Genomic DNA, 230,686 nt, shown 5'->3' with positions numbered 1-230,686 from the left:
GCTCTAAAGAGTGGGAAATATACAAATGCGGGATAAGAAAGAGAAGAAACACGTTCATTGCGTGTTTCTTTTTATTATTTTGTAAAGAAAGGACAACTAATATGGGAATTACAAAAGAATATAAAAAGTATGCCTCTTTATTATCAAATAAAATAGCAATAAAGGAAAATGATCGAGTATTAACATATAAAGAGTGGTTTGAGTCAGTATGTAAAGTAGCAAACTGGTTGAATGAAAAAGAATCGCAGAATAAAACGATAGCAATTGTATTAGAAAATAGTATGGAGTTTTTACAACTATTTGCTGGTGCTGCGATGGCTGGATGGGTTTGTGTGCCGTTAGATATAAAGTGGAAAGAGGATGAGCTCAAGGAAAGAATTGCAATTAGTAATCCGGATATGATTGTGACAGAGCGATATAAGGTAAATGATCTACCGGATGAAGAAGGAAGAGTAATTGAAATTGATGAGTGGAAAAGAATGATAGAGAACTATCTTCCTACATATAATTCTGTAGAAAGTGTACAAAATGCTCCGTTTTATATGGGATTTACATCAGGATCGACTGGAAAGGCGAAAGCATTTTTACGTGCACAACAATCGTGGGTTCATAGTTTTGATTGCAATGTACATGACTTTCATATGAAAAAAGAAGATTCTATTTTAATAGCTGGGACGCTTGTTCATTCTCTTTTTTTATACGGCGCAATAAGTGCATTATATGTAGGGCAAACGGTGCATATTATGAGAAAGTTTATTCCAGATCAAGTGCTGGATAAGTTAGAAACAGAAAATATTTCGGTCATGTATACAGTTCCGACAATGCTAGAATCTTTATATAAAGAAAATAGAGTGATAGAAAATAAAATGAAAATTATTTCGTCAGGAGCGAAATGGGAAGCTGAAGCGAAAGAAAAAATAAAGAGTGTATTTCCTTATGCGCAAAAATATGAATTTTACGGTGCATCGGAACTAAGTTTTGTAACAGCACTAGTCGATGAAGAGAGTGATAGAAGGCCCAATTCAGTAGGGAAACCTTGTCACAATGTGCAAGTTCGAATATGTAATGAAGCAGGAGAAGAAGTACAGAAAGGTGAGATAGGAACTGTTTATGTGAAGAGTGATCAGTTTTTTATGGGATACATATTGGATCAGGTTTTCATTCCGGAGTTGACTGCAGATGGCTGGATGACAGTACGAGATGTAGGTTATGAAGATGAAGAAGGCTTTATTTATATTGTCGGTAGAGAGAAGAATATGATTTTATTTGGAGGAATTAATATTTTCCCAGAAGAAATAGAAAGTGTATTACATGAACATCCAGCTGTTGAGGAAATAGTTGTAGTTGGTGTGAAAGATAGTTATTGGGGTGAAAAATCTGTCGCCATCGTAAAAGGAAGTGCTACGAAGCAACAATTAAAAGGTTTTTGCTTACAACGATTATCCTCGTTTAAAGTACCGAAAGAATGGTATTTTGTAGATGAAATACCGTACACAAATAATGGGAAAGTTGCTCGTATTGCAGCAAAAAGTATGATTGAAAACCGGGAGAAAATATATGAATAGGGCGGTTATTGTAGAAGCAAAAAGAACACCTATTGGTAAGAAGAATGGGATGCTGAAAGACTATGAAGTTCAGCAATTAGCCGCACCACTGCTCTCGTTTTTAGGTAAAGGAATTGAGAGAGAAATAGACGATGTTATATTAGGGAATGTTGTTGGGCCGGGAGGGAATGTTGCAAGATTATCTGCTCTAGAGGCAGGACTTGGCTATCATATTCCTGGTGTAACGATTGACCGGCAATGTGGTGCCGGATTGGAAGCGATTCGCACCGCATGTCATTTCGTTCAAGGCGGGGCAGGTAATTGTTATATTGCAGGAGGAGTAGAGAGTACAAGTACATCACCTTTTCAAAATAGAGCGCGATTTTCACCAGAAACAATTGGTGATCCTAATATGGGAGTGGCGGCTGAATATGTTGCAGAGCGTTATAATATAACGCGAGAAATGCAAGACGAATACGCTTGTCTTAGTTATAAACGGACACTGCAAGCAGTAGAAAATGCATATTTACAAGATGAAATACTTCCGTTTAATGGCTCTTTTGACGAAGCTATAAAACGAGAAATGAATTATGAAAGAATGATTAAAAGAACAAAGCCTGTATTTTTACAAAATGGTACAGTAACGGCAGGTAATTCGTGCGGTGTAAATGATGGGGCATGTGCCGTTCTTGTAATGGAAGAGGAGCAAGCCCGAAAATTAGGATATAAGCCTGTACTTCGTTTCGTTCGTAGTGCTGTAGTTGGAGTGGATCCAAATCTTCCGGGGACTGGTCCGATATTTGCGGTGAACAAATTATTAAACGAAATGAATATGAAAGTAGAGGACATCAATTATTTTGAAATAAATGAAGCATTTGCTTCAAAGGTTGTTGCTTGTGCAAAGGAGTTACAAATTCCTTTTGAAAAATTAAATGTAAATGGTGGAGCAGTTGCGCTCGGTCACCCGTACGGTGCATCTGGAGCTATGCTTGTAACACGTTTGTTTTATCAAGCGAAAAGGGAACATATGAAATATGGAATTGCAACGTTAGGAATTGGTGGTGGAATAGGGCTTGCGCTATTATTTGAGAAAGTAGAAGACTAGTGAGGTATTAACTGTACTATGATTAATAGGGGATAATTAGTTCTATATATGAGTGAATATCCTCTCTTAGTAACCAAAAAACAAACAACTATTATTCTATATTTTTGAGTTACCTGAGGTTAAATTTGTAAGCCTGAGCCTCATAAAATTGGTATAATGTAGTAATATGGGTGGAAGATGGAAAAGCTGATATTAGTAAATTGAGCATAAAAATTTCATATGCATCCAGATAAGTATTAATAACATTTCTCTCTCTGAACATAAAACTATACATATATTATGATAGGTAATATAGGCGTTATTCTTATTATATTGCTCTAAAATAATTAAACCAGTTTATTTGAAGAAAGGAATGGGAATATGAACATTGGCGAACGGATTCGACAAATACGTATGCATAAAGAATTCACGCAAGGGGAAGTAGTATCAGGGATATGTTCTATAACTTATTTAAGTAGAATTGAAAATGGACAAATTAAACCTTCAAATTCTGTTTTAAAAAAAATCGCTAAAAATCTAGATATTGATTACAACTTTCTTGTAGGTGTAGATTATGAGGATATTGAAGCTAAGATTCTTGAAATATGTAATAGGTATAAAAATGATAATATTATAAGCTCTAAAGACTTATCATCTTTAGAGTTGTATGTTCGCGATACAGACTCTATTCTCTTATTATTAAAGGCCTATGGTGTTTTAATATACTATCATTCTCGAAATAATAACTTATTACATGTAGCAACGATTGTAAATGAGGCTTTGCAAGTAATTCCAAATCAAGTAGCCTCCCCATATACTCAAGACTTTATATATTATTTAATGGCTCGAGGTCATTATTTTTCTAATAAACAAGACTATATGACTGCAAATGAAATTTATATGCAGACAGAGAGTTTACTTGGTTTAGATGAAACTAGGCTACACGCTGATATATATTATAATCTAAGTCTAACAAATCAAAGTCTTTATAAAGATCAAACGATTAGTCGTTTGTATGCTAAAAAAGCCTACAGATTGTATGAAAAATTAAATGTAGAAAATCAAGTAATAAACATTCTTATAATTATTGCATTACAATATCAAAAAGATAATCTATCAGAGAAAGCTCTTGAATCTTTAAAACAAGCAGAAATTAAAGCAGAGGTTAGCGATAATCCTATGTATTTACCTTTAATTGCATATAATTATGGGAAAATATATCAAGGATTAAAAGATTACACCAATTCTATTAAATGTTATGAAAAAAGTTTACAGACTAGCAATCTTTATCCAGATCAAGCTCAAAAAATATACGCAGTAAGAAACTTAATAGAAATTTATATAGAATCTAAAGACTGGAAAATTGTTAATAAACTGATGGATGATGCATTAGAAATGTTATCAATTTCTGATATGCCACACGCATATGTTGAAATATATGGACTTAAGGGGAAAATATCCAAATTAAGGGGCGATAATCATGGATATGAGAAAAATATGCAAAAAGCTATTGAAAGGGGTCTAGAAAAAAAGCAATACCCTCTAGTTCGTGAACTCGCTACTGAACTAGGAAACTATTTTTATGATAATCGCGCTTATAAAATGTCAGCAAAGTACTTGAAAATATCTAGTCAACTCCCCACTTAAGCTACGCTTAAGTGGGGTTTTTTTATGTATTGATCTAATAGGGAATTAACACTAGTAAAACTACTATGTTTATAACGCTCCCATTCAAGTACATTACTTTCGTCAAATATCTAGTTAGGGGAGTAAATCCTTCTGAAATTTCCAAAAAGGTAAAATATCAAGTTTAAAACAATTGATAATTCGCTAAAATTTTAATGGAATTTTACTAATTGTTATTAACATAAATGAACATGTATATTTTAAGTACAGAAACTCAAACAGCAAGGAGGGAGTTATTCTGATGCAAGAGAAAAAATGATCTACAAATATGATAGACAATATAAATTATCATTTGAATTAGAGTAAAGGTTATAATCAATATTTTAAAATCCTTTCAAATGAACGTGAAGTATTGCCATATCATGTTTATAAACACTCATAGCGGAAACATACATCACAAAAAGAATGGATGAAAAAGACAGTATTTAAGCAAATGCAAATGAGATGAACAAAAAAATTGATGGCACTGAAGATACAATGCAGCATACTTTACTTAATAAATAAGAAAGAGGGATACATATGAAAAGCAACGAAACGGGAACTAAGCGAAAAGTAGTAAGATATACGGGTGGAATTGCAATACTTTTATTATTGATATCCTTTATATATCAATGGAAAAATGGTTTAGAGGTTGATACTACTGAAAACTTCAGTCTGGCATTAGTTGTTGCCATTTTCCTTTCTAGTTTTATTCCTGAAAGAAAAAGAGATAGTTAAATAATTGAATAGGCAATTGGGATCTATTTCTCAATTGCCTATTTATGCAAATATAAATTCAAACTAAGAGATAAATGCTTAATATCGGTGATTACATACTTGAATAACAACTAATTTCTATTCAATATTTAATTATCTTTTAAAGTTTTTTAGATTTAGGCCTTGATAGTAGTGCTACTAGTTTTCTACTCTTTGAGGAATATAAGCGTTGCTACCAGGCTTTGCTTTTATTTCATTCCAAGCAGCGATAGCATCAGCTTTTGATTTCCCTTTGTTATTTGGATCTTCGAAAAAGTCGCGAGTGAAACGATTGTATTCAAACTGCGAGCTGATAGTTGTTTTATAAGTAGGATCTTTTTTTCGTTCGTTTTCTTCATACCAAAACGTTATCGTGTCTTCATATGTTTTTCCAACATTCTCTTTAAAAAACTTTTGAAGAGCTACTGTAAAGCGGAAGTTTGCTCCGATTTTTTCTTTGAAAAAAGCACGAACATCTTCGCTACAGCGATGATTGTTAGTAATAATTGTTTGAAGAGAAAGGTCTTTATAAGAGAGGGAAGTTTTACTCGCCTTTTGACCAGAGCTGTTCTTTAATATTTTACCAGTAGTTAAATAATGTGAGATACGCTCGGTTATTTCAATCTTAGAACCACTAGCTGGCAAACCATGCTCACGACAAAATGTTTGGAGTTCTACTTTTAACCAATAATAGTTTTGGAAATCTTCAAGTGATATAGACTTTGTTAGAGATGGACGCATAAATGTACCAACTGCTTTCTTCCATAATTTTCTTTAATTATAAAACATACGTTCTTTTTATGGAAGGGTTAATTTGTAAATATAATGGGAAGAGGAGATTACATATGGAAAATGTAATGCAAGTTCGTGTTACCGGAATTTTAATTGAAGATGAAAAGGTGTTACTAGTAAAGCAAAAAGTTGCTAATCGCAATTGGTCTTTACCTGGAGGAAGGGTAGAGAATGGTGAGACGTTAGAGGAAGCAATGATTCGAGAAATGAAAGAAGAAACAGGGTTAGAAGTTAAAATTAAGAAGCTACTCTATGTTTGTGATAAACCAGATGTTCTCCCGTCTTTATTGCATATTACATTTTTGCTTGAAAGGATTGAAGGTGAAATTACGCTACCGTCTAATGAGTTTGATCATAACCCGATTCATGATGTGCAAATGGTACCGATTAAAGACTTAAGTCATTATGGTTTTTCGGAAACTTTTATCACCCTTATAAGTGAAGGTTTTGCAAGTGCAGGGAGTTATCAAGGTTTGAAACAAAATATAGGCTTGTAAATATAGTTGAAGGATAGCTGTTAGCTATCCTTCATAAGCATGTTTTACACAGCTGACTGTAAAGAAGAAACAAGTTGATTTAAAAACTCATCCCCGGTCATAATCGCTTTCCCACCGCCACGAGCACTCTTTTTATTTCCGCCACCTTTTCCTTCAATTGTAGGAAGTGCCTCTTTTAAAAGAGCATTCATATCGAGCGTGACTGTTTTTCCGCAAGCGAGGATGCATTGTAGTTTCTCATCATTTTCAATGACGAAGTATGTAATGGCGTGCTCTTGTTGTTCTGTAATGATAGCAGAAAGCTTTGCGATTTCTTGCATAGAACGATTTGTAAATACTTTAGAAATAAGTATGCCAGTATGTATTTCCGCAGGCTGTTGAAGTAGTTCATTTGCCTCTGTAAATAATAATTGTTCAGTTATTGTTTGCATTGCTTTTTCGTTTTCTTTTTGAGAAGTAAGAAGTTGTGCTACTTTTGCTGGAATATCAATCTCGCTACTGTTTAATTGTTTAGAAACATCCTTCATAATTTGTTGCTGTTGTCCCATTAGTTTAATTGTGCGCCAACCAGCGATAAATGTTAAGCGGATGCCACCTTTATTACGCTCCCAATCAAGTACTTGAATAGGACCTACTTCACCTGTATGTCTCGGATGCGTTCCACCACAGCCGTTATAATCAAAGTCTTCGATCATAACAACGCGTATATTTTCTGTCATAGTCGGTTCTTTACGAAGAGGTAAAGTTTTCGCTTCTTCTAAGTTCATCCATTTAATAAGAATTGGATGATTTTCAAAAACAATTTTGTTCGCAATTTGTACAGCTTTTTCAACCGTTTCCGCATGAAGATTTTCTGTTTCTAAATCAATTGTTACTGTTTCTTTACCAAGATGGAATCCAATCGTAGGTATGTTAAAGTGGTCCCAAAAAGCAGCAGATAAAATGTGCTGAGCCGCATGTTGCTGCATATGATCAAAACGGCGCTCCCAATTAATTGTACCTTCTACTTCTTCTGTATGTAATTGTTCTGCAAGGAAGTGGCGAATTTCTCCATCTATCTCTTCTACATTGATTACATCGATGTCATTTAATATGCCAGTATCATACGGTTGTCCGCCACCTGTCGGATAAAATGCCGTTTCGTTTAAAACAACGTAGAAGTTACCGTCTTTATCATAATCTTGTTTTATAACTTTAGTAGTAAAGTCTTTTTTATAAGCGTCAGTGTAATATAATTTTTGCTCCAATTTTCTTTCCCCTTTCGTGTTCACTAGTTTCATTGTAAAGCAATTGAAATTAGTTTCCTAATATTTCAGAAGAAAGAAACTATTTTTAGAATTTTCTTGCTATAATAAGAAAAAGAAAATGCGGGGGTGGAATGAATATGTTATATGAAAACGGTGTAGATAAACTGCTTAGTTTAAGTAAAAATATTTCTGAATTGTATCGAGAATTAAATGAAATGACCCGGATTTTAACGGATTGTAATCGAGAAAGTGTGAAGTTTGATCGGTTATATGTAAAAGAGGTACTGTGGAAGAGAGAAGATGTAATAGAGAAATATGACCAACTACTTGTGCAACTTTGTATAAATGAATGCTTTGATCTAAAAAGTGTCATTACAGGGGAATATAAGTATACATATGAAGAAGTAGAAAATATCGTTTTACAATTTAATGAGAAGTATAATGTCGCAATTTTAATTAAAGATGTTTGTAAAGAATTACAGTTTACATATGGCATAGATATGGACATAACGAGAACAGCTCGGGTATCAACAGCTCAAGTATAAAAAGGGAAAAGAAAGCAGATCCTTTGCTTTCTTTTTTTATGTAAGAACAGGGAGAGTAGGTTTTTAAGATGAAGGGGAAGTTGCAAAATATACATCCGTTAGGAATGACAATTATAATAGGGACTTTATTTGCGAGGTTTGCCACGTCAATGAGTATTCCTTTTTTAGCAATTTATTTAACGACTGTTAAAGGCGTATCAGCAGGAATGACGGGTGCTATTATCGGAACGAGTGCACTTGTTGGGGTGTTTGCCAGTTTTATTGGAGGGAATTTATCGGATCGATTCGGCCGAAATATGATTATAATATGGTCCATGATTGTTTGGGTGTTTGTATTTATAGGCTTTTCGTTTGCAAATCATGTTTTAAGTTTCTTTTTATTAAATGCTCTGAATGGATTATGTCGGTCTTTTTTTGAACCGACTTCAAGAGCATTATTATCAGATTTAACGAAACCAGAGTATCGTTTACTCGTATATAATTTGCGTTACGGTGCAATCAATGTTGGAGTAGCAATTGGCCCACTTGTCGGATTACAGATTGGAAGCGCAAAATCAACAATTCCTTTTCTAGTAGCAGCTGGAGTATACATTCTATATACAGCTATATTAGCGTTCCAATTTAAGAAGTATCCAATTGAAAAAAAGAAAGTAAATACAGAAAAGCCTGTCACAATGTTAAATGCAATTCGCATTTTGCGGAAGGATGTCGTATTTTTAGTTGCTTTGGTCGGTATTATTTTGAGTAATTGTGGTTTTTCTCACTTAACGACAACAGTATCACAATATTTTGCAAATGCACATATATTTCAGGATGGAGTGAAATTATTTTCATATATGTTAGCTTTAAATGCGATTGTTGTAGTTGTAATTCAATACCCTGTTATTCAAATGTGTAAAAAGTATACACCGCTAGTATCCATTATGATGGGAACTTTATTTGTGAGCGGAGGATTGTTTGGATTTGGAATAGTAGAATCTACGCTAGGTGCTGCCATTTGCACAATTATTTTTACAATTGGAGAAGTTCTCATGTTTTCAATGACGGATGTATTTATAGATGGTATAGCTGCTTCGCATTTAAAAGGAACGTATTTTGGAGCAATGGGGTTTTCGGGAATTGGAGCAGTAATTGGTCCATGGGTTGGGGGTGTACTGCTCGATTACTACGGTTATCAAAATGGATTTATTGTCTTTTCAGCGCTAGCTATATTTTCAACTGTAGCATTTCCTGTACTTTTAGTTACAAAGGGTTTATTGAAAAAGAGGGATGATAGAAATTGTAATTTAGAATTACATGCGAAATGAAATAAGCCCCAGCAGACGACTGGGGTTTATTTTTGTATTCATCCCGCTATTTGCGGGCAGTAAAACTCCTATTGATTAAAGTTTCACTTTATTTTAATTCTCAATTTGAAAAAGAACTTTTTCTTCATGTTTATTAGAAATTTCGTTTTTGGAAATATGAATGGCTAAATATCCATTCTCTAAGCAGGCTAGCATCTTCTTATAAATAATAGTAGCGGGTAAAGGAATGATCCGCTGCAAAGAACTATTATTATGAAGTATGCAAATATTTAGGCCTGTCTCCATCTTTTTAATGACTACATTTTGTTCGGATACATTTGGTACATCTGTTTCCAAAATGTACTCTTGTTCAGTTTCGCAAAGGTCAATATGAATTTGATTTGGGAAACTAAAGTTACTACAAGAATCAGAACAAAATTGATCCATCCATTCTTCGAAACCATCAACATGAAAAAGACAATCCTTCTTTTTCTTGCCCATGTAAGACACCCTCCGTAAAATCTCAATTCATACTATGTTATGCATGAATGAAGTAGGGGTGAAGAATAAGTGGAAAAATATAAACATTGTATGTGATGAAGGTAACTAGTGTGAACCTTTTGTTTTACATATCATGATGTGCATGATTTTTTTGGCGTGAATGGTTACGGTTTTTTACTTTATGAGATCCGCTTAATGGTTCAGGTTGTCCCTTTTTTTCTTTCGCTTCGCGATTGTTTTTTCCCATTGTATGTGACACCTCCTCTTTCTCTTTAGAATGAGAGAAGTTTGCAAATTTATACGAGAATGTTTTTAGAAAAAAAGGTAAAGATAAATGGGACTAACTATTATGGAAAGGGGATTATATAATGCCATATCATAAAGATAAACAACAAGCTTTTCAAGCAGCGCAGCAAGGAGTTACACAAGCAGAACATGCATTTAACAACATTGTAAAAAATGATCCAAACTACGGTCATGATTTAAAAGAGTTACGTCAAGAGGTTCAGGAAGCGTATGAACAGATTCAAAATGCGTTAGAAGTAGCTTCGGAAACACAACGCCCACAACTTGAGCAATACGAAAATAATCTCCAAAACATTATGCAACATGTAGATCAATTAGAAAAGTAAATGAGGTTGTTGTGTATTCGACAACCTCTTACTTTAATGAACATGATGCTAAAAAAGAAAATTTTTCTATTCGTTTTTTCTTTATTATGCGCAGTACATATATTTCAAGTTGAAAAAGTGGAAGCGAAAATGTTGCTCAGAAAAGAGCTAGAACCAACTGGCTATGTAACGTGGGAAGTACCTAATAATGAAAAGATTATTGCCATTACATTTGATGATGGACCAGATCCAACTTATACACCACAAATTTTAAATTTATTACGTCAATACAAAGCAGAAGCGACATTTTTTATGATTGGATTTCGAGTGCAGCGTAATCCATATTTAGTGAAACAAGTGTTAAAAGAGGGACATGAAATTGGAAATCATACGATGAATCATTTGTATGCGAGTAATTCATCAGATGAAAAATTAGAAAATGATATTTTAGATGGAAAGAAATATTTTGAAAAATGGGTAAAAGAACCTTTGCTATTCCGTCCACCTGGCGGATATATTAACGATGCTGTATTTAAAACAGCAAAAGCCGCGGGTTATCAAACAGTTCTATGGTCTTGGCATCAAGACCCACGTGATTGGGCAAATCCAGGGGTTGATGCCATTGTAAATCATGTAGTGAAAAATGCTAAAAGTGGAGATATCGTATTGTTACATGATGGAGGAAATGACCGTAGTCAAACAGTAGCAGCATTAGCAAAAATTTTACCTGAGCTGAAAAAGCAAGGCTATCGATTTGTAACAGTTTCAGAATTAATGCGTTATAAACATTAGAAAAAATCCCAAAAGGAAATGGACCTTTTGGGATTTTTCGTTACTGGTTCTTTTTACGTTTCTTATTATTTTGTCGCTCTGCTGGAGTTAAGGGCTCGTTTGCAAATTCTTCGTTATAACCAGCACCTTGTGCAGATGCTGAATTCATTCCTGAAATAGTATGATTTGCTTTTCTTTTACCCATTTTATTTCACCTCTATAACATTTTTGTATGTTGAATGATGAGCAGTTCGTAGTATGTGTGAACTGTAAGTAAAGCGCTAATAGAGCACTTTACTTTATGGTAATAGTATTCATAAGGAGCATGAACATTATTCAAATTTAGAAACATAAAGAAAACTTATGATAATCTATAAGTTTCTTATTATTTACTTATTTAGAAAGTTGTAATAAGATATTATCGTAAGGTATTGAAAAGTTTGTCTACATTTTATATTCAGACAACTTAGTCACGTTTAACAGGGGGGAAACATAATGGTCAAACATAATCCATTTCAATCACGTGCAACTTTTGAATTAGATGGAAAAACGTATCATTATTATGATTTGAAAGCGCTTGAAAACGCAGGGGTTGGCAACGTATCTCAATTACCATATTCCGTGAAAGTTTTACTTGAATCAGTACTTCGTCAAGTAGACGGACGTGTAATTACAGAAGAACATGTTACAAATTTAGCGAAATGGGGAACAAAAGATGTGCAAGAGATCGATGTTCCATTTAAACCATCTCGTGTAATTTTACAAGATTTCACTGGTGTTCCAGCTGTTGTAGATTTGGCTTCGCTTCGTAAAGCAATGGCAGACATGGGCGGGGATCCTGATAAAATTAATCCAGAAATTACTGTAGACCTTGTAATTGACCACTCTGTACAGGTTGATAGAGCGGGTACGGCAGACGCGCTTGCATTCAACATGGACTTAGAGTTTAAACGTAATGAAGAACGTTATAAATTTTTAAGCTGGGCACAAAAATCATTTGATAACTATCGTGCAGTGCCACCAGCTACAGGTATTGTACACCAAGTAAACCTTGAATATTTAGCGCCAGTCGTTCATGCTGTGAAAAATGATGAAGGTGATTTAGTTGCATACCCAGATTCATTAGTTGGAACAGACTCACATACAACAATGATTAACGGTATCGGCGTTCTTGGATGGGGCGTTGGTGGTATTGAGGCAGAAGCAGGAATGCTTGGACAGCCTTCATACTTCCCAGTACCTGAAGTAATTGGTGTGAAATTAACTGGTACACTTCCAAGTGGTACTACAGCAACTGACGTTGCATTAAAAGTAACACAAGTATTACGTCAAAAAGGTGTAGTTGGTAAATTCGTTGAGTTCTTCGGTAATGGACTAAAGAGCATGCCTTTAGCTGATCGTGCAACAATTTCAAACATGGCACCAGAATACGGCGCAACTTGTGGATTCTTCCCAATTGACGATATTTCATTAGAGTACTTACGTTTAACAGGTAGGGATGAAGAGCAAATTCGCATTGTTGAAGAATACTGTAAAGCGAACGGTTTATTCTATACAGCAGACAGTAAAGATCCAATTTACACGGATCTTGTTGAAATTGATTTAAATACAATTGAATCTAACCTTTCTGGACCGAAACGCCCACAAGATTTAATTCCACTTTCAGATATGAAAGATGCGTTCCACAAAGCTGTTTTAGCACCAGTTGGAACACAAGGACTTGGATTTAATGAGCAAGAGTTCGATAAAGAAGTGAAGGTTACATTAGAAGATAAAGAAGTAACGATGAAAACAGGTGCAATTGCAATCGCTGCAATTACAAGCTGTACAAATACATCAAACCCATACGTATTAATTGGAGCAGGTCTAGTTGCGAAGAAAGCAATTGAAAAAGGACTTGTAGTACCTGAGTACGTAAAAACATCATTAGCACCGGGCTCTAAAGTTGTTACTGAATACTTAGATAAATCAGGTTTAACAACATATTTAGATCAATTAGGTTTCCAAACAGTTGGTTACGGCTGTACGACTTGTATCGGTAACTCTGGTCCGTTAGCGCCAGAATTAGAAGAATCAATTGCAGCAAACGACTTACTAGTAACATCTGTTTTATCTGGTAACCGTAACTTTGAAGGTCGTATTCATCCACTTGTAAAAGCGAATTACTTAGCATCACCACCACTTGTTGTGGCATATGCACTTGCAGGTACTGTTGATATTGATCTGAAAAATGATGCAATCGGTAAAGATGCAAATGGCAAAGCTGTATACTTCAACGATATTTGGCCATCAGCTAAAGAAATTGAAGATGTAGTTCAAAGTGTTGTTACATCTGAACTGTTTAAGAAAGAATATGCACAAGTATTTAATAGCAATGAGCGTTGGAATGAAATCCAAACTTCAAATGAAGCTTTATATACTTGGGATAATGATTCAACATACATTCAAAACCCACCATTCTTTGAAGGATTATCTAAAGAACCAGGTGAAGTTGAAACGTTATCAGGCTTACGCATAGTTGGTAAATTTGGTGACTCTGTAACGACAGACCACATTTCACCAGCAGGTTCAATCGGTAAGCACACACCAGCTGGACGCTACTTATTAGAAAACGGCGTACAACCAGTTGACTTCAACTCTTACGGTTCTCGTCGTGGTAACCACGAAGTTATGATGCGTGGTACATTCGCGAACATCCGTATTAAAAACCAAATCGCACCAGGAACAGAAGGTGGATACACAACATATTGGCCAACTGGTGAAGTAACATCGATCTATGATGCTGCTATGAAATATAAAGAAGATGGCACAGGACTTCTAGTTGTTGCTGGTAAAGATTACGGTATGGGAAGTTCTCGTGATTGGGCTGCGAAAGGTACAAACTTATTAGGTATTAAAGCAGTAATCGCAGAAAGCTTCGAGCGTATTCACCGCAGTAACCTAGTATTAATGGGTGTGTTACCACTTCAATTTAAAGATGGCGAAAGCGCTGAAACATTAGGTCTTGTTGGTAACGAGTCATTTGAAATTCAAATTGACAAAACAGTTAGACCACGCGATCTAGTAAAAGTAGTTGCAACTGATGCAGATGGCAACGAAAAACAATTTGAAGTAGTAGCTCGTTTCGATAGCGAAGTAGAAATTGACTACTACCGTCACGGTGGTATCCTGCAAATGGTTCTTCGTGAGAAAATTGAAGAGTCTAAAGTGTCGAACTAAATAATTGAAATGAACGATAAGGAAGCTAACAACTGTTAGCTTCCTTATTTTATGGAAAGGGATGAAACCATTTGGTTTCATCCCTTTCTTTTTACTTTAAAAAATGGAGGAAAGGTCATGAAAGAATATAAAAGAATATTGTTACCGTTACAGAAAGAAAAAATGTTAGTAATAGCAGCCATATGCAGTGGACTCTTTGCAGCTATTTTAAATTTATCCCGTCCACTATTCATGGGGCTAATTGTAGATAACCTTATTCAACGGGAGTTAAAGGAGGCGTACCTGTATATTACTTTGTTTGCTGCTAGTCGCTTGTTGATGTGGGTGAACAATCTTTCATTTGATTATGTAAGTTCTAAAGCAAGTCAACGAATATTGCGAAAGAAGCGTATAGATGTATTGCGCCATGTTTTCTTATTACCGTTTGAAGAGAGTGAGAAGATTAAACAAGGAGAGTTAGAGACGTTAGTTGTATCTGATATTCCGAATTGGGTCAGATTATATGGTTCTATATTAATAGAATATATACACGCCATTGCGCAATTTATAGGTGCGTTCATAGCGCTACAACATATAGATATAAAGTTCATATTGTGGGTAACTCCGTTTTTGTTTTTAAGCGCAACGGTTCCGGTGTTGATGGGAAAAAAGGTAAGAAATATTGCAAGCATTGCTCAAAACAATCAATCAAGTGTTGTAGAGATGGTGTCACAGTTTGTAAAAGGAGCACAAGATTTACGTAGTTTGCAAAAAGAAAAGTGGGCCATTCACTTATTTAAAGGAGTAACGGGACAAGCTTATAAAACAGAAGTACAGAAGGCGATGATGCAACATTGCATTGGAGTAGTTGGAACAGCGATTGAAACAGGAGCATATATCGTTGTTCTCATTATAGGCACGCAGAAAATAATGAAGGGGGAAATGGAAGTTGGTTCACTTGTTGCAGTGTTAGCGACAATTGAAATGCTCTTTTTTCCAGTCCGTTATGTGGGCGATTTATTAATGATGACACAAGTTGCAGTCGCTTCGGCAAATAGAGTTTTTTCTTTTTTAGATAAACGAGTGGAAAATGGTAATCGAGAAAGAGCAATGGGGATGGTGGTAACAAATGTTTCATTTCAGGAGAATGATGAAGAGAAATACAGAATTCATAATGTTGATTTGCAAATTAATCCAGGTGAACTCGTTATTATTGTGGGAGAAAGTGGCGCAGGAAAGACGACGCTTTTGAAATTAATGACAGGTTTGTATAAACCATCTAACGGTAGCATTGTTTATTATGGTAATGAGGCTCGTATGACGACAGTGTGGCAAGAACCTCGTTTCTTTCGAACGACAGTAAAAGAGAATATGTATTTTGGGGAAGAGTATTTAGAAAACCAGTTAGAAAAAAATATTGAACTTGTAAATGTGAAGCCAATTATTAGAGATTTATCGGAAGGGGTTCAAACTGTACTACATAAAAGCGGTGAAGAATTTTCGGGAGGAGAACGAAAACGTCTTGCATTATTACGCGCAATTGGTGAAAATCCGAATCTTATTATTTTAGACGAACCAACTGCGGGATTAGATCCGAGCAATCAAGAAACTGTTTGGAATATGATAAAAGGATTAGGAAGTGAGGTCACGAGAATTGTGGCAACACATGATGTAGAGAAAGCGATACTAGCAGATCGTGTTGTTATAATGAGAGAAGGAAGTATTGTTGCATGTGGAATTCCTGAAAAATTAATAAATAGTCATTTGTTTTGCAAGTGATGTGAATAAAGATAAGAGTACTGCTCTTATCTTTATTCAGCGTCATCTATTTGATACTCGATAGATTCTGAGTGATTCAGATCAACGTTAAAAGTAGTGGTCATAAGGAGAGTGGCAATTCCAAGGATTACGAAAAGGACGAATGAGACTAGAGAGACGTAGAGACAAATACGCCCTACTTTCTTTTTTTCAAGATCTTTACTAAAGAGTGAAATGATCCATGTAATAATACCGACTGGGTATAAAAGAAAACTAAGAATATATAATGTTGTTTTTTCGAATGAATTCATAAACAATCCCCCTTTTGTTGTAGGTTTATAACTACGAGAGTAAAAAGGTGAATGGGTCCATAAGAAGATAAGTAACGCTTCATCTGTTTTTCTAATTATATGATAAAAAGGAAAAAAATGCACTTTAAATAAGAATATTCTAATTATTTCGACTGTGAATATTTCCAAGCTTGTCCGTATAAGCTAAAATAAGGTATATAGTATTTGAGTGATTAAGTTATAAGAAGATAAACACGTTAGGGTGATATAAAATGTGGCGGAAGCTTACGATTATTGTAGTGTTACTTTGTTTAGCGGGATATGCAGCTTATGAACAGCTTGGTAAAAACGATAAGGCGGTACAAGGGGAGCAAGAAAAAAGTGAAGCTGCTATGAAAGAGATGATTGCAAGTAATGGTATTGAAATAGGGAAGAGTGCACCAGACTTTGCATTAACGAAGTTAGATGGAACGAATGTAAAGTTATCGGATTTAAAAGGAAAGAAAGTGATTTTAAACTTTTGGGCAACGTGGTGTGGACCTTGCCAGCAAGAAATGCCTGATATGGAGGCTTTCTATAAAGAACATAAAGAGAACGTAGAAATTTTAGCAATAAATTATACACCCTCAGAAAAAGGTGGGGGAGTAGAAAAGGTAAGTAATTTTGCTAAGGAAAAAGGAATTACTTTTCCTATTTTATTGGACAAGAATATTGATGTGACAACAGCGTATAAAGTAATTACGATCCCAACTTCGTATTTTATAGATACGAAAGGTGTCATTCAAGATAAGTTTATTGGACCGATGACGCAAAAAGAGATGGAGAAACGGACTGCTAAATTAAAATAACGGCGAAAAGGTAGAGGTGGAAAGTTACCATTTCTGCCTTTTCTTTTTCATGTAGTGAAAGCTTCGTGATATGATAAAAGAAATATAAACGTTTAGAGGTAAAGGAGTGGTATGGAGTGGGGAATGTATCCTTACCGTTAGATTATGTTGTAATTGATTTTGAAACAACAGGATTTAACCCTTATAATGATAAAATTATTCAAGTTGCAGCAGTGAAATATCGTAATCATGAACTAGTAGATCAGTTTGTTTCCTATGTGAATCCAGAGCGTTCAATTCCGGATCGAATAACGAGTTTAACAGGTATTACAAATTATCGTGTTTCGGATGCACCGACGATTGAAGAAGTGTTACCTTTATTTTTAGCATTTTTACATACAAATGTAATTGTCGCTCATAATGCATCTTTTGATATGCGCTTTTTGAAAAGTAATGTGAATATGCTCGGATTACCGGAACCTCAAAATAAAGTGATTGATACTGTGTTTTTAGCGAAGAAATATATGAAGCACGCGCCTAATCATAAACTTGAAACGTTAAAGCGAATGCTTGGCATTCGTTTAAGTTCTCATAATGCATTTGATGATTGTATTACTTGTGCAGCTGTTTATCAAAAATGTGCATCTATTGAAGAAGAGGCGAAAAGGAAATCAAATACAGAAGTGCTTGATGAAACGGCAGTATATGAAGCAGTAAAAGGGATACTTGTACGAAATAAACGTGATATTGAATGGGTTCGTTGTATGAATGTAGGAAGCTATCTAGATATAAAAGCTTTTTATCCAGTTATGAGGGTAAAAGTAAAAGGGCGAAAGAAATACATATTAACAGAGATATTAGAAGATGATGTGAAAGAAATATGTACGAGTTTAAAATGTGAACCAGCGTTAAAAAGCGAAGTTGGTAACACGAGAATTATGCTTAATAGCTTAAAGGACGTCCTGAAATTAGAAAGTTATATTTTAGAACAGTATGATTTCGTACTGCAAGCGCTGCATGAGTATAAACAAAGTGAAATGAATGCAGATGAAAAATTAAAAGAGTATTTAAATATTATTGTATAAAAAACTCCGTGTACGTTTACTTGTACACGGAGTTTTTTTAGGAGTACTAAAACATAAAATTTTCTTACAAATCTGATTAAAGAGTTTTTCCTTTGCTCATACTATGTAATAAGAAAGCGAAGGAGAGAGGGTGAACAACATGAGAAGAAGCCGCCGTAAATCGTTTGATGAGCTTGTGAAAGAAAATAAACAACAATTATTAAGCGATCGTGATGCAATCGATCGTATTGAAGAGCGTATTGAAAAACGTTATGAAATGAAACTTTTTAAGCAAGCTGAATAATTCTTAACACTAGTACGATACTAGTGTTAAGGAGGCGATAGTAATGGGTAATCCGAAAAAGAATTCAAAAGACTTTGCACCGAATCAAATTGGAACACAATCAAAAAAAGCTGGTGGCAATAAAGGAAAGCAAATGCAAGACCAAACAGGCAAACAACCGATTGTTGATAACGGTTAAAGAAAAGGAGAATATTGTATTCTCCTTTTTTATGTATAAATTTGAGGAGAGATAGGTAATTTAAGATGGTGTGTATATACAATATTAGGAGGGAAGTACATGCCAAATCCAGATAATCGAAGTGACAACGTTGAAAAGTTACAAGAAATGGTGCAAAATACAATTGATAATTTTAATGAAGCAAAAGAAACAGCAGAACTTTCAAATGAAAAAGATCGTGCAGCTATTGAAGCAAAAAATCAAAGACGCTTAGAGAGTATTGATTCATTAAAAAGTGAAATAAAAGATGAGTCTTAATAAAACATATAAAAAAGGCCGACAAAAGTCAGGCCTTTTTTGTAATCGTAAAATTTTCAACGAGTAAACGCCAATTTTGTGGAAATGGCAAGCCAATCTTCCAATAACTAATACCGCCAATGCCTTGTTCTTTCATTAAATTGAATTTACTTTGAATAGACCTCGCATCTTCAAACCAAACTTCGTGTTGTACGCCGTTTTCATCGAAATAATTAAAATGAGGAGCTTGAGCTGTGAAATCATAGCGGATAGGAACATTATATTTACGAGCTAGTGCAACAGCTGCGACAGAGCTAATTGCTTTTGCAGGCGGATTGCCTTGTTTGAACGGTAGTTTCCAATCAAATCCATATAAATTTTGCCCCATCATAATCTTTTTGGGAGGCATTTGAGACTTTGCGTATTGAAGTACTTCTTTGACAGGACCGATAGGAGAAATAGCCATCGGAGGTCCGCCTTGCCAACCCCAGTCGTATGTCATAATGACGACGAAATCAACAATTTGTCCTTGTGCTTTATAATCGTGAGCTTCGAAAAATTTTCCCTTTTGATTTGAACTTGTTTTCGGTACAAGCGTTGTACTCAATGTGTATCCGTTAGGTAGGCGTGTTTTCACATTACGTAAAAAGCGATTATACGCCTCTCGGTCTTCAGGAGCTACACTCTCGAAATCGAAATGAATGTCCCGCATGCCGTATTTTTCAGCTGTTTGCAAAATGTTTGTAATAAATTTGTTTTGAATTGTTGTATCGCGTAAAATAACTGATGTCAGATCGGCACTAAAATTTCCATTTTCAATATTTGTAATAACGAGCATAGGGATGGTTTTGCCTTGTGTTGCAATATTAGCGATTTTAGCTGTTTCAGTTGGTTCTTTTAGCGTACCATCTCTTTTTGCCTCGAAACTGAAATAAGCTAAGTATGTTAAAAATGGATTAATAGCACGCGTAGCATTAACTAAACTTTCTTTAATAGGTATAGTTGAAGGTTGTAAATAAGCGATGGATTCTACCGCTCGTTTTGTCCCTTTCGGTATATATAATTGCTGTCCGACATGGAGAATGGATTTTAAAGATAAGTTATTCACTTTAGCTAAGCTAGCGAGAGGAACGTTATATGTTTGAGAAATTCGATAGAGGCTATCGCCAGGCTGTACATAATAATTATTTCCTTTCGTATTCACGATTAGTGCCTGACCAACAACGAGTGTTTCCGCTGGATTTAGTCCATTGTCCTTTACTATTTCGTCAGGTGTTGATCCGTATTTTGATGCCAAGCTATATACGCTATCACCGCTACGAACAGTTACAATTTGAATCATATGCTTGCTCCTTTCAGTAAAAGATTCACTGTTTTTATTTTATTTTTGATTCCGCTGTATTATGATTAAATGTATGCAAGGTAGCAGAAGTGAAAGAAGGCGAGTACATATGTTTGTAGCAGAACATGAAGTTGAAATCCGTTATGCGGAAACAGATCAAATGGGTGTTGTTTACCATTCAAACTATTTAGTGTGGCTGGAACTAGGCCGTACGAAACTTATACAAGATTTAGGGTTTTCATATGTTGAAATGGAGAAAGAGGGAATTATTTCTCCTGTGTTAGATTTGCAAATTTCATATCGTAAAGCGATGCGTTACGGAGAAAAAGCGATTGTAAAAACATGGGTTGATACAGTGAGTCCACTTCGCGTTGTATATGGATATGAAATTTATAATGGTGATGGAGAACTTTGTATTACTGCAAGTACGACGAATATTTGTGCGAAAAAAGAAGGATTTCGCCCTGTATCATTTAAAAAGTTATATCCAGAGTGGTATGCGAAATATGAGGAAATTAAGAAAAAATAAAAAAGCGTGGCAGAAGCCACGTTTTTTTATTTTTCATAATTAAATTGCGGGAAATCATCACCGTCGTTAAATGTAACAGATAAATTATGTCCATCGAAGAACCACTCATCATCGCCTTCAATAAAGAAGTTAATACCTTCTTCTTGAGTTTGAACAGCAGGATGTGCAGGATCATCTTTACGAATACCTAAAGAAAGTCCTTTTTGCACAGTACTGCAACCGCCGTATTGTACGAAAAGGCGTAGTGTTTCACCCAATTGTAAGTTTAATTCGTTTTTATACCATTGTGCTGCTTCTTTTGTTACGGAAAGATTCATGTATAGTTCCTCCAAATTATGTTGCTTTTTCTTTAGTATAAAAAATAACGCAAAAAGACGCTATTAATATGCTTCACGTTTTCTTTTTGCGTTATGTGGGTTACGATCTTATTTTTGCTTTTTTGAAAAGTTTGCTTTCGGTTCAGTTTTATTTATAATTCGTCCGATATTTGCACGGTGTTTATAAATAACCATACCTGCTAATAAACACATCGCAATAATGAAGATTTTATCCCCGCTAACAATGGATGCAATAACAGCAACGACGGCTGTTACCATAGAAGAAAGTGATACGTATCTTGTTGTAAATAAAAGGCTGAAAAAGACAACAGCTAATATTGCAAAAACAACTGGAGAGTAGCATAATAGCACGCCAGCAGAAGTTGCAACAGCTTTACCACCACGGAATTTTGCGAAAATCGGATATACATGTCCAAGAACAGCTGCTAATCCGAACCATAGTGGGTGTACATCTAATCCGAAAATAATCGGTAGACTTGTTGCTAATGTACCTTTTAAAATGTCAGCAATTGTAACGATAAAACCTGCTTTTTTCCCTAGTGTGCGGAATGTGTTTGTTCCGCCTAGATTACCGCTTCCGTGCTCACGAATATCGATTCCGTAGCCGATTTTTCCAACGACTAGTGCGAATGGAATCGAGCCAAGTAAGTAGGCAACGATAAATAAAAGATATGTAGTAACCATAAGTTCAGTCTCCTTTATTCAAATGTGTTGATAAAGGGTAAAAAGAGTTTTTCCCGTATATTGTACCATACATTTGTAAAGAGCACATTTCTTTTTTGTAAATGAAAAATTCATTATTTCGTGAAAAAAATTTCACAGGAATGTTACATTTCTCACAGAAACACCAAGACTATATGTAGTAACATTTTAATCACAAGACAACAACATATTGGTGGAGGGTTATAAATGTTACAACGAAATGTACGTGGAGAAGAATTAATGAGAGTGTTTGAGACGATTGTCCACGGTAGTGAACAAGATTTAATGCAAGAAAATGCAAATGTAGATGGCCGCTCTCCGATGGGAGTAATGGGAACGTTCGCATCAGAGGGTGCGAAATATTATGCAGTTGAAAATTTATTGTCAGATCAAGTGAAAAAAGCGATAGATCAAAATATATTATATCCACATGACTTAGATTTTTATGCGACAGGAACGACGACTTGTTCGCAAATTCCGTTAGCGCAAATGCTTGCGAACGGTTTTCATACCGGACATGGGCATATGAGACAACCGCAGGATATTAAAAGTGCATTGGCTCTTTCGTCTATTATTTTTCAGGCGAATCAAAATATGCAGCACGGTGGTCAATCATTTGCACTCTTTGATATTGATTTAGCTCCATATGTGAGAAAAACAGTAGCGAGACATAAGAAACGATTACAGTCATATCCGCTTACGAAAGAACAAATAGAAGAATTTGCATGGAAAGAAACAGAAAATGATACGTATCAGGCGTGTGAAGCTTTCGTTCATAATTCAAATAGTATGCACAGTAGGGGCGGGGGACAAGTACCGTTTATTTCTATTAATTATGGAACAGACACATCAAAAGAGGGACGGTTATTAGTTAGACAACTTTTAAAAGCGACACAAGCTGGTCTTGGTAAAGGAGAAACACCAATTTTTCCGATTCAAATTTTTAAAATGAAAAAAGGTGTGAACTTTGAAGAATGTGATCCGAACTATGATTTATTTGAATTAGCGTTAGAGACAACGGCTGAACGATTATTCCCTAACTTTTCATTTTTAGATGCGCCATTTAATGCAGTGCATTATGACGGACGACCGGAAAGTGAAGTATGTTATATGGGATGTCGTACCCGTGTCATGTCTAACATACATGGAGAAGAAACAGCGATTGGGAGAGGCAATTTATCATTTACGTCTATCAACTTAGTGAAATTAGCGTTAATTAGTGGTTCAAAGGAAGCATTTTTTGAAGCGTTAAATTATTACTTAGATTTAGGGATTAAGCAATTATTAGAGAGATTTGAGTATCAATGTACGAAGCGAGCAAGAGATTTTCGATTTTTATATTCACAAGGTGTATGGCGCGGTGGAGAGAAGTTACAGCCTGAAGATTCTGTAGCATCCATTTTAAAGCAAGGGACGTTAAGTCTTGGTTTTATCGGTCTTGCGGAGTGCTTAGTAGCTTTAACAGGAAAGCATCATGGAGAAGATGAAGAATCATGGAAACTGGGGTATGAAATCATTTCCTTTATGAGAGATAGAATGGATAAAGCAACGGAAGAACATGAACTGAATTTCTCAGTCATTGCAACTCCTGCAGAAGGGTTATCAGGGAAGTTTGTGAAAAAAGATAGGGAAGAATTTGGTGTGATTACCGGTATAACGAACCATAATTATTATACGAATTCATTCCATATCCCAGTTTACTATAGCATTCAAGCGATAAATAAAATTCGTTTAGAAGGACCTTTCCATGCTCTATGTAACGGGGGACATATTACGTATATTGAGCTAGACGGAGCAGCTATGCATAACAAACTGGCGTTAAAACAAATTGTACGAGCGATGGCAGATCATGGCGTTGGATACGGTTCAATTAATCATCCTGTTGACCGTTGTAAGTGCTGCAGTTATCACGGAGTTATTGGAAATGAATGCCCAAGTTGCGGAAATGAAGACGAAGCTAATATAGAAAGAATTCGCCGTATAACAGGATATCTTGTAGGAGATATGTCGAAGTGGAATAGTGCGAAACGTAGTGAAGAGATGGATCGGGTGAAGCATAAATGAAAGTGATGAACATCATTCATGATAGTGTTGTAGACGGGGAAGGGTTGCGGACAGTCGTGTTTTTTGCGGGCTGTCCGCATCGTTGTTTCGGTTGCCATAATCCGAAATCGTGGAATATTTGTAATGGAACTGAAATGACAGTAGAAGAAATTGTGAAAGAGATTGCAAGTAATCCATTAACTGATGTAACATTTTCAGGTGGAGATCCATTTTTTCAAGCTGCTGATGTGAAAAAAGTAGCAAAAGCCGTGAAAGACTTGAAAAAAAATCTATGGATGTATACAGGTTATACGTTAGAAGAGATACAGAGTTCTCAAAATAATGATATGATAGAGTTGTTACATTATGGGGATGTTTTAGTCGATGGAAGATTTGAAATCGAGAAAAAAGATTTAACACTTCCATTTCGCGGAAGCTCCAATCAACGTATTATTCGATTGAAAGAGTAAAAAGGCGGGATAGATGATATGAATAAAACAGTATTACTTGTTGAAGATGAAAGAAGACTACGTGAAATCGTAAGTGATTATTTTCGTAATGAAGGCTTTGAAGTAATCGAAGCAGAAGACGGAAAAATAGCGTTAGAATTATTTGCAGAGCATGAAATTGATTTAATTATGTTAGATATTATGTTACCAGAAATAGATGGATGGTCTGTTTGTAGACGCATTAGAAAAGAATCAGCAGTACCAATCATTATGTTGACAGCACGTTCGGATGAGGATGATACACTACTAGGGTTCGAATTAGGTGCAGATGAGTATGTAACGAAACCTTTCAGCCCGAAAGTGTTAGTAGCTCGTGCGAAGACGTTATTGAAACGCGCGGATGGTGTGGTAGGAGTAGCGGAAGAAAATGCTATGTCTTTAGCTGGAATAGAAGTGAATCGTCTATCTAGAACCGTTTTAGTAGATGGAGAAGAAATTATATTGACACATAAGGAATTTGAACTTCTTGTTTATTTAATGGAGAACAAAGGAATTGTGTTGTCACGTCAACATTTATTAGATCAGTTATGGGGATATGATTACTACGGTGATGACCGAACGGTTGATACTCATATTAAAAAACTACGAAATAAGCTAGGAGATAAAGCGAAGCATATCGGTACTGTTATTCGAGTGGGTTATAAATTTGAAGAATAACCTTTAAATTACTATGCACTTTAGCTTTGGGATATAGCAAATTTATACTCTCTTTTGTAGGTGGAATGTACAAAAAATACTTTTCTTGTCTATAATGATAGATAAGAGTATTTTTTTAATTGGATTTCACGATGAGTTCACAAGAAGGACACAAACTGTGACTATACTGAGAGTACGAATTCACCAGAGAGGGGAAATAAAACATGGGATATTACGACGGACCGAATTTAAATGAAGAGCATAGTGAAACGAGAGAAGTGAGAAAATCAGGCGGTAAAAAAGGTTATTTTTTCACAGGTTTAGTCGGAGCTGTAGTTGGGGCTGTCACAATTAGTTTTGCGGCACCATATATGCCATGGGCTCAAAATAATGGAGCGGCTGTATCATCATTCAGTTCGGATTCAAAAGTTGAAGGTACTGTAGTTCCTGTTGTCAATAAAGCAAAAAATGAAACTGATTTACCTGGTATGATTGAAGGCGCGAAAGATGTTGTTGTAGGTGTTATTAATATGCAACAAAGTGTTGATCCATTTGCAATGCAACCGACAGGCCAAGAGCAACAAGCTGGTTCAGGATCAGGTGTTATTTATAAAAAAGCAGGAAATAAAGCGTATATTGTAACGAACAATCATGTAGTAGATGGAGCGAATAAACTTGCTGTAAAACTAAGTGATGGTAAAAAGGTAGATGCAAAACTTGTAGGGAAAGATCCTTGGTTAGATTTAGCGGTTGTAGAAATTGATGGATCTAATGTAAATAAAGTTGCCACTTTAGGTGATTCAAGTAAACTTCGTGCGGGTGAAAAAGCGATTGCAATCGGTAACCCACTAGGGTTTGATGGAAGTGTAACGGAAGGTATTATTAGTAGTAAAGAACGTGAAATTCCAGTAGATATCGATGGCGATAAGCGTGCAGATTGGAATGCTCAAGTTATTCAAACAGATGCAGCAATTAACCCAGGTAATAGTGGTGGTGCGTTGTTTAACCAAAATGGTGAAATAATTGGGATTAATTCAAGTAAAATTGCACAACAAGAAGTTGAAGGAATTGGATTTGCTATTCCAATTAATATCGCAAAGCCAGTTATTGAATCACTTGAAAAAGACGGAGTGGTGAAACGTCCAGCTCTTGGAGTAGGTGTCGTTTCATTAGAAGATGTGCAAGCTTATGCAGTAAATCAATTGAAAGTACCGAAAGAAGTAACAAATGGCGTTGTATTAGGTAAAATTTACCCAATATCACCTGCAGAAAAAGCTGGTTTAGAGCAATATGATATTGTAGTAGCATTAGATGATCAAAAAGTAGAAAATTCACTTCAATTCCGTAAATATTTATATGAAAAGAAAAAAGTAGGCGAAAAAGTAGAAGTTACATTCTACCGTAATGGTCAAAAAATGACGAAAACAGCTACTTTAGCAGATAATTCAGCTACAAAGAATCAATAATTGAAATAAAAGAAAGTCTCTTTCATATTGAAAGAGACTTTCTTTATCGGCTATACTAAAGGAATAGGAGGGATTAATTATGAAAATTGAAAACCCAACTCGTACGGAAATTGGTGAAGTATTAAAGAAAAGTAAAACGATTGCAGTTGTTGGATTATCGAATAAACCAGAACGTACATCGTATATGGTTTCAAAAGCAATGCAAGATGCTGGGTATCGCATTATTCCAGTAAACCCAACAGTAGATGAGGTACTTGGAGAAAAAGCAGTTTCTTCACTAAAGGATATTAAGGAACATGTTGACATTGTAAATGTATTCCGCCGTTCAGAATTTTTAATGGATGTTGCGAAAGAGTTTGTAGAGATTGATGCAGATGTTTTTTGGGCACAATTAGGAGTACAAGATGAAGATACATATAAACTTTTGCAAGAAAAAGGCTATGTTGTAATAATGGATCGTTGCATTAAAGTAGAACATGCGATGACAAAATAGTATAGGTTTTAAAGAGAGAAAGATTGATTCAGCCCTTGTTATAAATAAGTAGGGCCGATGAACGAGGTGTTCATCATGAGATTTTTTAAAGGCTGTTTTTGGGGATTGTTAATTGTTATCCCATTTTGGATATTGATCATTTGGATCATGATAAAGGTTTGGAATGTATAATCTTGGCATACATATCCATTTCTCGTTGACAAACGATTATTTTTCTGAAATAGTAGCCTAGAGGAATCCTTGTGAAAAAACAAGGATTTTTCTATTGAAAATGGTATATAAAAGAGATAAGATAACTTGCCAAAACTATAGTCGAGGCGTTATTCTATAATAGAAACATATGTTCTGATTTGATTAGGAAAGGGGCAAGGAGTTTGGCGAAGCATCAGTTCCAATATAATGAAGATGCAATTCAAGTGCTAGAAGGACTTGAAGCCGTTCGAAAACGCCCGGGTATGTATATCGGGAGTACGGATAGCCGTGGATTGCATCATTTAGTATATGAAATAGTAGATAACTCCGTTGACGAAGCGTTAGCGGGATTTGGCGACGAAATTTCTGTCGTAATACATAAAGATAATAGTATTAGCGTTATTGATAAAGGGCGAGGAATGCCTACGGGAATGCATAAACTTGGGAAACCTACACCTGAAGTCATTTTAACTGTACTTCATGCCGGTGGTAAGTTTGGTCAAGGTGGTTACAAAACGAGTGGTGGTTTACACGGTGTTGGGGCATCAGTTGTAAATGCTTTGTCAGAATGGTTAGTAGTAACGATTAAACGTGACGGAAATATTTATGAACAACGCTTTGAAAATGGTGGTATTCCTGTAACGACCCTGGAGAAAATCGGGAAGACGAAAGAGTCTGGTACGACAATACATTTTAAACCAGATACAACGATTTTCAGTACAACGAATTACAATTATGAAACATTATGTGAGAGATTACGTGAATCTGCATTCTTATTAAAAGGAATGAAAATCTCAATAAAAGATGAGCGTAATGATTTAGAGGATGTCTTTCATTATGAAACAGGAATTGAAGCTTTCGTTTCATACTTAAACGAAGAGAAAGATTCGATTCATCCGGTTGTATACTTCACTGGTGAACAAAACGGAATTGAAGCAGAGTTAGCATTCCAGTTTAACGATGGCTATTCAGAAAACATTCTTTCGTTTGTAAATAACGTACGTACAAAAGATGGGGGAACACACGAAGCTGGATTTAAAACAGCAATGACGCGTGTGTTCAATGAGTATGCTCGTAAAGTATCGTTATTAAAAGAAAAAGATAAAAACTTAGAAGGTACAGATATTCGTGAAGGTGTAGCGGCTATCGTTTCTGTACGTGTACCAGAAGAAGTACTTCAGTTTGAAGGGCAAACGAAAGGGAAACTTGGTACAAGTGAAGCTCGTTCTTCAATTGATGCAATTGTATCTGAGCATTTAGCTTACTTTTTAGAAGAAAACCCAGATGTTGCTACACTTCTTGTGAGAAAGGCAGTTAAAGCAGCGCAGGCACGTGAGGCTGCTCGTAAAGCGAGAGAAGAAGCGCGTACAGGTAAAAAGAAAAAGAAATCAGAAGGTACATTAAGTGGTAAGTTAACACCAGCACAATCACGTAACCCGCAAAAAAATGAACTGTACCTAGTAGAGGGTGACTCTGCCGGTGGTTCTGCGAAACAAGGTCGAGACCGACGTTTCCAAGCGGTATTACCGTTACGTGGTAAAGTAATCAATACAGAAAAAGCAAAACTTGCTGATATCTTTAAAAATGAAGAGATTAATACAATCATTTACGCTATTGGCGGTGGTGTAGGGAATGAATTCGCTGTTGAAGATATTAACTACGATAAAGTTGTGATTATGACCGATGCCGATACAGATGGTGCGCACATTCAAGTATTGTTACTAACGTTCTTCTACAGATATATGAAACCACTTATCGAAGCAGGCAAAGTATTTATTGCACTTCCTCCTTTATACAAAGTAAGTAAAGGAAAAGGTAAGAGTGAAGTGATTGAGTATGCATGGTCTGATGAAGAATTAGATGGTGTAACAAAAAAGGTCGGTAAAGGCTATATGCTGCAGCGCTATAAAGGACTTGGCGAAATGAATGCCGATCAATTATGGGAGACAACTATGAATCCTGAAACACGTACGTTGATTCGTGTGAAAATTGACGATGCATCAAGAGCGGAGCGCCGAGTTACGACATTGATGGGTGATAAAGTAGAACCTCGCCGTAAATGGATTGAACGAAATGTACAATTTGGTATGCAAGAAGAAGGAAATATTTTAGAAAATGAAATGATTATGGAGACGGAGGTGGAATAACATGCAGGCAGAGAAGTTTCATGACCTCCCGCTTGAAGACGTGTTAGGTGACCGCTTTGCACGTTATAGTAAATATATTATTCAAGATCGCGCGCTTCCAGATGCGCGTGACGGTTTAAAACCGGTACAAAGACGTATTTTATATTCTATGTATGTAGAAGGAAACGTACATGATAAAGCGTTTCGTAAATCAGCTAAAACAGTCGGTAACGTTATTGGTAACTACCATCCACACGGTGATTCCTCTGTATATGAGGCGATGGTACGTTTAAGTCAAACTTGGAAAGTACGTAATGTTTTAGTTGAAATGCATGGTAATAATGGTAGTGTTGATGGCGATCCAGCAGCGGCAATGCGTTATACGGAAGCACGATTATCACCAATCGCATCTGAGTTATTGCGTGATCTCGATAAAGAAACAGTAGAATTCGTGTCAAATTTTGATGATACGAGTGAAGAACCTGTTGTACTTCCAGCGATGTTCCCGAACTTACTAGTGAACGGATCGACAGGAATTTCAGCTGGTTATGCAACAGAAATTCCTCCGCATCACCTTGGGGAAGTAATTGATGCAACGATGATGCGTATTGATAAGCCGAATAGTACTGTTGATGATTTATTAACAGTTATGAAAGGACCAGATTTCCCGACAGGTGGTATTATTCAAGGGATTGATGGTATTAAAAAAGCATATGAAACAGGAAAAGGTAAAATTATTATTCGCGGAAAAGCGGAAGTTGAAACGATTCGCGGTGGTAAGCAACAAATCGTTATTACAGAAATTCCATATGAAGTAAATAAAGCGAACCTTGTTAAAAAAATGGATGAATTACGTCTAGATAAAAAACTAGATGGAATTGCTGAAGTACGTGATGAGACAGATCGTACAGGTCTTCGTATTGTTGTAGAGCTGAAAAAAGAAGTAAATACTGAAGGTATTTTAAATTATTTATATAAGAATACAGATTTACAAATTCCATATAACTTTAATATGGTAGCGATAAATAATCGTCGTCCGACACTTATGACATTACCTAAGATTTTGGATGCGTATATTGGGCATCAAAAAGAAGTTGTAACAAAGCGTTCTCAGTATGAATTACGAAAAGCAGAAAATCGTCAGCATATTGTTGAAGGTTTAATAAAAGCATTATCAATTTTAGATCAAGTAATCGAAACGATTAGAGCTTCTAAAGATAAGCGTAATGCGAAAGATAACTTAAGTGCCAAATTTGGTTTTACAGAAGCACAATCAGAAGCAATCGTTTCGTTGCAATTATATCGTTTAACAAATACAGATATTACGGCATTAGAAAAAGAAGCAGATGAATTGAAAGAAAAAATTGCAGAATTACAGGCAATTTTACAAAGTGAAAAAAGACTTCTTCAAGTTATTAAAACAGATTTGAAGAGAGTAAAGAAAACGTATAGTGATGATCGCCGTGCTATTATTGAAGAACAAATTGAGGAAATTAAAATCGATGTGGAAGTTATGATTCCGCAGGAAGATGTCATCGTTACTGTAACGAAAGAAGGATATGTGAAACGAACAGGTTGGCGTTCACATAATGCATCGAACGGGAAAGACTTCGGTATGAAAGAGGGTGACATCTTACTGGAGCGATTCGATACGAACACGACAGAGACAGTCCTCTTATTTACGAATAAAGGAAACTATATATATCTGCCAGTATATGAAATGCCAGAAATTCGTTGGAAAGATTTAGGTCAACACGTTGCGAATCTCGTTTCACTCGAGCGGGATGAAATGATTATTTGGGCGACCGTCGTACCAAACTTTGAAGAAGAAAAACGATTTATCGTATTTGTTACACGAAATGGTATGATTAAGAAAACAGAATTAAACCAATATAAAGTTCAGCGTTATTCAAGAGCGTTCGTCGCTGTGAATTTGAAAAAAGATGATTATGTTGTAGATATATTTGCAACAGATGGAACGAGTGATATTGTTCTTGCAACCTATGGTGCATATGCACTTATTTTCCATGAAGATGAAGTAAGTCCAGTCGGTGTAAGGGCCGCTGGTGTGAAAGCAATTAACTTAAAAGAAGATGATTATGTCGCTTCTGGTAAACCGTTAAATGGTGACAAAGATCAACTTATTCTCGTAACGCAGCGCGGTGCTGTAAAACGTCTAAAAGCATCAGAAATTGAGAAATCAACGAGGGCGAAGCGAGGTCTTGTTATTTTCAAAGAGTTAAAACGTAATCCATACCGTATTGTCGGTATTGAAATTGTTAGAGACGATGAACTAGTTTACATGAAGACAGAGAAGCACATCGTAGAAGAAATTGATCCGAAAGCGTATCGCAATAAAGACAGGTATAGTAACGGTAGTTTAGTGCTAGATGTTAATGATACTGGTGAAGTTATTGAAACGTGGACGAAAAAACGACCGGAATAAACCAAAGCATCTTGCTATGAATAATGGCAAGATGCTTTTTTCTAGGCAAATTATTATGTAAATAAAAATAATCTTGTTATAATAACTGAATGAAATCGTTCTCATAAAGTGAAACTTTAATTAGTGGGGATTTTCTTTATCCCCATTGATTATTAGTTGAACCAATCGGGCTTTTAGGAGCAGTTGATTCCTTACCTAATTTCTTTGCTTTCGCTGAATTTTGGGGTAGGAATCTTACTGCCCGTTAAAGCGGAACAGATGGAGGGGCAACATGAAAAAAATAGGTGTAGGCATTGTAGGATTTGGATTTTCTAGTACAACATTTCACATTCCATTATTACAAACGATAGAAGAATATGATATTCGTGCTATTTTATCATCAAAAGAAGAACTCGTGAAACAAGCATTACCAAATGCTGAAGTTGTTGGCACAATTGAGGAATTAGTAAATCGTGCTGATATTGACTTAGTGGTCATTACTTCACCGAATACAACTCATTTTCCATATGTAAAAGAAGCAATTTTACATGGCAAGCATGTAGTTGTGGAGAAACCATTCGTTGTTTCAATTGAAGAAGGGGAAGAGCTTATCTCATTAGCAGCGGAACATAATGTGGTAGTAAGTGTATATCATAATCGTCGTTTTGATAATGATTTCTTAACGATAAAGAAATTGTTAGAAGAAAATAGAATAGGGAATCTATACGCATATGAAGCCCATTTCGATCGTTTTCGCCCGAATGTACGTGATCGCTGGAGAGAAAAGAACTTACCTGGATCAGGTATACTATATGATTTAGGATCGCATTTAATTGACCAAGCATTATCATTATTTGGGAAACCAGATGCAATAAGTGCAGATGTAATCAAACAACGACCAGGTGCAGAAATTGATGATTACTTCCATGTTATACTTCACTACGGTGTGAAACGTGTCACTTTACATAGTAGCAGTTACGTAAAGCAAGCAGGTCCACACTTTACACTGCATGGAGATAAAGGTTCTATCGTGAAATACGGTATGGATTCACAGGAAGAACAATTAAAAAATGGAATGAAGCCAGGCGATAACGGTTATGGAGTAGATGCTGAAGAGAATTTTGCTACTTTACATACGGAAGAAAAGCTAGAGCGTATTCCAACAGAAGTTGGCTGTTATGACATGTATTATAAAGGTGTAAGAGATAGTATTGTAAATGGTGAGAAACCACCTGTAACAGCACAAGAAGGCTTAGAAGTTATTCGACTTATTCAATTAGCGATTGAAAGTAGTGAAACGGGTAAAGTTATCACTGTAAAGTAAAAAAGACACGAAATTCGTGTCTTTTTTTATTAGGATTAAATGAATATGACTAATTATTTAGTTTAGTCGTTTATCATACATTAACTGGATTTGTATGCCGTAAGGATCTTCAATAATCCCATATGCTTCACTAAATATATTTTTTTCTAGCGGAGAGATTATTTTCACATGCTTATCGGAAATTAAATTATTATAAAATCTTTGTATTTCTTCTAAATTAGCGCTTTGAATGCAAAGAGACATATTATTTCCAACGTTATAACGTTCCTTAGGATTCATCGTATCCTCTGCTATCATTAGCTTTGTATTCCAAATTTGTAAAACAGAGTGAGCAATATGATCTTTATTTTCACCTGTAATTTTAAAAGAACTATCTCTATTGGCAAGATCTTCATACGTAACAATCATTAACTTCTTTGCTTCTAAATTACGTGTGTAAAAATTAATTGCCTCCTTTGCTTGCCCATTCATTGAAAGAAAAATAGCTATTTCTAATGTCATAAATTTATAACCCCTTTATTAGTTAATAATTATAATATAGACTAGAAAGGTTTCAATACATGACACCTTTTCGGGAGGGAAATATGAAAAAAACGGAACGAATAAATGATATGCTTATTTTCTTGAATAATAAAAGGTATTTTAATTTAAAAGATTTAATGGCTAGATATGATATTTCTAAAAGTACCGCGTTGCGAGATATTCAATCATTGGAAGAAATAGGTGTACCAATATATTCTGAGCTAGGTAGAAATGGAAGTTATAAAATTATAGAAAATAGTGTGTTATCGCCAATTTATTTTAGTGTGGATGAAATGTATGCGTTATACTTTTCGATTCTTACATTAAATGGATACAAGACGAAACCATTTAATATAGAAAGTATTGCACTTGAAAATAAACTTAAACATGTATTACCTGATAATGTGAGTAAAAATATTTCAATTATGGAACGAACGCTTTCTTTTGAAGTAACAAATCATAGTAATTTTAGTCCGTTCTTAAAAGAAATTTTACAGGGGATTTTTGCTGAGCGAGTTTATCATTTAACATATTTAAAAAAAGATGAGGAGAAAGCATTGGTCGCTCAATTTATTCGAATCGAATCTAAATTTGGCCAGTGGTATGCTAAAATCTTTAATTTTGAGACAAATCATGTTCAAATAATTAGATGCGATAAAATTCTTTCTATTGAGGAAACAAGCAATACGAATCCAAAAAATCTTGAAGAGTTGTTAAGTTATCTTACTAATTTTCATAGAAAGCCTGATGCAATTGATTTTAGTGTCATTGTTAATCAAAAAGGAAAAGACATTTTTGATAAAGAGAATTATCCTTCCATGAAGATACAAAAAGAAAATGAAATTTATAGTATAACAGGCTATTTTAACAAGCAAGAAGTTGAGTTTATTTCAAGTTATTTTCTGAATTTCGGTGAAACGATTATCTCAATTCAGCCAGCTATGCTAAAAGAGTTAATCTATAATAAGGTATTATCTATAAAGCAGCATTTAACTTCTTTAAGATAAAGTTAGTTTTAATCATTTTATTGACATGAAAAAGCCCTTGAGATTTAAATATCCAAAGGGCTTTTTTGTGATGGTATTTGTTCTTTAGAAACATTATTTTTTTGGGACGGACAGTCCATAAAAGAACATCGTAACGATATCTTGTATATGTTTTTCGCGATTTCCTTCAAGAAGCTGTGCTCCGAAATCATCACCTAATTTAGTGAACATTTGAATGTATAGCAACATCATTTCTTTAGTAAGGTGAGGGTTAATTTCATTTTTTTGCTGTGCTTGTTCTAATATTTCTAAATACCAAGGCAGGATTTTTTCGTTTTGATAACTATAAATAAACTCGCGGAGTTCTTCATCTCTTTGCATCATTTGTAGTAACATATCTGGCTGAAATAACCCACCAGTATTCATTTTTCTTACAATCATTTTTTGCATCATATCATGAAAAGGTAAATTTTCCGCTGCAAGATCTTTATAATATTGAAATTCAGATATAATAAATTCTTGTATAAGCTCTCGAAATAACGCATCTTTACTTCCGAAATGATTATAAATGGTAACTTGAGAAACGTTTGCTTTTTTTGCAATATGTTCTATTTTCACTTCATTAAATCCACGTTCTGAAAATAATAAAAAGGCTGCCTCTTTAATGGCACGTTTTTTCTTTTCTTTCACTTTTTCAAAGCCGTTCAATGCAATCACCTCAATTATAATATACAAGAAAAAATAATGGGAAACAATAATTTTGAAATATAGGCATATAAATATTTCAAAAAGTTGTTGCGAATATGAAAGATGAGGAGTACAATAATTTTGAAATATCACATATTAAATATTTCAAAAAATGAGGTGGAATTATGATTTCAGTTCAAAATGTAACAAAACAATTTTCAAATGGAAAAGGTTTGTTTCATATTACATTTGATGTAAAAGAAGGGGAAGTATTTGGTTACTTAGGACCAAATGGTGCTGGGAAATCCACAACAATTCGTAATTTAATGGGATTTATAAAACCGACAGATGGTAAAGCGACAATTTTTGGATTAGATTGCTGGGATGAAGCAGCGAAAATTCAAAGAGAAGTTGGTTATTTACCAGGAGAAATTTCTTTTATTGAAGGAATGAATGGATTAGAGTTTTTGAAGTTAATGCAAGGAATGCGTGGGCTAAAGGATACGAAAAGACGAGATGAATTAATAGAACGTCTACAATTTGATGTGAAAACACCGATTCGAAAAATGTCTAAAGGGATGAAACAAAAAGTAGGCATTGTTGCTGCTTTTATGCATGATCCGGAAGTGTTAATTTTAGATGAACCGACTTCAGGACTCGATCCACTTATGCAGCAAGTATTTATAGATTTAATAGTAGAGGAAAAGCAAAGAGGGAAAACAATTCTTATGTCGTCGCATATTTTTACTGAGATTGAGAGAACTTGTGACAGAGTGGCTATAATTAAAGATGGTCGCCTTGTAACGGTTGAAAATATTCATGATTTACAAAGTATGAGACGACAGGTAATAGATGTAACCGTATCATCGCAAGAAGAGATTGAATCTCTTACAAAATGTAATTTGCAATTTGAAGCGGTGAAAGGTAGAGAAGCATCGATTATTGTACAAGGAAACTATCAAACTGTTTTACAAACACTTTCAAACTATAATGTAACGGCACTTCAAACGAGAGCAATGGATTTGGAACATTTATTTATGCATTATTACGATAAGAAAGAAGGGGTAAAGCATGAATAAGCAATTGTTTTTAGCTAGTTTGAAAGAAACACAAAAAAGTATTTTGAGTTATGCAGCTGGTGCAGCTCTATATTTATGGTTGCTAATTTGGATATTCCCTTCAATGGTATCGGCGAAAGGGTTAAATGAATTAATAAGTGCTATGCCTGATAGTGTGAAAAAAATTGTTGGTATGGAAAGCCCGATTCAAAACGTAATGGATTTTTTAGCTGGTGAATATTATAGTTTATTGTTTATTATTATATTGACAATTTTTTGTGTAACAGTTGCGACGCATTTAATTGCTCGTCATGTAGATAAAGGAGCGATGGCATACTTGCTCGCAACGCCTGTATCTAGAGTGCAAATTGCAATCACGCAAGCGTCTATTCTTATATTGGGACTACTAATTATTGTAGCTGTTACGTATGTAGCAGGTATAGTAGGTGCAGAATGGTTTTTAGAAGATAATAATTTAAATAAAGAATTATTCCTGAAGATAAACGTAGTCGGAGGGCTCATATTTTTAGTCGTTAGTGCTTATTCATTTTTCTTTTCTTGTATATGTAATGACGAGAGAAGGGCACTTAGCTACTCAGCAAGTTTAACAATTTTATTTTTCGTAACGGATATGGTAGGTAAATTAAGTGATAAGTTAGAGTGGATGAGAAATATATCATTATTTACGCTATTTCGTCCGAAAGAAATTGCTGAAGGAACGTATAATATATGGCCAGTGAGTATAGGTTTAACTGCTGGAGCTCTTTGTATTTTCATCGTAGCAATTGTATTGTTTAGAAAGAGGGATTTACCGTTGTAAAGTAGAAAGTCCACTGAAAAAGTGGGCTTTTTTTGATGAGGAGGAAGCGAATGAATCATTTGTTCCGGGTGCAGCTATATGTAAATGATATCGAAAAGTCATTATTGTTCTATGAAGAAGTAATTGGTTTACAGTTGTATAAAAGAAGTATGCATGGAGCGCGTTTTAATCATGAACAGTTTTCTTTATTATTAGTTAGTGATTCAAGATTGAATGAAAATCACTACTTTTACAATCGAAAAGAAATGAAGGGGAATGGCTTTGAACTAATTATTGTTGTCAATCGGATTGAAGAAGTATATGAACGTTGTAAAGAGAATCGGTGCACAATACAAGAAGAAATTCAAACTTATCCATGGGAAATGAGAGGATTTAAAATTGTGGATCCAGATGGATATTTCCTTAGAATTACATCTGAGTAAAGGTAAACATGAAAAATGTTTACCTTTTTTTATGAAAATATTCAAAAAAATGAACCTTTTTCTAGGCTCGTCCGTCTAATACATGTAAAGTTAAATTTGAAGTGAGGATGAAACAGGAGGAGCAATTGTGAAAGTAATCCCTTTATATAAAATAATTGTAAAAGAAGAAACGGATGTTTCTTTAGCGAAAAAAGGTGATCATGAAGCGTTTATAGCGCTTATACATACAGAAAAAGTGAAGATGTATCGCATTGCAAAGGCTATGTTACGCGATGAGACAAATATAGAGGATGCGATACAGGCGACAATTTTAAAAGCCTATGAAAATATAAAAAAATTAAAGAAAGAAGAGTTTTTTCAAACTTGGTTAATTCGAATTTTGATAAATGAGTGTAACAACATTATTAGATCATACAAAAAGATAATGGTAACAGAAGAAAGTTACAATATGAGTGCTTATGATCAATATGAAGATATAGATTTGTGTAATGCGATTCAATCATTACATGAAGAGTTAAGAGCTGTTACGGTACTTTATTATTATGAAGATATGAATCAAGAAAGTATAGCGAAGCTTTTAGAAGTGCCAAAAGGAACAGTAAAATCAAGATTGTCACGAGCGAGGGAACAACTGCAAAAGCGATTAAAGATGGAATAGGGGGTGTATTGGATGGATAACGAAAAATTATTTGATGAGAAATTAAAAAAGAAAATAAAAGAAGAGAATGTTATAGTACCGCCAGAGTTAAATGAAGAGATTAATCGTACACTACATAATCTTCCGGTAAAAAAGAAAGGTTATAGAGTTTATATGATGGTTATAAGTGCTGCGGTTCTAACACTTTCCATTGTGTCTATGTCGGAGTTTTCTGATCAAATTTTTGCTCAAAATGGTGGGGTATTTGAATATATAAAGAAAAAGGCGTTTTCTGATTATGAAAATGAAGAAGAAATAAAATCGAACGTAAATTATCCAGATAAAGAAAAGATTCATGAAAAGATGCTGGATTCCATTGATCATTTTAATAATATTTCAGGACAATTTGAGGAATATTCTAGTTCGTCAAGAATTGCTACAACATACAAATATGCGATTGATACAGAATGGCAAAGTGGTATCTCTTCGAAAGAAGATAAGCTAACGAAAAAACGAACAATTATATATAACGAGGGCAAGAAAAAAGAATTTGATGATGAGAAGTATACATATAAAGAGACGAAATGGAGCCCGAAAGAAAGAAACTATGAACTATTAAAATTAAATCCTACGGAAAGATTATTGAGAAAATCAGGCGAGAAAAAAAGATATGATGATGAATATATAGGATTCGCGAAGTATAGTATTCAATCAGAATTTGCTGATCTATTAATTCGATATAAAGATTGGAATTATAAAGAAACGAAGTATCTTGGACTTGATTGTTACAAAATAAAAGGGACAATAAACATAGAAATGCCTGTAAGTACATCTGAAGATTTAAGAGGAAAATTTGAAATGGTTGTAGAGAAAAATACAGGGATTATGCTAAAGTTCTTTAGTTTCCACGAAGGTATGATTCAATATTCGATTACGACTGAATGGATACAAATAAACAAAGGATTGAAAGAGAATGTATTTCAAAAGGATCGCGCTAAGTATGAAAAATTGAAAAACATATTAGATGAATAGAAAACGGAGGGAAATATATGGAGAATACCTCTTCAAGAGAAAAGAAAAATAAAAGAAAATATAAGAAAACAATGATACTAAGTGTATTGTTAGTAGTATTATTATTTGGCGGAGTGGGATATGGTGCTTATGTGTATATGAAAACTTCTAATCTCGTACAAAAATCTAGTTTGAATTTAGCACGCGGTGAAAAATCAAATTTACGTGAGAAAGCCGTAAAGCCGATTACAAATAATGTTTCACTTTTAATTATGGGCATTGATGAAAATCAAGAACGACAAAAGGAGTATAATGGTGCATTTCATACAGATGCGCTACTGTTAGCTACTTTTAATAAAGATGATAAGACAGTGAAATTAACGAGTATACCACGTGATACATACACATATGTTCCAGTTGAAAAGAAAAAAGATAAAATAACGCATGCATATGGAAGTGGTTTCGTTAAAAATGGTAAAGATGGAGGGCCGCAAGCTTCAATGGAAGCGGTAGAAAAATTGTTACAAGTGCCTGTTGATTATTTTGTGAAGTTTAATTTTAATGCATTTACTAAAATTGTTGATGGATTAGATGGGATTGAAGTAAATGTCCCAGTTGAATTTACGGAGCAAAATAGTAAAGATGAACCTGACGCGATTCATTTGAAAAAAGGACTACAAAAATTAACAGGGGAAGAAGCACTTGCACTGGCAAGAACGCGTCATATTGATAGTGATGCAATGAGAGGACAGCGCCAACAGCTTGTTATTGAAGCGATGTTAAGTAAATTAAAAAGTGTAGGCTCTATTACGAAGCTAGAAAAAATAGTTGAGGCGGTTGACGGCGATTTTAAAACAAATTTAGTAATGGATGATATTTTATCTTTTTATAAATACGGTTTAAACGGTTCAGTTGAAAAAATACAATTAGCTGGTGATGATTTATATTTACCTAACGGTCCAAATGGGGAGCGTGTATATTATTATAACCCTAATAAAAAAGATTTGCAGAGTTTAAGTAATACGCTTAGAACACATCTAGGATTAAGTGAAAAGCAGATTGAGGAGAATTAAAGCAGGCATAATGTCTGCTTTTTTATTATGTTTAATAGTGTGACATTTAAACTTGAATATTATATACTATTTCCAAATTACGGATAATAGTGTAACATAATAATGTAGTTTAAGTTAAATAGCAGGGGGGATATTACATAAAATACATCATTAGCAATTATTGAAATCGTATAGGAGAAATGAAAGAAACAGGGGAGTATTAAAAATGAGAATTGTAAAGAATTTAACATTCCAAGTTATTGTGGCAATTATATGTGGTATTGCAGTAGGGACCATTTGGCCTAGTGTTGGACAAGAGATGAAGCCAATTGGTGAAACGTTCATCAATATGATTAAAATGGTTATTGCACCGATAATCTTTTTAACGATTGTGCTTGGTATTGCAAGTATGGGAAGTATGAAAAAGGTAGGTCGTGTTGGTGGTAAGGCACTATTATATTTTGAAATCGTGACAACAGCGGCTTTAATTATTGGTATCATCGTAGCGAATGTTGTACGTCCCGGAGATGGATTAGATCCTTCGAAACTAAAGGGCGGAGATGTTTCGCAATATGTACAAAGCGGGCAAGAAATGAAGTGGATGGACTTCTTTTTACATATTGTGCCGTCTAACATGTTTGAAGCATTTGCAAAAGGTGATATTTTACAAGTTCTGTTCTTCTCCATTTTATTCGGTGCAGGGTTAACGATGCTTGGAAAGAATGGACAACCTGTTATTGACTTTTTTGATAGGTTATCGAAAGTATTCTTTAACATATTATCAATTGTAATGAAATTGGCACCTATTGGGGCGTTTGGTGGAATGGCGTTTACAATTGGAAAATACGGTTTAAGTACATTAATACCGCTTGGTAAATTAATGATTTGCGTATATGCGACAATGGCATTATTTGTTTTTATTGTTTTAAATTTCATTTGTAAAATGTATAATTTTAGCTTATGGAAATATTTAATTCATATTAAAGAAGAATTGCTTATCGTACTTGGGACATCATCATCAGAATCAGTACTGCCGCGAATGATGACAAAGATGGAAGACTTCGGATGTTCGAAGCCGGTAGTAGGTTTAGTCATTCCGACGGGATATTCTTTTAACTTAGATGGAACGACAATTTATTTATCGATGGCAACAATATTTTTAGCTCAAGTCTTTCACGTCGATCTTTCACTAGGTCAACAATTAACTATAATAGCTATTTTGTTAGTTACATCGAAAGGTGCAGCAGCAGTAACAGGTGGAGGTTTTATTGTATTAGCATCTACTTTATCTGCAATGAATGTTATCCCGTTAGAAGGGTTAGCGCTATTACTTGGCGTAGATCGTTTCATGTCAGAAGCGCGTGCTATCGTCAATTTAATTGGTAACGGCATTGCGACTGTAGTTGTTGCAAAAAGTGAAAATGAATTTGATGATGAGAAGTATAGGAGAGTAGTAGAAGAAATGAAAAGAGAGAAAATGGCCGGATAAAAAGTCAGCTTTGCTGACTTTTTTATTTTTGTAGAAAAGAGGTTTGTTACGATATACATTATTTATTAACAATAATTTACAAGTGTTTTATAGTGAAGGGATGTAAAGACTATTAAATCAATACATAGAATTCAATGAGGTATAGTGTTTCGAAAGAGTATGGAATTTTTATGAATATTACTGTAAAAAAATAATTTTTTAAAAATTTTCAATAATAACACTTTACAAAACTCAAAAAATTAGTAGAATAATAGTTAATAAGAATCTTCTGATAAATATATAAAGAAAAACAGAATTATCAGAAAATTCTTAAATGAGAGCGTTAAGAATTAGGGAGGGTACAGAAAGTGAAAAAGAAAAAAATGAAAAAACTAACAGCAGTTGTAGCACCAGTTTTAGCAATGAGTATGGCATTGACAGCATGTTCTACATCAGGTGGAGATAAGAAAACAAGCACAAATTCTAGCTCTGGCGGAGATAGTAAATCAGAAGAAAAATTAGCAGCGAAACAAGTACTAAATCGTACTGAAACAAATGAGATTCCAACAATGGATACTTCTAAAAATACTGATACATTAGGTTCTCAAGTTTTAGGGAACACAATGGAAGGTTTATATCGATTAGATAAAGATAACAAACCAATCCCAGCTGCGGCAGAGTCAAGCACGAAGAGTGAGGATGGTAAAAAATATACATTCAAATTACGTAAAGATGCAAAATGGTCAAATGGTGATCCTGTAACAGCGAAAGATTTCGCATATGCATGGCAACGTCTATTAGACCCAAAAACAGCTGCTGAGTATGCATTTATCGCATTCCCAATTAAAAATGCAGAAGCGGTTAATAAAGGGGAAAAACCTGTAACTGAACTAGGAGTAAAGGCAGTAGACGACCTTACTTTAGAAGTTGAATTAGAACAAGCAGTGCCATACTTCTTAAACTTAGTAGCATTCCCATCGTACTATCCATTAAATGAGAAGTTCGTAAAAGAAAAAGGGGATAAATACGGTTTAGAGTCTGATACAACAGTATATAACGGACCGTTCGTTCTTACTGATTGGAAGCATGAGCAAGGCTGGAAACTAAAGAAAAACGATCAATATTGGGATAAAAAGACAGTAAAACTAGATGAAATTAACTATAGCGTAGTAAAAGAAGTAGCTACAAGAGTAAACTTATATGATACAAATGCAGTTGATTTCGCGCTATTAACAGGTGAATTCGTTGATAAGTATAGAAGTAATAAAGAAGAATTTGGCACATACTCACAAGTAAGTACTTACTTCTTACGTATGAACCAAAAACGTGGCGGACAAGATACACCGTTAAAGAGCCAAAAATTACGTGAAGCAATCGCACTTTCAATCGATAAAAAGAATTTAGCAAATGTTATTTTAAATGATGGATCTAAACCTGCGGACTTCTTAGTACCAAAAGGATTAGCAACTGGACCAGACGGTAAAGACTTCCAAGAAACATTTAAAAATGGTATTAAACCAGATGCGAAAAAAGCAGCAGCTGCATGGGATGAAGCAAAAAAAGAGCTTGGAAAAGATCAAGTTACAATTGAGCTATTAAACTATGACACTGGTAATGCGAAAAAAGTTGGGGAATATGTAAAAGATCAAATTGAGAAAAACTTAAAAGGTGTAACTGTTAATATTAAACTTCAGCCATTCAAACAAAAGCTGAAATTAGAAACAGAGCAAGACTATGATTTATCATATGCTGGTTGGGGACCTGACTACGCAGATCCAATGACATTCTTAGATATGTTCCAGTCTAATCATTCTCATAACCAAATGAGCTTCGCTGATCCGAAGTATGATGATATGATCAAAAAAGCTGGCACTGAATTAATGGGTGATGCGAAGAAACGTTGGGAAGAGCTAGGAAAAGCTGAGAAATTACTTCTTGAGCAAGATGTAGCACTTGTACCTTTATATCAACGTGGTGATGCTTATGTTAAAAAGCCAAATGTAGAAGGCATTGTTCACCATAATATTAGTCCAGAGTATAGCTTCAAATGGACATATATCACTGAAAAAGGTGGAAAATAATTTTAAGCAGTAATACTATCTGTAAGTGGATGAATATAAGTTTCTTAGCGTATTTTGTAGTGAGAATCTCATCGTTCACAATAGTAAGATAAAATGATAGAGCATTCCAAAAGTAGACGATTTACTTTTGGAATGCTCTTTTATTATGAAACAAAATGTAAATAAACTAATAGATATAAGGAAGGATCTATATAGTGATAATAGAAAAAAACAATTGTTACTATCACAAAAAAATAATTTTTAGAATATTTTAAAAATAACTTTACAAAATCTGAAAAATTAGTAGAATATTAATTAATAAGAATTTTCTGATAAATGTTTATTAGAAAATCTATCAAAATTAGTTTCGTACATATAATTGGGGAGGGTACAAAAATGAAGAAAAAGATGAAAAAGTTCACGGCGGTTGTAGCGCCAGTTTTAGCGATGAGTATGGCGTTGACAGCGTGTTCTGGATCTGGTGGGGAGAAGAAATCAACTACGACGTCTAGTGGTGGTGGGGAAGAGAAAAAATCTGAAATTAAATACGCAGCGAAACAAGTGTTAAATCGTACAGAGAATCAAGAAATTCCGACGATGGATGTTTCAAAATCTACTGATACGTTGGGTTCTCAAATTTTAGGGAACACAATGGAAGGTTTATATCGATTAGATAAAGATAATAAGCCAATCCCAGCTGTTGCAGAATCTAGTACGAAAAGCGAGGATGGCAAAAAATATACATTTAAATTACGTAAAGATGCAAAATGGTCGAATGGTGACCCTGTAACAGCGAAAGATTTCGTATACGGATGGCAGCGTTTACTCGATAAGAATACAGCTGCAGAATATGCGTTTATTGCTTTCTATATTAAAAATGCAGAAGCAATTAATAAAGGTGAAAAACCTCTAACAGATTTAGGAGCAAAAGCGGTAGATGATTATACGCTAGAAGTAGAATTAGAAAAGCCAGTACCATATTTCTTGAATTTAATGGCGTTCCCATCTTACTATCCTTTAAATGAAAAGTTCGTAAAAGAAAAAGGAGATAAATTCGGTTTAGAAGCAGATACAACGTTGTATAATGGACCATTTGTGATGGCTTCTTGGAAACATGAACAAGGATGGCAGCTAAAGAAAAATGATAAGTATTGGGATAATAAGACTGTAAAATTAGAAGAAATTAACTATAGTGTAGTAAAAGAAGTTGCGACGAAAGTAAACTTATATGATACAGGATCAATTGATTTCACATTATTATCAGGAGAATTCGTTGATAAATATAAATCAAACAAAGAAGAGTACGGTGAGTATTCAGAAGCGAGTACATTCTTCTTACGTTTAAATCAAAAGCGTAACGGACAAGATACACCGTTAAAGAGCAAAAAACTTCGTGAAGCGATCGCATTATCAATTGATAAAAAAGGATTAGCAACTGTTATTTTAAATAACGGTTCAAAAGCAACAGATCAATTAGTGCCAAAAGGACTTGCGACAGGACCAGACGGTAAAGATTACCAAGATACATTTAAAAATGGTCTGAAATATGATCCGAAAAAAGGTGCAGCAGCTTGGGATGAAGCGAAAAAAGAACTTGGAAAAGACCAAGTGACAATTGAATTACTAAGCTATGATGATGGAACTGCGAAGAAAATTGCTGACTACTTTAAAGATCAAATTGAGAAAAACTTAAAAGGTGTAACGGTTAACACGAAAATTCAGCCGTTCAAACAAAAACTAAAATTAGAGTCAGCGCAAGATTATGAAGTTTCGTTTGCAGGTTGGAGCCCAGATTATTCAGATCCAATGACATTTATTGATATGTTTGAATCGAAGAGCCCATATAACCAAATGAGTTATTCGAATCCAAAATACGATGAAATGGTAGCAAAAGCAGGTAATGAATTATTATCTGATCCGAAGAAGCGTTGGGAAACGTTAGGAAAAGCAGAGAAATTGTTCCTTGAAGAAGATGCAGGATTAGTACCTTTATACCAAACAGGTAGAGCGTATGTAATGAAGCCGAATGTAAAAGGTATTGTAAAGCACAACATTAGTCCAGAATATAGCTTTAAGTGGGCTTATGTAACGGAAGGGAAATAATAAAAAGGAGCGTGTTTAAAAGTAGATAATTTACTTTTAACACGCTCTTTTTCTATTCAATTAAATAGAGAAGAATAAGAAAAGTAGTACTGACATATAGTAGATGGGGGAGAATTCGTATAGTAGTAATAGTAAAATACAGAGTTACTATAAATTAAAACTTAAAAACTGAAGGTAATTAACAGGTATTAATAACTAAGTTCATAGAAAATCTCTCAAAGTTAGTTTCGTACATATAATTGGGGAGGGTACAAGAATGAAGAAAAAAATGAAAAAACTGACGGCAGTTGTAGTGCCAGTTTTAGCAATGAGTATGGCGTTAACAGCATGTTCTTCTGGATCTGGTGGGGAGAAGAAACCGACTACAACGTCTAATAATGGCGGGGAAGAGAAGAAATCTGATATAAAATATGCAGCGAAGCAAGTGCTAAATCGTACAGAAACGAATGAAATTCCGACGATGGATACTTCCAAAAGTACAGATACACTTGGCGCACAAATTTTAGGGAATACGATGGAAGGTTTATATCGCCTTGATAAAGATAATAAGCCAATACCAGCTGTAGCAGAATCTAGCACAAAAAGCGAGGATGGTAAAAAGTATACATTTAAATTACGGAAAGATGCAAAATGGTCAAACGGTGATCCTGTAACAGCGAAAGATTTCGTATTTGCATGGCAACGTCTAGTAGATCCAAAAACAGCTGCTGAATATGCATTTATTGCTTATTATATTAAAAATGCAGAAACAATTAATCAAGGAAAAGCAGAAGTTGCTACATTAGGTGTAAAAGCGACAGATGATTATACGCTTGAAGTGGAACTAGAAAGACCAGTACCATATTTCTTGAACTTAATGGCATTTGCGTCATACTATCCATTAAATGAAAAGTTCGTAAAAGAAAAAGGGAATAAATTCGGTTTAGAGTCTGACACAACGGTATATAATGGACCGTTCGTTCTTACTGATTGGAAACATGAGCAAGGCTGGAAATTAAAGAAAAATGAGCAGTACTGGGACAAAAAGACTGTAAAACTAGAGGAAATCAACTATAGTGTAGTAAAAGAACCAGCTACTAGAGTGAATTTATACGATACAGGAGCGATTGATTTTGCACTTTTATCAGGTGAATTTGTTGATAAGTATAGAAATAATAAAGAAGAGTTTGGCGCATATTCGGAAACAAGTACGTTTTACTTACGTCTAAATCAAAAACGTGGTGGGCAAGATACACCGTTAAAGAGCAAAAAACTACGTGAAGCAATTGCATTATCCATTGATAAGAAAGCTTTAACGAATGTTATTTTAAATGATGGTTCAAAACCAGTGGATTACTTAGTACCAAAAGGTTTAGCGAGTGGGCCAGACGGTAAAGATTTCGCAGAAACGTTCAAGAATGGTTTAAAACAAGATTCCAAAAAGGCAGCGGCAGCCTGGGAAGAAGCGAAAAAAGAACTTGGAAAAGATCAAGTAACGATTGAACTGTTAAATTATGATACTGGTAATGCGAAAAAAGTTGGGGAGTATGTAAAAGATCAAGTTGAAAAGAATTTAAAAGGCGTGACAGTAAATATTAAACTGCAACCATTTAAGCAAAAACTAAAATTAGAATCAGATCAAGATTATGATTTTTCATATGGTGGATGGAATCCGGATTATGCGGATCCGATGACGTACCTTGATATGTTTGAAACAAAAAATTCACAAAACCAGATGAGCTATTCAAATTCAAAATATGATGACATTATTACTAAAAGTAAGACAGAATGGATGGCTGATGCAAAAAAACGTTGGACAGAGTTAGGGAAGGCAGAGAAATTGTTACTTGAGGATGATGTAGCACTTGTACCTTTATATCAAAATGCTAGATCATATGTAATGAAACCAAATATAAAGGGAATTGTGAAACACAATATTAGTCCGGAATATAGCTTTAAATGGGCTTATGTAGAAGAGAACTAATAAAGTGAAACTTTAATCAGGTTGCCTGGTGAATAGTGGGATAAAAAGAAAAAGCATTTTCAAGTTGCGGTATTAAAGCACTTGAAAATGCTTTTTCTATGCACTTTTATTCCTTCCTCGAATATATAAAATAAAAAAGGGAGAATCCCATGGAACGAAATGCTTACATCGATTTCCTAGCTTATTACGGAATAGGAAGTGCTCATCCTGGTGGTTTTACGTTAACAAAACAATTGTTAGCACAATTGCCTTTTAAATATGGAGCAAATGTCCTTGAAATCGGCTGCGGTACGGGGAAAACAGCGGCGTACATGACAAAAGAATGTGGTTATAAAGTAACGGCGGTTGAAAAGAATGAGATTATGATTCAAAAGGCGAAAGATAGATGGTCGTTTGAAGGAATAGATATTCAATTAATTGAAGGAAGTGTAGAGCAATTACCATGTTTGCATGACTCATTTGAGTTTGTACTCGGAGAATCGATACTCGCTTTTACAGAGAAAGAAAGGGTTATCTCGGAGTGCTATCGTGTACTACAGAAGGATGGCAAGCTTGTTGTCATTGAAATGATTATTGATAGGCACATTGATAAGAATGAGGAAGAAAAAATTGCTCAATTATACGGGATGAAAGAATTATTAACTGAGAGTGAGTGGGTACAATTATTTCAGAAAGCAAACTTTAAGCGGGTTACTATTGCTGGCGGAGGTACTATTGCAGAAACGATCTCTGGCTATATAGAAGAGCCAGAATGGAATGTATCCTCGCATATTCCAAATGAATTATATGAGGCATGGGTACAGCATGAAAATGTACGACTTATGTACCAACATATTTTAGGTCATCGTATTTTTATATGTGAAAAATAAAGGTAAAGAGTTGGCTAAAGGTAGTCAACTCTTTACTATGTTAAATGAAAAATAATGCAGCTAATGTAATTCCGAAGATGAAACCAAATCCGAGTTCGACGCCCCATCCACAACCGCCGCCTCCCCAGCCGCCGCAACTACCGCAACCACGACCGCCACATCCACAGCCGCTGAATCCACCACCACAACCAAATCCGCAACTATCACATCTGCTAATGCCGCCACAAAGATCACAACCACCGTTTGCGTATGCGTCATAGTATCCGAATCCTGTATCAAAAGATGAGCGCTGTTGCACTGGCTCAATCCATACAGAGCTGTTTGTCACATCAATTATTTTACCTAAATGAATGCGACCATCACGATCTTCAATGCGAACGACTTTACCGAAATAACGTCGGCACGTATCATAACATTTTTGTCTATGCATGTTCTTTCCTCCTTCCGCATTACAGTAATACGATATGTAAAGGGGACAAGTGCGGCTTGTACGAATGCCCTATCTATCATAATTGTTATAGGAAAGGGGAAATATAGGAAGAGGATATAGAAGGAGGAAAAGGCATGAAATCTACAGATCAGTTTCAGACATACGAAGTACCGTGGGAAGAATTTATTGAAGCATTGCGAGAGGAAATGAAGAAGCAAGTAGGGGCAGATATTATTGATACAGTAGTTTGCAATTTAGAAGATGGTTTTGAAGTGTATACATATGTGCAGGGGGATTTGGACTTTGAATACAAAGAAGCACTTGAAAGAAAATACGGAAGTGATGCAAAAACTCCTAATGTGCTAACAATTATGTTATTAGCTAGTATTTATAGTACAAGTGAAGAGAATTTACGCATGCATGCGGATCATAAAGATAATCCGGTTGTTGAAGTGTATGTGAAGCAATAAATCAAACTTTTTGATATATGTTTTCAATATGAAAAGTAGGAAAAGTCTGTTTAAGTGTAGAGCTTAAACAGGCTTTTTTTACTTATAGTATCAGATAAAAAACGCTAGAAGGAATTATATTCAGTTTATAAAACTGTTTACATAATAAAGTTATGCTGTGTTAGTTGTCCTAAAATACAAGTCATATATCTTGTATCCTCTCATAAATTTAAACATAGGAATTTGTCTACAAAGGTGGCGAAGCCTCATCATGAAAATTCGAATTTGTGCCACATTCATGTTGTTTCTATTTATATGGTTACATCCTTTTTGGACTTTTGCAAAAGGAGAGGAGGCAAAGGAAAGGGTCGTTTCACTTGTATATGATGATTCGGGCAGCATGAGAAATAACGATCGCTGGAAATATGCCAATTACGCTTTGCAAAGTTTAGTTGCGCTATTAGATGAAAAAGATAAATTTTCTTATGTTCCAATGAGCAAGCCGAATGATCCATTAAACATTTCGTTAACGAAGGATAAGAGACAAACAGAAATTGAGGGGATTGGGGCATGGAAGACGTATTTAAATACTCCGTTTAGCGCAGTAGAAACAGCGATGCAATCTATAAAAAAGGAAGCAGATATAGATGGAAAACGTGAATTTTGGCTTATTGTCTTAACTGACGGGGCATTTAATGATTTAGAGAAAGATAAGGTTGGCGGAAAAGAACAAATCTTGCAGAAGTTAGCACAGTTTAAGAAGGATATGGATGCAAAAAAGATATCACTACATCCAATTTTAATTACGATGGAAGAGGATTTAGGGCAGCAAGAAAAGGCACAACTAAATACGTTTAAAGAAATATGGAAGAAAGAGATAAACGGAGTTACGATGCCATCTAGTGGAGAGGATGGTATTGTAAAAAGCGTTAATCAAGTGGCAGCATTAGTTGCAAATCGTGATCCGTTCTCTTCTGTTGAATCGATTGTAAAAACGAAAGTAGTAGGGAAGAAAGTAGAGATTACAACACCATTTCCATTAAAGCGTATGACGCTTGTACGACAATCGCCTTCTCTGCCCGATTATCAGGTCACACAAATTTCTAAACCGTTACAATTACAATCTTCCTATTCCATACATGCACCAGGAGAAGCGAAATTATTCGGAAATATAGTTCATATTAGTACGGAAAAGCAGGAAGTTATTAAACCAGGAACTTATACGATAGAGGTGGACCAGGATATTGAGAAAGAAGGACTACAAGTACTAGTTGAACCAGCGCTTAACTATACTGTTTCTACTTATGACAAAGATGATCGTAGTCAAAAAAATGTGGAAAAAATGTACGAAGGTGTTACCGCGGTTATTGAAGCGAAGCCGACGGAATTACCAATTCAGTCTTCATATTTTCAGGCAGAAGTAGAAATAGACGGAAAACAGTACCCGATGAAGTGGGACGATAAAAAACATGTATTTTACTACGAAACGAAGACTGATAAAGGATTAGTGCGCGGGAAAGTTCATATGAACATAAAGGGATTTTACAGACAGACGAAAGAATTTAAAATCGAAGTAACGGAAAAGCCAAAATTATCAGTGCAAACGATAACGAAAGATTATGAAGAAAAAGTAACAAATTTAGAGAATAGTAAACCTTTTATTATACAACCACAGTTAGATGGTAAGCCGATGACAGAAGAGGCTGTAAAGAAACTATTAAAATCTACTGGTGTCACATCTAAACAATCAATCAACTATGAAATAAAACAACATGGTAATCAAATTTATATTTATCCTCGCCCTCATTACTCCGACACATTCAATTTCACAGATACCGGCACCGTAGAAGCTACCATCATAGTGCAAGATTCAAAATTACAAGAAGTAAAGAAAAAAATATCACTTCATATTCAAAATGCACCGTTCTATGAAAAGTATGCGCTTATTTTTAAGTTTGTTATTCCTATCACTTTATTACTGTTAGTAGTAGGAATAATCGTTTTAGGATGGATTATCCGTCCAAGATTTCACCGGAAAGCACTATTGTATTACGAATGGGATCAAGAAGTAGCGAAAGATTGGTTATATCAATCTGAGCCAGAATTACTTAAAAATAAATGGTGGAAACATTATTTTGGTATTCCGTATAGAGCGGAAAGGAAGACAGTACAATCCGTTACGTTTATAGCAAAGAAAGGATCGAAATCGATATTTGTAGCGAAAGAATCCCAAGTAGTAGGAATGATTATTGATGGGATGTTTATAACAGAGGATGAGGTTGGAATGGAACATAAGACGTTATATCCAAATGAACTTTTAGTAATTGATAGAGGATATGGTAAAGAGATTTACAGGTACGAGTGTGAATAGTAGATAGGGCAAAGAGGGGGATTTTAATTTTCCCTCCTCTTTTCAAACAAGCAAGAATAGGAAGGTGGTTCACATGACGTTACAAGTTCCAACGATATTAATTGGTTTAGGTGGAATCGGTAGTACTGTGACACATCAAATATATGAAAGGCTACCTGAGGAGCGCCGAAAAAAAGTAGCAATGCACGTATTTGATACAGATGTGAATACTTTGAGTAAATTTGATCATATTCGAAAGTTTAAAACACAAACGAGTTCGAGTAAAACGCCAAGAGAGTATATTGCGGGAGACCCAACGATTCCAGAGTGGTTTCCGATGGATCCGACTATACTTGATAAACCGCTGACAGAAGGGGCAGGACAATTACGCGTCATTTCCCGTTTAGCGTTACGTGCTGCGATGAAAGAAGATAAATTGACATCCTTTTGGCAAGAAATTGAGAAGATTTTTCCGGTTACAAGCGATCAAACTGAATATGGAGTGCGTGTTATTATCGTAACATCACTAGCGGGCGGAACAGGTTCAGGGATGTTTCTGCAAATTGCATTATATTTACGTGAAATGCTCCGGAAAAAACTGCAACATCACAACATTTTAATACGTGGTGCGTTTTTAATGCCGGACGTGTTAGTGAAGACGAGAACGGTTAGTGCAAAAGAGTTTGAAACGGTGCAAGCAAACGGCTATGCATCGCTAAAAGAATTACATGCCATTACACTTGGCTCTACTGGAGAATTATCAAAACGCGGTGGCGTCACGATTGAATTAGAATATCGACCTGATCAAGTAGATGAAGACGGGAGAACAAATCACACAATTAAACAACACCATCTACCGTACAATTATTGTTTCTTATACGATTACGAAAATCTACACGGACACCATCTGCATAATTTATCAGATTATATGGAGCAAATGGCAAATACGATTTATTTACAGTTATTTAGTCCGATGTCTGCAAATCATTTTGCACAGGAAGATAATCAAATTCAGCAATTAGCAGAATCGAGCGGAAAAGGACGATATTGCGGGGCAGGAACGGCAAAGATTATTTATCCATATGAGCACGTGTTAAAATATTGTGCTTTAAAATGGGCAGTGCAAGGTTTAGATGAATCGTGGCTTCATTTAGATCAACTGTTTCAAGAGAAAAAGCAAAGATATGATCAAGATGTAAAACGTGGGATGCAGCGTGAAAAGCCAGAGCGTGGGAAAAGTTATTTAGAAGACTTAGAACATCTTGCTACTCGTCCGGAACAGGCTCATATTTTCTATAGACAAATGTACAATGAAACGCGTGAGGGAGCAGAAGGTGGTAAGGTTGGTGTTGCGAAATCTAAACTGTTTTTAGAAGCTGTAGAAAGCTATGTACAGCGTACGGTGCAAAAAGACGAGGAATTAAATCGTCTGCAGCATGAGTGTAAAATTTCGGCTGCGAAGCTGAAAATGATGGAACAAATGAAAGGTGAAGTAGCAAGGGTGGATCATGCAGTTCGTTTATATGCGTATGCGATTCCGAGCCGTGTACATGAACATGTAACGACACTTTTATATGACATGATTGAATCAGACCGTTTTTCACCAAGTGGTTCTGAGGGACAGTCATATCAACTAAATACATGGTTTTTAAAGAAAACAGATCCTGTTCATCCAGTATCCGCTCGTTTTATGTTATATGAAATTCGAAAGCAGTTAGTAGAAAAAATGAATCGATTACATGAAAATAATGAACAAAAGCGTAATTTAATTCAAAACTACGATAAGAAATTTAATGTGAGTAATATTGATGGGACGGTAACAGCTGTTCGCCGAGTAGAAATTGCGCAGCAACAAGGTTGGTTTGGGAAAATGATGAATAACCAGCAGCGTTTATTTAAAAAGGAATTTGAAGATATTGTAACGCAGTACGTACACAAATTAAACGAATACCGTAAAGAAATGCTATTAGAGCTCGTTTATCAATCGCTATATCAAGCAGTTAATAAAATGATTCAATATTGGGAAAGGTTTTTTGATAATTTACACGAAACACGTGAAAATTTATTGTTCGAAATTCAAAAACGAAGCAAGGAATTTGAAGGGAAAACAAACCCAACGAATGTATACGTATTAGCTGAAGAAAAGTTGCAAGAAAAGATATGGCAAGATATGCAGCAACATTTAAATTTAGGGGTATTACCGAAAGATATATCAGCAGAAATTTATATGAGTTTATACGGAGAATATTGCCGGGATGCGAAAACAGAAGAGATTCAATCGAAAAAGGTAGAAGACTTTTATCGCGAGCACATACTAAGTTATTGCTACGATGAATTACAAATACGCTATCGTGATAAATTAGAGCTGAATATCGTTGAGGCGTTACGAAAAGAGGCGGATTATAAGAAGCGTGATCGTGATGAGTACGTCCGTGAAAAAATTGAAGACTTGTTCCATTTAGCAAGTCCATTCGTTCCGAAAGTTTCCCACCATAGGGAATTACAATATTGGGGTATACATCCATCTTTAAAGAAAGAACTACAAGAGGAATTAATTCAAGAAATGTTTAAAGAAAAAGATACAGTACATGAAGCTTTTTCGCCATTTGAAGTCATTTGTTATCGTGCGCATTACGGTTTATCGTTGCAAGACTTCCCTAAGCTTTCCTCAGGGCATATTGCAAATGGATTTATGAATGATAAAGGTGATTATTTTCAGTCATACTATCGCCGTGTGAACAAGTTGAATAGTAAAAAATCTAGTTTAACGCCGCATTTAGATAAGTATTGGCACTTACCAGCATTCATGCCAGACTTAAATGCAACGCAAACGAAGTTGGATTACGATAAATGTAATCGCGCTCTTCTATACGCGTATATGTATCGTTGGATTAGTTTAGTTGCTGTGGATGGCCAGTTTGTATATCAATATAACGGCGTTGGACGTAGCTTCTTAATTCAATCGATGGGGAAAAATATTTCAAGCGAAAGTTATAAATTACACAGAGCATTGCTTCATAACCCATTTATTTATGAAAACATCTTGTCCAGATTTGAAGAAGAACAAGAAAAGGCGATGATACAAGGTGGACATTTATATACACATCCGTTTGTATTAGGTGCTCAAGATATTAGATGGCTTCGTAAAGAGCATGTCCACAATATTTTAGATATGATTTTAATGTATGACCGTGAAGCGAAATATGACCCAACGTTAGAAGAAACTTCTGATGAATTATTAAGATTATTCCTTGATGAAATTGAGTTATATTTCCAAAACTATTACGGTACAGGTGCTGATATGGTTGCGAAGAAAGAGAAAGAAATGTTTATTAAACAATTGTGGGGTCGTTCGTACGCGAAAGGTTATGTAGATCCAAATAGTGCTCCTTATAAAAAATGGCAAAATTTATTAAGTGTTCATGATGAAGAGGAAACGCCAAAAACGAATGTATAATGAATGAAAAGGGAATCCTTAAAAGTGGCAATACAACTTTAGAAAAGAGGGATTCCGGTGCCATTTTTAGGAAGTGTATATCAAATATTTGGATTGTATCCAGAAATTTATTATGGAATGATTTCAGCAGAACTTGCAGAGCAGCAAAGATTGGAACAAGCGGAAAACGAAGAGCCAGAAACAGAAGTGTAACTGTATAAGAAGCTTCAAAATAAAAATGATAACACGCTACTTACTCTTTAAACGTATAAGAGCAAGTAGCGTGTTTTTTGCTATTTAATAATCCCGTTTTCTAAAATTTTTATAGTAGGCGCTACTTTCACATTAGCTTTTGAAAAGGCACTTGGCCAATCATCTTCGACCGTTTTCCATTCTTTATATTGAAACGCTCTCGCATAATCACCAAATCCGAATGGATCAAGTTGCTGCTTTTGAATTTTGTGGATTAAATCATTTAAATCTTTTTTTAGTTGTTTTGTAATAAGTGCAGTTAATTTCTTTCTATCTTTATCTATATCCATGTTGAATGTAAGTTCAGATACGGAAACTTTAAAATCCATTGCAATATTAAATTTGAATTGGTTGCCGCTATAGCCTGTGTGAATGTCACGATTCATGCTAAGAACATTTATTGTTACGAAATCGTCACCTTCTGTATCTTTTCGATGACTATTACTTTCAACTGAATGAGAAGGGATTTTCAGTGTAAGTGAAACGGGTATATTCGCTTTCTTTTGCAACATAAGAAGAAGGGCACTTTCATAGCGATTTAAAGACATTTTATAGATTCCGCGAGAAGTTAATAGTGCAGAGCCGGTAACAATCACGTCTTTTTTCCCTTTTTTTATTTCTGAGATAGCAGGTGTGATACCTTTATTAAAAGTTTGCCTATGGAATTCATGGAATGTCGTAAACGCAGTTCGATTGTATAGTTTGTTCGTATTAATTAAATCTGTTAAATATTCAGGAAGTGCAGGCTTATCTTTGAAATTATTATATATAACTGAAGAAATTGGACCGTTAACTGCAACCATACGCATATTTCCTGTATTTTTAGGATCGCGATACCAAACATCAAGGTAAGGCATAGCTCCTTCTTGTTTTAAAAACTTCGTGCTAAATAAAATGAGCTGTAATTTTTCTGTAGAGACTAATCCGTTACTTGAGCTATTAAACGTCGCTTTTGCTTCTCGAGGTGTATGTACTATTGCTTCATGAGTTTCGAACTTTTTTTCTACATCTTCATTAAAAATAGGGTTTACGTGGTACACGATTAATTTTCCTTTTGCTTTTGCATCAAAACCGTAAATTAATGAAATTGATTGTTTTTCTAAGTCGAGCCGATCTCCACAGCCTGTTAAAAAGGTGATGAGAAAGCAAAGTGTAGTGAAATGAATAAAGCGTCTCATTTAAATTTTTCTCCTTTTCCAATGCTGATAAAGTGTCATGTATAAGAGAAATACGACTGGGAATAGAAAAACGATAAAATAACTTGCAGTTCCCCAAAATTCTCGCAATGCACTTATTTGATACGAAGATGGGATATAAAAGAATAAAACGAAAACACACCCGAATAATAAAAACCAAACAGGCAATGAACTCCCTTTTTTATTAAGTAATTGATTGATTCCATCTGAAGCAGTGAAAATATAGGGAATACAAGAATCAAAAATAATGAAGAGATAAAATGACAAAAAGATAATTTCAAACCGTTCCAAAAATGAAAAGTGAAATGGTGTAACGAGAGAAAGAGTGGGCCATAAAAACTTAGTTATACCATCCGGACTAAAATAAACAAAAGAGACGAACGTGACTTGAAGATAGACAAATAGCGTAATCAAATTCGCAAGAACAATCCCTTTTTTGGCAGATGATTTATTACAGAGATAAGGATAAAGGACAAATGCAAACTCAAATCCAAGAAACGCAATAATAGTTGATTTTACGGTGTTGAAAACTGGTATCCATCCTTCTTTAAGGAGAGGAAGAAGATAAACCCAATGCCCATCTTTAAGTGGGATAAATAATAATAATGGCATCCAGAGTGTAAATAAGACAGTAAAAACAGCATAGCGGCTAATAATAAGAACACCTTTACATGCGAGCATAATCATTGGAATAGATAATAATATCATGATTAAAAACATCGGAGATCTAGGCAAAATCCAAATGTGAATAACGTATAAGAGGGAAAAAATTAAGGAAACAGCTGCAAGAACAGCATATAAAATCCAAAAAATCATTCCTACTCTTCCTAGCCACTTTCCAAGATAACGAGTGAGCACATCAAGTAAATTATAACCGGGATGTTTTTCCATGATTTTTACAATGCATAGACTGACTAAAGTAGTAATAGCGCACCCTATTATAATTGACATCCATCCATCTGTATTCGCCCCTTGTGCCACTTCACGTGGCAGTGTAAGTACACCGAATCCCACTTGAACACCACTAATCGTTAAAATATATTGAAATAAACTAATCTCCCTCTTTGCACGATTTGTCACTTATCTTCCTCCTTTTCTTCTATATCCGGTTGACGATTTTCTTGTTTTAAGTTAAGGGAGAGTGGTCGTTTCTTCATTAGTTTCCATGGTAAACGCACAAGAATGTCTTTTAAATCTGAAGCAAATGACGGAGAAAAAGGACTACCGTAAGGAACACCGAGTGATTCCATAGAAAGAATATGGATGATGATAACGGCCATCCCAACCATAATGCCAATGACTCCAAATAAAGAAGCCATTATCATCATTGGAAAGCGAAGAATCCGAACTCCTGCTGACATTTCCAAATTGGGGATGATAAAAGAAGCGACGGCGGTAATAGATACGACGATAACCATAACATTACTTACTATTCCTGCTTGAACGGCAGCTTGTCCAATGACAATCCCTCCTACGACACCAATTGTTTGCCCGACGGGACCAGGAAGGCGAACAGCAGCTTCGCGAAGCATTTCAAGTACCAATTCCATTAAAAGTGCTTCTAATATAGGTGGGAAAGGGATTTTTGCACGAGACTCTCCAATTGTTAACAATAATTTAAGTGGAATTACTTCATAATGAAAGGAAATCATAGCAATATAAAGAGCTGGAGCAAATATTGCAATAAATAATCCGGTGAAACGAAGTAATCGTATGAAAGATGGAATGATAGGCCTGAAGCTGTAATCATCTATTGTTTGAAAAAAAGATGAAAAGGTCATAGGTCCAATTAATACGCCTGGTGAGCGATCGACAACAACAGCGATTCGTCCCTCCAAAATGTGATGGGCCGTTGTATCAGGGCGTTCGGTTATTGATAATTGCGGAAAGAGAGTATAGGAATTATCTTCAACAAATCCTTCCAATTCTCCGGTAGTAAGAATGGCATCCACTTTGATTGATTCGATGCGGCATGCCATTTCTTGTACGACATCTTCGTTTGCAATGTCTGCTAAGTACAGCAAAAAAACCTTTGAAGTAGCTCGTTCACCAACAGTGAATTCTTTCACTTTCAATTCTCGATTTGGAATATATCGACGAATAAGTGCAAGGCTGTCGCTCGCTACTTCATTAAATCCTTCATGTGAGCTTTTTATGGAAGTTTCTGTTGTAGGTTCTTCAATACTTCTTTTTGGTGCCGCTTGCGTATCAAGTTCTAACGCTGTAAGTTGTCCGTTTATAAATAAAATGCTTTTACCATGTAAAAGGGACTGTTCGATGTCTGACCACTGCTGAACTTTTTTTACATTTCCGATTGTAACGGAAGATTCCAAAAAATCGTCCTCATTCCACTGTTTAAATAGGAGTGGGCGAAGAATATCAATGTTAATAACAGTTTTATCTACAAGTCCTTCCATATATATAAGAGCGGCTTCTTTTCCGTTTTGTAACGGAAAAGTGCGTGTAATTAATTCTGGAATACCACTAAACAATTTGGACAAGTGTTTAAGATTAAGCGGAAGAGAAGAAGAGATAGCTTTATTTAATATGTGATCAGCTTGCTCTTGTGCAGAAAAAGATTTTTCACCACGTATCCATTTATTAAAAGACCCCATTTGTTCGCTTACTCCTTGTTATGTTTTATATGGGTTATTATGGATAGTTCCATGCGGACATATGCGTAGTTTAAATTTTATATTGTATATTTTTAAGTTTAACGATATAATTATAGTGTTAAAGATGGAATCGTGATATGAACTGTTACGAATTTATCGCTATATATATGAATAAATGGATTGGTATTTTAGCAAGATGTGCTAATGAACTACTCCACCATGATAATAACGTGCCGGAATGTGGTGCGTATATTTTCGTGGTGGAGTTTTTTTATTCTCAAAAAGGGGGAAAGACCATGAATAACAACATGGTTCATATTACAATTGACGGGAAAAAGTATACAGCGGAACCTGGTTCAACGATATTGGGTGTTATTAATGAGAACGGGATTGAACATCCACAAATTTGTTACGTGCCAGAAGTAGATCCTATTCAAACATGTGACACTTGTATTGTAGAAGTTGACGGAAAGTTAATACGTTCTTGTTCGGCAGTAGTGACAGAAGGTATGAACATTGAACGTAATTCTACTCGTGCAAAAGAAGCACAAACAGAGGCGATGGATCGGTTACTAGAAAATCATTTATTATACTGTACTGTATGTGACAACAACAATGGGAACTGTAAACTGCATAATACAGCAGAATTAATGGAGATCGAACATCAAAAATATCCGTATGAACCGAAAGTAGATGTAAGTGAAGTGGATATGACGCATCCGTTTTATCGCTACGATCCTAATCAATGTATTGCATGCGGTCAATGTGTTGAGGTATGTCAAAACTTACAAGTAAATGAAACGTTATCAATAGACTGGGAAGCGGAACGTCCACGAGTTATTTGGGATGAAGGAGTAAATATTAATGACTCTTCATGCGTGAGCTGTGGTCAATGTGTAACCATTTGTCCTTGTAATGCTTTAATGGAGAAAACGATGCTCGGTGAAGCTGGATTTATGACGGGATTAAAACCAGATATTCTTGAACCGATGGTAGATTTAATTAAAGAGGTTGAGCCTGGATATAGCGGTATTTTTGCGGTATCAGAAGTGGAAGCGGCCATGCGTGATACTCGTACGAAGAAAACGAAAACAGTATGTACATTTTGTGGTGTAGGTTGTTCATTTGAAGTGTGGACGAAAGGGCGTAAAATCCTTAAAGTACAGCCTTCTTCTGATGCGCCAGTTAACGCAATTTCTACTTGTGTAAAAGGAAAATTCGGTTGGGATTTCGTAAATTCTAAAGAAAGAATTACGAAACCTTTAATTCGTAAAAATGGAGCGTTTGTTGAATCTACATGGAAAGAAGCATTGAATGTAATTGCAAGTAAATTAGGATCGATTAAAGAAGAGTACGGTAAAGATGCTATCGGTTTTATTTCTTCATCTAAAATTACGAATGAAGACAATTACGTGATTCAAAAATTAGCCCGACAAGTATTTGAAACGAATAATATTGATAACTGCTCACGTTATTGTCAATCACCAGCGACAGACGGATTATTCCGAACAATTGGTATGGGCGGAGATGCTGGAACGATTAAAGATATCGCACAATCTGGTCTTGTTATTATTGTAGGTTGTAATCCGACAGAAGGTCATCCTGTTTTAGCTACACGAATTAAACGTGCACATAAATTACACGGACAAAAATTAATTGTGGCTGATCTTCGTAAAACAGAAATGGCAGAGCGTTCAGACGTCTTTGTTAGTCCAAAACAAGGAACAGATCAAGTATGGTTAATGGCTGTTACGAAATATATGATTGATCAAGGTTGGCACGATCAACGATTTATTGATGAGAATGTAAACTTCTTTGAAGATTTCAAAGAAAGTCTTACAGAATATACACTTGAATATGCAGAGGGAATGACTGGTATTTCAAAAGAAACACTTATTCAAATGGCTGAAATGATTCGTGATGCAGATGGTACATGTATCCTTTGGGGTATGGGAGTAACGCAAAATACAGGTGGATCTGATACTTCCGCTGCGATTTCAAACTTACTTCTTGCAACTGGTAATTATCGTCGTCCAGGTGCTGGTGCATATCCGCTTCGAGGTCATAATAACGTACAAGGTGCTTGTGATATGGGTACTTTACCAGGATGGCTTCCTGGATATCAACACGTTACTAATGATATGGAACGTGCGAAATTTGAAATGGCTTACGGAGTGAAAATTAATAGTGAACCGGGTCTTAATAATATTGAAATGCTGCACGCAATTGACGAAGGGAAAATGAAAGCTATGTATCTTGTCGGAGAGGATATGGCTCTTGTAGACTCTAACGCGAACCACGTACACGAAGTGTTATCAAGCCTTGATTTCTTCGTTGTGCAAGATGTTTTCCTTTCTAAAACTGCTCAATATGCAGATGTTGTATTACCAGCAGCACCGTCTCTTGAGAAAGAAGGTACGTTCACAAATACAGAGCGCCGTGTACAAAGATTGTATCAAGTTCTTCCTACGCTTGGAGATGCGAAGCCAGACTGGTGGATTGTGCAGGAGATTGCGAATAAATTAGGTGCAAACTGGAATTATAGCCATCCAAGTGAAATTTTTGCTGAAATGGCAAGTTTATCACCACTATTTTCACAAGCAAACTATGAAGTACTGGAAGGGTGGAATAGTTTCCATTGGGGAAGCTTTGATGGAACGAATACACCACTACTTTTCCAAGATGGATTTAACTTCCCAGATAAAAAAGCTCGTTTTGCGATTGCTGACTGGGTACGTCCAGCTGAATTCCCAGCGGAGTTCGATCTTCACATTAATAACGGTCGTATGCTTGAGCATTTCCATGAAGGGAATATGACAAATAAATCAACAGGTATTCAAACGAAAGTACCTGGTGTGTTTGTTGAAGTTTCTCCAGCACTTGCAAAAGAACGTGGAGTGAAAACTGGTTCATTAGTTCGTCTTATCTCTCCTTTTGGAGCGTTAAAATTACGTGCACTTGTAACAGACCGTGTAAAAGCGAATGAGTTATATTTACCGATGAACTCTACAGATAATGAAACAGCGATTAATTTCTTAACAGGTCCTGCGGTTGATACGCGTACAAATACACCTGCTTATAAACAGACGAAAGTGCGTATGGAAGTGCTAGAAGTTGATGGCGAAAATCCGATGCCAAAAACGAACCCACGTAATAAAAAACGTCATCCTCAAGCTGGTATTGAGGTAAATCGTAAGTGGGCACGTCCAGGGTATGTGCATTTAACGGATAAGTAGGAGGAGAAAAATATGGCTGCACCTATAAAAATGATTCAAAAACAAGAATTAACTGAGGAAGAAATAAAACAGCAAAAACTAGATGATTTAAAAGAGCTTCTAGCTAATAATGAAGGAGCTTTAAATCAAATGTTTAATATTGTCGGTGAATTAAATGACATCGGAATGCTAGAAGCCGCAAATTCTATGCTAAAGGCGAAAGAACCAATCGCAAAGATTGTTCTTGGCCAAGTGACTCGTGAGCCTGTTACAAATTTAATTAATAATATGATGGGTGCTGCGGGTGCTTTAACAGAACTTGATCCGGAACTTACAAAAAAGCTTATAGGTAGTTTATTAGTAGGACTAGAAGAAGGTAATGAACATCTAGAGAGTAATAAAAAAGTAGGAGTATTTGATCTTATGAAAGTATTGAAAGATCCAGATATTAACCGTGCTATCGGGTTTGGGCTTCATTTCTTAAAAGGTATGGGTAAAGGGTTAAAAGACGAATAATCTTCATGAGGTGAATCTTTTCGCCCAAATGTTGGTGTGAAATAGTTTGGGCGAAAGGATCATTTTGGTAAAATATATAATAAAGTAAAATGAGGATTTTGGGAGGTATAATTGTATGTCAAAAAAAGTACATGAATTTAATGATATGATACGAAAACTTAGAAAGGAACTTTTCGGAAAAGGACCAGAACGAATTCATACTGTTTTTGCTGAAAATATGGCGATTGCGACCCTTTACGGAAACTTAACACCTACTGAAAAATTCATTTCAAGTACGATGGACGGCGCGGAAATGGTTCATATGGCTAGAACGAAAATGATTCAAGAAGTGTATGCCGCAAATTCCCGTGAACATTTGGAGGAACTTGTTGGAGCGAAATTAGTGAATTTGTTTTCAGATATGAAAGTGGAAGAAGATATTGCAGTTTCGGTATTCGTTTTTGATAAAAATATAACGTGAGAGAAGGATACTGATCGTGAAACCGATACAGGTAGAAAGAGAAATCTTTCGTTATGAACAAGGGGCGTTTAAACATATAGAGGACAGCATTGTAACAGAGTTTCCAGTCACGATTAAAATGAACGGACAGGAGTTTGTTACAATGGTTAGTACTCCAGAATATATAGAAGATATGGTAATAGGCTTTTTAGCATCTGAAGGAATCATTCGGAAGTATGAAGATATTGATGACATATGGGTACAAGAGAAAGAAGGGTTTGTACATGTCACAACGAAAAAAGTGAATCCGTATTACGAACAAATGCAAAATAAACGTTATATTACTTCATGCTGTGGTATGAGTAGACAAGGGTTTGTTTTTGCAAACGATGCACTAAGCGCAAAAAAAATGAACGGTTTCCATGTACAGGTTGGTGTAGAAGATTGTTTTCGATTGATGGAAGAAATGCAGCAATCTGCGGAGACGTTTCGTCATACAGGTGGAGTTCATAATGCATCTTTGTGCGATGTGAATGGTATTATTTTAAGCCGAATGGATATTGGTAGACATAATGCGCTAGATAAAATTTACGGATATTGCTTAAAAAATAATATTTCTATGAGCGATAAAATCATTGTATTTAGTGGTCGTATTTCTTCGGAAATATTATTGAAAGTTGCAAAAATTGGTTGTGAAATTATATTGTCAAAATCAGCTCCAACTGAGTTGGCTTTGCAGCTAGCAGAAGAGCTGGGCATTACTACAATAGGTTTTATTCGTAATGAGTCTTTAAATGTATATACGCATCCAGAACGTGTTTTAAATATAAAATAAGTAAAAGTGAGGCAATGAAGATGAAATCAGTTACATTAGACAAATTGCAACGTCCGTTAAAGGATTTACGTATTTCAGTCACTGATCGCTGTAATTTTCGCTGTCGATATTGTATGCCAGAAGAAATATTTGGTCCTGATTACTCGTTTTTGTCTAATGATAAAATTTTATCTTTTGATGAAATTGAAAGGATAACTCGTATTTTCGTTTCTTTAGGTGTGAGAAAGTTACGAATTACAGGTGGGGAACCGCTACTTCGAAAAGGGCTTCCAGAGCTTATTGAGCGGCTTAATAAAATAGACGGTGTAGAGGATATCGGTTTAACGACAAATGGATCGTTACTTAAAAAATTTGCACCTGATTTATATAAGGCGGGTTTATCACGTGTGACAGTTAGTTTAGATTCCTTAGAAGAAGAGCGGTTTTTCTATTTGAATGGTAATAGGAGCAAAGTGCAAAGGGTTCTGGAAGGAATACAGGCTGCAGCTGAAGTTGGTATGAAAATTAAAATAAACATGGTCGTGCAAAAGGGGAAAAATGAACAAGATGTTTTGCAAATGGCACAATATTTTAAAGAAAATAAACATATTCTTCGTTTTATTGAGTATATGGACGTTGGAAATTATAACGGTTGGGAGTTAAAAGAGGTCGTCTCGAAACAAGAAATAGTAGATGCGATTCATCAAGTTATGCCATTAGAACGGATAGAAGCGAATTATACTGGTGAGGTAGCTACTCGTTATCGTTACGTTGGAAGTGATGAAGAAATAGGAATTATTTCATCTGTCACAGATTCTTTCTGTTCATCATGTACGAGAGCCCGCATTTCTGCAGAAGGAAAATTATATACTTGTTTGTTCGCTTCTAAAGGAAATGATTTGAGAGAACTGCTTCGATCTGAATACACTGACGAGGAAATAACAGATGTAGTACGCGATATATGGAATAACCGAGAAGATCGCTATTCGGATGAACGCTTAAGTAATACAAGTAAAAAAAGAGTGCCTAAAATAGAAATGTCACATATTGGTGGTTGATATTTAAAAGTGACGTTATGGTAAAACATATACAAAATGGAAAATGTGCAACGTTTGTAGATTTTCTATTTTATAGTAAAAGTGATGATTGATATCTCTGTAAAAGATGTGCAGAGAGGTTAAGCAGCATTCAAAAACCTTTATTTTGAGGAGATTTTTTGAAGCTGCTTTTTTATTTGGAGAAAATGGAGGAATTGGTAATGTCATTTCATAAACCGGAACAAATTGCTGAACTCGTAATTGAGGCCGGTGTTCAAAAAGTAAGTCAGACCTTGCCAGCAATGCTTATTCTCGGTTTTTTAGGAGGCGCATTTATTTCATTAGGATTTTTACTTAACATTCGAGTTTTAGGTAATTTACCTGATCGCTGGGGGAGTTTAGTGAATATTTTAGGAGGCGCTGTTTTTCCTATTGGACTCATGCTCGTAGTATTAGCAGGAGGAGAATTAATTACCGGAAATATGATGTCAATGTCTATGGCACTTTATGCAAAGAAAATTACATTGATAAGTGTACTCCATAACTGGGTTTGGATTACGCTTATGAATTTTATTGGAGCTATTTTTGTTGCATATTGCTTTGGTCATATTGGGGGATTAACAGAGGGGGATTATTTAAATAAAACGGTAGCGATAGCAGAAGGAAAGTTACATGAATCATTTGGGAGAACTTTAATTTTAGCAATTGGTTGTAATTGGCTTGTTTGCCTTGCGCTTTGGCTCGCTTATGGGACGAGCGATTTTGTCGGAAAGATAATCGGAATTTGGATTCCAATTATGGCATTTGTAGTGATCGGATTTCAACAAGTAGTAGCAAATATGTTCGTAATTTCAGCAGTTATTTTTGCAGGTCATCTAACGTGGATGGACCTTGCTAAGAACTTTGTTCCTGTTTTTATCGGAAATGTAATTGGAGGAGCTGGGTTTGTTGGATTTGCATATTTTGCTTGTTATCAAAAACAACATTCTAATATGAAAAAGAGTTCTTGAGAGGAAGGGTATGTAATGGCTGAGCGGTATTCACGACAACAGTTGTTCAAACCAATTGGTAGTAAAGGACAAGAAAAAATTCGGAATAAACATGTGTTAATTGTAGGCGCAGGGGCATTAGGAAGTGCAAGTGCCGAAAGTTTCGTACGTGCAGGTATTGGGAAGTTGACAATTATTGATCGTGATTACGTAGAATGGAGTAATTTACAAAGGCAACAACTATATTCTGAAGTAGATGTGAGAGGCAAAATGCCGAAAGCAATTGCTGCAAAAAATCGGTTGGAACAACTTAATTCGGAAGTACAAATACATGCTTTCGTAATGGATGCAGTTGCAGAAAATATGGAAAGTCTATTAAAAAATGTAGATGTAATAATTGATGCAACAGATAATTTTGATATCCGATTTATAATAAATGATTTATCACAAAAACATAATATTCCGTGGGTATATGGTTCTTGCGTTGGCTCATACGGTATGAGTTATACAATTATTCCGCAAGAGACACCGTGTTTACATTGTGTACTGAAGAATGTTCCTGTTACAGGTGTGACGTGTGATACCGCTGGAATTATTAGTCCGACTGTTCAAATTGTCGCAGCATATCAAGTGGCAGAAGCATTCAAAATTTTAGTAGAAGATTTTTCAGCAATTAGAAAAACGTTTTTCATGTTTGATATATGGAGTAACCAAAACCATATTATAAAACTAGGGAAAATCAAAACAGACGATTGCCCTTCTTGCGGTTTGAATCGAACTTATCCTTATTTATCATACGAGAATCAAACGAAGGTAGCTGTTTTGTGCGGAAGAAATACAGTTCAAATTAGACCAGTAGAAAATAGACAGTACAATTTTGATGATATAGAAACAGTATTAAAAAAACTTGGGAAAGTAGATCGAAACCCATATTTACTATCTTGCCATCTAGACGATTACCGCGTTGTTATTTTTCAAGATGGTCGTGTTTTCATTCATGGTACAAATGATATTTCGAAAGCGAAGCAACTATATTATCGCGTATTCGGTTAATAGAGAGGGTTGTCAATAATGGAAAGAAGAGTACCAATTACGGTGGAAGAAGCTGTTCGTAAAGTAATGGGATTTGCTAATAAGGGATTAAAGGAGCTGCTACCTATTGAATTAGCTTACGGACGTATATTAGCAGAAGATTTAGTAGCTGATCATGATGTACCTTCATTCAATCGTTCACCGTATGACGGGTTTGCTATTAGAGCAGAGGATACTACTTTAGCGAGCTATGAAAAACCAATTGCATTTGAGGTAGTTGGAGAGATTGGGGCAGGATCGATATTTCATGAAGAAATCGGTCCGTTTCAAGCAGTTCGAATTATGACAGGGGCACAGATTCCGAAAGGGTGTGATGCAGTTGTCATGTTAGAACTAGCTCGTCAATATGAGGATGACGGAAACAATTATATGGAAGTGAAGCGATCATTCAAAACGGGAGACAATATTTCTTTTCAAGGTGAAGATGTTCATAAAGGAGCAGTTCTTGCGAAGAAAGGGTCATACATTAATCCAGGTATTTCAGCTCTTCTTGCTACGTTTGGCTATAGCGAGGTGCCAGTGGCGAGAAAGCCTGTAATTGGGTTGTTAGCGACCGGTAGTGAGTTACTGGATGTAAATGATTCCTTACAGCCAGGGAAAATCCGAAATAGTAATACGTATATGATATTGTCTCAAATTCGAAGAGCAGGCGGAAGAGTAAAATATTTTGGGAAGTTTAGCGATGATTTTAATACATGTTTTACAGCTGTAAAAGAAGCGTTAAGCCAAGTAGATATGCTCATTACAACAGGCGGTGTATCAGTAGGAGATTATGATTATTTACCAGCTATTTACGAAAAGTTAGGTGCATCGGTTCTTTTCAATAAAGTTGCAATGCGACCAGGGAGTGTTACGACTGTAGCGCAATTAAATGGCAAGTTATTATTTGGTTTATCAGGAAATCCATCTGCTTGTTACGTAGGGTTTGAATTATTTGTAAGACCTTGTATTCGGACGTATATGTTTAGTGAAAAAGCACATTTAAAAAGAGAAAAAGCGTTATTAGGAGAAGATTTTCTAAAACCAAATCCATTTACAAGGTTTGTGCGAGCAAAACTGGCATATAACGAAGGACAGTTAATCGCTTATCCGTCAGGGTTTGATAAATCTAGCTCGGTTTCTTCTCTAGCAGAGACAAATATATTTATTGTACTTCCAGGTGGTACGAGAGGTTATAAAAAAGATATGTTCGTAGATGTTCTCTTGCTGGAAGATAACGAAGGTAGTGAATGGCCTTGGGCATTTTATAAAGTGAAACTTTAATCAGTGGGAGGTTTCTTCATCCCCACTGATTATTAGTTGAACCAATCGGACTTTTATGGGCAGTTGATCCCCCACCTAACTTCTTTGCTTTCGCTGAATTTTGAGGTGGGGGTCTTACTGCCCGTTAAAGCGGGATAAAGTGAGAGGTGGTTCTAATGGGACAAGCGCTATTTGAGATTGTAGATATACCAATTGTAGTTGAAGAAGTAACGAATAAAGTCGCAAGAAGAGAAGCAGGTGCGATTACGACATTTATTGGTACGGTGAGAGAATTAACAAAAGGAAAACGAACGTTACATCTAGAGTACGAAGCCTATAAACCGATGGCAGTAAAACAACTTACGAGAATTGGTGAAGAAATGAATGAAAAGTGGCCGGACGCGAAAGTAGCAATTACGCACCGTGTAGGTCGATTAGAAATAATGGATATTGCAGTTGTTATTGCCGTTTCATCACCGCATCGTAAAGTAGCTTATGAAGCGAATGAATACGCAATTGAACGTATAAAGAGGATTGTTCCAATTTGGAAAAAAGAATTTTGGGAAGATGGGACGATGTGGATTGGAGATCAACTTGAAAATACGCCTTATCCAGAAGGAAAACCAAAGAAGGAAGAATGAGAAATGATTACAATTTTACTGTTTGCAAATTTGCGTGAGGAAGTCGGATTAGATCGACTAGTAATTTTAGAAAAACAAGAAATGACTGTTGGGCAATTAAAAGAATGGATGAAAGAAAGCTATCACTTGCAATCTTTAGATACTGTAATGGTAGCAGTTAACGAAGAGTTTGTAACGAATACAGACATGATACAAGTTGGAGATGTAGTCGCATTCATTCCGCCTGTTAGTGGAGGGTGATACGTGTTATATGATGAGTTATTTCTCACTAGTTGAAAAATAGCTAGATTGATGTATTACAAAAAACTGTATTGGGACATGATGTTATAAATAAGTTAAGAATACGGGAAGGGATGAGTGCTATGCTTACTCATGAACAAATCATGAATGCTTTAAAACATGTGGAGGATCCAGAGTTACACAAAAGTATTGTAGAATTAAATATGGTTAGAAATATACAAATGAATGGAACAGAGGTTAAACTTGAAGTAGTGCTAACGATTCAAGGTTGTCCGTTAAAAGCAAAAATTCAGCAAGATATCGAAGAATCACTTCATGCAATTGGTGCCTCTAAAGTGGATTTAACATTTGGTTCTATGACGAGTGAAGAACGTGCAGCTTTAACAGAGAAATTAAAGAAAAATACTAGAACAGAAACGGGTATGCCAAGCATGCTTCGCCCGGATTCAGGAGTACAGTTTATTACTGTAACGAGCGGTAAAGGTGGAGTCGGAAAATCAACAGTGACAATCAATCTTGCAACGGCACTAGCTCGTATGGGGAAAAAGGTGGGGATATTAGATGCAGATATTTATGGTTTTAGCATTCCAGCTATGATGGAAACGAATCAGAAACCAACGATGATTGATCAAACGGCAATTCCAGTCGTTAGTCACGGTGTTAAAATTATGTCGATGGGATTTTTTACGGAAGGAAATAACCCAGTTATGTGGCGCGGACCGATGTTAAATAAATGGATTCAAAATTTCCTTGCAAATACGCACTGGGGAGAATTGGATTATTTACTGCTTGATTTACCACCAGGTACAGGAGATGTTGCTATTGATGTTGCAGCGATGATCCCGCAGGCGAAAGAAATAATCGTTACAACTCCGCACAATGTAGCTTCATTCGTTGCTTCAAGAGTCGGTGTAATGGCAAAACATACGAATCATGAGATTTTAGGTATTGTAGAAAATATGGCTTATTATGAAGAACAAGATGGATCGAAAAATTACCTCTTCGGAAAAGGCGGCGGTGAAATGCTCGCAGAACAATTGCAAACAGAAGTAATTGCCAAAATACCTTTTGCAAAACGTGAAGAAAATAACGGTTCATCTGTATATGATGAAGATTCTCTTGTTGGGGAAGTATTTACATCGTTAGCGGAGGATATTATTTATAGAGGATAGGGGAGGAAGTTTAATATGGCATGTAACATTGATCATTCTATTGAAGATGTGATGAATAAGCTTGAAAGTCAGAAGAGTTTTTTATCTGAAGAGATTTTTATAGGATTAAAGGGATTTTTGCAAGGTAATCATTCACAGAAAGTATTAAATGACGTCTTTCATCTTCTAAAAAAGTATGACTTAGTTAGTGAAGAAGAACGAGAGGCGAGAAATGCACAATTATTGCACATTATGAGGTAAGGTAAATACTCTTTGGCTTTAGAATTTTTTCAGAAGGGGTGAATGTGATGGATATGAAAAAGATGATTGAAACGATAGAAGCAACTAAAGCGACTGATGGAGAATTATCGATTTCTAATTTACATCCAAAGCTTGTGAAGTTGTATAGTCAAAAAGATAGTACAGAGTACACGGAGCTATTAAAATACATTTTATCATTGTCTGTGCAGCTGAAGTTGAATCTCGTATTGAAATATTTTGGTGTGCGTCCGATTGTTGCTGCAGATGAGCGTGTGCAATTTCAAGAGATATTTAAATGCTTAGTTAAGAAAGATGATAATGGGGAATGGTTTTTGAATTTAGTTTCTTTATATGTAGGACTAATTGTAGTTTTTCATTTTGATGAGAAAGAGATTGAGAGAAGTTTTTTGTGTGATATGACTACAGTAGGTGAAGGAAATGAAAAAGAAATATAAATATATACTCATAACATTTTTCTTTTTAATAGCTGTAATCGCGCTTTCTATTGGTTATGTAAATATGAAGGTAATGAATTAAGAGCAACCAACTAAACTAGTGTGCTAAAAAGCGTTCTTCAGTTGTTTCCATCATTTTTTCATGTTACTATTAAGCGAATTTTTCATAGGGAGAGAAAGCGATGAAATGGATTTATTTTATTATTATTAACGTTATAGCTTTTAGCCTTATGGGGCTTGATAAACGAAAAGCAAAGAAGAAACAGTGGAGAACGCCAGAAAGTACGTTGTTTTTATCGGCGGCAGCTGGAGGCGCAGTGGGTGCTTGGATTGGGATGTATATGTTTCACCATAAAACACATAAAAAGAAATTTGTTTTCGGTATACCGTTACTTGTCGTTGTAACAGTATGTTTACTTTTTGTTGTATGAGAAATGTCGAAAGAATTGCAGATTGATTATTGGTAAAGTGAGCACATGGGACCGTATAATGGAGAAAAATGAGAAGAGGAGAAAAGGGAAGATGGGGAGTCAAACAGCACAGCAAAAAAAAGGGATTATATATGCGGCTGGTGCTTATACGATGTGGGGAATCCTACCAATCTATTGGAAATGGGTTGAGGAAGTTCCAGCAGATGAAATATTAGCACACCGCATCGTTTGGGCGTTCGTTTTTATGTTACTTGTATTAGGTGTTACGAAGAGGTTTCGTCAGTTTATTGGGGAGTTCGTGAATCTTTTTAAACGACCTAAATTATTAATGTCATTAACAATAGCTTCAGTCTTGATTAGCGGAAACTGGTTTGTCTACATATGGGCCGTTAATCATAATCATGTCATTGAAGCGAGTCTCGGATATTATATTAATCCGCTTATTAGTATCTTACTTGGTACAGTTGTATTAAAGGAAAAGTTAAACTTTTGGCAATATGTTGCAGTTGGTTTAGCTGGAGTAGGGGTTATTATTTTAACAGTCCGTTTCGGATCTATTCCGTGGGTTTCTTTATCACTTGCCTTTTCATTTGGATTATACGGATTAACGAAAAAATTGTTAAACTATGATGCGACAATTGGGCTTACGATGGAAACGATGTTAGTGACACCGTTTGCGATTATTTATCTCGTTATGACAGGAGTGCATGGATTCGGTTCATTTGGATCTATTTCCATGTTATCGACGTTATTATTAATAGGAGCAGGAATTGTTACAGCTTTACCACTTTTTTATTTTGCAAAAGGAGCACAACTTATTCCGCTTTATATGGTAGGTTTTTTACAATATATTGCACCAACGATTAGTTTAATTTTAGGTGTATTCGTATTTGGTGAACATTTCACATCTACTCATATGATTGCATTTTTCTGTATATGGGTTGCATTATTTGTATTCTCGGTAGCGAAAACAAAGTTCTTAGTGCAGAAACAACCGAAATTTATAAAAAATAAATCAGCAAAAGTATCATAATGCGTAGTATTTTCTACGCATTTTTCTTTATACTTATACTATAAAGAATTTCCATTATAGCTAGTAGGGAGCTGAGAACGTGGAAACAATTTTACATAATGATCCGCTTATGGCCGCTGTAATTTCATGGTTTTTAGCACAATTAACGAAAGTAGTCTTTAAATTAGTTAAAACGGGTGAATTCGATTTTGCAAAGTTTTTCGCTTCAGGTGGGATGCCCAGTTCTCATGCTTCAACTGTTACAGCACTTGCGACCGGTGTTGGCGTTGTGGAAGGTGTGGAAAGTACCCTATTTGCTGTTGCTGCTATCTTTGCAATAATTGTTATGTATGATGCGTCAGGAGTAAGGCTCGCAGTAAGTAAACAGGCAAAAATATTGAATGAGTTTTTTCACGGTAGACAAACAGAATATAAGAAGTTAAATGAACTTGTCGGGCATACGCCGTATGAAGTAGTAGCTGGTGCTTTATTAGGGATAATTGTCGGGGTAGGATATTGTTTATGAGCAGAGCATCGTATATGTTCTGCTTTTCTTTGTTTTCATACATATTCAGTTACTTTTTTGAATATCGTTATACGGATTTCGAAAGGGTGGGTGAGTAACTTGTTATTATATGAAAAAGTGCATGAAGAAATAGCGAGAAGAACAACTGCACTTCAAACGATGCAAAGGCAAGATGGTACGTGGCGGTTTTGTTTTGAAGGAGCGCCATTAACCGATTGTCATATGATTTTTTTATTAAAATTATTAGGTAGAGATAAAGAGATAGAACCGTTTGTAAAAAGATTAGCATCACTCCAAACGAATGAAGGAACATGGAAATTGTATGAAGATGAAGTAGGGGGTAATTTATCTGCTACAATTCAATCTTATGCTGCTTTACTTGCATCAGAAAAATATACAAAAGAAGATGCGAATATGAAGCGAGCGGAGATGTTTATAAATGAGCGTGGCGGGGTAGCGCGTGCTCATTTTATGACGAAGTTTTTATTAGCAATTCACGGAGAATATGAATATCCTCCATTCTTTCATTTACCAACACCAATCATGTTTCTACAGAATGATTCCCCCCTCAGTATATTTGAACTCAGTAGCTCAGCACGTATCCATTTAATTCCGATGATGGTGTGTTTAAATAAAAGATTTCGAGTAGGGAAAAAGTTATTGCCAAATTTAAATCACATTGCGGGCGGGGGCGGAGAGTGGTTTCGGGAGGATAGGTCTCCCCTGTTTCAAACATTATTAAGTGATGTGAAGAAAATTATAACGTATCCACTTTCGTTACATCATAAAGGATATGAGGAAGTCGAACGTTTTATGAAAGAGCGTATTGATGAGAATGGAACGTTATATAGTTACGCAACTGCCTCGTTTTATATGATTTATGCTTTACTTGCATTAGGACATTCTATTCAATCATCCATGATTCAAAAGGCTATAACCGGGATAACATCTTATATATGGAAGATGGAAAGAGGGTATCATTTGCAAAACTCTCCTTCAACTGTATGGGATACGGCTTTACTTAGCTATGCGTTACAAGAGGCCCACGTTCAGAAAGATAACAAGATGGTTCAACATGCAGCAGTGTATTTATTAAAAAAACAACATACAAAAAAAGCTGATTGGAGCGTACATGCTCCGGCGCTTACTCCGGGCGGTTGGGGTTTTTCAGATGTGAATACGACAATTCCAGATGTTGATGATACAACAGCTGTGCTAAGAGCGTTAGCAAGAAATAGAGGAAACGAAAAGGTAGATTATGCTTGGATGAAAGGGATCAATTGGGTTAAAGGATTACAAAATAATGATGGTGGCTGGGGAGCTTTTGAAAAAGGTGTGACGAGCAATTTATTAGCGAATTTACCGATTGAAAATGCAAGCGATATGATTACAGACCCTTCTACACCGGATATTACAGGAAGAGTGTTAGAGTTTTTTGGGACATATGCGCAAAATGAATTGCCAGAGAAACAAACACAAAGTGCGATAAATTGGTTAATGAATGTACAAGAGGAAAATGGATCATGGTATGGGAAATGGGGAATTTGTTATATATATGGTACGTGGGCTGTTATGACAGGTTTACGGTCACTTGGAATTCCATCTAGCAATCCATCATTGAAACGAGCGGCTTTATGGCTTGAACATATACAGCATGAAGATGGTGGCTGGGGAGAATCTTGCAAAAGTAGTGTGGAGAAAAGGTTTGTTACTTTACCATTTAGTACACCATCCCAAACAGCATGGGCGTTAGATGCTCTCATTTCTTACTATGATAAAGAAACACCAACTATTCGAAAAGGTATTTCATATTTGCTTGCGAGTCCTAATGATAATGAACACTATCCTACCGGAACAGGTTTACCAGGTGGGTTTTACATTCATTATCATAGCTATGCCCGTATATATCCGCTACTTACTTTGGCACATTATATAAGAAAATATAGAAAATAAACCGAGAGATATCTCTCGGTTTATTTTGCCCGGTAGTAGGTCCCTGTTGAAAAGAATAAGGTTGTGCTTTCCTTATTTTTCTGTTGACTGGCTTTTTTGACGTGCATCAGCGGCATGTGCACGTGCGTTTGCCTCTAAGTCATTGTGGTCAGCGAGTTCACGGGAGAACTCAACATCAATGCCATCAGCAGCTTTGTTTTGCTTGAAATTTTTTTTGTTCATTCGACACAATCTCCTTGCGCTTTATCCCGCTTTAATGGGCAGTAAGACCCCCACCTCAAAATTCAGCGAAAGCAAAGAAGTTAGATGGGGGATCAACTCCCCATAAAAGTCCGATTGGTTCAACTAATAATCAGTGGGGGATGGAGAAACCTCCACTGATTAAAGTTTCACTTTATGCGACGTTGCAAAGTTAGTTTGACACAAATAGACTTTTTTATACAAAGAGGAATTGGAAAGCAAAAAGCCGAAATATACAGTATAAGTAATAGAAATGGGGGATAGGGATGGACTTTTTAAATGGGAAAACAGCTGTTGTAACAGGAGCTGCACAGGGAATTGGAAAAGAGATTGCAAGGGTTTATGCAAAACTAGGGGCGAAAGTATTAATTAGCGATGTGAATGAAGAGAAGCTACAAAAAACGACACGTGAGTTATCGGATGAAGGATATGAAGTGAGCTTATATCAATGTGATGTGAGTAATCAAAATGAAGCGAAGTCATTAATTGAATATGCGGTTCAAAAATTTGGTACATTACATATTTTGGTGAATAACGCCGGGATTACAAGAGATGCAATGTTACATAAAATGGAGAAGTCTTCTTGGGAACAAGTATTACAAGTGAACTTAACTGGTGTTTTTTATTGTATGCAACCAGCGCTTCTTTATATGAGGCAACAAGGGTATGGACGCATTATTAATATATCTTCAATTAGTAGAGAAGGAAACATAGGTCAAGCGAATTATGCGGCTACGAAGGCAGGCGTTGTAGGTTTAACGAAAACGGCAGCGAAAGAAGTTGGAAGTTTCGGCATTACGTGTAATGCGATTTGCCCAGGATTTATGGATACAGATATGACAAAAACAATACCAGATAAAGTGAAAGAAAAGATGGTTGGTGCGATTCCAGTTGGTAGAATTGGAACGCCAGAAGATATTGCAAACGCAGCGGCCTTTTTAGCATCAGAATACGCGTCCTATATTACAGGAGAAGTATTGAATGTGAGCGGGGGACTTCAAGTTTAAATGAATACATAATGAAAAGAACCTGACCAGATAGGTCAGGTTCTTTTTCGTTAGTTTAAGTTGAGCCAAACGCTCTTCACTTCTGTATAGTTATTTAATGCGTAAGATCCCATTTCACGGCCAAGGCCGGATTGTTTAAATCCTCCAAATGGAGATGCTGCATCAAAGACGTTATAACAGTTTACCCATACTGTACCAGCACGTACTTTACTTGCAACATAGTGTGCTGTTTTAACATTTTCTGTCCACACACCAGCCGCTAAGCCGAATTGTGATTTATTTGCACGTTCAATTACTTCATCAATATCGTTAAACGGTATTGCAGAAATAACTGGACCGAAAATTTCTTCTTTTGCGATCGTCATTTCGTCATTTACGTCAGCGAATACTGTAGGGGAAACGAAGTAGCCTTGATCGAATGGATTACTTCCTCCGCAAAGTACTTCAGCACCTTCTTCAATTCCTTTTTCAATGTAGCCCATTACACGTTTTTGTTGTTCTTCAGAAACGAGAGGACCGATTGTAGTTTCTGGACTTAAGCCAGCACCTTGATTTAATTTTTTAGAGTAAAGGACAAGGTCAGCCATGACATTATCATACATTTTCTTTGGAACAAATAAGCGTGATCCAGCAGAGCATACTTGTCCTTGGTTAAACATAACACCAGAAAGTGCACCAGGAATCGCGCGGGATAAATCAGCATCTGGCAAGATGATATTTGGTGATTTACCGCCTAACTCAAGTGTAACGCGCTTTAATGATTCAGATGCTTGTCGCATAATTTGTTTACCGACAGGAGTAGAACCAGTAAATGCAATTTTATCAACGAGTGGATGATTAACAAGAGCTTGTCCAGCTGATTCACCGAATCCAGGAACGATATTAATAACACCTTTCGGGAATCCAGCTTCTTCAATTAATTCAGCTAAGTATAGAGCGGATAATGGAGTTTGTTCTGCAGGTTTTAAAACGATTGTACATCCTGTAGCAAGCGCAGCTCCCATTTTCCACATTGCCATAAGAAGTGGGAAGTTCCAAGGGATAATTTGACCAACGACACCAACAGCTTCATGGCGTGTATAGTTAAAGTAATTACCAGAAACAGGGATTGTTTGACCAACAATTTTTGTCGCCCAGCCAGCATAATAGCGCATATGCTCAATTGCAAGTGGTATGTCTGCTGCCATTGTTTCACGGATAGGCTTTCCATTATCTAACGTTTCGAGCTGTGCAAGCTCTTCTTTATGTTCTTCCATTAAATCAGCTAACTTGTACATAAGACGGCTTCGCTCAGCAGTGCTCATGCGAGACCAAGGACCTTCGTCAAAAGCCATGCGAGCTGCAACAACAGCTTTATGAATATCTTCGCGCCCCGCTTCAGAAACGACGGCAAGTGTTTCGCCAGTTGCTGGGTTAGGTGTTTTAAATGTTTTTCCGGAAGCGCTTTCAATGAAGGATCCATTCACATATAACTTTTTTGTACCTTGAAGAAACTTTTCTACCTTTTCATGAAGATTTACAGCTAGTTGACTCATTGTATAACCCCCTTGAAAATATAATGTAAACGCAGTACGAGACGGCGTTTATTCCGAAATCAAGGATGTAGGAACTAGATGGAAAGCCTCTAATTTAAATCATAATTAACAAATACTGAAAATTCAAATTTCATTTGTGTTACAATTGTAAAAAATATGTAATGTAAGAGAATCTTCTATATGATTATAAAAAATCCTGCTTGTTTTTGCTTTCTAGTAGGAAAAACTAGAAGAACAATGGTACAATAATACATCGTGAGAGGAGGGAGAAAATGAAGAATTATCATGATGATCCACGCTTTCGAATTGCTCATAGAGAAGCGTTAATTGGTCTTGGACTTGCTATTATTAATTTTATAATATGGTACGGATTTGCTTATGGGCTTGGTAGTAAAAATCCAAGTGAATATACATATGTATTCGGTTTTCCAGCATGGTTTTTTTATAGCTGTATCGTTGGATTTATCGTTATGGTTATTTTACTTAGTTTAGTTGTTCGTTTTGTATTTCAAGATATTTCACTCGATGAGGAAGAAAAAAGTGAGGAATAATAGATGAATTGGTATGTAATCATTCCAATGATAATTTCGTTTATCGTTGTATTTTTAATTGGTGTATATGCTTCAAGACGCGTACAAGCGACTGCTAATAATAAATTTTTACAAGAATATTTTCTTGGTGGGCGTGAACTTGGCGGCTTATTATTAGCAATGACAATGATTGCTACGTACGGTAGTGCTAGTAGCTTTATTGGTGGTCCTGGTATTGCGTATAATATGGGTCTCGGATGGGTATTATTATCTGCGATTCAAGTTGTAACAGGGTATATCGTTTTAACAGTTATTGGTAAAAAATTTGCGATTATCGCTAGGAAGATGGAAGCAATTACTCTTATCGATTATTTAAAGGGCAGATACAATAATAAAGCAGTTGTTATACTTTCTGCGTTATGTATTATTATCTTCTTATTTTCAGCAACAGTAGCCCAATGGGTTGGCGGTGGCCGATTAATTGAATCACTAACGGGTCTATCTTATACAACAGCACTATTTTTATTTACTTTTTCTGTACTTGTGTACGTATTAATTGGTGGATTCCGTGCAGTTGCTTTATCAGATACGTTATTAGGTATCATTATGTTAGTTGGAACGACAATCATTTTAATTGCTACTGTCATTGCCGGTGGTGGAATTGAAAAGATTATGCAAGAACTTATTCAAATTAATCCGAATTTAATTACACCATTCGGAGCGGATGGTAGTTTAACGAAATCATATGTGACATCATTTTGGATTTTAATTGGAATTGGCGTTGTTGGTTTACCGCAAATAAGCGTGCGTGCCATGTCTTATAAAAATTCCAAAGCTATGCACCAAGCGTTAATAATTGGGACGATTGTCGTAGGTACAATTATGATTGGTATGCATTTAACGGGTGTGTTTGCACGAGTTGTACTTCCTGGTATAACGGTACCAGATAAAGTAATGCCGCTACTCGCGATGGAAGTGTTGCCACCTTGGCTAGCTGGAGTTTTCTTAGCTGCACCGATGGCAGCAATTATGTCTACAGTAAACTCGTTATTGTTACTTGTAAGTTCATCAATTATTAAAGACATATACGTAAATTACATAAATAAAGATGCAGCAGATAGTACAATTAGAAAAGGAAGTTTGTGGATTACTGGTATCGTAGGACTGCTCGTTTATGCAGCAGCAATTAAACCACCAGATTTTTTAATATGGTTAAATTTATTTTCTTTCGGTGGATTAGAAGCAGCATTCATTTGGCCAATCGTATTAGGGTTATATTGGAGGAAAGGAAATGCAACAGGAGCGCTTGCCTCTATTTTAGTTGGGGTAGGTTCATATATGTGTATCCATCTTTTCTATCCAAATCCGTTCGGTATACATACAGTTGTCTTCCCGATTTGCTTAGCGTTTATCGCTTACATCATTGGAAGTATGAGTGCTGTGAAGAAAAATAGTATAGGTTAGATGAAGAACGTAGTCCTTATAGGACTGCGTTTTTTCGTATGAATTTGTTCTTTTTTATTCTGTATACCTGTTGCTATTCATAAATTAATAACAATTGAGGGGATGGAGTTGAGGTCGATGAAAAAAGTGTTATTTTTGGGAGACCCGGGAATTGATGACTCTTTAGCAATTATGTATGGGTTGTTGCATCCTGATATTGATATTGTAGGTGTAGTAACTGGGTACGGGAATGTCACGCAAGAAAAGGCAACGAGTAATGCGGCGTATTTATTGCAAATGGCGGGACGGGAAGATATACCTGTTATAAATGGTGCGAAAATTCCTTTATCCGGAGATTTTGTGACGTTTTATCCGGAGATTCATGGTGCAGATGGCTTAGGACCTATTAAGCCCCCAAAAGCTTTTTCACCGAATATAAAATCTTTTTGTGCATTTTTTGATATTCTTGAAAAGTATAAAGGAGAATTAATCATTGTGGATGCTGGTAGGTCAACGACACTAGCGACAGCATTTATTTTAGAAAAGCCGATGATGAAGTATGTGAAAGAATATTATATAATGGGTGGTGCTTTTTTAATGCCCGGCAATGTGACACCAGTCGCAGAGGCGAATTTTCATGGTGATCCAATTGCGTCACAATTAGTTATGCAAAATGCTAAAAATGTGACATTAGTGCCACTTAACGTTACGTCTGAAGCAATTATTACGCCAGAAATGGTGAAATATATTACGAAACACTCTAAAACGAATTTTAATAAATTAATAGAACCGATATTTACGTATTATTATAAAGCGTATAAAAAGTTAAATCCGAAAATAACAGGTAGCCCAGTACATGATGTCGTTACAATGATGGTTGCGGCGAATCCGTCTATTTTGGATTATGTATATCGCCGTGTCGATGTAGATACAGTAGGGATTGCAAAGGGGGAAAGTATAGCTGATTTCCGTCCCCAACCGGACTCAAAAGCTTTAAAGAATTGGGTGCGAATCGGTTGGTCTTTACATTATAAAAAATTTCTCGAAGACTTCGTGAAAATTATGACGTAGACATAATGGGAGAATACAAGTTAAAATGATGGAGATGATTACTAAAATAATCATCTCCATCATTTTGTTTGTAAGAGATAGATAGAGAAGAGTTACACAATAGGAGAGGAATTTTACTTGAAAAAAACTATAGTATGCGCAGTAATTGTGGGTATTTTCGTTTTGCTAATATCGGGTAATTTTTTAGTGAAAAAAGTATGGAGTTCAAATAATGATGATGCGCAGTATATCGCATCCTTTATTGAAGAACATAAAGATGAAAAAAATAGCGCGCTTCTTGTGAAGAGAAATGATAAAGTTGTTTATTCTGTTAATCCAAATGTTGTATTGCCAGTTGCGAGTACGATGAAATTAATCGTGGCGCTTGAATATACGAAACAAGTTACAGAAGGGAAAATCGATCCGTCTAGTTTCGTTTCCATTAATGATGTGAATCGTTATTACGTACCAAATACGGATGGCGGTGCACAAGATAGATGGCAAAAGTATTTGCAAAAGACAGACAAGATAACAGAAGGAGCAGTTTCTTTAGAAGAAGTGGCAAAAGGAATGGTTAAGTTTAGTTCGAATGCGAATGCTGAATATTTAATGGAAGTGTTAGGATTAGATAATATTAATCGTAATTTACAAAGTTTATCGCTTCCAGCACATCAGCCGCTATTTCCGATTGTTTCATCTTTATACATCCCTGGATATTTGCATAAAGAACTACATGTTCCGAAATATAAAGTAGAGAAAAAGTTAAAAGAAATGTCTCAAGAGCAATATCGTGAATATGCGATGATTATTCATGAACGCTTAAAAAAGAAGGGACCATTATTACAGAAGGAAATTCCTCTTTATTTAGAGGGACGTTACGATAAAATTTGGTCAGATCGATTACCAGCAGCTTCGGCAAACGATTATATGATACTGCTTCAAAAGGCAAATCATAACCTAACAGAAGCCGAAGAAAAAGTGTGGGCGAATATCGTTGAAACAGATATGAGCGCTAAGAAATATCGTAAAACATTTAGACATGCAGGGCAAAAAAATGGTTATACGCCATGGACAGTTACAAAAGCAGTTTATGCGATGGATAAACGCGGGAACTGTACAGAAATAGTGTTTTTAGCAAATAATTTAAATGAGGACGACAGTGCAGAAATACGGAAACATTTAGCAAACTTGCATTTCCAAGTGTTGCAAAGTGATAAGTATGATGCGACTTTTATTAAGTAAACTCGGTGCAGAGAGCACCGAGTTTATTTTTATGTACAAGCACTTTTTCGCCATTACTGGGTATGATGGGTAGTAATAATTAGGTGAGAGGGGAAAAGGTGATGAAACAGAGTAAAGAAGAGTTTATAAAGACTGAAGGTGCTAATTTCCCTGGGAAAACATACGTAGATTGCGTATTACAACATGTATTTCATTTTCAGCGAAATTACTTATTGAAAGATATGTTTCAAGTGCATAAAGCGCATATTGCGATGCTGACTGAAGAAAATTTAATGAAAAGGGAAGAAACTAAAGTTATATTGCATGCGCTAAAAAAGATAGAGGGAATTCCAAAAAATCAATTGCTATATACAGAGCAGTATGAAGATCTCTTTTTTTTAGTGGAACATTTAATTTCTCAAGAAGCGAAATGCGATTTTGTAAGTAATATGCATATTGGTAGAAGTAGAAATGATATGGGTGTAACGATGTATCGCATGAGTTTAAGGCGGTATGTACTCCGATTAATGGAACATCATTTGTTGTTGCAAGAAAGTATACTGCAACTTGCTGCCGATCATAAGGAAACGATTATGCCAGCTTATACACATACACAGCCAGCACAACCAACAACATTTGGTCATTATACGTTAGCGATTTATGATACGATGCAGAGAGATTTAGAACGAATGAAACGAACGTACAAACTTTTAAATCAGTCTCCAATGGGAGCCGCCGCTCTTTCTACAACAAGTTTCCCGATTAAACGAGAGCGAGTTGCTTATTTACTTGGATTTACAAATGTAATTGAGAATTCATATGATGCTGTTGCTGGAGCGGATTATTTATTAGAAGTTAGCTCGTTACTTATGGTAATTATGACGAATACGAGCAGATGGATTCATGACTTCTTGTTATTAGCGACGAAAGAATATGATGGTATTACTGTTGCGAAGCCATATGTACAAATTAGTAGTATTATGCCGCAAAAGCGAAATCCAGTTTCTATTGAACATGCGCGTGCGATTACGAGTAGCGCTTTAGGAGAAGCATTTACAGTATTTCAAATGATTCATAATACGCCATTTGGTGATATTGTCGATACGGAAGATGACTTGCAGCCGTATTTATATAAAGGGATTGAAAAGACTATTCGTGTTTTTTGTATTATGAATGCAGTTATTCGCACGATGAAAGTAGAAGAAGAAACATTGAAAAGTCGTTCTTATAAACATGCAATTACGATAACTGATTTCGCAGATGTTTTAACGAAAAATTATGACATTCCATTTCGGCATGCGCATCATGCAGCAAGTGTTATTGCAAATATGTCATTGGAGCAACAAAAGGAGCTACATGAATTACATGTAAAAGATGTAAATATATACTTACAAGAAAATTATAAAATACAGCTATTAGAAAAGGAGTGGAAAGAGATTGTATCGCCAGAAGCTTTCATTCAAAAAAGAAATGTATACGGTGGACCGAGTAAAAAAGAAATGGAGCGTATGATTAATAATCGAAAAGAGTCATTTCAAAAAGAAGAAGCGGTATTTGAAAAAGAAAAACAGAGAATTTTACAAGCGGAATCGGATTTGAATACGTTAGCTTCGAATATTATCGAATCGTAAAAGAGGGATCTAGTGAATTAATCGCCAATACTTAATGAAACTATAAATAGAGAGAAGAGATTGTCGATGATTCAATTACATGTATATGAAGAGATTCTTACTTTTAAAGAAGAGGTTACGCCATTTTTAGAAAAGAATGAGCAGGAAAATAATCTCATATTAGGTGTATTACAATTGGTCCAAGAACCGATATTTATGGGGGTAGCAAAACGAGAGGAAGAAATTGTAGTCGTATGTCTTCAAACAGAAGAAAAGAAACAAATCATTGTTGCTACGTCTGAAATGACAGAAGGCGACATCGTGGAACTCGCAAAAAAATTAGCGGAAGTATATCCAAATGTTCCTGGATTGATTGGTAATAAGAAAATTGTACAGAGATTAGCGGAAGAGATTGCAGTGTTAGAAAATAAGAAAACTACTGCTGCAATGGATCAAGGTATATATGAATTAAAACAAGTGAAGAAAAAGTGGAACGGAGATGGAGTCTTTCGAGAAGTAAGTAGTGATGAGCTACCATTAATAGAACAGTGGGTATATCAATTCTGCGAAGATGTGAACCTGCCTACTACGAAAGAAGAAGCGAAACAGACCGCTCATACATTAATTACAAACCGTCGTCTATTTGGTTTAGAAGTAGATAGGAAGCTTGTTTCTGTAGCTGCAAAAACGAGACCGACTACAAACAATATAACAGTTAATTTCGTATATACACCAAAAGAAGAACGGAAAAAAGGGTACGCATCTAGTTGTGTTGCCGCACTAAGTCAACGTATGTTAGATGAAGGGTACAAGACAACTACGTTATATACTGATCTAGCGAATCCGACATCGAATAAAATTTATCAAGAGATTGGTTATGAGCAAATTGCGGAATCTGTGCTTATATTTTTAGAGAAGTAGAACAAAAAGGCGTGCTAAAATAGCACGCCTTTTTGTTATTCATCAATTCTAATAACCTCGCCTTGAGGGAAGTCTTCGGTTTCTAGTAAGTTACGAATAGCTTTCGCAACATATTCGGGTGATAATAGCTTTCCTTCTTCTTTTAATGCGATGAATCGGTCTAAATTTATAAAGTCTTCTTTATTTGTTTCACGAATTTGTGCTTGCATATTTGTATCAACAACACCAGGTGCAAAAGCGACGATTTTTACTGGATATTCTTTTTCGGCTTCTTCGGTTGCTACGCACTGTGTAAACATATTTACACCAGCTTTCGTTGTACAATAAGCGCCCCATCCGAAATAAGGATTTTTCCCTGCACCAGATGAAATGTTTATAACACGTTTATCTACTTTCCAGTCTTTCGTATGTTTCATGAAAGTGGAAGTAAGAATCATCGGTGCAAGTAAATTAATTTGAACATTCGTAATGAGCAGGTCGCTCTCAGATTTTTCTATTGGTTTCATCGGTGCGAGTGTACCAGCATTATTAATTAAATGAATAGATGATACAGTGTCTTCTTGAATGGATGAAATGATTTCGTTAAAGTTCGTTTCTAAATTATGTACATCTTGAAGGTCTAAGGAGTGGAAAACACAATTGCTGTTATATTGTTCTGCGAGTTTCGTAAGCTCTTTATTTTCTCTTCTAGAAATAGAGATGATACTCGTGTTTTCTTCTAACAATTGCGCGGCGATTGCCTCACCTAAACCTTGTGAAGTTCCTGTTACGATAACATAGCGCATAGTGTAGTAAGCTCCTTTCGTATGTGCGGAATTTTGTTGGACAACGTACATTGCATAGTTTGTCTACATTTTATAGTATAGAGCACTTTTTACTATAATTGAAATGAGATGATTGTGTGCCTTTTATAAATCGTTTTACAACAACAGTACCTGGTGCCGTCACTTTTACGGGGAATACGTTAGGGCTTAGCCCTACATCGCCTGCGCCAGGCAATATTTTTGGTACACTCGCTGTGTTTACGACAGTGAATACGTCGTTACAAGTACCAGGATTCCCAGCAGGAACAACGAATGACTGGCAATTGAATTCTTCAAGTGCAATTTTAAATCTTCCGGCAGGGAGTAGTATTTTGTATGCAGAGTTAGTTTGGGCTGGTACTTTCCGGACTGATACGGAAGATGTTTTACCGTTTTTAAATGATAACATTGCATTTACAACGCCAGCAGGGACGTTTTCTGTTACGCCAGATTCTGCTACCGCGCAGCAAGGCTCAGTAGGAAATCAATTTTATTATGCTCGTTCTGCTAATGTAACGAATCTTGTTAGTGCAGGTGGGGCAGGAACTTATACAACGGGGGCTGTGCCAGCTGCAAGAACTTCATCTGATCCAACTATTAGTCGTTCGGCTGGATGGACGCTTGAGGTTGTGTATCAAAATGCCAGTTTGCCACTTCGGAATTTATCAGTGTATGCAGGTCAAGAAATTATCGATGCTTCATCACCACCAGTTGATGCAACTATCTCAGGATTTGCTACTCCTGCGACAGGAGCTGTAACAGGACGGGTACTCGTAACTGCTCAAGAAGGTGATTCTAACATTGTTGGAGATCAACTTCGCTTTGGACCGAATGCAAATACTACAGTTGCATTATCCGGACCGAGAAACCCCGCAAATAATTTCTTTCAGTCACAAATTTGTAACGATATTGGAGAGCTAGATACAACTGGAACTTTTGGAGATTTGAATCAGCCTTTAGGGATAGCTTTAGCCGTCCGAAGACAAGGGTGGGATATTACAAATGTAAATGCCTCTGCATCATTAGTAAATAATCAAACGTCAGCAACGGTTCGATTCGTTACTAATGGAGATGGATATGCTGCAGCTGGTTTTGGGGTCCAAATTGATGCAACGGGGCCAATTATTAATCCTGTTAAATCGGTCAATAGAACAGTTGCAGGAGTTGGAGATATTCTTACCTACACAATTACAGTTCCTAATACAGGTACGGGAAGTGCAGAAAACGTTGTATTACGTGATAGTATTCCGAACGGAACGACGTTTGTTGCAGGTAGTGTAACGGTAGGAGGAGTAACACAGCCGAATGCGAACCCTGCTAATGGAATTAATTTAGGTACAATCCCAAATAACACGCAAAGAATTGTTACATTTCAAGTTCGAATAACATCATTCCCGAATCCAAATCCTATTTCAAATCGTGCAATGGTGTCATATCAATTCCGTCCTTTCGTTGGTAGTCTTCCTATTACAAGTACGTCTTCTTCAAATACAGTACAAACGACAGTGAATCAAGCAATTATAAGTATGCAAAAATCTGTAGATTTACAGACGGCAACACTTAATGATGTATTAACGTACACGGTTAATGTGACGAATAATGGAAATGTCACTGCAAACAATGTGATTTTTGTTGATAGTATACCTGCTGGAACAACATTTGTTCCAAATAGTGTTACGGTAAATGGGGTAGCACGTCCAGGAGCAAATCCAGCGAGTAGTATTAATCTAGGAAGTATTAATGCTTCGCAAACGACGGTAGTGCGTTTTCAAGTTCGAGTAACATCTAATCCTCTTGTCAATCCAATTCCGAACCGTGCGAGTGCAACATTTAACTTTACTCCAGTACCTGGTCAACAACCAGTTTCAGGGCAAGCGACAAGTAATACTGTAGTTACTACTATTAATATAGCTGATATAAGAACGAGAAAAGCAGTGGATAAAGCTTTTGCAACGGTTAACGATATTCTTACGTACACCGTTACAATTGAGAATATCGGAAATGTACTTGCGACAAATGTTATTTTTCAAGACCCAATCCCAATTGGAACGACTTTTATCGAAAATAGTGTGACTGTGGACGGGGTTTCACAACCTGGGGCAAATCCAGCGACTGGGTTTACAGTAGCGAATATATCTCCTGGCGGAAGTAGGACAGTTACATTTCAAGTCCGAGTGACATCTACGCCATCAGGAGGTACGATTGCCAATCGTGGAAATGTATCTGCTAATTTCGTTGTTATTCCGAATCAGCCACCGATAACGATTAATAGACAAACGAATACAGTTGTGACACAAGTTAATACAGGCGGTTTAAATGTAATAAAAGAAGTGAATACAACACAAGCGGCAGTAGGGGATACTTTAACATATACGATTGCCGTTCAAAATACAGGAAACGTTCCGTTAACAAACGTGTTTTTCCAAGACACCATTTCTTCAGCGGTTTCTTTCGTTGCAAATTCTGTAACAATTAATGGAGTAACACAAAGTGGATTGAATCCGAATACAGGATTTTCTCTTCCTAATATTCCTGCGGCTCAAACAGTTGTAGTCACATTTGACGTATTAATTGTACAGGATCCAGAAAATGAAGATATTTTAAATCAAGCAAATGTAACAGCGAGTTTTCAAGTGAATCCGAGTGAACCACCCGTAACAATCAATGTTCCAAGTAACATTGTAAATACAACTGTACAATCAGGGAACTTTGAAGTTGTGAAAGCAGTGAATACGGATGTTGCAACGGTAGGGGATGTTTTAGTATATACAATCGAAATCATAAATGCAGGTAGCGTACCAGCTACAAATGTATTTTTCCAAGATTCAATTCCGCAAGGGACATTATTTATTGAAAACAGTGTATTTGTTAATGGTGTTTTACAAGAAGGGGCAGATCCAGAACTTGGATTTTCATTAAATAACTTACCTACTGGCGCGAGTGTAATTGTTACGTTTGAAGTGTTAATTGATGAAATTCCACAAGGGAATAATGTCGTAAATAATGCGACTGTTACTGGTGATTTTCTTGTAAATCCAACAGAGCCACCAATTACTGTAACAGTGCCAAGTAATACTGTTATGACAGTCGTGAATTCTTCAGGACTAAATGTAATGAAAAGTGTAAGTGCTACTGAAGCAGGAGTAGGAGATACGTTAACGTATACAGTTCGTATTCAAAATAGTGGAACAGTAGCAGCGACAAATGTATCATTTCTTGATCCAATTCCATCTGGAACGACGTTTGTAGCAAATAGTGTAACAATAAACGGAACACCTCAACCAGGTTTAAACCCAACAACTGGATTTCCACTTGCCAATATTCCAGTAGGAGGGATGGTAACAGTTGTTTTTCAAGTGACAATCACGAGTGTACCACCAAATAGAGTTCTTCCGAATAATGCAAATGTAACTGCGGATTTCCAAGTAAGTCCTCTCCAGCCACCAATTACAATTGTAACGATTAGTAATATCGTTGTGACGCGAGTGAATGTAGGATCACTTAATGTAATGAAGAGTGTAAATACAACGCAAGCAGGTGTAGGAGATACGTTAACGTATACGATTCTAATTCAAAATACAGGAACTGTTCCTGCAACGAATATTATTTTTCAAGATCCAATTCCGTCTGGTACTGCGTTTGTAGCAAATAGTGTGACGATAAACGGAGTCGTACAGCAAGGCGCGGATCCTATGGCAGGTTTCCCAGTACCAAATATTCCGGTCGGGCAAACGGCTACGATTACGTTTCAAGTTACAGTGACGAGTGTTCCGAGCGGTGGAAATGTTAGAAACCAATCGAACGTTACTGCAAGTTTTCTTATAAATCCAGCAAACCCTCCAATAACTACTGTAACAAATAGTAATTTTGTAGTGACGCAAGTAAACACAGCACAGCTAAATATACAAAAATCTTCATCTGTACAACAAGCAGCACTTGGAGAAACTTACACGTATTCTGTTGTCATTCGAAATAACGGCACAGTAACAGCAACGAATGTTTCTTTCATTGATCCGATTGCTCCAGAAACAACATTTGTCGCAAATAGTGTAACGATAAATGGAGCGTCTCAACCTGGATTTGATCCAAATATAGGTTTTACGCTTCCTAATATCGCTGCTGGAACATCATTGACTGTAACGTTCCAAGTAACAGTAGTTGCACCATCCACGCGCGGAGCCGTACTAAACACGGCATCTGCTACAGCCACTTTTTTATTAAATCCTTTACAGCCCCCTGTAACAACGACCAATTCAAGTAATACGACAGTAGTGACGATACCGTTACCTCCTCCTGGTGAAGTAACAGCAATCAAAACAGTAGATGTTGCTACTGGAGCGGTTGGGGATGTATTAACATATACTGTGCTAATTTCAAACGTAGGAATTATACCTGTTACAGATGTATTCTTCCAAGATGTCATACCAGAAGGGACAACATTTGAAGAAGATAGTGTAACGATAGGTGGGGTACCGCAACTCGGTTTAAATCCAGAAATAGGATTTACAGTTACTCCATTATTAATGGATGGTGGAAGTATTGAGGTAACGTTCCGAGTGATGATTACAGAAATTCCAGATAATGAAGTCATATTAAATGATGCAGACGTTACATTTACTTCACAACCAAATCCGCAGGAACCACCAATTACGGAAACGATATTAACGAATTTAGTCGTTACGACAATTAATATAGCTTCGATTTTCCCATTAAAACTAGTAGATAAAGAAGTAGCGACTGTAGGAGAAATATTAACGTATGATGTATTAATCTTTAATTTCGGTACAGTGCCAGCAACGAATGTTGAATTTATAGATACAACTTCCGTCGGTGTAGCATTTATACCGGGAAGTGTAAGCATAAACGGGGTATCGGCACCAGGATTAGATCCTTTCATTGGTTTTACAGTTCCAGACATACCTGTAGATGATTTTGTACTTGTCACATATCAGGAAGTGGTTACAAGCATACCAGAAGGTGGTACAGTTGTTAACTTTGTAGACGTTACAGCTACATTTCCTGTAAGTGAAACAGAGCCGCCTATTACAGAAACAACGACAAGTAATACGACATTAACAAAAATCAATGAACCTGGTTTAAATGTTTTAAAATCAGTAAGTCAGCCGGTTGTTGCAGTAGGTGATACAATCACATATACAACAGTAGTTCAAAATACAGGTACAGTGGTAGCGACGAATGTTCAATATAGTGATGTATTACCGTCCTCGATCACATTTGTACCAGATAGTGTAACGATAGATGGTGTGCTACAACCTGGATTCAATCCTAATAATGGATTCCCGCTTCCAGATATAAACCCAGGTGAAAGTGTAGAAGTTACATTCCAAGTAACCGTTGTTAGTGTTCCGTCAAATGGAACAATTGCCAATACGGCAAATGTAACAGGAAGTTTTGTATTAGTACCGGGAGAACCACCAGTTATAATAAACCAGCCGAGCAATACAACACTTACAACTGTAAATAGAGGACAATTTAATGTAATTAAACAAGTAAATAGGGTTGCTACTCTCGTTGGAGATGTATTAACGTATACGGTTCAAATAACGAATACAGGAACAGTAACAGCAAATGATGTTCAGTTTATTGATACCATTTCAGCAGGAGCGTCATTTATACCGAATAGTGTAACGATAAATGGAGCCCTGCAACCAAACTTAAATCCGATTATTGGCTTTGGAGTTGGAGATATACCAGTTGGCGAAATAGTTATCGTGACGTTTCAAGCGACAGTTATAAACATCCCGTCATCAGGAACCATTACGAACGTTGCAAATGTAACAGGAAGCTTTGTATTAGTACCAGAAGAGCCACCGGTTGTGGTAACAGAGCCGAGTAATACGACAATAACAAGGATAAATAGAGGACGGTTCAGCGTTTTAAAGTCTGTAAATAAAGAAGCGACACGTTTAGGAGATACGTTAACGTATAGTGTGCAAGTTACAAATACGGGAACGGTACTAGCGACGAATGTTCAGTTTATCGATGTTCCGTCACCTAGTTTAGAATTCGTTCCTGGAAGTGTACAAATAAATGGAATTCCGCAAGTAGGTTTAGATCCATTTGTAGGCTTTTCATTACCAGATCTTGCAGTAGGGGACAGCGTATTAATTACATTTGAAGTAAATGTAATCGCGGTTCCACCTTCTAGTAGTATTATGAATACAGCGAGAGTAACGGGTGATTTCGAATTGATTCCAGGAGAACCTCCGTTTACAATTACGAATTCAAGTAATACGACAGTCACACCAGTAAATAGAGGCAGTTTAGATATGCTGAAAGAAGTAGATCATCCGATTGTTGGAGTAGGAGAAACGGTAACGTATACTGTTCGTATATTAAATACAGGTACTGCTGATGCGATGAATGTTCAATTTATAGACGTGTTATCTCAGGAAGCTGAATTTGTTCCAAATAGTGTAACGATAAATGGAGTTCCGCAGCCAGGGTTAAATCCACAGGCTGGATTTACGATACCAGACATCCCAGTCGGTGAGACGGCACTTGTAACATATGAAGCTAAGATTACAAGTTTTCCAGATGGTGGTACAGTAGTGAACGTTGCAGGGGCGTTAGCAGAATATATTTTAGTACCAGGAGAGCCGCCGGTTACAGTAATGGACACGAGTAACACTGTTATTGTAACAGTAAATACTGCAATCTTATTTGTTGCAAAAGGAGCGGATTTTGAAGTAGCGATGGTAGGAGATGTTGTCACTTACGGAATTGCTGTTATAAATGATAGTACAGTTCCTGTGACGAATATTGTTTTAACGGATATCATTGATCCGAATACGTTATTTATAAATGGCACGGTAACGGTAAATGATGTACCTCTTCCGTTTGCCAATCCGAATACTGGTATTCCGTTAGGGGATTTTCAGCCAAATGATGCAGCAATTATTAATTTCCAAGTTGTAATAACAGGCGGGCAAATAAATAATTTAGTTACAAATACTGCTACAGCGAATGGGCTTGCAATTGTGAATCCAAATGAACCGCCTGTAGTAGTTGAAGCCGATAGTAATACAGTTGTTATCCCGTTTATTTCTCAAAATGTTTCAACGACTGTTGTAAAAGTGGCAGACCATCAAACAGCAACGATAGGCGATGTTATTACGTTTACGACAGTTATTACAAATACGGGTGATACAGTGATGCAAAATATCCGTTTTCAAGATATGTTAGATAGTAGTGTACGATTTGTCCTTGGAAGTGTAACGGTTGATAATACGCTAGTGTCAAATGTAAATCCAGTATCAGGATTTCTTATAGGAAGTTTAAATCCAGGTGAAGCACGCACAGTCTCGTTCCAAGTAGTAGTTCAGAGCGCGCCAAGTGGTTCAGGAAATTATATAAATCAAGCGAGTATTCGCTTCGAACATCAAGTAGGTACAGTGTTACCACCTGTTACACAAATAATAGAAAGTAATATTGTGGTCATACCGTTCGTCCCAACTATCGAACAAATTTGTGAAACAAACTTTAATTGCTTAGATAAAATTCCATTTCAATGTTCTCCGTGTAATCATTTGCACGAACATAAAAAATAATACAAAAAAGAGCATCCTGAAAGAATAGGATGCTCTTTTTTGTATTAATCACATAGATTCATTTTCGGGCGAGGTAAAAAATTCGTTGATTTTGTTGGAAAGTAGAAATGGAATGGCTCCTTTTATAACAGAAATATCCCAATCCCACCATGCGAGATTTTCTAGTTTTTCAATCGTTTCTTGCGGGAAACGATATCGAACAAATTTTGCAGGATTACCAGCTACAATTGCATATGGGGGTACGTCTTTCGTAACAACACTCTTTGCCCCGATAATGGCTCCGTTACCAATTGTAACACCAGATAAAATGCAGGATTGATAACCAATCCATACATCGTTGCCGACTACGATATCACCTTTTGAAGAAGGATGACCAGTAATATGTGCTCCTTCATTAAAAAATGCATTAAATGGATAAGTCGTTATCCAGTCTGCACGATGTTCACCGCCAAGTATAAAAACGACATCTTCTCCTAATGAACAAAACTTACCTATTTTTAATTTTGTTTCATCATTCCAAGAAAAAATGGTTGGACCTACTTTACTATAAGTATAATCACCAATATCATATTTATTATATTCAGGTTTTTGATTTAAATATAACATAACGAATTTAGCATCCTCTCTAAAGCAAGTAATGGATATGGAACATTATATGTAATTTGGAATAAGGCGAACTGTGCTGTATGAATTGGTAATGCACAAATATAATAGTAGGCGCAAAGAATAAAAAGGGAGTGGAATGAATGATATACGAAATGGGATTATATAATAAACCTTTTCAGTCAATACAATCAGGAAAAAAAGTATATGAAGTACGTTTATACGATACGAAACGTCAACTTATAAAACAAGGCGATGCTATTGTATTTACGAACCTTACAACAGCAGCAACGATGGCTGTAAAAGTAACGGAAATAAAACGATACGAAAGCTTTAAAATAATGTACGAGCAAATTGATAAAAAATTATTGGATTGTGAAAATGATAGTTTAGAGGAAATGCTAGAAAGTACATACAAAATATATACGAAAGAACAAGAAGAAAAGTGGGGAACAGTTGCGATTCGGATTGAGGTAATAAAATGATAAGAAATCGCGGCGGGGCTATCATTGTGCAGGAAGGGAAAATTGCTCTTATAAAACGTATTCGAGAAGGGGAAACATATTATGTTTTTCCAGGCGGAGGAATTGAAGAAGGAGAAACACCGGAAGAAGCAACGAAGCGAGAGGCTTATGAAGAATTAGGGGTACATATAGAAGTGGAGCATTTAATTGCAACGGTGGAGTATAAGGGTACGGAGTATTATTTTAATGCCCATATTATAGATGGAGTTTTCGGAAGTGGTAAAGCTGAAGAATTCGAACTGAAAGATAGAGGGAGTTATATTCCGTTATGGATGCCGATAAAAAAGTTGGAAAATGTGAACGTAAAACCTTACGAATTGGTCACAAGTATATTCGATCATTATAAGATATAAGGTCCGACAACATACAAAAAAAACCATTGACATAGCCTTCTGATTTAAGTATTGTATTCGAGTATGTTTATAATCAGGAGGTTTATATGAGCAATCAAACAACTACACATCATGTGAAAATGACAACAGCGGATCCATCTGGAATTGGTCTATTTGGATTAGCGATGGTAACACTTGTAGCATCATCTCAAAAGTTAGGCTTAACAGATGGCGTTTCTCTTGTATTACCATGGGCAATCTTTTTAGGAGGATTTGCACAAATCTTTGCGTGCATTCACGATGCAAAGCATAACAATACATTCGGTACAACGGCATTCGGTGCATACGGCCTATTTTGGTTAGGTGTTGGAATGACTTGGTTAATTCAACTTGGAGTATTTGGCGAAAAATTAGCACAAGCTGCAGATTCAAAACAGCTTGGGGTAGCCTTTATCGGATATTTGATTTTCACAATCTTTATGACAATTGGTGCAATGGAAACACATAAAGTATTATTTATGATTTTCGTCCTTATTGATTTCTTATTTATCGGTCTTTCATTGAGTACTTTAGGTGTTATGCCGCATGCAATGCATAATTTAGCGGCATATTCGGAACTTCTTATTTCATTATTATCTTTCTATGGTTCAGCAGCAGCAGTGTTAAATACACACTTCGGTAAAGTTGTATTACCAGTTGGAAAGCCGTTTGGTATTTTTAAAAAGTAATAAAAAGCACAGGTGATTGTATAGTCATCTGTGCTTTTTTGTATGGAATAAATAAAAACGAAAAATATAATTGAAATTGATTCTCATTATTAATATAATGAGAATGAGAATCATTTAATGTAAGAGGGGGATGCCGAAGTGGCGAAAATTTTAATAGCTTATGCAAGTATGTCAGGAAATACAGAGAGTATTGCTGATTTAATTAAAGTTAGTTTAGATGCTTTTGATCATGAAGTAGTATTGCAAGAGATGGAAGGCATGGATGCGGAAGAATTATTAGCTTATGATGGAATCATTTTAGGATCTTATACGTGGGGCGATGGTGAACTACCATTTGAAGCGGAAGATTTCCATGATGACTTAGATAATATAGATTTATCAGGGAAAAAAGTAGCAGTATTTGGATCAGGAGATACGGCGTATGAACTGTTTTGTGAAGCGGTAACGATATTTGAAGAGAAACTTGTAGAACGCGGTGCAGAGCTTGTACAAGAAGGATTGAAAATTGAATTAGCTCCAGAAGATGAAGAGGATGTTGAAAAATGCAGTAATTTTGCAATTGCATTTGCTGAGAAGTTCTAAGAATGGGAGTGTCAACGTGGAGACAATGTTAAGTGCGACCGCTATCACGAAGTTAAGAGATGGAAAACTTATGTTAGCTACTACATATAATGGCTTATTTATTGAACAAGACGGAGAATGGAAACAAATTTTAAATGGTTTTCAAAAACGAATTAGGGATTTACATAGCGAAGATAATGTAGTGTATGGTGTAGGTGACGAAGGGATTTTTATTCGTAGTATGAATGGTGGAGAGAACTGGACGGTTCAGCGTTTTCCAACAAAAGCAACGAGTTGGAATGTGTGTAGTAATGTACAAGGAACTGTCATTGCTCATGGAGATAAAACGTTGTATCATTCTAATGATTTTGGTTCGACATGGGAAACCATTCATCCATTTCTTGAGTATGGTGGCAAGGCACCATCTATTCGATCGTTATTTTTATATAAACATTATTTATTTATCGGTACGAAAATACATGCTAAATATGGTGGTGTTTGGATCTTTAATTTGGAGACACGTAAATTAAAGAGGATTAAAATCGTGATGAATCAGATGATCTCAGCGTTGACTTTACACAATTCTTATTTAGTAGCAGCCAGTGGATCGTGCAAGGGGATTAGCGGAAATATTTCTTTTTGTAAAATAGATGAAAGTATTGAGAGTGAAAAAACATATTGGCACACGTGTCAAAGTGAGCAGAAAGCAAGTAGCTATTTAGACTTAAGTGTAGATCAACATGTGCTATATACAACGTCAACGCAAAATAAGGCGGGGATTAGTACAGTTTGCCGTGTACTTCTTGAAGAAGGAATTGTTACAGTATGTGACTCAGTTAAAGGGCATGGCTGGCGCATCGTTAACCAAAAAGAGGGTTATGTTGTAGCTGGATCAGGTGAATCAAAAGTGATGCAGTGGAAGAATAAAGTTATATAGCAAAAAAAACTTTACTTTTATTATATTGATATGATATAGTTACTTTAAACCATTTTACTTTTAATAATATAGAGATTTAAATGAGCTGTAACTTCCGAGGAGGATAGCAATGTTAAATCTCCTCTGGGGTTGCAGTTTTTTAATGTTTGAAGTATTATTGTAAAGTGGTTGAAAATGAATATGTACATATAGGTACATTGTAGGAGGATTTTTTAAATGCAAAACGGTAAAGTAAAATGGTTTAACGCAGAAAAAGGTTTCGGTTTCATCGAAGTTGAAGGCGGAGAAGACGTATTCGTTCATTTCTCAGCTATCCAAGGCGACGGCTTCAAATCTTTAGAAGAAGGTCAAGAAGTTACTTTCGAAGTAGAACAAGGTAACCGTGGACCTCAAGCTACAAACGTTAACAAGAAGTAATTATGGAAAAAAGAAGGGCTTGCCCTTCTTTTTTTTGCATTTTTATTGAATAACCTCCTATGTACATATAATAATGAGATTAAATTTTCGTTTTTTAGACGAAGTATTTCATGCATAAAGTGCATGAATGAATAAATACTAAAAATAGAGTATTTGTGTGAAATGGAATTTAGAAAGAGGTAAAAAAATTGGAAAACGCTACACATTTTATTGTGTTCGATATAGAGAGAAATTTCAGGCCGTATAAATCAGAAGATCCGTCAGAGATAGTTGATATCGGTGCTGTAAAAATAGAAGCAAGTACAATGAAGGTAATTGGAGAATTTTCGGAGTTAGTAAAACCGAGTGCACGACTCACTCGTCATACGACGAAATTAACGGGAATTACAAAGGATGATTTAATTGGTGTGGAGAAATTCCCGCAAATTATAGAGAAATTTATTCAGTTTATCGGAGAAAATTCTATATTTGTTTCATGGGGAAGAGAAGATTACCGCTTTCTATCTCATGATTGTACGTTGCACGGTGTAGAATGCCCATGTACGGAAAAAGAGAGCAAATTTGATTTGCAGAAATTTGTTTTCCAAGCGTATGAAGAATTATTTGAGCATACACCAAGTTTACAGTTTGCAGTAGAGCAGCTCGGTTTAACTTGGGAAGGGAAACAGCATCGTGCTTTAGCAGATGCTGAGAATACAGCAAATATACTTCTTAAAGTATATAGCGAGAGAGATATTCATAAACGGTACAAAAGACACGGTGAGCTTGAACTTGTAGAGAACGGAAAACTAACAGAAAAAGCGAAAAAAAAGATGCGAAAATGGGTATTTAAAGAAATGAGAAAAAATACAGAGCGTCCTTTCGTTTGGAGTACATTTGAAAGTAGTGACACGTGGGAAAGTATAACGGAAAGATACTATATAAGTGAATCTACAATAGAATTATTGAAAAAGCATTTTCGAACGGCGGTAAGAAAGGCAGAACGGCAATTGAAGTATTTGGAGGAAAGAGAGGTAATCAAAAACTGCTAGATTTATATATAAAAGAAAAAACCTATTATATCAGGTAATCACCTAAATAATAGGTTTTTTTTTATGCATGGATGAAGTAAGAAGTTATATGAGAATTATTACTTGTTTTAAAAGTTTTGTTGTTTTGAATGGGGGAATTTTAATGTATATAAGAAATTGAAATAAGAGCACATTTTTAGAGTTTTTATCGTGAATATATGGAAAATGTGCTGATATGGATTAACATTTATGGAGGCTAATCCATAAAATAAAAATTAATACTAGTTTTAAAAGTAATGAAAATGAGTGAGGAGGAGTGAAATGAAAAAATATTTTTATGGGAAAAAAATAGGTAGAAAAGAAGTAATGGGAAATGAATTAATTGGTGATGGTAAAGATGGAGAAGTGTATCAATTAAGTGAAGAGAAATGCGTGAAAATATTTTTCAATGAAGAAACACAACAAAGAGAGTTAGAGGCTTTAATGGCAGGGCAATCTTCACCGGTTATTCCGACTGTATATGAACATGGAGAAAACTACATTGTTATGGAATATGTACAAGGAGTCTCGCTTGCACGCTATTTAAAAAGAGAAAAGGAACTTTCAGAGCAATTAGCTATTAAAATATTAGCGATGTTAGATGAATTAGAAAAGATACAATTCAAAAGGTTAGACACTGAAGTTAGACATATATTGATAAACGAGGAAGGAAAATTAAAGGTAATCGATCATAAAAGAGCGTTTACATCAGATAGCAGAGTACCAAAGAAATTGTTGAAGGGTTTAGAGAAACTAGGACAATCCCAAGTATTTTTAAATCATGTAAAGAATTTGCGGTTAGATAGTTATCGTATGTGGATTAAGGAATAGGTTTATTAAATATATTTTTATTAAAAAGATGATTTAGTTTCATATAATTATCTGAGGTATCCGCTAATGACAGTTTATTTTGAAGATAGGTATTCATATATTATAAATGATATAGGGAGTGGAAGTAATAATGGTTGAGTGTGTATTAGTTATTGGTGCTCATCCGGATGATGAGTTATTAGGACCTGGAGGTACTTTAAAAAAATTAATTGATAAAGGAGTTAGAGTAGTATCAGTTATAACTGCTTTGGGAAGAAAAGAAGAAGCACATCATATGGAACAAATAAGTATAGCTGCAAATGAGGCGCTTGGTATTAAAGAAGTTATCTTCTTAAAGCATAATAATTTAGAATTAGAGTTACTTCCGTTGCATCGATTAACAAAAGAAATTGAAAATTTAATAAAAATTTATAAGCCAAGTAAAATTTTCACACATCATTATGGTGATGTTAATAGGGACCATCTAATTACATTTAGGGCGGTTTTGACAGCAACTCGACCTTTGCCAAATCAAAGACCAATTGAGTTAATTACATTTGAAACGGTTTCTTCTAGCGAATGGAATGTTCATTCAAATGATAAAATTTTCAAGCCTAATTATTTTGTAGATATTACAGATCAAATGGATACGAAAATTGCCGCATTAAAACATTATGAGGTAGAAATGAGGGACTTTCCACACCCTCGTTCATATAAAGGTATAGAATATTTAGGGAGAATGAGGGGCATGTCTATTGGTGTATCTTATGCTGAAGCATTTGAGATAATTAGGAGGATATGGCGATGAGAAGACAAGAAGAAGGTCCCTATCCATATATAGTTAAAGCTTTGGATGAGTATTTTGGTTTGAATTCTTTTGTGAATAACAAAAAGGAAATAGTAAAACTAAAACAAAAATCTAAAAATATAAGACAAAGAAAAATAAAATCTAGAAAATCAAAAGAAAAGAAGTTATCTATATTAATTGCGACGTTTTGGGACTATCCTCATGTCGGAGGTCTATCTAATTATATTAAAACTTTAAGTGACGGTTTAAAACGGCTTGGGCATGATGTAGATATTATTTCTCCTAATCAATTTTCCATGAATCAAGTTGAAATGATTCGTGGTGAAATTGTTCCGGCGTTGAAAAGATTTTTTAATACGCGTTATGGAAATGTTAGTAATATGATTTTAAAAAATAATAGAAATATGTATGTCTATGAAAAAATGTTATTAGAAAATACAAATTTAAAAAAGTATGATATTTTTCATGTGCAAGATTTATTTACAGCGAATATATTAGGGAGAATAAATGAACGGTATGGAAAACCAATCGTGTTTACTCCTCATGGAATGTACACCTTTAATAGACTGAAGTTTGGTATTATTGAAAAAGGTTCTGTAGAGGAAGTTTATTATAAAGAGCTAGAAAAAAAAGCTATTGAATACTCACATCAACTTATTATTTTAAGTGATTCGTTTCGTAAACCATTATCTCAAATGGGGGCGTTAAAAGAAAATATCGAGAAAGTTCTTACTGGTATTGATTATCCTACTGTAAGCCGTCAAAAAGATAATGAAAAGCTTGTTATATCTTGTGTGTCTAGATTAGGTCCAAGAAAGGGACATGATATATTATTTAATGCACTTTCTTATATCGGAAATGAATATACAGATAAGCTTAAAGTACTAATTGTTGGTGATGGTGAAATGAGGGAGGAGCGTGAAAGGCAAGCTGTGGATTTAGGGCTTTCTATGGTTGAGTTTTTAGGGAAAAGAGATGATATACCAAATATATTAGCTAAAACTGACGTTTTTGTCCTTCCAACTATTAATGATAGTTTACCAATCTCTATTATTGAAGCAATGCATTATGGGATTTGTGTAATTTCTACAAAATCAGGAGGAATCCCAGAACTAGTAGCTAATGAAAAAGATGGCATTCTTGTAGATGTAGGAGATACAAATCAATTGGCAAATGCGATTAAACGGGTTATAGATAATAAAGAAGAACGTGAGATGTTAGGGAGAAATGCAAAAGAATTCGCAAAAACAAATTTAACACAAGAGTCAATGGCAATGAAAGTGGAAGAAGTTTATAAAAATATATGTGGGCGAGGAAAAATTACATGAATCATGAACATGTAGCAATTGTGTTAGATTTAAGTGCTAATGGAATTGGAATCATTCGGGGGTTAGCAAGAAAAGGAATTAAGGTTTATGCGTATGACAATGAAAAGGCATATAAAATAGGTAAATCACGTCTTGCTTCATGTGGAGTCTGTCCAAGTCCGTTATATAAAGAAAAAGAGTTATTAGTATTTTTAGTTGATTTGGCTAAAAACTTTAAAGAAAAACCAGTTCTATATACTGGTGCGGATGATTACTTGGTATTTATTTCGAAATATCAAAAAGAACTTTCTGAATACTATTTGTTTTTTATACCTGAACAATCACTTGTTGAGCAAATAGTAGATAAAGAAAAAATGTATGAATTAGCAAAGAAACATAATATCCCTTGTCCTAAGACGTATATGATTGAACGGGATGAAGAATTTGAATTAGTGATAGAAGACCTTACTTTTCCATGTATTTTAAAGCCGGTGATGGGACATGAATTTCGGAAGAAAGTTAATCAAAAAGCAATTTTAGTACAAGATGCAGATCAACTAAGAAGTCAGTATCAACTATTTCAACAACATGGAAAACTTTTGATTCAAGAAATTATTCCAGGGGATAATCAATGTTTCTATAAAGTGGCAACATTTTATGATGATAACATGGAATTGTTAGCTTTATTTTCTTTACAAAAAAATCACCAATTTCCAGCTGAATTTGGAACGGGTGCACATATTGTTAGTAAACAAGTACCAGAATTAGTAGAGATGTGTTTGCCATTTTTTCAAGAGTTAAAACTAAAAGGTATAGGTATGATAGAATTTAAAAAAGATCCTAGGGATGGGGTATATAAATTTATCGAGATAAATCCTCGCTTTTGGCTAACTCATAGTTTAACAAGAAGAGCCGGTATTGATTTTGTATACATGTACTATTTATATGTAACGAATCAGGAGGTGATACCACAATTACAACAGAATGATGGTGTTAAATGGATTTACCTTGTACGATATTATTTAACATTTCGTCATAAAAAACAAAAGGGAGAAATGACATGGAAAGAATTTTATAAAGGGCTAAAAGGTCAAAAAGAATTTGCTCTGTTTGCGTGGGATGACCCAATGCCGTTTATTCGAAGTGCATATTCACATTTAATAAATGCTTGGAAAAGAAAAAGAAAGGAATGAGCAGTTTTGTACGAGCCGAACATATTATTAAGCTTGTTTCAAAAGCTAGAAATTGAAAAAAAACTTTCGAATGCATTAAGAGATAAAATTACGATTGAGGAATCTAAAATTACATGTTTAAAAGCAAGTAATAAAATGAGTGTTTATCAAATAAATATTCAAACAAAGATGAAGTACTTTCCTATTATTTTAAAAATATATAACGGTACACATCGTAAAAATGAAGTGGAAATTAAAATGTATGAAAAGCCCTCTCGTAAATTAAAAGAATTTCTTCCTCGAATATATCATATTGAAAGAACAAATGATGAAACATGGATATTTATGGAGTTTGTTCAACAAATTCGAGGGCAAGTTACTTTTACTCCAGATCATTTTAATTCTATTATCCCCACTCTTGCTAAACTTCACGCTAATACTTTCGAAAAAAAACTTCGTAAAAATGAAAATACTTGGTCAGAATGGTTACCAGTCTATGGGTCCGATAAAATGAGAAAAGATCGAGAGAAATATATAAACCGAACAATAGTTTTTTTAAACGCTGCAATGGATGATGAAGACCTGGAAGATATTATTAAACCTTATTATAAATCATTAATGAAAATATATGAAAAAGGTCCGGACTTTTTCCCAAAATTACTGGAGAGTGGCTCTGCAATAACGCATGGTGATCTGCATATGCAAAATATATGCAGTAATAACGTAAGTTCTGGTAGTCAATGGAATATTCAATTCATTGATTGGGAAGCTGCTAAATATGCACCAGTGTGGTTGGATATGGTAGTTTTAGTTGAAGTATTAATAGGATTTAGAAAAGATTGGCAAGGGAATGCAGATGAAATACGTTTGAACTGCGTAAATGTGTATACAAAGGAAATGAAGAAATATGGAATTCACTTTAAAGAAAATCCTATGGATCTATACAAAATGGCATATTTACAACGAACGTTAGAAAAAGGTTTGCATACACAGTTGAGAAGGATATTTGACAATCGTGGAGGCGAATTGCTAGCGTACCACCTTGAAAAAATTGCAACTTGGGGTAAGGAACTTGGGTTATAAATTATAAAATGGTTGCTAGCTTGGTTAGGGAGGATAAATTGAAATCACAAATTAAAAATCTTTTATTTGAAAGATTATTGAAGATTATGGATAAGTATTATAAAGTGGAAAATCAGCTCGAGTTTGTAGATTTACCAATAGTATCTTTCAAGGATAATGGAGAATGTCTAAATAAGAAAGTTGAAAATATGAAAATTTTGTATGTAACATTCTTCAAATATCCTAATGTCGGAGGGTTGGCTAATTATATCTCCACGTTAAAAGAAGGATTTGAAAAATTGGGACATAAAGTAGATGTTATTTCTCCCCTCCAGATGCCAGTTGAATATTTAGAGAAGCGGATTCCTGAAGAAGCGAAAAAAATAAGTGTGTTTTTTAGAGAAAGATATGGAGTTATAAATGAAAAAATTATTAAAAACGTGAGTTTCCTAAGTGTATTTACAAGTTTTTTAGAGGAGAAAAATTTAAATGGGTATGATGTATTTCATGCCCAAGACTTATTTTCTTTATTTATATTAAGACAATTCAATTTAAGATATAGAAAGCCTCTTTTTTTTACACCACACGGACATTTTACTCAAAGTAGGATAAAATTTAATAAAATAAAAAAAGACTCTATTGAGGAATTGTACTTTAGTGAAATTGAGAAACAAGGAATAGAGACAGCTGATAAAATTATAACTATTAGTGATTCTTTTCATTCGGCGTTAAAAAAATATGGGGCGAAATCTAAACAACTTGTGACTGTTTATACGGGTATAAACTTTAAAGAGAAAATAATAGAAAAAGAAACAGACAAAATAATTGTTACTTGTATTGCGCGGCTTTCTCCTAGAAAAGGGCATACGAACCTTTTAAGTGCACTTTCACAAATGAAGGGAAGTCTTCCTCATATTGAAGTATGGATTGTTGGAGACGGAGTTATGAGGGAGGATTTGGAACAGCAAGTAAAGTTCTATAATTTAAAAAATGTGAAATTTTTAGGGAATCGAAAAGATATTGCAGAAATATTGGCAGCTTCTGATGTTTATATTTTACCTACTATAAATGATAATTTTCCACTTTCAATTATAGAAGCTATGTTTGCAGGGAAAGCAATTATTTCCACAAATTGTGGAGGTATCGTAGAAATGATCCAAGATGGTAAGACAGGACTTTTATGTGAACCTGGAAATGTGCAACAAATTGTTGATTCATTAACTTTATTGATACGAAATTCACAGTTAAGATTATCTTTAGGGAAAAATGCAAAGGAATATGCACGGAAGTATTTAACACAAGAGAGAATGGTTTCTGAAATAGAAGAAATCTATTATAGTTTGCTTGAGGGTTAATAAATAAAATGGGGTTATTTCTCATTCTTTTTTAAGAAAAATGGTTGTCCTATAAGTTAAATCTTTTAACTAAGTGCTCTTTTTATGTAGCCGTATAGAAAATTATAAAAATGATGCCGATTTGCTAATAAAGATAATAACAATGAATGTACAAGGAAAGAAGCTGTTCCAAAAGATAGTTTGGAACAGCTTCTTTCCTTGTTTTTTGTAATTTCGGCTGCTTTTTGATATTTAATATTGCGGTATATGAGAGGCTTTCTGCTCAATCCGCTCAATCACATCTTGCAATTCGTCTGGCTTCAGAAACTCAATAGGAGAGAAGCCTTTCTCAAACGTAAGTGTATCAGCCTCAATCATTAATACGTACCGGTCATTTACCTTTGCGATATGTATTTGATCCCCGAAATCAGCAAGTAGAGCCTTCACAGAGATATGATCTGCTTTTAGCTTTAATTCCACTTCAGGAGCGTGCTCAACGATTTGAGCGGTAGCTTCCATTACTTCTTCGGTTGAAAATTGTTCCATAATTTCGCGTTTCGGACTGGCAGCCCATACTTCCATTGCTTGGTCGAATTGTTCGCGTTCTTCCGTACCTTCTTCAAATACATCTTCAATTTGGTCGTATACCATGTCCATTACTTGTGTTTTCATAATTTCAGGCATAGAGCGTTCGTACTCGACGAATTTTAAGAAGTCTTCAAAGTAACGGGCGTGTGATGCTTGGTGAATTTTTAGTTCGCCTACTTCAACCATACCTTCTTCAGGCATGTACGGATATTGGATAGATTTCATGTTTTTTGTTGTGATTGCCATTTCAACGTTACGAATTAGTGTGGATTCATCTGAAATAGAAGCAACTTTCGGTTCAAAGTCACATTTCATAACGAAAACGAATGGATCATCAAAGTATTTACGTAGTTTTGCTTGCGCAATTAAAAATACACCACCGCGTACAGCACTTGTGTCAAGATATGTATAAACGAGTGGTTCACTCATATCTTTGAAGTTTTCCTTAGTTTCCGCGAAGCGAATGCGATTAAATAGGTTGTAATGAGGGTTTGAATCAAGTTCGTGCCCTTCTTCTACAATGAAGCGACCGATTTTTGTCGGAGCTTGTTCTGTTTTCGCATGACGTTCTACTTTTCGCTTTGAAATTTTTAATAATTCACCATTCAAAAATTCTTTTAAGGAGCTATCTTCATACTCTTCAGCGTCTAATGTTTGAAAATGTTTGTAGCGTTTATCAACAGCTTCACCTTTTCCTTCTACTTGTACAACATAAAAGGAAAGATAATTTATTTCAAAATCCATATTTATCACCTTGTTTCATTTCATTAACTCTTACCAGTATAGAGATGGAAAAAACTTTCGTCAATTTATATAAGGAAGGGGAGCCCCTTCCTTATATATTTTTTATTTTCGAAATTAAAATCCGTCTTCTAATGCTGAAAATGGAATGTTTAGTCTGTTTTCTATAGTACGTAAACGTTGGTTTAAGCGGTTTAATCTACGTGTATGACGCTCAACCGTGTTTTCTAATTGACGTACTCTTTGTTCAAGCTCATTTACTCGTCTTTCTAGTTGACGGTTTCCAGTACCAGGAAAAGAGATTGGAAGTTGAAATTGTCGAGTTTGATCATATGGATTAACTTGTTCTGCTGGATCTATATATTGTTGGTATTGTGCTTGTAAATCATATTGAGGCTGATAACCATTTTGGTTATATGGATCGTATGGATTGTAGGGGTACATAAAAACATCCTCCATTTCTTTAAAATAGGTTAATTCACCATAATGTATGTGTAAAAGCGGAGTGTGGCACGGCAAATACCTATTTATGTTCACAGGATGTTCCTTTATAAATAAGAATATGGAGTTTTTACATTTGTATTCCGTCCGTTTAATGGTATATACTGGATAATGGGGTGGGGTTACATAAAGGTTACATTTCTATCAAACTCAAACTTTTATGTAAATATGTATAGACATTTGGAAAAGAAAAGAGTAATTTATATAGAGTAAAAAATAACTTGTAACAATTTATAAATATATTGTAAAATGATTGTAACAAAACATACATAAAAATGAAATAATACATAAAAGTAATATTGGGAAAAAGGGGAGAGTATATTGTTCCGTAAAGTAAAGGGTATATTAGTTGGGGTATTATGTGTAGCTATAGTAAGTGGTTGTGGCACAAAAGTAAGTGATGTCGCATTAGTAAGTGATATTGGTGGCCACACGGTAGAGGCTAAAGCAGAAGTACAGGATTCTATTAGTTTAGTAGATGGTCGTACAGGTACAGAAGTGAAAAAGCTAGATTTATCGAGTCTAGGTTATTTTGAAGATGAAGTGAAATTTAAAAAATCGGTTGAGAAGGTTGCTAGGGAAGTTGGGAAAAATGTTGACAAAAAGATGGTTCCTTCACGTTTAGGGCCTGATGGAAGTTGGCAAGAAGGAAAGCCTTCTTTTGAATTAATGGAAAAAGAGTTAGTAAATAAATTATTAAACGTTGGTATGTGGGATTCTTCATATCAGTTACCTATTGTTGAAAAAAAACCAACTGCAACATTAAGTGATGCACAAGGAAGTGGTACGGTAATTGGTAGATATGAAACGAATTTAGGTGGCTCAGCAGGTGGTCGTATTGAGAATATTCGTTTGTCAGCAGCGAGCATAAATGGAGTTGTATTAGCAAAAGGAGACAGTTTCTCTTTCAATGCATTAATTGGTGATACAACGCCAGATAAAGGATATCAATTAGGAAAAGAAATTGTAGATGGTAAACTAGTAGATGGATACGGCGGTGGTGTTTGTCAAACATCATCAACATTATACAATGCAGCAGATCAGGCTGGTTTGAAAATGGTAGAGAGAACGACACATTCTAAAACGGTAGGTTACGTTCCGCAAGGAAGAGATGCTACAATTGCATATCCATACTTAGACTTAGTGTTTGAAAACACGAATGATGCACCTGTGAAACTTTATATGGGCATTCAGGGTGGAAAGTTAGTTGCTGAAGTACATAAAATGAAATAAGAGTTAAAAAGTCACCTTTTCTAAAAGCTAGAAGAGGTGGCTTTTTTATTATGAAAACAAAAATGTGCATAAATTCTGACTTTTCTTATTTACATAGGATGATTTTGGTTGTATCCTTCATAGTAACGGTTATATGAAATAGGAATATATCGGGATAAGGAGATGGAGTAATTCATGGTACAAATTCATCCGAAAACACGTATTGGTCATGTTGAATTTAAGGTGATAGATTTAGAACGTCAAATTGCTTTTTACGAGCATGTTGTAGGATTAGAAGTAATTAAGCAAGAGGCGAATAAAGTATATTTATCAGGAAAAGGTGGAAAGAGCACGTTACTTGTTCTTGAAAAGTTAGAGGACGGGGTGCTGCAAGAGCCGCGTACGACTGGTATATATCATGTAGCCTTTTTAGTTCCGACTCGTGAAGCTTTTGCTTCGGCTTTATTTGGGGTGATTCGTAATAAGAATGTAATTGATAGCCCAGCTGAACAAGAAGGGCGTTATACATATTCTAATGAAATTTTACCAATTTCAAGGTTTAATAGTGCAAGTGATCATACGTATAGCGAAGCGTTTTATTTACAAGATTTAGAGGGAAATGGTATTGAAATTTATGCAGACCGTCCGCGTGATCAATGGGGAGAAGGACCAGGAGGAAGTACGCCGCTAGATTTAAAAGAACTGGCAACACTTGTTGAGTATGAGGCTGCTGGATTACCTGCTAATACTGTCGTTGGGCACGTACATTTACGAATAGCTGATGTAGAGAAGTCACACGAGTTTTATGTAGAGACAGTAGGATTTGAAGTGCAACAACGCGAAGATGACTGCTTATTCATTTCTGCAGGAGGATATCATCACCATATCGGTGCAAATACGTGGAACGGAGTAAATAATCCACACCCACCCGCACATGCAACTGGACTTAAAGTGTATACAATTGTATTACCGCATAAAGAAGCGTTAGATGAAGTGAAAGAAAGATTAATAGAAAAACAACATAAAGTAAACGAAAGTACAAACGGATTTACAGTAGTAGATCCTAGTGGTATTACAGTGCAGTTTGAAATAGAAACAGCATAAAAGAAGTCGGAAGGTGTATAATCACTTTCCGGCTTCTTTTTGATACTTCTTCATAGCTCAATCCAAAATCTTCTTACTACATTCCCATCTTCTTCAGTGAAATCATCATCACGAAGCCCACCATTATGTAAAATTGTTTTTTCAGAAGCTGTATTCACTTCGTCACAAACGACAAGTGCTTTCGTGATGTTTAATTCCTTCGTTTTTTCTAGCGATAATTCTAATAACTTCGTAGCATAACCTTTTCTTCTTTCAGAAGGGCGAATGCCATAACCGATATGACCGCCAGCATTAAATAAATGTTCGGTTAAACTATGACGTATATTAACAGCTCCTATAATTCTATGATTATCTGTAACGAGCCAATACGTAGAGTCTGGTACCCAAGATTCAGGAAGGTTTACTCCGTTATGCGCATCGAGTAATTCTTGAATCATAGCCGGGAAGTTAGAAGGGTCTTTTGAGATAACCCACGGAATCATTGTTTCACCACTATCTTTCCATTCGTTATAAAAATCTAAGTATTCTTCTTTTAAATCCGTAGTAGGTGTTAGTAAAGAGACGTTCATTGTTGGTAATCTCCTTTATTTATGTAGTATTTTTAAAAAATTACGATACAAAATGAAAACGCTTTCCGAATTTTCTCAACCTCATTTCATGTAATTCACCTTTGTTTTTTTAAGAAAATTAGAAGTTGCATTTTATGTCAATATTTAAAATATTAACATAAAACAATCGGAGTATTAAGTGTATTTTAGTGAAATTCCTTCATATCGATCAATGGATGTGTGTGATAATTTTTGTTTTATCTATCTATAATGAATGAAAGGGGGAAGGTTCGTGAGTGTAAATATTGATTTAATTATACGAATCGGTGTTGCGGGTTTGTTAGGAGCAATAATTGGTATTGAAAGGGAAATTCGATCAAAAGAGGCGGGATTAAAAACACATTTCCTAGTAGCGGTAGGGAGTGCTTTAATAATGGTCGTTTCAAAATATGCCTTTTCAGATATTATGAATAAGGAACATATGGCTCTTGATCCGAGCCGTATTGCAGCGCAAGTTGTTAGTGGAGTAGGTTTTTTAGGGGCAGGTACAATTATTATTCAAAAGCAGGCGGTGAAAGGATTAACGACAGCGGCTGGTTTATGGGCTACAGCAGGAATTGGATTAGCAATTGGGGCTGGCATGTATGTAGTGGGGATTGGAGCGACGATTCTCGTTTTAATTGGTTTAGAGATTGTGAGCCGGATTTTTAAGGTGCAATTTTTATTTCCTCAAAACATAACAGTGCAAATACATATAAATAAACATGAAGCGGTACAACAAATAGTAGAAACGCTACAAGTGAAAGGCATTCCGATACTTTCATATGAAGTGGAAGCTTTACAGCAAGGTACAGAAATAGTTTATAAGGTAGGGATGCAACTGAAAAACATATCGTCAGAAGAAAAGAATGAGTTGATTCAGCATATGCAAACATTACCGGAAATTACGTTTATAAAGTTAAAATCATAGCGTCGAAAACGAGGGTAGATGTAGCAGGAATTTCGCTATTATCTATCTTTTTTTGATACAAAATTTACATAAAGTCAAGTGTTAATTTTGCACGGCATGGATACATATGTGAACGTTCCCTTATTTTTTCTCAATACAGAATAAAAAGTAAGAATAGTAAAATAATGGTGCGGGACACTAAAAAATGTAAGGTAGGGGAGAGCATGAAAGGCTATTCAAAAAAAGTGTTAGTAGGGGTAAGTTTTGCTAGTTTAATGTTAGGGAGTTTCCAAGGCAGCACATTGGCGGAAAGTACAAAGGGAGAGCAAGTTTCTTATCGGAACGTTCTCAAAATGGAGCCAGTTGGTGTGCAATTACCAGTGCAAGAATTAGCTCATTCATCAAAAGTGCTTGAAAATGAGTCTTTTGAGAAAAGGTTACAATTTGCTGATTTGTCTCAAAGACCACCTGAAGTAAAAAAGGAAAGTAAGCAATTAGCTGCAGCGAAAACTTACACAATTGCTGAATTAAATCAATTGAGCAATCAGCAGTTAGTAGATTTACTCGTAACAATTGATTGGGAGCAAATTACTGGGCTATTTCAGTTTAATAAGGATAGTCTTGCATTCTATCAAAATGATAGTAGAATGCAGGCAATTATTGATAAATTGAAGCAGCAAGGACAAGCTTATACGAAAGATGATTCAAAAGGGATTGAGACTTTAGTAGAAGTATTACGCTCAGGGTTTTATTTAGGATTTTATCATACAGAATTAAGTAAACTAAATGATCGAAGCTATCATGATAAATGCTTACCTGCATTAAAAACAATTGCGAATAACCCGAATTTCAAACTCGGTACGTTAGAACAAAATAGAGTTGTCTCATCATACGGAAAATTAATAGGAAATGCTTCGAGTGATGTGGAAACGATAACATCAGCTGCAAAGATTTTTAAACAATATAATGATAATTTTTCTACATTGGTAGACAATCTACCAGCTGGAAATGCGATTTACGATATTATGCAAGGTGTGGATTACGACATTCAATCGTATTTGTACGATACGAGAAAAGCTCCGAAAGATACAATGTGGTACCAAAAAATTGATAGCTATGTCAATGAATTAAGTCGTTTTGCATTAATTGGAACGGTAACAGCGAAGAATGGATGGTTAATTAATAATGGTATTTATTATACAGGTAGACTCGGTACGTTTCATAGTACAGGAACGAAAGGATTGCAAGTTGTAACAGACGCAATGAAAATGTATCCGTATTTAGGAGAGCAATATTTCGTAGCAGCTGAGCAAATTGCGACGAACTATGGCGGGAAAGATGCAAATGGAAATGTTGTGAATTTAGATCAAATACGAGAAGATGGAAAGAAAAAGTATTTGCCGAAAACGTATACGTTTGATGATGGGGCAATTGTTTTAAAAGCTGGAGATAAAGTGACAGAAGAAAAAGTAAAACGTCTATATTGGGCGGCAAAAGAAGTGAAGGCACAATTCCATCGTACGGTTGAAAGTGATCAACCTTTAGAAAAAGGAAATCCTGATGATGTATTAACGATGGTTATTTACAATAGTCCAGCTGAATATCAATTTAACCGTCAATTGTACGGATATGAAACGAATAATGGCGGTCTTTATATAGAAGGAACAGGTACGTTCTTTACTTATGAACGTACGCCAGAAGAAAGCATTTATAGTTTAGAAGAATTGTTCCGACACGAGTTCACGCATTACTTACAAGGTAGATATGAAGTGCCAGGACTGTGGGGACAAGGTAAGATTTATGAGAATGAGAGATTATCTTGGTTTGAAGAAGGGAATGCAGAGTTTTTTGCAGGTGCAACGAGAACAGATAACGTTGTACCGAGAAAGAGCATTATAGGAGGGATATCTTCAAATCCAGCAGAACGTTATACAGCAGAGAGAACGTTAAACGCAAAGTATGGAACGTGGGATTTCTATAATTATTCCTTCGCTTTACAATCGTACATGTACAATAAGAGATATGATATGTTTGACAAAATTCATGATCTTATTAGAAAAAATGATGTAACAGCATATGATGCATACCGCTCTGCATTAAGTAAAGATGCGAATTTAAATAAAGAGTATCAAGATTATATGCAAATGTTAGTCGATAACCGTGAGAAATATAATGTTCCGTTAGTATCAGATGATTATTTAGCAACGCACGCACCGAAACCAGTTTCAGATATTGCAGCAGAAATTACAGCAGAAGCAAAATTAAGTAATGTATCAGTTAAGAAAAATAAATCACAGTTCTTTAATACATTTACACTGCAAGGAACGTATACAGGTACGACTGCAAAAGGGGAATATGAAGACTGGAAAACAATTACACAAAATGTGAATGATACGTTAAAACGTTTAAGTGCAAAAGAATGGACAGGCTACAAAACAGTAACAGCTTACTTTGTGAATTACCGTGTGAATGCATCAGGACAATTTGAATACGATGTTGTATTCCATGGTATTAATACAGAAGAAGGTGCTGTGAATAAAGCACCAGTTGCGGTTATAAACGGTCCATATAGCGGAAATGTAAATGAAGCAATTTCATTTAAAAGCGATGGATCAAAAGATGAAGATGGGAAAATTGTTTCTTATAAATGGGAGTTTGGTGACGGTACTGTAAGTAATGAACAAAATCCAACTCACGTGTATACAAAAGAAGGAACATATACAGCGAAATTAACAGTAACAGATGATAAAGGATTAACGAATACTGTTACAACGAATGTAACGGTTCAAAAGAAAGAAGATAACAGCGTAGAAAAAGAGCCAAATAATTCATTCCAAACAGCAAATAAACTACAATTAAATCAAGTTTTACGCGCAAGCTTAGGAAATGGTGATACGAGTGACTTCTTTGAAATAAATGTGGAAACGGCGAAAAACCTTCAAATTAATGTAACGAAGGAAAATAATATCGGAGTAAACTGGGTCCTTTATTCAGAAGCAGATTTAAATAATTATGTTACGTATGCCCAGCAAGAAGGGAATAAGTTAGTAGGAAGTTACTACACGTATCCAGGAAAATATTATTTACATGTGTATCAGTATGGCGGGGGAACAGGGAATTATACGATAGAAGTGAAATAATAAAAAGGTCGCCGTGAGTGGCGACCTTTTTTACGCGTTATACAAAAATTAAATAAAATTTGTAAAAGTTTGATAGGCGATACCAATGGAAAATACGGTAGCTACCATATGTGCAGTCCATTTAGGCATATTTAAATTCAATACGACGTTATACAAGATTCCATATAAGATACAAATGATTAATATAAATGCAATGAATTGAAGAATTAGAAAAAATAGTGGTTGTTCTAAAGAATTAAAATCATGTTGTTCCATTTATTCTCACTTCCTTTATTTAATATATTAATATAATTAATTTGAAAGTGAAAGTTTTATTTCTATAAAGTTCCAAAACATGAGACTAAAAGTTACATTGGTAATTTTAATAATTGATGCAAACTATAATGTAACTCAAGATATTATTCCGAAATCAGTAAAAAAGGTCGCTATGAATGGCGACCTTTTTTCTACGCGTTATACCCAAATAACTTTAAATCTTCTCCAGAGTCTGAAATTATCTCTTCGAACTGAAATCCTACTTTTTCTAAAAGCTTTCCTGAATTGATGTTATCAATAGTAGTAATTGCTACTATTCGTTTCAGTCCGAGCTTTTGTACGCCGTAGTTTATTACAGCAGAAGCGGATTCAAAGCCATACCCCTTTGAACGGAATTTCTCTAAAAAGGCAAAGCCGATATCAACATCTTCTAATGAATCTCTTTTAATAAGTCCGCACATACCAAGTGGAGTGAAATCTTCTTTTCGCTCTACTAAGTAAAGACCAAAGCCCATTTTATTATACATATCAACGGGGCCATTTAAGATGTATTTTTTTGCATCGTCTAAGTTTTTAATCCTTTTATCACCAATAAACTGGATCCATGCAGGATCGTTTACTAATTCTAGAATAAATGGAGCGTCTTTTATATGAAACCAGCGAAGAACGAGTCGTTCAGTTTCAAGAACTATCAATCCATTGCACCACCTTTAATAGTTATAACAATTAGTATGGGTTGCGAAATACAAAAGTGCAACATATTTTAATTATGCTCTACTTGTTCACATAAAGTTCGTTTGTTTTGTATAAAGGGATATTTTATAATTAGGATTGATTGTAAAGAGTGAGATACTTATACAATGACTCCTAGGTAACTAGGAGTTTTTACTATATAACTATCATTATTACTAAATATGACACACTACACATTCTACTCAAGGAGGTACATAATGAAAAAATTATATAATGCATCGTTTACGTATTTGATTATCGGTTTATTATCAGGAATTTTCGCTAGGGAGTATGGAAAGTATAAGGGGATTGTAGGATCTACTTTGTTAAATCTTTTGCATACACATACACTTGTACTCGGCTTTTTCTTCTTTTTAATTGCTTTAGGATTAGCAAAAGTATTCGCGTTTCATGAAGCGAAAAGTTTTAATAAGTGGTTTGTTGTACATAATATCGCATTAACTTTAATGTTAGGTTCGCTAGCAGCGAGAGGGCTTCTTCAGCTAAATGGGGCGGATTTTAAGGGGTTAACTTATATTGTAGGGTTTTCCCATTCGTTAATGGCAGTTACTTTAATTTGGTTTATGTTGTTAATAAAGAAATCATTTAAAATGTAGTTTTATAGAAAAGAACTTGCAATAGTTATTGCAAGTTCTTTTTGTTTATTCGACAGTAGGAAACGAATTTCATATGTATAAAACTTGAATTATTTAATTTTTCGGATTATTATGTATAAAATAGTTAGCATATTTTGTAATTCGAATTTATAAAAAGTAGGAGGGTGTACGATGGAAATAACGGTAGAGCGTTTAGTAAATGAATTAAAGGGTGTACTTCCCGAAGATCGAGTAGTTGTAAATACGACAGTAAGAGAGTTACATAGTAAAGATGAATCTTATCATACTAGTAGTTTACCTGATGTAGTAGTTTTTCCGAAAACGACTGAAGAGGTTAGTAGAATAATGAAAGTAGCGAGTGAGCATAAAAAACCTGTCGTTCCTTTTGGTGTAGGATCTAGTTTAGAAGGCCACGTTATTCCATATGAAAAAGGAATTACAATGGACTTTTCACTTATGAATAAAATACTCGAAATAAGAGAGAAAGATTTTCTTGTAAGAGTACAGCCGGGAGTGACTCGCTCTCAGCTTAATAAAGAATTGAAAAAGTATGGATTGTTTTTTAGTGTAGATCCAGGAGCAGACGCAACGTTAGGTGGAATGGCTGCTACAAATGCAAGCGGAACGACAGCAGTTAAGTATGGGGTAATGCGTGATCAAGTTCGGGATTTAGAAGTCGTTCTTGCTGATGGGGAAGTAATACATACTGGAAATTTAGCAGCGAAGTCATCATCAGGTTACCATTTAAATGGTGTTTTCGTAGGATCAGAAGGGACGCTCGGATGCTTTACAGAGTTAACATTAAAAGTATACGGCATACCAGAACATGTTATGGCTGCGAGAGCATCGTTTCCAACTATAAATGATGCAGTAGAAGCTGTGATTAATATACTACAAGCGGGTATTCCAATTGCGAGAATTGAACTTGTAGATGAATTATCTATGAAACAAGTAAATCATTATAATGAAACAAGTTACAGAGAAGAACCTACGCTATTTTTAGAGTTTCATGGTAATGAAGCAGGTTTAAAGCAAGATATTGAATTCACGAAGGAAATTGTGTTTGATCATAAATGTAAAGAAGTTGCTTTTGAAACAGAAACTGCGGCGAGAAATAAATTATGGGATGCACGGCATAATCTAGCATATTCTTACGTTCATAGCTATCCTGGTAAAAAGCTTATGAGTACAGACGTATGTGTACCAATTTCAGAATTAGCTGGTGCAATCCAACATGCGAAAGAGACATTAGATAAAGTAGGTCTTGTCGGTGGTATTCTTGGCCATGTTGGAGACGGGAATTTCCACGTGCTCTTAATGATTGATCCAAACAATAAAGAAGAAGTAGAAAAGGGCGACGAAATAAATGAAAGTATCGTTTTGTATGCTCTTAAACGAGGTGGAACGTGTACAGGAGAACACGGCGTTGGGATTGGGAAACGGAAGTATCAAGAAGAAGAACATGGGGCGGCATTACTCGTAATGGAAAAAATAAAGAAAGCTCTTGATCCGCAAAATATTTTGAATCCCAATAAAGTTTTTCAGTTGAAGGATAGGGGATGATGGGGTGAAAGTACTAGAAGCGATAAGTAATATAGCTGGAAAGTATTTTGCATTTTGGGTTATTTGTATTGCAACTATTGCATATTTCATTCCTACTCCATTTCTCGGGTTAACTAGTTACATAACAATTTTACTTGGCGTTGTTATGTTTGGGATGGGATTAACATTAAAGGCTGTTGACTTTAAAATCATTGCTACAAAACCATTGCCAGTTATTATCGGTGTATGTGCTCAGTTTATTATTATGCCACTTGTCGCATACGTACTAGCCTACGTTATGAATCTGCCAGCGGAATTAGCAGCTGGATTAGTGTTGCTCGGTTCAGTACCGGGTGGCACTGCATCAAATGTTATGGTTTATTTAGCAAAAGGGAACTTAGCGTTGTCTATTGCAATGACGTCATTATCAACATTACTAGCACCAATTGCTACACCTCTTATTTTATTATTACTTGCAGGACAATGGATGCCAGTGAATGCTATGTCTATGTTTCTTTCTATCGTACAAGTTATTATCCTACCAATTATTTTAGGATTAGTAGTGAAGAAGTTTTTCCCTAAAACTGTTACGAAAGGAATGACTGTTATCCCTTTAATATCAGTTGTAGCAATTATCATTATTGTTTCAGCAGTTGTTTCAGCGAATGTAAGTAGCATTACTTCTTCAGGCCTTCTTATCTTCATTGGAGTTATGCTCCATAATGCATTTGGCTTTTTACTCGGATATATAACAGCGTTCGTACTTGGACTAGACGAAGGGACAAGAAGAGCTATTTCAATAGAAGTAGGAATGCAAAATTCAGGCTTAGGTGTTGCGCTGGCAACAGCACATTTTGGACCAGCAGCTGCACTTCCAAGTGTATTAGCAGCAGTGTGGCATAATATTGCAGGGCCGATTTTGGCAACCATCTGGTCAAAAAATGCAAAGAATACTTTCAGTGATGAAAATGTACCGGTAAATATAGAAAAATAGGGATGGTAAAGAATGCAAAAGCGTATTGTACATTTTGAAGGTCTAGTTGTTTTCGTAGCCACGATTTATGCGTATTCAATATATGAATTTAGTTGGATTATATTTTTAGTATTTCTTTTAGCACCGGATTTATCAATGTTAGCGTATGGGATAAATAATCATGTAGGTGCTAAAGTTTATAATATTTTTCACACATATATTATATCGATATTAATTGTTATGATAGGTTTCTTTTTTAAGATAGACACAGTTATTATGATAGGATTAATATGGACAGCGCATATTGGGATGGATCGAATGTTTGGATATGGATTGAAATATGAGACGGATTTTAAGGATACTCATATTCAAAGGTTATAATTGCTTTTGAGGAGAGGGATACGTTGAAACAGAGAATTACTATCGAAGAATATAACATCAAATGGGAAAATGAATTTTATAAACTACAATCGCTCATTAACAATGTAATAAATGAACTTGTTTTGTCCATTGAGCATGTTGGGAGCACATCTGTTACAGGACTTGCAGCAAAACCAATATTAGATATTGATATAGTAATAGAAGAGTACGAAATTTTTCCTGAAGTAGTAAAAAGGCTTGAAAAGATAGGGTATTACCATCAAGCTGACTGGAGCTTCAAAGGAAGAGAGGCGTTTGGCAGAAAGGACGCTTTCGTTCCGTGGGACGGAGAAAGTACAGTTTGGATGGAACATCATTTATATGTGTGTGACAAAAATAGCGAAGAGTTAAGAAGACATATAGCGTTTCGGGATTATCTTCGTGAACATGAAGATGTTGTTGTTGAATATGGGCGTTTAAAGGAAGAGTTAGCAAGAGAATCGAAAAATCGATTCAGTTATAGTGAAGGTAAGACTGCATTTATTACAAATATATTGGGAAAAATAAACTAAGGTCGCATTGAGTATATGCGGCCTATTCTTTTTTAATTGAGAGCTGCCATTATAAAACAAATATAAACTGGCCCTGTTGAATGCTACGAGATTTAAATATAATGAGAGATAAAAGATTGGAAAAGAGGGTAACTAACTGTTACGATTTATTTAACCAATTATAATGAAAGTTAATTAAATATATCAGTAAGCCCTGCTAGTCAAGTGATTGGCTAGTAGTGAGGGTTAACTGCGGGCAATCCCTAAAGCTGATTGAACTACAACGTGGCTAGAAATAGCGAGCGTGAATGTCGCGAAAGCAGAAAAAATCAATCAGATGGTGCAAGGTTAAATCCTAAACACTAGAACAATGGGTCTTCCGCCTCGAATCATCTAAGTCAAAATGGATAAGATGAACGTTCAACGACTATCTCGTATAACTGACGAGAGTACATCACAAGCCTATGGTGGTGGAAAAATCCTCTATCTCTAAGTAGATAAACATATAGTCTGCGCTCATGTGAAAACATGAGAAGTTCATAAGAGAACTGGCTAAGGAATTGCGCCCTTAGTTGAACGAGATACATTTGATTAAATCTATCAAACCTCATTGAATATACCGAACGTATGTTTCGTTATGGATTTAATGAGATAAGAATAATAATGAAATTTTTACGAGTTAGTCAAGTATCGGAATTAACAGGCTTACATCCGAGTAGTTTAAGGAGAATGCTGGTGGAATACGCTACGATTCAGAAGAACAAATCTTTCATTAAAGGAGTTAAATTCTGATGATATTGGCGAAGAAAGTTAGATTGATTCCAACGCCTGAACAAGAAAAAGTGCTTAGAAACCATGCTGGTGCTGCAAGATTCGCTTATAACTATTGTAAAAGAATGAGTGATAGATACTATAAGCTATTTGGAAAATCTGTTTCACAGTTAGCTTTACAGAAACGATTTACAAAGATCAAGAAGCGAAAGAGATATGAGTGGTTAAAAGACATTAATGCACAAGTTCCTAAACAGGCTTCAAAAGATTTTGATACGGCGAGAAAACATTCGTTCAAAAAGTACAAAAATGGTTATCACACTTCTTATAAATCCAAAAAAGATGTAATCCAAGGATTTTATGCCAATTATGAAAGACTGGTTATAGGAAAGAAAGTAGTTCATATTCAGTCTATTGGAGAAGTGAAAACAAGCCAACAACTACCAAGAAATAAAAAACCATCCAATCCAAGAGTTACATTTGACGGTCGTCACTGGTGGATTAGTGTAGGATTCCAAGAAGACTTTGAATTACAAGAACTAACCAATGAGTCGATTGGTGTGGATGTTGGTTTAAAAGAGCTGTTTGTAGCTTCTAATGGTATGAAAGAACGAAATATAAACAAAGATGCCAAGGTTAAAAAGCTTTTGAAAAGGAAAAAGTCAGCACAAAGAGATATGTCTAGGAGATTTAAAAAAGGTGTAAAAATTCAATCTGCCGGATATGAAAAAGCGAAAGCTGAACACCTGCGGTTATCTAGGAAAATTACGAATATCCGAAATAACCATATCCACCAAGCAACAGCTAAATTGGTGAAAACCAAACCAATGAGGATTGTTGTGGAAGACTTATCTATCTCAAACCTGTTAAAAAACAAAAAAATATCGAAAGCATTTTCATTTCAAAAATTAAACTTCTTCTTTCAATGTTTATCATACAAGTGCCAGAAGTATGGCATTGCGTATGTAAAAGCTGATAAATGGTTCGCCTCAAGCAAGATTTGTTCATGTTGCGGAGTTAAATACGACCATTCAGTTCAACCAGAAGGACAGTGGAGTTTAAAAATACGTGAGTGGTGTTGTGCTTCATGCAATAGCCATCACGATAGAGATTTGAATGCTTCGATAAATTTATCAAGATGGGTAAAATAATTGCTTGATAATAGGAGGTAACGATACTGCCTCGTGTGGAGTGTTATACCCCTCGTCCCTTCGGGGTTGCGAGAACACGATGAAGCACTAACTTGTATAAATTTGATTGAATTGCATAGATTTAGTTAAGTTTATCGTATCGGAGCTTATGTACGTACCAAAATATTTTACAATACAAGAGGAAGAGATGAAGTACGAAATAATTGAACAAAATAGCTTTGCAACATTATTTTCTCAACATAACGGGGAACCCTATGCAACACATTTGCCGTTGTTATTAAATAGGGAGACTCTAACTTTACATGGCCATTTCGCACGTCCGAATGAACAGTGGAAAGATAGTGGGAATCAACACGTACTTGCTATATTCCAAGGGCCACACAGTTACATATCGCCGTCATGGTATGAAACAAAGGATGCAGTACCAACATGGAATTATGTTGCAGTGCATGTATACGGTGAATTAGAAATTGTTGAAGATGAACAGGAATTATTAAATTCTCTTCAAGATTTAGTACATACATATGAAGACCCACAGAGCACTTACTCACTTAATGATGTAGACCCGAATTAAATGGTAGGCTTAAGTAAAGGGATAGTTGGTTTTAAAATTAAGATTAGTAAAATAGAAGGAAAAGCGAAGTTAAGTCAAAATCATTCTGTAGAGAGACGGAATTTTGTTGTTGAGGAGCTTGAGAAAGTGGGTAGTGAGGGAAGTAAAGCAATCGCGGATTTAATGAAAGAAACAAAATGAGTTTTGTGAAATAAAGGTAATTTGCTAATTTTGTAGAAAATATATTTTTACTTAAAAGATAATGCCTCCGTAGCTCTAGAAGGGAAGAGCGCCGGAAAACATGTCGCACCGGGTCGCAAGGCGAAGGTTTCAGAAGCACCGAAAAGCAAATAAGCTGAGACAGGTGGAATTCCTGTCGGTGAAATTCCGTAGGGAAGCGTGTTCCCCTTAGCCTATGCTAACGAAAGGAGTGCGGGTTCGAATCCCGTCGGAGGCATATGGAAAACCCTGTATGTATAAAGAGTTTATTTATGTTATTCTCATTTAATGGTAAAATTAAAGCTAGGATGTTTTATGGGAGGAAACAAAATGGAAGTGTTTTTAGTAGCTGCTTTTTCAGCTATTATCATAATGATGACAGTTTTTGTTATAATAAAAGCTTGTTTTACTGGGTACAAGAGGAATGATATATCATTTCGGAAATTTATCCTTTTATCTAGTGCTTCAATAATGATAGGTTGTATAGTGTCATTGGTACTACCATTTGGATATGAAAAAATATTCGAATACATTAACTAAATAAGCGCATTTAAAAAAGACCTTCTGAATTGAAGGTCTTTCGTTTTTTAAAGCGCTTTTACAGCTGTTGTTGAGTTGTAGTCTTTACTTACGTCAACAGATTGAACAAAGTCAGGTTTTTGCGGTGCGGGGAAATGTTCGTGTCCAGCTTGACTTGTCAGATTAGCGTTTAACCCAAAAGAAAAGATACCAGTAAATGCAATACCTAAAGCGATTTTACCAATTGTTTTCTTCATTTTCATAACCTTCTTTCATTCTTTTTTTTAGCTTCAATACTGCTGTAAAAATACTCACTAGCTTTTTCGAAGAATTCCTTTTTGTGATATAAAGTGGCTATTTTTTCGCAATAATCAGAAGTATAACTGAATAAAGATTCTTCATTAAAATAGTCAATTCCTTCTTGTATAACTCTATCTAATTGTTCTAATTCAAATTTATTTATAATAGCTTCTAAAATATTAAAATGATGTTTATATTCCTCATTGTTTAGTTGTAAAACAATTTCTTTACCAGTTTGAATGTATTTATTTGCTAACTCTATATTTCCTAGTTTTCCATTTTCTTGTGCGAGTAAGAATAATGCTTTATAGTGTTTTGGCATTTTTTCTATTACTTCCGACAGTTGACGAATAGCCTGTTCTGACAAGTTTTTATTTGCATAGAGTGTACCGAGGTTATTTCGTACATGAAGAAGTAAAGATTCTTCGTTATTTTTTTGTAACATGTCAATGGCTGTATAGTATAACTCCTCAGCTTTTTCATAATGACCAACTGCTACATAAGATCCGCCTAGTACACTTAAACATGAAGTTATATTTCTTTCGCATTCATTTAATGTTTGGAAAATTTCTAATGACTTAGTAGCATATACGATTGCTTGGCTTGGTTGCTGCATCTGAAAATGATATACTGCATATCGGTAATAGAAATCAGCCTGTTCCACAGTAGAAAGGCTAGCTAAAGATGATCTTGCTTTTTCGAAATAATCATCAGCTTTTTCAAATTTGTTTAATGCAGTAAAGTAAATAGCTTTGTAATAATTGTATAAGTAGGATAGTTGTAAATCAGCTGGGATAGTAATAGCATCAATTTCATCAAAACTACCCTTCGTAATGGATAGTCCATCAGTAAATACTGCATAACGGAATTTTAATAAGTTAAAAAATAAATGGTAAGATGAGTTTAAACTATCTTCTTTTACAAGAATTTCTTTGCGTTCTTGAGTTGCTGCATGATAACAGGTTTGTGCTTCTGTAACATTTTGAATTAAGATTGTGTGATACCATGCTTCTAAGTGTTTCGTTGCGTATGTACTTCCAGTTAATAAGGTATTCATAAAATCCCCCCTCAGAATAGTTTATTGAGTTTTGTCTATAATGTTATCATATAAATATGTGAAAATAATGAATATTAACTTGATAAAAAATTTTCTTGTAAAAGAGAAAATTTTGTTTTTTAACTTATATAGTATTTATTTTTTAGATGAGAAAGTAAATATGAACCTAAAAAAATCCCCTTCTGTCATGAAGGGGATTTTTTTAAATGTGTTCACCATGATCCTCAAATTTAGGAGTCGGAAAATCAGCATGACTGTCTTGTTTAGGAGCTGGGAAATCAGCATGTCCTTCTTGTTTAGGAGCTGGTAGATCAGCATGTCCTTCTTGTTTAGGAGCTGGTAGATCAGCATGTCCTTCTTGTTTAGGAGCTGGTAGATCAGCATGTCCTTCTTGTTTAGGAGCTGGTAGATCAGCATGACTGTCTTGTTTAGGAACTGGGAAATCAGCATGCCCTTCTTGTTTAGGAGCTGGTAAATCAGCATGACTGTCTTGCTTAGAAATAGGGGATCTTCCATGATCAGCTTTGACAATTCCGCCATCCCCAATGTTTGCACCAAAAATCCCAAAACTAAGTACTGATAGCCCTACAATAGTTGTACCAATTGTTCTTTTCAAATTTTATCTCCCCTTTTAGGTTATATATTCTCGTATTCTTTTATGAAACTAGACAGAATACCAAAAATCGTAATAAGGTATTAACTTCCAAATTAACGATATTACATAATTCTATGTAATATTTTGTAAAACCTGTTTATATTTTGAAAGTTCAGAAAAAATTCGACAAAAACACCACTTGAGAAAGTGGTGTAAGGAAATGAGTGTATGAATAATAAACTTAAAGGTTAAAGATAAACAATCAAGTCCCACAAAAAGTACGATAAGGACGATTCGTCGGTGCAGGTGGAACGCAGTATTCTTCTTGCTCTGTAGTATACGCATAAGGATTTGATAGAGCTTCAAGAAGTTTCTCCATTACGCTATAGTCTCCATTTGTGAGAGCTGCTTCTAGTGCTTCTTCTACGCGATGATTCCTTGGGATGATGGATGGGTTATTATTTTTCATCATTTCGTAGGCGTTTTCTTTCGATTCTTCTTGTCTTTCTAATCGAGATTGCCATAGTTTGTACCATTCTTTAAATTCAGGACTTTCAAATAGAGCTGTATTTTCGATCGTATCAAGAGTTAATGAACGGAATGTATTTGTGTAATCTGCTTTATGTTTCTCCATCATTTTTAAAAGTTGCTCAATAAGTGATTGATCTTGTTCCTCACTGCTAAATAGTCCTAATTTCTTTTTCATTCCAAGGAACCACAGGTTTTCATACTGTACGCTAAATTTAGAAATTTCGTCTTGAGCAATTTTTAATGCTTCTTCTTCATTTTCATGCAGAATTGGTATTAAAGATTCTGCTAGTCGCGCCAGGTCCCATGCGGCCATATATGGCTGATTCCCATATGCGTAGCGACCTTGTGTATCGATCGAACTAAATACAGTTCCTTGGTCATAATTGTCCATAAATGCACAAGGGCCGTAATCAATCGTTTCTCCACTGATCGTTATATTATCAGTGTTCATTACGCCATGGATAAATCCAACAAGTTGCCATTTAGCGATGAGACTTGCTTGTTTTTTTATGACTTCTTGTAGTAATGCAGTATATCGGTTTTCATGATCCTCAATTTCTGGATAATGCCTTTTTATCGTATAGTCAGCTAGTGATTGTAGATCCTCAATAGAACCACGAGCTGCAGCATATTGAAATGTGCCGACACGTATATGGCTACTTGCTACTCTAGTTAGAATTGCTCCAGGTAACTTTGTTTCACGATATGTTGGTTCGCCAGTTGTAACGACTGCTAAACTGCGAGTAGTCGGAATATCGAGTGCATACATTGCTTCACTAATAATATACTCACGTAGCATCGGACCGAGTGCAGCGCGACCATCACCACGGCGTGAATACGGAGTAGGTCCAGAACCTTTTAGCTGAATGTCAAAACGTTTACCTGAAGGAGTAATTTGTTCGCCGATTAAAAGAGCACGACCGTCGCCTAACATATTAAAATGTCCGAATTGATGACCGGCATACGCTTGGGCTAATGGATGAGCTCCTTCTGGGAGTGCATTACCAGCGAAAATAGCAATTTCAACTTCTTTTTTCAATTCTTCAGGATTAAAGCCAAGAGATATTGCGAGTGAATGGTTTAGTTTAACTAGCTCCGGTGAACTTACGGGAGTAGGGGGGATTTCTGTATAAAATGATTGCGGCAGAGTCGTATAACTATTATCTAAATCCCAACCAGCTTCATTATTTTTAGTCATTTTATCTCCTCCTTGTTTATTTTTTTATTATGTATTTGTACGTATGTATTCTTTGTAAAGTTAGCTAAAAGTATAATATGATATTTCCCCCTGCAATCTATTGTAAGGACTTCACTGCACTATGTCTATTTAACAGTAAATACAAAGACCCCATTTTAAGAAAATGGAGTCTTTGTTATTATTTTATTTTTACGATTATTTTTCCTTTTGCTCTTCCAGCTTCTGAATATTCCATTGCTTTTTGCGCATCTTCAAAAGGGAAAACTCGATCGATTACCGGTTTGATTTCACCTGTTTCAATATAATTTGCGATAGTACGTAATTGATCGCCGCTTGGCTTCATAAATAAAAATGAATATTGCGCATTATGCTTCTTTTCAAGTGCAGTAAGTTTTCTACTTGCTAATGAAAATAAGAGTGTTTTGAAAAATCCCGAACCGAATTCTTTACCGAATCGAGCATTTGGCATTCCTGAAACGGAAACGATGTTGCCGCCGCTTTTTATAATATCGAATGATTTTTCAAGTGTTGTACCGCCGATTGTATCAAATACTGCATCATAATCTTTTAGTATTTCTTCAAATTTTTCTGTTTTGTAATTAATAATTTCATCTGCGCCAAGAGACTTTACTAAATCGGAACCAGCTTCACTAGCAGTCGTTGTAACGGTAGCGCCCATTATTTTTGCTAACTGAATTGCGAAAGTACCAACCCCGCCAGATCCAGCGTGAATTAAAATTTTTTGTCCTTTTTGTAAGTGCATAATGTCATGTAGTGCTTGATATGATGTTAAGCCAACGAGTGGAATCGACGCCGCTTCCTCAAAACTTAAATTTTTTGGTTTTAAAGCTATATCTTCCTCATGAATGGCTATATATTCCGCGAAAGTACCGATCTTATTTTTTCTTGGACGTGCATATATTTCATCGCCGACTTTAAAACGAGTTACTTTTGATCCAACCTTTATGATAACGCCGGAAAAGTCATTTCCAAGAATTAGGGGCATTTCATATTTAAGTAACATTTTCACTTTTCCATCGCGTATTTTAAAGTCAATCGGGTTAATACTAGCTGCATGAATTTCTGCAAGCACCTCATACTCATTTATTTCAGGAGTAGGTACCTCTGCCATACGCATTGGAACTTTCCCGTATTTATCAATTATGATCGCTTTCATTTCTTATACCTCCACATTTCAATAAAGTGAAACTTTAATCAGTGGGGGGGTTCTTCATCCCCACTGATTATTAGTTGAACCAATCGGACTTTTATGGGCAGTTGATCCCCATCAAAATTCTTGGCTTTCGCTGAATTTTGAGGTGGGGGTCTTACTGCCCGTTAAAGTGGGATAAAAGTTGTGTAATAGCTTTTCAATATCTAATACAAGATTTTTTAATACACTTAATTTTGTACGTATATCAATATAATAAAAGTTTTTTGTACCTTCTTTTCGCATTAAAATAATACCAGCTTCTCGTAAAATCCGAAGGTGATGCGATACCGCTGGTCGAGAAAGGTGTGTTTGTTTCGTGATTTCTCCTACACGTAATCCGGTTTGACATTCTGTTTCCATGAGAACTAACAAAATAGCTTGACGTGTTTCATCGCCAATTGCCAATAATACTTTTTGAGAATCAATAAAATCTTTTTTTATAATATTTAATTGTTCTTGTTTATTCATTTCAATCACTTTACCTCCTGATAATTAGTCGAAAGGTTTAAGATGATGAACCATTACATCGATACGGTAATGCTACATGATTGTTGTATGAGCTGCAATATTGGGAAAGAAAATCGAGACGAATGAATTATTACACGTTAAAAAGTATTGCCTTGTAAATGTATTAGCTTTTAGATTATGTTTAAAAATCAAATGAATTTGTTTTATATAAGGAAACGCCTCCTGTTATTACGCTTTCAACTTACAAAATAAAAAAATTGTAAGTTGAAAAAGGATATGTTAATCTTATAATCTAATTGAAATCGTATTTTTTTGCATTGAACTTACAAATAATAAAAAATGTAAGTTGTTATTGAAATAATATTAGTAAATAAAATGGACGGTGAGAAAAATGACAGAGAAGGCGTTAACGAAGAATGGTGTTTTAGATGCAGCCGAAAAAGAGTTAATGAAATACGGATGGAGTAGAACGACACTTGTTAGTATTGCGAAGTCACTTGATGTTAGTCATGCGGCTTTATATTCTTATTTTCGGAGTAAAGCTGCACTACGCGATGCTATTTTAGAAAGATGGCTGTTCAAGTACTCAGATCAGCTTGAGCAAATTGCGGGAAAAGATGGAGAGACGGAAAGTATTTTACAAGAATGGTTCTTTCGGTTATTTCAGCTTAAAAAGAAAGAGTTACTTGAAAACGAAGAGTTATTTACATTAAATAGTTCGTTAGTGCAGCAAAAGAATAAGGTGATCCAAAAGCATGAAGAAAGATTAGTTGGACAACTGGAGAACGTGATAAATCGCGGAATAGAGCGCAATGAGATTGAACAACAAGATAGTTTGTTTTTAGCGCATACGTTATTTGGATTACTTTCATCGTTCTATCACCCGGCCTTTTCTGAGAGGTGGAAAGAAGAGAGGATAAACGAAGAGTTTCAAAAGTCGTGGGAGATTGTTGCCTGTGGCATTTTTCAAAAGTAACAAGTTACGTATCATATAAGGCTTTCAAATAGTAGGAGAAGGGGAGATTATATGAGTCATTATAAAGAAGAGCAACAACGTGTAGATGTAGTTATTGAAAAAGTAGACGAGGAACTGAAAGAGCTGGATGATCGAGTTGGTTCGGTGAAGTCTGAAATTATCAGTATTAGAAAAAACTTTTGGGAAGATGTAAAAGTAAATATAGATAATATTAAAGAAGCGGTTGAAACGGCGGCGAGTATTAGGCAAGAGGCAGAGATTCTTGCTGAAAGAGAACATACACATCGTCATACGAAAAATGAATATAACCTTTTAACGAAAATAAAAGAAACGCCGTATTTTGGGCGGATTGATTTTAAAGAAGATGCTGAAGCGGATACCGATGAAATGTACATCGGTATCGGCTCTTTTTATGATAAAGAAAATGATGAGTTTTTAGTATACGATTGGCGGGCACCTATTTCGAGCCTTTATTATGATTACACTTTAGGGAGGGCGCAGTATAAAGCACCCATAGGTACGATTTCAGGTGATTTACTTTTAAAACGTCAATATATAATTCGAAACAGAACGATTCAAAGTATGTTTGATACAGGTGTGACGATAGGTGATGAATTATTACAAGAAGCACTTGGCAGAAATGCAAGTGAGCAAATGAAAAGTATTGTAGCGACGATACAGAGGGAACAAAATCAAATTATTCGAAACGATAAAAGTGATGTGTTAATTGTGCAAGGGACTGCTGGGAGCGGAAAAACTTCAGCGGCATTGCAACGTGTTGCTTATTTACTGTATCGTTACCGCGGCACGGTTCATGCAGAGCAAATGTTACTGTTTTCTCCGAATGAGTTGTTTAATAGCTATATTGCGAATGTTTTGCCAGAGCTTGGGGAAGAAAATATGCAACAAACGACTTTTCAAGCGTATGTGGAACATATGATTGGAAAAAGCTTTACTGTAGAAGATTCATTTGCGCAGTTAGAATACGTGTTAACGAAAAAGCATGACAGTACGTATGAAACTAGAGTGAAAGGCATTCAATATAAATCTTCGGTTGAATTTATGGGACTACTTGAGAAATACGCGCGAAGCTTAAGTGAAAAAGGTTTACAATTTCATGATGTTACATGTAAAGGTGAAGTGATCATAGAGGCAAAATCAATATGTGCGTATTTTTATAGTTTAGATATGTCTATTGCTATACCGAATCGAATGCAACTTACAATGGAATGGATTCTTCGGAAGTTATATGAATTTGAAAAGATAGAAGCGGAAAAAGATTGGGTGGAACGAGAAGTTCAGTATTTAAATAAAGAAGATTACAATCGCATATATGAAAAATTAGAGAAGGATAATCAATTTGATTATTATGAGAAGGAACATGAGTTATTAACGAAATATGTAGTGAAGAAACATTTTCGTTCGTTACGTAGAAGGGTAAAAAAGTTTGCTTTTGTAAATCATCCGGCGATTTTTCAGCAGTTATTTGAAAGTATGCAGAAAGATATTTTCGTACCAGATTGCTGGGGAAATATATGTAAGCAAACAGTGAAGCGCTTGAAGAATAAACAGCTAGCAAATGAAGACGCAGCGCCGTATTTATTTTTAAAAGAATTACTTGAAGGATTTAAGGCGAATCACCTTGTGAAGTTTGTATTTATTGATGAAGTGCAAGACTATACAGCATTTCAATTAGCATTTCTAAAAAGACTATTTCCGAAGGCGAAATGGACATTGCTTGGTGATCATAACCAAAATATTTTTTCGAATGATCAAAATAGAGAGAAGAATTTTATCTTCACATTATTTGCAAATCGTAAAGTGGAAACAGTCCAGCTTAACCGTAGTTATCGATCGACAAAACCAATCATTGAGTTTACAAAGTGTATGATTCCAAATGGAAATGATATTCAAGCTTTTAACAGGGATGGTAAGAAGCCTGTTTATATAAAAGTAAGTGATGAACGAGAGCATGTAGAGAATATGGTGCTTAAGGTGAAAGAGTTAGAAGAAAAAGGTTATAAAACAATTGCCGTTATTTGTAGAACGAATAAAGAATGTATGAAAGTTATGGAGCTAATAGGGGATACATTACATGTTCATCTGATGCAAAAAGAGAATACAACTTATGAGAAAGGCGTTGTTGTTATTTCTGCTTACTTGGCGAAAGGGATAGAATTTGATGCTGTTATTATATTTGATGCTTCTAAAGGTAGTTATTATAGAGAGTCTGAACGCAATTTGTTTTACACAGCATGTACGAGGGCGATGCATGAATTATATGTCTATTATGCCGGGGAGATAACGGAATTTCTTACACAAGTTCCAAAAGAATTATATACAAGGGAGAGATGTTAAATGGCGAATCAATATAATACTATTCAAAATTGTAGTAAAGAAGTGTCAATGTTATTACCACTTCCGAAGTATGTAAAGTTAGTACGGGAGCATGAAGAATTACGTGACGGTGTACAAGTTTCCATCAAGCGCTATCAGGCAGAAGGGCCGCTACATTACGGCGGTGCTCATATTACAATCATTACTTCTCAAAATGGTAAGTGTTTATTAAGTTATACGAATATGATGCCAGTATACTCAATTAACCTGCCTCATAAAGATGATGCTGAACAAATAGCAATGGATGTAATGGAAAAGGTTGATCCACAATATGCAAGTGGTTTAACTTTACTTCGTATAGAAAAACAAACGAGACAGTATAAAGATGAAGGAGAAACTGTTACTTTCCCTGTTTTTTGGGTGAAAATGATGCATACTAACGGGAGTTTTAACTGGATAACAATTGGAGGCGACGGACAAATTATCGAATTTGAGCGTGAAGTACGCTGGGATTATATGATGAGTCGTCGTCAAACGGAAATGTGGTATTACGATGACTGGGTGTTGGCACGTATGGGAAAAGGTCCGCAATTAATGCCGCCTGCTGCTTTAGCATAGATGTGTACACGCTGTTAAAGTCTATGATAATATACGTTTAGTTATATTTCCACATAAAGGGCTGAGTATGATGAGAAGAAAAGGCTATTTTATAGATAATGAAACTAAGAAAATGTACAATAATGAAATGATAATTTCAGATAATAATCTTTCTAATCCCTCTACACCAGAAGAATTGAAAGAGATGGTTTTTAATGGTGAAATAGAAGGGGTATTTATCTCGCATTATTTCGATGATCGAAAAAGTAATTTAGAACTAAAACCATTAGAAGATATAAGGAAAGATTGGGATATAGATTATCATAATAATATTAGTGTAACTGATGAACCGGTATCTTTAGAAGATTTCCCTAATGAATATCTTTTCTTCGTTGAAATGTGGGGAAATGAAAATGGGAATGTGATTTTAGTGTTGTTTATGCACCATTAAAATTCTTGATGAAAAAGGAAATAACCAGTAGGAGATGTATAATCCATCTTGATAAAAGCTTAATTTTACTGGAAAAATAATATTCACAAATATTAATAGGTTTGGTATGATTAATTTCGACAAGTTAATCGAGGCCGGAGATATTTGAGATAAGCCATAAATTTATTTAGGGATATAGAAGTGTCCTCTAAATAAATTATGGCTTTTTTTATTGATGAACTGTAATCAATAAGGAGTTACATGTGAATAGGAGGGATATGGAAAAAATAGTATAGTAATAACATAGGGGAATTATATTTGTAAGATTGGAATTTTAATATAGGCTTATGAAAATAATGAAAGTGTATCTTCTATTTCTTGTAAATCTCATTAACTTGTTGAAATTTGCAACGTAGGAAGGGTTAGAAGGATGAGAAAAATTATTAGCGCGTTCGTTATTTTCTTTATGATGGGGAGTATCTTTGCTGGAGGAGCTGTTCATGCGAAGTCAGAAGGGAAGTATGAATGGAATACGAATAAATTTTTAAATATTGCACACCGCGGAGCAAGTGGACATGCACCTGAGCATACTTTTGCTTCTTATGATTTAGTGAAAAAAATGAAAGCGGATTATTTGGAGTTAGATATTCAATTAACTAAGGATGGCCAGTTGATTGCAATGCATGATACAGCAGTTGACCGCACTACAAATGGTACAGGTGAAGTACGAGATAAAACATTAAATGAAATAAAGAGTTTAGATGCAGGATCTTGGTTCAATAAAGCTTATCCAGAAAAGGCTAAGCAAGAGTATGTTGGTCAAAAGGTTCCGACTCTTGAAGAAATCTTCCAAAAGTACGGAAGAAGCATGAAGTATTACATTGAAACAAAATCACCAGATGTGTATCCAGGAATGGAAGAGAAATTATTAGCTTTATTAGAAAAATATAATTTAATAGGTCAAAACATGGCTTCTAGCCGTGTTATGATTCAATCATTTAGTAAAGATAGTTTAACAAAGATTCATAGTATGAATAAAAATATTCCGTTAGTTCAACTGCTTTGGTATTATCCAAATGAAAACAATGAGATTGTTGAATGGTCTGGCATTACACATGAACCGAAAAGTGTAACGAATGAAGATTTTCAAGAAATTAAAAAATATGCAGTTGGTATTGGACCGAACTTACGCAATGATAACGGAGAACTAATTATTGATGAGTCATATATGAAAATGGCTAGGAAAAATGGACTGCTAATTCATCCTTATACAATTAATGAGAAACCAGATATGAGATTGTTAATTAAATGGGGTGCTACAGGAGTGTTTACAAATTACCCTGATCGATTACATAGTGTGTTAAAGGAAAAATAAATAGGTGAAAAGGTATACCGACGTTTGGGTATACCTTTTTCTGTTATGCTAGATAAACGAAGTAAAGTACCCCTTTTAAGATAACTCTCCAATAAACCAAATCTCTTTTTTATCGATTGCATCTTCATCATAAATGACTTCTTGAAAGTGCAACATTTGGGCAGTAGGACAAATTGAAATTCCCCATGTCTTCCAAAAATCAGACTCATTTGCAAGAGGAATCCATTTTTGAAATTCACTATTTTTATTAAAGAAATTATGAAAGTACCCCTCACTTTTAAATATAATGATTTGAGAATCCCACAACCTTTCTATAGAAACCAAAACAACAACTCGATATGTATGTGTGTCACTCGGCTTTATTTTTATTAAATGGTTTGCTTGATTTAATAGAGTTTGTATACAGAATCGTTTTACTTTTCTAGGCGTTTTACACGAATCGATAAAAGCTTGGGAAACTGGTAAGGGCATATACCAATATTCATCGTTATAGAAAGCAGAAGGGAACGTTTTTGTATGTTCTTCAATTCGCTTTATCATAGTGTTTGTTTTACGCTTCATCCCACGTATTTTCTTTTCACGCATTGTTAAATCATCTCCATAAATTTTTGTAATGCAGCTGAGTGATATATATCTTTTCTAGTAACAAAAGTAGTAGGAACTTTTTTGAATCTATTTGGTAAAGGATTGAATGATAAGTTATGTGCATGACCATTTAATATAGATTTCATCATAATTGCTACACCCATATTTGATTTTACACAGGCGAGTATTGCTTCAATTGTTCCAAACTCTAATACTCGTTTAGGCGAGATGCCTTCTTCTTGAAGCCAGTCTTCTAATAAATTTCTATAATAGCAACCGTGACTAAAGGCGAGTAAATTCATATTTTCTATGTCTTTAAGAGAGGGTAAAGGTTTTTTGCTAATAAGAACTAATTCTTCTTCACGAAATACACTTGTATGAAGTTCAGCGTGCTGAGTAGAGCCAGCTATAAACGCTCCGTCTAGTTTTCTTTCTAACACTAGCCTAATTAGTTGTTCGGTCGTATTTGTTTCTAAAATCAATTCGACTTTTGGGTGTTTCTCATAGTAGGCCGTTAATATAGAGGGAAGCCTTACCGCAGTTGTAGATTCTGTACATCCAATTTTCAACGTGCCCTTTGGCTCAGTTCCATTACTTTGAACCGCTTTTATAGATTGATCCATTAAGTGGATAATTTGTTTAGCGTATGTTAATAAAATCTCACCGTTAGAAGTTAAAGTTACACCTTTTCCGTTACGGTAAAATAAAGGAACACCTAATTCATTTTCTAGTTGTTTCATACGCATTGTTACGCCTGATTGTACATAGTTCAAATTTTTCGCTGCGTGAGAAATATTACTTTCCTTCGCAACTTCGTAAAATACAGTTAAATCTTTTATGTCCACGTAGTATCCCTCCGAAAAGGTATCATTTTTTTTGATGGATTATATAATGAATCTTTATTTTATATGATATCAGAACTTTCATACAATGGAAGTGGATGGAGGGATTATTTTGTTAATCGAAGAAAGGATGAATAGAAATTATAAGTGGATGATGTTAATTGTTGCGACGATTGCTCAAACAACAGCGACACTTATAACGTATGGTGTTGGAGCTTTCGCTTTATTTTGGAAAGAAGAATATGCGCTTACGAATATGGAGAGTGGATTGTTAGTAAGTGTTGTAAATATTGGTCCGTTATTTTGTATGCTTTTTGTCGGTCGGTTACTCGATCAATATAATGAAAAATTATTAATTTCTATCAGTTCATTTTTGCTAGGAGGTTCGCTTTTACTAACTAATATAGTAAGTGGATTTAAGGGTCTATTATTTGTACTTTTATTAGTAGGAATGTTTTATAGTGTTTCCCAGCCAGGAGGAAGTAAAGTGATTTTGAAATGGTTTTCAAAAGAAAATCGTGGATTAGCGATGGGAATAAGGCAAGCGGGTATACCGATTGGCGGCGCGTTAGCGGGAGTGCTAATCCCGTTTTTTACAATACAATATAATGTGACTTACGCAATAAATAGTATGGCATGCATTTGTATAATTGGAGGATTATTATTTTTTATGTTTTATAAAGAGCCATATGTTCAAGAGGATGTAAGGAAAGAACATATTAAAATTTCTTTTTGGACGGAGCTAAAAGTAGTGATACGTAAAAAAGAGTTGTATCCAATATATATAACGGGTATTTGCATGATTTCATTACAAATGGTGTTAGTTGGACATTTCATGAAATTTTTAATAGGGCAGCAATCCATTACATCTATTATAGCCGGAACAGTATTTTCAGTTATGTTCTTTTCTGGAATGATTGGCCGTGTTGCATTAGCAGCTATTAGTGATTTGTTTTATAAGGGGAATCGGCGCACGCCATTATTTATAACTGTCTGTTCTTCTATCGGTTTAATTCTATTGTTAGTAATGAGTATACATACAGTAACGAGTGGAGTATTGTATGGGGTAAGTGCATTGTTAGGGTTCTTTTCAATTGGATGGTTTAGTCTTTTTATCGCCGAAGTTGCTGAATTGGGGAGTGAAGATTCTGTTGGAATAACAGTTAGTTTGGCACTTACATTCAATCAAATTGCTATTATTGTTGCACCTATTTTATTTGGTTATATTGTAGATGAGAAAGGGTATACGTATGCGTGGTTATGTATAGTGGTATTATTAAGCATTTCGGCAGTGAGTTTATATAGTAAAAACAAAAAATAAAAGAAAGTTAGCAATGTAAATTTTTTATGAAGAAAGTCTAAAGAAATGCCGAATGAGTGACATTTCTTTTTTTATATGTTGTATAATCAAAATATAAATGAGATTCGTTTTCATTGACGTTCATTGCCTCTTTTGAAATTACCTGTAACTTTAGCCATAATGAGTTGTTTTTCTGTATCGTTATGTGCATGATTTATTTTGTTTAAAAATTTTTCAGCATCAGTTCCTTTTAATATCGTAATTTGTTTTCCGTAATATTCAATTAAAACTATGTTATTTTTTGTTACCCTGTAATGAAACATCATATCATCTAAACGATTGCGCTTATCAGTATTTTTCATGTTTATAACTCCTTTTTTGATAATGTGTAACAAATGTTACATAAGATATTGAAATTATAGTAGGGTGTATCCGATTGTAAGGTGGAAATTTTGCAAGAAAGAAATACAATAGAGAGTAGCCGAAAACTGCATATGAGAAAAAGGAATCTAGTTCATTTAGGTGAATAATAGGTAGTATTATAAAATATTTGAAAATTAAAAGATATAGAACAGAATGGATGTACGTTAAGTGAAACTAGATAAAAGAGGGTTCCTATTATGTTAAAGAAATGGTTAATCGTTTTCTTTATTTTTGCTATTTTTTGTGGGAGTGTCGTTGCGCTAATACATGCAAATAAAGGTAAGAAATATGATATAAAGGCATTTTTCAATGTAAATAGTAAGAAAAAGGGCGATATTCAAGAAGTTGATGCGAATGAGAAAAAGCGCTATGAAGTTGTAGCCGGAAAACTAGATCAATATTTAAAAGATAAAGGATTTAATGGGAGTGTACTTGTAGCTAGTAAAGATCATGTGATTTTACGAAAAGGTTATGGGTATGCGAATGTGGAAGATAAAGTAGTAACAACGCCAAGAACGAAATATCGTATTGGTTCTATTACGAAAACAGTCGTTGCAATATCTATTATGCAGCTAAAAGAAAAAGGGAAATTAAATATTGAAGACAATGTAAATAAGTATATTCCATCGTTTCCAGCAGATAAAAACATTACGTTACGAAATTTGTTAACACACACGTCCGGGTTACCAGATCAGGGACAAGGTAGGGTGAATGCGGCGTCACGATTAAAGTTAGTAACGTGGATTGGAGCGCAAAAATTGCAATTTCCTGCAGGGACAGGATGGAAATATACAGACTATAATTATATGGTACTTGCGTATATTGTAGAAAAGATAGCAAATAAACCGCTCGCTGAATATGTGAAAGAAAATATTTTTACTCCTGTTGAAATGCATGAATCTGGAATGGGTGCAACTCTCCCTGAAGATATTTTTTTAGCAGAAGGTTATACGAGAAAAGATAATGAGTTAATAGCTACACCCCGATTGAAAATGAACTGGTTGTATGGGTGTGGTGAAATGTATACGACTGTTGAAGATATGAAAAGATTAGATGAGGCTATTATGGATGGGAAACTGCTCTCTAAACAAAGCGTATTAGATATGTTTACTGCATCACCTGCAAGAAAATATGGATTTAGTTTCTATACGTATCCAGATTATTATCATAACCACGGCGTATTAGCAGGTTGGAATACATTTAATAATTTTAACTGGGATAAAAAAACATTTGTCATATTATTTTCTAACGTCCAAAATGGTATGAATGACTCATTTAATCAAGAGTTTAGGAAAATGGCGAATGATTTAATTGAAGGAAAAGAATAATTTTAAAATCGGTATTGATATGTAATGATCAATACCGATTTTTTTATTTCGTAAAGTTCAGTGTGCTAAATAAGTAGGTAAGGAAGGTAGTTGAATAAATATATATAGTTAGTTAAATGATAGGGATGCAAAGAAGAATTGGTAATTTTTACATTGGAGAAAAAGCTTGAGCTTCACACTATGTGAAGCTTTACATTATTAGAGATAAGAACAGGAGGTTGAAAAAATGAAAAAAGTAGTAAAGTTTTGCTTAATAGCTACATTATCCACTGCGATTTTTAGTGGTTGTTCTTTTGAAGGTGGTAATGAAAATGCAAAAGGGAAAGAGAATGGAAAAGTAGAGGTACAGAAAAAAGTTGGAAAATATACGATGCCAGATGAAAAAGATAAACATGAAGGTACATGGCTGCAATGGCCTCATGAATACACATATGGTGAAGAATATAAGCACGAAGTTGAACCGATTTGGATTAAGATGGCAAGTGCTTTAACTGAAGGTGAAAAAGTCCACATCGTTGCATACGATGTGGAGGAGAAAGAGCGCATCAATAATCTTTTAACAGATAAAGGACTGAATATGGATAAAATTGATTTCTTTATCGCTCCTACTGATGATGTGTGGGCAAGAGATAGTGGACCGATTTTTGTTTATGACAATAATAAAAATCTCAAAATATTAGATCCAGCATTTAATGGTTGGGGAAAGAAAACTCCTTATAAAAATGATGCTCGTATTCGTGAGAATGTTAGTAAACAATTAGGGATTGAAAGAATTGATTGGGGAAAATTTGTCCTTGAAGGTGGTGCAATTGAATTAGACAGTAATGGGACTGCTTTATTAACAAGGAGTGCTGTAACGAATAAAAATAGAAATCCTGATTTATCAGAAAAGGAAATAGAAAAATATATAAGTGACCTAGGAGTATCAAATTTTATTTGGTTAGATGGAGTGCCTAATATAGATATTACTGATTTTCATATCGATGGATTTGCTAAATTTCATGGTAAATCTACCATTGTAACAATGAAAGAAGATGACCTAGCCGAATGGGGTTTGTCAAATAAAGATATGGACACATTGTTAGATGCAAAAAATGCATCAGGACAGAAATATAAGTATGAATACTTACCGCTTAGTAAAGAGAAAGTTACTTTAGAAAATGGAAAAGCTCTCGATTATAAAGGGTCGTATATCAATTATTATATCGGGAATACAGTGGTATTGGTGCCTAATTATAATGATCCGAATGATAAAATCGCAAACGATACGATTCAGAAGTTATACCCAAATCGTAAAGTAGTTGGTATTGATGTGAGAGAGCTTTATAAAAATGGTGGCATGATTCATTGTGTTACACAGCAGCAACCGACTCAATTGAAGTAATCAATAAACCTACGGACAAAATAGGTACATTGTTACCTTTACCTATTTTGTCATGCCTAATTATTAGTAATAATAAAGTACTTTAATATAATGATAATCGAGATTATAGTGTATAGTCGTTTTTCGTTTTATCCCGCGTTAACGGACAGTAAAACTCCCACCTCAAAATTCAGTTGGAGCAAAGAAGTTAGGTGGGAGATCAACTGTCCGTAAACGTCCGATTGGTTCAACTAATAATCAGTGGGGGATGAACAAAACCCCCACTGATTAAAGTTTCACTTTATATGGAAAAGGAGAAAGATGTTTGTGTTAAAGAACTTAAAAATAGTTTTTTCGTTTTTCCCTATCATTCTACAGTACATTTTAAATGTAGCTTTGATTTGTTTAGGGATTGTTCTAAGTGTGTTTCTGATGAAAGAGGTCATTCAATTTATACAAGAACTGAAATTGAGTGGTAAGGAATCTAGTTATCATTTAGTAGATAGTATCGTTGTATTCTTTTTATATTTTGAATTTATCGTAATGATTATAAAGTATTTTCAAATGAATTTTCATTTCCCATTACGGTATTTTATATATGTAGGTATAACAGCTATTGTTCGTTTAATTATTATAGACCATGATAGCCCAGTGGATTCATTACTATATGCCTGTGCAATTCTTGTATTAATTAGTGCTTTATTCATTGCGAATTCTAAAATAATGCGTCGTGATTTAGTAGAGTAACATTTGCAGTTGGAATTTAAAAAGGAGTGGTAGTATTGACAGAGATAATCTTAACTAGCCTCATAATAATAGGGTTTATGATTCTCTTGTTTAATTGTATCCTTTCATAAGTTAAAAGAATAACAAGTTAATAAGGAAAGAGTTTTTTGTAAATATGGTTCATTACAATAATCAAAATAGTTTACATCAAATATTTACATTGGATGGTCTACAGTACTTGCAACTATGTTTATAAGTTTTGCATTTATAGGTATTGAAGCAATAGGAGTTGGAATTGAGTATCCATTTGGTCAGGATCCAAACGATCTTCCGTTAGAAGGAAATTGTATAGGGGTAGAAACACATGTAGTGAATTTATATAACGAAAACGAACCATTAGAATCAACCGATTTAAATCGTGATAAAAAATTATTTAATTATTAATTGTGTATGACGATGAAATGTTTAAAGTTGTCATGGAATGTTCTATTTTAAAATCCTGTCAAGAGTCAATTTTCCGCTCAACCACGGCTATATATTTTTTATATAAATATATAATATTTCTCCGTGCTATAATCCATTCATGAAATGTGCACGTTTCGAAAATTGTTATGAAAAGAGAAATGAAAAGGAGAATAGTTGGCTTAGTTAAATCAGTTATTCCATCATTATTAAAAAGCGAGGTAAATATTATGGAACAAAAACATAATGGAATTATTTTTACTGCAATACCAGATAAATCAAATGAATATTATCGTCCATTTTATGAAGACCTGATTTATTTTAATGAATACTTAAATGAAAATAAATCATTTACTGATCAACTTGTCTCTTTATCCGTTGAAGAGCAAGATTTTCATACAAGCTTTTTTGAGTATGATGATATTTGGCTAAGAGATGTTGCGCCAGTTGTAACAAATCATTTAGTTAAATTTAAATATCAACCAAATTACTTACCTAAAGATCAATGGCGATATTTAGATCAACAATTTAATAAATGGTTGAAAAAGAACGACTTTGAATATGTGAAATCTCCATTGATATTAGACGGTGGAAATCTTATTTGGAATAAAAAAGATACTGTTATAGTAACGGAACGCATATTTGATGATAATTATGATTGGACGGAAGAAGAAATTATAGAGCAACTGGAATGGGATTTGGATGTGAGCCGCGTTATTATTATTCCTGCTGAAGAAGGGGACGTACTTGCACATGCAGACGGAATGGTTAAATTTATTGATGAACATACGATGTTTATTAGTGATTTTTTAGGGGATCATGAATTTAGATATAATGTTCAAGAGATTATTCAAGAGCAAATGCCAGAAGCTAAATTTATAGTCGTTCCATCGTCATATACAGAAAAGGGACAATATGATCAAGAAATAGCATCGGCAAAAGGTTTGTATATAAATATGTTAGAAACATGTGATACGATTTACGTTCCTAAGTTTGGATTAGCTAAAGATCGGGAAGTGTTACGATATATTCAAAAGCATACGGAGAAACAAGCTATTCAAATTCATGTAGGAGAAATATCGACAATGGGAGGCGCAATAAATTGTTTAACGTGGTATTGTCCTCATCATTTGTTACCTTCAAAAATGAAAAGATTGAACAATCAGAATGAAGGTTTTTCAGTTAGGAAGATTTTTGATTGGTTGTGAACTACTCACCACTTAGCAAAGATTGAAGTGGGAGCTTCTCAGTTCCACGACGAAAGCAACCTTTCGTCTCCCTGAGCGTTACTTCGGGGCGTTCCATCCCTAGATGACCAACGCTTGGATGTTCTCTTTATACGGTTGATATTTTACGCAGGAACCGAATGGCTTGGTTTTCGCACTCTATTTTCTTCCTGCAACCTTCTATATCAAGTTATCAAAGAACCTCATACAGCTAGTTTATCAAAATTTTTTGACTACTGTCAAACCGAAATTCATCTCCCACCTATCGTTGGGCTACGCCCTTCACACGCCCCAGGAAGGAGAATTCTTTCGGGAAATTCGTTAAAATAAGCATATAAGAAAATGTATTCAAGGGGTAAGTATATGTATACAATTACTGAATTTTCGCGGATTTGTAAAATGAGTACACGGATGCTAAGGCATTATGACAAAGAAGATATATTAAAACCAGCATATGTGAACCCAGAGAATGGGTATAGATATTATGAGCAAGGGCAGTTAGAAATAGCATTGAAAATAAAAAAGTTAAGGGAGTATAAGTTCCCTCTACCGAAAATTAAAATCATTCTCCAGTCGTCAGATCAAGACTCGTTTGTGAAACATATGCAAGCACAAATTATAGAGTTGTCTCATGAAGTGAAGCAAAATTTACAGGTTATTTCAGAAATGAATGAAATGGTAAATGTGAATAATAGCCTGAATATCGCTCGCCATAGAAGTTACGATATATTAGTGGGGACGAGAAATGAAATAACAGTAATTGCTCAAAGACTGCAAATAAATATTGATGATATGGATGATTATTTTTATGACTTATATGAAAAAGTACAAAAGCATGACTTACAAATAGTTGGTTCGCCCTCTACAGTCTTTTATGATGAAGAGTATATCCCGAATGAAAGCGATATCGAATTAAGAATTCCGATTATGCATGAGAACGATAAAGACGTAGTACAAGAATGCGAAATAAAAAAAATAAATTCGCATCAAATCGTTACTACTATGCATTATGGAAGTTACGACTATATAGGTTACGCTTATATTGCGTTAGAAGAATGGATTGAAAGAAATGGTTATGTAATAGGTGATTCGCCATATGAGGTTTACATCAAGGGACCGGAATGTGATTGTTTAGTAGAGGAGTATGTGACACAAATTTGTTTTTTAGTTATGAAAATAAACTGAGAATAAGGATTGACATTAACATTATGTCAATCCTTATTCTATTTATGTAAGTCATTCATCATAATAAAAAGGAGAAAGAATATGAAAAAAACAATCATGATTATTTGCCTAATTCTAAGTATGACATGGGTTTCAGCGTGTACTCCTGGAGGAGAAGGTGAGAATGGTAGTTTTGTTTTACCTAAGAAGTTGCCCGAAAATGTAGTGTTTAAAAATGGTACAATCTATACTTCAAATGGAAAGCAAGACATTGTAGAGGCTGTAGCCGTTAAAGAAGGGAAAATTACATTTGTTGGTTCAAACAAGGATGTAGAAGGATTTATAAATGAAGATACGAAAGTGGTGGATTTACAAGGACGTTTTATTCTCCCTGGTTTTGTGGACAATCATAATCATATATTTGAGGCGAAATCACCAGCAGCAGGGAATTGTAGTGTCTCACCAGATGCTTCGCTACAAGAACAACGCTCGTATTTAAAGGCTTGTAAAAAAGATGTGAAAGATGGCGAATGGATAAGTGGAACAGGATTTAGTTTGGAAGAGTTGTTAAAAGATATGGACGAAAAATCAGAACAACAAACACCATTACAAGTTCTTGATGAGTTATTTCCTAATAACCCTGTATTAATTATGGAAAGAACTTCTCATTCTGTATGGGTTAACTCAAAGGCATTGGAAGTAGCGGGAATAAATAAAGAGACGAAAGATCCGCAAGGCGGAAGAATTATCCGGGATCCAGAAACAGGAGAATCTTTCGGGCTTCTGTATGATACAGCAGGGGATATCGTAATGGAAAAAGCATGGAATTCTCAGCCTAAACTCTTTGAAAAAAATTATGACGGTTTGCTAGACGGTTTAGATGAGGTTGCGAAGAATGGGATTACTACAGTTGGTGATGGACGTCTTTATTGGAAACGAGGCTGGTTAGACGTTTGGAATAAAGTTAACGATGAGAAAAAGTTAACGTCGCGAGTAGTACTTCGTCCGTGGGTATATCCAAATTTAAATGAAGCAGAACAAATGGAGTACTTCAAAAAAATTAAGCGTGATGATGTATCATCTCGAATGCTTATCAATCAAGTGAAAATGTATAGTGATGGAATTAGCATTAACAGCACAGCTAAAACACTAGAAAAATATAAATTTGAATGGTTTAAAGGAACCCCGTATGGCTTGAACTATATTCCAGAAGAAAAGATGAAGTGGTGGTTGACGGAACTGAATAAAATTGGTTACGGTGCACTCATTCATACGATTGGAGATGGCGGGGTAAGAGAGAGTTTAAATGCAATTGAAGCAGCGAAAAAAGAAGGGGCGAATCAGCCTTATACGCTTACGCATGTTGAAATGGTAGAAGATAGTGATATAAATCGTTTTGCTAAGTTAGGTATTAGTGCTGATTTCCAAGTAGGTCATGATTTTGCAGAAGATCCTAAACAAAGCTGGGCAAGTGCGTATTTTACAAATCAACAGATGGAACGAATTATGCCGTTAGGACGCATTTGGAAAACAGGAGCAAACGTATCACTTAGTAGTGATTGGGATGTAAATGAACTAAATCCACTTGTGACGATTTCGAATGCGCTAAGTATTGAAGAGAAAGGCTTATCTGATATATATGCAGCGATTGATGCTTATACAATTAAGCCCGCCAAAGCATTAGGTCTTGATAAAATTACTGGTTCAATTGAAGTAGGTAAATCAGCCGATATGGTATTACTAAATGAAGATATTACTAAAATGAGTGCTGATAAGGTTCCGGATGCGAAAGTTTTAGTGACGGTTTTACAAGGAGAAGTAGTGTATCACAAGGAGAAATAAAGAGACACCTTATAAAGTAGTTACAAGTACATGAATATATTTCTGTTGACCTTAACACGATGTCAAAGTTTAGACTGAACTTACATTCGAAGAAGGGGTGAACATGTATGAAAAAAAGTTTATTTTATATGCCTGCTGAGTGGGAGAAACATGAGGGGACATGGCTCCAATGGCCTCATGATAAAGCTCATAGAGGTGAAGGTTACAGAGCTAAGCTAGATGATATTTGGATAACGATGGCAAAGGAGCTTCATTACGGAGAAACTGTTCATATTGTTGTATATGATGAGGAAGAAAAAGTACATGTCCAATCGAAGTTAATGGAAGCGAAAGTGGATATGGATAAAATTGATTTCTTAATTCAAGAGACGGATGATGTGTGGATAAGAGATAATGGACCGATCTTTGTAAAAGATAAGGAGAGAAATCTCTGCCTAACACACTGGATTTTTAATGGGTGGGGCGAGAAATATCCGTATGAAAATGATGCTGTTATTCCGGCAAAAATAAGTGAAAAGTATAGCATTCCAAAAGTTAATTCTAGTGTCTGTCTAGAGGGCGGGGGAATAGAAATAAACGGAAATGGAACCTTAATGGCGGCAAAAACTTCTATTATAAATGAAAATCGAAATCCTACACTAAGTCAGGAAGAGATTGAAATAGAGTTAACAAAGCATTTGGGGGTCACGAATTTTATATGGATAACGGGCATTCGCGGTGAGGATAATTATGATGAAGATACAGACTACCATATTGATGGAGCAGCACGTTTTGTAAATGAAAATACGATTCTTTATGAATATGATCCTTTCGGGGAAAGCGAATCATACCTTTTGGAGGCATACGAAAAGCATTATCAAGAATTGCGACAAGCAAAAAATATAGATGGACAGCCATTTCAGCTTATACCAGTACCGGTGACAAGAAAAATGGTAAAAGAAGCAGACTGTAAGGGCTCATATTTGAACTTTTATATTGGAAATGAAGTTGTATTAGTTCCTATATATGGCGATGAGCATGACAAGTTAGCGCTTCAAATCATGGAAGGACAGTTTCCGGGAAGAAGAATTGTTGGTATTTATGTAAATGAACTGTTTGCGTATGGTGGCATGATTCACTGTGTGACGCAGCAACATTTGGCATAAAGTAACCGAAATGAAAAAAGCATGCAGAGTATACACTCTGCATGCTTTTTATAATGCTGAAAATTCTTCAACAAGTAAGCTGAAACGGTTTAATGCACTTTCAATTGGTTCTGGCGTAGTTAAATCAACACCAGCTTTTTTCAGTAAGTTTAAAGGATAGTCAGAACTTCCACCTTTAAGGAATTCAATATAATGTTTTTGAGCATTTGGATCGCCGCTTAATAACTTATCTGCAATTTGGATTGCAGAAGCGAATCCAGTTGCATATTTGTACACATAAAATGGACGATAGAAATGCGGTATTCTAGCCCATCCATATTTTACTTCTTCGTCAAATACGAGGGAGTCGCCATTGTACTCTCTAAATAAGTTTTCATAAACTTCGCTAAAGACTTGGGCATTTAATGGTTTACCTTGCTGCGCCATTTCATGTGTGATTTTTTCAAACTCAGCGAACATGATTTGTGTAAAGAAAGTGCCTTTAAATTTGTCGATGAAATGGTTTACTAAATGATTACGTACATTAGCATCTTTTGCTTCTTTTAATAAATGATGAATTAATAGTACTTCGTTTACTGTTGAAGCGACTTCTGCGACAAAAATAGTATAGTGTGCAGAAATTCTTGGCTGGTATCCGTGTGAGTAGTGCGTATGCATACCGTGTCCACATTCATGAGTAAGAGTGAAAAGACTATTTAAATCATCGTGATGATTTAAAAGAATGAAAGGATGAACACCGTATACGCCAAAGTTATAAGCACCAGAACGTTTTCCTGGTGTTTCTCTTACATCGATATAGCGTTTATCTTTAAAGCTTTTTAATGTTTCAATATATTCTTCACCTAATGGAGCTAGTGATTCAATCATGATGTCAAATGCTTTGTCATATGGAATGTCTTGTTTTACACCAGCTACTAAATCCACGCCCAAGTCGTATTGACGTAGTTCATCTACATTTAATTTTTCTTTTCGAATTTCATTATAAGTATGTAGTGATTGAATATTTTTTTTCGTCGTCTCAATTAAATTTTCATAAACTTCTTTCGGAACCATGTCGCCAAATAATGATTTTTCTAAAGCTGATGGATAGTTTCTTAGCTTTGAAACAGTAACATTATTTTTAATAGCAGCAGATAGAGTAGAAGCGATAGAATTTTTTAATTGTACGTATGGCTTGTAATAAGCTTTATAGGCTTCTTTACGTTTCTCGCGATCCTCATCTTCTATTAACTTTGCATACATGCCGCGTGTTAAATTTACTTTTTCTCCATCATCAGTAGTCACTTCACCAAATAGTATATCCGCATTATTTAACATGCCATATGTATGCTGAGGAGAGGAAAGTGCTTCGCCCATTTGTGATAAAATCTCTTCTTGGTCCTTATTCAATACGTGTTTTTTATAACGGTATAATTCAAATAAGTCTTCTTTATAATATTGTAAGCCTTCTGCCTCTTCTATGTAAGAATGTAATGTGTTTTCATCTACGCTAAGTAAGAATGGGGAAAAGAAAGATTTAGCCGCACTTACTTTCACATGTAATTGTGATACTTTATCGACAAGAGATTGAGCATCAGTATCGCGCGTATCAAGATCAGATTGTAATCGTGCATAAGCAAACATTAAAGATATTATGCTAGAAATTTCTTCGCTCTTTGTTAAATAGGCTAATAAACTATTACCATTGTAAATATTTCCATTAAACTCATGTAATTCTTTCGTTAATACTTCAATTTTATGAAAATCGCTTTCCCAATCTTCAATTGTATGATAAATATCCGTTAAATCCCATTTCTCTTTATCATCTACTTGTAGTCGATCTTTAAGTTCAGTCATAATCATTTCCTTTCTAAATATGTAGTTATATTCCTATATAACTATGAAATACAACAAATTGCAAAAAATCCCTGCTGGAAAATGAAAAGCCTTGCTAAAATGGCAAGGTTTAAAAAATTATAATGTAATTCCGAATTTTGCATGTAAAAGATTTTTATATTGCACATCTGTAACATGTTCTTTCGTTTTTTTACCGTTTTTCGCTATTGTGAGACTATCCTTTGTTAAAGATGCATGCCCATCTTCAGTTAGTTTTACAATAAGAGGTACTTTGTTAAATGGTGAGCCCTCATGTTCAACGATAATTTTTTGTGCCGCATTTGCTTTTTCTTCATTCACTTCTTCTATATAAAATGCATATCCTAACGTCCAATCATCAGTAGAAGATTGATCCAAAAACTCATTGTTTTTACGCATCTCTAACATGTAGTTGCCCTTTTCGGTCATTTCTTTACGAATACGATAATCTCCTGTAACGGAGTGAATGACTTCACCTGAGAAAGGGATAGGAGCAAGAGGTAAGTATGAGCCGAATCCTACTTCAATTAAATAAAGTTCATTATGATGTGTTAAAACGGTTGCGATATGGCCAGGATCAACAGCCCATATAGAGTTTGCAGCATTGTACACTGTTCCTGAAATGAGATGAACATCAAATCCAGCCTCTTTAAGGAAGTAATACATAGTAGGATTGAGTTCATAACAAAGACCGCCACGGTTGTTCACTAAAATTTTTTCTTTTAGATTTTCTTTTGATATTTCTGTAAAGTTGTTTTCGAGAATATTTAAGTTTTCAAAAGGGACAGTTTGTGCCATCGCGTACATAATGTTAGGTAAATCTTCAAATGAAACTTTGTCCTTTTCTTCTATATGTAATCGCGCAAAAAATTGTTTTTGAAAGTCCGTCATAGAAATCCCTCCGTTATGCTTTTATAGATAAATTGTAAACAATCTTGAATAAGATGTGAAATAAAAACTACGGTGCAGTATTTGGTGAATATTTGAAGTTAGATTAAAAAATAATGTGGGAGAGTAAGAGATTGCTACTTTACTAATTGTAGAACGAATATTATAATAATTCCGATAAACTATGCAAACGTTTTCTTTGAAGGGGATGGTGTAAATATGTTGAAAAAAATAACAGTAGTCGGCTTGTCGGTTGTTTTGTTTTTACCTAGTATACATGGGGGAAGTAAAGTGTATGCAGATACGGTTAACAATGGAACGTTAATGCAGTATTTTGAGTGGTATGCTCCAAATGATGGTAATCATTGGAATCGCTTGCATTCAAATGCTGAAAATTTAGCTCAAAAAGGAATTACATCTGTTTGGATACCACCTGCATATAAAGGAACTACGCAAAATGATGTAGGATATGGAGCGTATGATCTATATGATTTAGGGGAATTCAATCAAAAAGGAACGGTGCGGACGAAATATGGGACAAAAGCACAGTTGAAATCTGCAATTGAAGCTTTACATAAGCAAAACATCGATGTATATGGCGATGTAGTTATGAATCATAAAGGTGGAGCGGATTATACTGAAAATGTAACAGCTGTTGAGGTAGACCGTAACAATCGAAATATTGAAGTATCAGGTGATTATGAAATTAATGCATGGACGGGGTTTAACTTTCCAGGGCGCGGAGATACTCATTCTAATTTTAAATGGAAATGGTATCATTTTGATGGAACGGATTGGGATGAAGGAAGGAAATTAAATCGAATTTATAAATTTAGGGGGATAGGTAAAGCGTGGGACTGGGAAGTGTCTAGCGAGAATGGAAATTATGATTATTTGATGTATGCAGATCTTGATTTTGATCATCCAGATGTTGCGAATGAGATGAAAAATTGGGGGACGTGGTATGCGAATGAATTAAATTTAGATGGCTTTCGTTTAGATGCTGTTAAACATATTGATCATGAATATTTACGCGATTGGGTAAATCATGTCAGACAGAAAACGGGGAAAGAAATGTTTACGGTGGCTGAATATTGGCAAAATGATATCCAGACTTTAAATAATTATTTAGCAAAAGTCAATTATAATCAATCTGTATTTGATGCACCACTTCACTATAATTTTCATTATGCTTCAAAAGGAAATGGGAATTATGATATGAGAAGTATTTTAAATGGAACAGTAATGCAAAATCACCCTGCACTCGCAGTTACTCTCGTTGAGAATCATGATTCTCAGCCCGGACAGTCATTGGACTCTGTAGTAAGTCCGTGGTTTAAACCGTTAGCATATGCATTTATTTTAACTCGTGCAGAGGGCTATCCTTCAGTTTTCTATGGTGATTACTATGGAACAAACGGAAATAGTAGTTATGAAATCCCAACGTTAAAAGATAAAATTGATCCGATTTTGACGGCACGAAAAAACTTTGCATATGGTACGCAGCGTGATTATTTAGACCATCCAGATGTAATTGGATGGACAAGAGAAGGTGATGGTGTACATACGGATTCTGGTCTAGCGACATTAATCTCAGATGGGCCAGGAGGATCAAAGTGGATGGAAGTTGGAAAGAATAACGCAGGGGAAGTATGGTACGATATGACGGGTAATCAAACAAATACTGTAACAATTAATAAGGACGGATGGGGACAGTTCCATGTAAGTGGAGGATCGGTTTCCATATATGTTCAGAAGTAAATTGGTGATAAAAAAGAAGAGGAAGACTGAAATATAAGTCTTCCTCTTCTTTTTATATTGTTATCATTCCTAGATTTTTATTTTCATAAATGAATTAGTCGACTTTTAAAACAACGAGAGATGCGTTGGAATAAATAATATCACCCGTGGCTTCTCTTATTCGTACTCGAAGAACATCTCCTTGGTTTAAAGGTAATAAATCAGTTCTGGCGGATGTAGCTCTTACCCCAGAACCACCAGCAACTCGTGTTTCAATTGCGAATTGAATCGAATCGTTTATTGTAAGATTTAATATACCGGACGAAATAGCTTGTATCGCAAATACGATTGAAAAGGATACAGAGTATACACCAGTAGTATTAATTGTAATGGAGTTGTCTACTGGGTTTAGAGTAGTTCCACTAACAGGTCCTGGAATGGTGAAATTAACATTTGTATTAACTACTGCTGAAAAACCGATACCTATTTCAGAAGTTATTGTTCCAAATACGGGGAGGATCCCGAAACCGGTTGCTCCAGTGGGCCCAGTTATTCCAATTCCGGTAGGTCCTGTCCCCCCAGTAGGCCCAGTTATTCCAATTCCAGTAGGTCCTGTCCCCCCAGTAGAGCCAGTTATTCCAATTCCGGTAGGTCCTGTCCCCCCAGTAGGCCCAGTTATTCCAATTCCGGTAGGTCCTGTAACCCCTGTAACCCCAGTAGGACCAGTTATCCCAATTCCGGTAGGTCCAGTGATTCCAGTAGGTCCGGTAGGGAATGTAAATGGTGGAATTGGTGGTAGTGTGGGGCCGATTAAATCTGGTTCAAGAGCAGGTCCATGTAAAATAATATATTGTTCGTTCATATAGTAACCTCCTATGATTGCTTGTCATAATTATTAAATGTATTAGGGAAAGTAAATGACATTCGCAATAGCGGAGGCGCTTTTTTAATTTTTTTGCAGTGAAATTAAAGTTGGATACAATTCATGTATATGCCGCGATATTGAATTGTATAGATGCGTATTAATTAAGTATGACACCTTTACTTCTAAAGCAACATATAGTATGATGATTTCATTAAATTAGATTTCAATGACTATAATATAAATTAATGAGAGGTGCTTTTTGTGAGTGCGGTAGGTACTAAATAGGAAAAATTTAATGAAATAAATCGGATAAGAACAGGGGATTTTTATGTATACCATACCCCTAATTTTGTCATGGATTTATTTCGATACCTATGAAGATACCTACAATACTTTATAAAGCGTGTAATAATGGGATTGCCAACTGCTTTTTTATGGCTTATTTCCTCATATGTTATTACTCATGCCTTGTAAATGTAAAAGCTGCGGTATCCCCGCAGCTTTTTTGTATATATTTTTAATGTATAAAAATGGTAATTGAATCATGTAGAACTCATTGGAATCTAATGAGTAGGTATCTTCATTTTTGATGAAAACCAATCAAAGTGAGGAGAAATAAAATGAATACGATGACTTTTGAAAAGTTACAATATAACGAATTAAAGGATATAGTGAAATCTTATTGTGTAAGTGGATTAGGTAAGGAATTATTAAATAAATTAGAACCGAGTACGAGTATAAAAGTAGTGAGGAACCGCTTGAATGAAACGACGGAAGCACGAGCTATAGTAGATGCAGAAGGGCATGTTCCTTTCTTCGGTATTTCAAATATTGGTAGTACAATTCAAAAATTAGAAAAAGGGATGATTTTAGATCCTGAAGAGTTAGTAAGTGTTTCAGACTTTTTACGCGGCTGTAGAAAGATTAAAAAGTTTATGTTAGATAAAGAATTTTTTGCGCCAGTATTAGCTTCTTATGCAAATTCAATGACTGAATTTAAAAGTATTGAAGAGGAAATTAATTTTTCCATTAAAGGAAATAGCATTGATGCAGCTGCTAGTAAAGAGCTAAAAAGAATTCGAAATAACATTGATTCGGTAGATGGAAAAATAAAAGAACGTTTAACAAAGTTTTTAAATAGTAGTACGAATAAGAAGTATATTCAAGAATTCTTTATTAGTAAGAAGGATGATAGGTATACAATTCCAATTAAATCTTCTTATAAAAATCAAGTTGCGGGAAGTATAGTTGAAGCGTCTGCTAAAGGTTCTACTGTATTTATAGAACCGCATACGGTTACAAAGTTAAATGCGGAACTCGCAAGTTTGAAAGCAGAAGAAGCGATGGAAGAGTATCAAATTTTAGCGACTTTATCAGGAATGGTGTTAGAAAACATTTATAGTATAAAGATTAACATGGAGTTAATTAGTCAATATGATATGGTATTTGCGAAAGCGAAGTTTAGTAAATCAATCGATGGAATAGAGCCGAAGTTAAATGATCATGGCTACATTCATTTAGTAAATTGTAAGCATCCACTTTTAAGTGGGAAAGTAGTACCGTTACACTTTGAAATCGGTCAAAACTATCGTAGTTTAATTATTACAGGACCAAATGCAGGCGGGAAAACAATTGTATTAAAAACAATCGGATTGTTAACTTTAGCGACAATGTCAGGTTTGCACATTGCTGGAGATAAAGAAACAGAAATTGCTATTTTCGAAAATGTGTTTGTAGATATTGGTGATAATCAAAGTCTCGAAAATGCACTAAGTACATTTTCATCTCATATGAAAAATCTATCTGAAATTATGAGGATGTCAAACAATAATACGTTGCTACTATTTGATGAAATAGGAAGCGGGACTGAACCGAATGAAGGGGCAGCACTTGCAATCTCTATTTTAGAGGAGTTTTATCTTGCGGGATGTATTACAGTTGCGAGTACGCATTACGGTGAAATTAAACGATTCTCAGAAATGCATGATGATTTTATGAACGCAGCGATGCAGTTTAATAGTGAGACGCTAGAACCACTTTATAAATTAGTGATCGGTAAATCAGGTGAAAGTAATGCACTTTGGATTGCGAATAAAATGAACGTAAGAGAGCGTGTACTGCAAAGAGCGAAAGCGTATATGGGAAATAAAGAATATGCTCTAGAAAAAGTGAATGAAAGTAAAATTAGAAAACCGAAATTTGTGCAAGAAAAAAGAGAAAATCATTACGAGTACAAAATCGGCGATCGTGTAAATGTATTAGATTATGATGATTTTGGTATTATCTATAAGGAAATAGATAATTTCTATAACGTCGTTGTATATTATAACGGTGAATTTGTTGAAGTGAATGTAAAACGTATTACGTTAGAGGTAGCAGCAAAGGAATTATACCCAGAGGGATATGATTTAAATACACTATTTGTCGATTATAAAGAAAGAAAAATGCAACATGATATAGAGCGCGGATCGAAAAAAGCGCTTCGTAAAATCCAAAAAGAAATCAGGAAGAATAGAGGGTAATATAGAATGGTAACGATTAGACAAGAGCAAAAAAACGATTATACAAAAACAGAAGAAGTGGTACAACAAGCATTTTTAAATGAAGAATTCAGTGATAAAAAGGAACATGAACTTGTAAAACGTATTAGAGAATGTGACGCATTTATTCCTGAATTATCAATTGTTGCAGTAAATGAGGAAATAGTCGGTCACATTATGTTATCGAAAATTACGATAGAATGGGGTGCAACTGCTGTAGAATCGTTAGCACTTGCACCAGTTTCAGTTGCTAGGGGGCATCAGAGAAAAGGGATTGGCGGAAAACTTATTGTAGCTGCGTTAGAAAAAGCGAAAGAACTTGGATACGGATCAGTTGTAGTGTTAGGACATCCAGAGTATTATCCGAAATTTGGTTTTAAAAAAGCAAGTGAGTGGAATATAAAAGCACCATTTGAAGTGCCTGAAGAGGTATTTATGGTAGTGGAATTAAGAGAGAATGCTCTTGAAGGTGTAGAAGGAGTTGTTCAGTATTCGAGTGCGTTTTCTGAGTAGGAATATCAGCTAAGCAATGTAATCATAAAAGATGCTATCTTTTTGTAGAGGTATACAGAAAGATAGCTTTTTTTATTAAGCAAATTCACTTACGTATATTTTGCTCAATGAATAATTAAGGTGGTAAAATTGATATAGAAATGTAAAGGGAGAGAATATGATGAAGAATCGAGAAACTGTTAGCAATGAGAATGTAGTTACGTTATATGTTACAAGACATGGTAAAACAATATTAAATACGAACCATCGCGCGCAAGGATGGGCAGACTCTCCATTAGTAGCAAAAGGTGTGGAAGTTGCCTCGAATTTAGGAACAGGATTAAAAGATGTTCAGTTTGCGAATGCGTATAGTAGTGATAGCGGCCGAGCGATTGAAACTGCTAATTTAGTATTAAAATATAGTGAGCAATCAAAGTTAGAACTTAAGAAAAGAAAAAATTTACGAGAATTAAATTTTGGTATTTTTGAAGGTGAAAAACTTGAAAATATGTGGGATGTGGTTGGAAAAGCTGCGGGCGTTGCATCGCCAGAAGAACTTATGAAGTTTTCTATTCAAGAAGTGATTAATCTTATTAGAGTAGCAGACCCTACGAAACAGGCGGAAGATTGGGAATTATTTTCTACTCGTATAAAAGAAGAGGTTGATAAAATTAGTGAAGAATCTGCTGCAAATGGTGGCGGTAATGTTTTAGTTGTCGTTCATGGGCTCTTGATTACTACATTAATAGAAATGTTAGACAGTAGTAAAACAAAACTTGGAGTAGAGAATGCAAGTGTAACGAAAATTTTATATAAAGACGGGGAATATATCGTCGAGTCTGTTGGGGATATGAGTTATGTTGCAAAAGGGAAAGAAAGTGTGGAAATATAAAAATAAGAAAAGGAAGATAGAGAAATCTAGCTTCCTTTTTTAATTGGAACGATTATGGGATTAATAAAATCTTCCCTGTGCTTTTTCTGCTCTCTAATAATTTATGTGCAAGAGCGCCATCTTGTAAGGAGAATGTAGTAGGGCTCGCAATGTTTAATTTGCCAGTAGCAATCCAATCAAATAATTGAGTAGATCGCTTTTTACGTTCTTCATACGTAGTAAGCACGTTCCAAAGGTCTCCGCCAGTTAAAGTTTTTGAAGTATCCATAAGCATACGCGGATCAACGGGCGCAGGATTACCGCCGGCCATTCCGTAAAATACGACAGTACCACCAGTTTTAGTAGCATTAAAACTTTCCTCTAATGTAGAACCTACTGATTCATATACAACATTTACTCCATCACCATTTGTTATTGCAACTACTTTTGTATGCCATGCTTCCGTATATAAAAAAACGTGATCAGCACTAGCTAATGTAGCTATCTTTGCTTTTTCTTTAGATGACGTTAGGCCGATTACTTTTCCGCCTAGTAGTTTAATTATTTGAATAAGAAGTTGCCCAACACCGCCAGCTGCTGCGTGTACTAAAGCTATATCACCTCGTTTTATTTCATAGCTATCTTTCGTTAAATAATGTGCTGTTAGACCTTGTAATAAGACAGAAGCGGCTGTTTCAAAAGAGATAGAATCTGGAAGCTTAATTGCTTTCTCAGACGGAACAGCGACTAGCTCTGCATTTGCAAAAGGTACATCAGCAAATGCAATACGATCTCCAGGATTAATATTCGTAACGTCAGCTCCTACTTTTTCAACAATGCCAGCCCCTTCATAACCTAATATAAAAGGCGGGGTACCAGCGAGATGATAATCACCGCGGCGTCTATAAATATCAGCGAAATTTAAACCGATTGCTTTCGTGCGGACAAGAATTTCATTTGGATTTATGATTGGATTATTTAGTTCTTTATATTGTAGTACATCCGGATTTCCGAACTGTTCGAAACAAAGTGCTTTCATATGGAATACCTCCATTTTTATTGTTTGTCGATGCTCTTTATCATACAATACAAATATCAATAGACAAAGAGGATTATTTCGATGAAATCAATCGGAAATATCGATCGAAAAGAGGGACCATAAATGGAGATAAAACAATTAATTACATTTAAAATAGCTGCGGATACTTTGAATTTTACACAAACTGCGAAGAAATTAAACTTTGCTCAATCGAGCGTAACGGCGCAAATTAAAACGTTAGAGGCTGAGCTAGGTACGCCGTTATTTGAAAGATTAGGAAAACGTCTTTTTTTAACTGAAGCAGGTAGAAAGTTTCAACTATATGCCGACAAGATGATTGCACTCAGTAACGAAGCAAAAATGGCTGTGAAAGATGATGAGGAAATAGCAGGTACGTTAATAATCGGTGCGCAGGAAAGTCAATGTACATATAGGCTTCCTTCTATATTAAAGAGGTTTAAAGCACAATTTCCTCAAATAAAGCTTATATTTAAACCAGCACATTCCAATAAAGATGCGAAGGAACAATTGATGGAGGGAAAAGTCGATCTTGCCTTTATTTTGGATGAATGTAAAACAGAAGATGCTTTACATGTGGAGCCGCTTATGAAAGAAGAATTAAGAGTAGTAGCTGCTTCAGGACATCACTTACTCGAGGAAGCTTCCGTTTCTACAAAAGATTTAGAAAGTGAGACGTTATTGCTAACAGAGCTAGGGTGCTCGTACCGGACTTTATTTGAAGAGCTATTTCGTACAGAAGATGTGTATCCGGCAAATAAAATTGAGTTCGTTAGTGTCGAGGCAATTAAACAATGTGTTATTGCAGATTTAGGTATAGCCGTGTTACCAGCAATAGTAGTAGAAAAAGATATACGAGAGGGGACGATAAAAGAGTTACATTTAGAGAGTGAAATCTCACCGATTTATACACAAATTGCTTGGCATAAAGATAAATGGATGACCGCTCCATTACAGCAATTTATTGATGTAACGAGGGAGTTTTTTACAACGGATTAAGTGGAGAAATATTTATTTTATATAATAGTAAAAATGGCAATTTTGTATAAAGAACCGATGCTTGCATGAAACGAGTATCGGTTCTTTTATATTTTAAATAAAGAATGCTATAACATGTGTATTTCTCAACTTTTTTTCTTAGACGGATACGTAAATTTCTTCGTATATTCCAATAATCATAAGGAAATTTACAACGTTTAGTCGTTTCTGTAAGATGCCTCTAGGAAGCATGAAAGGAGGGGCGTACATAGGGGGTAGATTGTCTTTATTATACGTACTTATTTTTGGGGAGGAGATTGAAAATGTTTAAAAAGTTAATGAAAGTATGTGTGTTAAGTGTAGCGAGTGTAGGGGTATTATTTAGTTTCCAAGGAAGTACATTTGCGGCTACTGATTTAAGTAGTTATTATGACGGGAAAAATCCAGCAACAACGAAAGTATACGGAGGCAGTACAACGTGTGATGCAGATGGATTTAATGCAAAGTCTACAGCGGTATACGAAGGTAGTAAAAAAGTAGGGACCGTGTATTTACGTTATAGTAATAAATGTCATGCAGCTTGGGCTAAGTTTGTTTTAGATCAACCAGCACCAGCTGTTTCTGGAGGAGTGTATGCATACGCTGTTGTGAATAAATACAAAAATGGTGTATTCCAAAAATCAGTCACTTCTAATCAGGGAAATGGGACAATAAAAACAGGTCAAACGAGCACTTATACAGGAATGGTATTTGATTTAACTGCTGATTTCGGATACACAGCAGATGCTGAAGCGGTTACGTTTAATAATGGTTATGGAAAAACAGGACGCTATTAAAAAGGAGTGGAATACTTTGAAACTTTTAAAAAAGCTAAGTGCATGTTTTTGTCTATCATTGCTCGTTTTAACTAGTGTGTTTAGTACGACGAATAATGATAAAGCATATGCAGAAGATCATTCGTATGATGGGAAAAGTCCGTATTACAATAGCTGTGACCAATCCGCAGTAACGAAAGAAAAGAAGTGGATTGATTCCAATTCTTATGTGGAATTAAAATTTAGCACAACGTGTAAGACAGCGTGGGCAAAAGTTACAGTAACTCGTGCAGCAGTATATAATAACGAAGCTGATGCAAGAATCGTAAGAAAAACAGATGGAAAGGTATATACTTGTGGTAGTGCTGGAGGAAATGGTGTTGTAAATAAAGGGCAAACATCATGTTATACGCCAATGGTATATGATTTAGATCCAAGAAAGGCACAGGCGCAAGGGAAACATGCCATTCCGAATAGTGATGCATATAATTATGCTGAGACTATTTGGTATTGACAGTATTATAAATGTGTTAAGAGCTTTTATTTGATGTTGATATGAAGATGAAAGAGCCTTGCTATATTTTACTGTAGTAAGGCTCATTAAAGTTGTTTGATTTTTATTTGACTAAAGCTTTTGATAGATATTTAGAACCATTGCATTAACTAAGATCTGTATCAGGAGGAGTGAATCCAAGGTGACGAGCCATCGATACAATTTGTCCTTTATGATGAAATTCATGTGTTTCCGTATGAGTTAAAAGCCATAGCGGAGTTGTACTCCAAGACTCTTTTTGCCATTTCACTTCATTTACTATATTTTCGAGCCAACGGTCATTGTATTCATCTAAAAAACGTTGTACAACCTCATCTACTAACTTAAATCTAGCACGGACTTTCGCGACATCTGCATGCTCAATTTCATAATCGCTAGCAAATGAAAAATCAGATCGCTTTTGCTTGAATGCAAATGATCCAAGCCAGTATCGATAGCAATCGGCTACATGAATATGTGTCTGTATAATGCTACCGCTCCCGAAATTAGGAACAGTACTATGCAATTTTTCTAGTGGGATTTCTTCCAAAAATGAAAATAGGGTTTCTCTTGTAGAGCTAATAAGATTATATTGTTGTTTTAAAATATGTAACATGTAATTGACACTCCTCTATTATTTACTAAACTAATTGTGTAGTAAGTAATTCTATATTTATTAGGGGTGAACCTTTTAAATATTTTTGCTAAGCATATTAGATGTATTTCTTCATTGTTTCTGATAGATTAAACAAGGTGAAACTTTAATAAGTTGAACATTCTTAGTTCATAATAAATGGTACATGAAGAAGGGGAACGATAAAATGAATAGAATAATTGGTTTAAAACAATTTGAAATAACGCGCGGGGAATTGCTTAAATTTATGGAGATGCTAGACGATAAAACTGTGGATACACAGCCAGAGGGTTTTAACAATACAATTCGTTGGCATATTGGTCACGTGTTAACGGCAGCAGAAGTTTTCATGTTTGGAAAAGAATTCAAACAATTACCAACTGAATATCCAGGTATGTTTGGGTATGGATCAAGACCTTCTAAATGGAAAACAGAGGGGCCGTCATTGGAAGTGTTAACGGCTCAATTAAAAGAACAAGCAAAACGTATTAACGAAATTCCAGCAGAAGCATTTGAAAATAAACTGCCAGAGCCATTCCTAGGATTGGAAACGGTAGGGGAGCTTTACGGTATGATGCTTTATCATGAAGCTGATCATATTGGGCAAATGAAGGCGATGGAGCGTATTATTAAGGCTCTTTAGTTTGAATTGCGTATAAAAAACGAAATCACAATAAAGGTGTAATGTTAAATAATATATAGACAAAAAGGGTAGATAATTTATTATCTATCTTTTTTTTGTTTTACATAATAGAAAAATATTGAAGCTAATTCAGAAGAAAGTATAAAGCTGTAAAATCTGTATGAAATAGCTTGTTCCTAAATATGGAATATACGTATAATAATAGAGAAGAACTAGAAATAGGGGTGAATATTATGATTACATTAGAACAAAAGTTGGAGCAATACACACATACATATGGACAGTTAAAGGGAGAATTAAAATGGAAAACGAGTGATTCTCGAACAGGAATGATGATTGCTGCTATGTATACGACTAGTGATAAATTGTTTGATCTCGGACGTTTTTTAGAGATTAGTAGTTATATTAAAAATCAAGTAGGGATGTTTTCATACTTGAAGTCTTATCATCGCTTTGTGGTGGCTGCAACTTTAGATATTCACTTTACAGATTATAAGAAAGCTTTTCGGAAGTTTTTAGATTTATACGAACAATTGGTTGCTGTTGGTTTTAGCCGAAGTATATTTACTTATCTCGCAGCAGCTGTGCTTTTAACAGAAGAAAATGAACGGCATGACACGCACATTCAGCGTTCGAAGCAAGTATATAAACGCATGAAAGAGGATCATCTTTTTCTTACAGGTACGAATGATTATCCGCTCGCAGTTTTATTAGCAGGACAATCAGAGAATGTAGAGACACTTATGGACCGAGTAGAACGTCTGTATCAGAAACTAGCGAAAGCTGGTTTGCGTAAAGGGAATGATCTTCAGTTTTTAAGTCATATTCTTTCACTAAAGAAGGATGTCCGTGAAGAAATGTTAGTTGCAACATGTACAAACATATGGAATTTGTTAAAACAAGAAAAGGTAAAAGTGAAACAGATGCATTATCCAGCAATCGGGCTATTAGCGTTACTTGAAGATGGAGAAAAAGAGATTTATGCTATTAAAGCGTTGATTGAAAAATTGCAAGGGGAGAAATTATTCCGTTGGCATACAGATGTGAATATTCTTATTGCTATTCAACTGTTCGTAAGTCAGAAAGGTGAGGAAAGTAAAGCTACCAACACAGGTTTACAAACTATGATAGAAGTCCTCATACAAGCACAACAAGCAGCTATGATGGCAACGATTGCCGCTTCATCTGCAGCAACATCTTCTGCTAGTAGCTCATAATGTGTAACTGCTTAAGCTCTTGTAATTTATAACGCCTTTGATAAGGACGGTAAAAAAGGTAGCCCATCACTCTCTAAGGAGTGATGGGCTACCTGTTTTTACATAATCAGCGTTATCTTTTCGACTCCTTCAAATGTTTAAGTTGTGTAACAATCATAATGCTAATAACAACGAGTAAAAACCATGAGCTAATTTTGCTTAAGTGAACGAGATTCCACGCTTCCCGTTGATTTGGATATTGCCATGCTCCGAAAAATGTTGCGATGTTCTCTGCAATCCAAATAAAGAAACCAATAAGGAAAAAGGAGAGAACGAGTGGCATTTTATATGTAACGCCTCGTAATGAAAATTCTACAAATGTCCGAAAGAAAACGATGAATAAAAGTACAGTTAATACCCATCTAAAGTCATATAGAAAATGATGTGTGAAAAAATTAAAGTAAATCATAGCGCCTAGCGGTATGGCAAAAATAGCCCTCGGCCAATGATGCATTTGTAAATGCAATCTTCTCCATGCTTGGCATATGTAACTGGCAACACTTGCATACATAAAACCACTATAAAGTGGAACTCCAAAAACCTTTGAATACGCCTCTTCAGGATAACTCCATGAACCGAAATGAACTTTATATATTTCTAGTAGAAGGCCGATGAGGTGGAAGACAGTAATTACTTTTAATTCGTCTTTTGTTTCAAGTCCAGTTTTGTACATAATCCACTGCATCAGAAGACATACGATGAGTATGAAATCATATCGGTACAACCCTGGAATCGATATGATTTTTGAAAGAGCAAGTGTTAAAAAAATAACGACAGGGAACAAACAGGATAATGCTTGTTCATAAGTAAAATAGAGTAGTTGTTTTACATGAAACATGTTTTCACCTTCTATAATTTCTTGTCTTGATTGAATAATCTGAAGAATAATTAAGTATACTATAGTTCTAAATAATAGAACACAATAATTGGTTTGTTTGGAAAAGTGAAAAAATGTAAAATGAAGGTAGCTTAATGTAGAGGAGATGTGCCAATGTCAGCGCTTATTGTAAGTATCCCGTTTATAAAGCAGTTTATGGAATAAGGGGATAAATAGGCTAAAATAAGTATCCCCGTTATTAAAAAAGGGGGAGTTTGAAATGACAATGAATCTTTTTCAAAATAAAACGATTAAATTATCAGCTATGAGAGAAGCAGACGCTGAAGTAATGGCTATGTGGCAAGAAGAAAGTGAGTATGTAAGAAACGTAGATACAGATGTAGCATTCCCACAATCTTTACAGGAAATAGCGAGTGATGGGCTATTAAAGGGACGGAGATCGAACAGTGTTGCTTTCATGTTAAGAACAGTTCAAGATAATCGCTTAATTGGTTTTGTTGCAATTCATGGCATAGAGTGGAATAACAGAACGGGTTTATTAGCAATAGGTATAGGAGATGCAAATAATAGAGGGAAGGGATATGGAAGAGAAGCGATCCATCTTATCTTAAAATATGCTTTCTATGAATTGAATTTGCACCGCGTCGGTCTGGATGTTATTTCTTATAATAAAGTAGCTATTGAGTTGTATAAAAAAATGGGCTTTCAGATAGAAGGCTGTATGAGAGAAGCAGTTCAAAGAGATGGAAAGTACTTTGATCGTATCATTATGGGGATGTTAAGGAATGAATGGATAGAGATGCAAGGTTAGAAAGTATATCCGAAATTATATATGTAGTATGCAGGAAATATAATGATAATTGGCGAAAATTTACAGTGAACTGATTGAATTTATAAGGAGTTATGCGAGATGAATTTAGAAAAAAGTAAACCAGTAAATGAAGAGGTCGCTGAATTAAAGGAACTAATTAAAGAATTACACGGAAGTGTACATCAACTGCAAAGTGAAGTGCAGCAACTAAGGCATGAAAGACCAGTTGTTGAAGTGCGAAAGGGTGTTCAATTATCACCAACAATCATTGGACAAATTGGTGGTATGATACTAGGTGGGTTAGCAATTATCGGTATATTTTGGTGATGGAAAAAGGTATGCAGTTTAGCACTGCATACCTTTTTAGGCTGTGGAAAAACAATGCTTGGAGGAGTGTGACTATTAAACGATATGTGTATGTAAAGTAACAATACATATTCTCATACAATAAAATAAGCGAAGGGGGTAATGAATTGAATGATAAACATTCAATGAAAAAAATAAGTGAGATACTTCAAGCTCATGCATTAGATCCCAATTTAATTGGTCCTACTTTACCGCCCATTCCACCAGTAACATTGCCAACCGGTCCAACAGGAAGCACTGGTCCAACAGGAGGCACTGGTCCAACAGGAAGCGCGGGACCAACGGGAAGCACGGGACCAACGGGAAGCACGGGACCAACGGGAAGCACGGGACCAACGGGAAGCACCGGTCCAACAGGAAATACCGGTCCAACAGGAAGCACCGGTCCAACAGGAAGCACCGGTCCAACAGGAAACACCGGTCCAACAGGAAGCACCGGTCCAACAGGAAACACCGGTCTAACAGGAAGCACCGGTCCAACAGGAAATACCGGTCCAACAGGAAGTACGGGACCGACAGGAAGCACCGGTCCAACAGGAGCCACTGGTCCAACAGGAAGTACAGGACCAACAGGAAACACCGGTTCAACGGGAGATACCGGTCCAACAGGAAACACGGGATCAACAGGAAGTACGGGGCCAACAGGAGATACAGGACCAACAGGAGCCACCGGTCCAACAGGAAGTACGGGACCTACAGGACCACCAGTAGGTATGGGTCTAGGTACAATTTATATAACAAATACTAGTTCAACTAATGTATCGGTGATAAATGGAAATACGAATACAGTACTAGCAACCGTACCAGTAGGATCTGCCCCGATAGGATTGGGAGTGAATTCACTCACGAATCGTATCTATGTAGCAAATACACTTTCAAATAATGTATCGGTGATAAATGGAAATACGAATACAGTATTAGCAACCGTAGCAGTAGGATTGAATCCATCAGGAGTGGGAGTAAATTTATCAACGAATTTGATTTATGTAGCAAATAATAATTCAAATAATGTATCGGTGATAAATGGAAATACGAATACAGTACTAGCAACCGTAGCAGTAGGAATGACCCCAATAAGAGTGGGAGTAAATTCATCCGCGAATCGTATCTATATATCAAATTTCGATTCAAATAATGTATCGGTGATAAATGGAAATACGAATACAGTACTAGTAACCGTACCAGTAGGAACGAGACCATACGGAGTGGCAGTTAGTTCATCCACGAATTGTATCTATGTAGCAAATGTTGGTTCAAATAATGTGTCCGTGATAGATGGAAATACGAATACAGTACTAGCAACCGTAGCGGTAGGAACGGGCTCAGTAGGAGTGGGAGTAAATTTATCAACGAATTTGATTTATGTAGCAAATTTTGGTTCAAATAATGTATCCGTGATAGATGGAAATACGAATACAGTATTAGCAACCGTGGTAGTAGGAACGGAACCATTCGCAGTGGGAGTGAATTCATCCACGAATCGTATCTATGTAGCAAATAGTGATTCAACTAATGTATCCGTGATAGATGGAAATACAAATACAGTACTAACAACCGTACCAGTAGGATCGAGCCCACAAGGAGTGGGAGTGAATCCGTAAAAAATGTAAGAAATCATTTGTTGGTGTTCATAAAAGAGTAGGGATAATACCAGACACAAAAACAAAAGGTTTGCAGCATGATGCTGCAAACCTTTTGTTTTTGACGATATAATTTCATGCCATATAACTTTTACATCAAGTAACGTAAATATATGTAGGCATGTGATAATAATAATGCGATGATTGTTAATGGTAAACCAATCTTTAAGAAGTCCATATAAGAGAATCCATGTCCTTCACGTTTTGCAATACCAGCAACGACTACGTTTGCGGATGCTCCGATTAGCGTTCCGTTTCCTCCTAAGCAAGCTCCAAGTGATAACGCCCACCATAGTACTTCGATTTGCGGAGAGTCGACAGATAGTCCGAGTCCTGTAGCTAAATCTTGAATAAGTGGGATCATCGTTGCGACAAATGGGATGTTGTCGATTGTTGCAGATGCGATGCCGGATACCCATAAGATAAGTATAGCGGCGAAACCGATGTCGCCATTTGTTACGTCAAGTACTTGTTGTGCAAGTGAAGAAATAAGTCCGATATCAATTAACCCGCCAACGAGAACGAATAGTCCGGCGAAGAAGAAAATGGTTACCCATTCAACGTGGGCAAATACATCTTCAATATCATGTTCTTTCACGCCAATTAGCATAAGAAGTGTAGCACCTGTCATCGCAATAACGGCAGCGTCTACATGAATAATCGAATGAAGTACAAAGCCTAAAATAGTTAGTCCTAAAATCGAAATGGATTTTAAAAGGAGGCTTTGATCTTTAATATAATCTTTTTCGTTCAATGCCATTAATATTTTAATTTGCTCAGGTGTTGTTTTTAGTTTGTTGCGATACATAAAGTAAATAATGCCAAGTGTAACGATAGAAATAACAATTACGATTGGAGCTAAGTTTAGTAAAAAGGCATTAAAATCTAAATGCTTATTTGCTGATCCGATTATAATGTTCGGTGGATCACCGATTAGTGTTGCTGTTCCGCCTATATTTGAAAATAGCACTTCTGAAATCAAATAAGGGACAGGGTTTACTTTTAAAATACGTGTAATGGACAGTGTAACAGGTACGATTAATAAAACGGTTGTTACGTTGTCCAAAAGTGCTGATCCGACAGCAGTTAATAGGGATAGTAATAATAAAATGCGGATTGGTTTTCCGCCAGCTGCTTTTGCCGCTTTAATGGCTACAAATTCAAATACGCCTGATTGACTCGTAATATGTACGAGAATCATCATCCCAATTAAAAGGGTGATCGTTTCCCATTGAATATGTGATGTGAAAGCGGTATGTAAATCTACAACTCCGAAAATAATCATAATAGCAGCGCCGAATAGTGCGATTACAGCACGATTCAATTTCTCAGAAATAATAAATCCGTACGTGACTAAAAATACGGCAATTGCAAAATAGTATTGCCAATTTGTTACTTCATGTGCTGATTGTTCCAATCATGTCACCTTCTTTAAAGTATGTATTCAATTGTCAAAATGTATCTCGCTGTATGAATACGGGATAAAATATATTGTAGCAAATTCAAAAAAGAAAGAAAACTATTTAACAAAGTGAAGGAAAAAATGATGGTTTTACATATGATATAAAGTGAAACTTTAATCAGTGGGTTTTTTGTTCATCCCCACTGATTATTAGCCTTCACCAATCGGGCATTTAGGGATAGTTGATTTTCCACATAGCTGACGTGCATTTGCTGGATTTTAAGGTGGAAATCTTACTATCCGTTAATGCGGGGTAAAAAAATAAAGAAACACAGTGCAAATTATTAGGAAAAGTAGGCGCTGTCCTCTAATATAGAGATAGCAATTTACATTATTTTTGCGTAAAATGGTTTAAAGAGGTGAATTCCGATGGAAATAGTAAAAGATAGTTCTCTTATTCAAAATGAAATTGAACGTTTTGTAAATAAAGATGTATATATTCATTTAGAAACAACGAACGGAGCGTATGCGTCACACTTTAACGAAAAGATGATGACAGTTGGAGCATTCATTCGAAATGCAATTATTCGCTTTGAACGCGGGAAGATTACTGGAACGAATCCATACCGAGTTGGTTTAAAAATGGATCATGGCTGGGTATATGCAGAAGGTATTACGCACTGGGAAGTAGACGATAAAGAGCGTTTATTACTTGCAGGGCATGATAACCAAGGCCGCTTAGCAGTTGCGCTTGAGTTAAGCTTAACGCCATTTAAGTAAGAAGGAGGGGAACTTATGGAGAGACATGTACTTGTTGTATTTCCGCATCCAGATGATGAAGCATTTGCGGCGGGAGGAACAATTCGATTATTAACAGATCAAGGAGTACCTGTAACGTATGCGTGTGGTACTTTAGGACAAATGGGACGTAACATGGGGAAAAATGTATTCGCTAACCGTGAAACGATTCCAAATATACGTGAAAAAGAATTAAAAGATGCATGTGAAGCGATGGGAATTCAAGATTTAAGAATGCTTGGTTTCCATGATAAAACGTTAGAATTTGAAGATGTTGATTTCGTTGCAGATAAAATTGAAGCGATCATTCAAGAAGTAAATCCATCTCGAATTATTACATTTTATCCAGAGCACGGTGTACATCCAGATCATGATGCATTTGGTCGCGCAGTTGTTCGCGCTGTATCACGTATGCAAAAAGAAGAACGTCCAGTCATTCATGCAGTTGCGATTACGAAAAATCGCGAAGCTGTATTAGGTGAGCCGGATGTTGTAAATAATATTAGTGAAGTATTCGAGCATAAATTAGCTGCACTAGGCGCGCATCGTTCCCAAACAGAAGCGATGCTAGAAGAAACACATGCAAAAATTAAAAACAAAGATGCAGCAACATTAAAATGGCTGCAACTTGAACAATTTTGGACTTATAAATGGGAGTAGGCTAGAAGGGAACCTTCTAGTAGCTCTTACATAAAAAAAGCACCGTCATTTGTGACGGTGCTTTTTTTATTCTCCTGCTTATTTGCAAGCAGCTTTCACTTTATCTTGTACTCCATTCTTTTACGAATTCATCATGATATGCTTCGCTCCAATGGTATGGCTGCAACTCTTTTAACGGTTTGAAAATAATATCTTGTTTAGAATTTGTAATGGCGCATAGTACTTCTGGACCCCAGTAAAATAAACGTTCTTGGCATACACCACAAGGTGATAATACTTTTAATTCAGAATGCTCATTTTCTCTGGCAAGACAAATCGAATGTGTAACTTTCTTATGAAATTTATGTGCTTCTAAAATAGCACCTGTTTCCATACAAAGTTCTGTTGAAGCATTTATTACATCAGGGGCCACACTTGTATAAATGGATCCATCTTCTACACGAATCGCTGCAGCTCCGCCCCAATTATGTGGGTATCTTTGGTTAATTAAACTTTTCACTGCATCATATAATTGTTGTTCAATGCTCAATTGTATTTCCTCATTTCTGCTTAATTTTCGATTCAATGACTGATATTTTTTTAGTAATACCGTTAAAAAAGAATAGACACTCAATTTCAAAATATAAATTCAAGAATTACTTTTCATCTGCATACTTTTCCTCTAAGGCAATTAATAGAGGAATTGATATAGTTACAAGAATGATTAAAGTAGTTATAAAAGATTTAGAAAGAGAAAAAGAACCTTCGATTAAAGGTGATAAAAACTTGAATGAAAGTATACTTGTTATTAAGGAAACTACTAAAAAGCTAAAAAGAGACACATTTTTATTTTTGATAGATGTTTCTATAAAATCTTTAAGACAGCTTATGACGACAAATATAGTTAATATAATAAGAGAAATAAAATAATGTGTTACATTTGTCATACTAATAGTAGGATCGTCTATTATGTAAGCGAGTAACTTAGATACTAACATGCCTCCAAATAATAAAATAATAAAAGCAAGTAATCCTTCCGATGTATAAGTGTTGAAATTATCTTTCTTGTTAAAGAGTTTATAATTCAGAGTGGATTGGCTTATTTGAATTAGGAATAGGATAATAATCCACACATAATATACAATTGGTAATTCTCCTGAGAATAGAGCAATCAGGAAATTTATTACTGTCCTTAACATTTCAATCATTACGAAAGTCCTCCTGTTTGTAAGCTTTGCGACATTAGAAATATGCTAGTCTATCGTTTGATGATTAAATCTATCAATTCAAACTATTTCTAATTATTCCATAAAAAGGTGGTGACTTCAAGTTATCCTTTTAACAAATCTTCCAAGGTTCGACACTAGAAAAAGAAACGCAATATGTAATATAATTGAAAAAGTATATATTAAAATCAATGTTAATATTACCCTCCTATAAGTATTAACATACGTAATTGAGGTGTTTTCTTTGTTGTTTTATGATCGAATTTCTATAATGGCCCCTCCTGTTCCGTAGCTTAGGAAAATCTTTTTATTTCTGAGATTTTCAAAGTTATAGGAGGGTATGAAAAATGAAAAAAGTCTCAGTACCATCACTTTTGTTAATGATCATTCTTGTCGCATTTCCACAAATTAGTGAAACGATTTACACACCGTCTTTACCTGATATTTCAAAGGCGCTACATGTAAGTAATAATGAGGTACAGTTAACACTTAGTGTGTATTTTGCTGGATTTGCTTTAGGTGTATTTTTTATTGGATGGTTATCGGATATAATTGGCCGTCGCCCGGCAATGTTACTTGGAATTGTCGTATATGGCGTAGGGAGTTTCTTATGCTTTATTGCAAATTCCATTGAAGTTTTATTGGTAAGTCGTTTTATTCAAGCGTTTGGAGCAAGTGCTGGCTCTGTTGTGACACAAACGATTCTTCGTGAAAGTGTAGAAGGGCATAAGAGGCATGTTATGTTTGCTCAAATCTCGGCAGTCATTGCTTTTACACCAGCGATAGGACCGTTAATTGGTGGCTTTCTTGATCAAATGTTTGGATTTAAAATCGTATTTTTAAGTTTAGTAGTTATGAGTCTCGGAATTTTTCTGTATACGTTTGTTTCTCTTCCAGAAACAAAAACGGGTGCAGTAACGAATAAAATAAATGTGTTTTCAGTCTTAAAGAGGTTAATTACAAATCCAAAAGTAGTAACATACGGGTTATTAATTGGAGGAGCGAATGGTGTTTTGTTTAGCTATTATGCAGAAGCACCGTTTATCTTTATTGAATACTTTCAGTTATCGCCTAGTATGTATGGATTTTTAGGAATCGTTGTTGCTTCGGCTTCTATTATTGGAGCGAAAGTGTCGAAACGGTTGCTTGCTACTTATAAACCAGAGAAAATTATATATATCGGTTGTCTTGTAATGACAGGGGGAGCTATCCTTTTAACTGTTATTACTTCATTGGGATCAAATCCAAACATAATATATATGATTGGATTTTTACTAGCGATGTTTATATTGCTATTAGGGATTGGGATAGCGTTACCTAACTGTTTAAGTTTAGCATTAGTAGATTTTCAAGATGTTATTGGTACAGCCGGAGCATTGTTTAGCTTAGGGTACTATGTAATTGTAACGATGACAATCTGGGGAATGAGCCAGCTGCATACGGGCTCGTTACTGGTGATGCCACTTTATTTTCTGGTTATAGTAGTAATTATGATGGTGTTTACTAAATTTTTTATTTTAGGTAAACAAACTTCAAAAGCAATTTAAATATGAAATGGTAAAAGGGTCTCATTTTTAATGAGACTCTTTTATATTTTATTAAAATAGTTATAGGTATGAATATGTAATTAATGTTAAAATATAGAAAAGTTGTATAGTAATAGTTTTTTTGGGGGATAAAATATGTTAATGAATCTAGTATGTGCTCTACTAATCATTTCTGGTCTTACAATAGTTATACGAAAAACTTTTATTGTAAACCACTATCTTTGTAATTTAATGGCATTCTTTTGCGCTTATATGACAACATCTTCTTACGTATTAGAGAAACTTTCATTAACAAAAACTATATTGATACTATGTTTGTTGGTTATAACTCTTATACTTATATACTCACATTTTGATGTTAGAGGGCTAGCTTTTAATGATTATACAGTGTTTAATTTACCTTCTAACCAAGTGAATAGATTAGTGAAAGATGGGCTTACTGAAGCAAATATAGAATTTACTTTGGATAAAAATAATATATATTTATCAGGAACACCTGTTAAAATTCGAATATTGAATAGACCATTGCATACAACTAATATTTTATTTAGAAAATGCCCGGAGGATATACGAACAAAAATTAAAGATATTGTTGAGGGAAAGATAAAAGCTGAGGAGAAAAGTTTTCCGCTTTCCGGTGTATTGTTGATTGTTTTAAGTGTAGTTATATTTTTCTTAAAGTAGGAGATTTGATAACAGGATAAATAAGAGATGTAGAAGCTATTGACTTTGTAGTTTTACTAATATATTAAATTTATGCGTGATGTGTTAATTGCATGTGTAAGCAATTACAGTACAAACTATAAATAGTGAAGTATATGCAGTATGAAACCGAGGAAGAAATACTTTCCTCGGTTATTTATATTGTAATAATATTCATGCCGGAATCATATTGAATAGATGTATTTTATTGTTAATTTAGCTAAAAATTAATCAGACTTATGTATAATAATTTATCCCGTTTTAACGGGCAGTAAGACTCCCACCTTAAAATTCGGTTGGGACAAAGAAGCCAGGTGACAGATCAACTGCCATAAAAGTCCGATTGGTTCAACTAATAATCAGCGGAATAAACCCTCTCCACTGATTAAAGTTTCACTTTATCGAAAAAATAATTGAATTTTTCAGATTAATGAATTAATATAAGGTAAGTAATTTTAAGATTTATAGAATATTGGAAGATGAAAGGTTTTGAGAATTTTGTAAGAGGCAAAAAACGATTTTAGGATAGCTTTAAAGCTAGTGTAAAATGACGTTTGCTTCATCATTTTCAGGGCCGGAAGGAATTAGGGGAAAGCATCTTGTTTTAAAATGCGGCTATGAATCATCTAAGAGGGGGAAGTGAAGTGGCAAACAAAGAATTGAAAAGAGGCTTAGAAGCACGTCATATTCAAATGATTGCTTTAGGCGGAACGATTGGTGTTGGCTTGTTTATGGGGTCAGCCAGCACGATTAAATGGACAGGTCCGTCAGTAATGCTTGCGTATGCAATTGCAGGTGTTTTTATCTTCTTCATTATGCGTGCGATGGGTGAAATGTTGTATATGGAGCCGAGTACAGGTTCATTTGCGACGTTCGGTCATAAGTATATTCATCCGCTAGCTGGTTATATGACAGCGTGGAGTAATTGGTTCCAGTGGGTTATCGTTGGGATGTCAGAAATTATCGCGGTTGGAGCGTATATGAAATATTGGTTCCCGGATTTACCAGCTTGGATACCAGGTATAATTGCAATGGTTATTCTTGGCGCAGCCAACTTAGTTTCTGTTAAGTCATTTGGTGAATTTGAATTTTGGTTTGCGATGATTAAGATCGTTACGATTCTATTAATGATTATTGCCGGATTTGGACTTATTTTCTTTGGAATTGGTAACGGCGGAGAAGCGATTGGCATATCTAATCTTTGGTCAAATGGTGGTTTCTTTACAGGTGGTTTTTCAGGATTCTTCTTTGCATTATCACTTGTAGTTGGTGCATACCAAGGTGTGGAATTAATCGGTATTACTGCTGGTGAAGCGAAGAATCCGAAGAAGACACTTACAAAAGCGATTCAAAGTACAATTTGGCGTATTTTAATTTTCTATATTGGTGCTATTTTCGTTATTGTAACTGTGTATCCGTGGGATCAATTAAGTACAATTGGTAGTCCGTTCGTAGCAACTTTTGCGAAGGTTGGTATTACGGCAGCGGCTGGACTTATTAACTTCGTTGTGATTACAGCAGCAATGTCTGGTTGTAATAGTGGTATTTATAGTGCGGGACGTATGCTATATACGTTAGGTGTAAATGGACAAGCGCCGAAATATTTCACGAAACTTTCTGGAAATGGTGTACCATTATTTGGTACAGTGGGTGTAATTATCGGTTTAGCGGTTGGTGTTGTATTAAGTTATATTGCACCGAAAAACTTATTCGTATATGTATATAGTGCAAGTGTACTTCCTGGTATGGTACCATGGTTCGTCATTTTAATTAGTCAAATTAATTTTAGAAAAGCAAAAGGGGCAGAGATGAAAGATCATCCGTTCAAAATGCCATTTGCTCCTGTTACAAACTATTTAACAATTGCCTTTTTAATTATGGTATTAATCGGAATGTGGTTTAACGATGATACGCGCATTTCACTAGTTGTAGGTATTGTTTTCTTAGCTATCGTAACAATTAGTTTCTATGCTTTCGGAATAGGGAAGCGAAAGCCGTTAGACGTTCCAAATGATCAAGAGATTTCAAGTAAATAAAGATAGTAAAAAGTCCGATTTCTCATTTGGAAATCGGACTTTTTGTTATTAAAACTTTTCTAAAACGATTTTCCCAATTGTACTTCCGCTTTCAAGTAGGGCATGCGCTTTTTTTACATTTTCAGCGTTAATTGGTGTTAATGTTTCATTTAAAGTAGTCTTTAAAATACCTTCATCTATTAGTTCGCTTACTTTATTTAATAGTTCGTGCTGCGTAATCATATCGCCAGTTTCATACATCGCTTTTGTGAACATAAACTCCCAAACGAATGTAGCACTTTTACTTTTTAAAATCCCCATCTCAAGAGGGTGGTCATTTTCTACGATAGAGCAAATTTTTCCTTGTGGTTTAATGAGCTCACATATTGCTTGCCAATGTTGATCTGTATTGTTTAAGCAGAAAATATAATCTATATCTTTTAGTCCAAACGCTAATATTTGATCTTGTAAAGGTTGGTGATGGTTAACGATATGATCGGCACCACATTTTTCAACCCAGTGTATCGTTTCATTACGGGATGCAGTTGTGATTACATTCAGTCCAGCCCATTTTGCTAGTTGAATTGCAATCGAGCCAACACCACCAGCTCCACCGATAATTAAAATGTTTTTAAATGTATTTGTATCTTTCTTATTATAATCAATGCCTAAACGTTCAAATAAACCTTCCCAAGCTGTAATAGCTGTTAACGGAAGTGCTGCAGATTCAGCATCACTTAACGTTTTAGGTTTTTTACCAACAATTCTTTCATCAACTAAATGATATTCACTATATGTACCTTGTCTCGTAATGCTTCCAGCGTAAAACACTTCGTCGCCTTCTTTAAATAACGTACAACCTTCGCCCGTTTGTACGACTACACCAGTAGCATCCCAGCCAAGTATTTTCGCTACATCTTCTTTTTTATCTTTCGGAGAGCGAACTTTTGTATCAACTGGATTAATGGAAATAGCGTTAATTTTAACGAGTATATCTCTTCCTGTAGCAACAGGTCTTTCAACTTCAATATCAATTAAACTGTTTTCTTCTTCAATAGGTAAGTATTCATGTAAACCAATTGCTTTCATTTCTATTCCCTCCATTAAAGTAAGAGTTTTCTCTTTTATTATAGGGGGGAAAGATTGGTATGTAAAAAAGTACACTCGAATTATTTTTATGAACTTGGAAGTTATTTTAAATATTAAGTATATATGGTGTGTTTTAGATAGAAAACATTGCGAGGTGAATGGCTAATGAAAATGCAGTTAAGAAGAAGAGACTATTTTGTAGTAACGGGAATTATTATGATGTATCTTTTCATCGGTCACGTATTGGATATTAATATTTTAAAATTGATGACCATTCATAAAGATGGTTTTAGTGTTAGTTTCTTAGGGATTGCTATCTGTTATATTTCGATTGTTTTCGCATATTTTGCGATTCGGAAATTGAAAAATGGTAAGTAAAGCTTATATATAGTACAAAAAGTCATAAGCACTTCACACGTGCTCATGACTTTTTCGTTTAAATAATTTTTTTAAATAAGTTATAAACTTTTTTTGAACTATCTTCATTTAATTGATAGTACGTAAGGTTTACATCATCAGGAGTATCTTGCTGAGCAATCATTACTTCACTACTGTGATGATCAACTACCCAGATAAAATATTTTTTATAAGTCCCATCCTCGAAAGTAATCCACATATCACAATCTATTAAATCTGAACCTTCTTCATCTAATGTTAATTTGCCTTTTTTGGCGGTATTCATACTGTTAATAAACGTTTTTAATTCATCTGTTTTTGTGAGAAAGATATCTTTTTTTGTTTTAATTGACTCGACATGTATATCTTTTATTTCCTGTTTTCCTAAAAAAACAGAGGGCTCATTTGGATCTCTTTGAGTTGAAATGATAGTAGCTTTCTTCTTTGGTTTATTTGCTGTATAGAAATCTTGAATAGATTTTCCAGAGTTGAAAAACCATACGATACCAAAAATAATCAATGCGCTACCTAGCAGTAAAATGATTTTTTTAATAGAATATTCTCCTCTCTATTACTTCGTATGAAGAGCGTTTCTATTAATATATGATAGGTAAGCGTAAAGTATTATAGTTGAACTTGGTTATGCTTCACAGTTTTTATCGGACGATCCACGAGTAAATTGTAAGTGAGCCCGATTAGTACGAAAATGCCACCGACGACTTTGCCCATTGAGAGTTCGTGTGACAGGATGAAATCAATGATAGTCCCCGCAAATAATTGTCCAATAAAGATGAGTAACGTTAAATAAAATGCTGATATTTTAGGAGTAATATAGTTCGATAAAGAGATGACGATAACGCCTACTAATCCGCCTAAGTAAACAGCGATAGGAATAGACTGCAACGTATGAACAGGAATGTACATTGAATCTGAGCTGAAAATTAAAAATAACATAGAGAAAAATAATCCAGTAATATAATTAAAAAACGTGCCTTCCCAATTTCCGATTTTCGCTGCTAAATTCGCGTTAATAATTCTAGCAACAACGATAGAAACACCAGCTAAAATAGAGATAGTAATATATAACATTTTCTTGCCTCCATTAATAAATTGTCATGATTATAATTCCGGAAGAGATGAAACATAATCCAATTAGTTTTTTCTTTTCAAACTTTGCAACTTTCATTCCTAATAAGCCGAAATGGTCAATAACGATGGAAGCAATAGATTGACCGAGTAAACTTAATGCGATCGTAATAGAGGCACCGAGGACGGAGAAACTAATATTATTAAAAAGAACAGTGAATACTCCAATCGCTCCAGCGCTATATAGAAAAAGTGGAATACCTTTTTCGAAACGAATTTTATTTTTGTTTATAATTAAAACGAAAATAACTGCAATTAAACCGACAAGGTGAATGACAACGCTCGCTGTGTACTTGCCAATTAACTCAGATAAAATCCCATTCAATGGCAGCATAACGGCGATGAGCACACCAATAAAGACAGAAAGAAAGTTATACAATGTAATATCCCCTTTAATTTTCATATTTGTAATGACTGTATCATGCTGAAATTGTGTATTACTATGACATATGTCATAGTAGAGAAAGAAAATTTTCATTACAATGGGGATGAGTTGTAAAGGCGGGGGAACTATGAAGAAAGTATGTAATTCTATTAAATTAGCAGAGTATATGAGACAAAATAATATTGCCTCTTTTTTTAGTAATGATATGAATCCGTATATGGAACTTATATTTTTTAAAAAGAATGAGTTTATTTGTAGAGAAAATGAAGAGATAGATTATTTATATTTTTTCGTTGAAGGAAAAGCGAAGGCATTTAATACATTAAGTAATGGGAAATCTGTATTATTATGCTTTTATGATAGTTTGCAGCTATTAGGGGATGTGGAGTTAATTCATTCTCAAAAGACAGCTTCAAACGTACAAGTGATGGCAGATTCATATTGTGTTGGTTTGCCTTTAGGGAAAGTGAGAAATCAACTATTTCATGATGCGAAATTTTTACGATGTATTTGCGGATCGTTAGCACATAAGTTAAATCGACTTTCAAAAAATAGTACAATTAATTTATTATATCCACTTGAAAATAGACTGGCGAGTTACATGTTAGCAGCGGGGGAACGAGCGGTGCAGCACGGAAATCGAATTGTATTTAGTGGGAATTTAACAGAAACAGCTGAATTGTTAGGAACGAGTTATCGGCATCTATTACGTACATTAAATATTTTTTGTGATAAAGAGATTATAAAGAAGAACAATGGTTGCTTTGAAGTAGTGAATGTGGATGTTTTGAGGGAATTGGCGGCAGATGTTTATAAATAGGAGGAGATTATAAATGATTACACCTATATTTAGAATTTTTGATGTTGAAAAAGCAAAGCTATTTTATTTAGATTTTTTAGGGTTTAAACTGGATTGGGAACATCGGTATGAGGAACATATGCCATTATATATGCAAATTTCGTTACACGATGCTGTAATACATTTATCAGAACATCATGGGGATGCTTCGCCAGGCGGTGCGATTCGGGTCAAAATAGGTAATGTAGAGGATTATCATTCTATATTATTGAATAAAGAATATGCTTATTCAAAACCTGATATAGAGAGCACGCCGTGGGATACAATGGAATTAACTGTGATTGATCCGTTTTTGAATAGAATTATATTTTATGAGGAGAAGGTTTAGAAATTAAGATATCCTAAATAATTTATCAAAGTAGGTGCTACAATGAATAGGAAAATAGCAATCATTTCAGATATTCATGGAAATAGTCACGCATTAAAAGTAGTATTAGAAGATATTGAATGTCGCAAGGTCGAAATGATAATAAATTTAGGGGATAGTGTGTATGGGCCATTAGATCCTTTAGGGACAATTGAAATATTAATGAATACTGAGATGATACATATTAAGGGCAATTGTGATCGCATGCTTTGGGAACCTATACAAGAGCAGTCTGCTACACTAACTTTTGTTCGAAATCAATTAACAGAAAATCATATAGATTGGTTAAAACAACATCCTTCACAATGTATTGTAGACGATACTTTATTTTGTCATGGTACGCCAACTTCAGATGAGGTGTATTTACTAGAAGAGATGGACGAGAATGGTGCAGTATTAAAGAGTGAAAAAAATATAATGGATCAACTCCAAAATATAGAACAAAAAATAATAGTATGCGGTCATACGCATATTCCTAGAGTTGTTTATTTGGCAAACGGTAAGATAGTTATAAATCCAGGGAGTGTAGGACTTTCTGCATACAAAGATGAATTACCTGTTGTACATAAAATGGAGTCGGGAACCCCGCATGCAAAATATGTAGTGATAGAAGAGGTTTTTGGGGAATGGATAATTGAACAAATTTCAGTTCCTTATAATTGGGAAGAAGCTGCTGGGTTAGCTATTCAACAGGAAAGGCATGACTGGGCACAAGCACTAAAGACTGGGAAAGTAGAATGAAGGGGAGTATACCCCCTTTTATTTTGAGTAAATATTGAATGATGTAAAAATAAAATTATGATTATAAAAATGCATGAATATATGAACAAATATTCATGCGTTTAATGGAAGGAGGGATTAGAGTGAAAGACCTAATTATTATCGGAGCTGGTCAAGCTGGATTAACAATGGGATATTACTTGAAGCAAGAAGGATATAATTTTTTATTATTTGAGGCAGGACACCAAATTGGGGATTCATGGAGAAACAGATATGATTCTTTACAGCTCTTCACACCGAGGGAATATAGTAGTTTACCAGGTATGATAGTAAAAGGAGAAGGAAAGGGATTTCCATGTAAAGATGAAATGGCAACATATTTAGAAGAATATGCAAGGCGCTTTAAATTACCCGTCCAATTGCAAACCGAAGTTTTAAAAATAAAGAAAGAAAAAGATATATTCGAATTACATACTCCTACAGAAATTTTACAATCAAAAAAGGTTGTTATCGCAACAGGTGGTTTTCAGCAACCATACATCCCCTCATTTTCACAACATCTTTCATCGCATGTTTTTCAAATACATTCATCTCAATATAAATCACCATCACAAATTCCTAAAGGAAAAGTACTAGTAGTAGGTGGCGGGAATTCCGGAATGCAAATTGCAGTAGAACTTGCAAAAACTCATGAAGTTACAATGTCTATCAGTCATCCTTTAACATTTTTACCGTTACATCTTTTTAGGAAAAGCATTTTTAGTTGGTTAGAAAAATTGGGTTTATTGTACGCTGAATTAAATACAAAGAGGGGAAAGTGGTTTAAGAAGAGAAAGGATCCTATTTTGGGTTTTGAAGGTAAAGAACTTATTCGTAGTGGAGCAATTAAACTAGAGGAAAAAGTGGTTAGTGCATCAGAAAATAATATTATGTTTGAAAATGGTGGCACGTATAGTGCAGAAAGCATTATATGGTCAACTGGTTTTATTCAAAACTATAAATGGATCGAAATAGAAAAGGCAGTGAATGAGAATGGATTTCCTAATCATGTAAGAGGAATAAGTCCAGTAAAAGGATTATATTATATCGGTTTACCGTGGCAATCTCAAAGAGGCTCTGCACTTATTTGTGGTGTAGGAAAGGATGCAGCGTATTTATTTTCTGAAATCAAAAAATAGATCAGTAGCAGCGACTACTGATCATCCATATGTACATGAATTAGGAGAGGTCAAACATTTATTAAATTTATTATAATAGATTTTCTTGATAATAAAAACTGAAAATTCTAATTTTGTGTTGAGAAAGTTTTTTGTATCGAAATATATAAAAGAATAGGGATTTTTAGTAAAAGGAAATATGATATTTATATTTTAATAAATTGTGATATAGTTTATAAAGAATATATTACCTAAAATGTTATTTTATTACATAGTAATCGCGCTTTGGATTAAGGAAGGGGGAAATGGTTGTGAAGTTTGATGATCAACGCCTACTAGGAGTAAGATTAGGATCTGTACTCGTAACAGAGGAAAATCAATATTTAGTAATAAAGAAAAAAGATCATTATGCATTATTAAATATACATAATTTAGAATGCACACATGTTGAAGTGCAGCTAGAACATATTGAAGAAATGTTGCAGGAAGATATCCAAGAAAGTATAACGGAGATTATTGCACCAGAACATATAAAAATTGTTGCGAAAAATATTATATAAAGAAAGAAGCTGGAAGGAACAGCTTCTTTCTTTTCATTATAAGGATAACGTTTTTAACACTTCACCAATAATCCCTTCCATTTGATGAACACCTACGTCAGTGTTCGTCATAATAATGGCACCATTACCTCGGTATGGATAGCATACTAGCATACATTGAAATCCTACGCCCCATCCAAGTGAATACATTTGTAAGCCTTCGTTAAAATCATCTAGAAAGATACCTAATCCAGTCCATTTTGAGCAACCTTGAGGAGAAAGCATATCTTGTATTAATTTTTGAGAAAGTTTTAGTTTGCCCTTTCCTTGTAAGGAATGAATGATTTCGATAACTAAAGCTGATAAGTCTGTTGGTGTTGTCCAAATACCTGAAGCAGCTGCGAATGGATAAAATGGATACTTCTCATTTGTAACGGTGCCATCTTTATTATGCCCACAAGCAAAGGCCGCCATTTTATTTATATCTACCGTAGAGAATACTGTACTATTCTTTAGCTGGAGTGGCTGAAAGATATATTCTTCAAGTAAAAGATTGAATGGTTTTCCAGTTATATCTTCCAGTAGTAGTTCAATAATACAAAAGTTTGCATCAGAGTAGTGAAATTTGCTTTCTGGCTTATAAGTTATTTCTATCGGTACTGGGCAATATGGTGTTTTACCGGCAAGGACTTCAGACAAGTTTGGTCGCCCTTGTGCAAGTGTATAATGTTCAAAACTATTAGGAGGATCAATAATTCCAGATTTGTGACTTAATAAATTTCGCAGGGTGACTTTTTTATGTGAGGTAAATAGGTTGGTAGGTATGTTCCAAGATGTGAGTCTATCATTTACGTCTTCATCTAAATGCACGATTTCTTGATCTGATAACGTTAGTACGAGCATTGTAGTGATGAATTTGCTAATAGAACAAGAATTGAATATAGAATCCGTAGTGACAGTTTTAGTTGTTCCAGATTCAAGTGTTCCGAAAGCAGCCGCTTCGTCTAGTTTGCCATCACGTATAATGGCAAGGCTTAAACCTGCAACGGAATATTGGCTCATTTTCTCGTATATATTGTTACTTTTTAAGTTCATAGTGACTCCTTTCTTGAAAAAACGGAATATTAATTTTATTATACATTGTAAATCTATGGAAGGTGATGTGGATGGGATTAAAAATTAGTTTTAGTATAGGGGAAGAGAATAAAAGAAAACACCTCATCATTTTTGATGAAGTGCCCTCTGTTATTTTGCAGAAATTCGCATTATAAGCTGAAGTAATTTATCTCTATACATGTACATTAGCCATAGAGTTGATATGTAGGAAATAAGTGCTCCTTTGTTTTCGACAGGCGCATTGAAAACAAGCCAGCCAACGATATCAAATAATAAATGTAGTGCAATTGAAAGAACTACAAATTGTAGTAATGTCTTAAAAAATCTTTTCATAAAGTGTCCCCCTAAAATAAAAGGTTTTATCAACAGTGTTGTATATTACTATTATACATTAAATGTGTTTCGTGGTAAAATTTACATAAGTTAGTGAAATAAAACAAATGAAAGTTAATGAGGAGGAATAGTCATGGAATTTTGGATGATCATACCGATAGCGGTCTTTGGGTTTATTTATATCGTTGAAAAATTAAATAGAATCGAAAAGAAAACGGATGCACGTTTAAAGAGGATGGAAGATAGATTACAGCTAATTTCGAAAGAAATGGGAATTATAGATAGAGAACCTGAAATTAATAAAGAGTTGCGTCAGCTTATGGAAGAAGGAAAAACAGTTACAGCAGTTAAGAGAGTAAGAGAGGCTTTTGGTTTTTCCTTATTAGAAGCGAAGCAATATGTCGATAAATTATAAAAAAGATCATCCATTTAGGTGATCTTTTTTCATTGCACCATGCGTGTATTTACATAGGCAGCTATTATAACGTGTCCAATTATAATGATAGGAAATACGATTTTGGCATTAGGAGTAGTGAAGACACTACCAATTGTGGCAATAACACCGGCAGTTAAATTATAAAGACCAACTATTTTTGATAACTTAACTTTATCTGGCACACGGCGTTCATTGAATCCTGATAAGAGCCAAGTGTATTGTTTTACTCCGATGAAATAAGCTAATGCAAATGAAATGATTGCTAGTATGAATAATGATGGAGAAGCGAAGAGAGTCATTAAAAACACCTCCGTTAAAGGGCTGTAAATAAATTATAGTATGAATGTTATAATTTAACAAAATAGATTTTAAGTGTAATAGTAAAATGGATTATTTACCATGAAGGGAGATTAAGTATGAATATTGTGGAATTCCAGAGATATGTATTAAATTTTAGTAAAGAAAAAGGATTTCAAGATACAACGATTGAAGAGCGAACGATGTATGCGATGGCGGAATTAGGTGAATTAGCGGAAGTGATATTAAAGCGTGATAAAATACAAGATTCGAAAAGAGAGATTGGTTTAGAAATGTTTGATGTAATTTGGAATGTATGTGATTTAGCAAACAAATTAGAAATTGATTTAGAGAAGGCATTCGAAGAAAAAATGATGATTAATAAAAAACGTGAATGGTAAGTGGAATATGAATGTGTAAAGATGGAGGATACGAATGAAAAAGAAGCTTATTATAGGAGGAGTCTTTACCTTAATTAGTGTAATGAGTGTTTTCGCTTACTTAGTTTTTCAAGGCATATTTATTCCGAATCAAATAAGTGCGGATAAGTATGAAATAAAAGGTGTAGATGTTGCGTCATATCAAGGAGATATAGATTGGAGAGAGTTGGAAAAGCAAAATATGAAGTTTGCGTTTATAAAGGCTACTGAAGGAAGCGCGTTTGTGGATAAATACTTTTCGAAAAATTGGACGAATGGGAATAAGACAGGTATGCGCATCGGAGCGTATCATTTTTTTAGTTTTGATAGTAAGGGTGAAACACAAGCAGAGCAATATATACGAACTGTTCCAAAAACTAAACAAGGATTGCCACCCGTAATTGATGTTGAGTTTTATGCTAATAAAAAAGATAACCCACCTAAGCGTGAAGATGTTGTGAAAGAGTTGTCGGTCATGATTGAAATGCTAGAAAAACATTACGGTAAGAAAGTAATATTGTATGCAACTCAAGAAGCATATGATTTGTATATAAAGGATGCGTATCCTCAATGTGATATATGGATTCGTAGTGTTTTTACAAAACCGAGTTTATCAGATGAGAGAAAATGGACGTTTTGGCAATACACGAACCGTGGGAGGTTAAATGGTTATAATGGAAAAGAGAAGTATATTGATTTGAATGTATTTTATGGGAACGAGGAAGAGTTTGAGAATTATGGAATCAAAGGTTGAATTTTAAAGCGTACAAAATTTTGTACGCTTTTTATTAATGGTATGAAAAATATGTAAGAAAAGATGGAACAAACATTTGAGATGAATTGTCTAATATAGGTAATAACTATTTCGTTTGAAGGAAAGGGTGGAGAAAATGAAAAAAAATACACTATTAAAATTAGGGGTATGTGTTAGTTTACTAGGAGCAACTCAATTTATTAGTACAATTTCTTCTGTACAAGCGGAACAAAAGCTAGAGCAAAAAATAATAAAGAATGAGACAGGAACTATTTCAATTTCTCAGTTAAACAAAAATGTATGGGTTCATACGGAGTTAGGTTATTTTAACGGAGAAGCAGTTCCTTCGAACGGTCTAGTTCTTATTACTTCTAAAGGGTTAGTACTTGTTGATTCTTCTTGGGATGATAAGTTAACGAAGGAATTAATAGAGATGGTAGAAAAGAAATTTAAGAAACGGGTAACGGATGTCATTATTACACATGCGCACGCTGATCGAATTGGAGGAATAAAAACGTTGAAAGAAAGAGGCATTAAAGCGCATAGTACAGCACTAACTGCAGAACTAGCAAAGAAAAATGGATATGAAGAACCACTTGGAGACTTACAAACCATTACAAATTGGAAGTTTGGAAATATGAAAGTAGAAACGTTTTATCCGTGGAAAGGACATACAGAAGATAATATTGTCGTATGGTTACCGCAATACAACATTTTAGCTGGAGGTTGTTTAGTAAAGTCTGCGTCTGCAAAAGATTTAGGAAACGTTGCTGATTCCTATGTAAATGAATGGTCCATATCGATTGAGAATGTGCTGAAGCGATATGGAAATATAAATTCAGTAGTACCTGGTCATGGGGATGTAGGGGATAGAGGATTACTTTTACATACATTGGATTTGTTGAAATAAAAAAGCGAGGAGAAACAAATTTCTCCTCGCTTTCTTCTAACTATATTTAAATGCGAAGCCTGCATACGTTACTGAGATTTTAATTCCAAGTATACAAACACCAGTACTGTCATAATTGCGATAACAACGTAAGTAGCATCAAGCATTATAAGTGTTTTTAAAGTTTCAGTCATCCTCATTCACCCCTGATATGAAAATATAACATAATCTCTTATCAATTAAATCAGAGATTATAAAGATAACAATGTACATGAAATTTATTAAGTAGATTCTATATAAATATATCATATAAATAATGTAAACAATGTTAAGATAATGTAAATGTATTGTAAAGAAAGGGGCGGTTCATCATGTTTATAAACTATTTATCCCGCTTTAATGGGCAGTAAGACCCCCACCTCAAAATTCAGCGAAAGCAAAGAAGTTAGGTGGGGGATCAACTGTCCATAAAAGTCCGATTGGTTCAACTAATAATCAGTGGGGAATGCCCCCCCCCACTGATTAAAGTTTCACTTTATTTGGAAATGCTATGTATCTCCCCGTGTCCCGGATAGAACACAGTTATAACATGTGAAAAATAGATTCATTTTGATAAATCAATCACGATGCTAGTTGTTACTACATTTTCCTCTATTACTTCTACCTGTACTTGTTCATCGTTTCTCCAATTGATATTGAAGTTATCTGTCGTATACATTTCCTTAAGAGTGACCTCTTTAAATTTTTCTAAAATGCTACCTCTTTTCCCATAATAGATTCTTACAGTTGAACTGGGACTTGGTCCTTTTGATTTCATTGTTTCTCTAAGCTCGATAATATTTATTAAATTTGGAGATTCACTTTTTTGAAAGGTAAAGGAACTGACCACTTTTTGTATCTTTTTAAAAACAGGGCCATTGGATTTATTTGATATGTCAAATTCCACAACTTCAGGTACGGATTCTTTTCCTCGTAGCGTTATCGTTGCTTCATAATCGTTTTTCCAATCTACGAAAACGTTTGAGGAATCGAGACGTTCTCCCTCATTTGCAATATTTATGTCAAAATGTTCCCATAAGCCGTATTTAATTCTGACAGAAGAGGAACCAAGAGAAGAGTCTGAATCTATTTTTACTACTTTAATCGTATTTTTATTATTTGGAGAATGACTTTTTTTAAGTGTAATGTCCTGTAAATACAAAATGTAAAAAAAGCAGCCTACTACTAAAATAATTGGAATTACAATACGTAGGGCAGTAATTGGACGTCCTCGTGTCGTTTTTTTCTTAATGCTTTTACTATTTTGTTCAAGTTCTTTTTCAATACTCGTTTGAACCGTTACTTTTGGCGGGCGAATAAGCCACCAAATGAAAGCTATAAGTAGTAAGAAAAGAGGTATTCCTTGAATAAAGAAAAAACCTTTCCAAAAATCTAGTCTCGTACTATACGGTGAATCTGTTGCCATCACCCCTATAAAAAGTGCTACTGGACTTGCAAGTATATTTATCCCTAAACCGATCAATACGAATGAAAGATTTTTATTCCTAATTTTTCGTGACCCAGCCATAATAAACAGAAATACTGCAATACCGAGTATAAGAAACAGTATTCCGTAAAAAAACATCATATATACCATATTATCCCTCCATACCTTTAATTGTACCATCAGTAAGGAAAATTTTGTGAAGTGTTAGATGGATATGATATTTGCATTCCTTAAAAGTGTGCCGATATATGATGCAAATAAATAATCATTTTCAAGTATGAATACCAGAAGACAGTAAAAATATTATGTCGACAATGTGAACTGTCACCAATTTATATATATTATTGTGATTGATATCACATCCTTTTATCTAACCAGATATTATGCTTAGTTTGTAAGGAATGATTGGGAGAGGGTGGGATGATCATGTTTTGTTATCAATGCGAACAAACGCCAACAGGCGGATGTAAAGTAATCGGTGTTTGCGGTAAAAATGAAACAATAGCAAGTTTACAAGATACGATTGTGTTTGGGTTAAAAGGAATTGCTGCTTATCGTACGCATGCTGCTCAGCTAGGGTATACGGATGCTTTTGTAGATGCTACGACGCAAGAAGCACTGTATATGACATTAACCAATTCTAACTTTAATGAACAAGAACATATTGATATGGCTATGAAAGTAGGGAAATCGGCTTTACGAGTAATGGAGTTGTTAGATGAGGCGCATACGAATCACTTTGGTGTTCCAGAGCCTGTTCAAATTACACAAAACCATGTAGAAGGTAAAGCAATTGTAGTTACTGGTCATAATTTATTTGCGTTAGAAGAATTATTAAAACAAACAGAAGGAAAAGAAATTAATATTTATACGCATTCTGAAATGTTACCAGCACACGGTTATCCGCAGCTGAAAAAATATAAGCATTTAAAAGGAAACATTGGTAAGGCATGGTATGATCAACGACGTCTTTTTGAAAAATTTACAGGTGCCATATTAGCGACAACGAACTGTGTTATGCCAATTAAAGGATCCTACTCTGATCGATTCTTTTCATATGATATTGCAGGTTTAGAGGGTGTACAAAAAATTGAAAATGATGATTTCACGCCGTTGATTCAAAAAGCGCTAGAACTTCCAGAAGTACATATGGAGTCGGATGAACAGTTAGTAACAGGCTTTCATCATAATACAGTATTATCATTAGCTCCGGAAATTATTGAGGCAGTAAAAGAAGGAAAGATTAAGCGTTTCTTTGTCATCGCAGGTTGTGATGCTCCAGGAAAAGGCGGAGAATATTATCGTGAATTAGCAACGTCACTTCCGCCAGAAACAGTTATTTTAACGACTTCTTGCGGCAAATTCCGCTTTAATGATGTGGATTACGGTGTTGTACCTGGTACAGAGATTCCGCGTTACATTGATTTAGGACAATGCAATAATTCAATTTCTACAGTGAAAATAGCAGCAGCTTTAGCAGATGCTTTCCAATGTGAAGTGAATGAATTACCAGTAAGTATTGTCCTATCATGGTTTGAACAAAAAGCGGTTGCGATTTTACTTGGGCTATTTAGTCTTGGCATTCAAGATATTCGTATCGGTCCAAAGGCGCCTGAATTTATTTCACCTGGCGTGCTGGATGTATTACAAGAAACATTCGGTTTAAAACTAATTACAACTGCAGCAGAAGATATGGATATGATGTTATCGTAACAAAAGGGTGATCTGTCTTATTAAGAAGAGCTAGCCTATAGCGCCCCCAAACAAAAATGTAAAATTTTTGTTTGGGGTATTTTTTTTTCTTCGCGGGATAGGTAATAGTTGATTTTAGAAAAATATAAAAATCGAGTTGACATTTACAACTACTCAGTCATACAATGTAGAAGTAATAGGTGATACTGAGTAGAGTTGTTTCTCAAAATGTTTTCAGTAAACAATAGCTAAGAGCGGATTTTAGAAAAATTTTGAAAATCAGTTGACATCTACCGCTACTTAGTCATACAATATAGTTGTAATAAGTAATACTGAATAGTATGGTTTTACTCAAAATCTATTCAGTAAAAATTCGCCTTAGTACTCTGTGATACTGAATATAAGTCAGACAGAATAGGGGGTAAAGGAGGATCAGGACATGGAAAATTTAACTGAAATGCTGAAAGGTTCACTGGAAGGGTGTGTGCTGGAAATCATTAGCCGCCGAGAAACGTATGGCTATGAGATTACTCGCCATCTGAATGATCTTGGATTTACCGAAGTTGTGGAAGGAACGGTTTATACCATCCTCGTACGATTAGAAAAGAAAAAGCTTGTGAATATTGAAAAGAAACCATCAGATATGGGACCGCCTCGTAAGTTTTATTCATTAAATGAGGATGGCCGTCAGGAGCTTGAACTGTTTTGGAAAAAATGGGATTTTGTATCTTCAAAAATTAACGTCTTGAAGTCAAACTAGCCTCATAATATAAAATGTTCCGGCTCATATTTGGAGAGTTTCTTGTTCTGCTTTATAAAAAAGGAGGAAAATAAAATGTTGGAAATGTTTAAAAAATTAATCGGTGATAAAAAAGAATACAAAATGATGATGGCACGTGTTGGAGCACTGCCAGAGGATTATCAGTTTGTGTTTAAGAAAATTCAAAACTACATGTGGAATTTCTCAGCGGGTAATGGGATGGATATGCTGCACATACAGTATGAATTAATCGATTTGTTTGAAGCTGGTGCAGCGGAAGGCAGACAAGTACTTGATATTACTGGGGAGGACGTAGCATCCTTTGCTGACGAACTAGTGGCAAACGCTAAAACGTATGTCTCCAAGTATCGTGAAGATTTGAATGAAAGTATTATGAAGAAATTGAGAAAAAAATAAATGCAATTAGTAATACCGACTGATTAGCTGGTTACAAATGTGAATTGCCGCCATCGCTATTCAGTTATATTTTTAAACCGCTACTAAGTAACACAGATTATCAGTGATACTAAATAGAGGGTATAGGTAACCTATTTTAATAAGGGGGAAAAAATATGAGCAGCGCAGTGATTTCTATAACAGGGTTAAAAAAATCTTTTAAAGATAAAGAAGTCTTAAAGGGAGTGGATTTTGAGGTGCAGCGTGGGGAAATTTTCGCGCTGCTAGGCTCAAACGGGGCGGGAAAGACGACAACGGTCAATATCCTTTCGACGCTAATGAAGCAAGATGATGGTGAAGTGAGTATTTGCGGTTTTGACGTCCAGCGACAACCAGATTATGTTCGTCAAAGTATCAGTTTGACAGGACAGTTCGCAGCTTTAGACGGTATGCTTACTGGAAGGGAAAACTTGATAATGATCGCTAAGTTACGTGGTGTTTCTAGTCCCGCACAAGTTGCTGATAATCTACTTGTAAGATTTAGCCTGACTGATGCGGCCAACCAGAGGGCAGACCAGTATTCAGGCGGGATGAAGCGCCGACTTGATATCGCGATGAGTTTGATTGGGGCGCCAGCAGTTATTTTTCTAGACGAACCAACGACTGGACTTGATCCGGAAGCGCGGATCGAAGTGTGGGATACAGTTAAGGAACTTGCCGGCAGCGGCACAACGATCTTGCTCACAACGCAATACTTGGAGGAAGCAGAACAACTGGCTGACCGTATCGCTATTTTGCATGGTGGAAAAATTATTACGACAGGTACTCTTACTGAACTGAAAGAGATGTTCCCACCAGCAAAAGTAGAGTATATCGAGAAGCAGCCAACATTGGAAGAAATTTTCCTTGCGATTATCGGTAAAAAGGAGGAGATGTAAATGAAAAGCAAAACAGGGGTATTACTAGGGCGCTTAATGCGTAATATTATGCGAAGTCCGGATACAATTATTACAGTAGCGATTACACCGATTATGATGATGCTATTATTTGTTTACGTATTTGGCGGGGCTATAAAGACAGGAACGGATAACTACGTGAATTATTTATTGCCAGGAATTTTGCTAATGGCTATCGCATCAGGTGTGGCTTACACTTCTGTACGATTATTTACGGATGTAAAGAGTGGGTTAATGGCGCGTTTCATTACGATGCCCATTAAGCGCTCATCGATATTGTGGGCTCACGTTTTAACTTCTCTTGTTGCTAATGTGCTTACTATCGTGGTGGTTATTCTTGTTGCGCTCTTAATGGGCTTTCGTTCCAGTGCTAATATGCTAGAATGGCTTGCAGTAGCTGGGATACTAGGAACGTTTACGCTAGCGCTCACATGGCTAGCTATCATTCCAGGGCTGAAAGCGAAGTCTATGGAAGGGGCGACAGCGTACTCGTACCCACTCGTTTTTCTTCCATTTATTAGTTCAGCCTTCGTACCTACTGAAACGATGCCAAAAATTGTTCGTGTGTTCGCTGAGAATCAACCTGTAACTTCAATCGTGAATGCAATTCGTGCCCTATTATATGAAGGGACTGTTGGTAATGATATTTGGATTGCACTCGCTTGGTGCGTAGGCATCATGATCATCTCTTACTTTTTCGCAAGTAAAGCATTTAAACGTCAGTTAGGGTAAGTGAATTAAGTCATCCGAAATTATATATATTTTTGAAAAAGCACGGGAGATTTTCCGTGCTTTTATTATGTATTGTGCTCTCATGGTAAAAAATATGGGCAACTGGTAACAATTTAAACTCAATATTTTTGGGTTTAAGCGATCACTGCTTATGGAGAATATAAACATAACCGCTCTTGCAAATCGTATAATACCTCTTCAGGTATTTCCTTGATTGTAATATCTTTCCCTAGGAAAAGTAGCCAATTTGTTATCTCTGTCACTTCATCGAAATTGTGAACATCGATAAATGTTTTTAAAATGGCTGTAGATTGGTAAGGGTTTGTGTAAGATATTGAAACTTTGAAAGGGTGGTATTTTTTGAACTGGGCAATCGCTTTTGGTCCTAGTTCAAGTACAAGGTTAATTGCTTCGTCCTTCTTACTGAGCTTTTCTAAAATCTTTTTCTTATTTAATCTCTTTTTCGGCGTGTACGGTTCAATATTGATGACGTCATCGACAGGAAACATCAGCTTCTTTTCTTCTTTTAAGTCAAATCCCTCAAGGATCCAATGGCTTTTTTCTTGATAAAGGTGTAATAGGTAAATTGGATAAGACTTGATTTCTTCTTCTTTGACAGTAATCAATAAATGTCTATCCGAAAGAAGGATTTGAATGAGTTTTTCTAACATAGGATGGGGGAGGTCAGAAAGCTCAAGTAGATCGGGATTATGAGGGTTAGTCCCTTCAAAAAGCAAGATTTGATTTAAAAGAACAAGGTCATCTTGCTGAGTTTCGGAGATGAGTCCTAGTAGTTTTTCGGCTAATGATTGGCGACTCTTTAGATAGGGAAGTTGTTGATTTCTTGTAGCCATAAAGGCAATAAAAAGAGCTTTGACTTCATTATCAGTAAAGCGAACAACGGGCAGGATAGAGTTATGCATAACAAAATATCCACCAGTTCTTCCAACTTCAGCGACAAGTGGCATGCCCATAGCTTCAATTTCTCTAATATCTCTAATAGCTGTCGATCGTGATATGTTAAATTCTCGCATGATTTCAGTAATTGTAAAGTGGGAGCGGTTGTTGATATACCGCATAATTGTATTAATCCGTTCAACTTTTTTCATTGGAGTCTCCTAAACAGTATCATTTTTTGACATGATTTAAAGATATTATAAACGTATCAGATGAAAAGATAAATCATTTGATTCATTTAAAAAAAAGGAAGGTTTTGAATATGAAAAATTATACGATTGAAGAAAAAGATAGCTTTATTGTGTTAGGTATTGGAACTGAAATTAAGAGTGACTATACAGACTTTGCTGGGATCAATAAAGAAAAGGAAGAATTTTGGGCGGCTGTTAAAGAAGATGGAAGGCTGAATACTTTAAAAGCTTTGGCTACAAACGAATATATTTTTTCTGTAAGCGAAGCGGTGAATAACAAAATGATGTATTATGCTGGTGTCATGACAGAGGCACAAATAGAAGAAGAGTCTAGAGTGATCCAGTTTCCGAAGGGAGAATATTTAGTAGTGAAAGGAGAAGACAAAACGGCTGAAGCGCTAAGTAATAAGCTGACTGGCATCGCCTTCGGTCAAGCTTTACAAGAAGCAAAAGATTTTGCTTATGTTGGTGGGCCAAATACAACGGTTGAGATGGGACAGAGAGACGGCTTAATATTTGGTGAAATGTGGATTCCAGTTGTTAGGAAGTAAAGTGATAAAAGGTATGAATATGGAAAGTAGAGGCTAACAATATTGAATTGTTGGTCTTTTTGACATGAATAAAATATTCATATGCTGCTTCACATGATGTTCTGGTAAAATGGAATAAAAGGGAATTATTGTAAGGTGGTGGCGGAGTGAATATAAAAAGGCTATTTGAGCTATTCACACAGTAACATGGTTTTTCTATCATGCCTTTCGAGAGGACTCCCACCTCTAAACGTAAGTGAAGGTGGTGAGGTGAATCGAAAGAAATATTTTATTTTCAAGAAAATAGCGGGAATGTACGTTCTCTTTTTGCTATAATATCCTTAACAAGGAGGTGAATAAAATGACAAAGGAAAATCCATCAAACTATAAGACTCTTCAAATTTGGATTAAAAAAGGGCATCGTATGTATTCTTATTTTCAAGAATCTTGTCATAATGCTAAGAATATGTACAACATCACAAACTTTTATATACGCCAGGTGTACACTGGATTAACACAAGAAAAAGAGTTGCAGCCTTTGCAAAAAGAAGTTCTGGATCATATTCATAAAAATATTGGTAAGATGAATGACACACAACTTCTTGCCTATCAGAAGAAATTGGAAAAAGAGAAATTAAAGCCTAAAGAAGAACAGAAAGAGATTACATGTAATTTGTTTTCAGAACCTAATTTTGAAAAACCTTATGTAGATTACAACTTTCTAGATGCACTATTTAAGGCTATGATTCAAAATGATTATCGAGCTTTGCCTACGCAATGTAGCCAGTCAATCATGAAAGGTTTGTTCCAAAATTGGAAATCTTTTTTTGCTAGTTTAAAAGACTATAAAAAGAATCCAAACAAATATGCTAGACCGCCTAGAATTCCAAAGTATATTCGTTCTTCTGAAAAAGAGATTCTGTATACAAACCAAGATTGCATCATTAAAAACGGTAGATTTTTAAAGTTTCCAAAGACGAAATTGCAATTAAATATTGGGAAACTAGGTTTCACTGAAGGTAAACTGAAACAAGTTCGTGTGATTCCAAAATACAATGAATATGTAGTGGAATTGGTAATTGATGTTCCTTCTGAACAACAAATGATTGAAGAGAATGCTCGTTATATGAGTATTGATTTAGGTATTGATAACCTTGCAACCATCGTAACAAACACAGGTATGAAACCTGTCCTTGTTAAGGGCAAACATGTCAAAAGCATAAATCAATATTACAACAAAATGAAGAGTCATTTTACAAGCATTCTTAGAAATGGAAAACAAACGAATGAAGGACCTTTTACTTCTAAAAGGATAGAAAAACTTCATCAAAAACGTTACTTGAAAATAAAAGACGTCTTCCATAAAGTTAGTCACCACATCGTAAAACTAGCTCAAGAAGAAGAAGTTTGTAAAATCGTTATTGGTCAAAACAAAAGTTGGAAACAAGAAACGAATATGGGAAAAAGAAATAACCAATCATTTTGTCATATCCCGTATAATTTACTGATTCAAATGATTACATACAAAGCAAATGCTGTAGGCATTCAAGTTGTTGTAACTGAAGAATCATATACATCGAAAGCAAGTTTTCTGGATAACGACTTCATTCCAACGTATGGAGAAAATGACCAAAATACAACTTTTTCAGGAAAACGAATAAAGCGCGGCATATATCGTTCAGCAAATAAAACTTTAATTCATGCAGATGTAAATGCTGCGGCTAACATTTTACGAAAAGTAATCCCAAATGCATGGACAAATGGGATAGAGGGGTTAAGCGTGAAACAGCTCGCTAATGTGTTAACTCCCCTGACGTTAATCGTCCGTTAGGTCGAAACGTTAGAAACCCCCACTTCAAGCTTTGCTAAGTGGGGGAGTGTTCATTCCTTCATGTAAGCACATTTACTAATGAAAAATTTAACGATAAATTGGGATCCTTTACTTTCATTGTGCTACTTCTTATGCTTTCTATTTACACTGCATTTATAGAAAAGTATTTTGATGATATACAAAAGTGGATTCGAAATATCACATTTTGTTTTGCTTTGTTAGTAGTAGTTTTAGTAGCTCTATGGATAGGTTATTTTTAAATCTCTCTTTAAGAGAAGGAGAAGTATGTAATTACAATACATTCGATCCGATATTATTACTTAGCTGCATTGGCTTATATTAATCTTTTCTCTACTCAATCATGATAAAATGTACAATAGGAAATTTTATGTAACATGAAGGGGGAAGGTTTATGGTCAGCTTTAGTACTTTGTTAGCTTTTGCGATTGTTTCACTTAGCATGGTTTGTTCACCTGGGCCTAATATGATTTATCTTATCTCTCGTTCCATTACGCAAGGACGTATGGCTGGATTTATTTCTCTCTTAGGCATTATGCTCGGATTTGTAATTTATATAATCGCAACTATGTTCGGACTTACAGTTCTATTTCTTGCAGTACCCGCTGTCTACGAAGCAGTCAAGTGGGCAGGTGCCGCTTACTTGCTTTGGCTCGCCTGGAAGTCGATAAAACCGGGTGCTACTTCTATTATGGAACCTCGTACTATTTCTAATGAGCCACCACGGAAATTATTTCTAATGGGACTTATGACTAATCTTCTAAATCCAAAGATTGCTATTTTGTATGTGTCACTTTTACCCCAATTTGAAGATCCTGAGAAGGGATCGTTGCTTATACAAGGTGCAGTTTTAGGCCTTACGCAAATCACTGTTAGTTTTATAGTTAACCTTCTAATTGTGTTTACAGCAAGTAAAATTGCTACATGGTTTGGCACACGCCCAACGTGGCTACGAGTACAACGTTGGCTTATGGCAAGTGTATTAACGGGGCTTGCTGTACGTCTTGCTTTTGAGCGCCGACAGTAGGAGTATCTAAAAATTTGAAGGTCTAATTTAATGTTACGGCAGGAATGCCATTTTTTATTTTAAGGGTAGGATAAAAAGGGGAGGTATGTGAAAAATAGATTGGTTGTATGCCTAATATACAACGTCTAAAAAGCTCCCTTTGCTAAAAATTATTCACCCCTCTCATAAATAGAAGATCATTTTTATGAGAGGGGTTTATTCAGTTTAAGTCTATAAAAATTGAATGGAAGCAATGCAAGTTCTCACTTATTTAGAATAAGAGAAAAGATGATGTTTTATTTGTTCAATAAAATACTGATGGTGTATATTATCGTTCGATACTCGACTTGCAATAATAGCGCCCTCCATTGAAGATGCAAGAAAAGAAGCGAGCGATATAATGTCCATATCTTCTTTAAGTTCTTGTTTCTCTATTCCTTCTTTTATGAGAGAAGCCATTAACATTACTGTATCATCATAACCCTTTGCTGCTGCTTTTTGTAATTCTGGAAATACTCCAGTACTTTCAATTGCGCTATTAAGCAATGGACAGCCTCCAGCAATAGGGGGATTATTAGCTGCATCTTGATATATAAGGAAAATGGCAAGGATTTTATCGATTGCTGTCTTTTTATTTTCCATTAGAATGGGAACACATTAATATTCTAGGAAAATACCGATTTAGTATAAAAGAAATTGCATCATTAGACTCCCTACAATCACTACAAACAACTTAACAGTAAAAAGTCAATTATTCTCTTAGAGTACCGGAAATCGGCTTTTTCTTATGAAATTTTGCTTAGCGTACGAAATTCGCGTTTTGATGGTGCTACCCCATCCCTATCAAGCTAAGAAAACAAAATTCCTCCTAAAAAGAAAAAATACGCTATTCTTTCTGGAAAATCACAGGAAGGGATAACGTATTTTTTGCTTTATGGATAATGTAAAATCTTAATTTGACGGCGATGTGACGTGCTCCCTATATAATTGATTCATGTTTATTCATTATCCGTGCAAACTTTTTTATCTATTATTCTTTATAAATTGCAAAATTTAAAGCAAGCAAAGGAATTCTATTTTTTATAAACAGGTGGAATGCTTTGTGGAAAGTTGAAAATATCTTCTGGATCGTATTTAGCTTTCACTTGAGTCAATCGTTTGAAGTTTTCGCCATAATATAAATCTGACCATTCTTTAATTGAAAGATCTGGTGTGTTAACGTAGACACCTTTCGTAAAAGGAATCAATGCGTGACGAAAATCTTCTACCCAGCGAATCCCTTGTGCAGCTCTCTCAGGTTTGTCCCACGTGGAAAATAAAACCATATTCATTAGAGCTTTTCGATAAAAATAAGCCGTAGCTTCTTCGGATACTTCAGACACATTCCCACCTAAGCCCTGAAAAAATACGGAAACAGTAGAATTAGGTGGAGCTTGACTTATAAAATGTTGAATCGTAGCAATACCTTCTTCAGGTAATAAAGAGTCGAGAAAAGGTGCTACGCTTTTAAATGGAAAAGGAGTTGCAGGTTGATGATTGGATATTAACGTTATAGATTCTAAATAAGACAGTTCTCTTATGTCTACCTTTATAGGTGATCCAATTTGGAGAAGTGGTTGTATCAATTTCTGTAAGTCTGTAACTGAGCCATGAAAAATCCCATGCATCAACAAGGGAGATGTCTTTTCTGACGACAATAATAATGTGGGGGTAAAGCGTTTATCAGAAGTAGGTAGAGTATACTTTTGCCATTCCTGTATAACGGCTTTTAAATCCTGATGCCCCCAACTTACTTCAGCAAAACCAACAGTCTTAATTTCCTGAGTACGAAAGCGAAAAGATGTACAAATACCGAAACTCCCCCCTCCACCACGTAAAGCCCAAAATAAATCAGGATGCTCCTGATCATTAATTTGTAATACACAGCCGTTAGCATCAACCATTTCTATTTCTACTACATGATCAAGTAGTAGTCCTAATGGTCGAGAAAGAATACCTTGCCCGCCACCTAAAGCTATTCCTGCGATAGCTGGTTTAGGACAGACACCATTAGGAATAGCTAGTCCTTCTTTCCCAAGAAGCTCAGCTAAATGGAGATTTTTACAGCCAGCCCCTACTGTAACAGTTTTTGATGTTGGATCTATTTTTATTTGATTTATCTCACTGACATCAATTACAATACCACCATCTAAAACTGACAAACCTTCATAATTGTGACCTCCTGAACGTACTCGGATAGGTACGTTATTATGTAATGACCATCGTACCGCATTCACAACGTCTTGAGTATTTTGTGCAAAGACAATAACAAAAGGGAATCTATTAAAGAATGTGTTAAACGATTGACGTGCTGAATCATATTCTGCTTCACCAGGTGACACAATACGTCCTGTTAAACTTATATCTTCATCATAGTGCATATAGAAACCTCACTTTCCTTGCAAGAATTTTTAATGCTATCATGTTAATAGTATGTATGTGAAAAAAAGTAAGAACCGCCAATTATATTGGTGATTCTTACTTTTTTTCATAAAATCAAACCATTCTATTGCGCTTTTCAATCGACAAAAGCCGTTTTTGAGCCTTTATTGTTACTATATGGGGTAGTGACGCATGCCTATCAACCTAAGAATTCAGAAATATTCCAAAACAAAAAAGAGCTTTTTTGTTACAAATTAGAACAAAATCTTGTTCTGGGGGTACTATCTCTAAAAAAATTGATACTATTATCCTCGGAAGAGCTTATACAACAGCGATATGAAAAGTATAGACAAATAGAGAATTATAAATGAAAGTATTTAAAGTCCGTATTACATTTCGGAGGATTCTCGCAAAAAAATTCTAAATATTTTGTAAGTAACCTCTTGAACTGGGATATGCTGATACTATTACTCTACAAAAGATGTGTGATCGGTATGGAAAAGGAAAATTTGTTCAAATGGAAGCATTATCAACCAGACATCATCTTGTTAACGGTACAACCTTAGTTTTCGTGATTTGATGGAAATGCTAGAAGAACGGGGTTTATCCATTTCTCATACGATTCCGTTAGGAATATATGTGCTTTATTCTACTGTATTTTATTTTTGCACCAGAACCACTTGTTTTACCGGACAAATCTGTCCAAAGCGAGAAAGAATTTATTCATAAATTGTTTGGCCTAGCTTCATAAGATAGAAATGAAAAGGAAATTGCTACTCTATGTTTCTAACTAACATTTTTGCACCAGAACCATATAAAAAGAGGACGAATAGTTACGTCTTCTTTTTATATGGTTATATTAGCAGGGGATAGTGATAGAAAAGTGTGTTCCTTTTCCTAGTTCACTTTCTATCTCTATATCTCCGTTTAATTCTTTAATAATACTGTACGCAATCATAGTACCAAGCCCAGTACCTTTTTCTGTTGTTGAATAAAATGGCAAGGCAATACGTTTTATTTGTTGGGAAGACATTCCTATTCCTGTATCAATGATATCAATTACAATATTATCTTTTATTTTTTGTATATTTATTTGTAATACGCCACCATTTTTCATAGCCTCAATTCCATTTTGTATGATGTTGGTTAGACATATTTTTAATTTTTCAGGATTAGCATTTATGTAAAGGGAATCTGTTGTAATATGCTGTTTTATTTCAACATTATATGAAAGAGCGAGTGGTGAAATATTATCTTTCACTTGATTTAATATGTAATTAATATCTAGTTCCTCTTTTATAATATTTTGTGGTTTGGTTAAAGATAAATAGTTATTAATAGTAGATTGTATTTGCTGCATTTCAAGTAACATAATTTCTAAGTACTTATCTTGAGACATCTTAGCACTCTCATCTTCATTTAGTAATTGAGTGAATCCACGTACCGTGGTCAGTGGATTATGAATTTCATGCGCGATCGATGCAGCTAGTTCGCTAGCTATATAAAATTTTTCTGCTCTTTGCATTCTTTCTTTTATTTTATATTTCTTGATCATTCCTTCTATTAAATAAACTGATAATAATACTGTGAAAATATTTATGATTATATAATTGAATAAAAATTCAATGAGAGTAGAGTCAATTTTACCACCTGTATCTATTTGCGTTACAATACCGCAGATAGAAAGGGAAGTTGTACATATCAAAATAAGTAGAATACTTAATAATATCTTCTTTTCCTTGAAATAAGTAGGTGACAAGTAACGAAACATGATTGTAATAACAGAAATAATAGTAAAGATAATAAATGATGGGAAGACTCCGCTTCCACCTAAGTAAAATCTATAAGAAAGATATAAAAATCCAATACAAATAATGCTCTTTGTATTTCCATATAGAAAAACTAATATAATGGGAATAAAACGTAAATCATAAATGAACCCAGCGTGTAAATGAAAAGGAAAAGTCATACAAAAAATAATTGCAATGGAGGAAAGTACAGAAATTAATATATTATTACATGCCATTTTTTCTTTATGTTCTAGCCAAAATACTTGGTAACTAAGGATACAAATAATAATAATAAATGTATTTAATAATAGTGTAGGAATTCCCATAGTTTATACCTCTCTGAGAGTTTGTAAGTAGGATTATGTCTGTGTTTAATCTAGGTGTTTGATTTTATTAGATTTTCTATCTTTAAAAAAGAAAAGGCACTTGAAAAAGTGCTTTTTTACCATTTATATTAAAATCGATGAGGAAGATAGAATAAAAAGTTACTTTTACTTATGAACAAAAAAATTGAAAGTTTGTATAGGTAAAAGATGAAGCAAATTACTGAAATAGTTACGTTTCTCTGGAGTGAATATTCCGAAAAAACATTGTGTATGGCGAAATCCATTTTATAACCTTCGCCATATTAACATGCAACTTATTAAATTACAAATAAAAAATTAAAAATTATTATTTTTTTGTTATTTTAATTTATTTAAAAACGTAAAAGTATTCAAGAGGTTACCATTGAGATGCTAGGGTACTTAGACCAATATTCGAACTTTGTAATAACGTTGTTACTTTTTTTGCTAATATTCTTAATACTAATTTTAGTATAATTAATTAATCGAAAGTTCTGACAATTATTTGCATACCCTTTTTTTATATCATTTTATATTAAATACAATGATATTTATTGTCACATAATAATGCAAATTTCCAGTAAACTAATAGAAAAAATCCTATAAAAACATAATTTACAATCTTTTATATAAATATTGCAGGTGTAAATGGAATAAAATTTCATTATTAATACATAGATTCAATCTGAAAATATCTGTTTACATATTAAAATATCTTTGTAGTGGTCCTTCATGCCAAGAATCGTTTCCGTACTCCAACTAGCGTTATTCTAGTATTTTACCAAGTTTCTTATTTTGTTAAGGTATCCTAATATCGTTACTTTTGTAAAAAAAATCATAATATTTAAATATTATGATTTTTGGTGGATGTTGAGAAAATAAATAATTTGTAAAAATAATATAATATTTGTAACTTTATGTCTTATAATATGAAATATCTTCGTTGTGATTATTTTAAATATTTGAATAATACATCAGATTCATTTTATCTAGGGAGGTTTTAAAATTGGGGAGAAGAGTTGTTAAAAGAGTTTTTGCATTATTATCAGTACTAGCATTATTCTTTAATGTGTTTCTACCGAAGGCAAATGCGGAGGTTATGACGCATGAAAAGTATTCAATGAACTGGAGTTATAGCAACAGTTTAGGAAAGGATATCCGAACTGAAATTATTAAAAATTCAAGCGGTCAAATTGCTTATTGTTTAACTCTTGGCTTAAAATCACCAAATGGTGAAGATCTTCCTGAAATGGGAAAAACAGATAATGTAGTATATAGGGTTCTATTAAATGGTTTCCCACAAAAAAGTATAGAACAACTGGGAGTAGCTAATAAGAATGAAGCACATTATGCAACTCAGCTTGCGGTTTGGAATGCATTAGGTCAACTTGATGTAAATGAATTAAAGCATGAAAATAAAAATGTTGAAAAAGCGGCTAAGACAATTATTAATGCTGCAAATACAAGTGAAGATACTCAAGATATTTTTATGAATGTAATTCCTGCTGAAAAGCAAAAGGCAGAATTAAAGGGTGAGTTTTTTGAAACAAACCTATACACAGTACAAACAAATGCTAAGAGTGGTTCTTATAAAGTAGTAGCGAAAAATGCACCTAATGGAGTTAAAATTGTTAGTGAAAATGGAGAAGTGAAAGATCAGCTTTCACTTGGGGAAAAATTCCGTATCCAAATTCCTAAAGATATAAAAACAGGTGAATTTAATCTAAGTGTTGCTGCAAATTTAACTAAAGTTCAAGCAATTGCTTATCGCGGTACTGATACTGTTCAGAATGCTACAGTGCTACTAGAAAGAAATGAGGAAAAGCTTAGTAGTGACCTTGCAGTAAATTGGGAAGCTGCTGGTTCTTTAAAAATTAAAAAGGTTGGGGAAAATGGAGAAATATTAGCTGGTGCAGTATTTGAAGTCTTTAATGCAAATAATGAATCAGTTGGAAAAATAACGACGGGTGCTGATGGTACTGCAGAATTAAATAACCTACCAATTGGTACCTACACAGTAAAAGAAATTAAAGCACCAACAGGTTATGTTTCAGGTGATAAACCACAAACTATTGAAGTTAAGACAGGGGAAATAGGAGCTGTTCAAGTAGTAAACAACAAAGTAAAAGGTAACATCGAAATAAAAAAACTTAGTGATTCAGGTAAGATGTTGCCTAATGTTGAATTCACGGTCTTTACTGAAGATGGAAAAGAAGTGAAAAAAGTAGTAACAAAAGAAAATGGAATTGCAAATGTTGATGGTCTTACGTATGGTAAATATTATTTCTTAGAGACGAAAACACCTAATGGATATATTGGAAATAAAACAAAGTATCCTTTTGAAATTAAAGAGCACAATAAAACACTTACTTTTACAGTGGAAAATACAGAAGTGAAAGGTAGTGTGAAATTACTAAAAGTAGATAATGAAGATATCAGTAAAAAATTAGAAGGTGCAGTATTCGAGCTAAAAGATGCAAGCGGGAAAGTAATTGGGGAATATAAGACAGATAAAAATGGTGAAGTTAACGTCAAAGATTTAGCGTATGGTAAATATTCATTTGTAGAAAAGGCTTCTCCAAATGGTTACGTTCTTATTACAGAACCAATTGTGTTCGAAATAAAGGAACATGGAAAAATTATTGAGCTATTAGCAGTTAATCATCTTATCAAAGGTGATCTAGAAATTACAAAAGTTGATGTAGCTGATGGAAACAATAAGCTTCCGAATGCAGAGTTTACTATTTATAATGAAGCAGGAAAAGAAGTAGTTAAAGGGAAAACAGACGATAAAGGTATCGCGAAGTTTGAAAAGTTACCATTTGGAAAATACACATATAAAGAAACTGTTGCACCAAAAGGTTATGTATTGAATGAAGAAATATTCTCTTTTGAGATCAAAGAGAATGGTCACATCATTAAACATATTGTCAAAGATGAAAAGATTCCATCAGTAAAAACAACAGCTACTGATAAAACCGATGGTACAAAAGAAATGCACACTTCTAAGTCTGTAACAATCCAAGATAAAGTGGAATACAAAGACCTACAAGTAGGTAAAGAGTACACTTTAAAAGGTAAATTAATGGATAAAGAAACTAATAACCCATTAGTTGTAAATGGTAAAGAAGTAACAGCTGAAACTAAGTTTACACCAAAAGAAGTAAATGGTTCTATTACATTAGACTTCACATTTGATGCAACTGGTTTAGAAGAAAAAGAAATAGTAGTATTCGAAGAGTTACTGAAAGACGGAAAAGTTGTTACTACACATGCTGATATCAATGATAAAGGTCAAACAGTTAAGTTCGTTAAGCCATCAGTAAAAACAACTGCTACAAACAAAGCTGATAGTGGAAAAGAGATACATTCAAAGGATTCTATCACAATCCAGGATAAAGTGGAGTACACTAACTTAGTTGTTGGTAAAGAGTACACTGTAAAAGGAAAATTAATGAACAAAGCTATTAACGAACCATTATTAATTGATGGTAAAGAAGTAACAGCTGAGACTAAATTTATTGCAAAAGAAAAGAATGGTTTTGTAACATTAGACTTTACTTTCGTTGGTGCTGAACAGCAAGGAAGAGAAGTAGTTGTGTTCGAAGACTTATTACATGAAGGGCAAGTAATTGCAACTCACGCTGACATTAACGATGTAGGTCAAACAGTTCGATTTGTAGAGCCTTCAATTAAAACGACAGCTACAAATAAAGCTGATGGTTCTAAAGAGTTAGACGCTTCTAAAACAGTAACTATCCAAGATAAAGTTGAATACAAAGACTTAATCGTGGGTAAAGAGTACGTAGTAAAAGGTAAACTAATGGATAAAGCAACAAAAAAACCATTATTAGTAAATGGTAAAGAAGTAACAGTAGAATCTAAGTTTACTGCTAAAGAGAAGAATAGTTCTATCACACTCGATTTCACATTCAATGCTTCTGCATTACAAGGTAAAGAAGTGGTAGTGTTTGAAGAATTGTATCAAGATAATGTCTTGGTAGCTATTCACGTTGACATCGAAGATAAGGGTCAGACAGTGAAATTTAAAGAAGTAAAACCGGAGCAACCAAAATCAGAACAGCCGAATCAAGATAAAAATACTTCAACATCAGAGCAACCTAAAGAGCAACCACAACCTAAGAAAGAAGTTCAATCTAAAATAGGATGGTTACCGCAAACAGGTGCAGACCTTACAAGTTGGATCTCTATGGCTGCAGGTGCATTATTGTTAATTGTTGGTGGAGTGATTTTCCTAAAACGTAAAAATGCATAAAAATTAAAAAATAAGCACATCTGTTTTTTTACAAGATGTGCTTATTTTTATGTTAATAATTTAGTCCTATTTACAGTATTTTAATCTATTTGATTATTTTTGAGTTGTTGTAATAATTCCCTGTTTTCTTTTCCTTAGCTTCCAAAGTGTCAGCTTCTAAATTCACTGTGAGACAAAATCCCTTAGCTATTTCAAAAGGTCTCATAGAGAACTGGGGGATATAATGCTCTTTTTTTACAAACTGTGTTTTTTCTGCCGTGATAAAGCAACAAATCCTTTCCTGCTATCATTATAGAGATAATTTTATCAAAAAAAGAGAGCGTTATCTCTTCAATTTAGATAAATGGGACACAAAGTAGTATGGTGTGACAGAAGTGGCTTTGGCCTTACTGAAATGTTAAAGGGAATTTTCATTCATATAGATTGTTTTAAAAAAGGTGCGAAGTCAATTCTATGACTTTGCACCTTCATATTTCACTTGAACTTTGTTTAAGCGCGTTTATCTACTCATTGTTACGCGTGAATTGCGTTTAAAATCGACACTTTATTCGTAGTAAATAATACATAATTTTGTTTTACAGTTCTAATTAATATACGATCAGTTGTCCCATATGCTGTTCCGATACGGATTGCACTTGGTTCTTCAACACCCGCATAGGTAGCATCTTCGGTAACCTCGATTACATCACGTAATGGAATCGTGACCTCCGCAAATTGCCATGAAATAATTAACTCTTCTTTTGTTTTTTTGACATCAATACCTAGCATTATACCAAGACCTTTCTATAATAGAATGCTACACTTCTTATCCTATTATACAAATTTTTAGATTATTTTTCTACATGTATGAATAGAGCTGATATTTTAAGGGTGTCAAAAGAAAGGGAAGATATACTATCAATCTATTAAGGAATACGTTATGAAGAAAAGTTCACAGGGAATTAATATGGATTTGATATGGTTGAAGTATGATGAATGAGTAACAGTAGGAGTTGCAGGAAGGAAATGAATGATGAGACTTAAATTAGTAGGAACCTTAACTTGTATAGTAGTAATGTTAGGTATCTTTATCATTTACACCAATATATCTATTGGTAAAGAACCATATAAGACAAACTATGAAACTAGTGAAAACTCCATAAATAAAGAAAAAAATAGTAAGCAAAATAGGACTTCAAATAAGATAGCAAGTTCTTTTGCTAGTGTACAGGCTGTAGTAAATAAGGAATATGGTTTACCCGAAGACTATATGCCAGAGGATTTAGTTGTACCAAATGTACCGTTCTCATTTAGTGGAACGGTAGAAAAGAGTCATCTTCGTAAAGAAGCAGCGGAAGCATTAGAAAAACTATTCCTTTTAGCTAAGCAAGATGAGATCCAGTTGAATGCTGTTTCAGGATTTCGTTCCTATGAGTATCAAAAAGGTCTGTATGCCAACAATGTTAAAAAGAAAGGGCAAGAGCATACGGATCGCTTCTCTGCAAAGCCAGGGCATAGCGAACATCAAACAGGGTTAACGATGGATGTTTCTTCTAAAAGTGCGAACAATGAACTAGAGCTATCCTTTGCGAATACGAAGGAAGGAAAATGGCTGAAAGAAAACGCGCATCGTGCAGGGTTTATCATTCGTTATCCTAAGGGGAAGGAAAGTATTACGGGTTATGCATATGAACCTTGGCATATTCGCTATGTAGGAGATATTGCTGAAAATATATATAAGGAAAAACTGACTTTAGAAGAATATATGAATCTGTGAAAATAGAATTGAAGAGTTAAACTGTATTCATTGTTTGTGAATGCTACTTTTTCTATTAAAAAGCCTAATTTCTCAATGTTTTGTAGAGAAATTAGGTTTTTTTCATCACTTCATTAGAGTTTTTTAGGCTTCGTTCGTTGGTATACTTCACACAATATTATAAAGGAAATAGAACTTACTGAAGATAACATATGAATGTTTTATAAATGTATCAAAAAAGTGAACAAAATCGTTATTTTGCACAACAAGGTAGTCAGCTTAATGAAATAACTGCTTGTAAAAAAAAGAAGCCCTACAGAAAATATTACAGAGCTTCACCAAGTTGAGTTATGTCGTATTCACAAGGGATTTTAACATGATATTTGTGTTGAATAAACTGGTAAATGTGTCCAAGTAATTTGGAGCTATTTTATAAAAAAAGAGAAGCGCTTAATCAGGACGCTCCTCTTAATGCCAATACACAATAACTATCCCATTATACTGTATAAGCGTAAAATATTTAACAACTACCTTCATGGTAAATATTTCATTTTTGTCTTAGTACCTTTAAATCACGAAAAAAGGTTCCGCTGTTTCCAACAGAACCTTTCCTAAAATGGCAAAGAGTAACTCTTACCTTACTCTTTGTTCATATACTACAGGAGTATTAATGAAAATCCAAGGCTCCTTATATTGAGAAATAAAGAAGAATCATTCTAAGGAATCTTATCTTTGTTATAAATATAAGAGCAGTTAGCAAAAACTAACTGCCCATCTCCAAGGGGGAACAAGGAGAAAAATCTAATGTCATCTATATTATTGACGGAATATTGAGTTTTACTCATAAAAAACTACGTTTAACTTAATGCATAACCCACAATCAAAGTTAGTGTTAAAAACACTGATAATAACAATGTTAGTAAGACTGTTGCTACACTCCTAAGCATCGCAATCCAATTATTCATCTTAGAAAATCCTATAATGCCAGCAAAAAAAGTTCCTATTGTTAAAACTAGTAATATAAATAAAGGGTGAATGTGTAATGAATCCGTGAAAAATTTGAATAATTCAAGTGGAATTTCAAAATATAAACGGAATAGTCCAACGCTAATCAAAGAGTATATAAAGGACCATAGATTGAGGTTATGCTTCATAGCTTTCTCCTATATTTTCAAAATAGTTTTACTCAATTTTAATGGGAAATAAAAGAAAAAGATAGAGGTTATAAAGAAGAATCAATTTTTTAACAAAATAATCCTTTTAATAGAAAGCGAGGAATAACAATGGGACATGGATGCTTTTATCTTTGTTATATAGAAATTATACATTAAACATATATTTATAAGCGCTGTTACGACACGCTAAGGAATAAGTAATAAAAAGATGAGGCCAATGAAACCGTATAAAAACCAAAAGAATCCTAAGATGGGGAATGTTTTATGAAAATTAAGCATAGTAAACCTCCTTGGGTATATAGAGGATTATAATATATCGTTGGTCTATTTAGAAGAAAAAACATAAATTAGTACACATTAAACGTGAATTTGAACAAAATGGACATTTTAAAGTAGCGAATGCGCTGCTTTTTTATTTTATCAAATAAATTGTTCTTGAGTAGAAATGAAAATAGGGGTTTGCCTTAAACATTTATTATTAATCAAGAATATGAGTATAGAAACAGGTCTAAATTCAGTAATGGTGGATGGGATTGTTATGGACATAACTCAAAGTGTGGTAAGAATAGTCGTAAATGGGAAAGACCTTCTGTTCACTTCAGTTCAAACCTCTGCATGGAATCATGGACCTGTAAATGATTTAATCGTTTCGACGAATTAGAGAGTGAATGAGCTTTATCAATTCATGTGGTCACAAGTAACAGTTACGATCTCGGTGTATTTTCTTCAAGGGGCGGACTTAATGAGATTCGCTTGGATCGCTGGAATTAATGAACGTGTAACGGGAGAATATATATCATTTCATTTGGGGATAAGAAGAATTCAAAGTAGCTTAACAGCTGTTTTTTTATTTTGCATAAAAAAAGGAACCATAATAGGCTCCGGCTCCTTAATTTGATTCAGAAGTTGTGTAGTTTTTCTTGATGATATCTTTTATGTTGATAATTAAGGATATAAGGAATCCAGCAGCTAGAATACCGTTTACCCAGTAATATGTATTCCCGGATGTAAATTTATTATAAAAGGAATCAATATTATAATACACTAAGCCTGCTGAAATGACGGTAGAGATTACTAACGTACCAAAACTTTTCATGACGCCTTCCTCTGATTCTGAAATTTTAGACTTTTAATACAATTATACATTTAAATAAAAAGGTTTACAAAGGAATTACCATAAGGAGGAGTTATAACGAGTTTCTTCCAATTGATGGTTTTTATTTTTGAAAAAATAACTATTTTATAAAAAAAATTTTTTGACCCCCATAAAATTATTTGTTCTTTCGAATATATATAAGTAGAAGAAAACAAATGAAAGAAAAAGCTAAAATTACCAAAAATATAGCGAAGAGTTATTCAAAGATTGCAGCTAAAATAGAAAAGAGCAAGTGGTATCGCAAAGAAAACAATAAAGAAGTACAAAATATAGATTTCGCTCTAGCGTAAGTAGAAAAAATAATCATTTAAAAATATGAACAGTAGCAAGCAGACAAGAACAAAGTAAAGTATTAATAAAATTTTGTTAAATGGTCACTTGTTTCGTGACCATTTTGCTATTTAAAGCAGAAGGAGGCTGAGAGATTACTAGTGTTGAGTTTAGTAATGAAAGTCTTAAAAAAAACGACAATAGAAGATATCGTATATAACATACAAAACAACAGTGAAGATAAAGAAGCTTTTATCGTACAGTATCAGCCGTTTATTAGAAAATCAATATCGTCTGTCTGTCGCCGATATATTACAGAACAGGATGATGAATATAGTATTGGGTTGTTTGCATTTAATGAAGCAATTGAACAATATTCATTTAAAAAAGGGAAATCTTTTCTAGCGTTTGCTAATCTTCTTATAAAAAGAGATGTAATTGACTATATACGTAAGGAGTCTAAGCATAACTTTGTCTTTTTAAAAGAAGATGAGCAAGAGGAAATATTAGAAATGCAAGTATCGCTTACGGAGTATATGAAAGAGATGGAAAATAGTAACCGTAGGGAGGAAATTCTTCATTTTCAAAGTGTGTTAGCTGAGTTTAAAATCACATTTTCAGAGCTTGCTAAAGAATCTCCTAAGCATCGTGATACGCGTAAGCACTTAATAGAAATCGTGAAGATTATTATAAAAGAAGAGGAAATGATGGAAGAGCTGTTCCGAAAGAAAAAATTACCGCTTAAACATATTGAACCACGAGTTAGGGTAAGTCGTAAAACGTTGGAACGACATAGAAAATACATTATTGCAATGTGTATTATTTTTGCAAACAACTATACATATATTCTTGATTACATAAGAGGGGAAAAGCATGATGAATAAAGGAATTGTAATGGATATAAAAAAACATAACGTAGTTGTTTTAACTCCAAATGGTGAGTTTATTACATGTAAAAGAAAAGGGGATTCTTGCGTGATTGGAGAGGAAATCTCGTTTGAAGAACAAGAACAAAGAGCATCGCGTTTTTCAATCCCTTATTTCTTAAAGCCGGCTTCATTACTTATTGCTTGTTTTCTATGTGCACTTTTATTTTTCTACAACCAACCGGAAAAAAAAGTATTTGCTTATGTCTCAGTTGATATAAATCCAAGCTTAGAGGCGAGTGTAACGAAGGATTTTCGTGTTATGGATTTGCGAGCTTGTAATGATGATGGAAGGCGTATTTTAAAAGAAATGAAGCAATGGGAAAATAAACATGTGCAAGACGTAATACGTACTATTATAAAGCTGAGTCAAGAGGATAAGTACTTAACGAATGATAAGGAAGTTATGCTAACAGCTGTTGCAAAGGACAAGTTGCTTGAACCACAGTTGGAAAAGGCTATGCAGCAATTAAAGAAAGAGTATGAGATAAAACATATTACAGTCGAATATCAAAGCAGTACGATGCAAATACGGGAGGACGCCAAGAAAGCAGGAGTTGGAACGGGCGTTTATATAAAACAAGAGAATGAGAAGCAAAAATCGCTTACTCCACCTGCACCGCCGTCTAATCAAGAACAACAAAAGTCATCTTCTGATGCATCATCGGATGTGCCACCTGTAAAAGAAGAAAGTAACGAGAAGAAAGAGTATATAGAACAAAAGCAATATAAGGAACAGCAACCGAAGCAAATAAAAGAAAATAATGAGAAGCAGCAAGGGAACAATGGAAGAGGCTCTCAAGGGAATAATGGAAGAGGCTCGCAGCAAGGAAATAATAGAACCCAGCAAGAGAATAATGGTAGAGGGTCTCAAGGTAATAATGGACATAAGCAAGAGGAGAACAACGGAAGAGGCTCTCAAGGAAGTAATGGAAATCAGCAAGGGAATAACGGAAGAGGCTCTCAAGGTAATAATGGGAATCAGCAAGGAAACAACGGAAGAGAATCACAAGGAAATAATGGGCACCAGCAAGGGAACAACGGAAGAGAATCACAAGGAAATAATGGGCACCAGCAAGGGAACAACGGAAGAGAATCACAAGGAAATAATGGGCACCAGCAAGGGAATAACGGAAGAGGGTCCCAAGGGAATAGTGGAAATCAGCAAGGGAATAACGGAAGAGAATCACAAGGAAATAATGGGCGCCAGCAAGGGAACAACGGAAGAGGGCCACAAGGAAATAATGGAAATCAGCAAGAGAATAACGGAAGAGGATCGCATGGAAATAATGGGCACCAACAAGAGAACAATGGTAGAGGGTATCAGTAAGGAAAGCTCCTACACATAATATCGAGTAAAAGAAAAATCTATAGAATTGGGAGGAAGCCCTCCATCTGAAAAGATTTTTTAATGTTTTTTTAAAATGACGGACATAAAATCGTATATCCTTTCGAATTATATATATGGATATCATTAATAGTTATATAAAAGGAGAGAAAAAATATGAAAATGTATGAAGAAATCACTGAAGTATTAAAGGTATTAGCACATCCTGTCCGTTTATCATTAGTAAAAATAATGCTTGCAAAAGGTCCTATTAACGTAACGACAATGTATGAAATGTTACAAATGCCTCAAAGTACAATTAGTCAACATTTATCAAAACTAAAAGCTACGAAAGTCGTTACAGGTACTCGGAAAGGGTTAGAAATTTATTATGAAGTAACGGATAATCGTACAAAAGCGATACTGTTAAGTCTGGCTTAAAGAGTGAAGGTTAGACTTCAAAATGAAGTAAGCCATTCGCGACTATAATTTTCTTGTTAATATTAGTCGTATGCATTGTTGTTTTTAATTTGTTTCATGCACTTCTTTATTTGGGTTTTGCCGTATCACTATCAAGCTAAATTTTAAATGGACTGTAAAATGAAAGTTTTCTTATTAAGGTCTTTTTGTTAGCTTGATAGTGATGTGCCGTTCCCACTAGTATGTAAAGAAGTAGGTAGGTTTTTTAGTCATGTAATCTTTTGATCTGGTGATCTTTTCCCCATTCACATAGTTCATCCATAATTTGCATTAAAGATTTTCCGTATTCGCTTATGGTGTATTCAACCTTTGGTGGTACTTCTTGATATACAGTACGATGGATAATCCCATCAGCTTCAAGTTGCCGAAGTTGTTGTGTAAGAACTTTTTGCGTAATGTTTGGGATTTCTCGCCGGATTTCATTTGTTCGCATTTTTCCATCCATCAAAACACATAAAATATGAACTTTCCATTTTCCGCCAATTACATCGAGTGTCGTTGCAATTGGGCAGTCTTCATTTTGATTCATATAACACCTCCACAGGTACTTTAAGGTTCCTATAGCACTTTAAAGTACGTACTTTTCAATTATATGTGACTCATTCATACTAATACGTAAAGGATTGATTAATTTATAAAGGGGATGGAAACTGATGAAAACACTTGTAATTGTAGCACATCCTGATATTGAAAAATCAAAAATTAATAAAAGATGGATTGAAGAACTTGAGAAATATTCGGATGAAATTACGGTGCATGAATTATATAAAGTGGCACCGAATTGGGAGTTTAATGTGGAAGAGGAACAAAAGCTTTTAGTAGAACACGACCGATATATATTTCAATTTCCGCTATACTGGTACAGCTCACCACCATTATTAAAAAAATGGTTTGACGATGTATTAACATATGGATTTGCGTACGGATCAAAAGGAGATAAAGTGAAGGGGAAAGAGTTTGGTGTAGCTATTTCTATAGGTGGATTAGAAAAAGACTATGAAAATAGCGGAATCACAATGGATGAATTAACGAAACCATTTCAAGCTACGTGCTTATATACAGATATGAAATTTATACCTTCATTTTACTTATACGGTGCCGAATATAAATTAAGTGATGAAGAAATTGATAAAAGTGCACCTGAGTATGTCCGATATGTGATGAATAAGGAGTATTCTAATATATAAGAGAAAATAGCCATTTACTTGTTAAGTAGATGGCTATTTTTATTGAATTTATATTCACTAAGTGTAATCTTTAGTAAATTAATAGTTAATCTGATAAAATAAAAAACCTAACATATATAAAGGGGAGTTTTACTTGAGAACGATGCAAAAATTATTACAAAAAAGAGCAATGCAATCACCAAATTTGGAAGCGCTTGTAGGGGGAGAGAAAAGGTATTCGTTTCAGCAGTATAATGAACGAGTAAATCAGCTTGCACATTATTTGTTACATAATGGTGTGCAAAGAGGAGATCGTATAGGAATACTATGCAAAAATAATCACCCGTTTCCAAGCATTATGATGGCAAGTTTAAAAATTGGAGCGGTATGTATTCCGCTAAATCATCAGCTTACTGTTTATGAACTAGAAACGATTGTAAAAGAAGCGAAATTAAAAGTGTTAGTTATTGATGAAGAGTTCCATGAAGCTTTAAATATTGATGCTGTTAAAGAAATTCCTTATGTAATGAAAACGACAATAGAAGGTTTTGGTTCATTTGAATTAACATTACAAGAACAGCCAAATACAGAACCGAACGTAGAAGTTCATGAAGATGATGATGCGATTTACTTATTTACTTCAGGAACGACTGGACAGGCGAAAGCGTGTGTTATTGGTCATAAAAACTTACATCATTACTTTACTGAAATTGCGGGTCAAAGAGAGATTCCAGCAGGTGAACGCTTTTTATCCGTGCATCCATTATTTCATATGAGTGGCGTGCTTTCTATTTTAAATTGTATTTATCATGGCGTTACGATGATCTTCTTAGCTGATTCGAATCCTACTCTCATTTGGGATAAGATTGAAGAAGAGAAGATTACGACGATGCTTGCGTTCCCAGCTGTTTATAGCTATATGCTTGATGAGCTAAATAAAAAAGAACGTAACATTCCAACTTTTAAAGTAGCGCAAAGCGGTGGTACAAAAGTGCCAGAAACACTTATTCAAAAATATATGGAAAAAGGAATATATATGGTACAAGGATATGGGAGCACAGAAGGTTGGGTTGTAACTTCATGGCATCCAATGATGGGAAAAGAAAAGATGTCTTCTGTAGGAAAAACACTTAAACATGTAGAGTTAAAAATTGTTCATCCAGAAACAGGTGATGAACTAACAACAAATGAAGTTGGCGAGATTCATGTAAGAAGTCCATACATGTTTAAAGGGTATTGGAATAATGAAAAGGCGACCAAGAAGGTAGTAAAAGATAATTGGTTTAACATGGGCGATGCAGGCATGATAGATGATGACGGATTCCTGCATATTATGGGAAGATATAAAGACGTTATCATACGCGGTGGTGACAACGTATATCCAGATCAAGTAGAAGATGTTATTCATGAAATACATGGTGTTTTAGAAGTTGCAGTAGTTGGCGTTTTAGATGACTTTTGGGGAGAGGTTCCGACAGCGTATATTGTAAAAGATATGCAAACGTCCTTAACAGAAGAAGAAATTATACAGCATTGTCAAGAGAAACTAGCAAGCTATAAAATCCCAGAAGTTGTATTTATGGATAAATTACCGAAAAATGCTTTAGGGAAAGTGTTGAAGAGGGAATTAAGAGAAGGTGTACTTGTAAAATAAAAAGCGATTAGATGATGAGGAATCCAGTTATGCAGTGAGCATGACTGGATTTTTGTTTATAAAGAACATAATAATTTACTAGATTTTCTATTTCTTGTAAGATAATAAAGAATATTCAATCATTAATTAAAGGAAGAGATATAAATGAAGCTGCCGCTATTACAAGTAGAGACAGAGAGACTTATGATTCGTCCGTTCCAAAATAATGATTATGAAAGTTGGTTCGATGGATTTCATAAGAGGTTACCATCGCAGTATAAATATGACGATGGCTATCAAGTTATGGCATCATCAACGAAAGAATGGTTCACGGAATGGATAAGAGGTTTTGATGAAGCAGCACATCGAGATAAAATGTATGTATTAGGCATTTTTCGTAAAGAAGACGGGGCTAATATTGGAAAGCTAGAGCTGATAAAAATTTTACGTATGGATTACCAATGGGCGATGATGGGATATTCCATACATAATCAATACTGGAAAAAGGGATATGGTATTGAAAGTGTGAAGGCTGCGTTATCGTTATTTTATAATAGTCTTCATTTTCATAGAATTGAATTACATATACATGTTGATAATGAGCCATCCGTTCGTCTTGCGGAAAGAGCGGGTTTTTCTTTTGAATGTAAGAGAGAGGCGTTTTCTTTAGAGAATGGGAAGTGGATGGATTTTCTTATTTATTATAAAAATAAGGAGATGGAAATATGAGAGTGTTTATTACAGGTGGAAATCGAGGCTTAGGGTTACAGTTAGTCAAAGTATTTCATAAAAATGGGCATATCGTTTATCCGTTAGTTAGAACTGAGGCTGCGGTAACGCAATTGAAGCAAATGTTTAGTTGTAGGTGTTTTCCTATATTGGCAGACTTATCGATTGATGAGAGTACGGAGCAAATTAAGAACCAGCTCGAAGAATATACAGAGTATTTGGATCTAGTTATAAATAACGCTGGAATTACTGGAAAGGAGACTGAGGTTTTACATACGGATTCAGAAGAGTTAACGGACTTATTTAATATTCATTGTTTAGGTGTAATTCGAGCTGTAAAAGGTACATATGTAGCTTTAGTTAAATCGGATCATCCGAGAATAATAAATGTGTCCTCTCGATTAGGATCATTACACAAAATGGCGAACAAAGAGTTTCCGCAAGGTCAGTTCTCCTATTCCTATCGAATTGCTAAAGCAGCACAAAATATGTTAACACTCTGTTTACAACAAGAGTTTGAGAATAAAGGAATTGGTGTAACGGCAATTCATCCTGGAAAATTAAAGACTGATATTGGTGCCTTTGATGCGAATATGACTCCGGCTGAAGGTGCGCAAAATATATATGATTGGGTAATCGATTCAAATGAGGATGTTTCAGGGAAGTTTATTGAGCCGGGCGTGGGTGAATTGAAGTGGTGATATGCGATCTTGCAATCATTCAGAATTTATTTGGCTCGTCTAAAAAAGTATTAAATGGCTTACCAAATGCAGTAACGATTGAAGAAATAGAAGAAGATGTTTTTTATAACGTACAAACATATAAAGAAAAGATAAGTAGATTTGAAGAAATTTGTTTTAACTGGGAGTTAAAAAGAGCAAGTATTGTATTAAATAAAAGGTTTAGTAGTTATAACTCAAGGGCGAGAGTGTTACTTAATGCTGGTTTTTCTTTACATGCAGCAAAGATAGAAGTGTGTAGAGAGTTAGACGATGTAGAGGCGCTTGAAAAACAATTTACATACCGTTCAATAGAAGAAACGTTATCGGAGAAAGATTTTAAGTGCATTTGGGAGCAATGTATGTTGAACTCAGGAAATCAAACTTCGATTTTAAATATTGATGAGCATTTTCATTCAGTGCAAACGGAGTTAGGTAAAGGTTGGGAGAAGTCATGCATTGTTTTTTATGATAAAAAAGAGCCAATTGGTTTGTCCATACCGCATATAGAGCCTGGAACGAAAAGTGAAGGACGATTATTTTACTTTGGGGTAATGCCTTATTATCGAGGGAAAGGAATCTCTTCCCAACTGCATTTTCAATCGTTACATATGTTAAAGGAAATGGGCGCTACTTATTACATTGGAAGCACACATACTTCAAATGAAAAGATGCAGAGGATATTTTGGAGGAATAATTGTTCGGTGAAAACAGAGATAGAGCTTTATTATAAAATTTTTAAAGAAGGTTAAAAAGCCCGGCATTTTGCCAAGGCTTCTCTTTATCTGTTCAACACTTCAATATACGAAGCATCTCCAGTTGTTCTTAAAGCAGAGCAGAAATTGTTGTTTTCTAACGTTTTAGCGACTTGTTGTAACTGCTGTGCATCATCATGATGGATAAGTAAGCTGTCTACACCGCTTTCTTCTATATGAATGTGTTCGACATTTCCAATGGCATCATGTACAGCTTTTAAAAATTCAGGTTTCATATTGACCTCCTATATGTATGTAACGTTGTTGTTATTATTTCCTTATTTTTGAAATATAAAAGTAAATGATTTTTTGTTATATTAAGATTTTGGAAGGAGTTTCCTATTTGTTTGTCAAATAATAGTAAAGTTGTCTTTTTAATTGAGGGAATCTTCGGAATTAAAGGGTGAGGGAATGGACATTTCAATAATTGCTGCACAACTCGTTAAGGAGAAAGTTATTTCACATTATCCAAATAGTGTGAAAGTGTTGAACGGAGGAACGACAAGTACTGTATATTTGTTGGATGAAAAATATGTAGTAAAGCTGAATGAAGCGGAAGTAATACGTGAAGAATCTCATTTTCTTTCGTTTTATGAGGGGAATACTTTATTGTCAAAGCTTTTGTATAAGGAACCTTTCCATACATATTTCGTGTATTCTTTCCTTGAAGGCAGTACGTCGTGCGAACAAGGATATAAACGAAGTACGCTTCGTACACTTGTAAAAGAAGTTATTAATAAGTATAAAATTGTTCCAGAGGCAGATGTCTGGGGATGGAAAGAAAATCCGGTTCAATCTTGGAATGAATTTTTAACGGGAAATGTGAAGACAGCTTATGAAAATGTAAAACGTTACATAAGTGAGGAAGAGTATAGAAAAGTTCTTAAACTAGCAAATAAGGATGCTGGAGCAAATCAGCCATTTTTATTACATGGTGATTGCGGATTTCATAATTTTATATTCCGGCAGAATAAGTTACATGGAGTAATTGATCCGTTACCAGTCCTTGGAGATCCTTTATATGACTTAATTTATGCGTTCTGTTCAACTCCTGAAGATTTAACGAAAGAAACGATTAATTATGCGATGAAGCAATGTGTATTTCATAAAAAAGAACGAGATTTGTACGAGGAAATAGTCATAGGATTATATTTGCGTATAGATACATGTGTAAGACACCACCCGAAAGATTTAGAAGATTACTTAGTAGCTTGGCGTTATTGGATGGACGAAATTGAGCTGGCTTTACAGTACAAATAGTTTGGAGGAGATAGTGAAATGAACATAGCAGAAGCAAAAAGAGATTTAGCACAAAGAACGAAAAGAGGATTTCCAGTTATAATGGCTGGTATTTTATTTTGGATTGTAGCGAGTGTAAGTGGTGTCCTTCTTTCAGAAAAGCAAGTTGTGTGGGTGTATTTAATTGGGATGGGCTGTGTGTTTCCTTTAGGTTTAATGATAGCTGCCATAGTAAAAATTGATATGTTTGCGAAAGGAAATCCGCTAGGGACTTTAGCTGGATTAATTGGCGGGATAAATGTATTAAATATTCCGTTTGTATTACTTGCCTATTTTCAATTTCCAGAGTGGTTACCTTTCGTAGTAGCGATGTTAATAGGTGTTCATTTTGTACCGTACGTTTGGATTTATGAAAGTAAAAGTTATGGTTTATTGTCAGTAGGGACTGTATTCGTAACGTCAGTTTGCGGGATTCTTTTTGCAGACAATGGATTTACTGTAATTCCATTGTCAGTTACAGCTGTCTACTTACTAACTCTTATAGGTTTATTAATTGAAAATAAAAAGGTAGATCATTATCAACAAAAATCAGCTTAATAAAAATATAGGGATAGGGGGAATTATTATGAAAAATTTCGTTTGTACAACGTGCGGCGTACAGTATGCAGCGAGTGTGGAAGAACCGGTAAGTTGTGTTATTTGTGATGAGGAGAGACAATATGTGAATCCGAAAGGGCAGTCTTGGATGACTTTAGAAAACCTGCGAACGAGTGATACATATAAAAATGAAATAATTGAAGAAGAGCATGGACTTTATAGCATTACGACAAAACCAAAATTTGCGATCGGTCAAACGGCATTTTTCGTGAAAACAGATGCCTATCGTTTATTATGGGATTGTATTACTTATTTAGATGCAACGACAATTGAGAAGATAAAAGAGTGGGGCGGGTTAGATGCGATTGCGTTGTCTCATCCACATTATTATTCAACGCAAGTAGAATGGGCAGAAACGTTTGATGTACCGATTTATATACATGAAGACGATAAAGAGTGGGTAGTACGCCCGAGTAGTCGTATTATTTACTGGTCTGGCGAGTCTTTACAATTAGCGGACGGAATTACTATTCATCGTCTTGGAGGACATTTTAGCGGTGGTTCTGTATTACATTGGGAAGAAGGAAATGATGGGAAAGGTATTTTATTAACAGGTGATATTATTCAAGTCGTAGCGGATCAGCAGTGGGTGAGCTTCATGTACAGCTACCCGAACTTAATTCCATTGCCAGCGAGAAAAGTGGAGGCAATGGCGAATCGAGTGAAGCCGTTACAGTTTAATCGTTTATATAATGCTTTTCACGGAGTAGTGAAAGAGGATGCGAATGAAGCAGTGGAACGGTCTGCTGAAAGATATATTAAGGCGGTAGAAGGAAAGTTATTTCATACGTAAAAGGAGAGTTAACTCTATGAAAACGTTAGTATGCTTCAGTGATAGTATTACAGATGATGAAAAAGACGGTTTACATTTTGGACGACAAGGTTATGAATATGTAGCGGAGTTAATTGGTAAAAAGTTAAAAGGGATTTTGTAAGAAGCAAAGTGTGCGCGCTTTGCTTTTTTTGTTCGCGTATTTCTTCTCATAATGCTGTTGTGTTCAATGCAGTAGCGTTTAATATGTCATAGTAGCACATGTAGGAAAGAAATGAATAAAGTGAAATATAATTAGAACTTACCAATGGGGTTATTAAGGGGAGCACGATTTCGACCTAACTTTTTTGCTTTGGCCAAATTTTGAGGCGGTGACTCAAATAGCGGGATAAAATGTACTTTAAAGAAGTAGTTAGCCGTAATACTATGAGACATTCGTACAAAAGAAAATGATTTGCTGTGCTAATGGAATGCATCCAAGACTTAACAGTTGATTAATTGAACTGTAAAGTTTAAAATTACAGTATAGTTTTTAGAAGTGAGTTACCATTGTTTGTAAAAATAGATAAATTAAATATTCTCGAATAAATAATATAACGTGTATTTCATTCTAAACTGTAATTTTTTTTTAATACATTTCAATAATCTATATAATAATTTTAAAAAGTAAAGGAGTGTGTAAAATATGGTGATTTTATATACGACCGCAAGCTGTAGTTCATGCCGAAAAGCAAAAGCATGGCTTGAAGAACATCAAATTGATTATACCGAAAAAAATATCGTATCAAATTCGCTTACAGTTGATGAACTGAAATCCATTCTTCGTTTAACTGAAGATGGTGCTACTGAAATTATTTCAACTAGATCTAAAACCTTTCAGGAATTAAATATAAATATTGAGGCGCTTTCGCTTAATGAGTTTTATAAATTAATAATTGAGTATCCTCAAATGTTACGTCGTCCAATTATGCTGGATGAAAAAAGATTACAGGTTGGTTTTAACGAGGAAGAAATTCGCAAATTTTTACCGCGTAGCGTTCGAACATTTTTGAATATTGAATTGCAAAAAATGGCTAATTAATAAGTAATATTTTGAAAGGAGGAAACAGAAGTGATTGAAGTATGTGTTACAGTTAATTATAAAGATAGAAACTATCACACAAATGTTATTGTGAGTAAAGATACGATTTGGACAAAAATTAAACAATTGGCAGAAGAACAAGTTAAGAAACAGTGGACTGTTTAAATTTATTTGTAGCTTAAAAAGCTAATTGAAGATAGGAGATATAGAGGAGTTCTGATAGAATATAAAGGGATTTATTTTTTTATGTTAAGCATGCTTCTTATATATTTTAACGTTTGACTAACCTATCTGTAATATTTATGGCTACAGTAAGTTACTAAGCGAGAAATCATATTTTTTATCGTAGGAGGACAACAATGAACAGCGACTTTACTTTGGCCATTCACAGTTTAACTTATTTAGCTTTACAACCAGATCGGATGTCAACAAGTAATGCTATTTCCGAAAGTGCAAGTGTTCATCCCGTGCGCATTCGCAAAGTGCTAAGTTTGTTAAAAAAACATAAGTTTATACAATCAAAAGAGGGAACTGGTGGAGGCTTTATTTTTGCCCGTGATTTAAGTGAAATTAATCTTTGGAATATTTATCAAATAACCTCTGAAGGTGCATTGCAACCGAAGTGTCCAGAATCAAATGACCAGTGTATTGTAGGTTCGAACATGAGGAAAGTTCTTTTTGCTATTTTCTTAGGTGCGGAAGAACATCTAGGTGAATATTTAAAGAATTATACAATGAAAGAAGTTGTTGACCTTATTAATCAAGAACGTTAAGCGGCTTAATTATTATGTAGCCGTGAGTTCTTAAAAAACAACTGTAATAAAAAGGATTACAGTTTGAGTTGGTTTTTATCGTTACAAAAAATACTTATAAGAAGGTGAAAAAGTATGATGTCAAATAATAATCATGTTTTAAAAGTGGGAGATTGGGTTCGTGGAATATCAAATGAGGGTGAATTCATAGTTGGTTACATTGTATCACTTGATGAAGTGGAAGATGTAGTTACAGTTAGCATTGTGAAACGTGACGACAAGTACACAATGAATGAAGCGATTTTACTTTTTAGTAAACATGTTAACAAACTCCCTGAATCAAAGGTAATAAATAAGGAACAAATCCTTTATCTTATAGACCTTGCATTATTAACAGGGGATGAAGAATGGTTTATTGAGCTTTCTGCAAAATTAAACTCGATAAAAGAGCTAGTTAATGAGGGATTTTAAAGATTATATTATTCATTTTTAATAGGTTGGATCGTGTAATAATAGCATCTAAAAGGAAATGAAATACAACTCATTTATTACAAACATAGAAACATACCTGAAGAAGAGTTGAAAAAACTACAATTAAGATGACATTGAAGTGATTTGTTTGCTCCCTCCTAATAATGATAATGATGTAAATGAGCTGTCCATATGGGCGGCTTATTTTATTTTTTCGTGTAGCAAAATGTGAGCGGTTCTCTCGTTACCGATCAAGTTGAAAATGTATATGAATGCAACTTTTGTAATATATATCCTGAAAATTGGTTTATGCATTTGAAGAGATACTCTTTTTAACCACATTAATTATTTACTAGAATATCTTTTTTAAATCAAAATAAAATTTTTCGGTAAAGAAAGATATGAGTATTTTTAAAATGAGTAACTTAGATAAACAATATTTAACTGTGTTTTTTGCCGAACAATTCCGTTTTAAGTGATAGGAACAAGGTTTACATGCTAACTGTAAAATATTATCCATGTAAAATTATATCCGATTAATATTTCTGAAAATATAAAAATATTAATTTTATAAATATACACGTTATAATGAGGGCGTCGAGAGAAATTTTATTATCTCTGGAGAAAATATAAAAAATGCGATTATTAGTAAGAAAGGTGTGTGGTTAGAGGCGAAATGTATGTAAAGTGCTTCAGTGGCTTGTGTAATCAATACCATAAATGCTGCCGAAGCTATTAAAGTGATGTATAGAATTGAGAAAGAAATGCCTCATAAATGAAGAGAGGCCGGTTTAACTGAAATTACTGTTACAAGTAATTTAGAGAAACCATCAAAGTAATACACTGTTATTAGAAATGTTGCAACGTATTTATGAAGTCTATTCAATATCGTTCTCTTAAGCGGTCTTTATATAAAGAGCGGATATTACGAGTGAACTTTTTTGTGAACGCTAACATTTATGTTAGGACGCTAACTAGCGAATGTTTCAATTTGGATTCATTATGATGAAAGACATACAATGTGGGGCAACTTGTAAGGAATTCATTATCCAAAAAGGTGAATATTTGTTAGCAATAAAAAGAGACGCAGGAATAGATACAAGGGGGAGTTATTATATGAACGGAAATACTGCAAAGAAAATAGAAGTTCAAGCTGAAAATACCGCACTAAAAAATGAGCAATATGCAGATCCGAAAAAGTGGCATAAGCAGGATACTACATGGGCATTGAGCCTATTTGGAACTGCAATTGGAGCAGGGGTGCTCTTTTTACCGATTAATGCAGGTTCAGGTGGTTTATTATCTTTACTACTAATTACATTGCTTGCATATCCAGTTATGTATTACTCACATAGGGCGCTTGCTAAAATGATATACGCTTCTAATTCTGCTGATGAGGGGATCACAGGTACAATTAGAGAGTATTTCGGAAATAAAGCAAGTATCATTTTTAACATCGTATATTTCGGTTCAATTTATACAATCGTACTAATGTATTCGGTTGCGCTTACAAACACTGCAAGTAGTTTTATCGTGCATCAATTGCACATGCCAGAGCCTCCAAGGGCCATTTTATCACTTGTATTAGTTCTTGGTCTTATCGCTATACTGAATTTTGGTCAAGATATTACTGTAAAGATCATGAGTATGCTAGTGTATCCTTTCATAGCTTCTCTACTGTTTATCGCAATATCTTTAATTCCACAGTGGAATACGTCAATGCTTAGCTTTTCAGCTGTTTCTACTACTTCAACAGGAACAGGATATTTTGGAACGATATTGTTGATTCTACCAATCATCGTATTCTCATTTAATCATTCACCTATGATCTCATCATTCGTTGTGAAACAGAGATCTACGTATGGAATAGAAGCTACTGATGCTAAATGTGCGCAAATACAAAAAGTTTGTTATATCATGACATTCGCTGTAGTTATGTTCTTCGTTTGGAGTAGTACATTAAGCTTGACTCCAGAGGATTTAAAAATGGCAAAAGAGCAAAACTTATCAATTCTTTCATATCTTGCTAATGAACTGAATTCACCTGTAATCACGATTGCAGCTCCAATCATTGCTTTTGTGGCTATTACAAAATCTTTCCTTGGCCATTATATCGGAGCATTTGAAGTAATGCGTGACATGATTATTAAGTTCGGTAAATCACGTGGAAAAGTAATTGAAGAAAAAACAATTAAGACAATCGTCCTTACTTTTGTTGTATTATCATGCTGGTTTGTTGCTTATACAAATCCAAGTATTCTTGGACTTATTGATTCTCTAAGTGGTCCATTAGTTGCTGCTATCTTATGTCTATTACCGATGTATGCAATCAATAAAGTACCAGTACTAGCTAAATACAAAGGGAAAATGAGTAACGTATTTGTTATTATTGTAGGTGTACTTACTGTTTTAGCAAGTATTAAATCATTATTCTAATTCATGATTGTTCGTTCTAATATAAAATAGAACGATTTTGGGACAGGCTTCTCCGTTTGGAGGGTCTGTCCCTTTTTAATGCGTTACAGTTTTATCTTATTGATTTTATGAGATATTTCCGCATAATTGTAGCTAAGGGAGATGATTTCAAGTTGAGTAAACTGAATATTAGCACGACAGTTTCAGGAGATATAATTGTTACCCGTCTAATTGGCAAGATTAAAACAGATAATGTGTATGAATGGTTTAATGGTTTCGAGCAGGTTTGTCAGCAATTCATTTCCGAGGGGCGGAAATACAAATTGCTGGTAGATAGAAAAGGATACGTACCAGATCATTTTTCTGTCCAAAAAGCATGGAAAGAGAAGTTTTTCAATGAAACGATTTTGAAACACAGTAAGGCAATTGCTTTTCTTCTTGAAGAAGGAGAGATACTGAATTATTTACAACAATCTAATACAAAAGAATCTGTAAAATTTTTCGATGACTATGAACAAGCATTCCGTTGGTTGAATGAATATCCTATATAAAACTTTTAGTGAACCAGTTGCTTGAGCAACTGGTTTCTTTAGCTTGTAAGTAGTATCCAGAAGAAAACTTCTATACGAAATGTTTAGCGCTAGAGGACATACATTTTTAATACGTTAAATATAATTCATAATAGCACCAAGAAGAAAAGAGTGCGCTTTACGGTATTAGTTATATGGAAAGGCAGTACGATAGAATCACAGAAATTCAAAAATATCAATGTGGCATAAAGTGAGTAAGGGGGATAAACATATGAGCGCTTCAAATTTGAATGAAATCAGTAAACAAATTTTAATAGAGGAGGAAACACTTCAATTTTCCTCTTTTACAAATGAAGATGCACTGCAAATAGGGTTATTTATCGTTGAAACGGCGAGGCAAGAAGGGAAATTGATTGCTGTTGATATAGCGAAAAATGGTGTGCAATTATTTCATTTCAAGATGACAGGGACAACTGCGGAAAATACGCAATGGATTGAGCGTAAAAAACGAGTTGTTTCTTTGCATAATCATAGCTCGTATTATATGCAAATACAAAGTGAAATAACGGGTGTTCCATATAATGAAAAGTATCTTTTAGATAGGTCGGATTATGCTGCTTTTGGTGGATGTGTTCCTGTCCAAATAAAAGACGTAGGGGTTATTGGAATGATAACAGTTTCAGGATTACCACCAGAAGAAGATCATGAATTAGTAATAAGGGCGGTTAAAAATCATTTGAAGCAATAACAAAAAGACAAAGCCGAACAAGAATATGTTCGGTTTTGTCTTTTTATTATTCAGTTCATGAACATATTTCTAATAAGATGTTACGGAATAAAAAATCTTTAATCCGAGACACTTTTCTTGACGATAATAATCTATGTAGTTAATATGATAGACATAAAATAATTAAATCACTAAAAGTAATTAAATTATTTTATGTAAGTATAAGTAGGTAAGTAGTATGTGGGAAAAATGCTTTGAATTGCCACTATTAATATTGGGGACAATGAGAAAGCGATAACTATAAAAAATTTGAAGTTAAGAAGTAAGAGTGAATCAATAATAATAGTAGCTTCTGTACAATGCATTTTTACTATAGTGACAATGACTATACATCACGAGGGGGACTGAAATTGGAATCGATGACCTTTGTTTTATTTGGAGCAACAGGGGATTTAGCTAAAAGAAAAATTTACCCCGCGCTATATAACTTATATAGAGATCAAAAGCTTCCAAAGCAAATATCCGTTATTGGGCTTGGAAGACGTGAAGTATCTCATTTAGATTTTCAAAAAAGAGTAAAAGAATCCATAGAAACTTTTTCTCGTCGCAAGGAAGAAGGTACTCCGAAAATAGAAGATTTTTTAGAGTATTTTCGTTATTGTCCGTTAGATGTGAATAAGCCAGAAGACTATAAAAGGTTATTACAAGTAGTTCTTGAAAGGGAAGAAGAACAAAATATACAAGGGAATAGAATGTTTTACCTTTCAGTTACTCCTGACTTCTTTGAGACCATTGCTTTAAATATTAAAGAAAGTGGACTCGATGAAACGGATGGCTGGAAGCGCCTAATGATTGAGAAACCGTTTGGTCATGATCTTCCATCTGCTCGAGAGCTGAATGATAAGCTTAGTCGAACGTTTGAAGAAGACGAAATATACCGTATTGATCATTACTTAGGTAAACCGATGATTCAAAACATTGAAGCACTTGAATTTGCAAACCCTGTTCTCCAATCGATTTGGAATAAAGAACATATTGCGAATGTACAAATAACAGCTAGTGAAACGGTTGGGGTAGAAGAAAGGGCAGGATATTATGATCATGCAGGAGCCATTCGCGATATGGTTCAAAATCATATGCTGCAAATATTAATGATGACTGCAATGAATCTGCCGGACAAGATAAATGCATGTGAAATTCGTGAGGAAAAACGAAAAGTGATGGAGACTCTTCGTAAAGTGAAAAAAGAAGACGTTCAGAACCATATCATTCGCGGGCAATATGCCTCAGGAGAGATAAAGGGACAACAAGTTGTAGCGTATAGAGAGGAGCCAGGAGTAAATCCTTCTTCTCAAACGGACACATTTGTAGCTGCTCGACTATGGATTGATAACCCATTTTGGACTGACGTTCCCTTTTATATACGAACAGGAAAAAGAATGAAAGAAAAGTCTACTCGTATTGTAATTGAGTTTAAAAATACATTAAAACAGCAGTATCAAGATAGTAATCCAAATGCAGCGCCTAATTTGTTAATCATTGAAATTAGTCCAAATGAAAATGTTTCACTCCAACTAAATAGTAAAAATCCATTGAACAATGGAGAGCTTGAACCGATCCGTATTCATTTCACTTGTGAGCAAACAGGAGTGGGAATACCTGAAGCTTACGAAAGGCTTATCTATGATGCTATATGCGGAGATTCTACATTCTTTGCACACTGGAGAGAAGTTGAGTTGTCGTGGGAATGGGTGCAGCCAATCCTTGAAGCGTTCGAAGAGAACTTGTTACCTCTTCATGAATATGAGTCGGGTTCGTATGGTCCAAGTGCTGCTCATGCTCTATTACAAGAAAGTGAATTTAAATGGTGGTTAGATGAAGGATTGAAAAAATAAGTACATCCTTATAAGTAAAGCAATAGGACAAAAAGATATTCATCATTTTATTGATATGTATTTATGATGAAAGGTAATTCAAGGAGGAATTATATTATGAGAGTAGGATTAATTGGTTTAGGTAAAATGGGATTAAATTTAGGGAAGAATTTAATTGATCATAAACATGAAGTAGCGGCATTTGATTTAAATACGAGTGCGGTGGAAGAAATGAAAGAGTATGGTGCTACAGGTACGTCTAGTTTAAACGAACTTGTTCAATCATTGGAATCACCAAGAATTCTATGGGTTATGGTTCCGCACGCTGTTGTTGATTCTGTTATTAATGAGATTACCCCGCTGTTATCAAAAGGAGATATTTTAATTGAAGCTGGTAATTCGCATTATAAAGAGTCTATTCACCGATATGAGCAATTAAAGAAAGATGGCATTCACTTTATGGATGCCGGAACTTCTGGCGGAATGGAAGGCGCTCGAAATGGTGCTTGTTACATGATCGGAGGCGATCAAGAAGCTTGGGATATCGTTGAACCTATTTTCCGTGATACAGCTGTAGAAAATGGATTCTTATATGCTGGAAAAGCTGGTAGTGGTCATTTCTTAAAAATGGTTCACAACGGAATTGAATACGGTATGATGGCTGCTATTGGTGAAGGATTTGAAATTCTAGAGAAAAGTGAATTTGACTACGATTATGAAAAAGTATCAAGAGTATGGAACAACGGTTCAGTTATTCGCTCATGGTTAATGGAATTGACTGAAAATGCATTTTCTAAAGATGCGAAACTGGATGAGATTAAGGGCGTTATGCATTCTTCTGGTGAAGGGAAATGGACAGTAGAAACAGCATTAGATCTTCAAGCAGCAACGCCTGTTATCGCAATGTCTCTATTAATGCGCTACCGTTCATTAGACAATGATACATTTACAGGGAAAGTTGTAGCAGCACTGCGCAATGAATTTGGTGGACATGCGGTAGAAAAGAAATAAACATTTTAAAATTATAAATCGTTAACGTTTAAAAAATGGAGGGAATGAATTATGAAGTTTTTTATTGATACTGCAAATCTTGAGGACATAAAAAAGGCATATAAACTAGGAGTTTTAGCTGGCGTTACAACGAATCCGTCTTTAGTAGCAAAAGAGGGCATTAAGTTTGAAGACCGTATTGCAGAAATTTGTCAGGCAGTGCCTAAAGTTGAATCTGTTTCGGCAGAAGTAACGCCAGATGTTGTTGCAGCGGAAGAGATGATTGCCCAAGCAGAAGAACTGATTAAAATTAACGGTGGCGATGAAAAAGTTACAATAAAACTTCCGATGACGTTAGCAGGATTAGAAGCTTGTCGTTATCTTACTGAAAAGGGTGTGAAAACGAATGTTACACTTATTTTCACTGTGAACCAAGCTCTTTTAGCTGCTCGAGCAGGTGCAACGTACGTTTCTCCATTTTTAGGCCGTTTGGATGATATTTCTGAAGATGGCGTACTATTAGTTGCTAAAATTGCTGAATTATTTGATGTTCATCAATTAGATACACAAATTATTGCGGCTTCTGTCAGACACCCAGATCATGTAACTCGTGTAGCGATGGCAGGTGCTCACATTGCAACAATTCCTTATAAAGTTATTGAACAACTTGCTATGCACCCACTAACTGATCAAGGTATTGAAAAATTTGCTGCGGATTGGGCGAAAGCGCCTAAGTTATAATGTGGTGAGGCTGTCGCTTTTCAAAATAGCACTATAGTTATAAAAAGGACCTCCTTATGAGAGTGAAGTTTGTTAAAACGTAGCTCTCATAAGGGAGCGTCTTTTTTGTATAAATCAGGGTGCTCTTTTGTTATAGGAATGTTTTGAAAGGGGTTACATAGTGAACTCAAAATACATGATTGGTGTAGATATTGGGACAACTAGTACAAAATCAGTTTTGTTTTCGATTGATGGATCAGTTATTGCAAGTCATGGAATTGAATACCCTTTATATTCTCCCGCACCAGAAATGGCAGAACAAGATCCAGAAGAGATTTTTCAAGCGGTCATACATACGATTAAAGAAACTATACGATCAAGTAATATACAGCCAGTTGATGTTCTTTGTGTTTCTTTTAGTTCGGCCATGCATAGTGTCATTGCTGTAGACGAAGTAGGGAAGCCGTTAACGAGATGTATCACTTGGGCAGATAATAGAAGTGCAAGCTGGGCAGAAAAAATAAAGAATGATATGAATGGTCATGAAATTTACCTTCGTACTGGAACACCAATTCATGCTATGTCACCACTTTCGAAATTAGTTTGGCTTAAAAATGAACATGCTGAATTGTTTGCAAAAAGCTATAAATTCATTTCTATTAAAGAGTATGTGTTCTATAAGTTATTTAAGGAATATGTAATTGATTATTCTATAGCATCAGCAACAGGAATGTTCAATTTGAAATCTTTAAAATGGGATGAAGAAGCCCTTTGTGTTGCAGGAATTTCAGAGGAAAAGCTTTCTAAACTCGTTCCAACGACGTACAGCTTAATAGGATTAGATGAAGAATTTGCAAGAGAGATGAATGTAATGGTTTCTACACCTTTTATAATAGGAGCGAGTGATGGAGTACTATCGAATTTAGGCGTGAATGCAATAGAACCTGGAGTAGTTGCTATTACAATTGGTACGAGCGGTGCGGTGCGAGCTGTAACAAATCAGCCTGTAACGGATCCAAAAGGTAGGACTTTTTGTTACGCGTTAACTGAGGACATTTGGGTAATTGGTGGACCAGTTAATAATGGTGGTATGATTTTTAGGTGGGTTCGCGACCAATTATGTACGTTAGAAGTTGAGGATGGGCAGCGTTTAGGAAAAGATCCTTATGAATTGCTTACTGAAATAGCAGCAAAAGTTAATCCTGGATCTGACGGTTTATTATTTCATCCATATTTAGCAGGAGAAAGGGCTCCTATATGGAATGCGAATGCGCGGGGCTCTTTCTTTGGGCTTGGACTACACCATAAGAAAGAGCATCTTATCCGTGCTGTTTTAGAGGGAATCATTTATAACTTGTATACAGTTCTTCTTGCGTTAAAAGAGCTAATTGGTGAACCGAAAAAAATTCAAGCGACAGGTGGCTTTGCGAGATCGGAACTTTGGAGACAGATGATGGCGGATATTTTTCATCAAGACGTATATGTTCCGGAAAGTTTCGAAAGCTCTTGCCTAGGAGCGGCAATCCTCGGGTTATATAGCTTAGGTGAAGTAGATACATTACATGTAGTTTCTCATATGGTAGGTGCTAATTTTTATCATGAGCCTAACATGGAAAATGTGGAGAAATATAAAGATTTAATACCAATCTATATTCGTTTGTCCCGTCACTTGGAAGAAGAATATGAGAGTATAGCAGCTTTTCAGAAAAAGTGGGTTTAGAGGCTATTTGGCAGAAAAATGTGGTAACTTATAAAGAGGTACTCAAGTTTTTTAAGATGTTCTTTCAAAAAATAGTTTAAGGGTGTTCTGTAAAAAATATGATGAACAAAGACTATAGGGAGAGGGTTATGAAAATGACGGATAACAAAGAGTTTATTGGATTTGTTGGAACGTACACGAAAGAAAACAGTGAAGGAATATATAAATTTATTTTAGACACGGAAGCAAAAAAAATTAGTAATGTAACGCTTGCGGCTAAGCTAGATAACCCTACATATGTAACGATTAGCAAAAATAATCAATATCTTTATTCTGTTGTAAAAGAAGGAGAATCTGGTGGTGTAGCTGCTTATTCGATTCATAGTCATACTGGAGAGCTAACGGAACAAAATAGACAAGTAGTAGAAGGGGCTTCTCCTTGTCATATTAGTGTGGATAGTGGAAATCGTACGGTAGTTACAGCGAATTACCATAAAGGAACGATTGAGTCTTTTGTAGTAAATGAGGAAAATGGAACTGTTAATGCTGCTACATCTATCATTACGCACGAAGGTTCAGGTCCAAATAAAGAAAGGCAAGAGAAACCACATGCACATTACGCGGGATATACCCCTGATGAAAAATATGTGGTTGGTGTTGATTTAGGGATTGATAAAATACTTACGTATGAAATAAAAGATAGTAAGTTAAAAGAAGTAAATAGCTTGCCTGTAAAACCAGGAAGTGGTCCGAGACATATTGCTTTTCATCCGAACGGAAAGTACGCTTATGTCATGACTGAACTGAGTTCGGAAGTTATTGCATTATCATATAATCCGGAAGAAGGGTCCTTTACAGAGTTGCAGTACATTTCTACAGTTCCAAAAGAATTTGATGATAATAGTCAAGGAAGTGCGATTCATATTTCTTCTGACGGCCGTTTTGTATATGCGGCGAATCGTGGTCATAATAGTATCGCTGTTTTCAGTGTGGATCAAAATTCAGGTCAGCTTACATTTGTTGCACATACATCTACAGAAGGGAATTGGCCGAGGGATTTCGTATTAGATCCGACTGAAAAGTTTTTGATTGCTACAAATGAAAAGTCACATAACCTTGTACTATTTTCAAGAAATGAAACGACAGGAAAGTTAACATTGTTACAATCTGATGTTGTTGTACCAGAGCCTGTTTGTGTGAAGTTTTTAAACGTTTAACTTGCGTTGAAGTTCAATGCATATAGTGTTGTCGTTATTTGTCGGTAAGTCGATATTCTTTGTCGAAACGTCGATATATTAAAAAAATCGTTGATATAATTTCAAATCCCTAAAAACAGTGATGGTGTATAAAAGTATGTGTAAACATTTTTAGGAAAAAAATAAGGCAAAGTACCCCCTAGGTTTATCCAGAACCTAAAATGAAAGGAGACTTTGCCTCATGCCTAATAA

General features: G+C 35.0%; 224 protein-coding genes and 6 pseudogenes (1 of these 230 cut by a window edge). 171 read left to right on the top strand and 59 right to left on the bottom strand.

Going from position 1 to position 230,686, the window contains the following annotated elements:
• From ACTFOB_RS09880 to ACTFOB_RS09860, 5 genes are all read left to right on the top strand, one after another.
• Positions 1–36: the 3' portion of a biotin transporter BioY gene (locus tag ACTFOB_RS09880; protein WP_440025589.1), read on the top strand. Its footprint begins 540 nt before the window's first position; the window shows 36 of its 576 coding nt (coding positions 541–576); its start codon lies off the left edge, out of view; its stop codon occupies positions 34–36.
• Positions 37–101: 65 nt separating this feature from the next.
• Positions 102–1,565, top strand: coding sequence for an acyl-CoA synthetase (locus ACTFOB_RS09875; protein ID WP_440025590.1), 1,464 nt, complete (start codon positions 102–104; stop codon positions 1,563–1,565).
• The gene (locus ACTFOB_RS09870) at positions 1,558–2,649 is read left to right on the top strand and encodes an acetyl-CoA C-acyltransferase (protein WP_440025591.1); all 1,092 of its coding nucleotides are present in this window, start codon (positions 1,558–1,560) and stop codon (positions 2,647–2,649) included. Before ACTFOB_RS09875 ends, ACTFOB_RS09870 begins: the two co-directional genes overlap by 8 nt.
• A 360-nt stretch (positions 2,650–3,009) precedes the next feature.
• On the top strand, positions 3,010–4,275 hold the full coding sequence (locus ACTFOB_RS09865; RefSeq protein WP_046198963.1) for a helix-turn-helix domain-containing protein: 1,266 nt from the start codon (positions 3,010–3,012) through the stop codon (positions 4,273–4,275).
• A gap of 558 nt (positions 4,276–4,833) precedes the next feature.
• On the top strand, positions 4,834–5,031 hold the full coding sequence (locus ACTFOB_RS09860; protein WP_000840055.1) for a hypothetical protein: 198 nt from the start codon (positions 4,834–4,836) through the stop codon (positions 5,029–5,031).
• Positions 5,032–5,208: 177 nt separating this feature from the next.
• On the opposite strand, the gene ACTFOB_RS09855 is transcribed toward ACTFOB_RS09860, so the two are convergent.
• Positions 5,209–5,790 (bottom strand): DUF6434 domain-containing protein, encoded by a 582-nt coding sequence (locus ACTFOB_RS09855; RefSeq protein WP_440025592.1) that lies wholly within the window; start codon positions 5,788–5,790, stop codon positions 5,209–5,211.
• Between the two features lie 104 nt (positions 5,791–5,894).
• On the opposite strand from ACTFOB_RS09855, the gene ACTFOB_RS09850 reads away from it, so the two are divergent.
• Positions 5,895–6,338 (top strand): NUDIX hydrolase, encoded by a 444-nt coding sequence (locus ACTFOB_RS09850; protein WP_098629251.1) that lies wholly within the window; start codon positions 5,895–5,897, stop codon positions 6,336–6,338.
• Positions 6,339–6,382: 44 nt separating this feature from the next.
• Here the strand turns inward: ACTFOB_RS09850 and ACTFOB_RS09845 are convergent, their stop codons facing one another.
• Entirely contained in the window at positions 6,383–7,585 is a 1,203-nt protein-coding gene (locus tag ACTFOB_RS09845) for an alanyl-tRNA editing protein (protein WP_440025593.1), read from the bottom strand.
• Positions 7,586–7,722: 137 nt separating this feature from the next.
• Between ACTFOB_RS09845 and ACTFOB_RS09840 the strand changes: the two genes are divergently transcribed.
• Both ACTFOB_RS09840 and ACTFOB_RS09835 read left to right on the top strand, forming a co-directional pair.
• Complete coding sequence (locus tag ACTFOB_RS09840) at positions 7,723–8,130, top strand: hypothetical protein (RefSeq protein ID WP_151634160.1); 408 nt, start codon at positions 7,723–7,725, stop codon at positions 8,128–8,130.
• Positions 8,131–8,198: 68 nt separating this feature from the next.
• Positions 8,199–9,437 (top strand): MDR family MFS transporter, encoded by a 1,239-nt coding sequence (locus ACTFOB_RS09835; protein WP_151634162.1) that lies wholly within the window; start codon positions 8,199–8,201, stop codon positions 9,435–9,437.
• Between the two features lie 93 nt (positions 9,438–9,530).
• Here ACTFOB_RS09835 and ACTFOB_RS09830 read toward each other — a convergent pair whose 3' ends face one another.
• Together ACTFOB_RS09830 and ACTFOB_RS09825 are read right to left on the bottom strand one after the other, a co-directional pair.
• Positions 9,531–9,917: an Hsp20/alpha crystallin family protein gene (locus ACTFOB_RS09830; RefSeq protein WP_151634164.1), complete on the bottom strand. Its 387-nt coding sequence runs from the start codon at positions 9,915–9,917 to the stop codon at positions 9,531–9,533.
• Positions 9,918–10,041: 124 nt separating this feature from the next.
• Positions 10,042–10,164, bottom strand: coding sequence for a small acid-soluble spore protein P (locus ACTFOB_RS09825; protein WP_000517650.1), 123 nt, complete (start codon positions 10,162–10,164; stop codon positions 10,042–10,044).
• Between the two features lie 121 nt (positions 10,165–10,285).
• On the opposite strand from ACTFOB_RS09825, the gene ACTFOB_RS09820 reads away from it, so the two are divergent.
• Both ACTFOB_RS09820 and pdaB read left to right on the top strand, forming a co-directional pair.
• Positions 10,286–10,549 (top strand): hypothetical protein, encoded by a 264-nt coding sequence (locus tag ACTFOB_RS09820; RefSeq protein WP_001146291.1) that lies wholly within the window; start codon positions 10,286–10,288, stop codon positions 10,547–10,549.
• 45 nt (positions 10,550–10,594) lie between these two features.
• On the top strand, positions 10,595–11,320 hold the full coding sequence (gene pdaB, locus ACTFOB_RS09815) for a polysaccharide deacetylase family sporulation protein PdaB (protein WP_440025596.1): 726 nt from the start codon (positions 10,595–10,597) through the stop codon (positions 11,318–11,320).
• Positions 11,321–11,360: 40 nt separating this feature from the next.
• Here pdaB and sspO read toward each other — a convergent pair whose 3' ends face one another.
• Complete coding sequence (gene sspO, locus ACTFOB_RS09810; RefSeq protein ID WP_440025598.1) at positions 11,361–11,504, bottom strand: small acid-soluble spore protein O; 144 nt, start codon at positions 11,502–11,504, stop codon at positions 11,361–11,363.
• Positions 11,505–11,794: 290 nt separating this feature from the next.
• Here sspO and acnA point away from each other — a divergent pair, with 290 nt between their 5' ends.
• Both acnA and ACTFOB_RS09800 read left to right on the top strand, forming a co-directional pair.
• Positions 11,795–14,518, top strand: coding sequence for an aconitate hydratase AcnA (gene acnA / locus ACTFOB_RS09805; RefSeq protein WP_440025600.1), 2,724 nt, complete (start codon positions 11,795–11,797; stop codon positions 14,516–14,518).
• Between the two features lie 117 nt (positions 14,519–14,635).
• The gene (locus ACTFOB_RS09800) at positions 14,636–16,276 is read left to right on the top strand and encodes an ABC transporter ATP-binding protein (RefSeq protein WP_440025602.1); all 1,641 of its coding nucleotides are present in this window, start codon (positions 14,636–14,638) and stop codon (positions 16,274–16,276) included.
• A gap of 32 nt (positions 16,277–16,308) precedes the next feature.
• Here ACTFOB_RS09800 and ACTFOB_RS09795 read toward each other — a convergent pair whose 3' ends face one another.
• Positions 16,309–16,566 carry a hypothetical protein gene (locus ACTFOB_RS09795; protein WP_440025604.1) on the bottom strand — a complete coding sequence of 86 codons (258 nt, stop codon included), beginning with the start codon at positions 16,564–16,566 and terminating at the stop codon, positions 16,309–16,311.
• Positions 16,567–16,817: 251 nt separating this feature from the next.
• Here ACTFOB_RS09795 and ACTFOB_RS09790 point away from each other — a divergent pair, with 251 nt between their 5' ends.
• The 5 genes from ACTFOB_RS09790 to tlp all read left to right on the top strand — a co-directional run bounded on the left by ACTFOB_RS09790 (position 16,818) and on the right by tlp (position 19,215).
• Entirely contained in the window at positions 16,818–17,393 is a 576-nt protein-coding gene (locus ACTFOB_RS09790) for a redoxin domain-containing protein (RefSeq protein WP_440025606.1), read from the top strand.
• A gap of 116 nt (positions 17,394–17,509) precedes the next feature.
• Entirely contained in the window at positions 17,510–18,457 is a 948-nt protein-coding gene (locus ACTFOB_RS09785; RefSeq protein WP_440025608.1) for a 3'-5' exonuclease, read from the top strand.
• A gap of 139 nt (positions 18,458–18,596) precedes the next feature.
• A complete protein-coding gene (locus ACTFOB_RS09780) occupies positions 18,597–18,740 on the top strand; it encodes an FbpB family small basic protein (RefSeq protein ID WP_001254697.1) in 144 nt (47 codons plus the stop codon).
• 43 nt (positions 18,741–18,783) lie between these two features.
• Positions 18,784–18,918 carry an acid-soluble spore protein SspN gene (sspN, locus tag ACTFOB_RS09775; RefSeq protein WP_000527988.1) on the top strand — a complete coding sequence of 45 codons (135 nt, stop codon included), beginning with the start codon at positions 18,784–18,786 and terminating at the stop codon, positions 18,916–18,918.
• 99 nt (positions 18,919–19,017) lie between these two features.
• On the top strand, positions 19,018–19,215 hold the full coding sequence (gene tlp / locus ACTFOB_RS09770; protein WP_166703978.1) for a small acid-soluble spore protein Tlp: 198 nt from the start codon (positions 19,018–19,020) through the stop codon (positions 19,213–19,215).
• A gap of 28 nt (positions 19,216–19,243) precedes the next feature.
• Here the strand turns inward: tlp and ACTFOB_RS09765 are convergent, their stop codons facing one another.
• On the bottom strand, positions 19,244–20,536 hold the full coding sequence (locus tag ACTFOB_RS09765; RefSeq protein ID WP_440025611.1) for a glycosyl hydrolase family 18 protein: 1,293 nt from the start codon (positions 20,534–20,536) through the stop codon (positions 19,244–19,246).
• A gap of 109 nt (positions 20,537–20,645) precedes the next feature.
• Between ACTFOB_RS09765 and ACTFOB_RS09760 the strand changes: the two genes are divergently transcribed.
• Complete coding sequence (locus tag ACTFOB_RS09760) at positions 20,646–21,065, top strand: acyl-CoA thioesterase (protein ID WP_000495812.1); 420 nt, start codon at positions 20,646–20,648, stop codon at positions 21,063–21,065.
• Between the two features lie 26 nt (positions 21,066–21,091).
• On the opposite strand, the gene ACTFOB_RS09755 is transcribed toward ACTFOB_RS09760, so the two are convergent.
• Complete coding sequence (locus ACTFOB_RS09755) at positions 21,092–21,382, bottom strand: HesB/YadR/YfhF family protein (RefSeq protein ID WP_061679918.1); 291 nt, start codon at positions 21,380–21,382, stop codon at positions 21,092–21,094.
• A 108-nt stretch (positions 21,383–21,490) separates the two neighbouring features.
• Complete coding sequence (plsY, locus tag ACTFOB_RS09750) at positions 21,491–22,087, bottom strand: glycerol-3-phosphate 1-O-acyltransferase PlsY (protein WP_000258967.1); 597 nt, start codon at positions 22,085–22,087, stop codon at positions 21,491–21,493.
• Between the two features lie 225 nt (positions 22,088–22,312).
• Here plsY and ACTFOB_RS09745 point away from each other — a divergent pair, with 225 nt between their 5' ends.
• The 8 genes from ACTFOB_RS09745 (at position 22,313) to ACTFOB_RS09710 (ending at position 33,319) form a co-directional block, all read left to right on the top strand.
• Positions 22,313–24,169 carry an anaerobic ribonucleoside triphosphate reductase gene (locus ACTFOB_RS09745; protein ID WP_440025614.1) on the top strand — a complete coding sequence of 619 codons (1,857 nt, stop codon included), beginning with the start codon at positions 22,313–22,315 and terminating at the stop codon, positions 24,167–24,169.
• Positions 24,166–24,618 carry an anaerobic ribonucleoside-triphosphate reductase activating protein gene (nrdG, locus tag ACTFOB_RS09740; RefSeq protein ID WP_151634191.1) on the top strand — a complete coding sequence of 151 codons (453 nt, stop codon included), beginning with the start codon at positions 24,166–24,168 and terminating at the stop codon, positions 24,616–24,618. Before ACTFOB_RS09745 ends, nrdG begins: the two co-directional genes overlap by 4 nt.
• Before the next feature lie 18 nt (positions 24,619–24,636).
• Entirely contained in the window at positions 24,637–25,314 is a 678-nt protein-coding gene (locus ACTFOB_RS09735; RefSeq protein ID WP_001044675.1) for a response regulator transcription factor, read from the top strand.
• A 203-nt stretch (positions 25,315–25,517) separates the two neighbouring features.
• Positions 25,518–26,759, top strand: coding sequence for a S1C family serine protease (locus ACTFOB_RS09730; RefSeq protein WP_440025616.1), 1,242 nt, complete (start codon positions 25,518–25,520; stop codon positions 26,757–26,759).
• 79 nt (positions 26,760–26,838) lie between these two features.
• A complete protein-coding gene (locus tag ACTFOB_RS09725) occupies positions 26,839–27,252 on the top strand; it encodes a CoA-binding protein (RefSeq protein ID WP_440025618.1) in 414 nt (137 codons plus the stop codon).
• A gap of 374 nt (positions 27,253–27,626) precedes the next feature.
• Positions 27,627–29,591: a DNA topoisomerase IV subunit B gene (parE, locus tag ACTFOB_RS09720; RefSeq protein WP_440025620.1), complete on the top strand. Its 1,965-nt coding sequence runs from the start codon at positions 27,627–27,629 to the stop codon at positions 29,589–29,591.
• A 1-nt stretch (position 29,592) separates the two neighbouring features.
• A complete protein-coding gene (parC, locus tag ACTFOB_RS09715; protein ID WP_440025621.1) occupies positions 29,593–32,016 on the top strand; it encodes a DNA topoisomerase IV subunit A in 2,424 nt (807 codons plus the stop codon).
• A gap of 271 nt (positions 32,017–32,287) precedes the next feature.
• A complete protein-coding gene (locus ACTFOB_RS09710) occupies positions 32,288–33,319 on the top strand; it encodes an oxidoreductase (RefSeq protein WP_440025623.1) in 1,032 nt (343 codons plus the stop codon).
• A gap of 57 nt (positions 33,320–33,376) precedes the next feature.
• Here the strand turns inward: ACTFOB_RS09710 and ACTFOB_RS09705 are convergent, their stop codons facing one another.
• The gene (locus ACTFOB_RS09705) at positions 33,377–33,820 is read right to left on the bottom strand and encodes a VOC family protein (protein WP_440025625.1); all 444 of its coding nucleotides are present in this window, start codon (positions 33,818–33,820) and stop codon (positions 33,377–33,379) included.
• Between the two features lie 59 nt (positions 33,821–33,879).
• Between ACTFOB_RS09705 and ACTFOB_RS09700 the strand changes: the two genes are divergently transcribed.
• On the top strand, positions 33,880–34,848 hold the full coding sequence (locus ACTFOB_RS09700) for a helix-turn-helix transcriptional regulator (protein WP_440025626.1): 969 nt from the start codon (positions 33,880–33,882) through the stop codon (positions 34,846–34,848).
• A gap of 93 nt (positions 34,849–34,941) precedes the next feature.
• Here the strand turns inward: ACTFOB_RS09700 and ACTFOB_RS09695 are convergent, their stop codons facing one another.
• The gene (locus ACTFOB_RS09695) at positions 34,942–35,562 is read right to left on the bottom strand and encodes a TetR/AcrR family transcriptional regulator (RefSeq protein WP_440025629.1); all 621 of its coding nucleotides are present in this window, start codon (positions 35,560–35,562) and stop codon (positions 34,942–34,944) included.
• A 137-nt stretch (positions 35,563–35,699) separates the two neighbouring features.
• On the opposite strand from ACTFOB_RS09695, the gene ACTFOB_RS09690 reads away from it, so the two are divergent.
• From ACTFOB_RS09690 to ACTFOB_RS09640, 11 genes are all read left to right on the top strand, one after another.
• Positions 35,700–36,593 carry an ABC transporter ATP-binding protein gene (locus ACTFOB_RS09690; RefSeq protein WP_440025631.1) on the top strand — a complete coding sequence of 298 codons (894 nt, stop codon included), beginning with the start codon at positions 35,700–35,702 and terminating at the stop codon, positions 36,591–36,593.
• A complete protein-coding gene (locus tag ACTFOB_RS09685; RefSeq protein WP_440025633.1) occupies positions 36,586–37,392 on the top strand; it encodes an ABC transporter permease subunit in 807 nt (268 codons plus the stop codon). The genes ACTFOB_RS09690 and ACTFOB_RS09685 overlap by 8 nt, the downstream gene beginning before the upstream one ends.
• Before the next feature lie 50 nt (positions 37,393–37,442).
• Entirely contained in the window at positions 37,443–37,814 is a 372-nt protein-coding gene (locus ACTFOB_RS09680; protein ID WP_440025634.1) for a VOC family protein, read from the top strand.
• A gap of 127 nt (positions 37,815–37,941) precedes the next feature.
• On the top strand, positions 37,942–38,472 hold the full coding sequence (locus ACTFOB_RS09675) for an RNA polymerase sigma factor (RefSeq protein ID WP_440025635.1): 531 nt from the start codon (positions 37,942–37,944) through the stop codon (positions 38,470–38,472).
• 12 nt (positions 38,473–38,484) lie between these two features.
• A complete protein-coding gene (locus ACTFOB_RS09670; RefSeq protein ID WP_440025636.1) occupies positions 38,485–39,483 on the top strand; it encodes an anti-sigma factor in 999 nt (332 codons plus the stop codon).
• A 17-nt stretch (positions 39,484–39,500) separates the two neighbouring features.
• Positions 39,501–40,535, top strand: a complete 1,035-nt coding sequence (locus ACTFOB_RS09665) for an LCP family protein (protein ID WP_440025637.1) — start codon at positions 39,501–39,503, stop codon at positions 40,533–40,535.
• 205 nt (positions 40,536–40,740) lie between these two features.
• Positions 40,741–42,003, top strand: a complete 1,263-nt coding sequence (locus ACTFOB_RS09660) for a dicarboxylate/amino acid:cation symporter (RefSeq protein ID WP_440025638.1) — start codon at positions 40,741–40,743, stop codon at positions 42,001–42,003.
• A gap of 347 nt (positions 42,004–42,350) precedes the next feature.
• Entirely contained in the window at positions 42,351–44,063 is a 1,713-nt protein-coding gene (locus ACTFOB_RS09655; protein ID WP_440025639.1) for a peptide ABC transporter substrate-binding protein, read from the top strand.
• Positions 44,064–44,438: 375 nt separating this feature from the next.
• On the top strand, positions 44,439–46,145 hold the full coding sequence (locus tag ACTFOB_RS09650; protein WP_076539361.1) for a peptide ABC transporter substrate-binding protein: 1,707 nt from the start codon (positions 44,439–44,441) through the stop codon (positions 46,143–46,145).
• A 256-nt stretch (positions 46,146–46,401) separates the two neighbouring features.
• A complete protein-coding gene (locus tag ACTFOB_RS09645) occupies positions 46,402–48,108 on the top strand; it encodes a peptide ABC transporter substrate-binding protein (protein WP_440025640.1) in 1,707 nt (568 codons plus the stop codon).
• Between the two features lie 149 nt (positions 48,109–48,257).
• Complete coding sequence (locus tag ACTFOB_RS09640) at positions 48,258–48,977, top strand: class I SAM-dependent methyltransferase (protein WP_440025641.1); 720 nt, start codon at positions 48,258–48,260, stop codon at positions 48,975–48,977.
• Positions 48,978–49,017: 40 nt separating this feature from the next.
• Here the strand turns inward: ACTFOB_RS09640 and ACTFOB_RS09635 are convergent, their stop codons facing one another.
• Complete coding sequence (locus ACTFOB_RS09635; protein ID WP_151634227.1) at positions 49,018–49,407, bottom strand: hypothetical protein; 390 nt, start codon at positions 49,405–49,407, stop codon at positions 49,018–49,020.
• 134 nt (positions 49,408–49,541) lie between these two features.
• Between ACTFOB_RS09635 and ACTFOB_RS09630 the strand changes: the two genes are divergently transcribed.
• The 4 genes from ACTFOB_RS09630 to ACTFOB_RS09615 all read left to right on the top strand — a co-directional run bounded on the left by ACTFOB_RS09630 (position 49,542) and on the right by ACTFOB_RS09615 (position 55,855).
• On the top strand, positions 49,542–49,877 hold the full coding sequence (locus tag ACTFOB_RS09630) for a hypothetical protein (RefSeq protein ID WP_440025642.1): 336 nt from the start codon (positions 49,542–49,544) through the stop codon (positions 49,875–49,877).
• Between the two features lie 250 nt (positions 49,878–50,127).
• Positions 50,128–52,227 (top strand): vWA domain-containing protein, encoded by a 2,100-nt coding sequence (locus tag ACTFOB_RS09625; protein WP_440025643.1) that lies wholly within the window; start codon positions 50,128–50,130, stop codon positions 52,225–52,227.
• 73 nt (positions 52,228–52,300) lie between these two features.
• Positions 52,301–55,663: a tubulin-like doman-containing protein gene (locus ACTFOB_RS09620; RefSeq protein WP_440025644.1), complete on the top strand. Its 3,363-nt coding sequence runs from the start codon at positions 52,301–52,303 to the stop codon at positions 55,661–55,663.
• A gap of 57 nt (positions 55,664–55,720) precedes the next feature.
• On the top strand, positions 55,721–55,855 hold the full coding sequence (locus ACTFOB_RS09615) for a hypothetical protein (RefSeq protein ID WP_001116179.1): 135 nt from the start codon (positions 55,721–55,723) through the stop codon (positions 55,853–55,855).
• Between the two features lie 80 nt (positions 55,856–55,935).
• Here the strand turns inward: ACTFOB_RS09615 and ACTFOB_RS09610 are convergent, their stop codons facing one another.
• The 3 genes from ACTFOB_RS09610 to ACTFOB_RS09600 are packed head-to-tail and all read right to left on the bottom strand — an operon-like array spanning position 55,936 to position 59,705.
• On the bottom strand, positions 55,936–57,072 hold the full coding sequence (locus ACTFOB_RS09610) for a Ger(x)C family spore germination protein (protein WP_440025645.1): 1,137 nt from the start codon (positions 57,070–57,072) through the stop codon (positions 55,936–55,938).
• Positions 57,073–58,170 carry an endospore germination permease gene (locus ACTFOB_RS09605; protein WP_440025647.1) on the bottom strand — a complete coding sequence of 366 codons (1,098 nt, stop codon included), beginning with the start codon at positions 58,168–58,170 and terminating at the stop codon, positions 57,073–57,075.
• Complete coding sequence (locus ACTFOB_RS09600; protein WP_440025648.1) at positions 58,167–59,705, bottom strand: spore germination protein; 1,539 nt, start codon at positions 59,703–59,705, stop codon at positions 58,167–58,169. Before ACTFOB_RS09600 ends, ACTFOB_RS09605 begins: the two co-directional genes overlap by 4 nt.
• Positions 59,706–60,001: 296 nt before the next feature.
• On the opposite strand from ACTFOB_RS09600, the gene fdhF reads away from it, so the two are divergent.
• The 17 genes from fdhF to ACTFOB_RS09515 all read left to right on the top strand — a co-directional run bounded on the left by fdhF (position 60,002) and on the right by ACTFOB_RS09515 (position 75,719).
• The gene (gene fdhF / locus ACTFOB_RS09595; RefSeq protein ID WP_440025650.1) at positions 60,002–62,941 is read left to right on the top strand and encodes a formate dehydrogenase subunit alpha; all 2,940 of its coding nucleotides are present in this window, start codon (positions 60,002–60,004) and stop codon (positions 62,939–62,941) included.
• A gap of 12 nt (positions 62,942–62,953) precedes the next feature.
• Complete coding sequence (locus ACTFOB_RS09590; RefSeq protein WP_440025652.1) at positions 62,954–63,436, top strand: DUF1641 domain-containing protein; 483 nt, start codon at positions 62,954–62,956, stop codon at positions 63,434–63,436.
• A 115-nt stretch (positions 63,437–63,551) separates the two neighbouring features.
• On the top strand, positions 63,552–63,896 hold the full coding sequence (locus ACTFOB_RS09585; protein ID WP_000039582.1) for a DUF2294 domain-containing protein: 345 nt from the start codon (positions 63,552–63,554) through the stop codon (positions 63,894–63,896).
• A 16-nt stretch (positions 63,897–63,912) separates the two neighbouring features.
• Positions 63,913–64,710, top strand: coding sequence for a formate dehydrogenase accessory sulfurtransferase FdhD (gene fdhD, locus ACTFOB_RS09580; RefSeq protein WP_440025653.1), 798 nt, complete (start codon positions 63,913–63,915; stop codon positions 64,708–64,710).
• Positions 64,711–64,730: 20 nt separating this feature from the next.
• Positions 64,731–65,747 (top strand): GTP 3',8-cyclase MoaA, encoded by a 1,017-nt coding sequence (moaA, locus tag ACTFOB_RS09575; protein WP_440025654.1) that lies wholly within the window; start codon positions 64,731–64,733, stop codon positions 65,745–65,747.
• A gap of 200 nt (positions 65,748–65,947) precedes the next feature.
• A complete protein-coding gene (locus ACTFOB_RS09570) occupies positions 65,948–66,736 on the top strand; it encodes a formate/nitrite transporter family protein (RefSeq protein WP_440025656.1) in 789 nt (262 codons plus the stop codon).
• Positions 66,737–66,751: 15 nt separating this feature from the next.
• Positions 66,752–67,768 (top strand): molybdopterin-synthase adenylyltransferase MoeB, encoded by a 1,017-nt coding sequence (locus ACTFOB_RS09565; protein ID WP_440025657.1) that lies wholly within the window; start codon positions 66,752–66,754, stop codon positions 67,766–67,768.
• A gap of 18 nt (positions 67,769–67,786) precedes the next feature.
• Positions 67,787–69,070: a molybdopterin molybdotransferase MoeA gene (locus ACTFOB_RS09560; RefSeq protein ID WP_440025658.1), complete on the top strand. Its 1,284-nt coding sequence runs from the start codon at positions 67,787–67,789 to the stop codon at positions 69,068–69,070.
• Positions 69,071–69,225: 155 nt separating this feature from the next.
• Positions 69,226–69,690, top strand: a complete 465-nt coding sequence (moaE, locus tag ACTFOB_RS09555; protein WP_440025659.1) for a molybdopterin synthase catalytic subunit MoaE — start codon at positions 69,226–69,228, stop codon at positions 69,688–69,690.
• Between the two features lie 3 nt (positions 69,691–69,693).
• Positions 69,694–69,930 carry a molybdopterin converting factor subunit 1 gene (gene moaD, locus ACTFOB_RS09550; protein WP_440025661.1) on the top strand — a complete coding sequence of 79 codons (237 nt, stop codon included), beginning with the start codon at positions 69,694–69,696 and terminating at the stop codon, positions 69,928–69,930.
• Positions 69,931–70,052: 122 nt separating this feature from the next.
• The gene (locus ACTFOB_RS09545; RefSeq protein ID WP_440025662.1) at positions 70,053–71,102 is read left to right on the top strand and encodes a P-loop NTPase; all 1,050 of its coding nucleotides are present in this window, start codon (positions 70,053–70,055) and stop codon (positions 71,100–71,102) included.
• Positions 71,103–71,117: 15 nt separating this feature from the next.
• Positions 71,118–71,342 (top strand): hypothetical protein, encoded by a 225-nt coding sequence (locus tag ACTFOB_RS09540; protein ID WP_440025664.1) that lies wholly within the window; start codon positions 71,118–71,120, stop codon positions 71,340–71,342.
• A 47-nt stretch (positions 71,343–71,389) separates the two neighbouring features.
• Entirely contained in the window at positions 71,390–71,797 is a 408-nt protein-coding gene (locus ACTFOB_RS09535) for a hypothetical protein (RefSeq protein WP_440025665.1), read from the top strand.
• 182 nt (positions 71,798–71,979) lie between these two features.
• Entirely contained in the window at positions 71,980–72,228 is a 249-nt protein-coding gene (locus tag ACTFOB_RS09530) for a DUF1294 domain-containing protein (protein ID WP_440025667.1), read from the top strand.
• A gap of 91 nt (positions 72,229–72,319) precedes the next feature.
• Entirely contained in the window at positions 72,320–73,261 is a 942-nt protein-coding gene (gene rarD / locus ACTFOB_RS09525) for an EamA family transporter RarD (RefSeq protein WP_429603130.1), read from the top strand.
• A gap of 79 nt (positions 73,262–73,340) precedes the next feature.
• Positions 73,341–73,766 carry a divergent PAP2 family protein gene (locus tag ACTFOB_RS09520; protein WP_440025669.1) on the top strand — a complete coding sequence of 142 codons (426 nt, stop codon included), beginning with the start codon at positions 73,341–73,343 and terminating at the stop codon, positions 73,764–73,766.
• 99 nt (positions 73,767–73,865) lie between these two features.
• Positions 73,866–75,719, top strand: a complete 1,854-nt coding sequence (locus ACTFOB_RS09515) for a terpene cyclase/mutase family protein (protein ID WP_440025671.1) — start codon at positions 73,866–73,868, stop codon at positions 75,717–75,719.
• A gap of 72 nt (positions 75,720–75,791) precedes the next feature.
• Here the strand turns inward: ACTFOB_RS09515 and ACTFOB_RS09510 are convergent, their stop codons facing one another.
• Positions 75,792–75,941, bottom strand: coding sequence for a YfhD family protein (locus tag ACTFOB_RS09510; RefSeq protein WP_440025672.1), 150 nt, complete (start codon positions 75,939–75,941; stop codon positions 75,792–75,794).
• Between the two features lie 284 nt (positions 75,942–76,225).
• On the opposite strand from ACTFOB_RS09510, the gene fabG reads away from it, so the two are divergent.
• Entirely contained in the window at positions 76,226–76,966 is a 741-nt protein-coding gene (gene fabG / locus ACTFOB_RS09505; RefSeq protein ID WP_440025673.1) for a 3-oxoacyl-ACP reductase FabG, read from the top strand.
• Positions 76,967–77,016: 50 nt separating this feature from the next.
• Here fabG and dhaS read toward each other — a convergent pair whose 3' ends face one another.
• Positions 77,017–78,501, bottom strand: coding sequence for an aldehyde dehydrogenase DhaS (gene dhaS / locus ACTFOB_RS09500; RefSeq protein WP_000080284.1), 1,485 nt, complete (start codon positions 78,499–78,501; stop codon positions 77,017–77,019).
• 272 nt (positions 78,502–78,773) lie between these two features.
• Between dhaS and ACTFOB_RS09495 the strand changes: the two genes are divergently transcribed.
• The 6 genes from ACTFOB_RS09495 (at position 78,774) to ACTFOB_RS09470 (ending at position 85,276) form a co-directional block, all read left to right on the top strand.
• A complete protein-coding gene (locus ACTFOB_RS09495; protein ID WP_000800722.1) occupies positions 78,774–79,052 on the top strand; it encodes a YhdT family protein in 279 nt (92 codons plus the stop codon).
• 3 nt (positions 79,053–79,055) lie between these two features.
• Positions 79,056–80,495 (top strand): sodium/pantothenate symporter, encoded by a 1,440-nt coding sequence (panF, locus tag ACTFOB_RS09490; protein ID WP_137051165.1) that lies wholly within the window; start codon positions 79,056–79,058, stop codon positions 80,493–80,495.
• A 117-nt stretch (positions 80,496–80,612) separates the two neighbouring features.
• On the top strand, positions 80,613–81,545 hold the full coding sequence (locus tag ACTFOB_RS09485) for a nucleoside hydrolase (protein ID WP_440025674.1): 933 nt from the start codon (positions 80,613–80,615) through the stop codon (positions 81,543–81,545).
• 117 nt (positions 81,546–81,662) lie between these two features.
• Positions 81,663–82,766: a serine hydrolase gene (locus ACTFOB_RS09480; RefSeq protein WP_440025675.1), complete on the top strand. Its 1,104-nt coding sequence runs from the start codon at positions 81,663–81,665 to the stop codon at positions 82,764–82,766.
• A gap of 101 nt (positions 82,767–82,867) precedes the next feature.
• Positions 82,868–84,376 carry an argininosuccinate lyase gene (gene argH, locus ACTFOB_RS09475; protein WP_440025676.1) on the top strand — a complete coding sequence of 503 codons (1,509 nt, stop codon included), beginning with the start codon at positions 82,868–82,870 and terminating at the stop codon, positions 84,374–84,376.
• A gap of 66 nt (positions 84,377–84,442) precedes the next feature.
• Positions 84,443–85,276, top strand: coding sequence for a GNAT family N-acetyltransferase (locus tag ACTFOB_RS09470; RefSeq protein WP_440025677.1), 834 nt, complete (start codon positions 84,443–84,445; stop codon positions 85,274–85,276).
• A 35-nt stretch (positions 85,277–85,311) separates the two neighbouring features.
• Here the strand turns inward: ACTFOB_RS09470 and ACTFOB_RS09465 are convergent, their stop codons facing one another.
• Entirely contained in the window at positions 85,312–86,061 is a 750-nt protein-coding gene (locus ACTFOB_RS09465; RefSeq protein ID WP_440025678.1) for a (S)-benzoin forming benzil reductase, read from the bottom strand.
• 116 nt (positions 86,062–86,177) lie between these two features.
• Between ACTFOB_RS09465 and ACTFOB_RS09460 the strand changes: the two genes are divergently transcribed.
• Complete coding sequence (locus ACTFOB_RS09460) at positions 86,178–93,650, top strand: DUF7507 domain-containing protein (protein WP_440025680.1); 7,473 nt, start codon at positions 86,178–86,180, stop codon at positions 93,648–93,650.
• 48 nt (positions 93,651–93,698) lie between these two features.
• Here the strand turns inward: ACTFOB_RS09460 and ACTFOB_RS09455 are convergent, their stop codons facing one another.
• Positions 93,699–94,256, bottom strand: a complete 558-nt coding sequence (locus ACTFOB_RS09455; protein ID WP_440025681.1) for a CatB-related O-acetyltransferase — start codon at positions 94,254–94,256, stop codon at positions 93,699–93,701.
• A gap of 140 nt (positions 94,257–94,396) precedes the next feature.
• Between ACTFOB_RS09455 and ACTFOB_RS09450 the strand changes: the two genes are divergently transcribed.
• From ACTFOB_RS09450 to ACTFOB_RS09390, 13 genes are all read left to right on the top strand, one after another.
• Complete coding sequence (locus ACTFOB_RS09450) at positions 94,397–94,738, top strand: ASCH domain-containing protein (RefSeq protein ID WP_440025682.1); 342 nt, start codon at positions 94,397–94,399, stop codon at positions 94,736–94,738.
• On the top strand, positions 94,735–95,130 hold the full coding sequence (locus tag ACTFOB_RS09445) for an NUDIX hydrolase (RefSeq protein WP_440025683.1): 396 nt from the start codon (positions 94,735–94,737) through the stop codon (positions 95,128–95,130). The genes ACTFOB_RS09450 and ACTFOB_RS09445 overlap by 4 nt, the downstream gene beginning before the upstream one ends.
• An 86-nt stretch (positions 95,131–95,216) precedes the next feature.
• Complete coding sequence (locus tag ACTFOB_RS09440; protein WP_000070938.1) at positions 95,217–95,837, top strand: acetate uptake transporter; 621 nt, start codon at positions 95,217–95,219, stop codon at positions 95,835–95,837.
• Positions 95,838–95,975: 138 nt separating this feature from the next.
• Complete coding sequence (locus tag ACTFOB_RS09435) at positions 95,976–96,419, top strand: flavodoxin (protein ID WP_144614143.1); 444 nt, start codon at positions 95,976–95,978, stop codon at positions 96,417–96,419.
• Positions 96,420–96,435: 16 nt separating this feature from the next.
• A complete protein-coding gene (locus ACTFOB_RS09430; protein ID WP_440025684.1) occupies positions 96,436–97,335 on the top strand; it encodes a WD40/YVTN/BNR-like repeat-containing protein in 900 nt (299 codons plus the stop codon).
• Between the two features lie 216 nt (positions 97,336–97,551).
• Positions 97,552–97,752 carry a cold shock-like protein CspB gene (gene cspB / locus ACTFOB_RS09425; protein WP_001179147.1) on the top strand — a complete coding sequence of 67 codons (201 nt, stop codon included), beginning with the start codon at positions 97,552–97,554 and terminating at the stop codon, positions 97,750–97,752.
• A gap of 188 nt (positions 97,753–97,940) precedes the next feature.
• Positions 97,941–98,783, top strand: a complete 843-nt coding sequence (locus tag ACTFOB_RS09420) for an exonuclease (protein ID WP_440025686.1) — start codon at positions 97,941–97,943, stop codon at positions 98,781–98,783.
• Positions 98,784–99,083: 300 nt separating this feature from the next.
• Complete coding sequence (locus ACTFOB_RS09415; RefSeq protein ID WP_151634297.1) at positions 99,084–99,632, top strand: AarF/UbiB family protein; 549 nt, start codon at positions 99,084–99,086, stop codon at positions 99,630–99,632.
• Positions 99,633–99,762: 130 nt separating this feature from the next.
• Positions 99,763–100,419, top strand: a complete 657-nt coding sequence (locus ACTFOB_RS09410; protein ID WP_151634299.1) for a PIG-L deacetylase family protein — start codon at positions 99,763–99,765, stop codon at positions 100,417–100,419.
• Positions 100,416–101,747, top strand: a complete 1,332-nt coding sequence (locus ACTFOB_RS09405; protein WP_440025688.1) for a glycosyltransferase family 4 protein — start codon at positions 100,416–100,418, stop codon at positions 101,745–101,747. Before ACTFOB_RS09410 ends, ACTFOB_RS09405 begins: the two co-directional genes overlap by 4 nt.
• On the top strand, positions 101,744–102,919 hold the full coding sequence (locus ACTFOB_RS09400; RefSeq protein ID WP_440025690.1) for a carboxylate--amine ligase: 1,176 nt from the start codon (positions 101,744–101,746) through the stop codon (positions 102,917–102,919). Before ACTFOB_RS09405 ends, ACTFOB_RS09400 begins: the two co-directional genes overlap by 4 nt.
• Positions 102,920–102,925: 6 nt before the next feature.
• The gene (locus tag ACTFOB_RS09395; protein WP_440025692.1) at positions 102,926–103,981 is read left to right on the top strand and encodes an oxidoreductase family protein; all 1,056 of its coding nucleotides are present in this window, start codon (positions 102,926–102,928) and stop codon (positions 103,979–103,981) included.
• Between the two features lie 86 nt (positions 103,982–104,067).
• On the top strand, positions 104,068–105,315 hold the full coding sequence (locus ACTFOB_RS09390; RefSeq protein ID WP_440025849.1) for a glycosyltransferase family 4 protein: 1,248 nt from the start codon (positions 104,068–104,070) through the stop codon (positions 105,313–105,315).
• 231 nt (positions 105,316–105,546) lie between these two features.
• Here the strand turns inward: ACTFOB_RS09390 and ACTFOB_RS09385 are convergent, their stop codons facing one another.
• Both ACTFOB_RS09385 and ACTFOB_RS09380 read right to left on the bottom strand, forming a co-directional pair.
• Complete coding sequence (locus ACTFOB_RS09385; RefSeq protein WP_440025693.1) at positions 105,547–106,626, bottom strand: DUF3900 domain-containing protein; 1,080 nt, start codon at positions 106,624–106,626, stop codon at positions 105,547–105,549.
• A 114-nt stretch (positions 106,627–106,740) separates the two neighbouring features.
• Positions 106,741–107,082: a hypothetical protein gene (locus ACTFOB_RS09380; protein WP_151634311.1), complete on the bottom strand. Its 342-nt coding sequence runs from the start codon at positions 107,080–107,082 to the stop codon at positions 106,741–106,743.
• 363 nt (positions 107,083–107,445) lie between these two features.
• Here ACTFOB_RS09380 and ACTFOB_RS09375 point away from each other — a divergent pair, with 363 nt between their 5' ends.
• A complete protein-coding gene (locus ACTFOB_RS09375; protein WP_440025694.1) occupies positions 107,446–108,357 on the top strand; it encodes a VanW family protein in 912 nt (303 codons plus the stop codon).
• A 174-nt stretch (positions 108,358–108,531) separates the two neighbouring features.
• Positions 108,532–109,440 (top strand): VOC family protein, encoded by a 909-nt coding sequence (locus ACTFOB_RS09370; RefSeq protein WP_440025695.1) that lies wholly within the window; start codon positions 108,532–108,534, stop codon positions 109,438–109,440.
• Positions 109,441–109,490: 50 nt separating this feature from the next.
• Here ACTFOB_RS09370 and ACTFOB_RS09365 read toward each other — a convergent pair whose 3' ends face one another.
• Entirely contained in the window at positions 109,491–110,009 is a 519-nt protein-coding gene (locus tag ACTFOB_RS09365; protein ID WP_440025696.1) for a GNAT family N-acetyltransferase, read from the bottom strand.
• A gap of 271 nt (positions 110,010–110,280) precedes the next feature.
• Here ACTFOB_RS09365 and ACTFOB_RS09360 point away from each other — a divergent pair, with 271 nt between their 5' ends.
• Together ACTFOB_RS09360 and colA are read left to right on the top strand one after the other, a co-directional pair.
• Entirely contained in the window at positions 110,281–110,958 is a 678-nt protein-coding gene (locus tag ACTFOB_RS09360; RefSeq protein WP_440025697.1) for an MgtC/SapB family protein, read from the top strand.
• Positions 110,959–111,161: 203 nt separating this feature from the next.
• Complete coding sequence (gene colA, locus ACTFOB_RS09355) at positions 111,162–114,077, top strand: collagenase ColA (RefSeq protein ID WP_440025698.1); 2,916 nt, start codon at positions 111,162–111,164, stop codon at positions 114,075–114,077.
• 48 nt (positions 114,078–114,125) lie between these two features.
• Here colA and ACTFOB_RS09350 read toward each other — a convergent pair whose 3' ends face one another.
• Positions 114,126–114,332, bottom strand: coding sequence for a hypothetical protein (locus ACTFOB_RS09350; protein ID WP_440025700.1), 207 nt, complete (start codon positions 114,330–114,332; stop codon positions 114,126–114,128).
• Between the two features lie 191 nt (positions 114,333–114,523).
• Positions 114,524–115,027 carry a GNAT family N-acetyltransferase gene (locus tag ACTFOB_RS09345; RefSeq protein ID WP_440025702.1) on the bottom strand — a complete coding sequence of 168 codons (504 nt, stop codon included), beginning with the start codon at positions 115,025–115,027 and terminating at the stop codon, positions 114,524–114,526.
• 255 nt (positions 115,028–115,282) lie between these two features.
• On the opposite strand from ACTFOB_RS09345, the gene ACTFOB_RS09340 reads away from it, so the two are divergent.
• From ACTFOB_RS09340 to ACTFOB_RS09305, 8 genes and pseudogenes are all read left to right on the top strand, one after another.
• A complete protein-coding gene (locus ACTFOB_RS09340; protein ID WP_440025703.1) occupies positions 115,283–115,681 on the top strand; it encodes a DUF2871 family protein in 399 nt (132 codons plus the stop codon).
• 171 nt (positions 115,682–115,852) lie between these two features.
• The gene (locus tag ACTFOB_RS09335) at positions 115,853–117,244 is read left to right on the top strand and encodes an FAD-binding oxidoreductase (protein ID WP_440025704.1); all 1,392 of its coding nucleotides are present in this window, start codon (positions 115,853–115,855) and stop codon (positions 117,242–117,244) included.
• 4 nt (positions 117,245–117,248) lie between these two features.
• Positions 117,249–118,217 (top strand): bile acid:sodium symporter family protein, encoded by a 969-nt coding sequence (locus ACTFOB_RS09330; RefSeq protein WP_440025705.1) that lies wholly within the window; start codon positions 117,249–117,251, stop codon positions 118,215–118,217.
• 12 nt (positions 118,218–118,229) lie between these two features.
• Complete coding sequence (locus ACTFOB_RS09325) at positions 118,230–118,577, top strand: DUF4260 domain-containing protein (protein ID WP_440025707.1); 348 nt, start codon at positions 118,230–118,232, stop codon at positions 118,575–118,577.
• A gap of 23 nt (positions 118,578–118,600) precedes the next feature.
• Positions 118,601–119,128 carry a GrpB family protein gene (locus tag ACTFOB_RS09320; RefSeq protein ID WP_440025708.1) on the top strand — a complete coding sequence of 176 codons (528 nt, stop codon included), beginning with the start codon at positions 118,601–118,603 and terminating at the stop codon, positions 119,126–119,128.
• A gap of 770 nt (positions 119,129–119,898) precedes the next feature.
• Positions 119,899–121,029, top strand: coding sequence for an RNA-guided endonuclease InsQ/TnpB family protein (locus tag ACTFOB_RS09315; protein ID WP_440025709.1), 1,131 nt, complete (start codon positions 119,899–119,901; stop codon positions 121,027–121,029).
• A 148-nt stretch (positions 121,030–121,177) separates the two neighbouring features.
• Positions 121,178–121,783: pseudogene (locus ACTFOB_RS09310) on the top strand (FMN-binding negative transcriptional regulator).
• Between the two features lie 348 nt (positions 121,784–122,131).
• A complete protein-coding gene (locus ACTFOB_RS09305; protein WP_061681162.1) occupies positions 122,132–122,341 on the top strand; it encodes a hypothetical protein in 210 nt (69 codons plus the stop codon).
• Positions 122,342–122,388: 47 nt separating this feature from the next.
• On the opposite strand, the gene ACTFOB_RS09300 is transcribed toward ACTFOB_RS09305, so the two are convergent.
• The 6 genes from ACTFOB_RS09300 to ACTFOB_RS09275 all read right to left on the bottom strand — a co-directional run bounded on the left by ACTFOB_RS09300 (position 122,389) and on the right by ACTFOB_RS09275 (position 127,691).
• Positions 122,389–122,577 (bottom strand): Phr family secreted Rap phosphatase inhibitor, encoded by a 189-nt coding sequence (locus ACTFOB_RS09300; protein WP_440025711.1) that lies wholly within the window; start codon positions 122,575–122,577, stop codon positions 122,389–122,391.
• A 2-nt stretch (positions 122,578–122,579) separates the two neighbouring features.
• On the bottom strand, positions 122,580–123,677 hold the full coding sequence (locus tag ACTFOB_RS09295; RefSeq protein WP_440025712.1) for a tetratricopeptide repeat protein: 1,098 nt from the start codon (positions 123,675–123,677) through the stop codon (positions 122,580–122,582).
• A gap of 202 nt (positions 123,678–123,879) precedes the next feature.
• A complete protein-coding gene (locus tag ACTFOB_RS09290; RefSeq protein WP_440032724.1) occupies positions 123,880–124,293 on the bottom strand; it encodes a hypothetical protein in 414 nt (137 codons plus the stop codon).
• A 241-nt stretch (positions 124,294–124,534) separates the two neighbouring features.
• Complete coding sequence (locus ACTFOB_RS09285) at positions 124,535–126,001, bottom strand: protein adenylyltransferase SelO (RefSeq protein WP_440025715.1); 1,467 nt, start codon at positions 125,999–126,001, stop codon at positions 124,535–124,537.
• 178 nt (positions 126,002–126,179) lie between these two features.
• Positions 126,180–127,178, bottom strand: coding sequence for an NADP-dependent oxidoreductase (locus tag ACTFOB_RS09280; protein WP_440025716.1), 999 nt, complete (start codon positions 127,176–127,178; stop codon positions 126,180–126,182).
• A 111-nt stretch (positions 127,179–127,289) separates the two neighbouring features.
• Positions 127,290–127,691 carry an ArsR/SmtB family transcription factor gene (locus tag ACTFOB_RS09275; RefSeq protein ID WP_440025718.1) on the bottom strand — a complete coding sequence of 134 codons (402 nt, stop codon included), beginning with the start codon at positions 127,689–127,691 and terminating at the stop codon, positions 127,290–127,292.
• Between the two features lie 382 nt (positions 127,692–128,073).
• On the opposite strand from ACTFOB_RS09275, the gene ACTFOB_RS09270 reads away from it, so the two are divergent.
• From ACTFOB_RS09270 to ACTFOB_RS09250, 5 genes are all read left to right on the top strand, one after another.
• A complete protein-coding gene (locus tag ACTFOB_RS09270; RefSeq protein WP_440025720.1) occupies positions 128,074–128,658 on the top strand; it encodes a TetR family transcriptional regulator in 585 nt (194 codons plus the stop codon).
• Positions 128,659–128,709: 51 nt separating this feature from the next.
• Positions 128,710–131,016 (top strand): RNA polymerase recycling motor HelD, encoded by a 2,307-nt coding sequence (gene helD, locus ACTFOB_RS09265; RefSeq protein ID WP_440025721.1) that lies wholly within the window; start codon positions 128,710–128,712, stop codon positions 131,014–131,016.
• The gene (locus tag ACTFOB_RS09260) at positions 131,017–131,613 is read left to right on the top strand and encodes a hypothetical protein (protein WP_440025722.1); all 597 of its coding nucleotides are present in this window, start codon (positions 131,017–131,019) and stop codon (positions 131,611–131,613) included.
• 67 nt (positions 131,614–131,680) lie between these two features.
• Positions 131,681–132,043 (top strand): hypothetical protein, encoded by a 363-nt coding sequence (locus ACTFOB_RS09255; protein ID WP_440032723.1) that lies wholly within the window; start codon positions 131,681–131,683, stop codon positions 132,041–132,043.
• Between the two features lie 409 nt (positions 132,044–132,452).
• Positions 132,453–133,397 carry a glycerophosphodiester phosphodiesterase gene (locus tag ACTFOB_RS09250; RefSeq protein ID WP_440025724.1) on the top strand — a complete coding sequence of 315 codons (945 nt, stop codon included), beginning with the start codon at positions 132,453–132,455 and terminating at the stop codon, positions 133,395–133,397.
• 75 nt (positions 133,398–133,472) lie between these two features.
• Here the strand turns inward: ACTFOB_RS09250 and ACTFOB_RS09245 are convergent, their stop codons facing one another.
• Both ACTFOB_RS09245 and ACTFOB_RS09240 read right to left on the bottom strand, forming a co-directional pair.
• A complete protein-coding gene (locus ACTFOB_RS09245) occupies positions 133,473–133,982 on the bottom strand; it encodes a DUF3916 domain-containing protein (RefSeq protein WP_440025725.1) in 510 nt (169 codons plus the stop codon).
• A 2-nt stretch (positions 133,983–133,984) separates the two neighbouring features.
• Complete coding sequence (locus tag ACTFOB_RS09240; protein WP_440025726.1) at positions 133,985–134,827, bottom strand: LysR family transcriptional regulator; 843 nt, start codon at positions 134,825–134,827, stop codon at positions 133,985–133,987.
• 85 nt (positions 134,828–134,912) lie between these two features.
• Here ACTFOB_RS09240 and ACTFOB_RS09235 point away from each other — a divergent pair, with 85 nt between their 5' ends.
• Positions 134,913–136,145: an MFS transporter gene (locus tag ACTFOB_RS09235; RefSeq protein WP_440025727.1), complete on the top strand. Its 1,233-nt coding sequence runs from the start codon at positions 134,913–134,915 to the stop codon at positions 136,143–136,145.
• A 110-nt stretch (positions 136,146–136,255) separates the two neighbouring features.
• Here ACTFOB_RS09235 and ACTFOB_RS09230 read toward each other — a convergent pair whose 3' ends face one another.
• Entirely contained in the window at positions 136,256–136,486 is a 231-nt protein-coding gene (locus ACTFOB_RS09230) for a hypothetical protein (RefSeq protein ID WP_088113547.1), read from the bottom strand.
• A gap of 258 nt (positions 136,487–136,744) precedes the next feature.
• Here ACTFOB_RS09230 and ACTFOB_RS09225 point away from each other — a divergent pair, with 258 nt between their 5' ends.
• The 8 genes and pseudogenes from ACTFOB_RS09225 (at position 136,745) to ACTFOB_RS09190 (ending at position 145,803) form a co-directional block, all read left to right on the top strand.
• Positions 136,745–137,875 carry a serine hydrolase domain-containing protein gene (locus tag ACTFOB_RS09225; protein WP_440025729.1) on the top strand — a complete coding sequence of 377 codons (1,131 nt, stop codon included), beginning with the start codon at positions 136,745–136,747 and terminating at the stop codon, positions 137,873–137,875.
• Positions 137,876–138,101: 226 nt separating this feature from the next.
• Positions 138,102–139,259, top strand: coding sequence for an agmatine deiminase family protein (locus ACTFOB_RS09220; RefSeq protein ID WP_440025731.1), 1,158 nt, complete (start codon positions 138,102–138,104; stop codon positions 139,257–139,259).
• A gap of 306 nt (positions 139,260–139,565) precedes the next feature.
• Positions 139,566–139,985: a phosphate-starvation-inducible protein PsiE gene (psiE, locus tag ACTFOB_RS09215; RefSeq protein ID WP_142342505.1), complete on the top strand. Its 420-nt coding sequence runs from the start codon at positions 139,566–139,568 to the stop codon at positions 139,983–139,985.
• A 198-nt stretch (positions 139,986–140,183) separates the two neighbouring features.
• A pseudogene (locus ACTFOB_RS09210) lies at positions 140,184–140,408 on the top strand (bestrophin family ion channel); the annotation flags it as partial.
• A gap of 248 nt (positions 140,409–140,656) precedes the next feature.
• Entirely contained in the window at positions 140,657–141,634 is a 978-nt protein-coding gene (locus ACTFOB_RS09205; protein ID WP_440025850.1) for an agmatine deiminase family protein, read from the top strand.
• 381 nt (positions 141,635–142,015) lie between these two features.
• A complete protein-coding gene (locus ACTFOB_RS09200; protein ID WP_440025732.1) occupies positions 142,016–142,837 on the top strand; it encodes a MerR family transcriptional regulator in 822 nt (273 codons plus the stop codon).
• Between the two features lie 81 nt (positions 142,838–142,918).
• Positions 142,919–144,658, top strand: a complete 1,740-nt coding sequence (locus tag ACTFOB_RS09195) for an amidohydrolase (protein WP_440025734.1) — start codon at positions 142,919–142,921, stop codon at positions 144,656–144,658.
• Between the two features lie 107 nt (positions 144,659–144,765).
• Positions 144,766–145,803 carry an agmatine deiminase family protein gene (locus tag ACTFOB_RS09190; RefSeq protein ID WP_440025736.1) on the top strand — a complete coding sequence of 346 codons (1,038 nt, stop codon included), beginning with the start codon at positions 144,766–144,768 and terminating at the stop codon, positions 145,801–145,803.
• A 48-nt stretch (positions 145,804–145,851) separates the two neighbouring features.
• Here ACTFOB_RS09190 and pepF read toward each other — a convergent pair whose 3' ends face one another.
• Positions 145,852–147,639, bottom strand: coding sequence for an oligoendopeptidase F (gene pepF / locus ACTFOB_RS09185; RefSeq protein WP_440025737.1), 1,788 nt, complete (start codon positions 147,637–147,639; stop codon positions 145,852–145,854).
• Positions 147,640–147,756: 117 nt separating this feature from the next.
• Complete coding sequence (locus ACTFOB_RS09180) at positions 147,757–148,548, bottom strand: arylamine N-acetyltransferase family protein (RefSeq protein ID WP_440025738.1); 792 nt, start codon at positions 148,546–148,548, stop codon at positions 147,757–147,759.
• A 216-nt stretch (positions 148,549–148,764) separates the two neighbouring features.
• Here ACTFOB_RS09180 and amyS point away from each other — a divergent pair, with 216 nt between their 5' ends.
• On the top strand, positions 148,765–150,306 hold the full coding sequence (amyS, locus tag ACTFOB_RS09175) for an alpha-amylase (protein WP_440025740.1): 1,542 nt from the start codon (positions 148,765–148,767) through the stop codon (positions 150,304–150,306).
• 94 nt (positions 150,307–150,400) lie between these two features.
• On the opposite strand, the gene ACTFOB_RS09170 is transcribed toward amyS, so the two are convergent.
• Positions 150,401–151,147, bottom strand: a complete 747-nt coding sequence (locus ACTFOB_RS09170; protein ID WP_440025742.1) for an exosporium leader peptide-containing protein — start codon at positions 151,145–151,147, stop codon at positions 150,401–150,403.
• Between the two features lie 623 nt (positions 151,148–151,770).
• Between ACTFOB_RS09170 and ACTFOB_RS09165 the strand changes: the two genes are divergently transcribed.
• From ACTFOB_RS09165 to ACTFOB_RS09155, 3 genes are all read left to right on the top strand, one after another.
• Positions 151,771–153,672 carry an endonuclease MutS2 gene (locus ACTFOB_RS09165; RefSeq protein WP_440025744.1) on the top strand — a complete coding sequence of 634 codons (1,902 nt, stop codon included), beginning with the start codon at positions 151,771–151,773 and terminating at the stop codon, positions 153,670–153,672.
• Between the two features lie 6 nt (positions 153,673–153,678).
• Positions 153,679–154,203, top strand: coding sequence for a GNAT family N-acetyltransferase (locus ACTFOB_RS09160; protein WP_440025747.1), 525 nt, complete (start codon positions 153,679–153,681; stop codon positions 154,201–154,203).
• A gap of 160 nt (positions 154,204–154,363) precedes the next feature.
• Positions 154,364–155,074, top strand: a complete 711-nt coding sequence (locus ACTFOB_RS09155) for a histidine phosphatase family protein (RefSeq protein ID WP_440025749.1) — start codon at positions 154,364–154,366, stop codon at positions 155,072–155,074.
• A gap of 52 nt (positions 155,075–155,126) precedes the next feature.
• Here ACTFOB_RS09155 and ACTFOB_RS09150 read toward each other — a convergent pair whose 3' ends face one another.
• The gene (locus ACTFOB_RS09150; protein ID WP_440025751.1) at positions 155,127–156,092 is read right to left on the bottom strand and encodes a quinone oxidoreductase family protein; all 966 of its coding nucleotides are present in this window, start codon (positions 156,090–156,092) and stop codon (positions 155,127–155,129) included.
• Positions 156,093–156,215: 123 nt separating this feature from the next.
• Between ACTFOB_RS09150 and ACTFOB_RS09145 the strand changes: the two genes are divergently transcribed.
• The 3 genes from ACTFOB_RS09145 (at position 156,216) to ACTFOB_RS09135 (ending at position 158,417) form a co-directional block, all read left to right on the top strand.
• Complete coding sequence (locus ACTFOB_RS09145) at positions 156,216–157,109, top strand: LysR family transcriptional regulator (protein ID WP_440025753.1); 894 nt, start codon at positions 156,216–156,218, stop codon at positions 157,107–157,109.
• Positions 157,110–157,411: 302 nt separating this feature from the next.
• Positions 157,412–157,924 (top strand): YjfA family protein, encoded by a 513-nt coding sequence (locus ACTFOB_RS09140; RefSeq protein ID WP_000473750.1) that lies wholly within the window; start codon positions 157,412–157,414, stop codon positions 157,922–157,924.
• Positions 157,925–157,940: 16 nt separating this feature from the next.
• Positions 157,941–158,417, top strand: a complete 477-nt coding sequence (locus ACTFOB_RS09135; protein ID WP_440025754.1) for a DUF2690 domain-containing protein — start codon at positions 157,941–157,943, stop codon at positions 158,415–158,417.
• Between the two features lie 145 nt (positions 158,418–158,562).
• On the opposite strand, the gene ACTFOB_RS09130 is transcribed toward ACTFOB_RS09135, so the two are convergent.
• A complete protein-coding gene (locus ACTFOB_RS09130) occupies positions 158,563–159,051 on the bottom strand; it encodes a DinB family protein (protein WP_440025756.1) in 489 nt (162 codons plus the stop codon).
• A 184-nt stretch (positions 159,052–159,235) separates the two neighbouring features.
• Here ACTFOB_RS09130 and ACTFOB_RS09125 point away from each other — a divergent pair, with 184 nt between their 5' ends.
• The gene (locus ACTFOB_RS09125; RefSeq protein ID WP_440025758.1) at positions 159,236–159,712 is read left to right on the top strand and encodes a DinB family protein; all 477 of its coding nucleotides are present in this window, start codon (positions 159,236–159,238) and stop codon (positions 159,710–159,712) included.
• A 182-nt stretch (positions 159,713–159,894) separates the two neighbouring features.
• Complete coding sequence (locus ACTFOB_RS09120; RefSeq protein WP_440025759.1) at positions 159,895–160,929, top strand: DUF4003 domain-containing protein; 1,035 nt, start codon at positions 159,895–159,897, stop codon at positions 160,927–160,929.
• A 112-nt stretch (positions 160,930–161,041) separates the two neighbouring features.
• Here the strand turns inward: ACTFOB_RS09120 and ACTFOB_RS09115 are convergent, their stop codons facing one another.
• Positions 161,042–161,806: a DUF817 domain-containing protein gene (locus ACTFOB_RS09115; RefSeq protein WP_440025761.1), complete on the bottom strand. Its 765-nt coding sequence runs from the start codon at positions 161,804–161,806 to the stop codon at positions 161,042–161,044.
• Between the two features lie 259 nt (positions 161,807–162,065).
• On the opposite strand from ACTFOB_RS09115, the gene ACTFOB_RS09110 reads away from it, so the two are divergent.
• The 3 genes from ACTFOB_RS09110 (at position 162,066) to ACTFOB_RS09100 (ending at position 164,584) form a co-directional block, all read left to right on the top strand.
• Positions 162,066–162,617, top strand: a complete 552-nt coding sequence (locus ACTFOB_RS09110; RefSeq protein ID WP_440025762.1) for a GNAT family N-acetyltransferase — start codon at positions 162,066–162,068, stop codon at positions 162,615–162,617.
• A 99-nt stretch (positions 162,618–162,716) separates the two neighbouring features.
• Positions 162,717–162,944, top strand: coding sequence for a hypothetical protein (locus ACTFOB_RS09105; protein WP_002033458.1), 228 nt, complete (start codon positions 162,717–162,719; stop codon positions 162,942–162,944).
• Between the two features lie 164 nt (positions 162,945–163,108).
• Positions 163,109–164,584 (top strand): YVTN family beta-propeller repeat protein, encoded by a 1,476-nt coding sequence (locus ACTFOB_RS09100; protein ID WP_440025851.1) that lies wholly within the window; start codon positions 163,109–163,111, stop codon positions 164,582–164,584.
• Between the two features lie 130 nt (positions 164,585–164,714).
• Here the strand turns inward: ACTFOB_RS09100 and ACTFOB_RS09095 are convergent, their stop codons facing one another.
• The gene (locus ACTFOB_RS09095) at positions 164,715–166,040 is read right to left on the bottom strand and encodes an ArsB/NhaD family transporter (protein ID WP_440025764.1); all 1,326 of its coding nucleotides are present in this window, start codon (positions 166,038–166,040) and stop codon (positions 164,715–164,717) included.
• A 414-nt stretch (positions 166,041–166,454) separates the two neighbouring features.
• Here ACTFOB_RS09095 and ACTFOB_RS09090 point away from each other — a divergent pair, with 414 nt between their 5' ends.
• Both ACTFOB_RS09090 and bshB2 read left to right on the top strand, forming a co-directional pair.
• The gene (locus ACTFOB_RS09090) at positions 166,455–166,805 is read left to right on the top strand and encodes a YojF family protein (protein ID WP_000407039.1); all 351 of its coding nucleotides are present in this window, start codon (positions 166,455–166,457) and stop codon (positions 166,803–166,805) included.
• 15 nt (positions 166,806–166,820) lie between these two features.
• On the top strand, positions 166,821–167,483 hold the full coding sequence (gene bshB2 / locus ACTFOB_RS09085; protein ID WP_098387652.1) for a bacillithiol biosynthesis deacetylase BshB2: 663 nt from the start codon (positions 166,821–166,823) through the stop codon (positions 167,481–167,483).
• Between the two features lie 100 nt (positions 167,484–167,583).
• On the opposite strand, the gene ACTFOB_RS09080 is transcribed toward bshB2, so the two are convergent.
• Positions 167,584–168,012 carry a cytidine deaminase gene (locus tag ACTFOB_RS09080; RefSeq protein WP_440025766.1) on the bottom strand — a complete coding sequence of 143 codons (429 nt, stop codon included), beginning with the start codon at positions 168,010–168,012 and terminating at the stop codon, positions 167,584–167,586.
• Between the two features lie 106 nt (positions 168,013–168,118).
• Positions 168,119–168,670: a DUF5823 family protein gene (locus ACTFOB_RS09075; RefSeq protein ID WP_440025768.1), complete on the bottom strand. Its 552-nt coding sequence runs from the start codon at positions 168,668–168,670 to the stop codon at positions 168,119–168,121.
• A gap of 365 nt (positions 168,671–169,035) precedes the next feature.
• On the opposite strand from ACTFOB_RS09075, the gene ACTFOB_RS09070 reads away from it, so the two are divergent.
• The 3 genes from ACTFOB_RS09070 (at position 169,036) to ACTFOB_RS09060 (ending at position 172,973) form a co-directional block, all read left to right on the top strand.
• Positions 169,036–170,235, top strand: coding sequence for a multidrug effflux MFS transporter (locus ACTFOB_RS09070; RefSeq protein WP_440025770.1), 1,200 nt, complete (start codon positions 169,036–169,038; stop codon positions 170,233–170,235).
• Between the two features lie 135 nt (positions 170,236–170,370).
• Positions 170,371–170,919 carry a hypothetical protein gene (locus ACTFOB_RS09065; protein ID WP_440025772.1) on the top strand — a complete coding sequence of 183 codons (549 nt, stop codon included), beginning with the start codon at positions 170,371–170,373 and terminating at the stop codon, positions 170,917–170,919.
• A gap of 662 nt (positions 170,920–171,581) precedes the next feature.
• Positions 171,582–172,973 carry an amino acid permease gene (locus ACTFOB_RS09060; RefSeq protein WP_440025852.1) on the top strand — a complete coding sequence of 464 codons (1,392 nt, stop codon included), beginning with the start codon at positions 171,582–171,584 and terminating at the stop codon, positions 172,971–172,973.
• A 48-nt stretch (positions 172,974–173,021) separates the two neighbouring features.
• Here ACTFOB_RS09060 and ACTFOB_RS09055 read toward each other — a convergent pair whose 3' ends face one another.
• The gene (locus ACTFOB_RS09055) at positions 173,022–174,041 is read right to left on the bottom strand and encodes a zinc-binding alcohol dehydrogenase family protein (protein WP_440025773.1); all 1,020 of its coding nucleotides are present in this window, start codon (positions 174,039–174,041) and stop codon (positions 173,022–173,024) included.
• Positions 174,042–174,206: 165 nt separating this feature from the next.
• Here ACTFOB_RS09055 and ACTFOB_RS09050 point away from each other — a divergent pair, with 165 nt between their 5' ends.
• Positions 174,207–174,419 (top strand): hypothetical protein, encoded by a 213-nt coding sequence (locus ACTFOB_RS09050; RefSeq protein WP_440025775.1) that lies wholly within the window; start codon positions 174,207–174,209, stop codon positions 174,417–174,419.
• A gap of 58 nt (positions 174,420–174,477) precedes the next feature.
• On the opposite strand, the gene ACTFOB_RS09045 is transcribed toward ACTFOB_RS09050, so the two are convergent.
• From ACTFOB_RS09045 to ACTFOB_RS09035, 3 genes are all read right to left on the bottom strand, one after another.
• The gene (locus ACTFOB_RS09045; protein WP_440025853.1) at positions 174,478–174,972 is read right to left on the bottom strand and encodes a hypothetical protein; all 495 of its coding nucleotides are present in this window, start codon (positions 174,970–174,972) and stop codon (positions 174,478–174,480) included.
• 89 nt (positions 174,973–175,061) lie between these two features.
• On the bottom strand, positions 175,062–175,526 hold the full coding sequence (locus ACTFOB_RS09040) for a DMT family transporter (protein WP_440025777.1): 465 nt from the start codon (positions 175,524–175,526) through the stop codon (positions 175,062–175,064).
• 13 nt (positions 175,527–175,539) lie between these two features.
• Positions 175,540–175,986 (bottom strand): DMT family transporter, encoded by a 447-nt coding sequence (locus ACTFOB_RS09035; RefSeq protein ID WP_151634425.1) that lies wholly within the window; start codon positions 175,984–175,986, stop codon positions 175,540–175,542.
• A 109-nt stretch (positions 175,987–176,095) separates the two neighbouring features.
• On the opposite strand from ACTFOB_RS09035, the gene yeiL reads away from it, so the two are divergent.
• From yeiL to ACTFOB_RS09010, 5 genes are all read left to right on the top strand, one after another.
• Positions 176,096–176,788, top strand: a complete 693-nt coding sequence (gene yeiL, locus ACTFOB_RS09030; RefSeq protein WP_440025780.1) for a transcriptional regulator YeiL — start codon at positions 176,096–176,098, stop codon at positions 176,786–176,788.
• Positions 176,789–176,801: 13 nt separating this feature from the next.
• Positions 176,802–177,155 carry a glyoxalase superfamily protein gene (locus ACTFOB_RS09025; RefSeq protein ID WP_440025781.1) on the top strand — a complete coding sequence of 118 codons (354 nt, stop codon included), beginning with the start codon at positions 176,802–176,804 and terminating at the stop codon, positions 177,153–177,155.
• 42 nt (positions 177,156–177,197) lie between these two features.
• A complete protein-coding gene (locus ACTFOB_RS09020; protein ID WP_440025783.1) occupies positions 177,198–177,935 on the top strand; it encodes a metallophosphoesterase family protein in 738 nt (245 codons plus the stop codon).
• Between the two features lie 122 nt (positions 177,936–178,057).
• On the top strand, positions 178,058–179,092 hold the full coding sequence (locus ACTFOB_RS09015) for a flavin-containing monooxygenase (RefSeq protein ID WP_440025785.1): 1,035 nt from the start codon (positions 178,058–178,060) through the stop codon (positions 179,090–179,092).
• A 290-nt stretch (positions 179,093–179,382) separates the two neighbouring features.
• Positions 179,383–179,631 (top strand): hypothetical protein, encoded by a 249-nt coding sequence (locus ACTFOB_RS09010; protein WP_440025787.1) that lies wholly within the window; start codon positions 179,383–179,385, stop codon positions 179,629–179,631.
• A gap of 36 nt (positions 179,632–179,667) precedes the next feature.
• Here ACTFOB_RS09010 and ACTFOB_RS09005 read toward each other — a convergent pair whose 3' ends face one another.
• Positions 179,668–180,705 carry a serine hydrolase domain-containing protein gene (locus ACTFOB_RS09005; RefSeq protein WP_440025789.1) on the bottom strand — a complete coding sequence of 346 codons (1,038 nt, stop codon included), beginning with the start codon at positions 180,703–180,705 and terminating at the stop codon, positions 179,668–179,670.
• A 150-nt stretch (positions 180,706–180,855) separates the two neighbouring features.
• Positions 180,856–181,059 carry a hypothetical protein gene (locus tag ACTFOB_RS09000; protein WP_440025791.1) on the bottom strand — a complete coding sequence of 68 codons (204 nt, stop codon included), beginning with the start codon at positions 181,057–181,059 and terminating at the stop codon, positions 180,856–180,858.
• A 133-nt stretch (positions 181,060–181,192) separates the two neighbouring features.
• On the opposite strand from ACTFOB_RS09000, the gene ACTFOB_RS08995 reads away from it, so the two are divergent.
• Positions 181,193–181,474 (top strand): hypothetical protein, encoded by a 282-nt coding sequence (locus ACTFOB_RS08995; RefSeq protein ID WP_087984092.1) that lies wholly within the window; start codon positions 181,193–181,195, stop codon positions 181,472–181,474.
• A 29-nt stretch (positions 181,475–181,503) separates the two neighbouring features.
• On the opposite strand, the gene ACTFOB_RS08990 is transcribed toward ACTFOB_RS08995, so the two are convergent.
• Positions 181,504–181,794 (bottom strand): DUF3784 domain-containing protein, encoded by a 291-nt coding sequence (locus ACTFOB_RS08990; protein WP_440025792.1) that lies wholly within the window; start codon positions 181,792–181,794, stop codon positions 181,504–181,506.
• Positions 181,795–181,911: 117 nt separating this feature from the next.
• Here ACTFOB_RS08990 and ACTFOB_RS08985 point away from each other — a divergent pair, with 117 nt between their 5' ends.
• The 3 genes from ACTFOB_RS08985 (at position 181,912) to bla2 (ending at position 183,875) form a co-directional block, all read left to right on the top strand.
• Complete coding sequence (locus tag ACTFOB_RS08985; RefSeq protein ID WP_002137547.1) at positions 181,912–182,193, top strand: MazG nucleotide pyrophosphohydrolase domain-containing protein; 282 nt, start codon at positions 181,912–181,914, stop codon at positions 182,191–182,193.
• 34 nt (positions 182,194–182,227) lie between these two features.
• A complete protein-coding gene (locus ACTFOB_RS08980; protein ID WP_440025793.1) occupies positions 182,228–182,965 on the top strand; it encodes a glycoside hydrolase family 25 protein in 738 nt (245 codons plus the stop codon).
• Between the two features lie 136 nt (positions 182,966–183,101).
• Positions 183,102–183,875: a BcII family subclass B1 metallo-beta-lactamase gene (bla2, locus tag ACTFOB_RS08975; protein ID WP_440025795.1), complete on the top strand. Its 774-nt coding sequence runs from the start codon at positions 183,102–183,104 to the stop codon at positions 183,873–183,875.
• Positions 183,876–184,458: 583 nt separating this feature from the next.
• Here bla2 and ACTFOB_RS08970 read toward each other — a convergent pair.
• The gene (locus ACTFOB_RS08970; RefSeq protein WP_440025797.1) at positions 184,459–185,490 is read right to left on the bottom strand and encodes a hypothetical protein; all 1,032 of its coding nucleotides are present in this window, start codon (positions 185,488–185,490) and stop codon (positions 184,459–184,461) included.
• Positions 185,491–185,766: 276 nt separating this feature from the next.
• Here ACTFOB_RS08970 and hcp point away from each other — a divergent pair, with 276 nt between their 5' ends.
• The 5 genes from hcp (at position 185,767) to ACTFOB_RS08945 (ending at position 189,876) form a co-directional block, all read left to right on the top strand.
• Complete coding sequence (gene hcp / locus ACTFOB_RS08965) at positions 185,767–187,053, top strand: hydroxylamine reductase (protein WP_440025799.1); 1,287 nt, start codon at positions 185,767–185,769, stop codon at positions 187,051–187,053.
• 418 nt (positions 187,054–187,471) lie between these two features.
• Entirely contained in the window at positions 187,472–187,792 is a 321-nt protein-coding gene (locus ACTFOB_RS08960) for a PadR family transcriptional regulator (RefSeq protein ID WP_000429486.1), read from the top strand.
• A 75-nt stretch (positions 187,793–187,867) separates the two neighbouring features.
• The gene (locus tag ACTFOB_RS08955; RefSeq protein WP_000891990.1) at positions 187,868–188,209 is read left to right on the top strand and encodes a DUF1048 domain-containing protein; all 342 of its coding nucleotides are present in this window, start codon (positions 187,868–187,870) and stop codon (positions 188,207–188,209) included.
• A 155-nt stretch (positions 188,210–188,364) separates the two neighbouring features.
• Entirely contained in the window at positions 188,365–189,126 is a 762-nt protein-coding gene (locus ACTFOB_RS08950; protein ID WP_440025801.1) for an ABC transporter ATP-binding protein, read from the top strand.
• Positions 189,127–189,876: an ABC transporter permease gene (locus tag ACTFOB_RS08945; RefSeq protein WP_440025803.1), complete on the top strand. Its 750-nt coding sequence runs from the start codon at positions 189,127–189,129 to the stop codon at positions 189,874–189,876.
• Between the two features lie 149 nt (positions 189,877–190,025).
• On the opposite strand, the gene ACTFOB_RS08940 is transcribed toward ACTFOB_RS08945, so the two are convergent.
• Positions 190,026–190,985, bottom strand: coding sequence for a helix-turn-helix transcriptional regulator (locus tag ACTFOB_RS08940; RefSeq protein ID WP_440025805.1), 960 nt, complete (start codon positions 190,983–190,985; stop codon positions 190,026–190,028).
• Positions 190,986–191,095: 110 nt separating this feature from the next.
• On the opposite strand from ACTFOB_RS08940, the gene ACTFOB_RS08935 reads away from it, so the two are divergent.
• From ACTFOB_RS08935 to ACTFOB_RS08920, 4 genes are all read left to right on the top strand, one after another.
• The gene (locus ACTFOB_RS08935) at positions 191,096–191,575 is read left to right on the top strand and encodes a GyrI-like domain-containing protein (RefSeq protein WP_440025807.1); all 480 of its coding nucleotides are present in this window, start codon (positions 191,096–191,098) and stop codon (positions 191,573–191,575) included.
• 340 nt (positions 191,576–191,915) lie between these two features.
• Positions 191,916–193,385 carry an RNA-guided endonuclease InsQ/TnpB family protein gene (locus ACTFOB_RS08930; protein ID WP_440025809.1) on the top strand — a complete coding sequence of 490 codons (1,470 nt, stop codon included), beginning with the start codon at positions 191,916–191,918 and terminating at the stop codon, positions 193,383–193,385.
• 38 nt (positions 193,386–193,423) lie between these two features.
• Positions 193,424–193,645 carry a DUF3963 domain-containing protein gene (locus ACTFOB_RS08925; RefSeq protein ID WP_185914621.1) on the top strand — a complete coding sequence of 74 codons (222 nt, stop codon included), beginning with the start codon at positions 193,424–193,426 and terminating at the stop codon, positions 193,643–193,645.
• Positions 193,646–193,797: 152 nt separating this feature from the next.
• Entirely contained in the window at positions 193,798–194,430 is a 633-nt protein-coding gene (locus ACTFOB_RS08920) for a LysE family translocator (RefSeq protein ID WP_440025811.1), read from the top strand.
• 246 nt (positions 194,431–194,676) lie between these two features.
• Here ACTFOB_RS08920 and ACTFOB_RS08915 read toward each other — a convergent pair.
• Positions 194,677–195,051, bottom strand: a pseudogene (locus tag ACTFOB_RS08915) (TetR family transcriptional regulator C-terminal domain-containing protein); the annotation flags it as partial.
• A gap of 431 nt (positions 195,052–195,482) precedes the next feature.
• A complete protein-coding gene (locus ACTFOB_RS08910) occupies positions 195,483–196,829 on the bottom strand; it encodes an FAD-binding oxidoreductase (protein WP_440025813.1) in 1,347 nt (448 codons plus the stop codon).
• Between the two features lie 495 nt (positions 196,830–197,324).
• Between ACTFOB_RS08910 and ACTFOB_RS08905 the strand changes: the two are divergent.
• Positions 197,325–197,451, top strand: a pseudogene (locus ACTFOB_RS08905) (IS6 family transposase); the annotation flags it as partial.
• A 238-nt stretch (positions 197,452–197,689) separates the two neighbouring features.
• Here the strand turns inward: ACTFOB_RS08905 and ACTFOB_RS08900 are convergent.
• On the bottom strand, positions 197,690–198,946 hold the full coding sequence (locus ACTFOB_RS08900; protein ID WP_440025814.1) for an ATP-binding protein: 1,257 nt from the start codon (positions 198,944–198,946) through the stop codon (positions 197,690–197,692).
• 1,024 nt (positions 198,947–199,970) lie between these two features.
• Between ACTFOB_RS08900 and ACTFOB_RS08895 the strand changes: the two genes are divergently transcribed.
• On the top strand, positions 199,971–203,240 hold the full coding sequence (locus ACTFOB_RS08895) for a VaFE repeat-containing surface-anchored protein (protein ID WP_440025816.1): 3,270 nt from the start codon (positions 199,971–199,973) through the stop codon (positions 203,238–203,240).
• A gap of 513 nt (positions 203,241–203,753) precedes the next feature.
• On the opposite strand, the gene ACTFOB_RS08890 is transcribed toward ACTFOB_RS08895, so the two are convergent.
• A complete protein-coding gene (locus ACTFOB_RS08890) occupies positions 203,754–204,008 on the bottom strand; it encodes a SunI/YnzG family protein (RefSeq protein WP_002035246.1) in 255 nt (84 codons plus the stop codon).
• A gap of 244 nt (positions 204,009–204,252) precedes the next feature.
• On the opposite strand from ACTFOB_RS08890, the gene ACTFOB_RS08885 reads away from it, so the two are divergent.
• A complete protein-coding gene (locus ACTFOB_RS08885) occupies positions 204,253–204,996 on the top strand; it encodes a M15 family metallopeptidase (protein ID WP_440025854.1) in 744 nt (247 codons plus the stop codon).
• An 836-nt stretch (positions 204,997–205,832) separates the two neighbouring features.
• On the opposite strand, the gene ACTFOB_RS08880 is transcribed toward ACTFOB_RS08885, so the two are convergent.
• On the bottom strand, positions 205,833–206,129 hold the full coding sequence (locus ACTFOB_RS08880; protein ID WP_440025818.1) for a hypothetical protein: 297 nt from the start codon (positions 206,127–206,129) through the stop codon (positions 205,833–205,835).
• A gap of 466 nt (positions 206,130–206,595) precedes the next feature.
• Here ACTFOB_RS08880 and ACTFOB_RS08875 point away from each other — a divergent pair.
• Positions 206,596–206,965: pseudogene (locus tag ACTFOB_RS08875) on the top strand (hypothetical protein).
• 74 nt (positions 206,966–207,039) lie between these two features.
• On the opposite strand, the gene ACTFOB_RS08870 reads toward ACTFOB_RS08875, so the two are convergent.
• Entirely contained in the window at positions 207,040–207,246 is a 207-nt protein-coding gene (locus ACTFOB_RS08870) for a hypothetical protein (RefSeq protein ID WP_000834521.1), read from the bottom strand.
• Positions 207,247–207,461: 215 nt separating this feature from the next.
• On the opposite strand from ACTFOB_RS08870, the gene ACTFOB_RS08865 reads away from it, so the two are divergent.
• The 4 genes from ACTFOB_RS08865 to ACTFOB_RS08850 all read left to right on the top strand — a co-directional run bounded on the left by ACTFOB_RS08865 (position 207,462) and on the right by ACTFOB_RS08850 (position 210,270).
• Entirely contained in the window at positions 207,462–207,596 is a 135-nt protein-coding gene (locus ACTFOB_RS08865) for a hypothetical protein (RefSeq protein ID WP_440025819.1), read from the top strand.
• A 141-nt stretch (positions 207,597–207,737) separates the two neighbouring features.
• On the top strand, positions 207,738–208,460 hold the full coding sequence (gene sigI / locus ACTFOB_RS08860; protein ID WP_440025821.1) for an RNA polymerase sigma factor SigI: 723 nt from the start codon (positions 207,738–207,740) through the stop codon (positions 208,458–208,460).
• The gene (locus ACTFOB_RS08855; protein WP_440025823.1) at positions 208,453–209,832 is read left to right on the top strand and encodes an anti-sigma-I factor RsgI family protein; all 1,380 of its coding nucleotides are present in this window, start codon (positions 208,453–208,455) and stop codon (positions 209,830–209,832) included. Before sigI ends, ACTFOB_RS08855 begins: the two co-directional genes overlap by 8 nt.
• 174 nt (positions 209,833–210,006) lie before the next feature.
• Positions 210,007–210,270 (top strand): ArsR/SmtB family transcription factor, encoded by a 264-nt coding sequence (locus tag ACTFOB_RS08850; protein ID WP_440025825.1) that lies wholly within the window; start codon positions 210,007–210,009, stop codon positions 210,268–210,270.
• Positions 210,271–210,514: 244 nt separating this feature from the next.
• On the opposite strand, the gene ACTFOB_RS08845 is transcribed toward ACTFOB_RS08850, so the two are convergent.
• Positions 210,515–210,838 carry a winged helix-turn-helix transcriptional regulator gene (locus tag ACTFOB_RS08845; RefSeq protein ID WP_001072996.1) on the bottom strand — a complete coding sequence of 108 codons (324 nt, stop codon included), beginning with the start codon at positions 210,836–210,838 and terminating at the stop codon, positions 210,515–210,517.
• Positions 210,839–210,962: 124 nt separating this feature from the next.
• Here ACTFOB_RS08845 and ACTFOB_RS08840 point away from each other — a divergent pair, with 124 nt between their 5' ends.
• The 5 genes from ACTFOB_RS08840 (at position 210,963) to ACTFOB_RS08820 (ending at position 215,308) form a co-directional block, all read left to right on the top strand.
• Positions 210,963–211,496: an NAD(P)H-dependent oxidoreductase gene (locus ACTFOB_RS08840; protein WP_141539405.1), complete on the top strand. Its 534-nt coding sequence runs from the start codon at positions 210,963–210,965 to the stop codon at positions 211,494–211,496.
• 133 nt (positions 211,497–211,629) lie between these two features.
• Positions 211,630–213,129, top strand: coding sequence for a class I adenylate-forming enzyme family protein (locus ACTFOB_RS08835; protein ID WP_440025828.1), 1,500 nt, complete (start codon positions 211,630–211,632; stop codon positions 213,127–213,129).
• A gap of 144 nt (positions 213,130–213,273) precedes the next feature.
• Positions 213,274–213,837, top strand: coding sequence for a GNAT family N-acetyltransferase (locus ACTFOB_RS08830; protein WP_440025829.1), 564 nt, complete (start codon positions 213,274–213,276; stop codon positions 213,835–213,837).
• Entirely contained in the window at positions 213,834–214,538 is a 705-nt protein-coding gene (locus tag ACTFOB_RS08825; protein ID WP_440025830.1) for an SDR family NAD(P)-dependent oxidoreductase, read from the top strand. Before ACTFOB_RS08830 ends, ACTFOB_RS08825 begins: the two co-directional genes overlap by 4 nt.
• On the top strand, positions 214,535–215,308 hold the full coding sequence (locus ACTFOB_RS08820) for a GNAT family N-acetyltransferase (RefSeq protein ID WP_440025855.1): 774 nt from the start codon (positions 214,535–214,537) through the stop codon (positions 215,306–215,308). The genes ACTFOB_RS08825 and ACTFOB_RS08820 overlap by 4 nt, the downstream gene beginning before the upstream one ends.
• A gap of 29 nt (positions 215,309–215,337) precedes the next feature.
• Here the strand turns inward: ACTFOB_RS08820 and ACTFOB_RS08815 are convergent, their stop codons facing one another.
• Positions 215,338–215,547 carry a hypothetical protein gene (locus tag ACTFOB_RS08815; protein ID WP_440025832.1) on the bottom strand — a complete coding sequence of 70 codons (210 nt, stop codon included), beginning with the start codon at positions 215,545–215,547 and terminating at the stop codon, positions 215,338–215,340.
• Positions 215,548–215,722: 175 nt separating this feature from the next.
• On the opposite strand from ACTFOB_RS08815, the gene ACTFOB_RS08810 reads away from it, so the two are divergent.
• The 16 genes and pseudogenes from ACTFOB_RS08810 to ACTFOB_RS08735 all read left to right on the top strand — a co-directional run bounded on the left by ACTFOB_RS08810 (position 215,723) and on the right by ACTFOB_RS08735 (position 230,455).
• Positions 215,723–216,571 (top strand): phosphotransferase, encoded by an 849-nt coding sequence (locus tag ACTFOB_RS08810; RefSeq protein WP_440025834.1) that lies wholly within the window; start codon positions 215,723–215,725, stop codon positions 216,569–216,571.
• An 18-nt stretch (positions 216,572–216,589) separates the two neighbouring features.
• Positions 216,590–217,147 (top strand): DUF7010 family protein, encoded by a 558-nt coding sequence (locus tag ACTFOB_RS08805; protein WP_440025836.1) that lies wholly within the window; start codon positions 216,590–216,592, stop codon positions 217,145–217,147.
• 28 nt (positions 217,148–217,175) lie between these two features.
• Positions 217,176–218,000 (top strand): hypothetical protein, encoded by an 825-nt coding sequence (locus tag ACTFOB_RS08800; RefSeq protein WP_440025838.1) that lies wholly within the window; start codon positions 217,176–217,178, stop codon positions 217,998–218,000.
• Positions 218,001–218,046: 46 nt separating this feature from the next.
• A pseudogene (locus ACTFOB_RS08795) lies at positions 218,047–218,142 on the top strand (esterase); the annotation flags it as partial.
• A 522-nt stretch (positions 218,143–218,664) separates the two neighbouring features.
• The gene (gene spxA / locus ACTFOB_RS08790) at positions 218,665–219,060 is read left to right on the top strand and encodes a transcriptional regulator SpxA (RefSeq protein ID WP_000236196.1); all 396 of its coding nucleotides are present in this window, start codon (positions 218,665–218,667) and stop codon (positions 219,058–219,060) included.
• Between the two features lie 30 nt (positions 219,061–219,090).
• On the top strand, positions 219,091–219,225 hold the full coding sequence (locus ACTFOB_RS08785; RefSeq protein ID WP_000573513.1) for a BA3454 family stress response protein: 135 nt from the start codon (positions 219,091–219,093) through the stop codon (positions 219,223–219,225).
• Between the two features lie 194 nt (positions 219,226–219,419).
• Entirely contained in the window at positions 219,420–219,833 is a 414-nt protein-coding gene (gene saiR, locus ACTFOB_RS08780) for an Rrf2-family transcriptional regulator SaiR (protein ID WP_440025840.1), read from the top strand.
• A 114-nt stretch (positions 219,834–219,947) separates the two neighbouring features.
• A complete protein-coding gene (locus tag ACTFOB_RS08775; protein WP_076538955.1) occupies positions 219,948–220,283 on the top strand; it encodes an IDEAL domain-containing protein in 336 nt (111 codons plus the stop codon).
• A gap of 1,116 nt (positions 220,284–221,399) precedes the next feature.
• On the top strand, positions 221,400–222,719 hold the full coding sequence (locus ACTFOB_RS08770) for an aromatic amino acid transport family protein (RefSeq protein ID WP_097819751.1): 1,320 nt from the start codon (positions 221,400–221,402) through the stop codon (positions 222,717–222,719).
• Between the two features lie 107 nt (positions 222,720–222,826).
• A complete protein-coding gene (locus ACTFOB_RS08765; RefSeq protein WP_440025843.1) occupies positions 222,827–223,249 on the top strand; it encodes an STAS/SEC14 domain-containing protein in 423 nt (140 codons plus the stop codon).
• A 250-nt stretch (positions 223,250–223,499) separates the two neighbouring features.
• The gene (locus tag ACTFOB_RS08760; protein WP_001276579.1) at positions 223,500–223,976 is read left to right on the top strand and encodes a heme-degrading domain-containing protein; all 477 of its coding nucleotides are present in this window, start codon (positions 223,500–223,502) and stop codon (positions 223,974–223,976) included.
• A 389-nt stretch (positions 223,977–224,365) separates the two neighbouring features.
• The gene (gene zwf / locus ACTFOB_RS08755; RefSeq protein WP_440025845.1) at positions 224,366–225,850 is read left to right on the top strand and encodes a glucose-6-phosphate dehydrogenase; all 1,485 of its coding nucleotides are present in this window, start codon (positions 224,366–224,368) and stop codon (positions 225,848–225,850) included.
• Positions 225,851–225,946: 96 nt separating this feature from the next.
• Positions 225,947–226,840 (top strand): phosphogluconate dehydrogenase (NAD(+)-dependent, decarboxylating), encoded by an 894-nt coding sequence (gene gnd, locus ACTFOB_RS08750; RefSeq protein WP_440025846.1) that lies wholly within the window; start codon positions 225,947–225,949, stop codon positions 226,838–226,840.
• Positions 226,841–226,891: 51 nt separating this feature from the next.
• A complete protein-coding gene (fsa, locus tag ACTFOB_RS08745) occupies positions 226,892–227,560 on the top strand; it encodes a fructose-6-phosphate aldolase (RefSeq protein ID WP_440025847.1) in 669 nt (222 codons plus the stop codon).
• Positions 227,561–227,717: 157 nt separating this feature from the next.
• Complete coding sequence (gntK, locus tag ACTFOB_RS08740; protein ID WP_440025856.1) at positions 227,718–229,259, top strand: gluconokinase; 1,542 nt, start codon at positions 227,718–227,720, stop codon at positions 229,257–229,259.
• 134 nt (positions 229,260–229,393) lie between these two features.
• Positions 229,394–230,455 carry a lactonase family protein gene (locus ACTFOB_RS08735; protein WP_440025858.1) on the top strand — a complete coding sequence of 354 codons (1,062 nt, stop codon included), beginning with the start codon at positions 229,394–229,396 and terminating at the stop codon, positions 230,453–230,455.
• Positions 230,456–230,686 lie beyond the last annotated feature (231 nt).

The sequence above is a fragment of the Bacillus cereus group sp. MYBK79-1 genome (assembly GCF_051915365.1).
Lineage (GTDB): Bacteria > Bacillota > Bacilli > Bacillales > Bacillaceae_G > Bacillus_A.
This window is presented reverse-complemented; position numbering and strand designations above follow the sequence as displayed.

What these genes read in the sequence shown, in the direction of transcription:
- ACTFOB_RS09875 (WP_440025590.1), top strand. Translation starts at nt 102, where the DNA reads ATGGGAATTACAAAAGAATATAAAAAGTATGCCTCTTTATTATCAAAT.
- ACTFOB_RS09870 (WP_440025591.1), top strand. Translation starts at nt 1,558, where the DNA reads ATGAATAGGGCGGTTATTGTAGAAGCAAAAAGAACACCTATTGGTAAG.
- ACTFOB_RS09865 (WP_046198963.1), top strand. Translation starts at nt 3,010, where the DNA reads ATGAACATTGGCGAACGGATTCGACAAATACGTATGCATAAAGAATTC.
- ACTFOB_RS09860 (WP_000840055.1), top strand. Translation starts at nt 4,834, where the DNA reads ATGAAAAGCAACGAAACGGGAACTAAGCGAAAAGTAGTAAGATATACG.
- ACTFOB_RS09855 (WP_440025592.1), bottom strand. Translation starts at nt 5,790, where the DNA reads ATGCGTCCATCTCTAACAAAGTCTATATCACTTGAAGATTTCCAAAAC.
- ACTFOB_RS09850 (WP_098629251.1), top strand. Translation starts at nt 5,895, where the DNA reads ATGGAAAATGTAATGCAAGTTCGTGTTACCGGAATTTTAATTGAAGAT.
- ACTFOB_RS09840 (WP_151634160.1), top strand. Translation starts at nt 7,723, where the DNA reads ATGTTATATGAAAACGGTGTAGATAAACTGCTTAGTTTAAGTAAAAAT.
- ACTFOB_RS09835 (WP_151634162.1), top strand. Translation starts at nt 8,199, where the DNA reads ATGAAGGGGAAGTTGCAAAATATACATCCGTTAGGAATGACAATTATA.
- ACTFOB_RS09830 (WP_151634164.1), bottom strand. Translation starts at nt 9,917, where the DNA reads ATGGGCAAGAAAAAGAAGGATTGTCTTTTTCATGTTGATGGTTTCGAA.
- ACTFOB_RS09825 (WP_000517650.1), bottom strand. Translation starts at nt 10,164, where the DNA reads ATGGGAAAAAACAATCGCGAAGCGAAAGAAAAAAAGGGACAACCTGAA.
- ACTFOB_RS09820 (WP_001146291.1), top strand. Translation starts at nt 10,286, where the DNA reads ATGCCATATCATAAAGATAAACAACAAGCTTTTCAAGCAGCGCAGCAA.
- pdaB (WP_440025596.1), top strand. Translation starts at nt 10,595, where the DNA reads ATGCTAAAAAAGAAAATTTTTCTATTCGTTTTTTCTTTATTATGCGCA.
- sspO (WP_440025598.1), bottom strand. Translation starts at nt 11,504, where the DNA reads ATGGGTAAAAGAAAAGCAAATCATACTATTTCAGGAATGAATTCAGCA.
- acnA (WP_440025600.1), top strand. Translation starts at nt 11,795, where the DNA reads ATGGTCAAACATAATCCATTTCAATCACGTGCAACTTTTGAATTAGAT.
- ACTFOB_RS09800 (WP_440025602.1), top strand. Translation starts at nt 14,636, where the DNA reads ATGAAAGAATATAAAAGAATATTGTTACCGTTACAGAAAGAAAAAATG.
- ACTFOB_RS09795 (WP_440025604.1), bottom strand. Translation starts at nt 16,566, where the DNA reads ATGAATTCATTCGAAAAAACAACATTATATATTCTTAGTTTTCTTTTA.
- ACTFOB_RS09790 (WP_440025606.1), top strand. Translation starts at nt 16,818, where the DNA reads ATGTGGCGGAAGCTTACGATTATTGTAGTGTTACTTTGTTTAGCGGGA.
- ACTFOB_RS09780 (WP_001254697.1), top strand. Translation starts at nt 18,597, where the DNA reads ATGAGAAGAAGCCGCCGTAAATCGTTTGATGAGCTTGTGAAAGAAAAT.
- sspN (WP_000527988.1), top strand. Translation starts at nt 18,784, where the DNA reads ATGGGTAATCCGAAAAAGAATTCAAAAGACTTTGCACCGAATCAAATT.
- tlp (WP_166703978.1), top strand. Translation starts at nt 19,018, where the DNA reads ATGCCAAATCCAGATAATCGAAGTGACAACGTTGAAAAGTTACAAGAA.
- ACTFOB_RS09765 (WP_440025611.1), bottom strand. Translation starts at nt 20,536, where the DNA reads ATGATTCAAATTGTAACTGTTCGTAGCGGTGATAGCGTATATAGCTTG.
- ACTFOB_RS09760 (WP_000495812.1), top strand. Translation starts at nt 20,646, where the DNA reads ATGTTTGTAGCAGAACATGAAGTTGAAATCCGTTATGCGGAAACAGAT.
- ACTFOB_RS09755 (WP_061679918.1), bottom strand. Translation starts at nt 21,382, where the DNA reads ATGAATCTTTCCGTAACAAAAGAAGCAGCACAATGGTATAAAAACGAA.
- plsY (WP_000258967.1), bottom strand. Translation starts at nt 22,087, where the DNA reads ATGGTTACTACATATCTTTTATTTATCGTTGCCTACTTACTTGGCTCG.
- ACTFOB_RS09745 (WP_440025614.1), top strand. Translation starts at nt 22,313, where the DNA reads ATGTTACAACGAAATGTACGTGGAGAAGAATTAATGAGAGTGTTTGAG.
- nrdG (WP_151634191.1), top strand. Translation starts at nt 24,166, where the DNA reads ATGAAAGTGATGAACATCATTCATGATAGTGTTGTAGACGGGGAAGGG.
- ACTFOB_RS09735 (WP_001044675.1), top strand. Translation starts at nt 24,637, where the DNA reads ATGAATAAAACAGTATTACTTGTTGAAGATGAAAGAAGACTACGTGAA.
- ACTFOB_RS09730 (WP_440025616.1), top strand. Translation starts at nt 25,518, where the DNA reads ATGGGATATTACGACGGACCGAATTTAAATGAAGAGCATAGTGAAACG.
- ACTFOB_RS09725 (WP_440025618.1), top strand. Translation starts at nt 26,839, where the DNA reads ATGAAAATTGAAAACCCAACTCGTACGGAAATTGGTGAAGTATTAAAG.
- parC (WP_440025621.1), top strand. Translation starts at nt 29,593, where the DNA reads ATGCAGGCAGAGAAGTTTCATGACCTCCCGCTTGAAGACGTGTTAGGT.
- ACTFOB_RS09710 (WP_440025623.1), top strand. Translation starts at nt 32,288, where the DNA reads ATGAAAAAAATAGGTGTAGGCATTGTAGGATTTGGATTTTCTAGTACA.
- ACTFOB_RS09705 (WP_440025625.1), bottom strand. Translation starts at nt 33,820, where the DNA reads ATGACATTAGAAATAGCTATTTTTCTTTCAATGAATGGGCAAGCAAAG.
- ACTFOB_RS09700 (WP_440025626.1), top strand. Translation starts at nt 33,880, where the DNA reads ATGACACCTTTTCGGGAGGGAAATATGAAAAAAACGGAACGAATAAAT.
- ACTFOB_RS09690 (WP_440025631.1), top strand. Translation starts at nt 35,700, where the DNA reads ATGATTTCAGTTCAAAATGTAACAAAACAATTTTCAAATGGAAAAGGT.
- ACTFOB_RS09685 (WP_440025633.1), top strand. Translation starts at nt 36,586, where the DNA reads ATGAATAAGCAATTGTTTTTAGCTAGTTTGAAAGAAACACAAAAAAGT.
- ACTFOB_RS09680 (WP_440025634.1), top strand. Translation starts at nt 37,443, where the DNA reads ATGAATCATTTGTTCCGGGTGCAGCTATATGTAAATGATATCGAAAAG.
- ACTFOB_RS09670 (WP_440025636.1), top strand. Translation starts at nt 38,485, where the DNA reads ATGGATAACGAAAAATTATTTGATGAGAAATTAAAAAAGAAAATAAAA.
- ACTFOB_RS09665 (WP_440025637.1), top strand. Translation starts at nt 39,501, where the DNA reads ATGGAGAATACCTCTTCAAGAGAAAAGAAAAATAAAAGAAAATATAAG.
- ACTFOB_RS09660 (WP_440025638.1), top strand. Translation starts at nt 40,741, where the DNA reads ATGAGAATTGTAAAGAATTTAACATTCCAAGTTATTGTGGCAATTATA.
- ACTFOB_RS09650 (WP_076539361.1), top strand. Translation starts at nt 44,439, where the DNA reads ATGAAGAAAAAGATGAAAAAGTTCACGGCGGTTGTAGCGCCAGTTTTA.
- ACTFOB_RS09645 (WP_440025640.1), top strand. Translation starts at nt 46,402, where the DNA reads ATGAAGAAAAAAATGAAAAAACTGACGGCAGTTGTAGTGCCAGTTTTA.
- ACTFOB_RS09640 (WP_440025641.1), top strand. Translation starts at nt 48,258, where the DNA reads ATGGAACGAAATGCTTACATCGATTTCCTAGCTTATTACGGAATAGGA.
- ACTFOB_RS09635 (WP_151634227.1), bottom strand. Translation starts at nt 49,407, where the DNA reads ATGCATAGACAAAAATGTTATGATACGTGCCGACGTTATTTCGGTAAA.
- ACTFOB_RS09630 (WP_440025642.1), top strand. Translation starts at nt 49,542, where the DNA reads ATGAAATCTACAGATCAGTTTCAGACATACGAAGTACCGTGGGAAGAA.
- ACTFOB_RS09625 (WP_440025643.1), top strand. Translation starts at nt 50,128, where the DNA reads ATGAAAATTCGAATTTGTGCCACATTCATGTTGTTTCTATTTATATGG.
- ACTFOB_RS09620 (WP_440025644.1), top strand. Translation starts at nt 52,301, where the DNA reads ATGACGTTACAAGTTCCAACGATATTAATTGGTTTAGGTGGAATCGGT.
- ACTFOB_RS09610 (WP_440025645.1), bottom strand. Translation starts at nt 57,072, where the DNA reads ATGAGACGCTTTATTCATTTCACTACACTTTGCTTTCTCATCACCTTT.
- ACTFOB_RS09600 (WP_440025648.1), bottom strand. Translation starts at nt 59,705, where the DNA reads ATGGGGTCTTTTAATAAATGGATACGTGGTGAAAAATCTTTTTCTGCA.
- fdhF (WP_440025650.1), top strand. Translation starts at nt 60,002, where the DNA reads ATGAATAACAACATGGTTCATATTACAATTGACGGGAAAAAGTATACA.
- ACTFOB_RS09590 (WP_440025652.1), top strand. Translation starts at nt 62,954, where the DNA reads ATGGCTGCACCTATAAAAATGATTCAAAAACAAGAATTAACTGAGGAA.
- ACTFOB_RS09585 (WP_000039582.1), top strand. Translation starts at nt 63,552, where the DNA reads ATGTCAAAAAAAGTACATGAATTTAATGATATGATACGAAAACTTAGA.
- moaA (WP_440025654.1), top strand. Translation starts at nt 64,731, where the DNA reads ATGAAATCAGTTACATTAGACAAATTGCAACGTCCGTTAAAGGATTTA.
- ACTFOB_RS09570 (WP_440025656.1), top strand. Translation starts at nt 65,948, where the DNA reads ATGTCATTTCATAAACCGGAACAAATTGCTGAACTCGTAATTGAGGCC.
- ACTFOB_RS09565 (WP_440025657.1), top strand. Translation starts at nt 66,752, where the DNA reads ATGGCTGAGCGGTATTCACGACAACAGTTGTTCAAACCAATTGGTAGT.
- ACTFOB_RS09560 (WP_440025658.1), top strand. Translation starts at nt 67,787, where the DNA reads ATGGAAAGAAGAGTACCAATTACGGTGGAAGAAGCTGTTCGTAAAGTA.
- moaE (WP_440025659.1), top strand. Translation starts at nt 69,226, where the DNA reads ATGGGACAAGCGCTATTTGAGATTGTAGATATACCAATTGTAGTTGAA.
- moaD (WP_440025661.1), top strand. Translation starts at nt 69,694, where the DNA reads ATGATTACAATTTTACTGTTTGCAAATTTGCGTGAGGAAGTCGGATTA.
- ACTFOB_RS09545 (WP_440025662.1), top strand. Translation starts at nt 70,053, where the DNA reads ATGCTTACTCATGAACAAATCATGAATGCTTTAAAACATGTGGAGGAT.
- ACTFOB_RS09540 (WP_440025664.1), top strand. Translation starts at nt 71,118, where the DNA reads ATGGCATGTAACATTGATCATTCTATTGAAGATGTGATGAATAAGCTT.
- ACTFOB_RS09535 (WP_440025665.1), top strand. Translation starts at nt 71,390, where the DNA reads ATGGATATGAAAAAGATGATTGAAACGATAGAAGCAACTAAAGCGACT.
- ACTFOB_RS09530 (WP_440025667.1), top strand. Translation starts at nt 71,980, where the DNA reads ATGAAATGGATTTATTTTATTATTATTAACGTTATAGCTTTTAGCCTT.
- rarD (WP_429603130.1), top strand. Translation starts at nt 72,320, where the DNA reads ATGGGGAGTCAAACAGCACAGCAAAAAAAAGGGATTATATATGCGGCT.
- ACTFOB_RS09510 (WP_440025672.1), bottom strand. Translation starts at nt 75,941, where the DNA reads ATGAACAAAAAAAATTTCAAGCAAAACAAAGCTGCTGATGGCATTGAT.
- fabG (WP_440025673.1), top strand. Translation starts at nt 76,226, where the DNA reads ATGGACTTTTTAAATGGGAAAACAGCTGTTGTAACAGGAGCTGCACAG.
- dhaS (WP_000080284.1), bottom strand. Translation starts at nt 78,501, where the DNA reads ATGAGTCAACTAGCTGTAAATCTTCATGAAAAGGTAGAAAAGTTTCTT.
- ACTFOB_RS09495 (WP_000800722.1), top strand. Translation starts at nt 78,774, where the DNA reads ATGAAGAATTATCATGATGATCCACGCTTTCGAATTGCTCATAGAGAA.
- panF (WP_137051165.1), top strand. Translation starts at nt 79,056, where the DNA reads ATGAATTGGTATGTAATCATTCCAATGATAATTTCGTTTATCGTTGTA.
- ACTFOB_RS09485 (WP_440025674.1), top strand. Translation starts at nt 80,613, where the DNA reads ATGAAAAAAGTGTTATTTTTGGGAGACCCGGGAATTGATGACTCTTTA.
- argH (WP_440025676.1), top strand. Translation starts at nt 82,868, where the DNA reads ATGAAACAGAGTAAAGAAGAGTTTATAAAGACTGAAGGTGCTAATTTC.
- ACTFOB_RS09470 (WP_440025677.1), top strand. Translation starts at nt 84,443, where the DNA reads ATGATTCAATTACATGTATATGAAGAGATTCTTACTTTTAAAGAAGAG.
- ACTFOB_RS09465 (WP_440025678.1), bottom strand. Translation starts at nt 86,061, where the DNA reads ATGCGCTATGTTATCGTAACAGGAACTTCACAAGGTTTAGGTGAGGCA.
- ACTFOB_RS09455 (WP_440025681.1), bottom strand. Translation starts at nt 94,256, where the DNA reads ATGTTATATTTAAATCAAAAACCTGAATATAATAAATATGATATTGGT.
- ACTFOB_RS09450 (WP_440025682.1), top strand. Translation starts at nt 94,397, where the DNA reads ATGATATACGAAATGGGATTATATAATAAACCTTTTCAGTCAATACAA.
- ACTFOB_RS09445 (WP_440025683.1), top strand. Translation starts at nt 94,735, where the DNA reads ATGATAAGAAATCGCGGCGGGGCTATCATTGTGCAGGAAGGGAAAATT.
- ACTFOB_RS09440 (WP_000070938.1), top strand. Translation starts at nt 95,217, where the DNA reads ATGAGCAATCAAACAACTACACATCATGTGAAAATGACAACAGCGGAT.
- cspB (WP_001179147.1), top strand. Translation starts at nt 97,552, where the DNA reads ATGCAAAACGGTAAAGTAAAATGGTTTAACGCAGAAAAAGGTTTCGGT.
- ACTFOB_RS09415 (WP_151634297.1), top strand. Translation starts at nt 99,084, where the DNA reads ATGAAAAAATATTTTTATGGGAAAAAAATAGGTAGAAAAGAAGTAATG.
- ACTFOB_RS09410 (WP_151634299.1), top strand. Translation starts at nt 99,763, where the DNA reads ATGGTTGAGTGTGTATTAGTTATTGGTGCTCATCCGGATGATGAGTTA.
- ACTFOB_RS09405 (WP_440025688.1), top strand. Translation starts at nt 100,416, where the DNA reads ATGAGAAGACAAGAAGAAGGTCCCTATCCATATATAGTTAAAGCTTTG.
- ACTFOB_RS09400 (WP_440025690.1), top strand. Translation starts at nt 101,744, where the DNA reads ATGAATCATGAACATGTAGCAATTGTGTTAGATTTAAGTGCTAATGGA.
- ACTFOB_RS09390 (WP_440025849.1), top strand. Translation starts at nt 104,068, where the DNA reads ATGGATAAGTATTATAAAGTGGAAAATCAGCTCGAGTTTGTAGATTTA.
- ACTFOB_RS09385 (WP_440025693.1), bottom strand. Translation starts at nt 106,626, where the DNA reads ATGGATTTTGAAATAAATTATCTTTCCTTTTATGTTGTACAAGTAGAA.
- ACTFOB_RS09380 (WP_151634311.1), bottom strand. Translation starts at nt 107,082, where the DNA reads ATGGAGGATGTTTTTATGTACCCCTACAATCCATACGATCCATATAAC.
- ACTFOB_RS09370 (WP_440025695.1), top strand. Translation starts at nt 108,532, where the DNA reads ATGGTACAAATTCATCCGAAAACACGTATTGGTCATGTTGAATTTAAG.
- ACTFOB_RS09365 (WP_440025696.1), bottom strand. Translation starts at nt 110,009, where the DNA reads ATGAACGTCTCTTTACTAACACCTACTACGGATTTAAAAGAAGAATAC.
- colA (WP_440025698.1), top strand. Translation starts at nt 111,162, where the DNA reads ATGAAAGGCTATTCAAAAAAAGTGTTAGTAGGGGTAAGTTTTGCTAGT.
- ACTFOB_RS09350 (WP_440025700.1), bottom strand. Translation starts at nt 114,332, where the DNA reads ATGGAACAACATGATTTTAATTCTTTAGAACAACCACTATTTTTTCTA.
- ACTFOB_RS09340 (WP_440025703.1), top strand. Translation starts at nt 115,283, where the DNA reads ATGAAAAAATTATATAATGCATCGTTTACGTATTTGATTATCGGTTTA.
- ACTFOB_RS09335 (WP_440025704.1), top strand. Translation starts at nt 115,853, where the DNA reads ATGGAAATAACGGTAGAGCGTTTAGTAAATGAATTAAAGGGTGTACTT.
- ACTFOB_RS09325 (WP_440025707.1), top strand. Translation starts at nt 118,230, where the DNA reads ATGCAAAAGCGTATTGTACATTTTGAAGGTCTAGTTGTTTTCGTAGCC.
- ACTFOB_RS09315 (WP_440025709.1), top strand. Translation starts at nt 119,899, where the DNA reads ATGATATTGGCGAAGAAAGTTAGATTGATTCCAACGCCTGAACAAGAA.
- ACTFOB_RS09305 (WP_061681162.1), top strand. Translation starts at nt 122,132, where the DNA reads ATGGAAGTGTTTTTAGTAGCTGCTTTTTCAGCTATTATCATAATGATG.
- ACTFOB_RS09300 (WP_440025711.1), bottom strand. Translation starts at nt 122,577, where the DNA reads ATGAAGAAAACAATTGGTAAAATCGCTTTAGGTATTGCATTTACTGGT.
- ACTFOB_RS09295 (WP_440025712.1), bottom strand. Translation starts at nt 123,677, where the DNA reads ATGAATACCTTATTAACTGGAAGTACATACGCAACGAAACACTTAGAA.
- ACTFOB_RS09285 (WP_440025715.1), bottom strand. Translation starts at nt 126,001, where the DNA reads ATGACTAAAAATAATGAAGCTGGTTGGGATTTAGATAATAGTTATACG.
- ACTFOB_RS09280 (WP_440025716.1), bottom strand. Translation starts at nt 127,178, where the DNA reads ATGAAAGCGATCATAATTGATAAATACGGGAAAGTTCCAATGCGTATG.
- ACTFOB_RS09270 (WP_440025720.1), top strand. Translation starts at nt 128,074, where the DNA reads ATGACAGAGAAGGCGTTAACGAAGAATGGTGTTTTAGATGCAGCCGAA.
- helD (WP_440025721.1), top strand. Translation starts at nt 128,710, where the DNA reads ATGAGTCATTATAAAGAAGAGCAACAACGTGTAGATGTAGTTATTGAA.
- ACTFOB_RS09260 (WP_440025722.1), top strand. Translation starts at nt 131,017, where the DNA reads ATGGCGAATCAATATAATACTATTCAAAATTGTAGTAAAGAAGTGTCA.
- ACTFOB_RS09255 (WP_440032723.1), top strand. Translation starts at nt 131,681, where the DNA reads ATGATGAGAAGAAAAGGCTATTTTATAGATAATGAAACTAAGAAAATG.
- ACTFOB_RS09250 (WP_440025724.1), top strand. Translation starts at nt 132,453, where the DNA reads ATGAGAAAAATTATTAGCGCGTTCGTTATTTTCTTTATGATGGGGAGT.
- ACTFOB_RS09245 (WP_440025725.1), bottom strand. Translation starts at nt 133,982, where the DNA reads ATGCGTGAAAAGAAAATACGTGGGATGAAGCGTAAAACAAACACTATG.
- ACTFOB_RS09235 (WP_440025727.1), top strand. Translation starts at nt 134,913, where the DNA reads ATGGAAGTGGATGGAGGGATTATTTTGTTAATCGAAGAAAGGATGAAT.
- ACTFOB_RS09230 (WP_088113547.1), bottom strand. Translation starts at nt 136,486, where the DNA reads ATGAAAAATACTGATAAGCGCAATCGTTTAGATGATATGATGTTTCAT.
- ACTFOB_RS09225 (WP_440025729.1), top strand. Translation starts at nt 136,745, where the DNA reads ATGTTAAAGAAATGGTTAATCGTTTTCTTTATTTTTGCTATTTTTTGT.
- ACTFOB_RS09220 (WP_440025731.1), top strand. Translation starts at nt 138,102, where the DNA reads ATGAAAAAAGTAGTAAAGTTTTGCTTAATAGCTACATTATCCACTGCG.
- ACTFOB_RS09205 (WP_440025850.1), top strand. Translation starts at nt 140,657, where the DNA reads ATGGAACAAAAACATAATGGAATTATTTTTACTGCAATACCAGATAAA.
- ACTFOB_RS09200 (WP_440025732.1), top strand. Translation starts at nt 142,016, where the DNA reads ATGTATACAATTACTGAATTTTCGCGGATTTGTAAAATGAGTACACGG.
- ACTFOB_RS09195 (WP_440025734.1), top strand. Translation starts at nt 142,919, where the DNA reads ATGAAAAAAACAATCATGATTATTTGCCTAATTCTAAGTATGACATGG.
- ACTFOB_RS09190 (WP_440025736.1), top strand. Translation starts at nt 144,766, where the DNA reads ATGAAAAAAAGTTTATTTTATATGCCTGCTGAGTGGGAGAAACATGAG.
- pepF (WP_440025737.1), bottom strand. Translation starts at nt 147,639, where the DNA reads ATGACTGAACTTAAAGATCGACTACAAGTAGATGATAAAGAGAAATGG.
- ACTFOB_RS09180 (WP_440025738.1), bottom strand. Translation starts at nt 148,548, where the DNA reads ATGACGGACTTTCAAAAACAATTTTTTGCGCGATTACATATAGAAGAA.
- amyS (WP_440025740.1), top strand. Translation starts at nt 148,765, where the DNA reads ATGTTGAAAAAAATAACAGTAGTCGGCTTGTCGGTTGTTTTGTTTTTA.
- ACTFOB_RS09170 (WP_440025742.1), bottom strand. Translation starts at nt 151,147, where the DNA reads ATGAACGAACAATATATTATTTTACATGGACCTGCTCTTGAACCAGAT.
- ACTFOB_RS09165 (WP_440025744.1), top strand. Translation starts at nt 151,771, where the DNA reads ATGAATACGATGACTTTTGAAAAGTTACAATATAACGAATTAAAGGAT.
- ACTFOB_RS09160 (WP_440025747.1), top strand. Translation starts at nt 153,679, where the DNA reads ATGGTAACGATTAGACAAGAGCAAAAAAACGATTATACAAAAACAGAA.
- ACTFOB_RS09155 (WP_440025749.1), top strand. Translation starts at nt 154,364, where the DNA reads ATGAAGAATCGAGAAACTGTTAGCAATGAGAATGTAGTTACGTTATAT.
- ACTFOB_RS09150 (WP_440025751.1), bottom strand. Translation starts at nt 156,092, where the DNA reads ATGAAAGCACTTTGTTTCGAACAGTTCGGAAATCCGGATGTACTACAA.
- ACTFOB_RS09145 (WP_440025753.1), top strand. Translation starts at nt 156,216, where the DNA reads ATGGAGATAAAACAATTAATTACATTTAAAATAGCTGCGGATACTTTG.
- ACTFOB_RS09140 (WP_000473750.1), top strand. Translation starts at nt 157,412, where the DNA reads ATGTTTAAAAAGTTAATGAAAGTATGTGTGTTAAGTGTAGCGAGTGTA.
- ACTFOB_RS09130 (WP_440025756.1), bottom strand. Translation starts at nt 159,051, where the DNA reads ATGTTACATATTTTAAAACAACAATATAATCTTATTAGCTCTACAAGA.
- ACTFOB_RS09125 (WP_440025758.1), top strand. Translation starts at nt 159,236, where the DNA reads ATGAAGAAGGGGAACGATAAAATGAATAGAATAATTGGTTTAAAACAA.
- ACTFOB_RS09120 (WP_440025759.1), top strand. Translation starts at nt 159,895, where the DNA reads ATGGAATATACGTATAATAATAGAGAAGAACTAGAAATAGGGGTGAAT.
- ACTFOB_RS09115 (WP_440025761.1), bottom strand. Translation starts at nt 161,806, where the DNA reads ATGTTTCATGTAAAACAACTACTCTATTTTACTTATGAACAAGCATTA.
- ACTFOB_RS09110 (WP_440025762.1), top strand. Translation starts at nt 162,066, where the DNA reads ATGACAATGAATCTTTTTCAAAATAAAACGATTAAATTATCAGCTATG.
- ACTFOB_RS09105 (WP_002033458.1), top strand. Translation starts at nt 162,717, where the DNA reads ATGAATTTAGAAAAAAGTAAACCAGTAAATGAAGAGGTCGCTGAATTA.
- ACTFOB_RS09100 (WP_440025851.1), top strand. Translation starts at nt 163,109, where the DNA reads ATGAAAAAAATAAGTGAGATACTTCAAGCTCATGCATTAGATCCCAAT.
- ACTFOB_RS09090 (WP_000407039.1), top strand. Translation starts at nt 166,455, where the DNA reads ATGGAAATAGTAAAAGATAGTTCTCTTATTCAAAATGAAATTGAACGT.
- bshB2 (WP_098387652.1), top strand. Translation starts at nt 166,821, where the DNA reads ATGGAGAGACATGTACTTGTTGTATTTCCGCATCCAGATGATGAAGCA.
- ACTFOB_RS09075 (WP_440025768.1), bottom strand. Translation starts at nt 168,670, where the DNA reads ATGATTGAAATGTTAAGGACAGTAATAAATTTCCTGATTGCTCTATTC.
- ACTFOB_RS09070 (WP_440025770.1), top strand. Translation starts at nt 169,036, where the DNA reads ATGAAAAAAGTCTCAGTACCATCACTTTTGTTAATGATCATTCTTGTC.
- ACTFOB_RS09065 (WP_440025772.1), top strand. Translation starts at nt 170,371, where the DNA reads ATGTTAATGAATCTAGTATGTGCTCTACTAATCATTTCTGGTCTTACA.
- ACTFOB_RS09055 (WP_440025773.1), bottom strand. Translation starts at nt 174,041, where the DNA reads ATGAAAGCAATTGGTTTACATGAATACTTACCTATTGAAGAAGAAAAC.
- ACTFOB_RS09050 (WP_440025775.1), top strand. Translation starts at nt 174,207, where the DNA reads ATGAAAATGCAGTTAAGAAGAAGAGACTATTTTGTAGTAACGGGAATT.
- ACTFOB_RS09040 (WP_440025777.1), bottom strand. Translation starts at nt 175,526, where the DNA reads ATGTTATATATTACTATCTCTATTTTAGCTGGTGTTTCTATCGTTGTT.
- ACTFOB_RS09035 (WP_151634425.1), bottom strand. Translation starts at nt 175,986, where the DNA reads ATGAAAATTAAAGGGGATATTACATTGTATAACTTTCTTTCTGTCTTT.
- yeiL (WP_440025780.1), top strand. Translation starts at nt 176,096, where the DNA reads ATGAAGAAAGTATGTAATTCTATTAAATTAGCAGAGTATATGAGACAA.
- ACTFOB_RS09025 (WP_440025781.1), top strand. Translation starts at nt 176,802, where the DNA reads ATGATTACACCTATATTTAGAATTTTTGATGTTGAAAAAGCAAAGCTA.
- ACTFOB_RS09020 (WP_440025783.1), top strand. Translation starts at nt 177,198, where the DNA reads ATGAATAGGAAAATAGCAATCATTTCAGATATTCATGGAAATAGTCAC.
- ACTFOB_RS09005 (WP_440025789.1), bottom strand. Translation starts at nt 180,705, where the DNA reads ATGAACTTAAAAAGTAACAATATATACGAGAAAATGAGCCAATATTCC.
- ACTFOB_RS09000 (WP_440025791.1), bottom strand. Translation starts at nt 181,059, where the DNA reads ATGAAAAGATTTTTTAAGACATTACTACAATTTGTAGTTCTTTCAATT.
- ACTFOB_RS08995 (WP_087984092.1), top strand. Translation starts at nt 181,193, where the DNA reads ATGGAATTTTGGATGATCATACCGATAGCGGTCTTTGGGTTTATTTAT.
- ACTFOB_RS08990 (WP_440025792.1), bottom strand. Translation starts at nt 181,794, where the DNA reads ATGACTCTCTTCGCTTCTCCATCATTATTCATACTAGCAATCATTTCA.
- ACTFOB_RS08985 (WP_002137547.1), top strand. Translation starts at nt 181,912, where the DNA reads ATGAATATTGTGGAATTCCAGAGATATGTATTAAATTTTAGTAAAGAA.
- ACTFOB_RS08980 (WP_440025793.1), top strand. Translation starts at nt 182,228, where the DNA reads ATGAAAAAGAAGCTTATTATAGGAGGAGTCTTTACCTTAATTAGTGTA.
- bla2 (WP_440025795.1), top strand. Translation starts at nt 183,102, where the DNA reads ATGAAAAAAAATACACTATTAAAATTAGGGGTATGTGTTAGTTTACTA.
- ACTFOB_RS08970 (WP_440025797.1), bottom strand. Translation starts at nt 185,490, where the DNA reads ATGGTATATATGATGTTTTTTTACGGAATACTGTTTCTTATACTCGGT.
- hcp (WP_440025799.1), top strand. Translation starts at nt 185,767, where the DNA reads ATGTTTTGTTATCAATGCGAACAAACGCCAACAGGCGGATGTAAAGTA.
- ACTFOB_RS08960 (WP_000429486.1), top strand. Translation starts at nt 187,472, where the DNA reads ATGGAAAATTTAACTGAAATGCTGAAAGGTTCACTGGAAGGGTGTGTG.
- ACTFOB_RS08955 (WP_000891990.1), top strand. Translation starts at nt 187,868, where the DNA reads ATGTTGGAAATGTTTAAAAAATTAATCGGTGATAAAAAAGAATACAAA.
- ACTFOB_RS08950 (WP_440025801.1), top strand. Translation starts at nt 188,365, where the DNA reads ATGAGCAGCGCAGTGATTTCTATAACAGGGTTAAAAAAATCTTTTAAA.
- ACTFOB_RS08945 (WP_440025803.1), top strand. Translation starts at nt 189,127, where the DNA reads ATGAAAAGCAAAACAGGGGTATTACTAGGGCGCTTAATGCGTAATATT.
- ACTFOB_RS08940 (WP_440025805.1), bottom strand. Translation starts at nt 190,985, where the DNA reads ATGAAAAAAGTTGAACGGATTAATACAATTATGCGGTATATCAACAAC.
- ACTFOB_RS08935 (WP_440025807.1), top strand. Translation starts at nt 191,096, where the DNA reads ATGAAAAATTATACGATTGAAGAAAAAGATAGCTTTATTGTGTTAGGT.
- ACTFOB_RS08930 (WP_440025809.1), top strand. Translation starts at nt 191,916, where the DNA reads ATGACAAAGGAAAATCCATCAAACTATAAGACTCTTCAAATTTGGATT.
- ACTFOB_RS08920 (WP_440025811.1), top strand. Translation starts at nt 193,798, where the DNA reads ATGGTCAGCTTTAGTACTTTGTTAGCTTTTGCGATTGTTTCACTTAGC.
- ACTFOB_RS08910 (WP_440025813.1), bottom strand. Translation starts at nt 196,829, where the DNA reads ATGCACTATGATGAAGATATAAGTTTAACAGGACGTATTGTGTCACCT.
- ACTFOB_RS08900 (WP_440025814.1), bottom strand. Translation starts at nt 198,946, where the DNA reads ATGGGAATTCCTACACTATTATTAAATACATTTATTATTATTATTTGT.
- ACTFOB_RS08890 (WP_002035246.1), bottom strand. Translation starts at nt 204,008, where the DNA reads ATGCTAGGTATTGATGTCAAAAAAACAAAAGAAGAGTTAATTATTTCA.
- ACTFOB_RS08885 (WP_440025854.1), top strand. Translation starts at nt 204,253, where the DNA reads ATGAGACTTAAATTAGTAGGAACCTTAACTTGTATAGTAGTAATGTTA.
- ACTFOB_RS08880 (WP_440025818.1), bottom strand. Translation starts at nt 206,129, where the DNA reads ATGAAGCATAACCTCAATCTATGGTCCTTTATATACTCTTTGATTAGC.
- ACTFOB_RS08870 (WP_000834521.1), bottom strand. Translation starts at nt 207,246, where the DNA reads ATGAAAAGTTTTGGTACGTTAGTAATCTCTACCGTCATTTCAGCAGGC.
- ACTFOB_RS08865 (WP_440025819.1), top strand. Translation starts at nt 207,462, where the DNA reads ATGAAAGAAAAAGCTAAAATTACCAAAAATATAGCGAAGAGTTATTCA.
- ACTFOB_RS08855 (WP_440025823.1), top strand. Translation starts at nt 208,453, where the DNA reads ATGAATAAAGGAATTGTAATGGATATAAAAAAACATAACGTAGTTGTT.
- ACTFOB_RS08850 (WP_440025825.1), top strand. Translation starts at nt 210,007, where the DNA reads ATGAAAATGTATGAAGAAATCACTGAAGTATTAAAGGTATTAGCACAT.
- ACTFOB_RS08845 (WP_001072996.1), bottom strand. Translation starts at nt 210,838, where the DNA reads ATGAATCAAAATGAAGACTGCCCAATTGCAACGACACTCGATGTAATT.
- ACTFOB_RS08840 (WP_141539405.1), top strand. Translation starts at nt 210,963, where the DNA reads ATGAAAACACTTGTAATTGTAGCACATCCTGATATTGAAAAATCAAAA.
- ACTFOB_RS08830 (WP_440025829.1), top strand. Translation starts at nt 213,274, where the DNA reads ATGAAGCTGCCGCTATTACAAGTAGAGACAGAGAGACTTATGATTCGT.
- ACTFOB_RS08825 (WP_440025830.1), top strand. Translation starts at nt 213,834, where the DNA reads ATGAGAGTGTTTATTACAGGTGGAAATCGAGGCTTAGGGTTACAGTTA.
- ACTFOB_RS08815 (WP_440025832.1), bottom strand. Translation starts at nt 215,547, where the DNA reads ATGAAACCTGAATTTTTAAAAGCTGTACATGATGCCATTGGAAATGTC.
- ACTFOB_RS08810 (WP_440025834.1), top strand. Translation starts at nt 215,723, where the DNA reads ATGGACATTTCAATAATTGCTGCACAACTCGTTAAGGAGAAAGTTATT.
- ACTFOB_RS08805 (WP_440025836.1), top strand. Translation starts at nt 216,590, where the DNA reads ATGAACATAGCAGAAGCAAAAAGAGATTTAGCACAAAGAACGAAAAGA.
- ACTFOB_RS08800 (WP_440025838.1), top strand. Translation starts at nt 217,176, where the DNA reads ATGAAAAATTTCGTTTGTACAACGTGCGGCGTACAGTATGCAGCGAGT.
- spxA (WP_000236196.1), top strand. Translation starts at nt 218,665, where the DNA reads ATGGTGATTTTATATACGACCGCAAGCTGTAGTTCATGCCGAAAAGCA.
- saiR (WP_440025840.1), top strand. Translation starts at nt 219,420, where the DNA reads ATGAACAGCGACTTTACTTTGGCCATTCACAGTTTAACTTATTTAGCT.
- ACTFOB_RS08775 (WP_076538955.1), top strand. Translation starts at nt 219,948, where the DNA reads ATGATGTCAAATAATAATCATGTTTTAAAAGTGGGAGATTGGGTTCGT.
- ACTFOB_RS08770 (WP_097819751.1), top strand. Translation starts at nt 221,400, where the DNA reads ATGAACGGAAATACTGCAAAGAAAATAGAAGTTCAAGCTGAAAATACC.
- ACTFOB_RS08765 (WP_440025843.1), top strand. Translation starts at nt 222,827, where the DNA reads ATGAGATATTTCCGCATAATTGTAGCTAAGGGAGATGATTTCAAGTTG.
- ACTFOB_RS08760 (WP_001276579.1), top strand. Translation starts at nt 223,500, where the DNA reads ATGAGCGCTTCAAATTTGAATGAAATCAGTAAACAAATTTTAATAGAG.
- gnd (WP_440025846.1), top strand. Translation starts at nt 225,947, where the DNA reads ATGAGAGTAGGATTAATTGGTTTAGGTAAAATGGGATTAAATTTAGGG.
- fsa (WP_440025847.1), top strand. Translation starts at nt 226,892, where the DNA reads ATGAAGTTTTTTATTGATACTGCAAATCTTGAGGACATAAAAAAGGCA.
- ACTFOB_RS08735 (WP_440025858.1), top strand. Translation starts at nt 229,394, where the DNA reads ATGACGGATAACAAAGAGTTTATTGGATTTGTTGGAACGTACACGAAA.